The sequence below is a fragment of the Desulfospira joergensenii DSM 10085 genome (genome assembly GCF_000420085.1).
In the GTDB taxonomy this organism is placed as follows: Bacteria; Desulfobacterota; Desulfobacteria; order Desulfobacterales; family Desulfobacteraceae; genus Desulfospira; species Desulfospira joergensenii.
Genome location: NZ_ATUG01000002.1, coordinates 2245421 through 2416792 on the forward strand (window position 1 = coordinate 2245421; position 171372 = coordinate 2416792).

The window sequence follows — 171372 nt, forward strand, 5'->3', positions numbered from 1 at the left end:
GGTCCAGACAGCCCCTTCCTTTGGAGGAAATCTCATGGCCAAGATCATCACCCCGGAAAAAAGACCCCAGATGGCCACCATCCGGCCGGGGACCTTCCAGGAACTGGTCCATGACAATGATGCTGCCGGTAAAATTATCCGGCTTCCCCTGCCCGAAAATCTGCCCGGCCCCAGGATCCGGTGCATCCGGTCCGAGTACAAACCGGCCCGGAACAAGAAACTGGAGGAGGCGGATATTGTGATCACCGGGGGCAGGGGCATGGGGTCCAGGCGAAAGTTTCAAAGACTCTTTGAACTGGCAGGCCTCTTGCACGCCGAGGTGGGCGCCACCCGGCCGGTGGTTTACGCCGACTGGGTTTCCCATGATGCCCTGGTGGGCCAGGCCGGCAAAAACATCCGGCCCAAGGTCTTGTTCGCATTCGGCGTCAGCGGGGCGATACAGCACACGGCAGCGGTTACGGATTCGGATTTTATCGTAGCGGTCAACAAAAACCCCGAATCCACCATGATGAAGATGGCAGATGTGGCCATTGTGGCCGACGCCGGCCAGGTCTGTTCGGGGATGATCCGGATGCTCAAGGAGAAGATCAGAGAATAGGGCCTTACCATAATCTTCTTGACTTGTTTGCAGCCTAAATTTATAAATGAAGAGGATAAGGATCAATCCAGACGGCTACAGCCCTTATTGTGCCCGACTCGATTTTAACAGAATTGACACAACAAAAGGTATACCCATGACAGAATTGACAGAAATTATTTTTGGTTTTCTAAACAAAGTCGGTTTTATTCATCCCATCCATCCGGCAATGACCCATATTCCCATGGGCATGACCATGGGGGCCTTTGTCTTCAGGTTTGCCTCTTTTCTGCCCAAGCTGAAGATGCTTGCCAAGACCGGGTATCACTGCATTATCCTGGGGTTGCTGGGAATCGCTCCCACGGTTTTCGCCGGGCTCCTGGACTGGCAGCACCGGTATGAGGGACAGTGGGAGGCTTTGATCATCCTGAAGATGGTCCTGGCAGGTCTGCTGACTGTTGTCATGCTCTTTGTGGTGATCAAGGATGATCCTGAGAATGCCCGGTTTGACAAGATTACAGCCTGTTATCTTCTGATGCTTGTTCTGTCCATCGGCCTGGGGTATTCCGGTGGGGAGCTCCAGTACGGATAGCCCAAATTCGTAATTGATAATTCCGGTTCGGCCCTTCCGGGCCGGACTCTTTTATTGGAAGACCCTGTTCAAAAATGGCGCAAAGCCTGCTCCATTTTCAATTCTCAATGGCTTACAGGTTTTTTTCCGCCTCCAGGATGGCCCCAAGACCCTGGTGCAGATCCTGAATGATCTGTCGTTCAGACCTTCCCAGGCGGATCCGGTTGCTGATGTCAAACACCGCCTCCTGGACTGCTGTTTTTTCGCCGCCGGTTCCCCGGATCTGAAGATTGTGGAGCCGGGCAAGCCTTTCCAGAACCTCCATCCTTTTTTCCAGTTTTTCCAGCCGGATGTGAACCCCGGCCCGCATGGCTGTACCGATGTTGGTGGGGCAGGAGGTGAGAAATCCGTGCTCCGGGTCCACGGCAAATTCAAGGGAGGCACAAAGGCTTTCAAGACCCAGGACCAGCCTGTTGAATACCCTTGAGATATTTGAGGTGTTTTCCATGGCGATGATTCGCAAATGGTCTTCTTCATTGACCCAGATGAGGAAGTCCGCTTCCCGGTCCGTCTTCCGGGAGCGGCTGATAAAGGCCCCCCGTCCCCTTGGAAATTCTTTGTTGATGCCGGCGGCATCCATGAACCGGTCCCCCCTGGGAAAGACCCATTTTCTGGAGAGCAGGTTTTCCATTTTCCCGGGGGCAAGTCCGTCCAAAGAGATATACTCTCCGCCAAACTCGCTGGGAAGCCTCTTCACGGCCCCCATCACATTCTGCTCCACCTGATCCCGTTCGGCAGACTTCATATGGGGGGGGAAGCAAAAACCTTTCAGGTTCCGGGCCGTCCGGATCCGGGTGGAAAGAATGAACCTGCCGCCGGGATCCAGATCCTCCAGGTTAAGGGGGCTCAGGTCATGGATATGTGGGCGGGTTTGCCGGTGGTAGGATCGGATCACCGGATCAAACAGGTCTGAAAACAGGGCGTAGGACTGGCTGTCTCCGGCATATAGCCCGATGCTGGAATCGGGATTTTTTATTCCCGATTGGATGGCCTGGTCCAGGGTAAATCCGGAATCTGTTTTTTTTGATTTTAATTGAAGATAAATTTCAGGGGTGAGGTGTTGTTTCACCAGGGCTCTGGAGCCCCGGGGAAACAGATCAACTCTCATAGGATGAGGCCTGGGAGGAGACCCCCCTTGCAAGGGTGGTCTGGATCTTATCCAGGATCATACACTGGGAATGGCATTTGGGAAGCTCCTTTCTGAACTCGCAGTTGAGGCAGGGGCTCTTGGTCAAATAGCCGATTTCAAAATCAAACAGGTCTCTTTTTATGGCATTGCTCATGGGATTTTCCAAATCAAATAAACCGAATCATATCAAATTCCAGGGGGTATCGTCAATATTCCATCCGGAACAATGTTCAGTTTATTCTTGTCAGATTTCCAGGCAGATGATATGGACAAAAGCATAAATCAATAACCGCCAGGGAATAGGGGAAGGATCGTCAGTGGGTGAATCAAGATTTGCTGAATTAAAGGAAAAGGAAAAACAGGCCAGAAAACAGATTGTCATTGAGTCCGCGCTGGCACTATTTGCAAAGAAACCCTTTTATGAAGTGGGCATGAGGGAGGTGGCCGACGAGGCCGGGATATCCCCTGCCACGATCTACCGGTACTTTCCCAGCCAGGAAGAGCTGTTCAACGAAGCCTTTCTCCAGGATATCTATTCGGTGAGCAAAGAATTCCAAAAGATGGTCGAAAAGGAAGAACCGGCCAGTATTGACGAGTTCGGGATAAAATTCGTGGAGCATCTCATTGAGAATGAATCCAGCTTTCAGATGATGGCCTATCTCATGCTCAAGTATAATCTGACCCACCCGGTCAAGGGAAAATTCGACTCTGTGACCAAGGTGTTTTTTGATCTGTTTTCCACTCTTCTCAAGCGCCACGGGATGAGCGAGGAAAATGCCAGGATTTACTCCCATTCCTTTGTGGCCTCCATTACCGGCATTTTAATGACCTTCCGGAACTTCCCCTTAAAGGACAGGGAAAGTGTCAAGGCCCATATCATAAAAATCGTCAAGATCACGGCCTCTATTTACTCGGCTCAGCTTTTGAACCGGAAATAGCCTGTTCCGGACAAAAGATTACCGGATTGTAATCCTTTTGCCTGCCTCAAATTCTTGACACTTTTTCACTATTCTTTATATTGAAGAAAAATCGGTTTGTTTTCAATTCATTCAAGCATGTTAAATGCATAGTCAGAGGACCCCATGGACGAGATCAAAACTTCCCAACCCCTTGGAATTCAAGCCCCGGATCACCCGGATCAGGACAGGATGGCTCAGGATCTAAAAAACCTGATTGAAAATAATCACCTTTACATCAGCCGTATCAGAAATGAGATTTCCAAACAGCTGGTGGGCCAGGAAAAGCTGGTGGACAGTCTTCTGACCGGGCTTTTAACCGGGGGCCACGTTCTCATTGAAGGGGTGCCCGGACTGGCCAAAACCAGTGCGGTCAAGGCCCTGGCATCGGCTGTCCGTGCCGATTTCAAGCGGATTCAGTTCACCCCGGATCTTTTGCCGGCCGACCTGACAGGTACGGAAATCTACAGGCCCAAGACCACGGATTTCATCACCCGGAAGGGCCCTTTGTTCAACAATATCATCCTGGCCGACGAGATCAACCGGGCCCCGTCAAAGGTCCAGTCCGCGCTTCTGGAGGCCATGGAGGAAAAGCAGGTGACCATTGGGGAAGAGACCTACAAGCTTCCTTCTCCCTTCCTGGTCCTGGCCACCCAGAACCCCATTGAGCAGGAAGGGACCTATCCCCTGCCCGAGGCCCAGGTGGACCGGTTCATGCTCAAGGTCCTCATCGACTACCCGGACCGGACCCAGGAACTTAAGATCCTGAAGAAGAACTCCTTTGAAAAGCCCGCCCCCATTGAGCCGGTGATCGACTGTGAGCAGCTGGCCTCCATGTCCGGGCTCATGGATCAGATCTATGTGGATGAAAAGCTCAAGGAGTATATTGTGGATCTGGTTTTCGCTACCCGGGAACCGGACCGCTACGGCATGGACACGGCAAGGTATATCGAGTTCGGGGCATCTCCCAGGGCCAGTATCTTCCTTGCCAAAGCGGCCAGGGTGAACGCCTTTCTTTCGGGCCGGGCCTATGTCACGCCCCAGGATATCAAGATCGCAGGGCCGGACGTGCTCCGCCACAGGATTCTGCTCTCCTTTGAGGCCGAGGCGGAAGACGTCACCACCGAGGATATTATTGTCCAGCTCTTTGACAGTGTGGAAGTGCCCTAGTACTAATGATTCCGGTCCATATCATAAAAAAAATCAAGCGGATCCACATCAAGTCCAGGAGAACCGTGAGCACCATCATGGCCGGCCAGTACCGGTCCGTGTTCCGGGGATCGGGCATTGAATTCGAAGAGGTCAGGGAGTACAGCCCCGGGGATGAAGTCAAGGCCATTGACTGGAAGGTTTCCGCACGGCTTGGCAGACCCTTTATCAAACTCTATAGGGAGGAGCGGGAATCCATTGTCATGCTGCTCATCGACATGAGCGCCTCCCTCAATTTCGGTACTTTTTTCGGGCAGAAGCTGGAAAAGGCGGCAGAGGTGGCCTCTGTCCTGGCCTTTAACGCCATTAAAAACAACGACAAGGTGGGGGTGATTTTTTTTACGGATCAGGTGGAAAAGTACATCCCCCCTAAAAAAGGCTCCAGTCATATCTGGCGGGTGATCCAGGAGATCTTCACCTTCAGGCCGAAAGGCAGGGGAACCGACATCTCCTGTGGGGTGGATTTTTTATCCAGGATCATGAAAAAACGCTGCTTTGCCTTTATCCTGTCGGATTTTCTGGGGCAGGATTATGAGAAGTCCCTGAAAACGGCCCGGCAGCGTCACGAACTCATCGGGATCCAGATCTATGATCCCGGCGCCTTTGCCCTTCCTTCCCGGGGAATGATCCATTTGGCCGATCTTGAGACCTCCCAAACGGTTCTTGTGGATGCCTCGGACAAGAAGACCCGGCAGGCCTTTACCCGGATGAGGAGAAATTTTCACGCCCGGGCAAAGGAAGTTTTTTCCAGGGCAAAAAGCGATCTGATTGAAATGAAAACCAATGATTCCGTAGCCGACAGCCTGACCCTCTATTTCAGGCAAAGGGAAAAGAGATTCCGGTAAATGCAGGATATTCACGAGATAAAACCGCCGGTCATGGTGGGTATGGATCCGGCCCTGATCAAGATCCTGGTCATTGCTGCCGGATGTCTGCTTCTTGCGGCTCTGCTGTTTTATCTGTTTAAGCGGTTTTGGAAATCTTCCGGCTCCAAGGCAGATGATCTTTTGCCCAGCCCAATCCCTCCCTATGAAGAGGCAGTCAAAGCCCTGGACCGGCTGGCCAACCAGGAGGCTAAAGATCTAAAATTTTTTTATTTTGAGCTGGGAGCCCTGTTCAAGGCCTATGTCGGCAGATCCTATCAGATCCATGCCAGTGAAATGACCACCCAGGAACTGGCCCGGCAGCTTCGGTCCACGGCCATGGACAGGAACCTGGTCACAGGGGTGGTCAAATTCCAGGAGCATTCCGACCCCTTCCGGTACGGCCCGGTTCTGCCTGAGCCCGGCCGGACCCGTCAGGATATTGAAACGGCCCGGCAGCTCATTGAGGCCATTGAACAGGATCTCAACAAGACCCGGGAGTCGGATCCGGAACAGGGAAGGGACGTGGACAGGGCCCGGCCGGAAAAAGAGAGGCCCACGCCCTATACAAAACTCATCGATGTTTCCGTTGACGGTCCGGGAAGGGGGGAAGACTGATGTTCCGGTTTGCCTCCCCCTATTTTCTGTTTCTTCTGGTTCCGGTCCTGGGAACCGGACTGGCCCGGATGATGAAAAAACAGACCCGCCCCATGCGGGTGGCCGGCCTGGCCGGCCTGGGAGAAATCCCCAAGTCCCTGGCGGCGCGGGCTTCTGGAATCATGCCATGGCTCAAGGTCCTGGCCCTTGGTCTCATGATTCTGGCCCTGGCCCGGCCCCAGTCCGGGGAGCAGAAGATCAACGTCATGACCGAGGGGGTAAACATCATCCTGGCCCTGGATCTGTCAGAGTCCATGAGGGCCCTGGATTTCAAACATGAGGGTAAAATCGTCACCCGGCTGGAGGCGGTAAAGTCGGTGGTTTCCGAGTTTATCATGAAACGGGACGGGGACCGCCTGGGTCTGGTGGTCTTTGGCTCCAACGCATTTACCCAGCTTCCCCTGACCCGGGACTACAATACCATTGCCTTTATGCTCGACCGCCTCAAGATCGGCGCTGCCGGTCCCAGGACCGCCATTGGCGACGCCCTGGGGATCTCCCTGAAACGGCTGGAGGATGTGCCTTCCAAATCCAATATCATCATCCTTCTCACGGACGGGGAGTCCAACGCGGGAGAGTTGTCCTGGCAGGAGGGGGCAGAGATCGCCGCAGGCAAAAATGTGAAGGTATACACCATCGGGGTGGGCTCCAGGGGGGAGGCCCCTTTTCTTGTGGACGGTCTCTTTGGAAAGCAGTACGTATACCGGCAGGTCAGCATGGACCTGGAGGCTTTAAAGGCCATTGCAGAGAAAACCGGGGGCAGTTTTTTCAGGGCAGGGGATATTCAGTCCCTGGAAAAGATCTACGACATGATCGATTCTTTGGAAAAGACAAAGGTGGAGGTGGATAAATGGGTGGAGTACAGGGAACTCTACTCCTGGTTTCTGACGGCCGGGGTTCTGGTTTTTCTGGTTCACATGGTATTAAATGAGACTCGTTTCATACGAATCCCTTGAGAGAAACGGGATTTTAGATTTATGGGTGCCTGGCGTGAATTTTGGATTGGGGAGAATAAGGCTTTCGATTTTGCCTATAGACTGAATAAATATGAAATTTGAAGATCCTGAAATATTGTTCTGGCTCTGGGCCCTGATTCCGGCCGGAGGGTTCCTGATCTTCGGGATCCGGCGGAGGGAAAAGATCCTGGCCCGGTTTGCCGATCCCTCCATCTACCCGACTCTTGTCCCTGGATTTGATATGGGCAGAAGATGGATCAAGGCCGGATTGATCGTCCTGGCCCTGGGATTTGCCGTGGTTGCCCTGGCCGGGCCCAGGATGGGGTTCCGCTGGGAAAAGACCACCCAGAGGGGGGTGGATATCATGATCGGGCTGGACTGCTCCAGGTCCATGCTGGCAGGGGATGTGGAGCCCAGCCGCCTGGAACGGGCCAAGAGGGAGATCATTGACCTTCTTCACCTCATGACCTCGGACCGGGCCGGGCTGGTGGCCTTTGCCGGTCAGGCCATTCTTCAATGTCCCCTGACCCTGGACCATGAGGCTTTCAATATCTTTCTCAAGGTCCTGGAACCCGATTACCTGCCCGTGGGGGGGACCAACCTGACCGCGGCCATTGAAACCTGTTATTCCGGTTTTGAACCGGAGTCCAATACCCAGAAGGCAATTATCCTTATCACCGACGGGGAAGACACGGCAGGCCAGGTGGATGAGGCAGCCAAAAAGATGGCGGAGCAGGGAATAAAAATTTTCTGCATCGGGGTGGGGGACCCCAAGGGAGCGCCCGTGCCCGGACCCGGGGGAGGGTTTAAAAAGGATAAATCCGGAAACATCATCCTGTCCAGGGTGGATGAAAAGACCCTGGAAAAGATTGCCGCCATGACCCAGGGAAAATATGTAAGATCCGTTGCCGGGGACATGGACCTGGATCTGATCTATACCCGGGAAATTCTGGGCACCATGGAGAGGAAAACCCTGGACCAGGGGAAGAAAAAGGTCTGGGAGCAACGGTTTCAATGGTTTCTTCTTCCCTGTGTCCTGGTGCTGCTGATGGAATTCTGGCTTCCTGTGGTCAACAGGAAAAAGGTTCTGCCTGTTCTGATTTTGGGTCTTGCCCTGACCGGACTTCCGGGACCGGCCCATGGCGCATCGGCCGTGCAGCAGGGTATCCAGGCCTTTGACTCCGGGGATTTTAAAACCGCGAAAAAACATTTCATCGATGCCCAGCTGGAAAATCCGGATGATCCCCGGCTCTATTATAACATCGGTACGGCCGCCTATATGGATCAGGAGTATGAACAGGCGGAAAAGAACTTTGCCCAGGCGGCCCAATCTCCAGATCCCGAGCTGAGCCACAATGCAAGATTCAACCTGGCCAATACCCGGTACCGTATGGGCAAGCTGGAAGAAGCGGCCAGGGAGTATGAAGAGATCTTAAAGGCATTTCCCGGGGATAAAGAAGCCCGGGAAAACCTTGAATTTGTCAAAGAGAAACTGGAAGAACAGAAAGAGCAGCAGAACAAGCCGGATGAAAATTTAGACAATCCGGATAAGGAAAAAGACAAGAAGGATCAAAAAGATCAGAAGGGCAAGGGCAGTAATCAGGATCAAAACCAGAAAAAGGATTCAAAACAGGACAAACCGGATCCATCCCGGCAGGGAGATCAAAAAAAACAGGACCAGCAGAAACAGGACCTGGAAGATAAGCAAAACGCCCAACAGAAACAAAACGGGCAGCAGGGGGATGAGAACCGGGACCGGAAAGAATCTGAACAAGAGGGATCCAAACTAAAACCGGATCAGAAGGCAGACTCGGCCCGGGCCGGGAAACCCGAAAAGCAGAGTCCCGGGGACAAGGCCCTGGAAAGCAAGCTGAACCGGCTGGAGGATAAACCCGGTATGGCCCTGATGCCGGCCGTCCGCGGCCGGGCAGAACAAATCGAAAAAGACTGGTAGGACCCAAACCCATTAAGAATGGATAATTGACAAGGGATAATTGAGAATTGAGAACTGAGGATGCTTCGCACCAAATTTTTATATGAGAAAATTAAAACCATTACAGGTTTCAGTCTTCAAAACTATCAGGGGATGGATATGAGAGTCAGACAGATTTTTTTCCTGAGTTTATGGATCCTCCTTCTGCTTCCGGCCGCGGGACTGGGGTTCCAGGCCTCTGCCCGGGTGGACAGGACAAGTATGACCCCCGAGGATATCCTCAATTTCCAGGTGGTTGTCCAGGGAGGAAAAGGCGAGGTAGACCTGTCTCCCATCAAGGATTTCAAAGTTCTTTCTTCGGGGACCTCCACCAGCCGGAGTTATATCAACGGAGAATGGAATCATAAGGTGGCGTACCAGTACCGCCTGGTTCCCCTGAAAACCGGAACCCTGGTGATCCCCCCCTTAAAGGTGTCTGGAAAGGAGGGGGAAGTAAAGACCGATGAAATCCGGATTCGGGTGGAGGCCCAGGCCCGGAACGATACTGAAGGACGGCCTTTTTTTGCCGAATCCCGGGTGAGCCGTTCCGATCCGGTGATCGGCCAGCAGATCCTTTACTCCTTCAGACTCTTTGCGGCAAAGAGGTTTGCAAGGGCCAGCCTGGATGAGCCGGAATTCAAGGGGTTTTCCTCCCAAGAGATAAAAGACAGGAAAAATTATAGCCGGGTGATCAACGGCATGGCCTACAGCGTCACAGAGGTGAACTATATCCTGACCCCGGAAATTCAGGGGGAGATTACCATTGAACCCGGGGTGGTCATGGCCGAAGTGGTGGTCGGCACTCGTAAAGATCCATTCGGTTCGTTTTTTGACGATTCCTTTCCATCCATGTTTTCATCGGCCCGGACCCGGACCCTGAGGATTGCGTCCAATCCGGTTGTGGTAAAGGTGCGGCCCCTCCCGCCCCATGAAGGATCCCGGCCTTTTTCCGGGCTTGTGGGCAACTTCTCCCTGGACGCGGCTCTGGACAAAACCAGGCTCAAGGCAGGGGAATCCGCCACCCTCACCGTCACCATACAGGGCTCGGGCAATATCATGGATGCGGGGATGCCTGAACTTTCCCTGGATCCGGATCTGTTCAAAATCTATGAAGACACTCCCCTCGAAGAAATCAAGATCACGGAACAGGGGGTCGCCGGGAAAAAGGTGTTTAAGAGAGCCCTTGTCCCTTTGAAGCCGGGGAATGCCCGGATTCCGGCCCTGACGCTGACCTATTTTGACGTGGATGAAAATTCATACAAGAACCTTTCCACCCGGCCCCTGGAGCTTGACGTTATTCCGGCCGCACCGGAAGGGCCGGTCATGGTAACCAAGACCCGGGAGCCCGGGGGCGGGAAGACCCTGAAAAAGGATGTGGTCCTGGTTAACCGGGATATTCTGGATATCCGGGAGGATGTCTCCATCCTCACCCACAGCGGCCGGCCGGATTTTTTCCGGTTTATGGCCCTGGTCCTGGCCCCCGGCCTGGTGTTTTGTCTGGCGGCCCTGGCCCTGCGCCAGGGGAAAAAGGAAAAATCCCTGTCCTCGGTCATGGCGGAAAAGGCTAAGTCCCATCTCAAACAGGCCGGAAAAAAGAATCCGGAGCAGGAGGCTGTTTTATCCCATCTCCATTCCGCCCTGACCGCGGCAGTACTGTCCAAGGGAAACCGGAAAGGAGAAAGCCTGACCCTTGGGGAGGCAGAGGATATTTTAAACAGAGCCGGTGCAGACTCCGGGACCCTCCAGGGAGTAAAGGATATGTTTGAAACCCTGGATCATGCCCGGTTCGGAGGCGGAAAACTGGATGGAGAAAAGATCAAAGGGATGATGGACGGAATCAAACGTCTGATTCAGCTCTCCCTTGCCTGTCTGATCTTTATGGGTGTTTTCACCCCCGGGAATTTGAAAGCGGACGCTCTTCCGGATGTCCAGGCGGCCGAGACCCGGGCCGATTCATCAAAAGACCGCACCGCCCTGTTCATTGAGGCGATCAAATCCTACCGGGCCATGGATTTTATATCCGCAGCCCATAGCTTTGAAGCCATTGCAGACTCCGGAGTCCGGAACCCGGATTTGTACTACAACATCGGAAACGCCTATTTCAAGGCCAAGGACCTCGGCCGGTCCATTCTCTGGTATGAGCGGGCCAGAAAACTGGCCCCCGGCGACCCGGACCTCAATTTTAATCTGGAGCATGCCAGGAGCCTGAGGACGGACGAGGTGGAAAAGACCTTCTCATGGGGAGATATCTTTTTTTTCTGGGAGGGCCGGGTTCCCCTGGGATGGATTCAGGCAGGGGCCGTTGCCGGGTCGTGCCTGTTTTTTTTCTGGGCCGGGGTCAGCCTCTTCCGGCAGAGAAAGATATTCACCGGTCTGGGATGGATACTGGCTTTTATTCCCCTGTTCTTGACATTGGCTGCGGGTCTTGAGTATACCTCAGACAGGATGGTCTCCCATGCCGTCATTGTCCAGGACATTGCCCAGGTAAAGTCCGGGACAGCACCTGCTTCCACAACGCTCTTCGATCTCCATGCCGGAACCCGGGTCCGGGTAAAGGACCGGAAAAACGGCTTTTTGAAAATCATGCTGACCCGGGAAAAGGTCGGATGGGTCAAACCGGGAGACGCCATAATCATATGAATTTTAAACAAAGGGTGTTTTCGAAAAAGGAGGGAGTATGGAAAGAAGTGTACTGGTCCCGGTAGCCCAGGGAATCGAGGAAATGGAAGCCATCACCATCATCGATGTGCTGAGAAGGGCAGAGGCCCGGGTGACGGTGGCTTCGGTGGACGAGCTTCAGATCAAGGCGTCCCGGGGGACAGTCTTCATGGCAGATGCCCTGATCAAGGACTGCATGGATAAAGAGTTTGATCTGATTGTTCTGCCCGGCGGAATCCCCGGTGCCATGAATCTGCAAAAGTCAAAGGAGCTGGAAATTCTTTTGAAAAAGCAGGCGGAAAAAGAAAAATACTACGGCGCCATCTGCGCTTCCCCTGCCGTGGTGCTCCACCATCACGGCCTGGTCCGGCCGGGCAGAGTAACCTGCCATCCCGGTTTTGCCGGCCAGATCGAGAACGGAGCCGTCCTGGACCGGAATGTGGTAAAGGATCAAAACTGCATCACCAGCAAGGGGGCAGGCACGGCCCTGGAGTTTGCCCTGGAACTGGTTTCCCTGCTCTATTCCGGGGAAACAGTGGAAGGGGTGAAAAAGGGGCTGGCCCTATAGTTTTACTTGTTTCAAAGCCGCGTAATAGATATACTCAAAAGTTCAAACGTTTTTCTCAGGCCCGGGAAGAGGACCATCTGGACCACTTGACAAAACCCTGCCTGAACGGGGAGTATGTTGAGGGCATTGCCCGGCTCCTGAAAAGGGCCTTTAACCGATGAAAAGACATAGATGATGAAACCGATGACAGAAAATACCAGAATAGGGGTTGTGGGCGCGGGATCCTGGGGCACTGCCCTTGCCAAACTGCTGGCCGATAAAGGATATGGACTGGATTTATGGGTATTTGAGCCGGAACTCAAAGAAGAGATCGAACAGACCCGGGAAAACAATATTTTCCTTCCCGGATTCCGGCTGCCGGAACGCATCCTCCCCTCCAATGACCTTGAAAGGGTTGTCCGGGATAAGGATCTGGTGCTCCTGGTGGTGCCTTCCCATTTCATGAGGGATATTGCCGGCCGGATCAAGGACTTTCTTACACCGGATGCAGTAGTGGTAACGGCTTCCAAGGGGATTGAAAACAAGACCCACCTCACCATGACCCAGATCCTTGAAGAGATGATTCCGGGCCTGCCCAAAGAAAATTTCGTGGTCCTTTCCGGCCCCAGTTTTGCCAAAGAGGTCGCCGCAGGCGTGCCCACGGTTGTGGCTTCGGCATCTGTGAGCCGGGAAAATGCCAGATTTGTTCAGACCGTGTTCTCCTCTCCCCGGTTTCGGGTTTACGTCAACGATGATCCCGTGGGAACCCAGATCGGCGGGGCCATGAAAAACGTTTTGGCCATTGCCGCGGGGATCTGTGACGGGATGAAAATGGGGCTCAACCCCAGGGCCGCCCTTATCACCCGGGGACTGGCCGAGATGAACCGCCTGGGAACCCGGATGGGGGCCGATCCTTTGACCCTGCTGGGGCTGGCCGGGGTAGGGGACCTGCTTTTGACCTGTACCGGGGAGCTGAGCCGGAACTATACCCTGGGCAAGCAGATCGGCCAGGGCAAAAAACTGGATGATATTATTTCGGAAATGAGAATGGTGGCGGAAGGCGTCAAGACCACGCGCTCGGTTTACAACCTGTCCAAAAAACTCAAGGTGGACCTGCCGGTCTGCAACGAGGTTTACCGGGCCCTGTTCGAAGGGCTTTCCGTGGATGAAACCGTGGAGCGCCTTATGAACCGGTCCCTTAAGCACGAGCTGGACGGGGTGGTGTAAAGCCGTTACCAGAATTTTATAGGATCCTAGCTCAATCCCTATGCCCAAAGCCTGTGATGGGTATAACGTATTGATAATTTAAATAAAAGGGTCCTGATGTGGCTGAAACCATTGATCCCGAACTGCTGTCCCGCCTTTCCAGACTGGATTACGCTTTCCAGCCCATCGTGAATATCCATACCGGAAGCACATTCGGATTTTAGGCCCTGGTCAGGTGCCACAAAGAGGCCGGGTTCTCCCCCATCCAGGAGATATTTGACCCGGCCTTTTAGGGGGCCTCCACCAGGCAGACCTTTTTCCGCGGCAGAAGGCCTTCACCAAATTTGCCAGGTTCAAAGGGAAAAGAAATATCAAGCTGTTTTATAACCTGGACAACCGCCTCTTTGATTCCGGCGGCTATCGGTCGGACGAATCAAAGGCTTCAGCATCTTCTTTAGAGGCTGCCCTTCCTTTTTCAGGATGACCGGACCGGGAATCCTCCTTTTGACGGAGAATCCGCCAAAATACATGACCGCTGCCGGGGCTGGAGTGTCATCTAACAGGAATGCCTTTTGGATGTCGTCGGTCAAAGAAATTTTTTTTCGTCACCCGGATATGCCGGAAATACTTGAACAGATAAAAAATATTGATTATAACCATTTGGAACACTATTCCGCAGGGACCTGTCCGGATAACTGAAAACGGATTCCAAGAGTAAAAGTATATCCCTGTCAGAATGGCCTGTAATGAGTATAGTGGAACATTTTAGCCTCAACTTTAAAGGATGAGATTACGATGACACGCTCAACAGAAGATAAATCAAAAAAGACTGATCCAAGACAAGCCGGAACAAGGGCCATGACCCGAAAGCTTCCATGCCGAATAACGTTCATTGTCATCTTTCTTCTGGCTGCTGTCTTAACCGGGAAGGGTTTTTCTGCCGAAAGTACAGACCAGGGGACCTCATCCGCCGTTTCCCCTCAGGATCAAGGGAAAACAGCACAGGGCCTTCCCGCCGATCCCGGTGTCCTGATCCATGTTTACGGGGATGACTCCATGGTGGCCCTGTTCAGGGGAGAACTGGAAATTGGTTTTTTCAATCACGGGCTCAACTATTTTTCCGTTGAGAACATCCCTGAACTCAGGGAAAAGGTCACCCTGGGCCGGCGGGATATCAAATGGTATGAGATCAGAAAGCTGGTCCCGGGCGACACGGCTCATATCCTGGTCATCGCGGGCATCGAAAAAGCCGGGTCTCAAGTCCTTGACTATCACGGCAGAGAGACCCGGATGACCCATGCCACCTTCACGGTCCGGGCCGTTGATCTGGCCTCGGGCAGACCTGCGGCTGCCCCTGAGATCGGTCAGTTCCAATATACACCAATGAGCCTGTTTGAGGCCCTCCACCTTGCCGTCTCCCCCGGGGCAGACCGAATGGGAGGGAATATCAGAAAATTCTGGAATGAGAAAGTTAAAAGTGGGAATTAATTGAACCGGATAATAAATAAAAATTGCAATTGGCGAATCACTAATATCAAATTAACCCAGGAGAAAAAAATGTTTATGGACCGTATCAAGCAAATCTGTTTTTTTTGTGTAGTCTCATTGATCATCGCAGGACTGGCCGGCTGTGTGAGCAGCGGCACAGAAACCAAGGTCACATCCGGACAGGGCAGTCCCGACATCAACCAGGCCCAGGCCGAAGCTTATAACGGTCCCAAGGCCCGGGTGGCTGTTTCCAGATTCAAGGACAAGACCCATCAGGGATGGTACAACCAGGGCATCGGGGACGGGATGGCAGATCAGCTTACCACGGCTCTTTTCAATACGAACCGGTATATCGTCCTTGAGCGGCAGGCCCTGAGCGATGTGCTGGAAGAGCAGGACCTGGGAGCCAGCGGACGGATCAAGCAGGATACGGCGGCAGCCATCGGAGAGATCGAAGGTGCGGAACTCCTCATCGTGGCGGCGGTTACTGAATTTGAAGGCCATGCATCCGGTGCCAGCGGCGGTATCGGAGGATGGGGCGGCGGTATTTTGGGGGCCCTTGCAGGGGGCATGAACAAGGCCCACATGGCCATTGACCTCCGGGTCATCGATGCCAAGACCTCCAGGATTGTGGCCGCGACAAGTGTTGAGGGAAAATCTTCGGATTTCAACATCGGCGGCGCCATGGGCGGCCTGATCGGAGGCGGAGCCCTGGGGGGATCTTTGGGCATGTATGAAAAGACCCCTGTGGGCAAGGCCATCCGGGCCTGCATCCAGAGTGCCGTGGATTTTATCGTCTCCAAAACCCCCCAGACGTATTACCGCCACGGTGCTGCCCAGCCTGCTGCCGCCCCTGCTGTCCAGACAGCTCCGGCAGCCCCGGCCTCCGGCGAAAAAGTTACCATCACCGTATCTGCCCTGAACATGAGATCGGGCCCGGGCACCTCCAATTCCATTGTCACCGTGCTGAAAGGGGGCGAGGAGCTGACGATTCTTGAAAGGCAGGGAGGATGGATCAAGGTGAAGACTACATCCGGAACCATCGGCTGGATTTCTGAAAAGTACACCAAACCGGTTCCCGCCGGATAAAGATATTTACGGATGAAAAAAGGGGCCCCTGCATAAGGGGCCCCTTTTTTATTTAGAATCCATCAGGGCAAAAGGCTTTTTCACCAAAAAACAGGCGAAGTAAAAATAGAGTCGAAACTATTTTTTTGCCTTTTCCATGGCCCGCTTGAATCCTTCAAAGGATCCCTGGATGGCAGCCTCGGGCACGGCATAGGAGAGCCTGAAATGGCCGGGCCCCCCAAAGCCTGTTCCGGGCACGGCCAGGATATTCTCCTGTTTTAAGAGATTTACAAATTCCAGATCATCCTGAATCGGGCTTTTGGGAAATAGGTAAAAGGCCCCCTGGGGGATGTCAAATTCATACCCGGCTTTGCTCAGCCCCTGGCAGAACATATCCCTTCTTTTCCGGTAGATGCCGATGTCCACAGTCACCCCCTGGAGTCTTCCCACCACCTGTTGGAAAAGTGCAGGGGCGTTCACCACCATCATGGTATTGGCCACCCCGGCCGCTCCTGCGATCAGACCGGCATCTTCGGCCCTGGGGTGAACGGCCAAATAGCCGATGCGCTCCCCGGCCAGGGAGAGCTCCTTGGAATAGGAGGTCAGGACGATGGTATGGTCATAAATATCAAATACCCATGGGACATCCACGTCGTAAACGATCTTGCGATAGGGCTCGTCGGAAATCAGGTAGATGCGCTTTCCGAATTCCCGGCTCTTCTGTTCCAGGATCTCTCCCAGCCCGGTCAGTTCCTCCCGGGTATAGACCGCACCCGTGGGATTGTTGGGGGAGTTGATGAGCATCACCCGGGTCTTGGGCGTGATTGCCTCTTCAATGGCATTGAGATCCAGGTGGAAATCCGGGGTGGAGGATACGGTCTTGAGAACGGCGCCGGCAATAAAGGCATACTGGTTATATCCCACAAAATAGGGAGCCGGCGTCAGGATCTCCTCTCCGGGATTCACCAGGGCCTTGAGAGTATCGTTAAGTGCGCCTGCCGCTCCCACGCTCATCACCACCAGATCCGGTGTGAGCCCCACCCCGGTTTCCTTGTTTAAATAATCGGCCACGGCCTGCCTCACATTGGGAAATCCGGGATTGGGCATATACCCGTGGGAAAAGGTTTTGTCGTTGATCAGATCATTCAGGGTATCTTTCACCACAGCCGGCGGGGGAACATCGGGATTGCCCAGGGAAAAATCGAACACATTGTCTGCACCGTATTTTTCCCGCATCCTTATCCCCTCCTCAAACATTTTCCGGATCATGGATGCCGCCTCCACCACTTTTACCATTTTCTCAGCTATGGGCATGGAACCCTCCTATAATTGTATATAAAATTATGACCTTAATTCAGATACCATACAATAAAATCTTTGCCATGAAAATACCGGTATGCTAAAGTTTTTCAACCCGTGCCCTTCATGGCTTTTAAAATCAATTATCGACAGAAAATCTTTGGGAGTCTCTTCCCTTGATGGCGGCGGAAAAGGCAATTCAGGAAAAGGTTAGGAAACCCGGCAGACTTATGATACTTGATAATGAGATCGAAAAGGGATATCATACGCCCCTTATATTCAATTGCCTATTTAAGTGAAGGAAACTGCCATGGCCAATCAGACCCTTTCCGGACAATCCAATCCCGCCGTAACCGGCAAGACCGCGGCAGCGGCAATGTCAGTCCTCAACACGGACGTCAAGGACAAGGCCCTGTCCATGATTATCCAGGCCCTGGAAAAGAACCGGGACAAGATATTTCAGGCCAATGAAGCCGACATGGACCGGGCCGCACAGGAAGGACTTGAACCGGCCCTGTTGAAAAGGCTTAAATTTGATGGGGCCAAGCTTAGGGAGACCCTGGAGGGCATCCAGAGCCTGATCCGTCTGGAGGACCCTGTGGGCAAAACCCTGTCTGCACTGGAACTGGACAAGGGGCTTGAGCTCTTTAAGATCAGCCGTCCCCTGGGGCTCATCGGGGTGATTTTTGAATCCCGGCCCGATGCCCTGGTTCAGATTGCCTGTCTCTGCCTCAAGAGCGGAAACGCCGTTCTCATGAAAGGGGGGAGCGAGGCCGCTGAAACCAATAAGGTTTTATCCCGGGTCATCCACGACGCCGGGGTTGAACAGGGGCTCCCTGAAAACTGGCTCGGCCTGCTGCAGACCCGGGATGATGTGGCCGGCATCCTCAAGATGGATCAATATGTGGATCTCATCATTCCCAGGGGCAGCAATTCCTTTGTCCGCTACATCATGGAAAATACCCTGATCCCGGTCCTGGGCCATGCCGACGGCATCTGCCACCTCTATATCGATAGGGATGCGGATACTTTAATGGCAATTGATCTGGCCGTGGACGGCAAATGCCAGTACGTGGCCGTTTGCAACGCCATAGAGACCATCCTGGTCCATGAATCGGTTGCCCAGACAATTATGGCGCCCATGGGAAAGGCCCTCAAAGCCCAAAAGGTTAAAATTTTCGGATGTCCCAGAACCTGCGGACTCATGGATGCCGAGCCGGCCTCGGAACAGGACTGGCAGACCGAGTACCTGGACTATGTTGTTTCCATCCGGGTGGTCTCCTCCATGGATCAGGCCCTGGAGCACATCAACCGGTACGGATCCGGCCACACAGACGTCATTGTCACAAAGGACCGGGACCGGGCGATTCGATTCATGGACATGGCTGATACGGCCGATGCCCTCTGGAACTGTTCCTCCCGGTTCGCGGACGGATTCAGGTTCGGCCTGGGTGCGGAAGTCGGGATCTCCACCAACAAGATCCATGCCCGGGGACCGGTGGGACTGGAGGGACTCATGACCACCCAGTTCCGGCTCATGGGAGACGGCCACAGGGTGGCGGATTATTCCGGGGACAATGCCAGGTCCTTTCTCCACAGGCCCCTGGATCAAAAATTGGATAAGAAGTTTCAATAGGGAAGTCCCATGCCTGATCAGCGATTGTCAAATGCCAAAAGAATAGTGGTTAAACTGGGCTCCAACGTGATTACCGCAGAGAACAGCCTCAATCTCACGGTCATGGAGTCCATTTCCCGGCAGATCTCCACCCTCATGGACAAAGGCCTGGAGGTGATTCTGGTCTCGTCCGGGGCCATGGCCGCGGGCCTGCGCAAGATGGGGCTGGACCGGCGGCCCGATGAAATTCCCAAGCGCCAGGCCATTTCCGCCATCGGCCAGACCGAGGTCATGAATACCTATGAAGCGGAATTCGGCCGGTTCGGCAAAAAAGTGTCCCAGATCCTTTTGACCGGGGAAGATTTAAATGACCGCAAACGGTATCTCAATGCCAGGAATGCCCTGTACACCCTCATGGAGTGGAAGGTGGTTCCCATTGTCAATGAGAACGACACCGTCATGGTGGAGGAGATCAAGCTGGGGGACAACGACAATCTGGCCGCCATGATCACCCTGCTCATGGATGCGGATTTTCTCTTTATCCTGACGGACATTGACGGGCTCTATGACAAGGATCCTCGGAAATATTCCAATGCCAGGCTGATCCGCAGGGTCACGGCCTTTGAAGAGGAGATCGAGGAATATGCCAGCGCAATTCCCGGGACTCTTGGAACCGGGGGCATGCTCTCCAAGATTCTTGCCGCCAAAAAGGTGACCTCATCGGGCATTCCCATGATCGTGGCCAGGGGGGATTCTCCGGATATCCTGCTTCGGCTGTTTGACCGGGACCGCCTGGGTACCTATTTTATTCCCAAAGAAGAGAAGATGTCCTCCAGAAAATGCTGGATCGCCCATACCCTCAGGCCCAGGGGAAACCTGATCCTGGACTGGGGTGCGGTCCGGGCGGTCCGGAAGAACGGGAAAAGCCTTCTGCCCAGCGGTATCCTGGAGGTGGAGGGGGAATTTTCCCAGGGGGAGGCCGTATCCCTGAAAGATCCGGACAATAAGATCCTGGCAACCGGACTGGTCAATTACCCGGCCGACGATATCCGGCTGATCAAGGGGCTCAGGACCTCCCAGATCGAATCCTGCCTGGGCAATAAGCATTATGACGAGGTGGTTCACCGAAACAACCTGGTGGTCCTCAGCGATTGCTGATCCCCCCGGGCGCGAATTTCACCCTGGAGATTACCATCCTTTGCCGGACGTTCTTCATATCCTTCATGGCAAAGAGAAATAAAGGTCGAAACTGAATTGATGAAAAAACGAGAAAAACCGTATATCCTGGCTCCTGCCGGTGACAGGGATTCCTTTCTGGCGGCCATTGCTGCCGGTGCCGATGCCGTGTACTGCGGACTCAAGATCTTTTCCGCCCGCATGGAGGCGGATAACTTCGGAACCGAGGAACTGGCCGGAATGGTCACCCTGGCCCGGTCCCGGGGGGTTGAGGTCTATGTGGCCTTCAACTCCATGATCAAACCCGGGGAACTTGAAAAAACGGCCAGGCTCATTAAAAAACTGGCCGTTTATGTGAACCCCCATGCTTTGATCATCCAGGATCCGGCTGTGGTGCCCCTGGCCCGCAAGGCCGGGTTCAAGGGGGAGCTGCACCTCTCCACCCTGTCCAATCCATCCTTTGGCCGGGGACTTGAGCAGGCCCATAAAATGGGATTTCACCGGGCCGTCCTGTCCAGGGAACTGAACGTGGATGAGATCAAGTCCGTGGCCGCACTGGCCCCGGAGGGTCTTGATCTGGAGGTTTTTATCCACGGAGCTCTCTGCTATGCGGTTTCCGGACGCTGTTACTGGAGTTCCTGGTTCGGGGGGAGAAGCGGGCTCAGGGGAAGATGTGTCCAGCCCTGCCGCCGGATGTACTCCCAGAAGGGAGAAAAGTCCAGGTTCTTTTCCTGCCTGGATCTGTCCGTCGATGTCCTTGCCAAGGTTCTCAAGGAGATTCCCAAGGTAACCACCTGGAAGATCGAAGGCCGGAAAAAAAGCCCCCATTACGTGTTTTATACGGTGAGGGCCTATCAGATGCTCCGGGACGAGGGCAGGGATCCCCAAAAGAGAAAAACAGCCCTGGCATTTCTGGAATATGCCTTGGGCAGGCCCTTTACCCATTATAATTTTTTGTCCCAGCGCAAGATCAATCCCATTAACCGGGGTACCGAGACCGGGTCGGGATTGTTTGCCGGCAGGATCAGTAAGGGACCTTCTCCCTATTTCATTACCCGGGAACCCCTGTTCCAGGGGGATCTTCTCCGCCTGGGATACGAGGATGACAAGGGCCATGCCATCCAGCGGGTGAACCGTTCCGTCCCCAAAAAGGGCAAATTTGTTCTGAAGAAGAACAGGAATCTTGCAAAGGGCGCCCCCGTATTCATCGTGGACAGAAGAGAGCCCGAGGTTAAAGCCCTGATCAAGGAACTGGCCCTGGAATTGGAGGCCATTGAGCCGGTAAAGGTCAGGCCGGTCCAGACGGATGTTCATCCCTCTCCCGGACCCTCCGGGAAAAGAAACCGGGGCCGGGCCGGCAGGACCCTGCCCCTGGACATGAGATTGTCCAGAAAACCCGGCAGGGGACGGATGGATAGTGCCAGGGCGCTCTGGCTCACCCCGGAAGGGGGGCCCAAACTTCCCAATCGGCAGATCCAGGATACCTGGTGGTGGCTTCCCCCGGTGATCTGGCCTGAAGAGGAAGAAAAATGGGAGCGGGCGGTCCAGGCCGTTTTGTCCAAAGGAGGCCGCAGATTTGTCCTGAACATGATCTGGCAAAGACCTTTTTTCCCGAAGACCAAAGGTCTTGAGCTGTGGGCCGGGCCTTTCTGCAACCTGGCCAATGGGGAGGCCATCAATAGTCTTAAAGCCCAAGGGTTTTCCGGTGCCATGGTCAGTCCGGAGCTGGGGGAAAACGAGTTTCTTGCCCTGCCCGGGATGTGCGAGCTTCCCCTGGGTATTGTCGTCAAGGGAAACTGGCCCCTGTGCATTTCAAGAACCCTCTCCCCGGATATCCGTCTGAACAGCCTCTTTTCAAGCCCCATGGGAGAGAAGAGCTGGGTGTCCAAAAGGGATGACAACTTCTGGGTGTTCCCCGAATGGGAACTGGATCTGACATCCAAGCGGAAAGAACTGCAGAATGCGGGCTTTCAGGTCTTTGTTTCCATGGAAGAGCCGATCCCCAAAGGAGTTGTCATGAAGAAGCGGCCAGGTTTGTGGAACTGGAAGATGTCGGTGTTGTAAAAAAAACGACAGTCGCCGGTTACCAGTTATCAGTTCGGTTAAACCTATCTCCGAATCAAAAATCAGGATATTCAAAACTCTTTCCTTTTCGGCAAAAAAGCACAACCCCATATCTTGTGGCCGAGCTGAAGTTGAAAATCTAAGCTCTGATAGATTGTTGGGTCTACGATTCCTGAAAATTTTTGAACGCGGACGATTCACGGCGGCGCAGCAGAGCGAAGCGAGGGGACCGGAGGCTATCCTCTCTGGCAGTCCCCTGCAAAAGATTATTCAGCATATGGGATTATCCTTTCCCTCTGGGCCAAAATCATCAGCGGTAGTGCGGCTATAGGTGTTTTCCCTGCCCCGTTGCCTCAGGGGAAGACCGAGAGGATGGCACGGACGTTCTCCTGGTTTTTGCCAAAATCAACAAGGGTGGTTCTGACCTGGGAGCGGCTGGAAAGCTTTACCTGTGTCCGGCCCGGTTCCGTGGCCGTAACGTCTGCTGTGATGGCCTCCCCCCAGCTCTTCCAGGTCTGCCCGGCTTCGGCCTCAATGCGGCCGGTACCCCGGTCCTCCAGGGTAGTCTCACATTTTTTGACCCGGTTCAACCCCTCCAGGACCAGGTCAAAGGCCCGGTCCGGCGTCATGGGCAGGTCTATCTCTTTGGAAAAAGCCGCCTTTTCCGATGCCCCGTCCAGGTTGGCCTTCCTTTTGGTGATAAAATGGATGGTACAGGTAATGAGACTGACGATCAGGCCGAAGCCTGCCCCGGCCTGGAACCCGATTTTCAATGCCCCTTCCGGCCCCTGGACCGGCCACTGGAGCAGCCCCATAATCAGGCCGAAAGGGATGCTGGTGGCGAAAAAGATTTTAAAAAACAATTTAATGATAGGGGCCATTGAGACTCTCCTTTAACAGGGGGTTAATCCAGGACCGTACCTTTGGCCTTGGGAGCAGAGTTTGCGGCAGCCGGCGGAGTGCTGCCTGATCCCTTCAGGACAGGGAGAAAGGCTTTCGGGTCTATTTTCTTTCCGTCCGGGGTGATATAGGCCTGTTTTTGGGAGGGAAAGGGCTGAGGCCCTTGCAGGGCCGATGCCTTTGTGTCCAGAAGATAGGCCAGCTTTTTGGGATTGGCATAGAGGGGGGCGAAATACCGGCGGAATGATGTGAGGTAAAAGCCCAAGGATTTGGGCTTTCCATAGTTGAGTAGCACCTGATATCCCGCATCCACGCCCTGTTCCATGGCGGTGGCCAGGGCGTTGAGGATTGCGGCACCCTCCTGGAAGAAAAAGGGTTTTACATCCGCGGGAAATTTGTCCGGAATGGCCAGGATCTCCTGGGCTGCGGCCCGAGTCAGGGCCGGGTGACCGGCATAGGCGGCCAGCATACCGTAGTCCAGGAGGCGGTATACGGCCCAGGCCGTGGCGTCGTTGTTTTTCTGTCCTGCCACAACACGGCACCCGACCTTCCGGACGGCACCATGGTGCAGCATTGTGACCGGGATCGTTTCCCCGGGGGCTTTTCCCTTTAGACACGCCATTGCTTCAGCCCGGTTCTTTACGGGCCGGCCGCTGATCTGAGTAATGATATCTCCCTGGGCGAGTCCGTCGCTGCCGGGGGAAAGGGCCTCAAAAACATAGTCGACCTGGACTCCTTTGGGGGCGTCAGAAAGGAAGACAGGAAGCTTGACAGCGCTCTCCTGGGAGAGCAGGGACCGGCAATGGGAGAGAAAGACCTCTCCCTGGAAGCGGAGGGGGACATCTTTCATGTCTTCCAGCATCTGCTGTGTCCCGTTCTGGCGGCCGATATTCATGCCGGCCAGGGCAATTCCCTTTTGGTACTTTTCAGCTCCGGCCTCAAAAAAGCCGGCCTGGAAGAGCTTTTTCCCCTCGTTCAGCTGTCTGACCACCGCCAGCCTGGGAGAGTTGTCCAGCAGTTCGGGATGGTCTATCAGGCGCCTGGCCTCAGAGTAGCTTAAGACTCGGTTCCAGACCACTACGTTGTCCATGCTGCCTAAAAATTCACCCCCGAAAGAGGGGCTTTTGCCCAGTTGGGTATAGGTCCAGCCTTCCCCTGGATGGGCGCCCTCGGCAACGATGGCCTCAAATTTATGGGTCTGGGTATAGAGGCTGGCCTTGCCTGTGGCGGCGTCCCAGGTGGCAATGGCCAGGTGCCACTGGTTTTGGGGGACCTTGAACCAGCCGAACCATTTCACATTGGGGCCGGCCCAGGAGGTGAGTCCCTGGAGGCCGTCCCGCTTTTCAATGGTGACGGACCGGTCCCAATAGCCGTTGTCATGGCAGAAGAGCACCCCCCAGTCGCGTTCGGGCTTGAACGAGATGGCCACGCTGAGCTGGGGCATTTTGGCGGGATTGATGTCCATGAGCAGATTGATGAAATCATCCTTGCCGTCAAAGTGAAGGGCGCCGCCGGCGTTGCCCAGGCGGTCGGGGGCCGGAACCGGGCCCTGGGGCACGGAGACAATGTCGTTGGGTCCGATATCCACGGCATCCCCGTCCAGGGGAAACCAGGCATAAAGGCCGTTAAAGATTTTGTCCTCCTGAACGGTTGCGGCCCAGAGGCCTGGTCTCGGAAATATGACCTGGAGGGCCAGGAGGGTCAGGGCGAAGATGAGGGATTTTTTCATGGTGTCTCCTTAGATCTCATTTTAGCATGGCTTTGATGCGGTCAAGCCTCTGTTTTTTACCTGTTGATGTTCCTTGGGGGTAAATGTAAATCTGAGGCATCCCCCGACAACCTGTAGGGAAGCCTCTCCATCATAGTTTCGGGCATTGCGGTCTGCTTTCCTTTACTGCCTGAGAAGGTTCCGGATGCGCAAAAGCCGTTGTCTGATATCAGGTTCTTTTCTGTAGGTCAGTGTGTGCTCGACCATCTGCAGGGGGGTGCCGTTGTCCGACGTCAGATTACGGTTGGCCCCTCTGGCGAGAAGCAGGGCGGTCACCTTTTCAAAATAATTGCCAGGTGCTGAATGCCCCAGTGCCGCATACTCCACCACTCTCATCAGCGGGGTGTATCCCCATTCGAGATTTATATCCACGGGACAGCCGGCGTCCAGAAAGGCCCTGACTTTTTCTAAATCGTAACTTGCAAGATACTTGTACATGGTTTTGGCCATCTCCTTTTGGGACATGCCCGATCCTTTCTGGTTGCCGGAGGCCACGCTGATTAGCTTGGCCCCTTTGATGACAAGGCTTGTCCTGCCCACGGCCATCCGGCCCGCTGCATCGGTAACAGTGGCCTTCACCGACGCCTTAAGGTTGCCGTTGGTGGCGATGCCTGTGATGGTGCCGGTAAGTTTCCCCGGCTGAAGCCCCAGGCTCAGGCCGCTGCCCGGGGTCATGCTGACCTTGTAAGGCGCCTCAAAGTCCTTGGGCAGTTCAATGGTAAAGGTGCCGGGCCTGCCTGAGGCAAGGGAGTTGGGCAGGCGGATCCGGGCCGGGAAATGGGCCAGGGAAAATTCTCTGGAAACCGATCGGGCTGTGCCGTCGGCCGTGGCAATCTCGGCGGTAAAGACCCCCCCGTCACCCACGGCAAATGCCTTGTCCGGGATGGTAAAGCCGATGCGGTAAGGAGGCGTGGCTCCCTCTTTGGGGCGGGTGACGGTGGCGGAATCCAGAACCTGGCCATTCTTCTTTTTAACGGAAAGGCGGATGGTTACTTCCTTTATGGCCGGATCCAGGTCGTAGTAAACGTAGAAAAGGGGGCGCTGGCCCGGATGGAACACAGTCTTCGGGGCCAGGGTCTTTTTATTGTCTGTGGTCAGGGCTTTGGTGATTCTGATGGCTTCCCGGACCTGGAACTCGGCCCGGGCCTGGACACGGACGTCGGGGTCGGAGACCAGGTGGTGGGTCAGGGCGACGACGTATCCCCCGTCGGCAAACTGGTCCGGCCGGAAGCGGAAGACCGACTGGATCTGTTCTTTGTCCGCAGGCTGGGAGGTCTCCCTGGTAAGGCCGGGAACCGGGCGGCCCTTGGCATCGTATACCTGCCAGACCAGCCGGGTGAGCGTTGACGCTTTACGGGGCAGAGGCACGTCGGCGGTAAAGCGCAGGATGTCGCCGTTCTGGATGGCCAGGCCCTTAACCGGGGAAAGGGTGTTGTCCCGCTCCCGGAAACCCTTGACCGTGAAGGAGGTCAGGTCCGTGGCCTGGGCTTCCAGGGAAAAGGCCAGGGCCTGGTGGGCCACGATCTTGTCCGGGGCTGCCGAGTCAAAGAGGCGCACCGCCACCTTGCAGGGTCCGGGCTGAAGATCTGTGGTGTCCAGGGTCAGGGTGTTTGCATTCGGGTCATTGGCACCGGTGTACTTATACCGCCGGCCGTTGACCAGCCATTCCACCTGGACAGTGCCGGGCCAGTCTCCCTTCCGGACGGCCTGAAACAAGAGGGCTTCTCCCAGGGGAAGGTTTTTGGGGGGCGGGTCCAGTTTCAGATCCTGGCCGTTTTCGATTTTCCGGGATATGGAGAGCTCTCCCAGCCCGGTCTCTTCCGACATCTTAAACGCGGTCTGGATAAAGTCGGCCTGGAGGCCGGAACCGGCTTCAAAAAAGCGGAGCACGGCCTGGTAGGTGCCCAGGGGGAATTCCCCCACTTCAAAGGCGGCCCGGTTGGCATTTTCCGATTCGGCCGGCGCCTCCTTGAGGCGGGTGACGGTTTTGTCCGGGGCGATGATCTCCCATCTGGCCCGGTAGTCTTCAGTCCAGGACGAGGTCTTCCGGGTTGTCAGGACCACATCATCCTCGGGCGATAAGATCACGTCCCCTGATCCCATGGGACGCTGGTTCACCATAAAGGAAATGGCGGAAAGGTCCACCTTCCGGCTCCGGACCTGAAATCTGTCCAGTTTTTCCGCCTGGAGATCCAGGGAGGCCTCCCTGGAAAAGGAGGCCATGAGATTGTCTGAGATATCCGAAGTGGTTTTGATTCCCTCTTCCACGGCGGTTTTCCCGGCGATGAGGGGATCGAGGGTCATGGCCGTGGCCGTTCGGTAGACGACCTTGGTGCTGATCCGGGCCATGCGGGTGACCGGATGGGTCCGCCAGTCCCCGTACTCTCCGTGGGCCATGAGGGTTTCGGTGTAGTCCTTTTCCTCATCCGCCACCTGCCAGCCCCGGTCCAGGGCCTCCACCACCGGGATGGGAGAGAGTTCAATGGCGGCCAGGGCCAATGTTTTCAGGGCCTTTTCCCCGGCGGTATCTTTGGCGTCAAAGTTGATGAAAAGATGGTTGCCCTGGCGGGCGCTGTCCAGGGCGGCCTTGATGGAGAGCAGGTCACCTGCGATGCCGGCGGCCTGGCCGGCCCCGGCCAGGGAAAGCTTCGCCTTGAACCTGGGGTCGGCCTTGGCTTTTTGGGCCAGCTTCAGGGATTCGATCTGGCCGGAAACCTTGTGGGTGATGTCGGTGAGGGAGTTGATCTCCTTTGACTTGAGGCCAGCGATATCGGCCCGGAGTTTTTTGATGTCCGTGCGGCTGGTGCCGTCCACTTCTCTTATCTTATCCATGGCCGATGCCAGATCTTTGGGGATGCGGCCGGTGTCCAGCCCCTGCTCTTTATAACCCTCCCTCAGGGCATCCAGGGACTGAACCCCTTTTTTGAGCTGGACTGCTCCCTCGATCTCGAACATTTCGATGCGGTCCTTTAATACCGCGGCCCTTTCGGGATCGGCCGCGGCCAGCTGCCGTTCCATGTCTCTGGCCCGGCGGAACTGCTCGTCCGCCTTTTCAAAGTACATCCGGGCCAGGCCTTCGGGATCTTTGAGCCGGGTGAATCCTTTTTTGGCCCGGACCACGTTGGGGCAGGAGAGGACCTTGGTTTTTCCGTTGACTTCAAAGGCCCGGATGGTCCCCACATCGGAGAAGTCGGCCGAAGCCTCCATGTGGAAGCGGTCCGTGGGCAACTGGCGGAAGGTTTCTGCATGCTGCCTGACGGCCTCCCTGGGGGTTGCGGCATCGACCGCCATGCCGGTGTGCCGGGCAAACTCCTTATAGTAGACATCCTCCCAATGCTTTACAGGGACCTCAATCCAGCGGTCCATCTCCACCTCTACCAGGACCCGGACGTCCCGGTCCGTGTTCACGGCGGTGCTGTCCTTGCCTGGGGTGCGAAAATCATGGGTGAGGATCCGCTTGCCCGCGTACTCGGGCAGTTGGGAAATGTGGTTGATGACGGCCCTGTCCACGGGCTTGTACACCTTGTTTTCTATAGTCTGTGTGAAGGCGGCCTTGTCCGCTTGGGAGCCGAACTCCTTGAGGTCCCGGGTTTTCCGGGAGTCGGAAAAGGTTTCCAGCACCTGGGAAAGGTCGTTGAAATCCTGTGCCGGGGCAATGGACCAGGACAGGCAGACGAAAAGGAGGATGACCGGAAAAAGGCGGCGTTTCATATCATTCCCCCCTTTTTCCACAGGGAGAGCAGATAGTTAACCTGCCTGATTCTCCCGTCGGTGCGCTGGGGATTGGCATCCTCCCTGCCGCCGTAATAGAACATGAGGTTCAGGAAGCCGATGGCGTCTTTCCTGTCCCCTCTGGCCCTCATGAGGACGGCGGTATTGATGAGCTGCCACTCCAGCCATTCCAGCTTGGCCGCCGAAGAGGTTCGCAGGGGGACTGTTTTGTTAAGGGATTGGATATAGTTGAGGCCGGCCTGGATCCGGCCGTCGGCGATATAGCAGAAGGTGAGCTGGGAGAGGACCGTGCCCGTGCGCATGGCCTTTGACCCGGCGATGAGCATCTTGAACTGCTCGATGGAGGACCAGTACCTGCCCTGCTCCATGAGGACCTGGGCCAGTAGAAGCTGGGCCCGGCCATTGGCCGGGTTGATGTCCACGGCCCGGATCAGGGCGTCGGTGGAGGCTGCCATGGCTGAAGGGTCGGCCTTAAGTTCGGACCGGATCATCCCCAGCAGCAGCCAGACCTCATCCGAGTCCGGCAGGAGGGTCACGGCTGATTTGGCGTAGACCAAGGCCCCGGCGTAGTCCTCTTCGTTGCCGGACCTATGCCACTTTTTATACCGTGCGGCCGCAGACTGAAGGCGGATGCGGCCCAGCTTTTCCAGATCGTCTGCAGAGGGGGAGGGGCCCATTCCGGCCAGCAGGGCCTTTTCATCCTGACCGGGAGAAATGTCATTTCCGGGCCAGACCGGTGAGGCCAGGAAGATCATGAAAATCAGCAGGGGAAAAACTAGCTTCCCGACAAAAGACAGGTTCATTGTCAGCTCCTGTAAGAAAACGGCTGCCACCCGTTGACAGGGAGATCAGCAACCTCAAACTCAATCCGTCAACCAGAATTGTTTCCTATAAACCGCAGTCGATTCTATGATACATGGTTTCTCCTTGTCAACACTGTCGTTTTCTTTGTAAGTCATGCCTATCCTTGTGGCCTGCAACCCCATCGGGAATGACCGCCCCTTGCGCCTGGCTGTGGATATCAATGCCCACGGCCTGGCCAGGTACACGGCCCTGTGCCAGGATGCCCTTCTCGGGCGGGCCCTTTACCCATTATAATTTTTTGTCCCAGCGCAAGATCAATCCCATTAATCGGGGGACTGAGACCGGGTCGGGATTGTTTGCCGGCAGGATCAGTAAGGGACCTTCTCCCTATTTCATTACCCGGGAACCCCTGTTCCAGGGGGATCTTCTCCGCCTGGGATACGAGGATGACAAGGGCCATGCCATCCAGCGGGTGAACCGTTCCGTCCCCAAAAAGGGCAAATTTGTTCTGAAGAAGAACAGGAATCTTGCAAAGGGCGCCCCCGTATTCATCGTGGACAGAAGAGAGCCCGAGGTTAAAGCCCTGATCAAGGAGCTGGCCCTGGGTATCGTCGTCAAGGGAAACTGGCCCCTGTGCATTTCAAGAACCCTGTCCCCGGATATCCGTCTGAACAACCTCTTTTCAAGCCCCATGGGCGAGAAGAGCTGGGTGTCCAAAAGGGATGACAACTTCTGGGTGTTCCCCGAATGGGAACTGGATCTGACATCCAAGCGGAAAGAACTGCAAAATGCCGGTTACCAGATTTTTGTATCCATGCAAGAACCGGTTCCAAAAGGTGTTTTCATGAAGAAACGGCCGGGGTTGTGGAATTGGAAGATGTCGGTTTTGTAGAAAATTTTTGATTTTAGATCGATGATTTTAGATCGATGATTTTAGATTTGGGGATGCCCTGGGGCCGCCAATCTATGAAGGGCGGCGAAAGGCCATCCACAAATCAAAATCAGGATATTCATGTAAAAACGCTTTCCTTTTCGCCAAAAAAGCCCAACCCCCATATATCGTGGCTGAGATGAAGTTGAAAATTTAAGCACTAATAGACAAAGTCTGCTGTAAGAGATCTTCATGATATCATTCCATTTTAGTATGTATAATTATTACTATTGCATTTTCTCCTAAGAATGATTATCTCCAATTAAAATTGATTCTTTTCATTCTATCCGTATCCAATATGGAGATAACTATGCGATGTTTTAATTTCGGTGAGAAATGGAGAAAAATTCAAGATTCCATAAAAAAGAATACAGCTATTTACGCTATAGCTTTTCTATTTATATTAATTGTTCTAATTGGGAATTTGGACTTATCTATCGATAAAACTATTTATAGTCTATTTGGGGTTGTATTGGGTTCTCTAATAACTTCGTTCACAACTATTTCTTCTTCTACACAAAATCGCGAACATCAATTACGGTTGGCGGCAATTGATAAAAGACTTGAGGTCCACCAAAAGGCATACTCTATTTGGACACAAATGAGAAAGAAATATCATAATTCTGATCAAATGGATTCTTTTAAAAATGATTTTCAACAGTTTTGGGATAATAACTGTTTATACCTTGCACCAAAGGCTAGAAAAGCTATTTGGGATGGTTATCACGATGCTCTTGAATGTTCATTTCTTATAGAGGAACGGTCCACTATAAAAGGGGATGTTTCGAGAACACGTGAAATAAATGACCGATTATTTGAAAATAGTAAAAAAATTAAATTGGTTGGAGAAGCTATTACCAATGGTGTTGAATTACCAGCTATCAACGAAGAGCTTGAACTACCAGGCGAAAATGTAGAAGCTTCCCAAAAGTAAGTTAACTAAAAACTAAAGATATAGAGAATACATTTTATAGGATATAAGGTTCTGATACTCTGGCTAAAATCGGAACCAATAAAAAATTTCGAAAACCACACCGGATCTATATACATAGTCAACATCTCGAAGTCTTCAAGATATCGACACAAATCAAAACAAAATTACATCAAAAACTGAAGCAATTTAAATCATCATTATATTAATCCAAGCTTGCATTCTTTTTATGAAAACTATAATTCCTTATGATGAATTCGAATACATTATGCTTTGATGTGACTTAAATGAAATATTTTGGAATGGGTTGCCTGTCATTCAAAAAAATTATTGTAAAAGAATCGTGAAAGAATCAAGGAGGCAGTTTGAGTCTATATACTAATTTGCAGGGACGGGTAAGGAATACAAATCTTCCAAAAAGTCACGGATTACAGCCTATTTTCGAGGCAGTTGTAAATTCCATACATGCGTTAGAAGACAGAAAAAACTTATCCACAAGCGGCAAAATAACTTTACAGATAAAGAGGGACAATCAATCACCGCTTGATTTAGATGTGAGTCACCCCGCCGGGGAAATAAAAGGGTTTATTGTTGAAGACAACGGACTTGGATTTAATGATGCCAATTTGAAGTCCTTTGAAACGCTTGATTCTGAATACAAAATTGATAAAGGCTGTAGAGGCGTTGGACGGTTGCTGTGGTTGAAAGCCTTCCGAAACGTTAACATCAATAGTGTATTCGAGGATTCTGGTGCCCGGTTGAAAAACCGGATAATCAAATTTGATGTCCAGGAAGGCGTTAAAATAGTCGAAGAAAGCTATTTGCCCAGAGGAGAAATAAAAACATGTGTTCATTTAGAAGGCTTTGAACAAAAATATAGCGTTTACACGCCAAAAACAATTGATTCTATTGCCCATGCATTGCTTGAACACTGTCTGTGGTATTTCGTAAGACCAGAAGGGATACCTTTAGTCACAATTCTTGATACAGATTCAGAAGTGAATCTCAATGATTTGTATGATGACTATATGTGTGAATCGGCATATGCAGAGACGATTAAAATAAAAGAGTATGATTTCGATTTAACGCATATCAAATTTCGGGCATCCTCAAATAAAAAGCATGGGTTGGCTCTCTGTGCATCTAATCGATTGGTCATTGAAGAGAATATCAATGGAAAGATAACCGGCCTTCACGGCAAAATTTCAGATGATAAAGGCGAGTTTGCATATTGCTGTTATGTCTCTTCTCCATATTTAGACAAAAGAGTCCGTGCTGAGAGAACTTCATTTGATATTGAAAAAGAAATTGATGGGCTTTTTTCTGAGACTGAAATTTCTTTGAATGAAATTCGTGAAAAAGTTTTGGAACGTTCAAAAGTATATTTAGAGGATTATCTTAAAACCAATATTAAAGCCGGGCAGGAACGAGTAAATAATTTTATTGACGAAAAGGCACCTCGTTATCGTTCAATCGTTCCACACATTGAAGAAGAAAAATTAGCTGTTGATCCGAATATTACAGATAAGGAGTTGGACCTGCTCCTTCATAAACAATATGCCGAAATTGAAAGAGGAATGCTTGAACAGGGGCATGAAATAATGACAAATTTTGAAGGAGACTTTGAAACTTATAAAGAACGGTTATTTAAGTATTTAAAGACAGCTGAAGATATAAAAAAATCGGATTTGGCAAATTATGTGTCCCATCGAAGGGTAATAATTGATTTGATGGAAAAGGCCATCCAGAGAACTGAAACTGGAAAATATGAAAAAGAAGAGCTTATTCATAAGTTGATAATGCCAATGCAAATGGATTCAAATGCCTCACCAATAGACACGTTTAACCTGTGGCTTGTTGATGAACGTCTTGCCTTTCATAACTATTTAGCTTCGGACAGGACATTAAACTCAATGCCTATAACCGGTGATACGTCAACTAAAGAACCTGATATATGTGCACTGAACGTCTGCGATAACCCCCTCCTTTTTTCTGACACTCAATCACTTCCACTGGCTTCAATTACAGTCATTGAAATAAAGAGGCCAATGCGAAATGATGCTAAAGCTGGTGAGGAAAAAGACCCAATAGAACAGGCTCTTGGATACCTTAATAGGATAAGGAATGGAAAAGTAAAGACATTTAACGGCAGACCGATTCCAAATTCCAAAGATATTCCTGGATATTGTTATATCATTTGCGATTTAACCGAAAGTATTGTTGAAAGATGTAGGTTTAATGATTTAACACCGTCACGAGATCATTTGGGGTTTTTTGGTTATCATAAATTTTATAAAGCATACATAGAAGTGATTTCATTTGATAAGTTGGTCAAGTCTGCCAAAGAAAGAAATCGAGCATTTTTTGATAAACTTGGATTACCGACAAATTGAAACCATTCGCACTACAGTCCCTAATCGCAACCCGTTCAACTTCAATCTCTGCCATTTTTAATCAAAGGTATTTTCTCCATAATGTTTTTAATGACATATCCGGAGGAGGCGAGCACTTCTGGCTATAGTCCGCACATTTTCTCAAATTTTCAAAGTGAATGATTTTTGCGTTCGTTTTGACTGTCCCAGGCAAGCACTACCGGTATTGTTGAATGCTTTTTCAAGAATTGTCCATCTACCACATATTGTGTCGGTATCGAAAAACCAGGTTGAAGTAAGTCACCTAAACACCTTCAGCCTATTTACCTGAAAATCTTAGGTGTCATCCTTGATTTTTCAGGCTTTCGAGAATGGCTTGGCAGGCCAGATCTGTCCCGCCCCGGCGGGAGCCAATATAAGCCGCAGCCTTTTGTCTGAGGCTTCCCCGGTCCGGTGGATTTTCCAGCAAGGAGACCATGGCCTGGGCCGCTTCATGCCAGTTTCTCTTTTTGCATACGATGTTCCGGTCAAAGAGGGATTGGCCCACCCAGGAAAAATCGTCCCAGAAGGGTCCGGTCACTGTGGGGGCTCCCTGGATCACCGGTTCAAGAAAATTCTGCCCTCCCAGGGGCTTGAGGCTGCCGCCCACAAATACGGCGGATGCAAGGGGAAAGGCTGCCCGCATCTCTCCGAACCGGTCCCAGAGGATGATATTGGGCTTTTTCAAAGGGGTTCCGGGTAGGTTTTCCAGTTCAGACCTCAGGATAAAGTCAAACCGAAGGGTTTTCAGATGTTTTTTCCAGGCCTTGATCCTGTGCATGTGCCTGGGGAAGACCCCAATGACCTGGTCCGGGTACCGGTTCAATAGATGGCGGATCATCCGGATGCCCTGTTTTTCCTCCTGCCGCCTCAGGGAGGCCAGGATGGAAAATCTTGCACCCCCGGGGAGAAAGGCGGCCAGTTTGTCTTTTAGATCTGACCGGGTCCGGTGGTCATCCTGCACCTCCATGGAGTCAAATTTGATATTGGGCATGGTGGAGAGTTTTGACACCGGGAAAATGGTCCCGTATCGAAGGGCGTCCGGATCTGAAATGGCCAGGACGCGGTCCGGGGCAAGGGCTGACCATAAAAATTTGGTGAGCCGATAATGGCGAAAACTTTTTTTGGACATCCTGGCATTGAGGATAAGGGTCTGGATTCGGTTTTTTTTCAGGCGATAAAACAGGGCCGGCCAGATTTCGGTCTCCAAAAGGACCATCACCCTGGGGGAGATCTGGTCAATGACCTCTTCCACAATATCGGGAAGGTCAAAGGGAAAATAGGATGTCCGGATAAGAAGGGTTCCGGCCGGGGCTCCCAGGGCCGAATCCCGGGAAAGACCTTTTTCAAGGATCTCCATGCCCTGGGCCGTGGTGGTGGTGACCAGGATCCGGGTCTTTGTTCCGGGGCGGAATCCTTTTAAAATGGAAAGGGCAAGAAAGGCTTCCCCGGCCGAGGCCGCCTGTATCCAGATGTCGGACTTTGGAAAGGCAGCCGGGTTCAGCCGCTGATTAAATGTGGGACTCAGCCGTCGGTTCCTTCGTAAAAAAGGAAGGACTGCCCGCCACATGATATTGTAAAACCTGAAAAAATTGGGTATAAAGGCACACTTTGTCATGGGGGAGTATGCTCTCATGTTTTACCAATATTGACAATAGACTATCCAAAATATAAAATTTTATGAAAATGCAAAAAAAAGTCCTGTCCAAATCCAGGCAGAAAAAGATCCTCGAACTGGTTTCCGGGTACTGGAGAAGGCTGGCCCTGGCCGCTCTGTTCATGATTCTTGTTGCCGGGGCCAACGGGGCCATGGCCATGCTGGTCAAGCCGGTGATGGATGATATCTTCATTGCCCGGAACCGGGAAATGCTCCTGCTTATTCCCGGGCTGGCGGTTCTGGTGTTTCTGCTCAAGGGCATCGGTTCCTTCGGGTCTGAATACCTGATGAACTATATCGGGGAAAAGATCATCCGGTATTTCCGGGAAGCACTCTATGAAAAGATCACTGAGATGCCCATTGCCTTTATCCACCGGGAAAAAACAGGGGCCCTCATGTCCAGAATCACCAATGACGTGAACATCGTCAAGGGCATGGTTTCCACGGCGGTGATCAACGTGTTCAAGGATTTTTTCTCGGTAATCGCTTTTTTATGCGTGATCTTTTACCGGGACTGGCAGCTGGCCTGCGGTGCCTTTCTTGTCCTGCCCCTGGCATTTTATCCCATCCTGATCTTCGGCCGCAGGGTGAGACGGTTCTCCACGGGAACCCAGGAGACCATGGCCGATCTCAACTCCTTTCTCCACGAGACATTCACCGGGGCCAAGATTATCAAAATCTTCTGCCTGGAACCCTTTGAGATCACCCGGTTCAAGGAAAAAACCCGGCTCCTCTTCCGCCTGGAGATGAAAAAGATGGTTGCCCGGGCCCTGTCTTCCCCGGTCATGGAATTTTTAGGGGGATTGGGCATTGCATTCATCATCTGGTTCGGTGGATTGCGGGTGATCAACGGCACCTCCACACCGGGCATTTTTTTCTCTTTTTTAACCGCAGTCATGATGCTCTACGATCCGGTTAAGAAATTGTCCGGGCTCAACAATACTATCCAGGAAGGAGCCGCCGCCGCCACCCGGATATTCGACATCCTGGAGCAGGAACAGACCATTGAGGAAAAAGAGGATCCCACATTGCTTGAGGGAAAGGCCTTTGACGTGGAGTTTGATCATGTCTCCTTTTCCTACGGCCCCGGCGAAGAAGACGCCTTAAAAGAGATCAACCTCAAGATCGCCCCGGGAGAAGTTCTGGCCCTGGTGGGCATGAGCGGGGGAGGAAAGACCAGCCTGGTCAATCTGGTGCCCAGGCTGTACGACGTTACCCGGGGCCAGGTTAAGATCGGGGGAATTGATGTCCGGGACCTGTCCGTGGCTTCCCTGAGAAAGCATATCTCCATCGTAACCCAGGAGCCCATTCTCTTTAACGAGAGCGTCAGGGACAATATCCGTTACGGCCGCATGGATGCCACGGACCGGGAGATCGAGGATGCGGCCCGGGCCGCCTATGCCCATGATTTCATCCAGGGCTTTCCCAAGGGATTTGATACCATTATCGGGGAACTGGGCTCCAGGCTCTCCGGAGGAGAAAAACAGCGGATCTGTATTGCCAGGGCTCTGATCAAGGATGCGCCTATCCTGATCCTGGACGAGGCCACTTCCGCACTGGATTCCGAGGCAGAGCGGGTGGTTCAGAAGGCCATGGAAAACCTGATGAAGGGCAGGACCTCTTTTGTCATTGCCCATCGGCTTTCCACCATTGACTATGCCTCCAGGATCATCCTGCTCAAGGGCGGCCAGATCGTCGAGCAGGGCAGCCATGAAGATCTCATGGACAAAAAAGGAGAGTATTACAAACTCCAGATCATGCAAAAGAACACGGTGGAACCGGACCCAACCCGGGAAGAATAATAAAACCTGGCCGAAGGTCCAAAGCCCAGGGCTTCAACCTTCGCCTTTAGACATTTAGCTTAAAATCGGAGAAAATATGGGCGTTTCAAAAGAACTGCTGGAAATTCTGGTCTGCCCCAAATGCAAGGGCGAGATCGAGCTTACCCCAAAAGAGGACGGACTGATCTGCAAAGCCTGCAGCCTGGTCTATGAGATCCGGGATGATATTCCCATCATGCTGGTGGAGGAAGCCCTTCCCTACAAGGGGAATTCCGAGTAAGAATGAGCATCCCCAAACCCCCGGACCCGGCCAAACTGGTGATTTCCGTTTTCATGAAGGATAAGGCCGTTCTGGAAACCCTGTTTGAAAGGCTTGAACAGATCGGCGGGCCCGTGGACATGATCTCAAAGTGGCTGGATTTTGATTTTACGGACTACTATTACCGGGAGATGGGCTTTCCCCTTTTCCGCCGGGTGATCGCCTTTAAGGAGCTGATCGGCCAGGACGACCTGTCCCGGATCAAGCTTTCCACCAATGAGCTGGAAAAGGAAAATGAATCCGGGGGAAGGAGACAGGTGAATATTGATCCGGGATATCTGCTCTCTTCCAGGTTCATCCTGGCCACGGGCAAGGATTATTCCCACAGGATCTATATCGGGGATCAGATCTATGGGGACCTGACCCTGATGTACACGGGCCAGGGATTTAAACCGCTGGAATGGACCTATCCGGATTATCGTTCAAAGCAAGTTACGGATTTTCTTGAAAAAATCAGGAATAAATATATTCTGGACCTAAAGGGAAGAAAAAACAAATGATAAAAAGCATGACCGCCTTTGCAAAGGCCAGCGAATCCTCCGGGCATATCACGGCAGATGCCACCATCCGGTCCTATAATTCAAGGTTTCTGGATTTTGCCCTGCACCTGCCTGAAATCTGTCAGCCCTTTGAAGAGGAGATCAAGAAGATCATATCCGGGCTTCACCAGAGGGGCCGGATTGAAGTCCGGATCAATATTGAGGATGACTCCACAGAGCCGGATCTTTATCAGGCCGACATGGTCCGGGCAGAATCCTATTTCAGGGTTTTGACCCAGATCAGGGAGCATCTTCAACTGGAATCCGGTCCCACCCTGGACCAGGTATTGTCTGCCAGAAATTTGATCCAGCCGGCCAAAAAGGAGATTGATGCGGCACTTCTGTGGGAGGCCGTGTCCGGTGCGGTTGAGTCGGCTTCCGCAGATCTGGACCGGATGAGGTGCAGGGAAGGGGAGAACCTTTACAAGGACCTGGCCGGCCGCATGGATTTTATTGAAAAAAGCCTGGCCGGGGTTGAGACCCTTGCAAAGGAGATTCCCAAAATTTACAGGAAAAGACTCATGGAAAGGCTGGACCGGATTACCGCAGATATAAATTCCAGGGATTCCGTTCAGATCGATCCGGTTCGCCTGGCCCAGGAAGCCGCCATCCTGGCCGATAAAAGCGATGTCTCTGAAGAGATCGTCCGACTCCACAGTCACATCAAGCAGTTCAGGGAGGTCATGGACTCCGGAGATTCCCAGGGCAGAAAACTCAATTTTTTAATTCAGGAATTCAACCGGGAATTCAACACCATCGGTTCCAAGGCCGGCCATGCCGATCTTTCCCACAGGGTGGTGGATCTTAAATCAGAGCTTGAAAAGATCCGGGAGCAGGTTCAGAATATTGAATGATAAGGGTTCGGGAAACGATGTTTGGACGAAGGCTTGCCCATATGCAAGGCGCAAGGGATTTTTAGACCGGAGCGTACTATAGTACGTGAGGATCTGAAAATCCTGCAGCAACGCCGGTTATGGGAGAGATTTCGTTCAAACCTAACAAATAGGAATAAATGATATGGAACAGGTCCTACTGAACATCGGTTTTGGCAATACAGTCGTGGCAGAGAGGGTTGTGGCCATCCTTTCTCCCAATTCATCCCCCATGAAGCGTCTCAAGGACGAGGCAAAGGAGGAGCGCAGCCTCATCGATGTCACCCACGGCAGAAAAACCCGGGCCATTATTCTCACGGATTCCAATCACGTGATTTTGTCCGCCATCCAGGCTGAAACCGTGTCATCCCGGTTTGAAGCCCTGATGAAAGATGAGAAAGAAGAAAAATAAGCGGTCCCGGCCCTGGAAACAAAAGATAAGATCAGACAGGAAAACAAATGAAGGATAAAGGGAAACTCTTTGTGGTATCCGCCCCTTCCGGAGCGGGAAAAACCACCCTGGTCCGGGAGGTGCTCCGCCGCTTTCCCGATCTCTCCTATTCCGTATCCCATACCACAAGAGATCCCAGATCCGGGGAGGTCCATGGGAAGGATTATTTTTTTGTGACCCACCAGGCATTCACAGACCTGGTTGAACAGGGTCTAATGCTGGAATGGGCCCAGGTTCACGGCAATTGTTACGGAACCTCAAAATCCTTTGTGGAAGAGAGTCTTGAAAAAGGCCTGAGCCTGATCCTGGACATCGATGTCCAGGGAGCCCGCCAGATCATGGATTCAGATCTCAAGCCGGTCTCCGTTTTTATCATGGCGCCTTCCATGGAGGTCCTAAGGCAGAGGCTTGAAAGCCGGGGAACCGATTCCAGGGAGGTCATCGACCTGCGGTTGAAAAATGCAGACCAGGAGATCCGGCAGAAAAATATATACGACCATGTGATCGTCAATGACCGCCTTGACCGGGCAATTGATGAGATCTGCGCCCTCTTTGCCTCTGAAATCGGGGGAGCCTCAAGAATCCCCATGGAAAATAAAGGATAGGACCTGTTAAGATGCCGAAAAAATCCAGGGAAATATTGTTCGGGTTTCACTCCGTGGCCGAGGCCCTTAGGGCGGAGCGAAGGGAATTTGAGGCCGTCTATATCTCGGACCGGCGGTCAGCCGGCCGGGCTGATAAGATAACGGCCCTGGCCGGGAAGCGGGGAGTGAAGGTCGAGGAGTGTGATTCCAAGCGTCTGGATAAACTGACCCGGGGCGGAGTCCACCAGGGCATCGCCGCTAAAACCTCTGTTTTTCCCGTCCGGAACGGCCTGGATATCCTCCCTGAAATCCGGGAAAGAAAATCTCCCTGTTTTATCCTTGTCCTGGAGAGTATCGAGGATCCCCATAATTTAGGCGCCCTGATCCGGACCGCCCTGTGTGCCGGTGTGGACCATATTCTGATCCCCAGGAACCGGTCCGCCGTTCCCTCCCCCACGGTTTCCCGGACCTCGGCCGGGGCCATGGAACATACTGAAATTTACATGATGACCAATACCTCCTCTGTCCTGAGGGGGCTCAAGGAGCAAGGGGTATGGATCTCCGGCCTGGATGCCCGGGGAACCAGCTCTTTGTACGAATCGGATCTCACCGGCAGTATTGCCCTGATCGTGGGCGGGGAACACAAGGGGATCCGGCCCGGGGTTCAAAAGGAGTGTGATTTTCTTTTGTCCATCCCCATCTCCGGCGGCGTAAGCTCCCTGAACGCATCCGTGGCAGGGGGGGTCGCCATGTACGAGGCCCGGCGACAGAGGCTTTAGCCCGGATATTTCATGAAATATCCGGGTTGGCTGTAAAGGACATGGAGACGCTCCCCGGCCTTTTTGCCTTGGGTGATCCAGAAAAGGAGGCACAATGCTTCCGGTTTTTAAAAAGTCTTTTGTCAGGAGCGTAAGCAGGCGCTTCCAGCCGGTGTCGGATCTTGTTCAAACTCTCCTGTTTCCCCCAAGATGCCTGAAATGCGGAACCTATATGGATTCCGGAACAGCAGATCCATCCGCTTTTTCAGCTTATTTCTGCAAGTCCTGCCTGGGTTCCGGGCCCCGGCCCTTTGAACCTCCTTTCTGCCCCTGGTGCGGCCATGTTTTTGACCAGGGGGAAAACCATCTCTGTGAAGCCTGTCTGAAAAAAAATCCCAGGTTCAGGAGAATTTCCAGGGTCAGGGCATCTCTGGTATACAGCGGTGTGGTGAAAGAGGCGGTCCCCCTGTTCAAATACCAATCCAGACTCTCCCTGGCCCGACCCTTTGAACGCGTGTTGTTTAGAGCCTTTGAAACCTATTTCATGGAACCGGAACCCGATCTGGTCCTGCCGGTTCCCCTCCATGTGAGAAGGCTGAGGCAGAGGGGGTTCAACCAGGCCTATTTCCTGGTCAGGCACTTTCCGGATCTCTATTTCAGAAAATTTCACAGAAACCCTTCCTGGCAGGTGGATATTGCCAGCCTGAAGCGGGTGGTTCATACCCGGCCCCAGACCGGGCTGGATGAAAAATCGAGAAGGAAAAATCTAAGAAATGCCTTTCAGGTTTCCCCAAAAGCCCAAAGTCGGATCAAAAAGGCCCGGGTCCTTTTGATTGACGATGTGTTTACTACAGGATCAACCTGTAGAGAGGCTGCCAGGGTTCTGTTCCGGCACGGGGCAGACCGGGTGGATGTCCTGGTTCTTGCCCGGGCCTGAAATTTATCTCTCCTGGCCCATTGTCCCCATGTTTAGGGGAGTTCCTCATTAAAATGTAGGGTAAACCCCCATATAAATCATTCCGGCAGTCCTGTATGTTTCGTTGAAAAGGCCCGAAGCGGCTGAACAATTCTGTCTTCTTTGTTTTTTATTTCCTGGGGGTAGGACCTGATTGACCAGGAGGAAAAATGAAAAAGTTTGTATTGGTGATATCTGTATTGTTCGTGTTCATGGGATCTGTTCTTGCGGAAAACAAGGTGATACTGGGTACCTGAGAGCGGGCCCCCTATTTTGCAAACAGCCTGACGAACCAAGGACCTTTCGCACCGCCGGTCATGGGGCTTGCCTGAACGGCCAGGGACGAATATAATGGATGAATTTCACAAGGACAACAGGATGATCAAAGAAAGCAAAACAGCCCTCAGTGACCGGATCATCAGCAGGACCATCGAGTTCGGGGCCTGCATGGCGGGCATTGCAAATGTTGAAGAATTAAAGGAGTCGCCTTCCCATACCATATCCGGGAAACAGACCGAATTTTCCGGTGTGGGCACCAAGGAGGTGGACGGCAAGAAAAAAGGCAAGGTTATCTGGCCCGAACATGCCAATTCCGCCGTGGTCATCGCGGTGGAACATCCCCGGTATGCCCCGGACATGGACTGGTGGCTCAAGGGATTGAAAGGCGGCACCAGGGGAAATGCAAAGCTCATGTCCGTGTTTGCCAAACTGGCCAAGTGGGTTGAGGCGGAAACCGGGATCAAGTGCATCAAGATACCCTATCACATTGAGCACGGCGGGGTGTTTATGAAGGACACGGCTGTGCTGGCCGGGCTGGGCTGCATCGGGAAAAGCAATATTCTGGTCACCCCGGAATACGGCCCCCGGGTCCGCCTGAGGGTGATGCTGCTGGACCTGGACCTGCCTTCCACCGGGATGACGGATTTTGATCCGTGTAAAGACTGCGAGGAATACTGCCGCAGGGCCTGTCCCCAGAAAGCCTTTGAAAAACAGATATATTCCAAAGAGACCTTTGGGCAGCAGAAATTACCGGGCAGGACAGGGGTATACAGTCGATTCACCTGCAACCTGGAAATGGAAAAGAACTTGGATGCAGGCAGGGAAGTGGTCATTGAGGGCACGGATAAAACAGGGAAGCAGGTCAAGTTCTGCAGAAGGTGTGAAATGGCCTGCCCGGTTGGAAGATAAGGGGCTGGCCAGTTCGAAACTCAGGACCGGTCAGGGATGCGGATCAGCTGAACCAGACAGAGGGAGACAAGGCTTAGGCCGGCCCCGGCCAGAAAGGGAATCCTATAGTCCTTCATCCACAGCAGTCCGCCGATCACCGGCAGGAGTACGGCGGCGATATGGTTGATGGTAAAGCCCACAGCCGCGCTGGGGGCGATATCCCCGGGACTGGCGATCTTCTGAAAATTGGTCTTGATGCCCATACTGAAGCTGAAAAAGATGTGATCCAGGACATAGAGAACTCCCACCAGAAACCTGGACTCCACAAAGGCATAGGCAATAAATATCAGGATAAGGGTAAAGTACTCCAGGGATAAAAGCCTTCTTTCCCCGTATCTGAGGATGAATTTCCCCACCAGGGGACTGATCCCAAAGTTGATCAGGTTGTTGAGCAGGAAGAGCAGGGTGATTTCCTGGATCGAGAAATCAAATTTTTGAACCAGAAGGAAAACGGCAAAGGCGACAAAGATCTGACGCCTGGCCCCGGCCATGAAGGTCAGAAAATAAAAGAGCCAGTACTTTGTTTTGAGCACCATCTCTTTTTTTTGAGGGTGGAGTTTCTTTTTTATCGGATTTTGGGTCAGGGCCCAGATCCCGCAGCCGCAGATCAGACTGCCGAACAGGATGTACAGGGTCTGATAGGAAAAAAACGGGGCAATGGCAAAGATGAGGATTCCCACCAGGATATTGGCCAGGGCCGCGTATCTCTGCTGGGCTGCAAACACCAGGGGGGATGTGAGCCTGTCAAAGTACTGGAGGGTCAGGGACTGGTTGGTGGTCTCATAGTAGTGGAACCCGAAGCTCATGACCAGGGTGGTGAAGAGGAGGCCCTGGAAACTGGGCAGAAGTCCGGTCAAAAAGACCCCGCCTCCCAGGATGACGATGGAAAAGGCGGACAGTCTGTGTTCCTTGATGATAATGATCACATAGGTGACCAGAAGGGCCAGGAATCCGGGAATTTCCCGGACGGACTGGAGGATTCCGATATGGTGGCCGTCCAGGCCTGCCACGTGTACGGCAAAGTTGTCAAAAAGGGTCCGCCAGCACTGGAGTCCGCCCGTGGAGCAGATGGTCAGGACGATAAGGTACCTGAACATGAGCTCTTTTCTGTAATCAGGCACCGGAACCGGTCCGCTTCCGGGGGCAGTCAATGCTTCCCCGGTAGCTTTTGTGTCGGTCATGGGCTAGTGGATCTTTTCTATGATGGCGTCCACAACCTTTTCGGCGGTCTCCCCGAAAAGGGTCTCCACCTCAATCAGGTTGAGGAACTTGTCATCCCATTGAATGTTCCGGCTCTCCAGAACCCAGTCTTTGAGACGGGTGTATTTTCCGCCGAGGGCCTTCATCTTCTTCAGAAGAGAGACTTCCCGGGAAGACTTAAAGGCCACGTTCAGGGAGAGAATAAACTCGATGATATTGGGCGTTTCCGGGGATGAGGACATGATCGGGATCACCAGGATGTTTTTCCGGTCCTTGCGTCCCTTACCGATATAGACATTGCCTTCCCTGACAATGATGTTCTTGGTCCCCTTGAGGCTGTGATCGGTTTCCACCCTGGAGGTTTCGTTTTCCAAGGCACCGGTCTTTCTGACCACCCGGATCTGGGTCTCCTGGGTTACCTCTCCCAGCAGGCTCAGGCCCGAGATCCGGTAGAGCAGTCCGCCCTTGACCCGGGAAATCACCTCCTGGAGATTTTTAATGACCAGGACGTTTTTATGGGTGATCTGGGAGACCTGGATCTCGTTGGCGGCCAGTTCGTCAAACAGGGGCCCCTCAAATGTTTCCGCGATCCTGCTGGTGCCCACGGTCACTGTCTTGGCCTGGTGTTTGATGGCATCCACAGGCCGGGCCATGGTGTTGACGGCCAGGGCCATGCTTTTGAAAAAGGCGTCCAGCATATTGGAGGGCGTGCCCTTGGTCTGGAAGTCGATTTCAAAATCTGAAACCGGAAGCCGTCCGGACAGGTATTTGAGCAGCAGGGTGATATTGGTGGCGTTGTCCAGTCCCATGGCCGCCGGGAACCCGTTCTGCCTTCTTCTCTTGGAAAATTGATTGTAAAACTGGGCCACTTTTTCCCGGAAGGATTTTTCAAGGAGTACCTCATAGGCGTCATGCCCCTTGTCCGTGTATTCCTCCAGGATTTCCTGAACCTGGGTTTTTCCCTGGTACATGAACTGGGAGCCGTCGTTGATGGCCAGGGCCGCGTAATACCCCCAGATATGTCCCACCAGGGTATTGAGGACAGGGGCAAAGTGCTCCTTGATTTCCGGGATTTTAAACACATCCTCTGCATAAAGGTCAAACCGGTCCTCCCCCTGGTTGGTGATCACCACGGGGGTGGCCTTGTGGGCGTGGAAAATGGCCGTGTCCTTGATGATGTCGCCCAGGACACTCTCCCTTGTACCGGCGGCACAGACGATGATCAGGGGCTCAGAAGAGAGGTCGATATGTTTTTTGTCCTCCACGTAATCCGAGGAAATGGTCTTGTAACAGAGTTCGGAGAGTTTGATCCGGATTTCGTCGGCAGAGGTCTTGTTGGCGCCTGACCCGACGGTGGCCCAGTAGTTCTTGGTCACGGCCAGGCGGCTGGCAGAGGCCTTTATCTGATCTTTCATTTCCAGGATGGCCCGCATCCTGTCGGGAATGGCCTGGATCTCCCGGATCTCTTCGGTGATGAATTCCCCGGACCTTGCGCCAATGATTTTGGCAAAGTGGAGGCCCAGGACGGCCCCGGCCGCAATCTGGGAATAAAAGGCCTTGGTGGATGCCACGGACATCTCAATATCCCGGCCCGAGCTGGTGTAAAGAACCCCGTCCACCTTAAAGGTCAGGTCGGAATCCCTGCGGTTGACAATGGCCATGGTCCTGGCTCCGCAGCCCCGGATCATGTCAACGGTCCGGTTGGTGTCCGTGGTGGTGCCGGACTGGCTGATGGCCACCACCAGGGTATTGGCCATGGATCCGCATTGGTTGTCCGAGTCAAAGATGCAGAACCCGGAAAGTTCCGAGGATTTCTGGGCCCGGATTTCAATGTCCAGGCCTTCCAGGTAAAAACCCAGGAGGTCGGCACATCCCTGGGCGGCAATGCCGGCGGTTCCCTGGCCGATAAAATAGATTTTTTTGATTTTGCCGGACCTAAGATCTTCTTCAATGAACTCGGGAACCACGGATCTGTCCAGCCGGGTTTCAAAGAGATGACCCTCCCCGATAAGTCTGAACTTGTTTTCCAGGGTTTTTTCAACGGAAAAGGGAGACTCGGAGATCTCTTTTAGGAAGTAGTGGGGAAAATCCTGGCGGTCAATATCCCTGGAGGTGATCTGGCTGGTCAGAAGATGGTCTCTGCTGATCTCAATGGGGTCTCCGTTATAGTAAAAGGAGCGGATCCCTTCCACCCCGCCCGGGGAGTGCTGGTCCAACACCACGATCTGTCCCTTGTCCTCCCCGTTGAGCTTGATGTAATCCTGGGTTTCCTCCACAATTCCGTAAAGTTCGGATGCGGCAATATAGTGGTCCGGTGCAATGCCCACGAAGATGGCCTGGCCGCTTCCCTTCTGGGCAAGAAAAAGCTTGCCCGGCGCCAGATCAGAATGCATGGAAATGGCGTGGGAACCGCTGAAATCGTTTACGGCAAGCCTGAAAGCCTCCTCTATCCCGGCTCCGCCCTTGAGATGGGTCTCAATCTGGAGGGGAATCAGTTTGGTGTCGGTGTTGATGTCCCCGTGGATCTTGTCGTAGTGGGCTTCATATTCGGTTTTCAACTCCAGGTAGTTGTCGATGTCCCCGTTGAGGCAGACATGGATGATGCCCGAGGTTTCAATTTCCCGGTCCGTGGGGGTATTGTCCACGGGATGGCAGTTGGCCTCGGTGATGTCTCCCACGGAAGCCCAGCGGGTATGGGCGGATATGGATGAGGATTCAAATTTGTATTGGCTTAAAATCTGGAGAACGAGATCGTTTCGGATCTGGCTCCTGAGAAAGGCCACATTGTCCCCCAGGGCACCGATTTCAGCTGCAAACTTAAAGGCAAAGGAGATACTTACCAGGTGGATGCCGGGTTCCGGATAGGTGTCGGATATGGTCAGGCTGTTGTTGGACAGCACCTGGTGATTGGTCCTGTCCTTGATCCGGTCGGACAGACCGGCCTTGATCAGGCCGGTCCTGAAATTTTCAAACTCCTCCTTGGTCAGACTGAATACGGCGGAGATCCCGGCTGAATCCCTGCCCCGGACCTCCAGCCTGTCAATGCTGTTCAGCACGGCGTTGAGCCGTTTGAATACAAAAAGGCCTTCGGGACTGCCGTCCTGACCGGCGGCATTATATAGTTTCCGGATGGCTTTGATATTGTCCAGGACCTCTTTTTCAAGGCACCAGAGGGTATCGGCCAGTTTTTCCAGGCGAAGGGAGATGATCTCCACATCGGCGGACTCCAGTTTGGATTCAAGATTTTTAAATGTGGATCTCTGTTGGTCCAGGATTCCGGAGATCCAGAGGATGATTTCGGAGAGCGCCTTGATCTTGTCCGGGTTAAAAAATATCTCCTGGAACACGGCTTCCTTTTTCAGGTCCTGGGCGGTTTTAAACAAATGGTCCAGGATATGTTCTTCCCCCCCGAAAAATTGTTCCTTTACACAGAAATCCCCCAGGGTTTCAGGGAGGAGACCCTTTTCAAGTCCGTGGATCTGCTTTGAAAATCCGTCCAGATCAAATCCAGGGTCCTGAACTCCATCCTTAAAGGCCACAAAGGCACAGATTCCGCAGGAAAGCACATTGGCCTGGAAGGGAAAGAGGATCAGGCTGTTTTCATCTGCCTGATCCAGGGATTTTCCGACCTGGATTTTCATTGAAAGCATCTGTTTGATTTTGTTAGCCAGCGTTCTTGTCTGAAATGCCATATTTCCTCCCATGTCTTTGGGATCAGCTTTCCCTGTGGTTGGTGTCTGTACTCTTGGTATGCAATGCCGCTTTTTCTTGGCCGCTGTTCTTAAAATATTGTCTTAAAATCATCTTCCCGTAGCTGCTGGCCCGGGTGCCGATATATTTACGATGGCCCACGACAATGGAAACGGCAAGGGATCTGCCCCCGGTCTTTGGTTTCCCAAATCCAGTAAACCAGTCGTATTTGACCGTATGCTCCTTATTGTACAAGGATCCTGTCTTTCCACCGATGACCAGTTTAGACAGAATACGATCCCTGGAAATTCCCCTGAAGGCTTTTCGGGCGGTTCCCCTGGAAATGGTTTTTTCCATGAGAGAGATCATCTTTTCGGCACTGGCCGGCGCCATGCTGGTTTTATAGACTTCTTTTTTATGTTTGTAAATGACTTCTCCATCAAGGTTTTTTACCTGATCCACAATGGCCGGCATCAGGGATTTCCCTGAGTTGAGCACTGCGGTGACCATCATGGCTCCGAAAATGGGAGAGATCTTGGTGTCGGTGTTGAATCCGCAGCCCAGTTCTGCCAGGTAATAATCGTTTTCCCGGAGACGGAACCGGCCCGATTCAAAATTGAGTTCGGAAACAGGGGTTTCATTGAATCCAAAGGCATGGGCATAGGCATTGAGTCTTTCCCTTCCCAGTACGTTTTTGCCCAGTTTGCCGAATACCGGGTTCACGGATTCGGCAAAGGCCTCGGCAAGGGTGGTTTTCACCGTGTATCTGTTCCGGGTTTCCTTTAACTGGCGTTTGTAAAGGGTATATTTGTTTCCGTTGAAATGGACCGGTGTCTGGGGGGTGTATCCCAGGGAGTCCATGGCTGCGGTGGCGGTAACGATTTTGAATATGGAGGCGGCGGGAAAGTCAGAGCTGAGGCAGGGGTTTGCCTTGGGATCGTCCAGATCAAATCCGGCCATGGCAATGATACCTCCGTCCCGGGCGTCCATGGCCACCATGGCGATGCGCTGGGGCTTTCCCCGGGTCAGGGTCTTGAGCCGGTCCAGGGAATCGACCAGAAATTCCTGGAGATCCGGGTCCAGACTCGCCTTGATTTGTAACTTCTCGGCTCCTGCGCCGGCAGTGAAAATATCTTTTTTTGCATTGAGAAAATGGATATCTCCGATGAGCCGGCGGAGCTGCTGTTTGGATAAGACATCTTTCCGGGGCATGGGTTTTTCAACGGAATGGGCGGGTTCCCGGGGGGAGTCAAACCGGTCTGCCGGCCAGTAAAAGACCAGAGCCCCCAGGCCGAGGACCAGGAAAGCGGCAAGGGACAAAAACAGGGGCAGGGCCTTTACAAACATGAGCTTCTTCTTTTTTTTTAAAAGAAACTCAGCCTGATGCCTCTGCCAGGAATTTTCTTTTTTAAAGGTGTACAAATCAAACTCTCAAGGAAACCGAAGGGTTATTCTGCGTAAAGGATTCTATCTTTTTATTTTACCGGGCATCCGTCAGGGGCTTTTTTGTCCGGTCCCGTGAGGATGAGTTCCTTTTTGCTCCCAGCGGCCAGGACCATTCCCTGGGAAACCTGACCCATGAGTTTGGCCTCCTTGAGATTGGCCACCACAAGAACCTGTTTCCCCACAATGGTTTCCGGGGTATAATTTTTCGCGATGCCTGCGATGATCTGACGGGTTTCCGCGCCCAGGTCCACCAAAAGTTTGAGCAGTTTTTCGGATTTCTCCACGGGTTCCGCCTGGATTACCGTTCCGGTTCTCAGGTCGATTTTGGAAAAATCTTCAATGGTAATCTCATCCTTTAAGGCCGGTTTAAAGGGCTTTGCTGTCTTTTTTTCTTTTTTGTCCGGTTTGATCTCTATCCTGGGGAAGAGGATGGAAGGCTTTGAGAAACCAAGGCCGGTTTTTATCTGACCCCAGTCCATGATTTGGTCAAGGGGATAAAATCCCGGATCCGGAGGTTCAAGCCCCAGTGTCTCCTGCATTTTGGACGAGGTTTCCGGCATGACCGGATATATCAGGCATGAGACCACCCGTAAGCCCTCCATGAGGTTGTAGAGAACCGTTTCAAGCATGGGGCGCCGGGTTTCATCCTTGGCCAGGGCCCAGGGTTCCCGGGTGTCGATATACTTGTTCATCAGTCCGATAAAGGTCCATACGGCTGCCGTGCCGTTGTGGAACTCGCAATTGGCCATGGCCTGTCTGAAAGCTTCAATGGCGGTTCGGGCAGGGGATTCAAGGGAGAGGTCCGGATCCCGGGGTGTTAGATTTTCTTTTGAGAAACCTTGCTTGCAGTACCGGTTGGTCATGGTCAACACCCTTGAAAAGAGATTGCCCAGGTCATTGGCCAGATCGGAGTTGATCCTTGTTACGATAACGTCTTCGGTAAAATTGGCATCCTTGCCAAATACCATTTCCCGCATGAGAAAATACCGGAACGGGTCCACACCGAATTCCCGGGTAACCTCAAGGGGATCGGTCACGTTTCCGATGCTCTTGGACATTTTGCTGCCCCTGACGTTCCAGAATCCATGGACATTGAGCCCGTCGTAGATGTCAATGCCCGCGGCTTTGAGCATGATGGGCCAGTAGATGCCGTGGGGCTTGATAATATCCTTGGCCACAAAATGGCGGGCCGTGGGCCAGAATTTTTTGAATAAGTCGGAGTCGGGATAGCCCAGGGCTGAAATATAGTTGACCAGGGCGTCAAACCAGACATAGGTGACATAATCTTCATCAAAGGGCAGGGTGATTCCCCAGGTAAGCCGGGTTTTGGGGCGGGAGATGCACAGGTCTTCCAGGGGTTCCTTTAAAAAAGAGAGTATTTCTTTTTTATATTGTTCCGGGCGGATGAAATCGGGATGGGTCTGGATATGGTCGATGAGCCAGTCCTGGTATTTGCTCATCCTGAAAAAATAATTGGATTCCCGGATAACTTCGGGCTCGGTTCCGTGATCCGGGCATTTGCCGTCAACCAATTCCCGTTCCTGGTAAAACCGCTCGCATCCGAAGCAGTAGAGGCCTTCATAACTGGAAAAGTATATATCCCCGCTGTCATGGATTTTGGACAGCACCTGTTCAACCACCCGGATATGATCCGGATTCGTGGTCCGGATGAACTGGTCGTTGGAGATATTGAGAACCGGCCAGAGATCCTGGAAAAGTTTGCTTATTTTATCCACGTACTCCTTGGGGCTGGTGTCCTGTTTTTCTGCGGCCTGGACAATCTTGTCCCCGTGTTCATCGGTCCCGGTCAAAAAATAGGTGTCCCGGGAATCCATCTGCATGAACCGGGTGGCCACATCCGCGGCTATGGTGGTGTAGGCATGGCCCAGATGGGGTTTGGCATTTACGTAATATATAGGGGTTGTGAAAAACCGAGGTTTCTTTTTCATTTTTCTTGTTTACCTTGTTCTGTCTTTATTTAGGGGTGGGGATAATCTTCAGTTCACTGACTTTTTTTTCAAGCTCTGTCCGGTCTTCCATGAGCAGGGTGATGCTCTCTTTTAATACGTTCTGCCGGACCACTTTTCCCTGTCCCTCTTCAATGGTGATGGTCTTGCCCAGCTTGGGCATTTTTTTCTTCAGCTGCTTATAGGTCTGGTTCTCAAAGGTCAGGCAGCACATGAGGCGGCCGCACACCCCGGATATCTTCGTGGGATTCAAGGAGAGTCTCTGCTCCTTTGCCATTTTAATGGAAACCGGTTCAAACCCGGACATGAAAGAGGAGCAGCAGATCTCCCTGCCGCATTTGCCGATTCCCCCGCAGTGTTTGGAGAGATTTCGTATTCCCACCTGTCTCATCTCAATGCGGATGCTGTACTCTTTGACCAGCAGCTTGATCAGTTCCCTGAAGTCGATTCTGCCGTCCGCCGTATAGAAAAAGGTCAGTTTGTTCCGGTCAAAGGTGCACTCCACGCTGAACAGGTTCATCAAAAGGCCCAGGTCGTTGATGCAGTCAAGACAGAACCCCTGGGCTCTTTTTTCCAATTGTTTGAGTTCTTCCCGTCGGATGAAGTCCTCTTTGGTGGCGATCCTCACGATCTGTTTGAGTTTTTTCCCCTTGGAGTCGGTTTCTGCGGGCGGTTTGGCAACGATTCCGAATCCCAGCCCCTGTTCCGTTTCCACAATGACATGATCCCCGGGGTTCAAAACAAAGGCATCGCTTTTAAAATCATAGATTTTGCCGGCCCTTTTAAATTTCACACCTGCCACTTTGGTCATAATGACTTCCTATGGTAAGGATATTTTTATGAAAAAACGGTCTAGAGCCAGACGAATGGAGGCATTTGACCCCAGCCGCCGCTCTGTTTCATAAAAATGATCCATAAATTCAATGATACGCTTGCACCCGAGTATCTGACTAATATCTTTTAAAGCATCGAAAAAATCAAGGTTAACTATTTTTTCAGGGTCGGTTTTGAAAACGCAGAGATCCCTGAAAAAGGATCTCATGATGGACAGCCAGTCGGAAATATGCTCGGTTTCCCGGCCCAGTTGTTCCGATATGAAAAGGGCATGACCCAATGGGTTGGGGGCCCGGATCAGTTCGGGGATCTGATTCAGGAGCCAGGATCTCCTGCTTTTCCAGTCCATCTTCTTTGTTTTGTCTTTTTTAGACCCTGGTTTTTCCCCGGGATCTTCCAGGTTAAGGAGGCGCAGGGCCTTTTGAATATCGGATCCGGCCGTGCCCGAAGCAATTTTGGCTGTCCCGGGATCCACGCCCCAGGAATTGACAAGATATCGGGCGATTTCCCTGGATCCGGGGGACCTGAACCGGATTTGACGGCACCGGGACACAATGGTGGGGATCAGTCCGGGCAGTCCCAATGCGGTCAGGATGAAAAAGGTTTTTTGGGGCGGTTCTTCAAGCGCCTTGAGAAGGGCGTTCTGGGCCTGGATATTCATCTTCCCGGCATCTGATATCAGAACCATGCGCCAGTCAGCTTCATTGGGCCTGGCAGAGAGTACCCCCTCCATTTCCCGGATCTGGGAAATGGAGATGTCTTTTTTTTTTTCAAGAAGATGGATGTGGATCATGTCCGGGTGCATCCGGGCATGGATTTTTCTGCAGGACCGGCAGTTCAGGCAGGGACTGCCGTCGCTCCCTTCCCTGCAATTGGCTGCCTGGGCAAACCCGAATGCGGCTCTCTCTTTTCCTGTTCCGCTGGAGCCGGTGAAAAGAAAGGCATTGGGGATCTTCCGGGTCTGAATGATATGGGTTAATTCAGATGCTGCAGGAGTATGTGGATCAAAAACCGGCATCATCATTCTGGATGGGAAGGACAGATTTTAATAGTCCACCCGTTCTTTTAACTCCTTGCCGCATTTGAAAAAAGGAAGCCGCTTGGGAGGTATCAATACTTTCTGGCCGGTTTTGGGGTTCCGTCCGGTATAGCTCTTGTACTCCTTGATGTGGAAGCTGCAGAATCCTCTTATCTCAACTCTTTCCCCTTTTACAAAGGCCTCGGAAAGGGAATCAAAGAAAATTTTTATGACCTCGGCAGCCTCGGCCTTGGTAAGATTAGATCTTTCTTTCAGTGTGGAAATTAGTTCAAGTTTATTCATAACCCCTCTGTATTTTTATATAAACCGATTTTTAATTCCTGGGTTGTAATCAAAAAATCATAAAAAGTCAAGGACTTATGATAGTAAGTCCGGAATTTTTTCAATATGTTCAACCGGAATTTCAACCCCGGCAAACTGGCCCAGAAGATCTATTTTAATGATCACCCGGGTTTTCCCCTTATATTCGGAGAATTCCCCCCTCAGCCCGGCCATGGGGCCTTCCAGGATGACGACCGGATCTCCTTTCTTTAATTCAATGATGCTGCCCGTGATCAAATCCATATGGGTGCTGGTCATGAGTTTCAGGGACTCGATCTGGGACTCGGACACGGGAAGGGGGCCTTTTTGATTTCCCAGGAGACGGACCGCACCGGTGGTTTTTAAAATAGTCAGCTGGGAGGCCGGATCCGGGCTTGATCTGACAAAGAGATAGCCCGGGAACAGGGGGACCTCAAGCATGAGTTTTCGGTCTTTTCGCCGGCTGGGCTTTCTTTTCCTGGGCAGGAAAACCTCTATCTTCTTTTTCATGATCTGGTTGAGGACCGTCTGTTCGAAATTGCTCCGGGTCAAAAGGGCAAACCAGTTTAAATCCTTGTTCATTTCTGGCCAAACTCTCCAATCCCTTTAAGGATGATTAAAAACATGATCTTTTTATCTCCGCCTTCCTCCCGGTATTGAAGGTCAAAGCCCCAGCAGGCCTGGTCGATGAAGATGCCGGTCCGGGTTTCAATGGTGTTTTTTCCTTTCAGGTCCTTTTCAAAGGAATAGTAAATTCCCAGGGTGCTGGTGGCCTGAACCAGGAACCGGGTATACCAGGTGTTGGCGTTTTTAAGGGTGTAGCGGTATTGGGTTTGAATGGAATCTCCCCGGCTGTCCTTGAGGGTCCCTCCGGCATTTGTCTTTGTGAAGTGCCGGTTATAGGGATCCCAGGCCAGGTCAACATCCAGGGACAGATATTCCAGGGGATTGAGTTCGCTTTCCAGGTAGATATCTGACCAGGGGTGGGTACGGTCTTCTTCATCCCGTTCAATTTTAAGATCATAGTCCTGGGACAATTCGATCCAGGCCAGTTCCTTGTATACATAGGACTCCTCACCCTCTTTCCCCTCCACGATTTTTCTGGAGGTAAAGGTATTGGCCAGGGACCAAGTGATGATATTTTTCTCGGCAATCCGGTCAAGGGAATCAAAATAGGGCAGATCATCCTGGAGGACACTGGGCCGGAAGGCATATTCAAGCTTGGGAACCACCTCATGTTTGATCTTGTCCGCAAATTGGTTTTCCAGGGTAAAGATCCTGTTGAGCTTGGTGGAAAGCTGGGCACCCACGTCATAGAGGGTCCGGGTCCTGAACTCATCCTCGGAACCGTAACTATCCGTGAAATCATCTGTGTGCCAGGCCGTGGCCCGGGTGCCCACAAAGGGTTCAAAGAAAAAGGCCTTGGCAAACCGTGTGGGATAGTAGAGCTTGGGATAGACATCGACCCGCTGCCCGTTGACCTTTGTCTCTGTGGTGTCCTGGCGGAAAAACGACCTGAACTCCGAATCCAGGGTATAGTAAATCCCGGTGGCTCCCAGTTTGTGCTTGGATGCATCAAATTCAACACTGGGAAGGGTCTGCAGGGTGTAGTCATCGGTATCCTGGCGCCGGGCCGCCACGTTGTCATACCAGAGGGCCTTGGCCGTCAGGCTGTAGTTGTTCCAGCTCTTGTCAAGGGTCAGGCTGTTTTCCCGGACCGTGTCGTCGTACTCGTCCAGGTCCCGGCCGAACTCTTTTTCAAAGTATTCCGTGATTTTATCATACCCGGTATACCCGTCCCTGAACTCCAGGAGATAATCTGCATCACTGACAATATCCAGGTCCAGTTTGGCCTTGAATCCGCCGGGAAGTTCCTGGTCGCTCTTCATCCTGAACCAGTACCGGTCCGTATTGGTCCTCTGGGCCGTTGTGTCGAAGGCAAACTCTTCTGTATCTGCGGTCCCGTCATCGATCTGATCGTCTTTCAGCAAATCGAGAAAAAGGGTGCCTTTGGATTTTTCGTCCAGTACATACCGAAACTCTCCGCCCAATTTAAGGCCCCGGTCTGACATATAGTCCGCATAAAGGGTGGCATCGGTGTCCCTGGAAAGGGCGATGAACAGGGGTTGTTCATATTCAAATCCAAGCCGGTCCGAGCTGGAGAAGCTGGGGGCCAGCAGGCCGGTCTGACGCTTGGTTTTGGCTGGAAAGGCCAGAAACGGGACATAGAGGGCCGGCACTTTTTTAATCCAGAAGGCGGCATGGGTGGCATATCCGTATCCCTCTATGGTCACTTTTACGTTTTTTCCTGAGATTTTCCAGGCCGGGGAGTCCCCTTCACAGGAGGTGATGGTCCCTTTTTCAGCGCTGTAGGTAAACTTTCCGGTCTTACGGATTTTTTCGCCCTCAATATAGAAATTGTTCTTCTGAATAAAGATGGTTCCCTTGTTGATAAAGCCCTGCTCGGTGAGGAGGTTGATCTGCATGGCATTGCAGGAAATGGAATCTTCGCCGGAGATCAGAACCACGTTCCCCTGGGCAAAGGCATCCTTGGTTTTATTGGAAAACTCCACATAATCTGCCTCCAGCCGGGTCAGCCCCCCGGTGATCACCACTTCATCCTCGGCAATATACAATTCTTTTTTCTGGTCGTAGCTGACCACCTGGGCGGAGATATGCCAGGGAATCTGCTTGGGATCCTCTTCCTGGGAAAAGGCCCGGGCCGGATTGAATGGGAAAAAGAGTTCCGGCAGAACAAGGGCAAAAAAGATAAATGCTGCGGCCGGCAGCATTTTTATGTCACTAAATGAACGGGGCATTATCTTTCCGGTAAAAATTGCACATCATTTAAAATTACTGTATAAAGCCATTTTATAGGTTAAAAGTCAACCTCAACCTTCGGGTACGGAATCAATTCCCAAAAGGCAGGACCATCATGTTGGACATAGTATTTTTCCCTTTTTCCCATATCAGCCGAAGTCAGTTGAACACCTTGCTGACTATTTTTTCCTCTTTCCGATGTCTGCCCCTGGTTTCCCGGCTTGATCCGGACCATCCTCTGGCACCCATGGTGGAACAGGGCAGGGTGAAGCCGGAGTTTCATTCTCCTGAGGTTCTCAGTCTTGTGGATCGCCAGGTAAGGTCTTTTCGGGACTGGGCCGGGATGCACAAGGGGAATGAAAAAAATTTAAAATCCATGCTCCGGGATACCCCCTATTTTACAGACGATTCAGACCTGACCCGGATACAGTCCCAGTTGAGGGAAAGGGTGTCAAAGGATTCGGGACAGGGCCTGGACCGGGAACAAAAAAGCGGGAGAGATCTCCTGCTGTTTTTAAAGTTCGCAGGGATTCTGGACCTGGAAAACGAAAGAATTGACGATGAACTCAAGGACCTGGAAAAGAACAGGGGAGCCCTTTTTTCACAATTAAAGGGAGCCGAACAGGATGAAAGTCCCCCGGAACCCTCCGGGTTGGTTGTCACGGAAAGGGATCCCGGCCAGGTGATGACCGATTCGAGGATCCGCTCCTGGTGCCGGGTGGCCATGGAGAAAAAGATATTTCAAAACCGGGAAGATTCCATTTTGCTGGTCACCACCAGTCCGGCTGTGTTTGACCGTTTATATCCCGGCTCACAAGATCTGATAAATGGTCTTGACATTGAATCTATAAAAGTGCATGAAGATGGATGTTCTTTACGACAAAAATGGCAGAGTGACATTTCTGAAATTTTAGAACAGGGCGTAAGGGACAGGGGGTTTGCGGGAAAAGACCTGCCTGGATCGGCAGATGGCTGCCGGATTTCAGCTCAGATAAAGCTGGGGATTTTTCCGGAAAAAGCAAGTTTTTTAGATCTGACGGATTTTAATCTGGCCGGAAAAAACATAGGGGTCTGCCTGGTCAGGTTAAACCCCCATAAAAAAACTTGATTTTAATAAATAAAATGTTATAAAAGCGTTTTTTAAATTCAGCTTAAAAAATGAGTTTATAATGGAACATTAATTAAGGAGGCTATTAAAATGGCATTTACCCCAATTGTTGACCAGTCCAAATGCGTTGGTTGCGAAGAATGTGTTGACGTTTGTCCCGTGGAAGTATTTGAGATGGAAGATGAGAAATCAGTTCCTGTCAATGCTGAAGAATGCATGGGCTGCGAAAGCTGCGTGGAAGTCTGTGAAGAAGATGCGATTACTGTAGAGGAAGACTAGATCCTTTTTCATCACTGAAAATCAATGCCGGGTCAGCCGCAAATGCGCTGACCCGGCATTTTTTGTTGAGTCAAAAACCTTAGGCCTAAAACAAACCCCGCCCAAGGATCAGAATCTTAGCGAAAGACAGCTTAATCCCCCGTCCAGCTTTCTGAATTCAGACACATCCACACCCAGGGTCTCATATCCTTTTTTTTCAATCATTTCCCGGGTCTTGGGAAATCCCGCAGGAACCATCACCCTTTCATTGATCCAGACCGAGTTGGCTGCATAGGCTTCATCTTCATCCACGGCCATAAGGTTGAAATTCCGGAATTCCTGCCGGGTCAAGAATTCCCCCACCGCCAAGAGGTTGTTGTGCTCAAGAAAAGAGAGGCCGGTTTTCAGGTGGAGCATGGAGGACAGAGGAACAGGTACGACCCCCAAGCCGTATTTTTCCAATATAATGCCAAGCTGGTCTGTTCCGGCCGGATTGGTCCGGTCGGACAGTCCGACATAATATTGATTTCCCGTCATCATGATGTCTCCTGCATCCAGTGTGCTGGGGTCCTGGATGGACTCCACAGGAACCCCGATATTTTTAACGGCTTCTGCAACAGCGGAGATCTCTCCCCTCCGGGTTTCTGCCCCGGGCCGGGTGATCACGGCACAGGCCGGGGTGACCAGGCAGGTGTCTTCTATAAAGGTGGAATCGGGAAACTCTTCATCCGCTTCCAGGATGGTGACACTAAGGCCGCAGGCTTCCAGGGCCTCGATATAATTATCGTGCTGGTCCAGGGCCAGATTGTAATCGGGCCGGCCCAGGCCGGCTGTTGTGATGCCCTTTACCATATTTTTGCAGGGTCGTTTGACAATGGCTTTTGTGAACATGGGGTTCCTTTGTGCTGAAAGTCCGGAGTCCAGAGCCTGAAGTCAACGGAAGAGACACTGGCAAAGATTCCGGACCGGTTGATTTTCTTTCTAGTCTTTTTTTCCAAGGATCAGTTTCTTAATCGTCTCTCCCGCGTTGGTCAGGTAAACCCCAGAAATGACCAGGATTCCGCCTGTCAGGCTGGCCGGAGTCAGGGTTTCCCCCAGGATCAGCCAGGCAAGGATAATGGCGGAAACCGGAACAAAGTTGATAAATACCCCGGCCTTCATGGGACCGATTTCCAGGATGGCCTGGTAATACCAGAAAAATCCCAGCACGGTGCCGAAAAATCCCAGGTAGAACAGGCTGCCCCACTGCCCCAGGGTGTAGCCGGGTGCATTTGAAAATATATTATGGGCCAGGGCCGGAAAAAAGAGCAGGACAGTTCCGGCAATTGAAGAGTAGCAGACCGAGGCCATTGGGGAAAGATCCTTCATCAGAGGCTTGCCCAATAGAGAATAGGCCACCCAGGACAGGACACAGCCGAAGATGGCCGCTTCCCCCCTGCCCAGACCGCTTTCAAGGATCAGGGCTGGATTCCCGTTGGAGATGATCACCATGGCCCCGGCAACGGAGAGGCAGAGGCCTGTGATTTTCAGGGGTGTCAGGGACTCCTTGAAGATCAGGGCTGAAAACAGGCTGATAAAAATAGGATTGGTGGCAATGATCAAAGAGGCCCGGTTGGCATTGATAAAAGAGAGCCCCGTAAAAAACAGGACATTATAGGAGAATACACCGGTCATCCCCAGGAGAAGCACATTGACGCCCTGCCGGATCCCGATCCGGGGCAGGCCTCCCTCCATGCGGAAAGTCAGGAAGATTAAAAAGAGCGAGGCAATGAGAAATCGGAAAAATGCTGCGGAATACGGGTCAATATGATTGGCCAGACCCTTGCCCGCAATAAAGGTCCCGCCCCAGAAAAAGGCGGTGAGCACAAGCTTTATATAGGTCACCGGTATTGTCCTTTCAGTCTCTGATAAATTTTTGTATTTGCACAGAGCAGGGGGCAAAAGTCAAGGCAAAGATTTTATGCGACAAACCTGGTGTTCCCTTTTTAACCAAGAAGGACATGACGTCCATGAAGCGGTTTTCCTGGGGTGGTTTTTTATCCCGTCAAGGAAAAGGAATTTTGAAGAACCAGGCTGGTCTGGCCCTGGGCATACTCAAGTACATAGTCTCCTGACAAAGGACTGCCGATGCCGTACCGGGCCACCGCAGCCTTGGGATCTTGGGCATAGGCCTGGGCAAATTCCAGATGCTTCTCGGCCGCATCAAGCAGAGATTGGCTGGAACTTGCTTTTGTAAAGGCCTGCTGGAACTCGGGATGCCTGTTCAAAGCGGCCTCCAGCTTTTCATTGTCCCGGGCTGGAAGATCTGACTCAACCCTGACCCTGCCTTCTTCGTCGGTGTGTATGGTCATGCTTTGATCCGCCGGGATACCGAGTTGTTCAAGTGTCTCGGCCAGGATATCCCCGGATAATTTAAGATATTTTTCACCAAAGGCCCGGATTTCATCCAGGGTGATGACCCCGTCTTTTCCGGCGCCGTCCATGAAATTATCCAGGGTGCTCATTAAAGATGATGAGTTTGCCGAGGCCTGGGCCTGCATTTTTTTCCCTTCGTCCGAAAGGGTCACCACATCATTTTTTCCGGGTAGAGTGGAGTCTTTTTCCGTCTGCGAAGTAGCCGCATAGCTCAAGAAAGGGGCTGGTGCCGATATAGAGCTGATTTTCATGATCCCTCCTTGTTTTGTGTGTTCACCAAGGTATCGAAATACTGCAATAAATATGCCCGGATTGACGGATCCGGTGCGGATGGCATAACTCCGGGTGGAGATGGAACAAGGACCTGATATTTTTGTATCGCCGGCCGGGGAGGGTTCCGGATTCGCAGTTCAAAAGCCCCCGACTGGCACCCTAGCTCGGATACAAGTCAATTCCCATTTTATGGATCTTGTTCAATAATCTTGATCCAAACCTTTACAACCCGATCCAGGCCCCGTATAAAAACGATTTAAATACTTATGTTTTTAAGGTGACTTAACACATGCAAACCCAACACAGCTCCTGGTTCACATCCCAGAATATCTGTAAGGTCCTGGTGGGGGCAAAACTGATTTCCAAGGATCAGGCCCTGGATCTGCTTCGCCGGGAAAGTCAGGTCAGTGAAATCATATCCAAGAAGCAGGGCGGGAAATCCAGCAAAGATCTTTCACTCATTGATGTGATTCTCTATCTGAATCTGGAACGTCAGGACCAGCCCGGGAAGATCATTGACGAGGATTTGATCTACAAGGCCTTTGCCGCGGCCTGGAAACTGGAGTACAAGAAGATCGATCCCCTGAAGCTGGAACTGAAAACAGTTACCGGAACCATTTCCAAATCTTTTGCCCTAAAACATCTGCTCCTGCCCCTCCAGGTGGAGGAAGGCAAGCTGGTGGTGGCCACACCCAACCCCTTCAACCTCGAGGCGGTCAAGGATGTGGAAATGGTCTCCAAGCTCAAGGTCAGGACCATTGTCAGTTCAAAGTCCGACGTTGAGAAACTGATCCGGGAGTTTTTCGGATTCCAGTATTCCATTTCCGCGGCCGAGGATCTTTTTTCCCGCAAAGGGGTGGACCTCGGGAACCTTGAAAAATTTGTCAGCCTCACCGCAGTGGATGACCTGCCCTCCACGGACCAGCACATCGTCAACGCGGTAAACCATTTATTCTCCTATTCCTTTGACCAGAAGGCCAGTGACATCCATGTGGAGCCCAAGCGGGATATCTGCCTGGTGCGCATGCGCATCGACGGGGTTCTCCATACCGTGTACAAGCTGCCCAAGCAGCTCCACAATGCCGTGGTCAGCCGGATCAAGACCCTGTCCGGCCTGGATATGGCTGAAAAGAGACGGCCCCAGGACGGCCGGATCAAGATGGGAAAGGGGGATACCGAGGTGGAGATTCGGGTTTCCACCATTCCCGTGGCCTTTGGGGAGAAACTGGTTCTCAGGATCATGGATCCGGACATCCTGTTCCAGGATCTTGAGATGCTGGGATTTTCTCCGGATGATTTTAAGAAGTATAAGCGGTTGATTTCCCTTCCCTTTGGTATTGTCCTGGTTACAGGCCCGACCGGATCTGGAAAGTCCACCACCCTGTACTCCAGTCTGCGCATGCTGTCTTCACCGGAGGTCAATATCACCACCATTGAAGATCCCATTGAGATGATCCATGAGGAATTTAATCAGATTGCGGTACAGCCGGCCATCAGCGTGACCTTTGGATCGGTGCTCAGAAATATCCTCCGCCAGGACCCGGATATCATCATGGTGGGGGAGATCCGGGACCTTGAGACGGCCCAGTCCGCTGTTCAGGCTGCGCTTACCGGCCATTTGGTCCTGTCCACCCTGCACACCAACGATGCGGTGTCTACCGTGTTCCGGCTCCTGGACCTGGGCATCCCCCCCTATCTGGTCCATTCTTCCCTCAACGGAATCGTGGCCCAGCGCCTGGTCCGGAAGATCTGCCCCTATTGCGCCCAGTCCTTTGAAATGGATGCCCGAGAACTGGCCGGTCTGGGATTGAAGATCGAGCAGACAGGGGCGGTCGAACTCAAACACGGGAAGGGGTGTGTGAAATGCCGGCAGACCGGATATATGGGGCGGACAGGCATATACGAGATTTTACCCTATTCCGAAGCCCTCAAGCGTATGACCTCAAATGATGCCGATCTTGAGGCCATGCGGGGCAAGGCCGTTAAAGAGGGACTGGTCATGCTCCGCCAAAACGGGATAAGGAAAATGCTGGAAGGAAAGACCACCTACCAGGAGATTTTACGGGTCACCTGGGATCTGATCTAGTTCACCATGTCTCCGGGATGAATGTCCCTCTGGGAGGAGAGAATCATCACTGTGGAGGCAATATCCTCTGTGTGCAGGACAATGAGCTTGCCCGATTCGATGGGCGGAAGTTCCGGGAGTTTTTCCTTTTTAAGGGCCTGTTTCAGGGAGTTTTGTTCATAGGGAGGTTCAAGTTCCTGGGCTATGGTATAAATCTGTCCTGCCTGGACATTCTGGTTGCGTCCCATGTCTATGAAGGCAATTCTGTTGTCGTTGACCAGAACATTGTCATCTTCTGAACAGATAATGGCACTGTCAATGGGTTCAAGGGGTTCCCGGACCTTTAGCACAGGCTCCCTGTGAAAGAACTCCATAACCTGATCGCCCGCATTGGTGTCCCGGATGGCGTGCTGGATCACGGCGGTCACATAAGTGACCTTGTGTTCCAGAATTTTGATTTCAGACTTGATCCGGTGTTTGATACCTTTGAAACGCTTCCCGTTGATCTTTTCGTCTATGTCCTGGGTGACAAACACCTGGTAGACCTTTCCGGGGATGAGGCTGCCCTTGGCTGTGGGTTTGATATAGATAATGTCATTGACGGACATCATCAGATTGCCGTCCTTTTCCCTTAAAATCTCTCCCAGGCTCTCCTGGGCGGTTTCCCGGATAAATCCGGTGTAATCCATGGGAGGGTATGAAAAAGAGGGCTCAATGCGGACGGGAGGGGCGGGTTTGGAAACAATAGCCGGTTCCGGTTTGGCCGGGGCCGTCTTCTTGAGAAATATTTTGATCTTATTGCCGGGATAAATCCAGTGGGGGTTCTTGATCTTTTTGTTCATCTCCCAGAGACCGGGCCAGTCCCACTGGGAATTGTAGAATTTTTGGGACAAATCCCAGAGGGTGTCCCCTTTTTGGATGGTATAGTAAAAACCCGAGTCTTTGCCAGGATCAAATTCAATAGCCCCGGCGTCCAGAGTCTTCTGCGAAGTGTGTTTGGCTTCCAGGGCCTGTACCAGGCCGCTTCCCAGAAAAATCAAGCCAAGGATGATGATTCCTGCCTTTAGATGTTGCATGATATCCCCCGTGTTTATTGCGTAGCGTTTAGGAAATCTTGACTTTATTTAAGCTAGTGTTCTATAAAAAGTCAAGAATAGTTGCCATTATTGCTTGGGATCATCCTCATCCTGACCATGTTGCCGGGAACCCATTGACGGGAATTTTATAGAAAACGGACGCGAATATGAAGCAGATTGCAAACCTATTGTTCGAGATCAGGATGTTAAAGGACATCAACCGGTCAGGGTATTCCTTCCTGGGTTCCGGGCGGGAGAGCATTGCCGACCATTGCTTTACCACGGCCTTTATCTGTTTTACCATGGCCAGGCTGGATCCGGAGGTCGATTCCGGGCGTCTGGTGGCCATGGCCCTGGTCCATGATTTTGGGGAAGCCCGGACAGGGGATTTTAACTATGTTCAAAAAAAATATTCCGAAACCAATGAGGAACGGGCCATTTCCCATTTGATAAGGAATATCCCCTTTGGGGATGATATCAGATCCCTGATTGATGAGTTTAACCGGGGGGAGACAAAAGAGGCCAGACTGGCCAATGATGCAGATCAGATTTCTTTTGTCCTTGAATTGAAAAAACTCAAGGACATCGGTTCAAAACCGCCTGAAAAATGGCTTCCCATTGTGGGGGAACGGGTAAAAACCCGGTTGGGAAAGCAGATCCTGGAAGGGATTCTGGAAACCCGGTGGGATGAGTGGTGGATGAATGATTACTCAGAATAGTGCCCTGCAGGACCGGAGAGGTCCGGTTTTGTTCCAACAATCTTTTTTTGCTTTTTTCAATGAAACATTCCTCAAGGCACTCATCTAAAATGACACAAGATCTTATATCACTGCTCTATGTGGGCAAAAACCTTGACCCGGATTATCTGGAGCTCTTTTCAAAAGACAAGGGGTTTGCCGCCGGGATTTGTCCGGATCTGGACCGGGAGGAGAACATCCCGGCCGGGGCCCCGGATATCGTCCTGGTCGATTCCCTTGCCGGCCGTGATCCCTTGGCTGACCCGCCGCCTGATCCGGAAAACGGTCTGGTCGACCGGGCAAAACAGGATATTGCCCGGATCCAGGATATGGACTTCAGGTTCAGGCCTGCCGTTTTTCTGGTTCTGGACAGACTGCCCGGGTCCGGGATGCGCCGCACCCTCATGGAGGAAGGATATGACGGGTTTTTTATCCGCCCCTTTACTGCCGGGGAGGTCCGAAGGGCAGCCGGGATTTTTCTGAAAACCAGATCCCTTGAACAGAAACTCTATACCCTTGAGAAGACCCAGGAAAAGACCTTTGCCTACCTCGACCGGTTCAAGGACGAACTCAAAGGGTTGAAAGAGGAGCTGATCCAGGAAAAGACCAGTCTCAACCATGCCCTGAAACAGATCCAGGATCTGAATTCAGAGCGGAGTCAGATGAAACACCAGGTCTCGTCCTTTAAGCAGGATCTCCATCAGAACATGGAAGGGGTGAATTCTCTCTTGTACACCCTGATCAAGAGGCGGGTGGAAACCAATCGGAATCACGGGGAGCGGGTGGCCCATGTGGCCTGTTATATCGGCGGGGAACTGGGGTTTGATGAAAAAAAGTTGGAGGATCTCAGAAAAGCTGGTATGCTTCACGAACTCGGGCTTCTTTTCATGGCAGACCCCGATGTCAGGGGCGGTCTGGATAAGGACCGGCTCAGTGCATATGAAAAGGATATCCTGGTTCAATACCCGGTAAAGGGGGCGGAGCTCATCAGCCGGTGCTCGGCCTTTGAAAATGCGGCCCGGATTATCCGGTTCATGAACGAGAACGCCGACGGCACCGGATATCCCGACGGATTGAAAAAAAGGTATATCCCCCTTGCATCCAGGATTCTGGCCGGGGCGGATCTTTTTGACCGGCTCAAGGATGAGGCCGGCAGTCTGGAAGATCTTTTAAGGGCACTTGAGAAGGTTTCAGGTTCCCGCCTGGATCCCGTGATCGTTGGGTGGCTGGAAAAATATGCCGTTCTCCATATGGGGGCCGACGCTTACCGGGTCAGGGGAGTGGGGGTGGAGCAGCTTGAGCCGGGGATGCGACTGGGAACCGCATTGTTTACGGCCACGGGAACAAAGCTGTTTCCCGTTGACACCCTGCTGGACCGGGAATCAATCGACAAGATTATAAAGTACAACAGGGAATACCCTGTTGATGAAACAATTTACGTAAAGGTTTAAGCAATGGATATTTCCTCGATTATCGGTGTTGTCTCTGGAACGGGGTTTGTGATGGGAACCATCCTTCTGGGCGGCAGTATCATGATGTTTTTCAACATCCCTTCCATTCTCATCGTTGTGGGTGGAACCATCGCCTCCACCATGATTGCCTATCCCCTGGCGGATATTATGAGCATATTCAAAAGCGGAATGAAGGTTTTCATCTTTAAAATCGAGCAGCCCGAAGACATCATTGCCAATCTGGTGGAAATATCCAATAAGGCCCGGAAAGGGGGATTGCTTTCCATTGAGGGTGACATCCAGACCACCCCTGATCCCTATCTGGCCCAGGCCCTGCAGATGACTGTAGATGGGGTTAAAACCGGGGATATCGCCGCTATCATGCAGAAAAAAATGGCCCTGACCAAAAAGAAACTCGATCTTGGCTCGGACATGTTTTCCAGCATGGGGTCCTATGCCCCGGCATTCGGCATGATCGGAACCCTGATCGGCCTGGTCCAGATGCTGGCCAATCTGGACGACCCGTCTTCCATCGGGCCTAAAATGGCCGTGGCCATGATCACCACCTTTTACGGGGCTGTCATGGCCAATCTGTTTTTCATTCCCATGGCCGATAAACTTACCGGACGGGCAGACCTGGAAATCACCAATATGAATATTATCTTTGAAGGCATCATCTCCATCCGGGAGGGAGAGCATCCCAAGCTCATGGAGGATAAGCTCAAAGTATATCTGGCAGGCGGCAAGGGCAAGGAAGAAGAAAAAAAATAAAGTAACGGGCAAAGATTATGGCTGAAGATAAAGCAGGAGAAAATGAAGAGGAAATACGCCTGACCCAGCCTTCCCAGGAAGATGGGAAAAAGGTCGTTGAGGGTGCTCCGGAATGGATGTGTACCTTTTCAGATCTGGTCACGCTCTTGATGTGCTTTTTTGTCCTTTTGTTCGCCATGAGCACCACCCAGCAGGAAACCTATAAAGAACTGGTGAGATCCCTGAGAAGTGCCCTTGGCGCCCAGTCGGTTCCGGAGTCCGGTACCCGGGAGGGACTGACCATGCACTCGGTTCCTTCAGAAGAGCCCTCCGAGAGCCAGCAGATCGATGAACTGGGCGGCATGATCGAAAAGGAAATGGAGGACATCGTCTCCGAGGTCAGGGAACTGGTCCTGTTCAACAAGCTGGGCGGGGAGGTCAGCGTCACCAAGAACGATGACGGAGTGGTGATCACCATGTCGGATCTGCTGCTCTTTGATCAGGGGGGGACCCGATTGTCGGCAAAGGGAATGGATATCCTGGGAAAAGTAGCTGCGGTCCTTTCCAAACTGGCCTATCATGTAAAGGTAAAAGGGCATACTGACAGCTCCCCCATATCCTCCAACCTTTTTCCTTCCAACTGGGAACTCTCCACTGCCCGGGCCTCCACGGTGGTCCGGCTCCTGGTGGCCAATGGGGTGCCGCCCCGGTACATCTCGGCGGAAGGCTATGCCCAATACCATCCCGTGGCCACCAATGACACGGCCATGGGAAGGGCAAGGAATCGGCGGGTTGAAATCGTATATGAAAGGGATTCCATTGCCCGGCAGTTTGCCGACATGAAACCCCGATAGGCTCTATCTTTCGGTTGCTCCGGATTTACAGGGGAGTATTTCGTGTCTTTGCATCTTCCAGTGCGATTTCAAGTTCGGCCAGACCGATTTCTGACATGGTGAGGATATCGGCCTCCCTGGAGCTGGCAATCCCTGAAAGATTCTCTTCCGGGTCATTTCTTTCCATCTTGTGGCACACGGCATCTGTCAGCCGGATCACCACCAGCATCATATTTGTCACATCAAAATCCTCCCTGTGGTGGTCCCTGGCAATAATCCGGTAAGGATCAGGCAGGTTCCACTTGGTCAGGAGGTTGTACCCCAGGGACGGGTGGAGGCTGGCCAGGATCTTTTCAATGAGCTGGGGCGGCGGTTTAAAGGATTCGGTTTCGGAGATGAGCAGTTTTTCAATGGCGGTCAGCAGATAGAGCTGGCCCATGTCATGGAGAAGTCCGGAGATAAAGGCCCTGGGAATGAGGTCATTCAGGGCCAGATATTTCACCGTCCACAATGAGCCCATGGCGCAGGACAGGGAGTGGTTCCACAACCGTGTCTGGTAGGATCGGATCTGGGGGATTTCGGATTTAAAATTATTCTTGTGCATTTCCTGCATAATGATATTGACCATTTCATGCTGGCCCAGGCGGAGCACGGCATCCTTGAGGGTTTCTACGTCTCCGAGTCCGCGATAAAAAGGGGAGTTCGCGGTTTTCAGTATCTGGCCGGTCAATGTAATGTCTCTGCTGACCAGGCGGGTCAATTTGCTGAAATCCATGTTCTCCCGGGTGGCTTCATTTTGAATCTCCAGGGATTCGGGGCTCAGCACGGGAAGGGAGTCTTCTTTTTTGATCTGGTTTTTGATCAGATCAATTATACTTTCACTTCGATCCATTTTTTTAGATTACTCCTAATAGTCTGTTGATTTCATGGACTGGCCTGGGGGGGACAAGCCTCGGGATACATCTGAAGGCCTCTTCAAAGGTTGTGATTCCCTTGGAAATTTTAGACAGGGCATCTTCCATCAGGGTGACAAACCCGGCCGTCTCAATACTGATCTTTCTGAGTTCGTAACTGGCTCTGGACTCAAGAATGGCCGCCTTTATGAACTCGTCCAGGACCAGCATCTCAAATACGGCCACCCGGCCTCTGTAGCCGGTGTGATTGCAGGCGGTGCATCCCCGGCCCTTTAGATACTCATATTTCCCGATGTCCTGGGCGGTGTAGTTGAGGAATCTCATATCCCATGAGGTCGGCTTATACGCCTCACTGCAATGGGGGCAGATCCGTCTTAACAGCCTTTGGGCCAGGACACAGGAGAGGGTGGATGAAATCAGGAACGCGTCAATGTCCATGTTCATGAGCCGGATCAAGGCACTGACGCTGTCTTCGGTATGAAATGAGGTGAGGACCTTATGTCCGGTCAGGGCGGAATTGACCGCTACATTGGCCGAGAAATTATCCCTGATTTCACCGATGACAATTACGTCGGGGTCCTGGCGGACCACATGACGGAGGGTTTCGTCAAAGGTCCGGTTGATGGTGGTATCGATGGAACATTGGGAGATGCCTTCCACCATGTACTCCACCGGATCTTCAGCCGTGACAATGTTGATCTGGGGATTTGCGATATCAGATACACAGGAGTAGAGGGTGGTGGTCTTTCCCGAACCTGTGGGGCCGGTGATGACCATGACTCCGCTGGGGGCGGTCAGCACGTCTTTTTTGAACCGGTCCAGCATCTTGGGCTGCATGCCGATATGGTCCAGGCGGATGATCTGGTCGATGCGGTTCAGGATTCTCAGAACGATTTTTTCACCGAATACGGTGACAAAAAAAGAGGCCCTTAGATCGTAATTGTTGCCGTCGTGTTCAAAAGACATCCGGCCGTCCTGGTGGCGCCTTTTCTCAGCGATATTGGCCTTGCACAGGATCTTTATCCTGGCGGTCACCATGTTGGCGGCATTGATAGCAAATATCTTAAAGGGAACCAAGATGCCGTCAATCCGGAATCTGACCTGGAGACGTTCTTCAAAGGGTTCAATGTGAATATCGCTTGCCCCCTGGTCAATGGCACTTGAGATAATGGATTCCACGATACCGATGGCCGTGTTTTCATCCACGTCGGCCCGGGACCGGAGCCGGCCCGCACTGACTTTTTCCAGTTTTTTCTCTATGAGATAGGGAGAGGCGATACCCGGGATGAAATTGCTGCCGAAAAGTTTCTGGGCCCCCTGAATATCGGATTTGGAAAAGGGGTCCATAAAGGCGAGAAGGGTCTTTCCGTCTTCCTTTCTGATGGGGATAAAATGGTTGGATATGCACCATTTGATGGGGATGTTTTCAATGAGTTTCTTATCGATCTCCTCGGTGACCAGATCGATGAAAGGGAAGCCCAGCTGAACGGAAAGAGCCTCTATGAAGTCCGCCTCGGTCATAAACTGGTTTTCAACGATCACCTCGCCCAGCCGTTTGTTCTTCTGACCTTTCTGGATGCTCAGGGCGGCATTGAGTTTTTCCCGGCTCAGGTACCCGAGTTCCATGAGAAGGTCGCCGATCTTCAGGGAAAGGTGATTGGCCCGCAACACCTCTTTTAGTTGTTCCGCCTCGACATATTTCAGATCTTTGAGGGTATCGATAAGGGTCTTCCCGGATCCGAGCTTGGCGTGTACCCGCATGGCATACCTGGCGTTTTCCTCGGACAGCAGTCCCTGGGCGATCAGCAAAGATACGATTTCACCGGGTTGGATCTTTTCTTGTCCCATTCGCTTACCCTTTCACGGTTTGTTAAATTCGTACTCCTGAATCAGACCGGAAGTCCCGGTCTTTATGTAGCATCGAAAAGTATGTTTGAATTTAACAGCAAGGTACGGGGAAAGTCAAGCGGGACAACCCGTGGCCAGAGATCCTCTGTCTTGAGTGTTCAAAAACGGCGTCTGTCTGAACTTGAGTCGGGGACTGCGGGATTTATTCGTCTGAAGCTCGGTCGAGTCTGGCCTTTTCCCGGGTTACGATCCGGATCAGATCTTGGGCAGGAATATCTTTTTTCATCCCGGGGCAGGATCCGGCCATGGCGTTCCAGTTCTCAGGGTTTTTTATCAGGGTCAGGATAAAGGGCCAGGCCCTGCACATATAGGGTTTGACCGGGTGGATGGTGCATTGTTTTTCCGGGTCAAAGAATATGCAGCGGCCGTCTTCCCCCTGGGTCAGAACCGGCCTGGAGCCGGCCATATCACAATAGTCATTTATGAAGTTGTCGGGATCGGCCTGGATAAACCGGGCGATTGAAACCCGGTCATGGTCCGTGACATAGGTGCCCCCGAACCCACGGCAGCATTCTCCGCAGAGTTTGCAATCAAAGATATCTTCAGGGTTTTGGTATTTAGAATCCATATCGCTTTTCCATCGCCTGTTGCATGGTCAGGGGATCGACGTATTGAAGGTCCCCGCCCATGGGGATTCCCGAGGCAATCCGGGTGATCCGGATATTTTTTGATTGGAACCGGTTCGATTTCATCCGGTTCAGGATATAGGTGGCCGTGGCCTCCCCTTCCACATTGGTCCGGGTGGCCAGGATGATTTCCCTGACGTTTTCCGAATCTGCCCGGGCAAACAGCTCTGCCAGCCGGATATCATCCGGGCCGATACCGTCAATGGGAGAGAGGGCCCCTCCCAGGATATGGTAGGTCCCGGAAAAGGATTCGGATTTTTCAATGGCGGCCATGTCCGCCGGATTCTCAACCACACAGATCACGGAAGAGTCCCGCCGGGGGTCGGTGCAGATGCTGCACCGGTCCCTGTCACTTAAGTTGAAACAGACCGAACAGAGTTTCACCTTCTTTTTCAGTTCCACAATGTCGGCGGCCAGGGCGGCTGCCTCGTAATCCGGGGCGTGGAGAAGATGGAGGGCAAGCCGCTCTCCGGTTTTTTTCCCGATCCCCGGCAGGGTGGAAAAGCTGCGGATCAGTTTTGTAATGGCTTCGGGATAATGGTTCACGGAGGATCAAAGGCCCGGGATATTCAGGCCGCCGGTGAGTTTGTTCATTTCGGAAGAAACCATCTCCTGGGACCGGTTCAGGGCGTCGTTGACCGCAGCCTGGATAAGGTCCTGGAGCATTTCAATATCTTCGGGATCCACGATTTCCTTTTCCAGGACAATGGATTCAATTTTCTGGCTGCCGTTGGCAATGACCTTGACCATTCCGCCGCCGGCAGATGCTTCCACGGTTTTTGTGGCCAGTTCCTGCTGGGTCTTGAGCATCTTCTTCTGGAGCTTCTGGGCCTGTTTCATCATATTGTTCATGTTTTTCATTTTATCTCCTCCTGCCTGATTCTTATCATAATTTTTAAAAATGATTATTCATACATCAAGGTTTGACCTATCGGCCACTAAATAATTTTCCCGTCAAACATCCTTATGGCGTCCTGCACAAGCGGATGGCCCATGGCAGCCTGTTTGGCCTTGATTGCATCGTTCTTTTTTTCCTGGGTTTCCATGGGGTGGTTTTCCGATACGATATTGACGGCCAATGTCTTGCCCAGAAAATCCCGGCAAAGGTCCGCCAGTTCTTTTTTCTTATTTTCCAGCCTGGACTTGTCAAAAGCCGAGCAGTTTTCAAGTTCCGCCACGATCCTTTTATCATCGGTTTCTTTGACTCTTGCCCCTGTCAGCAGGACGAAAATAAAGGGCAGCCTGCTTTCGATGTGGTTTAAAAAGCCCTGCCAGGTCCTGGGGAGATCCGGTACATGAGTCTCCTGGGCCGGTTCGGGAACCAAAGGCACGGTCCCGGGAGGGGGCTCAGGCAAAGGGGTCTCGGGTTGCATTTCCTGTCCGGAACCCCAGGATTCCCGGCCCTCCCGGACATTCTCAATGGGATGGACTCTTTTCTCCGGGGCCTGCTTTCTGGGGCGGGCCTCATCCTCTGTCCGGGGCTGGCCGGTCTGAACGTTTTTTGCCAGAAAGTCCAGGCGTTGGACAATCAGGTCCAGGTCCGCATCCGGTCGGATCCTGAGCATTTTCAGGAGAATCATTTCAACGGCGGTTTTGGTATGGGAGGAAAACCTTATGATGGACTCTTCTTTTAGGAGAAGCTGGAGAAGCATGCCAAGGTATTCTCCGGAAATCTGGGAAACACTTTTTACAATCTGTTCTTTTTCCGTGTCCATGAGGTTCACGGGCGCCTGATCCGGTCCGCAGAGTTTGATTACACTCAGATTCCTGAAGTGGAGAATGATGTCGGAGTAGAATTTTTTCAGATCCAGGCCGGAATCATCCACCTTTTCGATAAGGTCCAGCAGGGCGGCTCCGTTGCGATCAAACACGGCAGAGGAGATGTCAAATAAAAGCTTCCGGTCCGGGATGCCCAGGCTGTCCACCACACTTTCAAGGCCGACCATTTCCCCGGGAGATGAAGAGAGGATCCTGTCCAGGAGACTTAATCCGTCCCGGACCGATCCGTCGGCCTCCATGGCGATATAGTCCAGGCCTTCGGGATCCACTGAAAATCCCTCTTCGGAGCTTAATTTTTTCAGGTGGCCGGATATGGCGGACAGGGGAATCCGGTTCAGGTCATGGCGCTGGCACCGGGACAGGATGGTGGCCGGGATTTTGTGAACCTCTGTGGTGGCAAAGATGAAAAGAACATGGGAGGGAGGTTCTTCAAGGGTTTTCAGCAGTGCATTAAAGGCTGCCGTGGACAGCATGTGGACTTCATCGATGATATAGATCTTATGGGGAGCCGATGCCGGCATATAGGCGACGTTCTCCCTGAGATCCCGGATCTGATCCACGCTGTTGTTGGAGGCACCGTCGATTTCAAATACGTCGGAGCAATGGCCCTGAATAATGTCTGTACATGTCTTGCACTTGTTGCAGGGAGAGGGGGTAGGCCCCTCCACACAGTTCATGGCCTTGGCCAGAATCCTTGCTATTGTGGTTTTTCCCGTCCCCCGGGGGCCGGTAAAGAGGATGGCATGGGCCACGCGCTCCGATGAAATGGCGTTTACAAGGGTCTGGGTAACATGTTCCTGCCCCAGGACCTCCTGGAAAGTCTGGGGTCGGTATTTTCGTGCAAGTACTTGATATGACATGGTGTCTGGTGTGATGAGTGGCGGAGAGGGAGGGATTCGAACCCTCGGTACCCGGTTAGGATACACACGCTTTCCAGGCGTGCACCTTCAGCCATCTCGGTCACCTCTCCGTTAAAATTAATTGAGGGGCAAAATAGTATCTTTTTTAATTTCTGTCAAGGCTTAAACCTCATCCTTGCCGCTAAAGATGAGAGAGTACTCTTGGGTGGGGCTGCCGGATTCATGGTTGATGATGAAAGGGGGGCGGACAATGCAGGGACCGTTCCCGTTTTTTATCCCCGATGCCAGGACAAGTTTGGCCGGTTCCGTTCTCCGGATATGGATGAACCTGAGCCAGTCCGGTTGAAATCCATGCCCGGCCATGGCCGAAAAGATGTCCGCCACTCTCTGGGCCGGGAAAATAATGGTGATGATCCCCCTGGGTTTAAGAAGCCTTTTGCCGTTGGAGAAGAGACTGTCCAGGTCGAGTTTGATTTCATGACGGGCCAGGGCTTTTTGGGGGTCGGGGTTGAGCCGGCCCGTGTCTTTTTTCTTAAAGGGCGGGTTTGAGATGATCCAATCCGAAGGCCCCTGGATCTCCTCCAGGTCCAGTAAACTCAGATCCCGGTGCAATACCCTGACCCTCTCCTTTAATTTGTTTTCTTCCATATTCCGGCGGGCAAACCCGGCCAGTTCCTCCTGGATTTCAATCCCGACGATCCGGACATCCCTGTGTCTCAATCCCAGAATCAGGGGCATGATCCCGCACCCGCATCCGATGTCGAGGATTTTATCCCCTGGACCGGGCATGATGTGGGCTGCGAGGATAAGGGGATCCATGGAAAACCGGTACCCGGTTTCCGGCTGCCGGATCTTGATTCGATGATTGAAAAAGGACTCAGGAGTGGATTTTTCCAATTTTAAATCTGATTTGGCTGATGAGTTCGGAATCGAGGTTCTTGTTAAGGTTGAGAATCATTTCCTGTTCAAGGAATTTGAGCTGGTGAATCCAGGAGGAGCTGGAAACGTTCACCATCAGGGTGCCGTCCTTGAACGCGTCGGGTTTGGCATTCATGGCAATGGGGCTTCCCACGGCAGTGTCCCAGACATCCCATATTCTTGTCATCTCCGTATCCATGGCAGGTCTGTACCGGCCAAGGGCCTTGCCCAGGACATCGGAAATATGGATCAGTTTGCCCTCTTTTTTATCCAACCCTTTGACCTCTCTTTGAAGATAAACCTTATCCTGAACTTATACCATGTTTGAATTTAAAGTATAGTTAATTATCGAAATCTAAAGCCTAATTTTTGAGAGACACTTGCCTTTTGGGGTTGATAATTATAAAACAGGCTATATTTTGCCTTCTGAAGCGTTTTATCTAAAACAATGAATTTAGATTTTTACAGGACATCTTTTATGAATTGGGATTGGGAAAAATTAAGGGAAAACCAGCAGAAATACGAGCAGAAAAAAGGGGATGGAGGGCCCGGGATGCCCAGGCCCCCCCAGATGGATGAACTCTTGAACAAGTTCAAGGGCTTTAAATTCCCGGGGATCTTTTTTGCGGGTGCCGTTCTTCTGGCTTTATATTTTGGATCTTCGACTTTTTTCACCGTTGACCGGAACGAAGTGGGGGTGATTCAGCGGTTCGGCAAGTATAACCGGCTTGCCCAGCCCGGGCTTAACTTTAAGTTGCCTTCGGGTATTGAAAAGGTCACAAAGGTGAATGTCAAAACCCCGGAAACAGAAGAGTTCGGGTTTAAAACCTACGGCAGTACGGATGCCTACCGGGGTTCTTCCGAGACGCCCCGGCAGGAGTCTGCTCTGGTACTGACCGGGGATCTGAACGTGGCCGTGGTCCCCTGGATCGTCCAGTACAGGAGAGCGGATCCCAGGGCCTATCTCTTTAATGTGAAGAACGTCAGGTCCCTGCTTCGGCATATGTCCGAGGCGACCATGAGAACCGTGATAGGGGATCGGAGTATCAACGAGGTGATTACCAAACGGGCTGAAATTGCCCTGGCTGCCAAGGAAATGCTCCAGAAGGAAATGGACCAGGCCGAGGCCGGGATCAACATCGTCACCATTGAAATGAAGAAGACCAATGTTCCGGAACCGGTACAGGCCTCTTTCAACGAGGTCAACCAGGCCATCCAGGAGAAAGAGCAGACCATATACAAGGCCAGGGAAGAGTACAACAAGGCTGTCCCCCTTGCCCGGGGTGAAGCCAAGCGGGTGATCAAGGATGCAGAAGGGTATGCCATTGACCGGGTCAACCGGGCCCAGGGGGATGCCGCAAAGTTCACGGCCATATACAAGGCCTATGCAACGGCCAAGGACGTGACCAAAAAGCGGATGTACCTTGAATCCATGATGGAAATCGTGCCCAGGCTGGGATCAAAGTATATCATCGACTCTGACCAGAAGAACCTGCTGCCCTTCTTAAATATGGGGGGGGCTTCCATGATTTCCAAAGACAAGTTCCTTTCAAAAGGTGAATAACGATATGAAAAATAACAATATTACAATTGCGGCACTGGTAGCTGTGGCGGTTCTGGCAGTCCTGGTTTATAGTTCCGCTTATGTGGTGGACGAAACCGAGCAGGTGGTCATTGCCCAGTTCGGGCGGATCATGGGAGAGCCGGTAAGGGAGCCGGGACTGAATTTTAAGATCCCCTTTATCCAAAAGGCCAATTTCTTTCCGAAAAATCTTCTGGAATGGGACGGGGATCCGGGTCAGGTTCCCACAAAGGATAAGACCTATATCTGGGTGGATACCTTTGCCCGATGGAAGATCAGCGATCCTGTGGTCTATTTCCAGACCGTCAAGGACGAGTTCTCTGCCCTGAAACGATTGGATGATATCATTGATCCGGCCATGCGGAACCTGGTGACCTCCTTTCCCCTGGTGGAAAGCGTGAGAAATACGGACCGTTCCATGGATACATTTGAGACCAATGCGGACGGGACCACCGACGGGAATGAAAAAAGCCGGATCCAGTATACCATTAAACTGGGTCGGGATGAAATTACCCGGAAAATCGTTGCTCAGGCAAGGGACAAGCTTAAAAAATTCGGCATTGAGCTGGTGGACGTGAAGATCAAGCGGATCAATTATATCGACAGTGTCAGAAGATCGGTCTACGACCGGATGATCGCTGAAAGAAACCAGATCGCTGAAAAATTCCGGGCCGAAGGCAAGGGGGAAGCCAGCAACATCCGGGGGGAAAAGGAAAAAGAGCTTCAGGTGATCAAATCCGAGGCCTATAAAACAGCCCAAACCATCAAGGGAAAGGCCGATGCCCAGGCTACACGGATCTATGCCCAGGCCTATGGGGCTGATCCTGAATTTTATGCCTTTGTAAAAACCATGGAAGTCTATAAGAAAACCCTTGAAAAGGATTCCACCCTGATCCTGTCCACGGATTCGGATTTGATGAAGTATATGAAGGGATCTTCGGAATAGAACACTCCGAAATTCTTAAAGGTATATTTTGAGTATTGAGCTGGGGCCTGGCCACGGCTCAATACTCGCCATATCTTAACCGCTATTTTTTCTTTCTCTGATGTCTTGTCTTAGCGAGGAGCTTTCTGTGTTTATGCTTTCTCATTTTTTTTCTTCTTTTTTTCAATACACTGCCCAAACCAATCACCTCCTTTTTAATTGCTTATAATTTTCATTTGAATAGGTTAACTATTTACTATAGCATAGAGTATCCGGAATTTTCAATTGTTTTATTTAAAAGCAGATGCTCATGAAAGAATCGAGGTTTTTTAATCCCCAGGAGCTTCAAAGGGTGGAGAAGGCCGTCCTCATGGCGGAAGAACTTGTGAATAATTTTTTCAAGCTTTCCTCCGGCCAATGGCTGAAAAACCGGTATGATATTAAGACGGCCAAGGATCTGGCCGCCCACGAGCGGGTGGAGGGTCCCTTTGCCCAGGTCGTCAAATACGAGGGGAGAAAAAAAGGCGCTCCACTAAGTTCTTCCTCTTATAGTCTGTATACCATATGCATACAGGACCAAGCCATCCTTTTCCTGGAAGAAAAAAATAAAGAGATCCTGCTGGATGCTTTTCTCCTGTATATCCTGGTTCATGAACTGGTTCACGTGGTCCGGTTCTCCAGGTTCAAACACCGGTATGAAAATGCCTCTGAAGCCTCTGTGACCCTGGAAGAAGAGAGGAAGGTGCATGGTTTGACCTATGCCATTCTGGAGCCTGTGAAATTGCCGGGGCTTGCTCAAGTTCTTGGTTTTTATGAAAAATGGCGGAAACGCATCTAAACCTGATTTTTCAGTAAAAATTTTAGATGGTCTGTCTTGACAAGAAAAAAAGACTTATTATTTTAAATTTGCTTTTTCAAGCAGCTATGGAAAAACAAAAGACGAGAAAAAACGGAGACAAGACCAATGCCGGTTTATGAGTATCAATGTACGGAATGCGGTGAGATTCAAGAGGCATTCCAGAAAATTTCAGACCCACCCATTGAAACCTGTTCAAAGTGCCGGGGCCATCTCAAAAAATTGATCTCCCAGAGTTCTTTTCATCTGAAAGGCTCAGGTTGGTATGTTACGGATTACGGCGGAGCCAAAACCGGATCCGGAAAAGGACCTGAACCCAAAGAAACATCTACATCCAAGTCGGCGGATACAGCTTCTAAAAAGGTAGAATCTTCTAAATAATTAGGGGCTGAACCAAATATAGAACTGAGAAGTCAATTCTACAATTTAGTGAAACACAATGAATATTAAAAGGAGAAATGTATCATGAGTTTGAGACCATTGAGTGACAGAATTCTTGTTCAGCGCGTAGAAGAGGATGAAAAAACCAAAGGTGGTATTATTATCCCGGATACGGCTAAGGAAAAACCTGCCGAAGGCAAGATCATGGCAACCGGAAACGGCCGCATGGGGGAAGACGGAAAACTGCTTCCCATGGATGTAAAAGTCGGTGACAGGATTCTGTTCAGCAAGTACGGCGGAACCGACGTAAAGATCGACGGCATTGACTATCTGATCCTGCGTCAGGATGATGTTCTTGGAATTATTGAATAATTTAATACATAATTAAGAATGGAGAACCTTTAAAATGGCTAAAGAAATTAAATATGATGCAAAAGCACGTGAGGCGATGCTCAAAGGCGTTAAAGCTCTTGCAGATGCCGTTGTGGTAACCCTTGGACCCAAAGGCAGAAACGTTGTTATTGAAAAATCCTGGGGATCTCCCAATGTAACCAAGGACGGTGTGACCGTTGCCAAAGAAATCGATCTTGAGGACAAGTTTGAAAACATGGGCGCCCAGATGGTCAAGGAAGTTTCTTCCAAGACTTCAGATATGGCCGGTGACGGTACGACCACGGCCACGGTTCTGGCAAGGGCCATTTATGAGGAAGGCCAGAAACTGGTCGTAGCCGGCAACAATCCCATGGGCATCAAGAGGGGGATTGACAAGGCTGTGGCAAAGATCGTTGAAAATCTTGAGACCCTTTCCAAGCCCACCAAAGATCAGAACGAAATCGCCCAGGTTGGAACCATCTCCGCCAACAATGATGAGACCATCGGAAATATCATTGCAGAGGCCATGGACAAGGTCGGTAAAGAAGGCGTCATCACCGTGGAAGAGGCCAAATCCATGGATACCACCCTGGATGTTGTCGAGGGCATGCAGTTTGACCGCGGCTACCTGTCTCCTTATTTTGTCACGGACAGTGAAAAAATGGTGGCTGCCCTTGAAAATCCCTTTGTTCTGATCTGCGACAAAAAAGTCTCTTCCATGAAGGATCTGCTTCCGGTTCTGGAAGAAATTGCCAAAACAGGCAAGCCCCTTGTGATCATTGCGGAAGATATTGAAGGCGAAGCTCTGGCCACCCTGGTTGTGAATAAATTGCGCGGTACGCTGAACGTCGCTGCTGTCAAGGCTCCCGGGTTTGGGGACAGAAGAAAGGCCATGCTGGAAGACATTGCTGTCCTTACCGGTGGCCAGGTGGTTTCCGAGGACGTGGGTATCAAGCTTGAAAACGTAACCGTCCAGGACCTGGGCCAGGCAAAGACCATTACCATTGACAAAGACAACACCACCATCGTTGACGGTGCCGGTTCCAGGGAAGCCCTTGAAGGCCGTGTGAAGATGATCCGTGCCCAGGCGGAAGAGACCTCTTCCGACTATGACAGGGAAAAACTTCAGGAGCGTCTTGCCAAACTGGTCGGCGGGGTTGCCGTCATCAACGTGGGCGCTGCCACAGAAACCGAGATGAAAGAAAAGAAAGCCAGGGTTGAAGATGCATTGAACGCTACCCGGGCCGCCGTGGAAGAGGGTATTGTTCCCGGAGGCGGTGTGGCTCTGGTCAGAAGCGTATCTGTCCTGGACAGCCTGAATCTGGAAGGCGAAGAAAAACTGGGTGTGGGCGTGGTTGCCCGGGCCATTGAAGAGCCCCTGCGCAAGATCGCAGACAATGCCGGTGTTGAGGGTTCTGTCGTGATCAACAAGGTGAAGGAAGGCAAAGGCGCATTTGGTTACAATGCCAGAACCAATGTCTATGAAGACCTGATTGAAGCCGGTGTCATTGATCCCAAGAAAGTGGTCCGTTTTGCACTGCAGAATGCAGCCAGCGTTGCATCTGTCATGCTGACCACAGAAGCCATGATCGCTGAAAAACCTGAAGAAAATGCAGGCGGAGGCGGAATGCCCGGCGGAATGCCCGGCGGCGGAATGGGCGGCGGAATGCCCGGAATGATGTAAGATGATCTGTCATTTTAAATGACCTAGGTCTTTTCGTCTGAGCTAGTATAAAATAAAGCCCCTTGAGTTCACTCAAGGGGCTTTATTGGTTGAAATTGGGCTTGACATGGATTCCACGCTCATATACTTAAATTGATGAAATTTTGTGTAAATCTTTACAGCCTGTTTATATCAGGCTTTTTTAGAGAGGTTTTATGGGCACTGAAACAATGGGGCTGCTTTACATGTTGAACGACGCCGGACCGGTGGTAAAGTTTGTCCTGCTCCTGCTCCTGTTTTTTTCAATCATCTCCTGGGCGATTATGTTCATAAAATTTAGATATGTCCGGAAAGCCTACAGGGAATCTTCAGACTTTACCGATATTTTCTGGCAGTGCCGGACCCTGGCCGATGCCTTTTCCAAGGCCAAGGCCCTGCGATCCAGCCCAATGGCCCGGATTTTCATTACCGCCTACATGGAAATGGCCAGGTCCGAGGGCAAGGACGGGAAGGAGACCAGGACACTAAAAACCGAAACTTCATATTTACATGCCATGGGCAGTATCAAACGGACCCTGAGACGGTCCATCAATGTGGAACTGCGGCGGCTGACCCAATTGGTCCCCTTCCTGGCCACTGCAGGGAATACCGCGCCCTTTATCGGGCTTTTCGGAACCGTCTGGGGGATTATGGGCACCTTCCAGGGCATCGGGCTGAGCGGCTCCGCCAGCCTGGCCGTGGTGGCGCCCGGTATTTCCGAAGCCCTTGTGGCAACGGCGGCAGGCCTTGCCGTGGCCATTCCTTCGGTTATCGGATACAACTATTTTACAGACCGGATCCGGGTGATGAACTCGGAGCTGGAGAGTTTTTCCTCGGATCTCTTGAATATCATTGAGCGGGATATCCAAAAACAGATGGAGGCATAATGCAGCTGGGATCCGGTAACGATCAATTCATGTCTGAGATCAACGTAACACCCTTTGTGGATGTCATGTTGGTTCTTTTGATTATCTTTATGGTAACCGCCCCCATGATGGTCCAGGGGGTGGACGTTGACCTGCCTGCCGCCAGTTCCGATCCCCTGCCCACGGACAAGGAGAACCTGATCATATCCATTGATAACGATCTCAAGGTCTATATCAACGACCAGGAAGTGAGTGCGGCCTTCTTGACCGAGAAACTCGGGGCGGTCCTGGAAAACATGGACTCGGGCGGGGTCTATCTCAGGGCGGACAAAAGGGTCCCCTATGGGATCGTGGTCAACATAATGTCCAAAATCAAAAAGGCAGGGGTTGAAAATTTGGGCATGATCACACTTCCCGACAATGAAGAAGAGTCCTGAAATTAAGGTATGGAATTCCGGCCCGGCTTAAAAGAGAGGAGAAAGCTTTTTCACGGCTTCTCCAGCCTTGAACTGGTGGATCAGGATAGGAAAACCCTGGCCCTGTTTCTCCTGGTCTCCCTTATGGTCCATGTTCTGTTTTTCATGGGTATTCTGCTTTTTCATCATTTTGAAAGGGTCAGGCCCCTGCCAAAGGTGATCCAGGTGGATCTGGTCTCCTTTACCCCCGGGCCCGAAGGGGGGGCAAAAATTCCCCAGGCCCCAAAGGCTCAGACCCCGGAACCAGAGGAAGCGGCCAAGACCGCTGAAATTCCTTTGGAGCCCCAACCCCTTCCAGACCCGGCCCCGGAGCCTGCCCCCGAACCCGTGGCCATGCTGAAGCCGGATATCAGCCTTAAAACCAAACCCAAGAACCTGAAAGAGATCATGGCGGCCCGGGAAAAAGAAAGAGAAAAGGAAAAAAAGAAGAAAAAACCCGAGAAGCGCCTGAAACCTAAGGTCGACCCTGAAAAAGAACTGGAAAAGGCCAGACAGAGGCTTGCCGAAAAGATCGATACCCAGAAGGAAAAGCAGATTTCAAACGCATTGAAAAGACTCAGGGAATCCGTGGAAACCCGCGGCAGCGGATCCGACCAGGGACAGGGCTCCGGCATGGCCAAAAAAGGATATAAACCCATAGATCTGTATAAAATGGTTTTGCAGTCGGCCATTGAACAAAACTGGGTGTTCAACGACGTTCTTGCCAGAATGGATCAGGGCCTCCAGGTCAGAATATTGATCAAGATATTGAAAAGCGGTGAGATTCGGGATATTACATATGAAACAAGATCCGGGAACCGGTATCTGGACGAGTCTGCCAAAAAGGCGATCAAGAGGGCAAATCCCCTGCCTGAACTCCCTCCGGGCATGAGATCCTATGACGTTGTCGTGATTTTTACACCAAAGGGTTTAAAATGAAAAACCTGCTTACACATCATATCTGCTGTATAATCCTAGGAAGTCTGGTTTTCTTTTTCTGTCCTGCCCAGGATCTTTACTCAAAAGAGGTGGATTATATTAATATCTATAATCCTTTTCTGAACAAGACCCCCATTGCCGTGACCCGGTTTAAGGCGTTTAACGGCAAAGATACGGAAATCAGGGGAGGGGAGAAAGCAGAGAACATTCTCAAAAAGGCCCTGGGGTTTACCGGATATTTAAAGGTAATGGATCCTGCCGCCTTTCTATCCGACCCGGCCCAAACCGGTCTCCAGCTGGGACAGATCAACTTCAGGGACTGGACCGGCATCGGGGCGGATCTTCTGGTGACCGGCGGGATTGAAGAGATCCAGGGTAAGGTCAAGTTCAAACTCAGGCTCTTTGATACCTTTAATGCAAAACTGCTGGTGGGAAAAATATATACCGGGCCTGAATCCCAGATCCGTAAGATGATTCACCTGTTCTGCAGTGAAATCTCCTATAAATTGACCGGCAAATGGGGGGTGTTCAACTCAAAGCTCTCCTTTGTCTCAACGGTAAAGGGGAATAAGGAAATCTTTACCTGTGAATTTGACGGGTTCAACATCCGCCAGGTGACTCGTCACAAAAGTATCAGTCTGTCTCCTGCCTGGTCTGATGACGGCCAATGGCTGGCCTATGTCTCCTATGCAAAGGGAAAACCGGATATCTACATTAAAAATCTGAAAACCAAGCGGGGCACCATCATCAATTACAAGGGGATGAATATCTCCCCGGACTGGATGCCGGGACAGATGAAACTTGCCGCTGCATTAAGTTTTTCTGGGGCCCAGGAAATATATTTGTTGACCCAGAAGGGAGAAATTATTAAAAAGATATCCAAAAGCTGGGGCATTAACGTGTCTCCGAGATTTTCACCGGATGGTAAGAGGATTGCTTTTACTTCCAACAGGGCCGGGACCCCACAGATTTACGTTAAGGATCTTGCAACCGGTGAAGCCCGGAGGGTCACTTTCCAGGGGCGTTACAATACGTCCCCGGCATGGTCCCCCGACGGCACCAGGATTGCCTATGTGGGCATTGAAAAGAACCGGATCAATCTGTTCATGATCAAGATGGATTCGGATCTGAGTTCGGGAATCGGCATTCCCATCCAGCTGACCCGGAACCAGGGAGATAATGAAGATCCCACCTGGTCACCGGACGGCGGCCTGATCGCATTTTCTTCAAACCGTGAAGGAGGGGTGTCTAGGATTTTTATAATGACAGCTGCAGGTACTGATCAGAGGCGGTTGTTCTCCCTGAAGGGAAAACAGACTCAGCCCAACTGGTCAGGGCCTATCAGTTCTAAAAATTAAAAGAAGTAATTCATTGATTCAAGGAGGCGTGATGAACAAAAAATTATGGTTACACCTGATGATGGCTATTCTTGTGGCTGGACTTTTTATGACTATTTCCTGCGCAAAAAAACAAGTCGTGTCCGAGTCCGCAATGGTGGAAGATCAGTCCATGACGGATGCAGATGCAAAAGCCAAGGCCGAAGCCGATGCAAAAGCCGAGGCAGAGAGAATCAAAGCCCAGGAACTTCAAGAGCAGATGGAAAAAGAACAGGCAATGAAAGAGGCCAAAATTGCCGCGGCAAAAGCCAGATTCCTGAATCAGAATATTCACTTTGAATATGACAGTTCAGCCCTGACCTCCATGGCCAAGATGATCCTGAAAGAAAAGGCTGCCTGGCTGGAGGCCAACCCTTCCGTTTCCGTTACCATCCAGGGCCATTGTGATGATCGGGGAACAACGGAATACAACCTGGCCCTGGGAGAGAGACGTGCCAGTGCCGTAAAGAATTTTCTTTCAGACCTTGGTGTGCCCAAGTCCCGTTTGAACACCGTCAGTTATGGCGAAGAACGTCCCCTGGACCCGGCACAGACCGAAGAAGCCTGGAGAAAGAACCGGCGCGCTCAATTTGTTTTAAAATAGTCCGAATACAGGGAAAGGTTCAGGCGAAAAAATATGCCTGAACCTTTTCCCGGTGATTTGCTTGGAGCTTGGTGATGAAACAATCCCTTTTATTGGCCAGTATCTGGCTGCTTGTCTTTTCCGGCTGTGTGGGTCAGGACAAGTATGTTCTGCTGGAAAACCGGGTGGCTTCCCTTGAGATGGAAAACAACCGGCAGCTCTCGGAACAGCAGAGTTTTTCCCAGAGAGAAGCCGGTCTCAAAGAAGAAATGGCCCGGATAAAAGAAGAACTTGACCAGAAAACAGGCGGGATCCAGGAAAGATATGCCGAGATCAACTATGAGTTGAAGCAGGCAAAGGAAAAATTTCAGCAGATGGATACCCGGATTCAGGAATTGAGTTTTAATCTGGGCACCAACAGTGCCAAACGCCGGGAAGATCTTGAAAAAGAACTTGAGCGGCTGGACGGGGCCATATCCAGGAATTACGAACGGCTGATCAAGCTGGAACGGTATATGGGATTTGAACCCATGGCCGGTAAAGGCGATGATCCGGATTCATCCGGAGTTATTTCTGAACCATCGGAAGAGATGTCTGAAACCCGGTTATACGATTTTGCCAAAACCCTTTTCGACAAAGGGGACATGGAAAATGCCAGGATCCAGTTTGAAAATTTTATCAATAAATTTCCGGATTCGAAAAACGCAGACAATGCCCGGTTCTGGATTGCCGATTCCTATTATGCTGAAAAATGGTATGAAAAGGCCATTCTGGAGTACCAGAAAGTGCTGGAAGACTATCCGGATTCCAACAAGACTGCCGCTGCAAGGCTTAAACAGGGGTATTCTTTTGCCGAACTGGGCGAAAAGGCCAATGCCAGACTGATTTTGAATGAGTTGGTCAAGCGGCATCCCAAGGCCAAAGAAGCCTCCTATGCCAGGGAAAAATTAAAGAGCCTCAACTAAACTCATCCATGATCAAAATAGTCGGTATTGACCCTGGATTGGCCGGCACAGGGATCGGCGTGGTCCAGGGTACGGGAAACCAAATTGCCGGATATTCCTTTGGCAGTATCTCCACCAGTCCAAAGGACCCCACCCCCCTGAGACTGGACACCATTTATTCCAAAATCCTGGAATTTCTTACGGATCAAAATCCCGATTATGTTGTTATAGAGGATATTTACTCCCTTGAAAAATATCCGGGATCAGGTATTATGTTGGGCAAAGTTTCAGGGGTCCTGCTGGTTGCGGCACACCGGGCAGGATTGCCCGTGGAAGAAATACCGGTCCGGGAGGCCAAGAAAATAATCTCGGGAAACGGAGGGGCAGATAAGTTTCAGATGGAGCGGGCCGTAAGAAATCTTCTCAATCATCCGGAGCCCATACGCCCGTTTCACGCCTCGGATGCCCTGGGGCTGGCATTGACCGGGTATTACAGGTATGGAAAGGTTCTATGATCGGGTATCTTGAGGGACGGGTCATGCGGGTTGAAGCAGAAGGGATCCTTTTGCTGGCCGGACAGATCGGGTTCGAAATTTTATTGAATGCAACCACCATTCAGCAGATCATGGGTCGATCTCAAGAGGACGAAACCATTGCCCTGTATATTTACTACCATGTCACGGAAAGACAACCCAAACCCATATTGATCGGTTTTGCTTCCCTGGAGGACAGGGCGTTTTTCCAGCTTTTCATCACCGTGGCGGCCATCGGTCCCATGAAGGCGGTAAAAGCCCTGACCCGGCCGACAGGGGAAATCGCCCTGGCCATCGAACAAAAGGACGTCTCATTTCTTTCCCAGCTCTCCGGAATCGGCAAACGGACAGCCGAAAAAATTATTGCCACCCTCCATGGAAAGGTAGAGGGATTCGTGACCCGGGTTTCAGAAAAGGATACCCCTGCCCGGGAGCCGATTTCTTCCAGCCTTCAGGAGGTCGCCGGCCAGGTGGAGGTGGTCCTGGTCGAACAATTGGGCCATTCCACTGCCTCTGCCAGGAGGATGATCAATGAGGCTCTTGCCCGGAACCAGGAGATCTCTACACCCGAGGACCTGTTTGATGAAATCTATAGGGAGAATCAATAATCATGTCAGAAGGGATCCTTTCCTTTTCGTCGAACAGCCCTGGCCCGGAAGATAGACTCGAACCGGGAGATAAAAAAGGGGTGGTGACATCCAGGAAACTCAGGGAGGACGGGGTTCCGGATATTATTTCCCTTCGACCCACCCGATTTGAAGATTATGTGGGGCAGAAAGAATCGGTGGAGACCTTGAAAATCGCCATTCAGGCCGCCAAACTCAGAAATGAACCCCTGGACCACATCCTGCTTCACGGTCCTCCGGGGCTTGGGAAGACAACGGTTTCCCATATCATCGCCAATGAAATGGGAAGTGATTTGACGGTGACCTCGGGGCCGACCCTTGAAAAAGGGGGAGATCTTATCGGGATACTGACCAATTTGGGAGACGGAGATATCCTTTTCATCGATGAGATTCACAGGATCCCCAAGGTGGTGGAAGAGTTTCTCTATCCGGCCATGGAGGATTTTGCCGTGGACTTTGTCTTTGACAAGGGGATCCATGCCCGGAGCCACCGGTACCGGCTCAAACGGTTCGTTCTGGTGGGGGCCACCACCCGGGTGGGATTGTTGTCTTCCCCTTTGCGGGACCGATTCGGGCTTTTCAGGACCCTGGATTTTTATACCTGTGAAGAGCTTCAGACCATTATCAAAAGGTCTGCACAACTGCTAGAAACAGAAATATCAGGTCAGGGTTGTATGGAGCTGGCCCAAAGGTCAAGGGGAACCCCGAGAATTGCCAACCGGCTGCTCAAAAGGGTCAGAGATTTTGCCCAGGTCCGGGCAAACGGACGGGTCACTTCGGAATCCGTCAAGGCCGCCCTCAGTCTGGAGGGGATTGACAGTCTTGGGCTGACCCGGCTCGACCGGAACTATTTACAAACAATTATTGATTTTTATAAAGGCGGACCCGTGGGGGTTGAGGCCATTGCCGCGACCCTCCAGGAAGAGACCGATACCCTGGTGGATGTGGTGGAACCCTTTCTTCTGAAGATCGGGCTTGTATTACGGACCTCCAGCGGAAGAAGGGCATCTGAAGAAGCGTATAAACATCTAAAAATAAAACCGGATGAATCAAGATGATGGTCTTAAATGAAAGTGGTTTTTAAATATTATTATCCCAGTATCTGTTTTTTGATCCTGGTGCTGACCCTGTCGGCCCCGTTTGTCTGTGCATCTGCTCAAAGGCCGGAAAATCAGCCTCCTTCCATAATTGAGTTGCCGGAAAATGAAAATGCCATCCTGGTGGAAAAGGAGAGCCAGATGCTTTATATCTATAAAGCAGGTCAGGGGTTTGACAGGTCCCTGGAACTTGTGTTCAGCGCCCCGTGTTCCACCGGTGAGGTATCAGGCCCAAAGATCGAGAAGGGGGATAAGAAAACCCCGGAGGGTATTTATTTTTTGATCGACGAGTTTGAGGATAAATATCTGGCCCCGGTATACGGCAAAAAGGCGTTTCCCACGGATTATCCCAATTTCATGGACCGCCGCCAGGGGAAAAACGGTTCAGCCATATGGATACACGGAACAGACAGGGCACTCAAGCCCATGGACTCCAACGGGTGTATTGCCCTGGAAAACGAAAATGTCATGGCCCTTTCCAATTACATCCGTCTCGATTCGACTCCCCTGATTATTGTAGATAAAATCGGGCAGGAAGAGTCTTTTCGGATCAAGGAAACCCGAACCAGAATCATGAACCTTGTCAGCGACTGGATAAAAGCCATTGAACGGGGTTCCTACCATGAATTTCTCTCTTTTTATGCACCTTCCTATGTGCCGGACATCTCCTGGTGGGAAGAGTGGCTCAAAATACGGGGAAGGGCGGTAAAACTGAAAAAAGAGTTAAGGCTGAATACCTCTGCCACCGGTATTTACAGACACAAAGACCTTTATGTGGTTCTCATGGATTTTGATCTGGCCTGGGGGGAAAAAAAGCTCAATCTTGGAAGGCGAAAGCTCTTTTTTAAAAGCCAGGAACCAGGCTATAAAATTGTGGGGGACATGTTTCAGATGAAAAACAAAACCTTTGCAGAGGCTGAAGTTCCACTTGTCGTGGCTGCACTGGAACTGATAAGCTCCCAACCCTCTAAGGAAGCTGCACTGGATACGGTCCGGGCCTGGCTGGCGGCTTGGTCTGCCAAGGACATGGATGCCTACGGGGCTTTTTATGTTCCTGGATTCCGGTCTGAAGGCATGTCCAAAAAAGCATGGATACGCAGAAAAAAAGCCCTGTCCAAGAGGTATGCCTACATCCGTGTGACCGGAGAAAATTTTAAAATATCCAAGAAAAAGGATGGGCTGGAGGTAACTTTTATGCAAAATTATGAGTCCAGCGGTTTTTCAACAAAGGGCGTCAAGCAATTGAAACTAGTTAACAAAGGTGGATCATGGAAGATATCTCAAGAGAACTGGAAAGGGAAATAGCCAGGGCAAAACCAGCTGAGCACAAAAGGTCCAGAAAAAAACGGATCCTTATTGTGGATGATTTCGGGGGGATGAAATCCGGCGGTTATCTGAGAGTTCTTGTAAAATTTTTATGGGTTTCAAGTGTCGTCTGTGCCCTGATTGCCGGCGGACTTTATTTTTTTTATGCGCATCTATCCGGAGAGAACCGTGTGCTTGCGGAAAAAGTGACTGTTCTGGAAAAAAAATATAAGAGGCTGGTGGAGGAAAAAGAGGTGTTGATGGCCCGGCTGGTCATTTCCGGTAAGGAGCCCAGGGTGGAACCGGGGTCCAAAGACCGGAAAGCGGTTCCGAAGAATGGGAAAAAAGAGCCATCCAGCGAGGAACTAAAGCAGAAGATCGCGGCCGTCACACCCGTAAAAGATCCAACGCCCAGCGCCGTGTCAAAATCAAATGAGAAAAAAATAGAGGCAGCCCCTGGGAAGAAAAAGATAGCGGCTGTCCAAAACCAGCAGCCTAAAGTTCAGGCGGAACCAGAGAAAATCCAGGCCCAAAAAACAGAGACTGATCCAGGGCCGAGCGGGAAAAGCTTAATCAACAGCGTGGCAGTGGAAAAATTCTCCATTACCCGTGATAAACTTGACAAACATCTTCTGGTGGGGTTTGACATCCGGAATGTTTCGGAAAAACCCGGGGGAGTTTCCGGAAGGATATTTACTGTCCTGAAGCCGGAAATCACCGGTCCGGAAAACTGGCTGGTGGTTCCGACGGTTCCATTGAAGGACGGAATTCCTTCCCTGCACAGGAAAGGGCAGTACTTTTCCATTGCCCATTTCAAGCCGGTGAGATTCAGGATCGAAAACGGGAAAAGCCCTGATTATTATAAGAAAGCGGCTGTGTATATATTTGACGAACAAGGAAAACTGATCTCTGAAAGTTTTATTGATATTCTGCCTGAAGAAACGGATCAGAACTGATGGAATTTAAAATTCTAAAAAGGCAAATTAAAAGGGGAGCCAGACCTATACATGGCCTTTGGGTCCACTCTTGTGCTGCGGTTATCCTTTTTTTCACGCTTCTGCCCGGCCTTGGTCTGGCCGGCCAGAGAACCCATACGGTCTATTTTGAGGGGCAGGAGAATGAACTCCATGTATACCGGGTCATCGGAGCCAGAAAAGGAAAAACCCTACTCATCATCGGAGGAATCCAGGGGGATGAGCCCGGAGGATTTCTGGCCGCGGATTTTTATGCAGATTTTGCCCTTGAAACCGGAAATCTCATTGTTGTGCCCCGGGCCAACTTTCCGTCCATCCTGAAAAACGAAAGACAGATCAACCAGGATATGAACCGGAAATTCATGGACGACCATACGGCCAACTACGAAGCCAAGGTGGTAAATGTACTTAAGGGACTGATCTGTGAGAGTGACTGCTTTTTAAATCTCCATGAAGGATCCGGCATATTCTCCCCCACATGGGAGGACAAGGACAGGAACCCCAAAAAATACGGGCAGTCCCTGATTGCCGATGATGCCCTGCTGAATCCAGGGGACGGTAAAAAACCGGTGAATCTTGAAATCATGGCCCAAAAAGTGATTGAAAAGATCAATATGAACATAAACAACGAATCTTATCTTTTTCATTTTAATAATCACCGGACAAGCCATCCTGATTCCCTTCACAAGGAGCAGAGGCGGTCTGCCACCTATTATGCCCATAATGTCTGCAAAATACCGGCTTTCGGGGTCGAGTCTGCCAAATCTCTGCCTTTAGAGCAGAAGGTCAGGCAGCACATCTACGCCATAAACGGATTTATGGAGGTCCTGGGTATCATCCCTGAGACCCCTGGGATTGATTTGAAAAAGCCGGAGATGCAGTACATGATCATCTCTGTGAATGATTCTATCCCCGTTGTTGTGGCCAAAATGCAGCACCTCAAGATTCAACAGGGGGACCGCGTCTTGGTCCATGACATCGTGGCCAATTATGAGCGGGGTCTGAGCGTGGATGTCCTGGGGGTGGGAAATGAATTTAACGATTTGAAAAAAAAGCTTAAAATCGTGGAATCCACCAGAATCGAGGCCAAAAAGGATTCCTATGCCTGCGGCAGTGTGTTTTTGGACGTGGCCGAGGGAGAAGCGGCATCTGTCCCCGATAGGGGGCCGGTTAAACTGGCCGTGGAAGAGTCCCGGAAAGAAAAGACCATATTGTATAAGCTGAAAATAAACGGAGAGACCATCATTGCAGACAATTACAGCCATGTGGCCGTAAATTACGGGGATAAGCTGGTGATCGAAGATATCATCACCGGGCAGATCGATCCCTCGGAGTATGTGGTGAATTTCAAGGGGTTTGTGGGGAATAAATCCAAGAATAACGGTGAAGACCGGGGGTATGTAATCGATACAGCTGCCGGAGTTCTGATGCAGGGATATTCACTTGAAAAACAGGGCAGGCGCTATCATATACTGACAACTTTTAAGGGCAAAGAAGTCGGTAGAGTTTATATAGACATTCAATCTTAAGGCGGCAAGGAGACTGATCGTGGCAAAGACCAATAAACAAAATTTGTCAATCATTGACAAGGAACTGAAAATCGACGGCTCGATTTCAAGCACGGGTAAGCTTATCATTAAAGGGCAGGTGACGGGCACCATTGAAGGGGATGCAGTGATCATTGCCGAAGACGGTATCGTCAACTCCAGTTCCACCCGGGTGGCCAGCATTACCATCGGCGGCAGGTTCCAGGGAGATATCTCCGCATCCAAGGAACTGATTATTCTTGCCACCGGCATCTGCTCCGGAAAGGTGGAATGCAAGGATTTGATTGTGGAAAACGGCGGAGTGCTAAATGCGGAAGTCTCCTGCAAGACATCCAGCAAGCTGTCAAGCCCAAAGGAAAAAAATTCAATTGTCCCGGGCCTGAAATCAGAAAAAAGAATTGAATTATAAAATTTCCTTGACTTTAAAAGGGAAATCAGGTAAATGTTGCGGGTTGTGTTTACGAAGAGGAGCAATGAGAACATTGAAAAAATATACTTATAGTGCAAAAAGATCAGACAACAAAGAAAACTGGTGTGTTGTTGATGCGGCAGACAAGGTTCTTGGAAGACTTGCGTCACAGATTGCCTACAGAATCCGCGGCAAGCATAATCCCCTTTATACTCCCCATGTAGATACAGGCGACTGGGTGGTAGTGATTAATGCTGACAAAATTCGTCTGACCGGCAACAAGCTGGATCAGAAACAATACTATCGCCACTCCGGTTACATCGGAAGTCTTAAATCGGACACTGCCAAAGAACTGCTTGAGAAGAAACCCGAAGAGGTGATTCGCAAGGCCGTCAGGGGCATGCTGCCGAAAAACAGACTGGGCAGAAAATTGGGCAAGAAATTATTTATTTACGCTGGTGATCAGCACCCCCATGCTGCTCAAAAGCCGGAAGTAATTGAAATTTAAGAATCAAAGGACAGAACACGATCAATGGAAACTGGAAACATATTTTACGCCACAGGCAAGCGTAAAGATTCTGTGGCCAAAGTTTGGCTGAGACCCGGCACGGGCAATATCATTGTCAATGACAGGGACATGGGTGAATATTTTGATATCAGTGTGAACCAGGAACTGCTGGCTTCTCCCCTTGTTTTAACCGAAAAACAGGATATCTTTGATATTAAAATTACCGTCATGGGTGGCGGTCAATCCGGTCAGGCCGGCGCTGTCAGACAGGGGCTTTCCAAAGCTCTGGTTCTTGCGGATCCCGAATTGAGAGGGGTGCTCAAAAACGCAGGGTTTCTAACCCGGGATTCCAGGAAAAAAGAACGTAAAAAATACGGGAAAAAAGGCGCAAGGGCCAGTTTTCAGTTTTCCAAAAGATAGTTCTTATTTGTTCGGTTCAAAAGGGGGGAGGCAAATTTATTTGTTCCCCCTTTTGTCGTTTGGCGTTTATGCCTTAAGATTCGCAGGGAGGTGGTATGAAAACCTTTTTGTTCTACGATGTCGAAACTTCGGGTTTAAACCCTGCATTTGATCAGATCCTAACCTTTGCATCCATCCGGACCGATCCGGATCTAAAGGAAATTGAACGCACCTCCCTGACCATTAAATTGAGAGAAGATGTTATCCCCTCTCCCCAGGCTTTCATCACCCATTGTCTGACCGGCGACGACCTGGAAAAGGGGATGAATGAATACCCGGCCGCCCGCAGGATCCATACCCTTTTCAATACCCCCGATACTGTCAGCGTCGGGTATAATTCCCTGGGGTTTGATGATGAGTTCCTAAGATTCCTGTTTTACCGGAACCTGCTCGATCCCTATTCCCATCAGTATGCAAACGGATGTTCCAGAATGGATATGCTGCCAGTGGCGGCCCTGTTCCGGGTTTTTTGTGAATCTGCACTTTCCTGGCCCCGGCTGGAGAACGGAGAGTCCAGCCTCAAGCTGGAGCTTTTGACCCGGGAAAACGCTTTTGTGACATCTGGTCAGGCCCACGAGGCCATGGCCGATGTAGAGGCCCTGATTGAACTGAGTAAAAGGCTTTCCCGGGAAAAAAAAGTCTGGAGGTATGCCCTGAATTTTTTTGACAGGGAAAAGGACCCGGCGAGAATCGCCAAGATACAACCGGAGTTCCAGGTAAAGGGTCATGGGTTCAAGCTTGGTATCATCGTTTCCCCTGCTTTTGGGCCCCGGGCCAATTATCTGGCACCGGTGGTCCATATCGGAGCTTCCTTTGCCTATAAAAATCAGGATCTGTGGGTCCGCCTGGATATGGAACAGGAGGTTGATCAAGAAACCGGAAAATATGACTGGTTTGTCATCCGAAAGCGTCCGGCGGATCAGGTTATCGTTCTCCCGCGCCTGGACAGGTTCTGGGACCGTCTGACCCGGGACTCACAGCAGACAGCCCTGGACAGGTTAGAGAGCTTCAGGTCAAGGCCGGATCTGTTTTTTGATTCGATAGACTATTTTAAAGCCTTTCGGTATCCGTTTATCCCGGATATTGATCCCGATGCCGACCTTTATCAGTCCGGTTTTTTTTCCTTTGCCGAGAAAAAGGAAATCGCACGATTTACCGATACCGAAGACCGTAAAAAACCCGATCTGCTTTTTAGAATTAAAAGTCCCCGGGTAAGGAAACTGGCCGGCCGCATCCTGTCCAGAAATTTCAGTGAATTTGCCCGTGAAAATCCTGAATTTGACAGCCATTTGAATCAGTTGAAATTAGGGACTGGAAACGCCATAAAGGGGTATAGAGACGATTCGAAAATTACCCGGGCCCAAGTCCTGGAGCAAATCGGAAAAATCGATGAAAACAGGCTTGATCCGGATCAGAAGCGGGCTTTTGCCTGGGTAAGGAAGTATATTGAAGATTTATGAATTAGGGGATTCGAACCGGCTTAACTGGTGAATCTGGGCTGCGTGGATAAAGTCGCTTAAAGCATCCTCGTCCTTTTTGGCCAGTTTGATGGTTTTGAGTCCGGCCAGCACAGTGGTATCCGTGTGTTTGAGATTCATGCGGACGACTTTAAATTTCAGGGCAAAGGTAGCCACGGGCTGTTCTTTTTTGGCGTCCACCAGGCTGATTCCCGCAACCAGTTTTTCATTCAGGGCCAATCCGATAAGGGGATTCTTTTTTTGTTTTACTTTTTTGGGGATGACAAGGCTGGCGCCGGAAAGGGAGATGTCCCTGACCCTGAAGTGTATGGGAGTATGGTATTCAAGCTGCCCGCATATCAGCTTGGCCCGGATGGTGTACCTGGAACTTAGGGAAAGCCGATAGGCCGACCTTATATTGGTTTCCTTTACAGGGAGTTCATACTGAACCACAATGGCTCTGTCCGTTGAATCTCCTGCCAGACGATAGGTGTCGATAAATTGAACGGGCCTGCATGAGATCCCCACCCTCACCCGTCTTTTTTCAGTCCGTATGATGGTGGTCAAGTGAAGTTGATCAAACTGGGTGGTTTCGGTGAAAGGAATCCGGGGCTGGGCAATGGTAATCGTCTTTCGGGAAAAGTCAACGTCATGGATAATGCTTGCCCGGGGAAGGGGCATCAATGAGTCGATGTTCATCACAAGATCCACACCGATGGACGGCAAGAATATGGTTTCAATATTAAAATCCATGGGCGAAAATCAGTTCAGGCAGCATTAACCAAAAGTTAAGTACTGCCTGAACATGAAAATTTAGATAGAAAAAGATTTTCAGCTGTTATTTTACAGCATCTTTCAACGCTTTTCCAGGGACGAATTTGGGGACGTTTCTGGCAGGAATATTGATTTCTTTTCCGGTCTGGGGGTTTCTGCCTTTTCTCGCTTTTCTTTCAGCGGTTTTAAATGTGCCGAATCCTACCAGAGTAACAGAATCGTTGCCGGCAAGGGCATCAGTGATTGCAGTAATAACGCAGTCTACTGCAGCCTGAGCTTCTTTTTTGCTGTTGAGCACCTCAGAAACCTTGTTGATCAAATCGCCTTTGTTCATCTTAATCACTCCTTTTTGTTTGAGTTTCTAGAAATTCCAGAATTTAAGTATGCCTTACAAACGTAATTCCGATTTACAAACGTTTGGCCAGCATTAATTATTTCAATCAGCTTTCAGCGTACGTTACGTCGTTGGGACGGGCCTGTCAAGGATTTATTGACATTTTTTAAAAATTTCATTGCACAGATCGGGTTAAAATCATAAAATCAATGAAAATAGGAGGGAAAAATGGATGCAGCTCTTGTGAATCCTTTCATTGAAGGAACTTTACACATTCTTGATACAACCGCCTTTGTTAAGGTCAAACCTGAATCTCCTTTTCTAAAATCAGGCAGTAAAGCCCAGGGAGATATTTCCGGGGTGCTTGAGATCAGCGGAGACCTCAAAGGTTCAGCCGTTATAAGCTTTTCAGAGAAAAGTATCCTGGGGATTGTATCGGCCATGTTCGGCGAGGATATGACTGAGATAAACGATGAGATCCTGGATGCGGTGGGAGAAATTTCCAATATGGTGGCGGGCCACGTGACCACCAAGATTGCCGAGATGGATAAAAAGGTTAAAGTCAAGCTGGACAGGGTGTGTACCGGGGCTGACCAGGACATCGACCATATCGAGGGGGGAGGGGATGTCATTGTTATTCCTTTTAAAACGACCAAGGGGAAACTAGTAATAGAAGTCTGCTACGGAGTCTGATCCTCTGATCCTGTAATTTCATCCGGATAGGGTGTGAAAATACCACCGGATCAATTCATCCCCGAAAAAGAGATAGAGGAGGGCGCCCCCGGAAAGAAAAGGCCCAAAGGGGATTTTCTGCCTGATATTGATGATTTTATTACTGACTAGGACAAGAATTCCTATCCCGCTTCCCAGCAAGGACCCTGCGAAAATGGTAAATAAAGCACCTTTGATGCCGGTCAAAGCCCCGATCATGGCCATGAGTTTGATATCTCCTCCGCCCATACCCTGTTCTTTTTTTACCAGAAAATATATGGCTGCAACGGCATAAAGAATTCCTCCGCCGGTAATAATTCCCAATACTATAGATTTGAGTTCAAGTTCCAGGACCCAAAAACCCAGGATCCCGAAAATAAGGGTGCCGGGCAAGGATATGATATCCGGGATAATCTGATGGTCCAGATCAATACAGGAGACCACGGTAAGGGTACAGGCAAAGACAAACCAGACCAGGGCCTGGCCGCTGAAACCGAACTTATAGGCCACGGCTGCGGCCAGGCATCCGGTGAATATCTCCACGAGGGGATATCGGAAGGGGATCCGGGTCCTGCATGACCGGCATCTCCCGCCCAGGATCAGAAAGCTGATTATGGGGATATTGCAATAAAAGGGGATGTTTTCCCTGCAGACCGGGCAGAAGGAACCCGGGAATACAATGGATTTTTTTTCGGGAATTCTATAGATGCAGACGTTTAAAAAGCTGCCCACGCAGGTTCCGAAGAAGAATGCAAGAATCAGAAAAATCAATATGGGGTCCATATGCCGGGAGGTTCCTTGGGTTGATTTAAAATATCCTTACCTTTATGGTATCTTAAAATTATTTTAGCAAGGATATTGTAAAAAGCAAATTCTGTTTTATTGTAGAATCAATCAAAAAGCCTTTGGGTTGACCATCGGAGGAAGCAAGAGAAACCGCTGAATTGTACGGATAGGTCGTGTATGGTTCAGCGCTTTAATATTAAGGAGTTTAAATGGCTGAAGCAGATATTGATGATCTCATAGAAATAATTGAAAAAGAGGGCAATATTGAGGATATCCCCAAAGATCTCCCGATGATGCCGGTCAGGGATGTGGTTGTTTTCACAGATATGTTGCTGCCATTGTTTGTCGGACGTGAAAAATCGATCAAGGCGATCGAAGAGTGTATTGAATTTGACCGGTATATTTTTCTGGCCGCACAAAAGGATTCCGAGGTTGAAAATCCCAAGGTCAATGACGTGTATGATGTCGGCACCATCGGCCGGGTTCAGAAGATGATCAAGCTGCCCGACGGCAGGATAAAGGCCCTTGTTCAGGGAATTGCCAAGGCCAGGGTAAACCAATTTACCAAGAAGCGTAAGTTCTTCAAGGTCAATGTGGAGATTCTCATTGATGCCGAGCCTGAAGAGCTTGACATTAAAATCGAAGCTTTGATGCGGAATGTCAAGGAAAACAGTGAGAAGCTTCTGGCCCTCAAGGGTGAACTGGCAGGGGACGTGGGGGATCTTCTCTCCCATATCGAGTCTCCGGGCAAGCTGGCCGACCTTGTGGCTTCCAACTTGAATCTCAAGGTGGAAGATGCCCAGGATCTTCTGGAGATCACCGATACCCTGGAACGCCTCAATAAAGTCAATGACCTGCTGGCAAGGGAACTGGACCTGTCTACGGTACAGGCCAAGATCCAGACCAATGTCAAGGATGAAATCTCCAGAAACCAGAGGGATTACTATCTCAGGGAACAGGTTAAGGCCATTCACCGGGAATTGGGGGAGAGTGACGATAAACTGGCCGAAATAGAAGATTTCAGGAGAAAAATCAAAAAATGCAGGATGCCGGAAAAATGCAAGATTGAGACGTTTAAGCAGCTCAAACGTTTGGATCAGATGCATTCCGATTCTTCCGAGGCCTCCGTGGTCCGGACCTACCTGGACTGCATTGTTGAACTGCCCTGGAGCCGCTCAACAAACGACAGCCTGGATATCAAGAAAGCCTGCAAGGTCCTGGACCAGAATCATTTTGGTCTTGAAAAGGCAAAGGAAAGGATTCTTGAATATTTGAGCGTAAGAAAGCTCAATCCCAAGAAAAGGGGACAGATCATCTGTTTTGTGGGGCCTCCGGGTGTGGGAAAAACCTCCCTTGGGCAGGCCATTGCAAAGGCCATGAAACGAAAATTCCACCGGGTTTCCCTGGGGGGGATCCGGGATGAAGCGGAAATCCGGGGGCATAGGCGAACCTATATCGGCTCCATGCCCGGACGGATACTCCAGGGCCTGCGTCAGTGCGGGACCAACAACCCGGTGTTCATGCTGGACGAGATCGACAAACTGGGCAACGACTTCAGGGGGGATCCGTCTTCGGCCCTGCTGGAAGCCCTGGATCCGGAACAGAATTTTGAATTTTCCGATCACTATCTGAACATGCCCTTTGACCTTTCCAATGTCATGTTCATTCTCACGGCCAATATTGCCGACACCATCCCCTCCGCACTGCTGGACAGGATGGAAGTCATCCATATTCCGGGGTATACCCACCAGGAAAAAATCGAGATTGCCAAAACCCATCTTTTCCCCAGGAAACTCAAGGAAAACGGACTGATCAGAAGATCCATCCATATCAGTCCCAATGCCATGGCCTCCATTGTTTCAGAATATACCCTGGAAGCAGGGGTCAGGGGACTGGAGCGGAGGCTGGATGCCATCTGCCGGAAAATCGCCCGGAAGATTGCCGAGGGCAAAAAGGGACGGTTCCCGGTCACCAAGCAGAATCTTGTCCGCTACCTGGGTCCGCCCAGATTCATGCCGGAACTGGATCAGGAGGAGAGCCAGGTGGGGCTGGCAACCGGCCTGGCCTGGACTGAAGTGGGGGGCGAGCATCTTTATATTGAAATTTCCCTTTTCCAGGGCAAGGGCGAGCTCATGGTGACCGGGCAGATCGGGGAGGTCATGCAGGAGAGTGCAAGGGCTGCCCTGACCTATACCAAGGCCAACCAGGAAAGGCTGGGGATTGATAAAAAGGCCTTTGATGAAACCGATATCCACATCCATGTGCCGGCCGGGGCCATTCCCAAGGACGGCCCATCTGCCGGTATTGCCATGGCCACTGCCCTGGTCTCCGCCTTTACCAACCGGAAGGTGAACAATAAGGTGGCCATGACCGGGGAAATTTCACTCAGGGGAAGGGTCCTGCCCATCGGCGGTCTCAAGGAAAAGGCTTTGGGAGCCCTGAGGGCCGGGATCAAGCACGTGATAATTCCTGAAAAAAACAAAAAGGATCTGTACGACATCCCCAGAACCGTCAAGAGCAAGCTTAAGTTTACCTGTGTCCGGGATGTGGATGAGGCGCTGGAGATTGCGCTGGAAAAATAAGATGGCCATTGGAAAAGATGTGAAAGAGTGAAAATTTTAAGTCTGAGTACGGCAGAGCAGGGGGCCAGCCTGGCAGTTCTGGACCGGGGAAGCCTGGTCTGTGAAGAGTACTGGACAAACGGGCTGACCCACTCCAAAAGACTCATGGTCATGGTGGAGAACCTCCTTGAGAACAGGGCCGGGATCACTCTCTCCCAGGTGGATGGTTTCCTTGCCGCAAAAGGGCCGGGAAGCTTCACCGGCCTTCGCATCGGCATCAGTATGATCCAGGGATTTGCCTATGCCCTGTCCAAGCCCTGTGCCGGGGTATCAAGCCTGGACGGGATTGCATGGCGGTTCTGCTATTCAGATCTTCCCGTATGCGTCATGATGGATGCCCGGCGTGGGGAGGTCTATACCTCGGTATTCCGGTTTGCCCGGGGAGATCTTGTGGGAAAAAGCCGGGAAAGAGTCTGCTCCCCGGAGCAGGCCTTTTTTGAGGTGGCCGGACAGGGGGCGGTATTATTTGCCGGATCCGGCTCAAAAGCCTATCAGGATCTGATCCTCAAGACCTTTGATCATCTGGCCGTGTTTGCTCCGGAAGCCATGGACCATATCAGTGCGGCCGCCTTGACCCGGCCTCTATTGGCCGATGCCGGATTCTTTGCCCGGCCGGAAAATTCACTGGTCCCCTCCTACCTTCGAAAGTCTGATGCGGAAATCAATTTTACCCGAAATACAAGTATATTGACATAAGGCCTTGTTTTGGTTATTATAATTCGGATATAGTCGGGGAAGAATAATTATGGATCCATCAAAATGGCCGGCAAGGGCGGTTTTGCCCGTTGCCGTGCCGGGTTTGAAATATATTTTTGCAACCATCCTCTTTACGGGGATGCTTTTTTATTTTGGGTGGACAGCACCGGCCTGGGCTTTCCTGGGAATCACCTGTTTTGTGTGCTGGTTTTTCAGGGATCCGGACCGGAAGGGGCCGGATGGAGAAAAGGATTTTCTGGCCCCGGCAGACGGCCGGGTAATTGTTGTGGACCGGATGGAAGAAAGCGAATACCTGGATGTTCCCTGCCAGAAGGTCAGCATATTCATGAACGTGTTTAACGTCCATGTCAACCGGATTCCCTTTGACGGTGTGGTTCAGGGGGTAAAGTACAATCCGGGTAAATTCATCAATGCCTCCTTTGACAAGGCATCCATCCATAATGAAAGAAATGCTTTGATCATAACCACGGAAAAAGACAAAACCTTTGCCGTGGTACAGATTGCCGGTCTGATCGCCCGGAGAATTGTCAATTGCGTCAAAGAAGGGGAGCGGATCACAAGGGGAGAGCGGTACGGTATGATCCAGTTTGGATCCCGGCTCGATCTTTATCTGCCCACGGATTTTGAGGTTAGGGTCAAACCCGGGGACAAAACCCAGGCCGGGGTCACTCTGATCGGGTACATGAACTAGGAGAAGAAAAAGAGAGAATTGCCATGCAGAAACAGAGTTTGAAAAAGGGGATCTATATCCTCCCCAATCTGTTTACGACCATGAACCTTTTCTGCGGCTACTTCTCCATTCTTGCATCGGTACAGGCCAGGTTCGAGAATGCCGCAGTTGCCATCCTCATCGGCACCCTGTTTGACCTGCTGGACGGTAAAATTGCCCGGGCCACCCATACCACCAGTAAATTCGGAATCGAATATGACTCCCTTGCCGACCTGGTGACCTTTGGACTGGCTCCTGCTCTATTGATGGTCCTGTGGGCGCTTGAACCCATGGGCAGGCCGGGATGGCTGGCCGGGTTCCTGTTTATGGCCTGCGGGGCTCTGCGCCTGGCCCGGTTTAACACCTTTGCCTCTTCCAGTCCTGATTTTGAAGGATTGCCCATTCCGGCCGCAGCCGCCATGAACGTCTCCTTCGTACTTTTATTTTCAAGGCTTTCCATCAGTCCCGAACCTTTCCGGGAGGTCATCCTGGTTATGATGTTTGGCCTGTCCTTTTGCATGGTCAGTTCTTTTTGCTATAAAAGTCTGAAAAAGGTATCTTTGTTCAAACGGTTAACCTTTAACAAACTGGTCGGAATGATCCTGGTGTTTGTGGCAATTGCCACCGAGCCCTGGATTTTATTGTTCGGGATTTTTCTGGTCTATGTGCTTTCAGGGCCTTTTATTTCTCTGGTTCTGCATTCATCAAAAAACGGAAAAGAAACCCAGGTGGATAAGGGAGCCTAAGCTTCATTTTTTCACTTTCCATGAAAGATTTGAATATTACCATTACAAAACGGAGTAAACATTAGTTTTGGAGCAAATACCCATTACAAAACAAGGCTTTACCGCTTTAAAAAAAGAGCTGGAAAAGCTGAAAACCATTGACCGCCCTGAAACGATCAAGGCCATTGAAACGGCCCGTGCCCATGGCGATCTTTCTGAAAACGCAGAGTACCACGCTGCCAAGGAACGCCAGTCTTTTATCGAGGGAAGAATCGGGGAAATCGGCTATAAGCTGGGAAATGCCAAGGTGATCGACCCGGAGACCGTATCCAAGGATGTGGTCAGGTTTGCCAGCAAGGTCCTGGTGGAAAATCTGGATTCTGAACAAGAAGTTGAATACATGATTGTCGGGGCGGACGAGGCAGATATCAATCAGGGGAAAATTTCAGTATCATCTCCCCTGGGCAGGGCACTTATCGGAAAACAACCCGGTGACGAAGCCGTTCTTCAGGCTCCCGGGGGAAAAAGAGTATATGAAATCATTGACATCCTTTAGGATGATTTTGGAGGAATGAATTTTGGCACGAGTTACCATTGAAGACTGTTTGAAAAATGTTGACAATCGATTTACCCTGGTTCATCTGGCGGCCAAGCGAGTCCGTCAGGTCAGGGAGGGGGCCGATCTTCTGGTCAAATCATCAAAAAACGAAGACGTTGTCACGGTGCTGCGGGAGATTGCAGCCAACCGGATTGTCAGAAAAAAAACAGAAGAGGGTCAAGACGAATAGCTAAGGATTGAAAACAGGGCTGAAAAAAAGAGTCCGGCATCTGCTGGGCCGTGCCGTCCACGACTGGTCCATGATATCGGAAAAAGACAGGATTCTCGTCGGAATTTCAGGCGGCGTGGACAGCCAGACCCTGCTGACCCTGCTGGGATCCCTGCAAAAAAGATCTCCTGTAAAATTCGATCTACTGCCGGTTTTTCTGGATCCTGGGTTTGAACCGTCCCCGGCCCCAAGGCTTGAACAGTACGTGAAAGAGCATTTCGGGGCCATGGTGACGGAATATACAGACTACGGAACCTTGGCCCATTCAGAGGAGAACAGGGAAAATCCCTGTTTTTTATGTTCAAGGCTCAGAAGAAAGCGCCTGTTTGAGATTGCCCGGGATTCGGGCTGTAAAAAGATTGCCCTGGGCCATAATAAAGATGACATCATAGAGACCTTGTTCATCAATATGTTTTATGCCGGAAAAATCGGTACCATGAAACCCAGGCAATCTTTTTTCAAGGGACGGCTTGATATCATCAGGCCTCTGTCATATGTTGACAAGGAAGATATTGTTACGTTTTCAAGGATGTTTCAGATTCCGAAATTTGGAAATCCCTGCCCCAGTTCAAAGAATACCAAAAGAGGGGAGGTCAGGAACATGCTGGAAACCATGTATAAACAAAATAAGCATATCAAAGGTAATATTTTTCGGTCCATGGGCAATGTGGCCCATGATTACCTTTTAGGGAATGAATAATGATAGATATTCAGAACCAGCCTGATTTTAGAAAAATTCCCATAGACAAGGTCGGCATCAAGGGCCTGAAATACCCTGTAAAGGTCCTGGACAAGACCCGGGGGATCCAGTCTACGGTTGCTGAAATCTCCATGTATGTAGACCTGCCCCATCAGTGCAAGGGTACCCATATGAGCCGGTTTGTGGAGATCCTTCACACGTTCCGGTCCAAGGTGTCCCTGGAATCCTTGAACATCATTCTCAAGGATATGAAAAAGATTTTGGGGGCGGAATCTTCCCATATTGAGATTACCTTTCCTTATTTTATCGAGAAGACTGCTCCCAGCACCGAAGCAAGGGGTCTGATGGACTATACCTGCTCGATTTTCGGCTCTTCCCATGTTTCGGGAAACACGGATATTGTCCTGAAAGTGGCGGTTCCCGTCACTTCGGTCTGTCCCTGTTCCAAGGAGATCAGTGACTGCGGCGCCCATAACCAGAGGGGGGAAGTCCTGGTAAATACCCGTTTCAAACGGCTGATCTGGATTGAGGATATCGTGAATATCGTTGAGCGGTCGGCATCCTGTGATATCTTTTCCGTTCTGAAGCGGGAAGATGAGAAGTTCGTTACGGAAAAGGCCTATAATCATCCCAAATTTGTTGAGGATATTGTCCGGGATGTGGCCAAGGCCATGATGGATGATACCAATATCACTTGGTTTTCAGTAAGCGCGGAAAATTTTGAATCCATCCATAATCACAGTGCCTACGCCTATATCGATTTTACCCGGGACGAGAAGGAAGGATACAACAGGGCGGATGTGCAAAAGCAGGAAATTTCCAAAAATTAGTCCAAAATCAGTCCCCTGATTCATCAACTGACCGGACCTTTTGAATCATTTTCCGGAGAATGGGTTTCCAGCCCCTGTTTTTTCCATTGATCATGATGACATAAGGATAGAGTTTTTCATTCTTCCCCTTGATATAACCGGCCCGGCACCTCACCTTTGTCAGGGTTCCTGTTTTATAGTACTCGTCCTGATTTTCAGACATCAGTTTGTGAAAGGGCGTAAACGCATCCAGGATCCGGACCATTTGGGCCGGCGTCAGTCTGTTTTTTCTGGAGAGACCGGAACCCTCTGCAAGACCTATCTTCTTAAGCCCCAACTCTTTTATAGCAAAATCTTCCAGTGCTTTTACCCCTTTTTCAAGGCTGGCAGGTTCTCCGTATCTTTGGGCTCCCATGGTCAGGATCAATTGATTGGCAATGAAGTTATTGGAAAATTTCAACAATTTTTCAATGATCTGGTCCATGGTGAACAAGGATTGATAGGTAAATGCCTGCCCCTTTCCTGGAGAAAAACAGCCCTGCCTGACACGGCCCCGGACCTCTATTCCCTGTTGTTCAAGAAAGAATTTAATCAAAAGGCCCGGGTAGATCCTCCTGTGGCCCGGGTCCAGCAGGATCCTTCCCTGCTTGAGTCCGCTCGATTGAATCTCTTTGATAAAAATATCCAGGAGCGGGGTCTGGGGTTCCGCGCTTAGAAAAACAGATTTTACAGGGTCCCATTGAAAGGCCAGGGTATTGAAATTGGCGCATAAAGCCCCGGTGGTTGCATCATAGGGGTTGAGGCTGGCTCCGGTTCCCGGGATGAGGATTTCTTTTTTAAAGAAGGAGAGATCCAGAATGATATCATTGACCTGCCTGAATTCTTTGATTCTGGTTTTTTCCACCAGGCGTGCCGTGAAATCCCGGATTGCCTCGGATACAAATAGAGGATCCCCCAATCCTCGAATATAAAGGTTTTGGGAGGATGTGTCATAGGCGGCCGGCATGGCGAACCGAAACCCGGATCCAAAATGGTGAATGGCGGCCAGGCTGGTCATAATCTTCAGGGTCGAGGCAGGAATAAAAGGGGTGTTCCGATTCCGGGAAACAAGGATCTTGCCTTGATCGCCGGTTAAAAGGATACCGGTGGGAGGGTTTGCGGTTCCTGAATTGGCAACGAGTGGAAAAATCAGGGCAAAAATTAGAATAAAAAATAGAGTTTGTCTTTTCATGGCAACGGTTTGAATTCTTTTTGTAATATGAAATGGGGCCGGGTATACTTATGCATGAATCTGTTTCATTTGAATAATAATAAAAAATCCTGAACTGCCTGTTTCATACGGTGTTTCGACTCCAGGGCCTTCCACCGGTCCGGGAAGGCAAGGGGAGAGAAACGGATGGCGGCTCTGAACTCGATCTCCTGATCCTTGGCCTTTATCGTTTCGAGGAGTATAGGAACCATCACCACCCCTTCATAACTGACAATGGTGTCATAATTAAGGGCTTTGACTGACTTTAATCCTTTTTCCCTTAAAACAGATTTGAGGACCTGTTCCCGGGCTCTTTTTTCCATCATCGGTTTTATCTCACCGGGACGGGCAGACAGGCTGCCTGAAATTGTGCATAGAGAAAAATTTTCCGCCCTGAACTCATCTTCGGCAGGAACCATGGTCAATCTTTCATCTTTTACCTGATGCTTATGGGATTGGATATCATATCTGAGATAATAGGAAGAAATTCCCTCGGATGCATGAACAGGCCCTTGAACAAAGGATGTCCACAGCAGAACAAGGGTAAATAGAGAAAAAAAATCAAATTTTAAGGAAAAAGGCATGGATCTTGTATTTATCTCTTAACATGGTGAAGCGGATCAAATATATTCCGCCCGGTTGCAAAGCCTGCAAAGTCCTGGCCGGGGATATGGATTAAATGTTTTTGATTCGGTATGCCTAAAACGCTAAAGTTAACCCAATATGTTGACGATTCCACTCTTAGCATGAACAATTGCCGGGAGTCAACGAAGGCCGGTGTCCGATGTCATGTCTGGTAAAACAGGGCCTGTTTAATATGGGTTAGGAAACCGCTCGGTGTCATTTGTGTCAAGAACAGAGGAAAATAGCAGTTTGTATGTTACGGTTAATCGGGTGAAATTTTAGGAAGGAAAACATGAAAAAATTAATTTTTTTGTCGGCAAGTCTTTTGATATTCTTTTTTTCCGGATGCACCACCACAGGATTCCAATCCACTGCCAGCGCCCCGGGGGATGTCCTTGGAACCACGGGCTCCAGTGTGGACAACCAGAAGGTGGTGACCTTCTATGTGATCGGGAAGGGACTTGAGCCGGAAAATGCCCTGACAAAAGGAGAGGCCGTGATCATGGCTGAGCGGGCAGCCGTTGCCGACGGGTATAGGCAGCTGGTTGAAAAGGTCAGGGGCGTTTATGTGGATGCCTTTATGAAGGCGGGCCGGGGAACCGTGAATCACGATATGATTCAGATCCATACCCAGTCCTGGCTCAGGGGAGCTGAGATCATGGAGGTGAGCCAGGGAGAGTACGGCATTACCAGTGCCCGTTTGAGACTGCGCATCAATTTTGCCAAACAGGGTATGGTATGGTGGCCCGTGGGAATGGGCAACAATGTCGAGCCCAGAACTTCTTCCGCTTCAGCGATTACCGGCGGAAATTCTTAAAACAAACGCATTGGTTTAGTTACAATAACCTGACGGAGTTAAAATGTTTTTGGAGGATATCATGGGACGGTTAAGTTCTGGGGTGAGAATCTGTTTTTTAAGTGTGTTTCTGGTGTTTGTTTTTTTAATACCTTCCCAATCATCTGCCGGGTATTATGAAAAAAAATTATTGGATACCGAAGCCTACGATACCATTGAGCTCAAACTGCTCATCGATCAAACCCAGGCAAGGGCCAATGTACTGACAGATCAGATCAAGTCCATTAAAAAGGAAATTGACTGGCTCATTCTTAAGATCAACCGGATCAATGATGCCGGAAGAAAACCCTCCCCTTCCCTTAAAAACTCCGTAACCGCCAAAGAAGAAAGAATCCAAATCCTGAAAAAGGAAAAGAACCGGCTGACTGCTCTCAATACCTTTTATACGAAAGAGTATGATTCAAGGCAGAACATGGAGCTCGGCAAGATCCTGGAAAAAAAGATAGGCCTTTCCCCAGAAAAAAACCAAAAAATCGAAACCAAACCCATTGTGGCTAAAGTTGAAAGGGCGGTAAAGGAAGTCACAGCCCCGGGACCCTCAGTCAAAAGGACCGGCATAGAGGCCTCCATCAAAAAAAACGGTCTGGAAAACTGGGTGGAGGTAAGCGGAGATGACACCTGCCTCAGGATAAACACCACCCTTCCCATTCTTTTTTCTTCAGGGAGCGCACAGGTGGCCAAAGAATACAGAGCCTTTCTCAAAAAACTGGCCCTGTTCTTAAAACCCTATGATGTAAAAGTCATGGTAAACGGCTATGCCGACACCGACCCCATCCGAACCAAGAAATATCCCTCCAACCTCGAGCTTGGTGCCTCAAGGGCGGCAAACATTGTACACGAGCTGGTCAAACAGGGGCTGAAACCCTCTATTTTCCAGATCGGAACCACAGGAGAATACCGGTTCGCCGCCAAACAACCCTCCAAACAAAAATCCTTCCACCGAAGAGCCCAGGTTACGGTGATTTTCACCGGGTGATTGCCTGGATTTTTTCTTTTGCAAATAAAAAGGGGGACTGCCGCAAAAGCAGCCCCTTTTTTGTTTATTTAATCTGAAATTCATATCCGGTTAATCAAATTCCTATACATCATTTTCTTGCTAAAATTTACCGGCTAAGGTGCAATAAAGCTTGACCTTACAGGCTCTTTCCCATATAAGTTCAGATCATGAACAACCCCAGGGACAATGAAATTCGTTTTAAATTGTTAAACCTTTTAAAAGATGAACCCAAACTGACCCAAAGAGAGATGAAGCAGAAAATGGGAGTCAGTCTGGGAAAGGTCAATTATTGTATATCCTTGCTCACCCAAAAAGGAATGATCCGGATAGAAAGATTTAAAAATTCTTCCAACAAGGCCGCCTACTTGTACCGCATCACCCCTGCAGGACTGAAAGAGCTGACCGACCTCACCTGGAGTTATTTGAAATTAAGAATTAAAGAGTACGATCAGATTAAACAGGAGATCCAATACCTTTCCGAACAAATTGAACAGATGGACAGAAAGGCCTGCGATGATTCCGGATTATTGGATGGGTTAAAAAGAATAATCTGATTTTTACAGTTTGAGCAAACCCCTTTTTTAAGTTTAGTCAAAAGGGTGGGGTGGAATGCCAAGGGGCGATGCATTGACAATGTAACCGACAGGGCGGAGCTATGTTCAAAAGGAGACTCTTGCAAAATGAACATATTCTCCAGGATTATAAAATTGGATCCAAAAAATTAAATTTTTGGCATAGGCGACATAGTCGCCACCCGAATTTAAGCCCTTGCGGCTGATATCTGGTGATAGAATCCCTCGGTTTCACCCATGTGGGGCCATTTGGTGTTGATATCGTCTTTACGCATGATCCCGTCATTGATTTTTCTCAAGGCCATGAACTCTCGATTGGGAGTGCCAGCATATCCTTTGTCGGCATAGGTGATTTTGATTTTATCTTTTGTATGCAACATAGAAATGATCGCCAAAGGAAGATATTTAGAATCGGAGAGCTTTGCACAGCCCACAAGGCAGACCCCAATATATCACGTAATGAATTTTTCAATAAAAATATAATTTTATATATCTGAAAATATTGAATAAAATTACAAAGCATGATAAATTTTCTTTGAAATTCAACCATTATTCAGGATGGTCCTTATGAGTTTTAAGAAAAAAAGGAAGCAAATGACATTTACCGATTTGGAATCTACTGAAACCAATTCTTTTACCAACATTTGACTCAAACGGGTAACGGAAATTGATAATTCCATCGACTGGCGTCCGATCGGAGAATTATTTGATTCTACTACGTATGAACCTGGAAAAAATAAACTTGGGCAGCCAGCATCTCCCCCTTTGATGTTGTTTAAATGTCTTTTGCTTCAAAAATGGTTCAGAATTGATTCAGATCCTGAACTGGAAAGCCAAATTAATGACAGAAGGGCTTTCCGTACTTTTTTAGACCTTCTTTCAAATGTAGCTTCCCCTGATCACTCAACCTTGTCTCGTTTCAGAGGCCAGCTAAGCAAGGGATGTTTGAAGCAATAACCCAAAAGATATTGAACAATTTTTTTCAGAAGGCATTAAAATCAATGAGGGGATTGCAATAGATGCGCGTATCGTCCGGTCTGCCAGCAAGCCGTTGAGTAACAAAAAATTGGACAAATTAAAAACAGGGCGCTCGACCCATGAAGGGCAGCTTGATAAGACAGGCAAGCCCCGGAAATTCTCAAGAGTTCTTGAATCCAACTGGGCGGTAAAAAATGACAAATTTTATTATGGGTTAAAAGAGCATACTTCCATAGATACAGATCATGGCTTTATTCTGACAACGGTCTTGAGTCCTTCATCTATTCACGATACCAATTGTTTTCAATACTGCACATTATACAGCCGCTATACGAAACAGGCTTTGAAAATGGTGTGTGCTGATAAAGGATATCACGGCCAGGAGAACCGAGAGTTTTTAAGTTTGAATCGTTTTGGTGACGGCATAATGAGAAAGGATACAACCACAGCCAAATTAATCGAACTTGAAAAGACCGTAATAAAAGAATATCCAAAGTTCGCTATATTGTGGAGCGGTATTTTGGTATCAGCCACCTCTATGATCGCGGTAAAAGAGTCCGATTTACAAGCATAGCCAAAAACAATATCGATATTTTGATCAGGCAGGTTACTTATAATATTCGGAAGAGTATTAAGGCCCTCAAAAAAATGCAACAGGAAGAGGCTTTTCAGGGATAAATGAGGATGATAGAATTATTTCTCCAAGTCTGATTTTTAAAATCCATGGAACAATGAAGAACTAGGGGCTGTTTCTAAAAAAACATCAAAAAAATATAGACATTTGAGAATACTAATGATTCCGTCTGTTTATGAACAGACATGCTATTTCAGACGAAAAATGGAAACATATAGAGCCTATCTTATCATCCCCTAAGATAGAAACACGAGGACGCAAGCCGAAGGATAACAGGTTAATGTTCAATGGAATTTTATGGATTCTAAAAACCGGTGCCCCTTGGCGAGATTTGCCAAAAGAGTTTGGACCATGGCAAACTGTTTATAAAAGGTTTGCCAGGTGGACGACTCTATCAGCTTGGAAAGATTTATTTAAGCAGGTCACAAAAGATATAGACACAGAATCAACGATGATAGATGGGTCTTATGTGAAACTGCATCAACACGGTTGCGGAGTTCAGGGAGGTCAATATTTTCAAGCAATAGGTAGAAGCAAAGGAGGTTTGACGACAAAGATCCATGCAGTGGTCGATGCCCTTGGAAATCCTTTCCGAATTAAGTTAACCGGTGGAAATGTGCATGATATGGTTCCTTCGTATGAATTGATTGCTGGCATAGAAAGCGATTATTTTTTTGCAGATAGAGCTTATGATACAGATAAACTCATTGAACTTGTTGAGGCAGTAGGTAGCAAGGTCGTCATTCCTTCGAAAGCAAACAGGAAACACCCGAGGGAGATTGACAAGCATACGTATAGAGAAAGACACCTGGTAGAATGCTTTTTTGCAAAGATAAAATCCAATCGGCGAATATCGACTCGGTATGAAAAACTATCAAGCAGATATGAAGCGATGGTTCTGATTGCTTCTTGCTTGGTCTGGTTGCAATGATTTATTTAGAAACAGCGCCTAGTAAAAAAATGAAACTTAGAAATCAAATTTCATCGAATAACGATCTTTTTTTTACAGTTTTAATGAAAATGGGGCTGATTCAAAGCTCTTATCGGTATAGATAATGGTGGGGGGAGGAAGTAAGCAGGACCGCCCATCCATCGGACGGGTTGACGAAAACACTATAGTCGTGCAAAGGTCTTAGGGTGATTCGGGACACTATTCCTAATAGTGAAATTTAAATAAATCTGTTTGGACAATCGCGATGGAAAATAAAAATGAATTTGTTTGCCCGTATGCCGGTGTTCAGTTCGACACCTCAATTGGGGATGATGAAATTAGTCTGCATGATATTTGGTCCATCTTGAGGAAAAAGGGCTTCGTGGTTTTAATGCTTGTTGTTTTGGCTGCAGGTATGATTTTTGCTAACGTTTTTTCCGGTCGAAAATATTTTGATGCAGTGGTAAAAATTTCCCCGCTCTCTGAGTATGATATAGAAACGCTAAACGCAGGAAACAATGCGTTAAAAGAAATTAGTCCATTTAACTCAATTTTTTATCCTATGTTAGAAAAAAACTTACGTGATAGAAATCTTCAAGCAAAGTTTTGGGAAAAAAGTGGAACTGTAGTAAGAATGGTAAGGGAGAATAATTTGAATACTATTTTAACCAAATCGTGGTTCCTGGGAAATCTTTCAATCAAAGGATCTAACATGAGAGAAAGCAATCCGAATCTTGAGGTTGAGCTTTCTGGAAAGAAGGCCCCAAAGGTAATTCACAATATATTAAATGATTTTATTTCATATGTTGTCGAGTATTCCTGTAATGATGTAATAGAACAAATAAAAGAAAGGTTGGAGATAGCTAAGTTTGCGGTTCACGAGCAGATGGGCGTTTTGCGGAAAATTTCCAAAACGATGGCACAACAAAAGCTTGTGATGCTAAGTGAACTTAAGAAAAATGTTGAAAAATCAGAACTGCTCAAGGCAAAAAAACAATTAGAATATTTGCAAGCACAAAAAATAATTGAAGAGAATGCTGAAATACTAAGAATGAAAAATAGACTGGATGATTTGATAAACCAAAAAGATTTGGCCGTTCAACTTGGTATCCTGAAGATGTCCGATGATATGCAGGGTAAACCAACATATGCAAAAGGAGTCAAAGCGCTTCAGGCGGAGATTGGTTTGGAGAAAAGAAAGCTTGCTGAGGGTGTTGTCTCATCAGAAAGGCTTGGGGAAATTCAATCTTCCATAGAGGTGGTACAAAATCGGATTACAAATCATATTGTTACTTCAGAGCAACTCGAGAAACTTCAGTTTGAAATTGATAATTTACAAGCTCAAATAAAGAGAGATTATAAAAGTAAAGAAGAGTATGATTTACAAGAACAACTCTATTTAATGAATACACTTGATTTTGAACGGCTTAAAACTTTAATGATGCAGATGGTTCAGGACTCTTTCAATGATACCACTTCAACCACTCCTTAAAAATAGCTAACTTGAAAATAATTATGAGGTCTTAAGGATTTGAATTTATTAGGTAAAAAAGTTCTCGTGACAGGCGCTGATGGCTTTATTGGGTCCCATCTTGTGGAAATGTTGGTTCGCAGAGGCAGTGGTGTCCGGGCATTAAGCTACTACAATTCATTTAACCATTGGGGATGGCTGGAATCGCTCGAGTGTTTGAATGATATTGAAGTCGTATCTGGTGATATTCGAGACCCTCATTTTTGCAAAGAGATTACCAAAGACATAGATGCAATTTTTCATCTTGCTGCATTGATTGCGATACCATATTCTTACACTTCTCCGGACAGTTATGTGGATACTAACATTAAAGGAACTCTTAATATCTGTAAGGCAGCAATGGAAGCGGGTTGTGAGCGGGTCGTTCATACATCGACATCTGAAGTCTACGGGACGGCTCAGTATGTTCCGATTGATGAGAATCATCCTTTAAAACCGCAGTCTCCATATTCAGCCAGTAAAATAGGGGCAGACCAAATGGCCATGAGTTTCTATTTGTCGTTTGGCTTGCCGGTTACCATTGCACGTCCGTTTAATACATATGGCCCCCGTCAGAGCGCTAGGGCAGTAATTCCAACGATAATTACCCAGATCGCAGCCGGTAAGAAACAAATTTTATTGGGCGATTTGACCCCAACACGTGATTTTAATTTTGTTTTAGATACGTGTCGGGGCTTTATTGCCCTGATAGAGTCCAAGAAAACAATTGGTGATGTAATCAATATCGGCTCTGGAACCGAAATTTCAATAGGTGATACACTTGGCCTGATTAAAAAGCTGATGTCTTCTGAGGTTGAGTTTATTACAGATGAACAGCGACTACGACCCAACCAATCTGAAGTTTTCAGACTTTGTTGCGATAATGGCAAAATTAATAAATTGACCGGTTTTCTGCCAAAATATTCTCTGGAAACAGGGCTGCAGCATACAATTGAGTGGTTTACAAATTTAGAAAATTTATCGAAGTATAAAGCAAATATATATAATGTATAACGATCTGATTTCTTTCATAAAAAATTGGTACAAAACTGATGAATACATACCACTTCACGAGCCCAGATTTGATGAGACAGACAAAAAATACCTGCTTGATGCTGTTGATTCAACTTTTGTATCCAGTGTTGGAAAATATGTTGATCAATTCGAACGGGGGGTGTCAACATATTTAGGTGTTAAACGTGCTGTGGCTACAGTAAATGGGACAGCAGCACTACAAGTTGCCTTAAGGCTTGCTGGCGTTAAAAAAGGGGATGAAGTCATAACGCAACCCCTTACATTCATTGCAACAGCAAACGCGATTGCTTATAACAGGGCGACTCCAATATTTGTTGATGTCAATCGTGAAACATTAGGTTTGTGCCCTGATGCTTTGGACAATTTCCTTCGTAACAATGCCCAGGAAAGAGGCGGAAAAACGTTTAATAAAATATCCGGTAAACAGATTTCCGCCGTGGTCCCAATGCACACGTTCGGACATCCCTGCAAAATGTCCCAGATAAAAAATATAGCGCAGAAATGGAATATTTCTGTTGTGGAGGACGCAGCAGAGTCACTAGGGTCAAAACTTTCAGACAAGCATTGCGGGACATATGGGGAATTAGGTGTTTTGAGTTTTAATGGCAACAAAATAGTTACTTGCGGCGGTGGCGGCGCCATAGTTACTAATAATGATTCATTAGCTGATATGGCAAAACATCTCACAACTACAGCAAAAGTAGCTCATCCCTGGGAATATGTTCATGACGAGATCGGGTATAATTATAGAATGCCGAATTTGAATGCGGCATTGGCAAACGCACAAATTGGGAAATTGGATGTCTTTTTAGCGGATAAACGCGATTTGGCAAATTCCTACAAGGATTTTTTCAGCACAAGAGAGTGGGGTGAGTTTTTTAATGAACCCAGTCAGTGCAGAAGCAATTATTGGCTGAATGCTGTCATCACCAAAGACAGATATGGGCGAGACACCCTTTTGAAGGCAACAAATAACGCAGGGGTGATGACTAGGCCGGTTTGGCAGCTTATATCTGATCTTGATATGTATAAGAACTGCCAAAAAGGAGATTTGAAAAATGCCAGATGGCTGCAGGAAAGAATTGTGAATTTACCAAGCAGTGCCAGGATCAATGAGCAAGGATAAAATAATCCTAATTGGTGGTGGCGGGCATTGCCATTCATGTATTGATGTCATTGAGGCGCAGGGTGACTATGAGATCGCAGGGGTAATAGAACGTACCAAAAAACAAAAAGTAGACCCAACCCTTGGTTATCCAATTGTTGGGTATGACGAGGACCTCTCAAATTTAAGAAAACAAATTGACTATGCACTTATCACTGTTGGCCAGGTTGGTTCCGGAAGCAAAAGGCAAAAGTTATTTGATCGGCTAAAAAAAATGAATTTTGTCCTTCCCGTTATTATCTCTCCTTCAGCCCATGTTTCAAGACATGCGGTTATTGGTGAGGGAACAATAGTGATGCATCAGGTAATTGTTAATGCTGGGGCATCTATTGGTAAAAACTGCATTCTGAATACAAAATGCCTGATCGAGCATGATACAATGGTCGGTCATCACACGCATATTTCTACCGCCGCTGTAATAAATGGGGGGGGGGAAATCGGTTCCTGCTGTTTTGTGGGCTCTAATGCAACAATCATACAAGGCGTTAGAATATCAGATAACCAATTTTTAAAAGCTGGGCGCCTTTATAGTGAGTGATAAAAACAGGGAAATCTGTGGAGGAGCATAAATCCTATTGTATCCTCATCATATATTTATCATCGCTGAAGCTGGAGTGAATCACAACGGCTCTCTGGAAATGGCAAAGAAGATGGTGCAAGTGGCAGCCATATCAGGGGCCGATGCTGTTAAATTTCAAACCTTCAGTCCAAGAGACATGGTCACAAGAGAGGCTGGCAAGGCCGACTATCAAATCAATTCAACCCGTAAAACAGAAACACAATTTGAGATGCTTAAAAAGTATGAATTGTCTTTTAAATCTCACATTGAATTGATGGAAACTTGCAGATCAGAACGGATTGAATTCCTATCAACACCGTTCGATTTAAGTAGTATTGAGTTATTAGTAAAATTGGGCTTAAAAAAATGGAAGATTCCATCGGGAGAAATTACCAATATCCCATATCTTCGAAAAATTGCTTCTCTTGGGCAGGAAATCATTCTATCAACAGGCATGGCCGATTTAGTCGAAATTAGCGAAGCCCTTGATATCTTCTTAACTTCTGGGATAACACCGGATATGATAACTGTCCTTCACTGCAACACACAGTACCCGACACCCATGCAGGATGTGAACCTCAAAGCAATGCAGACAATAAAGGAGGTTTTCCCACAAATACATGTGGGGTATTCTGATCATACAAAAGGTATTGAGGTCCCCATTGCCGCCGCCGCCATGGGCGCAGAAATCATTGAAAAACATTTTACACTGGACAATGATTTGCCAGGTCCTGATCACAAGTCTTCTTTGGAACCAGAGGAATTGGCTGCCATGATCAAGGCTGTAAAGAATATTGAAATAGCCATTGGTGATGGCGTTAAAAGGCATACCTCCTCAGAGCTTAAAAACAAAGAGATTGTCCGGAAAAGTATTGTGGCCATCAGGAGAATAGAAAAAGACGAAATTTTAAGCAGTAATAATATAGGTGTTAAGCGGCCCGGTACCGGGATAAGCCCAAGATACTGGGATAAGGTTATAGGAAGAAAGGCACTAAAAGCATATAATAAAGATGAGATGATTTATTTCCCCAGTTTTTACAAAAGTTGAAGGTAGATAGACGGTTTGTACAATTTAAATGCTGCCATAGCCGGATGCAACTACGCGGGATAGATTATGTTGCTGAGGGAGATAATGTAAAAAATGCGTACGGTTTGTGTTTTTACTGGAACAAGAGCGGAGTATGGTCTCTTAAAACCCCTTATGGAAGAAATACAGAAAGATCCTGATTTAGATCTTCAGTTACTTGTTAGTGCCATGCATCTTTCCCCTGAATTTGGACTTACCTATAAGATAATTGAGTCAGATGGTTTCAAAATAGATGAAAAAGTCGAAATGCTGCTTAGTTCTGATACTTCTATTGGTATTGCCAAATCTATGGGTTTAGCAATGATTGGTTATTGCGAAGCATTGGAACGGTTGAAGCCCAATATAGTAGTAATCCTGGGGGATAGGTTTGAAAGCCTGGCCATGGCCCAAGCGTGTATGATCAGTCGTGTTCCCATTTCACATCTTCATGGTGGAGAGGCGACTTACGGGGTTATTGATGAGCCGATCCGCCACTCAATAACCAAAATGAGCCATATCCATTTTACAAGTTGTGATGAGTATCGAAGGCGGGTCATCCAGCTTGGCGAGCATCCAAGCAGAGTATTCAATGTTGGGGCTATTGGTATTGAAAATATCAAAAGGCTTCCACTGATGGGGAAACAGGAGTTAGAGGAGGACATCGGTTTTTGTTTTGGGGGTTATGGCCTTTTGGTCTGCTTTCATCCAGTCACATTGGAAGATGCCAGCGCTGAGAAGCAGTTTGCAAATTTACTTGCTGCTTTGCATCAGTTTACATCAGAGTCAAGCCATCCAATAAAAACTATTTTCACTAAATCCAACGCTGATACAGACGGCAGAATTATTAATGATCTTATCGACTTATATACTGACGAAAACCCGAAGAATTCCATTTCATTTAAATCCCTTGGGCAACTAAGATATCTAAGCGCAATGAAGCATGCAATCGCGGTTGTTGGGAATTCCTCCAGTGGAATCATTGAAGCCCCAAGTTTACTGACCCCGACAATAAATATTGGCGACAGGCAAAAGGGAAGGATTCAGGCGAAAAGTGTCATTAACTGCGACCCTACGCCATCGTCTATTCAGAAGGCTTTAAAAAAGGCTATTTCGTCTGAATTTAGGGGAGCTTTGGCCGGCACGACAAACCCTTACGAAAAAGAGGATACATGCAGGAAGATAGCAAGCCGTTTAAAAACAACTGATTTAAAGCATATAGTCAAGAAAACGTTTTATGACCTGAATTAAATTCTTTAAAGTTGATGAAAACAAGAACATGAAAAATATTACGATCCAATCAAAGACAACTGTCAAAGAGGCCATGGAGGTCTTAAACAAAACAGCAGAAAAGGTTCTTCTTGTTGTTGATCAGGATAAAAAGCTGATCGGATCTTTGACTGACGGAGATATCAGGCGTCATATATTAAAGAACAAACAACTGACAGATAGTATTGAAACGGTCTACAATCCTGATCCTTATTTTATTTTTCAAAAAGATTTTGACAAAGACAATCTAAGGAAAATTTTAACAGACCATAAGATTGATCTGATCCCCATTCTTAATAATGAAAGAGTTGTTATTGATTATATTACCTGGGAAAAAGCTTTCGGCAATCTTTTGGGCGGGGCAGGAAACAAAATTAGCGCTCCGGTAGTGATTATGGCCGGAGGAAAAGGCACTCGGCTTGAACCCTTTACCAAAGTTCTGCCCAAACCACTTATCCCAGTTGGCGATAAACCTGTTATTGATCACATCATTGAACGGTTTCGTGCGTTTGGAGCCAATCAATTTTTTTTTACGATTAACTATATGGCAAAAATAATGCGAGCCTATTTTGAAGAGAAAGAATATGATTATAAAATAGACTTTGCTCAAGAGAAAGAGTTCAGAGGTACTGCCGGAAGTTTAAAGTTACTTCAAGGTAAACTGGAACAATCTTTTTTTGTTTCCAATTGCGATATCATTATCGAAGCTGATTATTCTGATATTTACCGCTTTCATATAAAGAATGAATACGACATCACTTTGGTTGCAGCAACAAAACAATACAATATCCCATACGGCGTCTGTGAACTGAATGGATCCGGCAGTTTAAAGCGAATAAGAGAAAAACCTGAATATAATTTTTTGGTGAATACAGGCTTGTATGTCCTGAATCCTGATATTTTATCATTTATACCGGACCATGGTATTTTTCATATAACGCATTTAATGGAGAGTCTCCATGATAATGGTGGTTCGATAGGTGTGTACCCTGTCAGCGACAGTTCATGGATAGATGTCGGTCAATGGTCGGAATATCGCAAAGCCATAAAAATAATTGAAAGCCTCTAATGGTTTAGATCAAATCGTTTTGATTAAGTGAGATAGTGATAATGACATATCCTCTAAAAAATGGACCGTTGAAATACTAAGGGGTTTTCAATGAACTTGATTGCAGAAACAGCGTGGCATCACCAAGGAAATTTCAGTTTTATGAAAAAATTGGTATCAGAAATAGGAGCCAAAGCCTGTGCAGATATCATAAAACTTCATATTACCTTAGAATTATCTGAATATATGGATGCCGATCATCCGGCATATAGCACGTTGAAGGAATGGATGTTTACAAGAAAAGAATGGCGCGAACTTATAAATTTAATTCTTTCCGGCAGTAAAGATCTGATGTTTCTTTTTAATGATACCCATTCAATTGAATTCGGAATGCAGTTTAACCCCGGCCATGTTGAAATACATTCTACTTGTCTAAACGACATGAATCTTTTGAATTGTTTAAAGCAAAATATTTCCAGAGAGACCAAGGTTATATTGGGTGCGGGCGGCTCTTCCCTTGAAGAGATTGAAAATGCCATCTATGCAATGGATCATCATAATATAGTTTTAATGTTTGGCTTCCAAAATTTCCCAACAAAATATAAAGACATCAATTTCAGTAAAATGAGAAAAGTTATGAAATTGTTTCCGGAATTCCAGTTTGGCTATGCTGATCATACGGCTTGGGACGAACCGGACAATATATTGATAACCTTATTCGGTGCTGCATTGGGTATGGATTACATAGAAAAGCACGTTACGACAGCATACGGTGAGGAGCGAGTCGACTGGTCTGCTGCAGTCAGTGTTGATATGTTTAATGAAATCAAAGAGAAGCTTGATCTTCTATCTGCTTGTGACGGAAATGGTTTATTGAAAATGAATCAAGGAGAAAAAGACTACTCTGTTTACGGTCCAATGAAAAAAGCTGCTGTTGCAAACACGGATATATCAGCCGGACAGAAGATTAATAAGAATATGTATTCGTTCAAACGGACAAAGCAGGTTTCAGACTTATCTCAGACAGATGTCCTTGAAAATATGGGGAAAATGGTTCAGATCAGCTTGAAAAAGGGGCAAGTCTTGTTGAAAGAGCATTTTGCTAAGGAAGATAAGGAAGGTTAGAATGAAAACAGGTTTTCTAATAACAGCACGATTGAAATCGACCAGACTTAAATTGAAACTATTATTGCCCTTGAATGGCAAAACAGTAATAGAGCGGGTAATAGAGCGGGCAAAATCAGTTTCAGGGATTGATGAAATTGTGCTTTGTACGTCTAAAGAGAGCCAGGATCTGCCTCTTGTAAGAATTGCTGCCGATCAGGATATTTACTATTTTAACGGCCATCCAGACGATGTGTTAATGAGATTGCATGATGCTGCTATATTTTATCATATGGATTATTTTATCGGCATTACAGCAGATAATCCATTGTTTTCAATTTATTACGCCAACATCCTTTGCGATATGGTTAAACAGGACCCTTCAATTGATTTTGCTGTTACAACCGGCCTGCCGGTTGGGATGAACATCTATGCCATCAAGACAAAGGCCTTACAAGTTATTTGTAAAGTTAAGCAGGAGATTGATACCGAGATCTGGGGCAGTTTGATTAATAGACCGGAAATTTTTAATGTGGTTGAGTACCCGGTAAAAAAAGAAGATGCGATTCCGGTGGAACGCGTTACTTTGGATGAACCCCTAGATTTCATGTTTTTTAAAAAAATTTATAATAGTTATCCACCGGATTATGTGATCGAAGAACCGGACTTGCAGAATCTGCTTATTGGACAGCCTGATATGAAGGATATAAATTCATGCGTGGTTCAAGCAAGTCTTACAGAAGAAAAACGGATCCAGATTGACGACTTTTTCAAAAGCCATCATGACCATATTTTAAAGGTAAAGAATCAAATTTATTCAGTCTAATTGAGTTATGAATAGAATTTACATCAGAGGCCGGTTTGTCAGAGTTTAAACCTCATATTGAAGTAAAAATCAGTTCTGAAAGATCGTTTGGTCTTGTCTTAGCAGCTGTTTTTGGTCTCATCGGTTTAGATCCGACCCTGGACGGAAACAGTGTACGCTTGTGGGCTTTGCTCACAGCACTGTTTTTTGTTGTGGCAGCTTTGTATACGCCAAAAGCATTGTCAGTACCAAATAAAATATGGCATAATATTGGTATGAGGCTCGGTTTTATATTTTCTCCTGTTGCTATGGCACTCATTTATTTTATCGCCGTTATGCCGACGGGTTTTATCCTTAAGTTTTTTAAACCTGATTTTTCGTCAAAAGGAAATAATCTAAAGAATGGTTCATATTGGGTTGAACGGAATTCCACTGATTGTTCAATGAAAGATCAATTTTGAGGAGGGGGGCGTATTGTCTTTTGTAAAAGAATTTTGGAAATTTTTAAGGGTTAGGAAAAAAATTTGGCTCCTTCCCATATTGTTGATTATGTTTCTTTTTGGTGGGATTGTCTTTTTGACCCAAGGTTCAGCCGTAGCCCCATTTATTTATACTTTATTCTAATAAGTGACCGCGATTTTAGGAATATCGGCGTTTTATCATGATAGTGCTTCTGCACTTATCGTTGATGGAGAAATTATTGCAGCCGCACAAGAAGAACGTTTTACGCGGCGAAAACACGACTCTAGCTATCCGAAAAATGCGATTAATTATGTGTTGGCAGAAGGGCGTTTAACTCTCGATCAAGTGGAATATGCAGTATTTTACGATAAACCATTTCTCAAGTTCGAGCGGTTGCTGGAAACCTATGTAAGAAACGTGCCAAATGGTATCAATTCATTTTGTAGAGCCATGCCTATCTGGCTTCGAGAGAAGCTTTTTCTAAAACCGATACTTTTAAAAGAGCTAAAGAGTCTTGCTAAGGGATTTGTGCCGGGACAATTATTCTTCAGTGAGCATCATTTTAGTCATGCTGCAAGTGCATTTTATCCGTCCCCTTTTGAAGAAGCAGTGGTTTTGACTATTGATGGGGTTGGTGAATGGGCGACCACTTCGGTAGGAATCGGCAGAGGCAATCATCTTGAGATTGTTAAGGAGATACGTTTTCCGCACTCAATCGGATTACTTTATTCGTCATTCACATATTATACAGGTTTCAGGGTTAATAGTGGCGAATATAAGCTTATGGGTTTAGCTCCTTATGGCGAACCCAAATATAAGAATCTGATATTTGAAAAGCTTGTCGACTTAAAAGCAGATGGTTCCTATTGTTTGGATCAGTCATATTTCAACTATGCTACCGGACTGACAATGACCAATGAAAAATTTGAAGAATTGTTCGGTCAACCCGTTAGAAAGCCCGAATCAGAATTAAGTCAGTTCCATATGGATATTGCGGCTTCAATACAGGCCGCAACTGAAGACATAGTGATGACCATGACTACAGCGCTTTCAAAAGAATATGATATACCTAATTTATGCATGGCTGGGGGAGTGGCTCTCAATTGTGTAGTGAATGGTAAAATATTGAAGGCGAAGTCCTTTAAAGATTTATGGATACAACCAGCTGCTGGAGATGCTGGAGGCGCTATCGGCTCTGCTTTAGGTCTATGGTATAGTGAACTGAATAAACCTCGTGCAATAAATCCTGTTGATTCAATGAAGGGTGCTTATTTGGGACCAGCTTTCAATCAAAAATCTATTGAACAGGATTTAATTGGTTGCGGTGCAAGGTTCGAAACGGTTTCTTACCAAGATTTGTTAGAACAAACTGCCCAAGCGCTTTCAGAAGGGAAAGCGGTTGGGTGGTTTCAAGGACGTATGGAATTCGGCCCCAGGGCATTAGGGAACCGTTCAATTCTGGGGAATCCTAAATCTGAAACTATGCAAAAAACCTTAAACCTTAAGATAAAATATCGTGAAAGTTTTCGTCCGTTTGCGCCTTCTGTACTCAGGGAAGATTTATCCGATTGGTTTGAATTGAATTATGACAGTCCTTATATGTTATTGGTTGATGAGGTTAAGCGGAATAAGCAGTACCAACTGACAATGGAAGAAACCTCCTTGTTTGGTATCGAAAAACTAAATACCAAACGGTCAGAAATACCTGCTGTCACCCATGTGGATTACTCAGCGCGTATCCAGACAGTGCACAAAAAAACGAATCCAATGTATTTCGACTTAATATGCAAATTCAGAGAAAAAACGGGCTGCCCTGTTCTGGTGAATACTTCTTTTAATGTACGTGGAGAACCAATCGTGTGTGACCCTGAGGATGCTTTTCGATGCTTCATGGGAACTGAAATCGATATGCTGGTTATCGGGAATTGCATCCTAAAAAAGGATGAGCAGGAACAGGCTTTGATTTCAAACTATAATGATAAATATACATTAGATTAGTTTTTATATGCTTTTAAAAGCATTGGGATATGAATAGTTTTTCAAAGTTAGATATTAAGACCAAATTTTGTGTTGTTATCTTTATGAGTGTAATCTTCATCACAGTTGTTGAACTGTTACATCTTTTTTATATGTTTTTAGTTCCAAAGGACAATTTTACGGGTATTATACACTACAATAATTACACTCATCATGATTATCTGCCCAATGCATTATTTACAAATTATGCAACTGGTGAGGATAATTATCCTCCTGCCGTCGTTTCTATCAATTCGATCGGAATTAGAGGGCCGGAATTAAAACAAAAAAAGAGTTACAGGGTCATTTTCCTTGGAGACTCTTTTATACAAGCCGATGAAGTTCAATTTGAAGACACTTTCAGTGAAAAATTGAATGAATATTTTGGTAGCAGGGTAGAGTTTATTTCACATGGAATAAGCAGTTGGTCTCCAATAGTTGAATTTTCCTGGCTGTATCATAAAGGAATTTCCCTCAAACCTGATGAGGTAAATATTTTTTTGTGTATTAATGATTTTTGGGGTGATGAGAAATATGGCAGACAAGCTGTGTTTTATGGTGAGATTCCAATCTGTTATAAATCGAAAAATCAAAAGGTGTCTATCTTTAATCATTTGAAAAGTAAGTTGTTAATTACCTCGGTTTTAAAAAAGGCGGAAAAATTATTTAAAGCCGAGAAAACAGGTAAAAAATCCTTTCTTAAAGATGTAATTCAGCCTTATTGTGAGAATGACAAAAATGATTGGCCCTTAAATCGCAAGAATTATTATGAGAGAACGCTTCAGATCGTATCCCAAATAAATGATTTTCTGGCGTCAAAAAACATTCAATTAAATGTTTTTTTAACGCCTATGGGATATGCATGGAAAGATGAAATCCAAGGCATTCGCGGTTTACCTAATTATAAAGGATTGGGTGATAGAATGATCAGCCAAAATCGACTTGAAAATTATATGCTAGATGATTTTAAGAAACTGGGAGTGAAATTTTATAAACTAGAATCTTTTTTCAGCGAAGCAAAGAAGATGAATCAAGGGGTTAAGTTGTTTAATTCAGCAGATGGACATTGGAATAAAAACGGGCATGAAGTCCTGGTCCGTTATTTTACAACTTTTTACGAGGGCCGCTAAGGCCTTAAACTTCATTGACTAAACGATCTCTCTAAATTGGAGATTTACAAATATGGCTATTATATCAACTGCTAGAAGCGTATTGAAATACGCGCCTTTTTTACGGAAATTTGTTGCCCATAAAGTTATCCCGTCGGGTTTATTTGACAGATTGATATTGAATTACGGTATTTCAGATAAATGGAAACAGCGGGTGAAACTTGTATGTGAGGCCCCTGATAATGAGTTCATCGATAGAGTTCCCAATGCCGGTTTGATTCAAAAGGGAAAACAGATTATGCACAACGGGTTGCGGATCAATGCAGGAAGTTACTATGGATTTGAAGAAGCCATTTTAATGCATGCGAACCGAGGTGTTCATGAGCCCCAGGAGGAAAGGGTTTTTCAAGCGGTTCTTCAGGAAATGGCGCCGGGAAGTGTTATGGTAGAATTGGGTGCATTTTGGAGCTTTTATTCCATGTGGTTCAATAAAAATGTTACCAATGCCAGAAACTTTATGCTTGAGCCGGATGAGTTTAACCTGGAAAGTGGAAAGAATAATTTCAAACTGAACAGCATGTGTGGCGAATTCAGACATTGCGGTATAGGTGAGGAAAGTGGTGTTATGCCTAATGGTGTGCCCACTGTATGTATAGATGATTTTGTTCGTAAAGAGGGAATTGACCATATCCATCTGTTGCACGCTGATATACAAGGATATGAATTGGATATGTTGAGAGGGGCTAAGAATTTGTTTAATTCAAAATCGGTTGATTGGGTCTTTATTTCAACACATGGTGAGGAGTTGCATTCAAATTGTTTAATTGAACTGAGAAAATTTGATTATCTGATCGTTGCTGGTGTCCGCCCTTTAGAATCGTATTCTGTGGATGGTATAATCGTGGCTAAAAGAAATAGAATAGGCGGCATTGATAGAATGAACCTTTCATTAAGAAAAGGGGCAAATTTAACAGAAGCTGGAGACTCAAAATTATGAGCAGAAAGCCTAAGGCTTTGATAACAGGCGTAACAGGAATGGTTGGTTCCCATCTTGTTGATTTTCTCCTTGAAAATACTCACTGGGATATTTACGGCGTGTGCCGATGGCGCAGTCCATTGGATAATGTTGAGCATCTTATAGAGCGTGCAAATAAAAAAGACCGGCTTTATTTTCTGGATGGAGATCTATGTGATTATTTATCTTTACAAAAGGTTATAGAAACAAGCCTGCCTGATTACGTCTTTCATTTGGCAGCCCAAAGTTATCCGACAACCAGTTTCACCTCTCCCCTGCTTACGCTTGATACAAATATTCTGGGCACGGAAAGGCTTCTTGAAGCGATCAGGCATTGTAAAGATGCGGATCCAGTCATTCATGTGTGTTCCTCATCTGAGGTGTTTGGCAGGGTTCCAAGAGAAAAGCTGCCCATTAATGAGAAATGCTCTTTCCATCCAGCATCTCCCTACTCGATTTCAAAGATCGGAACAGACATGATCGGCCAGTTTCATGCAGAGGCATATGGCCAGAAGGTCGTTGTAACCCGCATGTTTACTCACACGGGTCCTAGACGGGGAGATGTGTTTGCAGAATCTACCTTTGCCAAACAAATTGCAATGATTGAAAATGGGACGATTCCGCCGATTGTAAAAACCGGAAACCTTGATTCTTTGAGAACATGGTCAGATGTTCGAGATGCCGTGCGCGCATATTATATGCTGGTAACTAAAAATCCAATACCAGGGGAGTGTTATAATATCGGGGGTAGCTATAGCTGTACTGTTGGTGAGATGCTTAGTTATTTGGTGTCCCTGTCAACCCGGAAAGATATCAAAATAGAAACAGAAACAAATCGTCTCAGGCCTCTTGATGCGGATTTGCAGGTTCCAGATATCACAAAATTTAAAGCTCATACAGGTTGGAAACCTGAAATTCCTTTTGAAAAAACCATGAAGGATCTTCTTGATTATTGGCGGCGCAGGGTCAAGTCAGGAAGGGTTTTTCTGACAAGATGAGGCCGTTTTCTCCACTAAATTCGGATAAGTTTTAATGGGTACAAAAAAGAACGACCCAAGGCTGTTATCTCCGCAGTGCCATAGATTGCAGCCGGTCAAAACTTGCCATACCAATAATTGGTTTACTGTAAGGGACCGGGGAGGATACTATACGGTAGAGTATATATCTCCCCAAGTGATAATCCTACCGGTTGTGGCAAAGCATTCTATCGTCATGGTGAAGGTGAAAAGACCGGTGATTGCAGATAGTGCATTGGAACTTCCTGCGGGGGGTGCAAAAGTCAATGAGACACCATTAAGGGCGGCTGCCAGGGAGTTGTTTGAGGAGACAGGAATTCAAGTTGAGGATTGCCGTCGATTTCAGCCAATTCTGCCTGTTGCCGGAGCCCCGAATAGAAATCCTGAGTTGCTCTATGTGTATAAAGTAGATCTTTCAGAAGAAGACGTCATGCATAAGAAAGGGCATGATCAGGAAATTGATAAGGTTGAAATACTAAAATTTACCGAGATCTGTTCGAGAATATCAAGTGGTGACATTTATGTTACGACGCCAATCGCCGTAATATCCAGATATCTTCTATCCATGGGCAAGTTTCATTTATGAGACTTGTTTTCTAAAAAAAATGGCAGTTCCTAACAAAATTTTTCTTGCCGGATCTACAGGTTTGGTCGGCACGCATTTGATACACCATCTTTTAGATATGTATCCAGGGATTTATATTAAAGCGGCTTACAATAGGACTACGCCATTTATGGAGCATGAACGGGTTCATTATGTTCAGGTTGATTTGCTGGACCGCTCAACAGACTATGGAGATCTGTTAGAGGGATGCCCTTGGGCCATTATGGCAGCAGCTTCGACAGGTGGGGCTGGTGCTGCTCAATCATCCCCCCAGAGGCAAATGACAGACAACCTTGTGATGGATGCGTTGATGTTGGAGGGGTTATACTCTGCAGGCGTAAAAAGGATCATTTATTTATCCAGTGCAACAGTGTACCAGGCGTTTGACGGCTATATAAAAGAAGAGCAGTTGGATTTTAACGAAGATCCTCATTTTTCCTATTTAGGGGTTGGCTGGGCCAAACGTTCGGCAGAAAAATTTTGCCGATTCTGGCACGAAAAATATGGTATAGAAATCATCATTGCAAGATGTGCAAACATATACGGCCCTTATGCACGATTTGATCCACAAAAATCAAATTTCATTCCAGCATTAATTCGAAAGGCGGTCTCCAAGATGGAACCCTTTGAAGTATGGGGGAGCCCAGATGTGGCCAGGGATGTCATTTATGCTGAAGATTTTGCAGAAGCTGTTATTTTGCTTCTATCTCAGGAAGATATAAAATTTGATATCTTTAATCTTGGCTACGGTGATATTGTCACTGTGGGGGAGGTCGTTGATGCAGCATTGCTGGCCGCGGATCATAAACCAAATGCTGTGAAGTACAGTGAAAATTCCCCCCAGACAATAGGTTTCAGGGCCCTTGACTGCAATAAAATCAAATCGACGGTGAATTGGAAACCACGGCATAGTATAACAAGAGGCATTAAAAAAACCACTCTCTGGTGGGAACAAAATATGGAGACATGGACAAGATGAAAACCGGTAAACACGATGCAATTGTTCTTTCAAGCTCGGAAGAAAAGGATGCCCAGGCAGTATTCTCGGATTTATTAAAAAATACGCCCATCCCGGATGATGAGATCCTTTCAAATTTGGGTCTGTATTTGACCTCTAAAAATTTATCCAGAGTGCTTTTTTTCTATGAAATTTATAAAAAAATAGTGGAAACTCATGGAATTATAGCTGAGTTCGGTGTCCGCTGGGGACAAACCTTATCTTTGATGTCTGCGCTTCGTGGTATCTTTGAACCTTTTAACAGACATCGAAAAATTGTTGGTTTTGATACTTTTGAAGGCTTTAAAGGGATCTGCGATAAAGACGGGAAAAGATGCAATTGTGAAGATGGATCCTTTTCAGTGGAAACTGATTATGAAAGATACTTAAGAAAGATATTGAGTTTGCAAGAACAGCTGAACCCTATATCACACCTTGAAAAATTTGAACTTGTTAAGGGCGATGCCATAGAAACTATTCCAAACTATTTTCAACAGCATCCCGAATCAATTATATCGTTGGCTATTTTCGATTTTGATATCTACAAACCGACAAAAGCTGCTTTAGAAATAGTAAAGCCAAGACTTTTCAAGGGCAGTGTTTTGGTTTTTGATGAACTGTGCGATGATATTTTCCCCGGGGAAACGATAGCTCTCATGGAAACAATAGGGATAACCAATTTGCGGATCAAACGATTCCCCATGACCGCGAGAATTTCATACGCGGTGATAGAATAATGACTCCGGATTGCATAAATATCAGAAAACAGATTCTTCAGATTTCCTATGAAAGCGGGCATGGGCATATCCCAACCTGTTTTTCAATTGTTGAAATGTTGTATTCCTTATATGAGGTTATGAAACATGATCCTTTGATTCCCGAGTGGGAAGAAAGGGATCTGTTTGTTTTGAGCAAGGGGCATGCAGCATTGGCCCATTACACGGTCCTGGCTCATTATGGTTATTTCCCGATTGAAAGGGTAAACCGGTTTGGTTTGCACGGATCGGATTTCGGGTGTCATGCTGACAGGCACAAAGTTTCTGGCGTTGAAGTATCGACCGGATCTTTGGGACATGGGGTCAATGTGGCTGCAGGAATGGCATTGGCTGAGAAAATAAAAAAGAGGAATACTAAAGTATATACCTTGATCGGGGACGGGGAAAGCAATGAAGGGACGGTTTGGGAGAGTATGCTGGTAGCAGCGGACCAGGGTCTGTCCAATTACACAGTTTTATATGATAACAATATGTCCCATGGGCGCGGGCTTCAAATTAAAAACCCTGCTGAAAAATTTACTTCTTTCGGGGCATCGGTACATGAAGTGGATGGTCATGATATTGGTGCCATAAAAAAAGCCCTGAATGCCCCGACCGATTCCTATAAGGTTATTGTGTGTAATACAGTCAAGGGTTATGGCTCAGCCCTTTTAACCGAAAATCAATATGCTTGGCATCGCCGTTCCCCAACGGATGAAGAATTGAAGCAGATGATAGGAGAATTGGATGCGCGGACAGTTTAAAAATACGATAATGAATCTTGCTGATGGGGATGATTCCATCGTTATGGTTTTAGGGGATGTGAGCGTTTATCTGTTTAGGGACTATTCTGAAAAGTATCCGGACCGGTTTTACAATATGGGAATTTGTGAAAACACGCTTATCTCGGTTGGTGCGGGTTTGGCAGCCCGAGGGTTAACCCCTTTTGTTCATACGATTGCACCCTTTGTAACAGAACGGAGCTATGAACAGATAAAGCTTGACATGTGTTACAATAAGTTCGGAGTGAACGTAGTGTCATGTGGTGCATCTTTTGATTATGCCTGGGATGGCGCTACCCATCATGCATACACGGATATTGGCATTTTACGTCAATTGCCTGGTATGGAGGTGCTGCAGCCTGGGTCTGAAAAAGAGGCAGATGAACTGGTGCGGCAGTGTTACAATAACGGAAACCCGACTTATTTTAGACTGTCTGATAAACCCCATGATATCAGTCTGCCGGTGGAATTTGGCAAAGGTGTTGAAGTCTTTGACAAAAATGCGTCATTAACCATTGTCACAGCAGGCCCGATTTTGGGTAATGTCAGGGATGCTGTGGCTGATCTGGATGCAAATCTTCTTTATTTTCATACAATCTCGCCTATTGACCGTGAATTGATTGAAAAATACAGGGGGACAACATTCCTCGTGATCCATGATGCAACAGGCTTGTGGGAAGCTGTCAATGAGGTTCAGGGCCTTCGTGTATATTATCATGGATATTTCCGAGAATTTATGACTACGTACGGAACTGTGGATGATGTTCGCAATAAATTACAATTAAATACTGAAGGTATTCGCAATGCAGTGATAAGGAGATTAGAGAATGACTGATTTTTATAGCGGTAAAAAGGTTCTGGTTACAGGCGGCACGGGATTTGTCGGGACTCACTTTGTGGAGGCGCTGGTTGCTGCCGGTGCGAATGTCAGGGTGCCGGTCCATAGAAGAACACCAGCAATAAAAAATGAAAAAGTAGAATATATTTCAGGAAATCTTGAATCTTTAGAGGATTGTATTCGATGTTGCGAAGGCGTTGATTATGTCTTTCATGCTGCCGGGGCAGTTTCCGCAGCCGGGACTACGGTTGCAAATCCCATGTCTGCAATTTCAACGAATCTCATTTTAACGGCCCGTATCCTTGAGGCTGCAATGATAAAAGAAATAAAAAGAATTTTGGTCTTTTCTAGTGGAACAACAGCCTATCCTTTGGCTGATTATCCTATTAAAGAGGAAGAAATGTGGACAGACCATCCTCCGGAGATTTATTTTGGATATGGGTGGATGCGGAGATATATTGAGATACTAAGCCGGTTTGTCTCTTCAAAATCATCGATTGGCGTTGCGATTTGCAGACCAACCGCTGTTTATGGACGGCATGATGATTTTGATCCTGTTACCAGTCATGTAATACCTGCGCTTATTAGGAGAGCCGTTTCAAAAGAGAACCCTTTTGTTGTTTGGGGGACAGGCGATGAGATACGAGATTTTTTACATGTAACAGATCTTGTAAGAGGTTGCCTTGTTTTGTTGGAGAAACACGCCGTATGTGATCCAGTAAATATTGGTTATGGAAAAACGACGTCGATCAAAGAGATTGTTGAGATAATTCTAAACGCCGCAAAGCATGACAAAGTTGAAGTCCAATTCGACGATTCAAAACCAACTACTATTCCTAAACGTATGGTTGAGACGATAAAAGCTAAGAAAATTTTAGGATTTGAGCCTGAAATCTCGTTATCAAAAGGACTTGAGGATACTTTTGAGTGGTATCTCAAGCAGGAGAACAAGGATTCTTTAGTAAAGGCGGGGGCATGAGCCAAGCAAATACACTCTCACAAAATCCTCAGTTTCAAAGAACAACCCTGTATCAAGCATTTAAAGAAAGCCCGTTTGGGTTTGTTGATGCAGGTTCTGCAGGCGGTATACACCCAATAATATTACCAGTTGCTTCTCTGACACATTGTACTTGCTTTGAACCGGATCAATCCGCCTATGAGGTACTGTTCCAGGATTTTCGGAAAAATAGGGTTTTTGGTAAAATCAGCCTATTTAATACAGCTTTAGGAGATAGGAACGGTAATTCCAAACTCTACTTAACCAAGAGTGCAGTGAATTCATCTGTTCTTAAACCTCGTAAAATGCTTACCGAGCGATATGAGGTTAAAGGATTTATGATGGATCGAGAGGTGGAGGTCAGGACAGAGACCCTTGATAATATAGTTTTTCAACATACCGATTTTGGGGGTAATTTAGGTGAATTCATAAAATTAGACTGCCAAGGACTTGAATATGAAATATTAAAAGGCGGTTTGAAAACTTTGGATGAGCAGTGTGTGGCCCTCTGGTGTGAAACAGAATTGCTCAAAATGTATGAAGGGCAACGAACTTTTTCTGAATTGGATCTTTTTTTAAACCAAAAAGGATTTCGGCTGTACGGCTTTTATCCAAACTATATTTCAGCAAAAAAAATAGACCGGACGTCGTATGATACTGAGGAACGGATCATTTGGGCAGATGCTCTTTATTTTAAAGATCCCTTATCTGAGTCAAACAAAGTAAATAATTTTACAGAAAGACAACGTTGTTCACTTCTTTTAGCTGCTATATTGACAAAATATTACGACTTTGCGCTGGAGTTGATAGATTCTTTTTACCATAGCAGATCTGAAAAGGAAGTTTTGGTTGATATTGTGCTTGAGCTGGCGTCTGCCGGAAAGAAAAGGTATGAGCAGGATTTGATGCAGTTTATAGAGGATTGCCAGGAGTTCCCTGAGAAACAGTATTTACTGGCAAAAAAATTTGTTGATTCACATGTTTCCAACAACAATATAGACAACATTAGTATTTTTTAACAATAAAAGCGATTTATTCAAAAAGGAAAAATGATGATTCCAGAAAAAGTGATGCAGAGTTTTAAAGAAAAGGATATTCTTGTAACAGGCGGCACAGGCCTGATAGGACGGCAAATAGTTAAGAGTCTCTGTGATGCAGGTGCAATAGTAAAAATTGTGTCTCTTGACCAGATTACAGTAGATGATAGAGCAGAGCATATAACCGGTGATTTGACGGAGTTTTCTTTTTGTAAAGACGTTACAAAAGGGATTGATTACGTGTTTCATCTGGCCGGAATCAAAGGTTCAGCAAAGGTCTCAACGACAATGCCTGCAGCGCATTTTGTACCAACTTTAATGTTTAATACAAATGTTCTTGAAGCCTGCCGCCTGAATCAAGTGCAAAAATTTGTTTATACAAGCTCCATCGGTGCATATTCCTCAGGAGAAATCTTTAAAGAAGAAGATTATAGTATCAACTCGGAGCCTATGGATTTGGCCGGCTGGGCAAAGAGGATGGCTGAACTCCAGATTAAAGCCTATCTGACCCAATACGGACTGGATAGTTATGCCATTGTCAGGCCCTGTAATGTCTATGGCCCTGGGGATAATTTTGATCCGGAAAATGCCATGGTTATACCTACGCTTATGTATAGAATCTATAAAAAGGAAAACCCTGTGATCGTGTGGGGTGATGGGTCTGCCATAAGGGATTTTGTTTATTCCCGGGATGTTGCCGAGGGGACGATACTGGCGTTGTATCATGGCACAAAAGGCGAGTTTGTAAATCTTGGTTGCGGTGGAAACGGAATCACCATTAAAGAACTGGTTGAAGCCCTTCATAGTTTTTTGGATTTTGACTATGAGTTTGATACTTCCAAACCTTCAGGGTATCCAAAGCGGGTTATGGACATTACAAGGGCGAGAGAGTGGATTGGATATGATCCTGGGACACCTTTGGCACAGGGATTGAAAGAGACGTGGGAGTGGTTCATAAAAAATCAGCAAGAATATCTGAAAAAGAAAAATTACTTTACTGGAGATAATTGATGCTCAAGGTTGAACAAACAAAACTCACTGGTGTAAAATTGATTAAACCCTCGGTGTTTGAGGATTTCCGGGGTGAATACATCATGACATATAGTGAAGAACAATATTTAAAAAACGTTGTCGATGTAAAGTTTGTGGAAGACGATATCTCTGTTTCAAACAAAAATGTTCTGCGCGGATTGCACGGGGATTCAAAAACATGGAAACTCGTTTCCTGCCTTCACGGGAAATTTTATCTGGTAGTAGTTAATTGTGATGAGAAATCTTCATTTTTTGGACAATGGGAATCGTTTACATTATCATCTCGAAATCGACATCAGGTTCTTATTCCGCCAAACCATGGAAATGGTCATTTGGTTTTAAGTGATACAGCCATTTTTCATTACAAGCAGTCACAATATTATAATCCTGATGCCCAATTCACCTATAAATGGGACGACCCCCGATTTAAAATATGGTGGCCTACCAAAAGTCCAATTCTTTCAATGCGGGATGAATCAGGTTATTTTGCAAAATAACAGGAAGAAAGCATTCAAATGGTGGGTAAATTTGTTTATCGGGAACTTACGCCGCATGATCTCTTATCAATAGTTCATCTGGCGCATTCAATTTACAGGATTAAAAGATCTGAAAAGTTTATAGATTGGCAATGCTTTAAAAACATATTTCCTTCAGTGGCTTTTGGATGTTTTTCAGGGGATGAATTAATAGGAATGTTTGGCATTCAAAAAAGATTTCTGCCGGGTGGATTTAAAGTCGGGCAGCTCTCATGGATAAACATTAGTCCGGAATGGAGGAATTTAGGACACATGAAAAGGTTAGGGCAAATGGCAATCAGCTATTTTAACGATCTTGATCTCATTTGTGTTTTTGCCAATAAAAATGCCTGGGAACCATGCCTGTTTTCTTTTGACATGAAAGCCGTCGGGGTTTTGAAATCCTTAGAGTTAGATTTAGAAAAATGGGACTGTGCCCTTTATCCGGGATATAGTCATCCGGTGACAGCAACCTCAAAGTTTATAGATTTTGACAACAAAAAGGCTGTTTTTAAAAAAGATAAGAAATTCCGAGATTGGCGGTATGTGAAAAGCCCCGTTAATGAATACTCAAGTATAACATTGGATACAGGGGAGTTTCTAATATATAAGCTTTACCGTGATCCAATAACAAATCAATGCTCTGGCGATCTTGTTGAATTTGGATATTCAGAGGGATCTTCCAAAAAAATCAATACACTTTTAAGATTAGCGAACAGTGAGATCAAAAACGCAAATGGTTCAAAGTCGAATTTATGGGCCGTTCCCGGAACTGGCTTGCGAGCTGGGGCGGAAAAAGCTGGTTTTACTGAAACGGGTTCTGAATGTTTTTTTTTGATCAAAGTATTTTCAGAGAAATTGTCTCATCTATATGACCTTTCGCAATGGGAATTAGCTCAATGTGACGCTACAAACTATTGATACTTTATCCATTCTTATTTGTCTCAATTTTATTACAGGACGCTTTATGATTATCACCAGAACACCTTTTCGCATATCATTTTTTGGCGGCGGTACAGATTACCCTGCCTTTTATAAAGAACATAACGGTGCAGTATTAAGCACAACTATAAACAAATATTGTTATATCAATTGCAGGTTTTTACCGCCTTTTTTCGATTATAAATACCGGATTCGTTATACCAAACGGGAAACCGTCAATGACGTTTCTCAAATCCAGCACCCGACAGTAAGGGAATGCCTTAAACTATGCAACATTGAACAAGGGGTGGAAATGGTCCATACAAGTGATATCCCTGCACGTTCAGGGGTTGGATCAAGCTCTGCTTTTACCGTAGGCTTTCTAAACGCCTTGTATGCGTTGCGGGGAAAGATGACAACCAAAAGGCAGTTGGGAAGAGAGGCGATCTATATTGAACAGGAAATGGCCAGAGAAAATGTCGGTTCACAAGATCAAGTGGCCGCAGCATTTGGGGGATTAAACAGGATTGAATTCGGCGGGGAAAGAGAATTCTTTGTTAATCCGATAACCATTTCCGAAAGTAAAAAAAGTATTCTTCAGGATAATCTTTTGTTGTTTTTTACAGGTTTTGCAAGAACGGCTTCAAATATTGCCGGAGAACAAATTCGTCTCACACCGGAAAGAACAAAAGAGCTTAACGAAATGAAGGGGTTCGTAGATGAGGCCTGTTCCATATTGAATGGCAGCTCAAAAAGCATAGATGATTTTGGTAAACTGCTCCATGAGTCCTGGATGATCAAGAGGGAACTAACCGGTTTAATTTCAAACAAGGATATTGATGATATTTATGAGACCGCAATAAGTGCAGGAGCCCTTGGCGGAAAACTGTGTGGTGCGGGAGGGGGGGGGTTTATAATTTTTTATGTTCCGTCCAATAAACAGCAAAACGTTAGAAAGAGATTAAGCCAACTGCTTCATGTACCTTTTGGTTTTGACAGCCTTGGCAGCCAGATAATAATGTACTCAACCCAGGATTTTTTTTGAAATGGATGTTCTATTGCTTGTTGGCGGCAAAGGGACTCGTTTAAAGTCCGTGGTTAAAGATCGCCCCAAGCCAATGGCGGAGATAAACGGGCGCCCGTTTCTGGATAAATTAATCGAGTATGCCGCTTCCTTTGGGCACAACCGTTTTATCCTCTGTGCCGGGCATATGTGGGAATATTTGGCTGACTATTATCGTTATTCAGATTTGCCTTATAAAATGGTGTTCTCAATTGAAAAGTCGGCTCTTGGAACAGGAGGGGCGGTCAGAAAGGCTGAAAAACATATCCTGACAGAGGATTTTTTGGTAATGAATGGTGATTCTTTTTGCCCGGTTGACCTAGAAACGTTTAAAGCTTTTCATCATAGAAATAAATCCGAAGTATCTGTTGCGGTTACAAAATCAAAGGACATAAAGGATTATGGGCTAATAGGTTTTGATGATTCGTACAGAATTAATAATTTCGAGGAAAAAAAAGAAAGTCCGGAAGAAGGCTTCATAAATGCCGGAGTCTATTTGTTTAACAAGCGGGTACTAAAAAGAATTCCGAAAAATTTAAAGTGTTCCCTTGAGAAGAATATTTTCCCCTCTATTGCAGGGGAGAATTTCTTTGCCTATCCTGTGGACAGTCGTGTTTTGGATATTGGAACGCCTATCCGTTATGACTTAGCAAGAAAGTATTTCTCCAGATAGAGAAAATTTTATCATGCAATCAACTATATTTAAAGTGAATCGATCTGCAAAGGTTTGAGGCCAGCTATGGGCTATAATTATGATGATATAGTAAAATCATACAATAATGTCGGTGTATCAAAAGGAAGCGTTGTGCTGGTTAAAACAGATCTGCGCTATTTGGGTGGATATGAGTCCTCCAATGGTTTGAATCTGGTTTCAGCTCATTTTAATGCGCTGGCTGATTTGATTGATTTATCTGTTGGAACGATTGTGGTTTCAACGGCGACTGGATCCTTGACAAACACAGATAAGCCATTTGATATCTCAAATACACCAAGTGAGATGGGGGTGTTTACCGAATTCGTAAGGCAGCAGAAGGGTGCAGTCCGAAGCTTTCATCCCTTCAATTCATATACAGCTATTGGCGCCCATTCTGATGGAATATGCAAAAACGTAAGCCGTCATTCTTTTGGATTAGAATCACCAAAAGCCCGTTTATTAGAATTTGATCCGTTATATCTAAGTATAGGCCTGGAACCTCGTTGGACTTGCAGCTATATACACCATATTGAAATGCTGATGGGCGTGCCTTACAGATATACCAAAGAATTTCATCATCCGGTGCTTCAAAGGAATCGTCAAATAAAAAAGGAGTTATTTTATACCCATGTCTGGTACCGTGGGCTGGGATTAAAAAAGAATAGTAATATAAATGAAAATATCTTCAAACATTATTACTCTTCCGGTCGGAAAATCAACCAGGCAAAACTTGGGCGGGGATTGGTATATGGGTATCGTTGCCGTGATTTTTGTAGCGCTGCTACAGAGTATTTACGCGATAATATTTATGGGTGGCTAAATTTTCCTCCTCCTGTTGGTAGCAGGCCCTGGAGAAAATAATATAGTATTCAATAAATCAACCCATAAATAATCCATGATTGAACAATAGGAAGGCTAAATGATTGACGTCGACTGGATCAACGGGCAGAAAGCAAATAAAAAAAAGATGGGCTTAAGCCAGATATTATCCATTCTGGATTATAATCGGTCTCAACTTACCAAAATCAGCATTGTAAAGTTGTTGGATACGCTAGAATCATTTGCAGCCTCTATTCTAAACAGATCCAGTAAATTACTGAAAAAATATCCTGACTCTGGTGTTCCCTTTTTAGGAAGATGGTGTGGGAGTGGTAATGTAAAAGCCATTTTTAATGATACTTTCGGAGATATAACGGTTCTTGATTGCTATAAACCAAGAAAGAACGTAAAAAATAGAGAAATCAGAGCTTTTCCTAAGGGCAATGTCGTCCATTGGATGGCTGGGAATGTGCCCACACTGGGCCTGCTTTCTCTCGTATCTGGAGTATTAACGAAAAATTCTAATATCGTACGAATTAATAGTTTAGCTGATTTAATGTTAGCTGATTTGATGCACCACCTCAGCCAGATAGATGAAATCGGTTATATTATGGCGAGTTCCGTAGCAATAGTTCGTTACGATTATAACGATAAAAAAATAGCAGAAGAGTTATCTCTTTCTGCTGACAATCGGATAATTTGGGGAGGAGATCAGAGTACTGCATCAATCAAAAGATTACCAGTTAAGCCTACATGTACGGACCTTGTTTTTCCTGATAGAACGTCATTTGCAGTTGTGGGTGAGGAAAAACTGTCGGAAGACAGGATGCCGGCAATAGCAAGGTTAATTGCCCATGATATTTCCGTTTTCGAGCAAAAAGCATGTGCCTCGCCGCATACCATATTTTTGGATACAGACAGTAGTGAAGCTATTAAAAGGTTTTGTATGGTTCTGAAGGATGCTATGGAGGAAACATTAAAAAGAATTCCCAAGCGTATGCCGTCGCAGAATGAAGTTCAGGCAATTGTAAAAATGCGCACACGATATGACATGTTTCATGATGCATGGTATTCAGAAGGATCTGAATTCTCAATTTTAAGCGATGATATGATACAATTAGGTCCTGCCATAGGCAATAGGCTGGTATATGTTAGAAAACTTCCGTCTGATGAAGAACTCATTAAAATCTTACCAGATAACATCCAATCTGTCGGTATTGAGGCTGATACAGAATCCTTTGAAAGATTGACGGATGTTTTAGGTGCAGCAGGTGTTCATCGCTTTACCCCGATTGGTGCCATGACTCAGTTTGAAATACCCTGGGATGGGTTTGCACTGCCTCAATACCTTATTCGCTGGACGACCAGACCAACTCAAAAATAGTTTTATATCTGATTTTACTAAGAGCTGTTTCTAAAAAAGTTAAAAAAATATAGACATTTGAAATATCCCATGATTTCGTTCTGTTTATGAACAGGCATGCTATTTCAGATGAGAAGTGGGTACAGATCGAACCGATTTTATCATCACAGAAAAAAGAGACACGGGGCGGAAGCCCAAGGATAATCGGCTAATGTTTAACGGAATTTTATGGATTTTGAAAACAGGAGCTCCTTGGCGAGATTTGCCAAAGGAATTTGGGCCTTGGCAAACCGTTTATAAAAGATTTGCCAAGTGGACCACCATTGCAGCATGGAAAGATCTTTTTGAAGGGCTTGTGAGAGATTGGGATAAAGAATCCCTAATGATAGATGGTTCCTATGTAAAAGTTCATCAACATGGCTGTGGAGCACAGGGAGGCCAATATTCACAGGCTATAGGGAGAAGTAAAGGAGGCCTGACCACAAAAATTCATGCTGTGGTTGATGGCCTTGGGAATCCTCTTCGAATCAAGCTGACCGGTGGAAATGTGCACGACATGGTCCCTTCGTGTGAATTGATCTCAGGTATAAAAACAGACCAATTCCTTGCAGATAGGGCTTATGATGCGGATAAACTCATTGAACTTGCAGAGTCAGCAGGCTGCAAAGTGATTATTCCGTCAAAGGCCAATAGAAAGGTCCAGAGAAAAATTGATAAACATACCTACAAAGAACGCCATTTAGTGGAATGTTTTTTTGCAAAAATAAAGTCGTATCGTCGAGTTTCGATTCGATATGAAAAATTGGCCAGCAGGTACCATGCGATGGTGCTCATGGCTTCTTGCTTGGTCTGGTTGCAATGATTTATTTAGAAACAGCCCCTAATCAAGTCCTTGTATTTTTTCAGGTTTGAGATTGAAACAATCAAAATCGGCTGATCCCATACCAGATAAGGTCTCATCTTGGTGTGATACCTACAAAATAAGTTATCATTTTAATCGAATCAATAATAAAAAAATATTCTGGATTGAGACGGGAAAGGGTTTCCCATTAGTGTTAGTTCATGGTTTTAACGCGTCCTTTTATACATGGAGATTTTTGTTTAAGAATCAAGTAAGTGGATTTAGGTATATTGCGTTGGATCTGCCTGGGTTTGGATGTTCAGAGTCAGATATGAAAAAGAATGGGAATATTGGTGTCTATGCAGATGTTATAAATGAATTTTTAAAATTTAATGCGATAAAAGAAGCTGTATTAATTGGTCATTCATTTGGAGGTCTGCTTTGTCAATATTTTGTGCAGAAATATTATTATAGAACAAAAGCTGTTGTATTAGTAGCACCTGCCATTCCTGGAAATGTACGTCCCCCCAAAAAAGTAGAAAAGGGATTCATGTTGTACTCATATCATAACCCGAGGGTTTTAATGCCTCAGGATTTTGATATGTTCAAAGCCATCGGTTTGAAAACCCCTAAAGCGTTATTAAAAATTAAGAAATTCCCAAAATGGTCTGGCTCTCATGAGATATCGATCCCATGTCTGGTTGTTTGGGGGAAAAAAGATTTGATTCTGCCCATTGAGAATATAGAGGATTTAAAAAGCAGATTTAGCAATGTGGAGATCGCAGAATTAGAGGATGCAGGGCATTGTCTTCATGAAGAAAAACCAAAATTGTTTGAAACGTATTTAATTTATTTTATATCGAGTATTTTAAATAGAAATGCGGATAAATTAATTAGTGTCAAAAAGGATCCAAATCAACCTGTTTAACATTTTGATACTATAGAGGAATTTATGATTGATCCTGAAATTATAGATAAGAGTAAAATAGTAGAGTCAAAATCGCCAATTCCAGAGGACTCAATTGGAGTTTCTGAAGCCGCATTAAAAATGGCGTATCCATATTTGGGACATCGAGATTATACACATGGATCTTCTATGATTGAAGGTATGCTAAAAAGTATTCATATGGCTCATCCGTATAAAGATAGCTCAACTGCTCAAATCAGGCAATTTAGGATTATTCGTCAGTTTGCCAATCATGCCACTGCCGAAAGCATGAAAACAGAGAATGCCAGTAGGCATCCCAGATTAGGAGAAGCCCAGGCGCGTCTTGACATGCAGATAAATGGTGAAAAATATACCAGTTTATTGTTCTCTTCTATGGATCCCATTAATTGGAGATTGCCAGAATATAACGCAGCTGATTACGTCCGGGAAGTGAGCTGCGTTAATGAGAAGAACTCTTTTGGAAGATTACAAAATATAAATGATTTTGTTGATTTAATTAGAGGCGTTAATGAGATCAACAGGCAACTTACTGTCAGTTGTTTCCCAGAGGAATCCTGGTCAAAAAGGGTCCGGTGGGCTTATATAAAAAAGTTTCCATTCCTTTCAGATGACGAGGTCTTAAAAGCAGAAAAAGTAAGCTTTGGAGCACCTAAAATTGTTGATTTAAAAAATCATCGTTTTGAGATCAAAGAGGCTGAGTTGGAAGGGAAAGAACTGAAGCATTTTTTTCAAATCTGCTTTTTTATTGAATTATCATAAATGGAAGGATCTACTATGCCATTTGAATCCGTTAAAAATTTATTATCAGTCCCTATATATGACCATAACTATTCGGAAAAACAGGCATTATTAGTAAGGGTACTAAAAAAAATATGCACTCACCACTATGAGAACTGTCCACAATACCGAATGTTGTGTAAAAAAAAGGATTTTAATCCCCAACAATTCAAAACACTGGAGGAAATTCCTTTTTTGCCTACTGATATATTTAAAGACACGCTTCTGCTATCAATTCCTGAAAATCAAGTTTTTCGTGAAATACAATCAAGTGCAACAACATCTGGAAGACCCAGCAGGATGGGGGTAAACAAGGAGAATAATCAGTTGTTAACGAAATCTCTTCAGCGGATTCTGCTTGAGCGTGTAGGAAATAAGCGACACAATACCATGATATTAGACGATGAGTCCGCTCTTGGGCGCGGTAAGATTGTATCAGCAAGGGCTTCCATGACAAAAACTTTATCATTTCTGTCAAGCAAAATTTCAACCTGCCTGGTTTCTGATTCTGAAGCGTTAGGATTAGATAAAGCCAAACTAACAAAATATTTTGATCAAGCGGGTGAAGGGGAAGACCATCTCCTGTTTGGCTTTACATTTATTTTGTACAAGTATGTTGTTCAACCACTGCTTTCTAAAGGCACAACCTTCCATCTGCCAAAATTAAAGATTATCCATGCTGGCGGCTGGAAAAAACTCCAAGATCAAAAAGTATCTGAGGAAAAATTAATAAAGGATTGTTGTCGCTGTTTTGGTGTGTTGCCAGAAAATATAATCGATCTCTATGGATTCTCTGAGCAAAGTGGATTGCTATACCCAACCTGTGAATATGGCTTCCGCCATACACCGGTTTGGAGTGAGGTTATATGCCGGGATCCATTATCCTTAAAGCCGTTACCTGAAAAAATGGAGGGACTGATGCAATTTATTACTCCCCTTCAGATATCATATCCGGGTCACAGTGTATTAACTGAAGATATTGGGATGATCATTGGGCAGGATAAATGTGATTGTGGAAGAAATGGAACGGCTTTTAAAGTTATTGGACGATCAGACTATGCATCAGAGGAGCGGGGTTGCGGAGACATTATGAGTCATTATTTTAATTGAGGTTTTGTGGATTCAAAGGAGCAGTTGATGAGGAATTTTACAACAGACACTACCAGTTTTTCTAAACTGGTAGGAGAGATCAAAAAAAAAGATGTGTTTCAAAAAAAATCTATTCAAAAGTTACTTAACCAATATGGAGATGAGTACCTGGAATTTGCGGAGAGTGTTGTCATAAGGATGCTTAAAGCAGTGGATAGGGGAGATTGTTTCGAATATTTGGCTGATACTTATTTATGGTATACAAAGCTTTTGCGGATAGAGGAAATGTATTATGCAAAAGAGGGGAAGTACAGGTACGACAACTATGAAGAAGTATATGAAAAAGTGTATAGCCGCGATGACTATATGTTTGATTATGTTGTTGGTCTAGGATTGAGCCAGCCACTTTGGGCAAATCATTATAGAATTTTCCGGTTTTTCCTTGATGAATTCGTTCCAATGATCCATCAGGGAAAAACAGGAGCTGAAATTGGAGTAGGGCATGGGTTATTCCATTCTGAAGCAATGCTTGGTGCACCTGAACTTAATACATATCTTCTAGATGTCAGTAAAACATCTTTGGCCATGACACAGAAAATGATAAAAGCTTCAGGAATTGATCCGAAGAGAGCAACACCTGTTAATGTGGATGTACAAAAAGACATTCCAATAGAAGACGGGTCTTTAGATGTTTTGTTGCTGGGAGAATTAATAGAGCATATTCAGGATGGGGAAAACGTGATGACCACGTTATCGAAGAAGTTAAAACCGGGTGGACATTGCTACTTTTCAACCGCTGCCAATGCCCCTGCAGAGGACCATATACTGCTTTTTAAAACACCAGATGAAATCAGGCGATTTGTTAACAAATGCGGATGGAATATTATAAAGGAAAAGATGTTTACATTGAATAATATGAGTATAGATTATGCTACTGAAAATTTAAAAAACATTAATTATTGTGCAGTCATTCAACCTGCATAAGATAGTAAGGAGAAAAACATATGGAGAATGTTCAAAACCGCTGTGCTAAGGTTGTATCAGAAGTAATGGATGTGAATATTGAACAGATCGACCTCGACACCACACCGGAAAATTTAGATGAATGGGATTCGCTCACTCATGTTCAACTCGTTATTGAATTAGAAAAGGAGTTTGATATACAGATTTCGCCGGAAGAGGGTATTGAATATTTTACAAGTTTTAAAGGAATTGTGCAGTTCATAAGTAATAAAAAAAGCTAAGCCATGTTACGTGTTATTAATAAATATTGTCATGGATATACATTTGTTCCATTTGCTTATGCATTAAAAAATAGGGGTTTTTTCGATAAACTAACTATAGGAAGATCTTATTCCTTTGAAGATCTCAGAAACTTGACCCATGCCAATTCCGGGTATTTGAAAGCTGGTTTGGAAATGCTGGTTGTCTTGGACTGGATAAAGCAGTCTGGAGACGATTATACCGTTGGCAGTAATATGGATGAGCATGAGTTCATTCCAAAAGATGTTATCACTCTCTATAAAGTCAACCCCCGGGATTTAATTACCAAAAAATCTCATACCGATCTGTTGGCAAGGTGGCTGAATGAGGTCATGGACGGCTGGAGATGCAGTGACCGGTTCTCTTTATTGCTTGAGGGTGTCATTCTGTTGCCGGTGTTAATATCGCTTCGTGATAAATCTATTAACCATGCATTATTATCAGATAATGAATCTGCGATACCAGCTGTAAAGTTTATACAAGAGGTCTTTATAAAAAAAGGGTGGGCAAAACCCTCAGAGAGCAAATTTGAAATAGGGGCGGTAGGAAAGTTCATGATTTCTCACAGCCTGATTGCTGGGGTAACAGTATCGTACCGGCCATTGTTAAAGAACCTTGAAAAAATATTATTTGGAGAACCAAACTTACTACTTTGCTCTGAATGTGGTGAAGAAAGTCATATTGATCGATCTCTAAATGTTATTGCCAGCGGATTTCAGCATGAGAAGTATTTTAAAGAGGTTGAAAAAGTTTTTAATCAGATTTTTGAAGGATCAACTTTAGAATTACCTGACTATATTGCTGATATGGGATGTGGTGACGGCAATTTATTGAAGCGGATTTACAACTCCACTGCCGGTAAAACACAAAATAAGGATGCGTTTAATCATAGGTCGTTTGGTGTGATTGGACTGGACTACAACCCAAAGGCATTAATTGAATCGGAAAAAAAACTGTCCCAAATATCAGATCATCATCTCCTTCAAGGGGATATTGGAAATCCGGAGCAAATGAAGTCAGATATTGAACAATTGGGTATTGATTTTAAAAGAACAATGCATGTCAGGTCATTTTTAGATCATAATCGGCCTTTCACTCGATTAACAGATGTTCATTCATACCAAAAATGGACACAAATTTCATTTGCCTCATTTGGGATAGATATAGATGGAACAATCATTCCTCCTGAAGAGATGATGGAAAATCTTTCGCAACATTTAAAGAAGTGGAGCAAAGTTTTAAATAAATATGGGTTGCTCGCCTTGGAAGTCCACTATCAAACTCAACAGACTAAAAAGAATCACTTTGATACTGCCGAAGGCTTTCACTTTGATACATTGCACACGTTTTCAAACCAATTTTTATGCGAACCTGAATACTACATAGCAGCAATGGCTAGAAACAGTTTATTTGCAAAACGTCATTTTTACTGTTACCCGAAGGGTTTCCCTTATAACCGGATTACCTTGGGCTACTATGAAAAGGAATCATATTTCATCGATTTTGCTACTTTAAGGACAAAAGAAATCATTCAATCTGAACTGGTTAGAGGGGAAGAAAATAGAAACGCAAAAGCACTTCTAAACGTTTTTGGGGACATATCATTCGTGCTATGTTCCAATGAGGGCAATTTAAAAGGGGTGATTGTTTGTGCTGAGTCAAAGATTGACTCGGCTGCAGAGAGCCAAAGCACCATTGAGATTGAAGCGTTGCTCATTGAAGAAGATATAGATCATTTATGGTTGGCAGGGTTGTTGTGTTTTGCGGTACGGTTTTTTAATCTGCAAGATAGAACCGGAAAAATTGTGGTCAGCAGAAGCAAAATTGGAATCTCCAAGAATTTAGAAGATGAGATTATTCAGCGGTTTTGGAATATTGAACAAAAATTAGAAATGAGACCTTAAGTGCCTGAATTGTATATAGTTTACTGTGTTGATACTGAGGGGCCGCTATATGAACCCCTCACAGAGACGTTTAACCGGATTGAACAGATTTTTGGTTTAAAAATTGAACCAAATAGAGAAAATTTACTGAAAATCCAGAACAGAATGTTAAATTTGAATGGACTTGAAGATGAAGCCGCTCTGGTCTGTGATCCCCACTTATTGAACTATAATGATACATGGGGGAAAATCGATACCATGCTGAATAAGGTGATGGATGCCGATTTTCGTATCAAATTTAAAGATCACAATGGAAAAGGAATTGTTTATAACTGGCATTGTGTTGACCATGTAGGGTTTGAAACAAATGAAAGGAGACGTGACCTGGGATATGGAAATGTCTTCAACTACTATGAGAATAAAATTCGAGAGACTGGCAGTGAAGATAAAATTCATTGGCATTTTCATCCTGTTTCTTTTAATCGTGAAGCCCACATTTCTGCAACTTCCTATGACTTATCCTACCCGATTTTGCATCAGATAATTACCCGGAGGGTTATTGATAACAATTGGTTCCCAACCGTAAATAGAGCTGGTTTTCACACCATCAGACAGGATTCAAATTTGTTTCTGGAACAATGGATTCCTTTTGATTTCTCGAATCAGTCAGAGTACCAACCTGCTGATATAAAACAAAAAGATTTATCTGATGGCAGATTTGGAGACTGGAGACGGGCACCCTTGGAATGGAAGCCGTATAATCCTGATTATTCGGATTATCAAAGCATTGGCAACATGAATCGGTTCTCAACAAAATGTTTGAATGTCGGTACGCGGTTAAGGCTTCTTACGGAATTCGAAATATCAAAGGCTTTTGAACTGGCCAATACGGAAGGGAAAGCCATATTGTCTTTTACAAATCATGATGTCCGGGATATGTCCAAGGATATTGAAAAAACATACACCGCAATATTCAGGATTGCCAAACAATTTAAAAATGTAAAAATCTATCATTGTGATGCTGTTGAAGCCATGCAGGCATATCTCTATGACAGGGATGATGCTATAAATAATAGAATAAAGCTCAATTATCAATGGCATGATTCAGAAAGTTCTAAGAAATTATATGTTGAAGCAGTAAATGGCAAGGTTTTTGGATCACAACCCTATCTATCAATTAAAACCAATGAAAATAATTATTATCATGATAATCTGGATGAAGTAAAAAAAGATAAGATATGGTCTTATACTTTCGACAGGTTCACTCTGAATTTAAATAATATACAAAAAGTAAAAATCGCCGCTAACGATAGATACGGTAATTGCAGTATTGTTGAGTGTGGAAAATTAAAAGATAGTTAGTGTCCATCATAATACTGAAAGTGTATTCTTTCCCAAAAAATATTAAAATAGCCCACTCGGATAAATTTTATTTTACCTGCCCCTCATACGGATTCATCACTCCTATTTTATCAATAATTGATGAAATAATGCCTGCAAATCCTCAAATTGAAATTATTGTAATGAATGAGCAGATGAGGCTGTTTTGGCAGCAATTGATAACAAGCAAAAGCTTAAGTTGGAATTTGGTCTTTTTGCCTACAAGGCCTCCGGGACGTTTCAGGAATGCCTTGTCCTGGCTCAGGATCCGACCTGCCATAAGAAAACTATATGAAAAAAACTTCAAATCTGTTGCAGGGGCATATTTCTTCTGCTGTGGTCATGGATCAGATTTGATTTTGTTTTCTCTAGTTAAAATGATAGCCTCAGAAAATAAGGTTATTTTTTTAAATATCCAGACTACGGAAACAATAAGAGTTTTAAATTTAAAAGCGCTGGTTTTATACCTTCATAATTGGGTGATTTATAGACTTGATATCACAATCAGGCGTTTTCAATTTAGTGAAAAGCCCAGAGTGTTTTTATCAAAAAATTTTTTCAAAAAATTGGGTGCGCCTTTTCATGAGTTTAAGTATTTTTATTGCCACAACCTTTTAAAAAAGTATAATTCCATTCCTTCCCAATATATCTCAGGAAAAAAACTTTTGGTTTTAGCTGATACTTACTTAATTTATGATAAAAAGAAGAAAGAGGAAATTCACAACTGCCTGCAAGAGATTAAACAGACGATAGGAAGAAATTTTAGTAGGAGCGAAGTTCTGTATAAACTTCATCCCAATTCCATGTTCCAGAGAGAAGATATAGACAAAATATTTGAAGAATACGAAAAGATGCCATCTTTTATGAGTGCAGACTTTATATTTTCAGATTCAAAGATTGAATTTATTATTGGTAGTCTCTCAGCTGCCTTATCAACCGCTGCAAAACATACTGACATCACGGCAATATCATACTCAAAATTAATGCCTTTTGAAAAACAGAAGATTAAAAAAAAAAATATGCTCGATTTCTGGTCTGAAGAGTCTGATCAAAAAATACGCTTTATTGGCTCAATTGAGGAATTGGATTCAATCTTCAGACGAGACAACTAACCATCTATCTTGTAAATTCTATCATTAATGTGGATGTATGACAGTTAATATCGGTATAATGGAATTGTTTGCAGATGTGGAATTGATTCACAGTGAAGCTACACTGGCTTTACGTGCCAACGCTAATGTCACAATTTTTACAAGTCTAATGGGTTATGAGCGGGTATCCCCGTTCTTTGAAACTCGTCTGAATGATTGCCATTGGGTGATCAAACCGGAAAAAGACTCGCTGTCAAGGTTTTTAACTAAAGTAGAAAGGTATTGTGATGAAAAAATTGATTTGTTGTTCCTGAACACGTTTTATGTGCTTCCTCATCAACAGTTACTCTATTATTTTTTCAGGCCTAAATGCACTACTGTCCAGGTCGCCTGTAGAGTTGAGTCGTGGTTTGGTGAATTGCAGCCGATAAGAAACAAGTCAGCGAAAACTTTCATATTGTCTGTTTTACATAACATCAGTCAACTGATCCGGTGGCGGACGCTTCCCCATTTTAACGGTTTGTGGGTTGAAAATAGAGATGCGTATGATTATGCCGTGTCAAAAGGTTACAAGAAAAGCCTCACCTGTAACCCACTCCTTTTTTATACCCAAAAGAAAAATTATCAATCCTATAATGAGAAGCTAAAATGCATTACAATCGGCACCATAAATGATCAACGCAGAGATTATGATGGTTTGCTTGACTGTTTTGAAAAACTTTTTGATTCAGGTATGAAAAATGTATCTTTGACCTTATTGGGGGCTCCTGTTGATGATGCCGGTTTAAGAATCATCAACAGGTGTGACAACTTAATAGAAAAGGGTCTTGATCTCAACTATTACACAGAATATGTTCACGAAGAGATCGTGAGTCAGAAAATAGCCTCGGCAGATATAATAATTAACCCGAATAAATTAGGCTTGTATGGGACGGGAACTTTTGGAGCCATTATCAAAGCCATGCAGTTTGCCAAGCCGGGCATATACCCTATTAATAGTTTGCACCATAAAAATTTAGCATCCAGTTCTTTATTCTATCATAAAATAGAAGAGTTATCTGGCATCATCGAAAGCCTTTTGAATAGCCCCCAAAAAATTGAAAGGCTATCCAAAAATGCCCGTGAAAATTCTGAGAAATTTTCTTTGGAAAGAGTCTCCAAGGAGTTTCAAACATGTGTATTGGAAAAATATTTAACCGGTCTATAGAGCTTGTAGCGAAATGGTTTTAAACAGATTTTTTTCAAGACTTCTTACAGACAGCGAGAAAAAACATTTTAACTTCCTTGCGTCGGGCATGATCATCAATAGCTTTATTGAGTTGTTTTCTCTGGTTGCAGTTATGCCATTTTTGGGAGTTGCTGCAAATCCGGATCTTATAGAGCAGAATACCTACCTCAGTTTAGCATATAACATGTTTGGCTTTACGAATCATCGCAGTTTTCTACTTTTCCTTGGAGCCGGATTAATTGTAACTCTTTTTACGGCAAATTGTTCCGGGGCTTTTGTGAAATGGTTTAGCTTAAGGTTTGTCTGGTCTGTAAACAACAGTCTTTCAGTCCGGTTGGTTAAACATTATCTGGGGCAGGATTACTTGGCATTCATACAGAGGAACAGCGCAGATCTGCAGAAAAATATCCAAACTGAAGTTACACAACTCACTACCAGTGTACTAAATCCAATATTGGTTTTGATCAATAAAGGGTTTTCAGTTTTCGTGACGATTATTCTATTGATTGTGATAGATCCGATTGTTGTTTTATCCATTGGGGGCGTATTCGGAATCATCTATTTTATTGTTTTCTCTTTTACGAAAAAGACGCTTTCCAGCATAGGGCGAGGATCCCTTAAGGATAATGAAGCCAAGTTCAAAGCAGTCAATGAGGCGTTTGGCGTATTTAAAATTGCCAAGCTAATGAGCCTGGAAGAGTTTTTCATAAATCGGTTTGCCAAAGCATCCATGCGCTTTACAAACAATCAAACCAAAAGAATGGCAATCAGCCAGTTACCCCGTTTTGCCATAGAGACAATAGCGTTTTCTTTAATGATAGGTATCGGCCTTTATATTATATCCTCTAAAGATAATTTCGTTGAAGTGATACCTGTTTTGGGATTGTATGTTTTTTCAGCGTACCGGCTCATGCCCGGCATACAGCAGGTTTATACGAATTTTTCCGTAATTCGGTCAGGCTGGCCACATGCCGTGTATCTCAAAAATGAGTTTGAGTCAATCGCTCTTTCTGTTGAGAAATCAACTTTAGAATTTCCCTCTCCATTGAAATTAAACTCATCTTCTTTGATTGAGTTCCAGAATGTTACTTTTACCTATCCAAACACAAAAGGAAAGACCATAGACAATGTTTCTTTTTGCATTCCCGGAAAAGCTTCGATTGGAGTTATGGGTGAAACAGGATCCGGCAAATCCACGCTGATTGACTTGATTCTTGGCATTCTTGCTCCTGACACCGGGGTAATCCTTGTTAACGGTCACCCATTAGGAAGACAAAATATTCAGGGTTGGCAAAGATCCATAGGATATGTACCTCAGGATATTTATTTAACGGACAATACTGTTGCTGAAAATATTGCCTTTGGATTGTCAAAGAATGAGATCAATATGGACCGGGTTCGAAAAGCCGCAAATCTGGCAAATATCTCAAATTTTGTAGAAAATGAATTAAGGGATAAATACTATACTGTTGTTGGTGAACGGGGTATAAGGCTAAGTGGCGGGCAAAGACAGCGCATTGGAATTGCCCGTGCTCTTTATCGCGAACCGGAGCTTGTCATTTTCGACGAAGCGACCAGTGCTTTGGATAATGAAACTGAGAAATCGGTTATGGAGGCAATTGATAGTATCTCACGCGAAAAGAGCATCATCATAATTGCCCATCGCCTGACAACTCTTCAGAAGTGTGACCTGATTATTGCTATTGAAGACGGTAAAGTGGCTAAAATTTGCTCTTATGATGAAGTTGTATGATATAGAATCTGTAAAGATTATGGAGAATATTCATTAATATGAAAAAAAAGCTGATTAAATTTTTAAGAATAATATTAGGAGCAAACACTTACCTGAAATTCATTGCATTTAAAAACAGGGTTGAAGCCATAACAGGCGCTGTAAAAAAACGTGAGTCTTATTCCCAGCACGGTGAAGACAAGCTTATATATCAATTATTAAAAAAAATGGATTTACATGACACATTTTATGTAGAAATAGGCGCGAATCACCCGATTAAAATATCGAACACCTATCTATTGTACAAAAAAGGAATGAGAGGGATTGTTATTGAGCCCAACAGGGATTTATTATGTCTATTTGATATAGTCCGAAAAGAGGATATCCGGTTAAATATTGGGGTGGGCCCCAGTGCCTGTGTCCAGGAATTTTTAATGACAGACGCTCATGCCAGAAATTCTTTTGGGAAAAATATGGAACACATGCAAAAAAATTCTATTGAAGTGTGCAGCAAGGTTCATGTTCCAGTACTGACCTTGGATGACGTTATGAAAAATTTTTCCCGGAAAGTTTCATTCCTGTCAATTGACACGGAAGGAATGGAATTGGAAATATTAAATAATGCATCGGACACATTGGAAAGAACATATCTTTTAAGTGTTGAGGCAGATAGCCTGAACGAAGAGAAGGAAATCCTTGAGGCATTAGACGGCCGGTTTGAGACAATAAAACGTTATGGGTGCAACCTGATTTTATATAATGAAAAATTGTGCGTGAAGGCTGATATTGACTCAATACTTGACAAATTCTAATGCAAAACAGTTCTGAACAATTTTCAGTTGGTGAAAAAATCCTCCGGTTTCTATCCCTGCCCAAAAATTCCTTTTATGCGATACCCTTTGGCATATTAAGCGTTATCCTTTATCCAATTTTATATACAAATATTTTGAGCCTTTCGCTCTATCTGTGTTCGCTGTTTTTTATCATAGTCAGGCGCGAGAGAGTCCTAGTGACAAAAGATATTCTGATGTTAGCGGGGTTAATGGGGGCAGGTCTGTTTATAATGACATGTACGCTTGATCAGAAACCTTTGGTCAGCTTTATATATTCACCCCCCGAAAAAAGCGCCACAATAAATAGCATGCTGCTAACGTCTATTATCTGCTTTGCCGCCTTTATTACAGGATATTGTTATGCTTTCACCATTAAAAAACCATTCAGATTTTTCGGCTATATTGCGCTATACCATTGGTTTGCGGCAAGCCTGTATTTTATTCTGGTATATGGCTTTTTTTTGGGGAACAGTCTTTTCCAGGGCATGATAAGCACAGTCCTTCTGCCCTATATATACATCGCTCTTGAAAAACAGACAGGATTGAAAATAGCATATTCCTTAGTTTTATTATTGTACTTAATGTCAATTTACTCTAGAACAGCATTTGCGGCTTGTGCTATTTTTATTCTTACGTATTATCTGTATCCTTATCTGACCGTTAGTAAAATACGATACCATTTATACTTTCTAACTTTCACACTATCAATCGCTATCCTGATGACAATATACCTGTCCGGCAGCTTTGATTTTTTCAATGAGTTCAGCCTTGATTTTTTTGGGAAACGGATTCGCTCCGGAAGAGAAAAAATATGGCCTGAGTTGCTAGGTTATATATCAGAAAACTATTTATATGGTTATGGTATAAACCAGGGTAGTGAATATCTCATATCGGTGCTGAGGCCGTGGCGGAATCTGTCATCTCATAATATCTATTTGGAAATACTGTTACGTGGCGGGGTAGTTTTGCTATCTTTTTTTATTGTGTTGTTTTACCGGATTTGGGGATTATTCTATTCCGGCAATAATAATGAGATCAGCCGTGTTGCCGCCGGTGGGTTTCTGGCTCTTTTGTTCCTTAGTGCCGGAGCTGAAATCGGATTAAAGGGAAATATTTTAGTCAATACAATGGCGTGGTTTTTTTGGGGGGGGGCCGCAAGCTGCACATGGAAAAATAACGCAAATTCAATTCATACGCCTAGTGTTCATATAGGTATTCAGAATTTATCTAATTGATAGAAGGGAAGATTGAAGGTGAGAAGATATGTTTACCCGCATCTCGGTGGGTTAGATTTGGGTGTTTTGCGAATTCGGGGTCATGGTCTAGGAAATCTCTTGTTTCCTTGGGCTCGTGCTACTATTGCAGCTCGCGATCATAATCTGATTCCCATTAATCCGACCTGGCCTCAGTTAAAGCCAGGTCATTTTATGCGTGGTGAAAGCGATTATCGAACGTATCGTAACCTGTTTCGCACTACCCCAGATTCTGTCACCGGTTTACATAAACTATGGTTGCTTTGCACAGCAGTCCGGGAGTCTGAATTTGCACTGCAAAAATTCCCCCAAGAAAGGCGGAATAGATCTTCCATCGTCCAATTTGCAGGAATGGATCAGATGTTTGAGCCTTTTTTGGAAGAGCATGCGTTTCTGAAAAAGAAACTGCTTGAAATCGTTTTGCCCGAACACACCAAAGGGATGGAAGGAGATCACGTTGGAGGAATTGGAATACATGTCAGGCGTGGGGATTTTTGTATTGCCAACAGAAGTGTTGACATAACTTGGTATTGTGAGGTGGTTGAGGAACTGAAAAGAAAACTTGGGAAGAATGTCAGATTTAATGTGTTTACTGATGGAACTTCTGAGGAATTGGCACCATTACTTAAGAAGCCTGATGTACAAATGTATTCTTTTGGTTCGAGTATCGCGGATCTTTTGGCTTTAAGTTGCTCTGGCCTTCTGGTTGGATCGGCTGGATCTACATTCAGCATGTGGGCAGGTTATCTCGGACAGATGCCTGCCGTTTGGCCCCGTCACAAAATTCATGAAAAAGGAAATGTTCCAAAACTTCTTTATAATCAACCACTTGCGGAGTGTGAATGGATGCCTGAAATGGAAATGAAATCCGATTTTATTGTTCAGGCCCGAAAGCATATTCGATCCAATCCAGTTAATACATAAGGGTTCCTCTAATAATCTCGTAAATTATGTTGCAAAGTAGTCATTGTCATATTATCCAATTGTCAGGCATTGATTTAAAGAATTGACACCAGAAAAAGGGATAAAATTTTGCAGACAGGGCTTTTTGACATCCACGATAGACTTGGCAAACTGGATAAAAACGAAGATCCGCTTGTTCAGCTTGATCGGCTTATAAACTGGGAGCGGTTTCGGCCGATGCTTGAACAAATCCGAAAGAAAAAGACAAAAAGCAGCCCTGGTCCGAAATACTATGATGTTGTTTTGATGTTTAAGATTCTCGTCATCCAATCGCTTTATAATCTTTCTGATGATGCCGTAGAGTTTCAAACCCTTGACAGGCTTTCGTTTATGCGTTTTCTTAATCTGAGCTTGGGAGATCGTGTCCCTGATTCCAAAACCATCTGGCTTTTCCGGGAACAGCTTACCAAAGCGAATCTGATTGAAATACTGTTTGCAGAATTCGACGCCTTCCTGAGAAGCAACGGTTATACAGCCAAGAAAGGACAGATCGTAGACGCCAGTATCATTTCTTCTCCCAAGCAGCGGAACACACGTGATGAAAACCATGAGATCAAACAAGGCCAAGTCCCCAAAGATTGGAAGGCTGCTAAAAAGAGCCAGAAAGATACAGATGCTCGATGGACTATAAAGGGTGGCAAGAGATACTATGGTTATAAAAGCCATGTCTGCGTTGATGTTAAGAACAAGTTCATTCGAAGATATTCGGTCACAGAGGCTTCGATACATGACAGCAATGCGTTCGAAGATCTCCTGGATAATTCCAACAGCAGCCGGGATGTATATGCCGATTCTGCTAACAGATCGAAAGATTCTATAAAGCGACTTAAGCAGCAAGGGTATCGAGAGCATCTTCAGCGCAAAGGCAGCCGCCACAAGAAACTGACCGATTGGGAAAAGCAAGGCAACAGAACCCGCTCCAGAATTCGTTCCCGAGTGGAGCATGTCTTTGGGATTCAAGCTATGACGGCCGGCAGTCTGATTCTCAGGACAATAGGCATTGTAAGAGCAAGGGTCAAAATCGGTCTCAGAAATTTGGCCTACAACATGAATCGATATAAGACTTTGGCTGAAAACGGGGTTTGAGCCCGTGATGGGTGAGAATATCGCCATTTGGCGGTTTCCTGTCCTTATGGGGAAGCTTCCTTCGACCCATTTTTCTGTGAAATTTTGACTCTGAAAATAAATTTTGCTCAAGTATGTCATGATTTCTCAAAAATTTAACTCAGCATCTGGTTATTCGAGGTGCCCATAATACGAATAAATAAGGACAAAATTGCGCTCGTTAATAAAAAGAGATGAAAAAGTAGCAATTGTATATCATTTTTTTGCTCACTATCGGGCCCCGGTATTTAAAGAATTGCTTAAAAACGAACATCTGTCTTTTGTTTTTTATGGTGACATAAAAGATCCCGGAGGAAAGGGAGTAAAACCATGGAACAACTTGATAGGTAAATCTTATTTTATTCAGACGCCTACCAAAATGCTTATGGGGAAATTGTTATTTCAAAAGGGGTTAATCCAATTGGCGCTGAATAAAAAAATTCGCCAAATTATATATCTTGGGAATCCCTACCATATTTTGACCTGGATTTCAGTGATTTTGGCAAGGATAACAGGGAAACAGGTGTTTTTCTGGACCCATGGATGGATCAGGCAGGACCGAGGAATCAAAAAATTAATCAGGAATACATTTTTTCATTTGAGTCCGACGATGTTTCTTTATGGACAGAGAGCCAAGAAAATAGGCGTGAAAAATGGTTTCAAACCAGAGAACCTTTATGTTATTTACAATAGCTTGAATTATAAGGAACATAAGAAATTACGGCAAAATATATCTTTCAAAAAGATTGAGTCAATTCGCAATAATCTTTTTAAAACCGGCCATTATCCCATGGTTGTCTGCATTGGCAGACTGATAACTGCCCGGAAATTAGATCTTTTGTTTGATGCTTCAGAATATCTTGGAAAGGCAGGGCATAAAATAAATATTCTGATAATTGGTGACGGCCCCGAACGCAAGAAGTTAGAATCGCGGGCGAGAAGCCAAAAGATTTCAGTGAATTTTTATGGGGCCTGTTATAATGAAAATGTTTTGTCAAAGCTTATTATGGCGGCTAATTTAGTAGTCATGCCTGGTAAAATCGGCTTGACTGCAATCCATGCACTCAGTTACGGCATTCCTGTAATAAGCCACAATAACCCAGATCAACAGATGCCGGAGTGGGAAGCCATAAAACCGGGTTTCAATGGAGATGTTTTTGAACAAGACGATTTCAGAAGCTTGGCGCAGGTAATTAAGAAGTGGACCAGGACCGAGTTTGTACATGAATCGGTAAACAGAAAATGTTTTCAGATCGTTGATCAATACTATAATCCAGAATATCAGGTAAAAATAATTGAAAAGGCATTGATAGAAGGCCGGCAGACGGTGTTTCAGAACCCTAAGTAGATTGATTTTTTATGTTTGGAGCAGGTTATCGTCAGATGGATGTTAATATCTTAAAGCGATTAGCCAAAATGTTGCGTATGAAGCTAATCCTTGCATTTAAATATAAAGTGAAAAGCGCAGGAAAAGGGTTTTATGTTGGCAGGAGGGTTCACATACGCAAAGAATGCCTTGAAGCGCAGGATTATGTTTTTATTGGTTCAAAATGTCGAATTGCCTCTCGGACGAAGCTTGGAAATTTTGTAATGCTTGCCTCGGGTGTCTCTCTTGTTGGAGGGGACCACCGAATGGATCGGAGAGGGGTCCCTATGATATTTTCCGGTCGTGGGGTTAATAGACCCATTATTGTAGAAGATGATGTTTGGGTGGGGCATGGAACTGTTATTATGCACGGTGTTACCATTGGCGAAGGTGCTATTGTAGCAGCAGGTTCTATAGTTACCCACAATGTCAACCCTTATACGATTGTAGGTGGGAATCCTGCAAAAGAAATTCGTAGACGCTTTTCAAGTGAAGTCGAAAAAGAGGAACATCGTGCAAAGTTAAAGACGTATCGAGAAGATCGAAAGTTGTGGTTTCACCCTTATGAGATAGAATAATTCTGCAGGAGATAATAAACATTGATAAGACAAGTTTTACAAAATCTAAAGACAGGAGAAACCATTGTAGAAGAATCTCCCTATCCTCAGGTAAAAGAGGGAACATTGTTAATCGATACAAAATGTTCTCTGATATCGGCTGGAACAGAACGAATGCTTGTAGATTTTGGTAGGGCCTCATACATTGATAAAGCGCGTCAGCAACCTGAAAAAGTAAAGATGGTTTTGGAGAAAATAAAGACGACTGGACTGATGACAACCATCGACGCCGTCCGTTCTAAGTTGGATCAACCGATTGCAATAGGATATTCAAATGTTGGGGTTGTACATGAAGTGGGAAATACTGTCGCCGAATTTAAAAAGGGTGATCGAGTTGTATCCAATGGGCGGCACGCCGACGTTGTTGTTGTTCCTAAAAACCTGTGTGCAAAGATTCCGGATGACGTGGACGATGAAACAGCCGCATTTACAGTTGTTGCCAGTATAGGATTGCAGGGGATTCGCCTGGCAAATCCAACAATTGGTGAAACAGTAGTCGTCATAGGGGTTGGTTTGATCGGACTGATTATTGTTCAGTTGCTTCGTGCAAATGGGTGTCGTGTTCTTTCCGTTGATTTTGATGATTTTAAACTTGATTTGGCAAGAAAATTTGGTTCAGACGTTTGTAACCCTGGAAAAGGTGAGGATCCAATATCTGCCGGTATGAGTTTCAGCAGAGGAAAAGGAGTAGATGCAGTAATCATCGCAGCGGCCACAAAGGCAACAGATCCAATAACGCAAGCTGCTAGAATGAGCAGGAAACGCGGCCGGATCGTTCTGGTTGGCGTTACTGGGCTTGAGCTAAATCGGGCAGACTTTTACGAAAAAGAATTGAGTTTCCAGGTTTCCTGTTCTTATGGACCCGGGCGATATGACCCCAAATATGAAGATCAGGGATTGGACTATCCAATGGGTTTTGTCCGGTGGACTGAACAGCGCAATTTCGAGGCGATATTGGATTTGATGTCCAGCAGGAAATTGGATATGAAACCGTTGATCTCCCATCGGTTTGATTTTGATGATGCTCCCAAAGCCTATGATGTGCTGAGTGAAGGTAATAATATTCTCGGGATATTAATGAGGTATGAAGAAAGTTTAAAGGGAGGTTGCCATAAAGAAGTTTTAATAGATAAAATTTTTGAGTTTGATCGGCAAAAGCCTGTTGTCTCATTTATTGGGGCTGGCAATTACGCTTCTAGAATTTTAATCCCCGCTTTTAAGGATGCTGATGCTCAACTACACACAATAGTCACCCTTGGAGGAACGAATGGTGTGGTTAATGCAAGAAAAGCAGGTTTTTTGAAAGCCACTTCCGATTCTGAAAAATTGTTTGCAGATAAGGATGTCAATACAATCATAGTTGCTACGCGGCACGATTCTCATGCCAGTTATGTTTGCAAAGCATTAGGTGCAGGTAAAAATGTATTTGTAGAAAAACCCTTATGCCTAAACAAAAACGAATTAAAGAGAATCAAAAATATCTATTTTGAGAAACAATCCGATAAATCCGTAATTCATGTGCCGCGCTTAATGGTTGGCTTTAATCGGAGATTTTCTCCTCATACTCAGAAAATAAAATCGCTACTGGAATCAATCAATGAACCCAAATCATTTATTATGACAATGAATGCCGGTAAAATTCCTGTCGAACATTGGACTCAAGATATTTTAGTTGGTGGGGGACGGATTATAGGAGAAGCATGTCATTATGTAGACTTAATGCGTTATTTAGCAGGTGCGTCAATAGTGTCATTTAAAGCTATACGGATGGGAAATGCCCCAGGTATAGATGTTTTAGAAGATAAAGCCGCAATCCTTTTAGGATTTGCAGATGGCTCCTTTGGCACTATAAATTATCTTGCCAATGGGGCAAACAGCTTTCCAAAGGAAAGGATAGAAGTTTTTGTGGAAGGCAGAGTTCTACAACTGGATAATTTTTGTAGATTAAAAGCATTTGGCTGGCCGGGTTTTAAAAAAATGAATCTTTTTAGGCAGGATAAAGGACAAAAAAAATGTCCGGAAGTTTTTTTAAAGGCTATTGAACATGGCGATCCTAGTCCAATTCCCGCTCAAGAAATTTTTGAGGTTGCTGAGGTCAGTATCAATATAGTCAATGCTTTAAGGGCGCAGTGAGGTGACGATACAAAATGAGCGTTAGGATTAAAGTCAAAGCCTATGCTAATTTGGGTTTGAGAAATATTATTTCGGTCCTTTTGCATCGGCTTGGGTTGAAAATTGGACTGCATCCTGTATTGTTCGTAAAAACAGAACTCAGCGGAACTAAATTTTTTAAACGCCCGAAGCAAGTTGACAAAGAATTAAAGTCCTCTTCGATAATGGAGAATCATCTTCTCTATTTTGGTTGGTACTATGCACCAATGGGTAAAACCAGCCCTGACTGGGGATATAATCCGTTCAATCAAAAAAGACTTGACTCCTTTCAACAACCTTGGTGGCGCCTTTCTGACTTTAACTTGAATATTGGCGATATAAAGACTGTCTGGGAGCCTTCCCGCTTTAACTGGGTATTACCAATGGTTAAGCAGGTTATGGCAGGAAACAAGACGTCTTTGAGAACAATGAATACGTGGATTTCTGATTGGTGCAGATCAAATCCTGCATACATGGGGCCTAATTGGAAATGTGGTCAGGAGACTTCAATTCGTGTGCTGATGTTGGCAATTGCTGCAAGAACTCTCGACCAAGATAACGACACATGCCCGGATTTGGTTAAATTGATAGAAGGACATCTACTCAGGATTATTCCAACTTTGTCATATGCGAAAGCCCAGGATAATAATCATGCAGTTTCAGAAGCTGTGGCATTATTCATTGGTGGCGGGTGGTGTTATAAAAATGGGATAGAAAAGGGTAAAGGGTGGGAAAAAAGCGGAAAACAATTGTTGGAAGATCGAGTAAAGCATCTCATTGAGAATGACGGCAGTTTTAGTCAATATTCCTCTAACTATCATAGAATGCTGTTGGACTTGCTATGCATTGTTGAGTTATGGCGCAGGTGGCAAAAAAAAGAAAAGTTTTCATATAGTTTTTACAAGAAAGCTAAGGCAGCTGTATTCTGGTTATACTCAATAGTGGATATTGAGAGCGGTGACGCGCCGAATCTTGGTGCCAACGACGGCGCATGGTTAGTAAACTGGGGAGAAACTGATTATCGCGATTTCCGCCCTACAATACAACTATCCATGAACTTGTTTGAAGGTAAAAACGCCTACAAATATAATGCCCTTGGGGATTTTTATAGAGATTACCTGGAGCTTGAGAAAACAGAATCTTGTGTCAGCAAACCGTCTTCGAAACAATTTTGTGACGGTGGTTATATGGTAATGCGAAAGTTTAATTGTTTTGTTTTATTTCGTTATCCTAATTATCGTTTCCGCCCGAGGCACTGTGATGCCCTGCATATTGATTTTTGGTATGATGCTGTAAATGTATTACCTGATTCAGGCACATACAGTTACAATACTGGTGAACCATGGCAATCGTATTTTTCAAGCACAAGTGCGCACAACACAATACAATTTGATGACCGAGAACAAATGCCGGCTGTAAGCAGGTTCCTTCGCGGTGAATGGCTGAAAACCTCTACTCTTAATCCTTTAAAGGAGGTAGGTGATACGATGACTGGAGGCGCTGGCTATTGTGATTGGAAAGGAGCGTTTCATCATCGAAAGGTATCTTTAAGTGCAGATGGTATGACGATATTGGATCAAGTGAGTGGCTTTAGACACAAAGCCATATTAAGGTGGCGTTTGAGTTCTGAGATGGACTGGAAAATAAACGGTACGAAGGTTCGTAATGATTTATTTTCTTTCAAAATTTCTTCGAATATTCCAATTTCCAGATGTGAGATCGTTGAAGGTTGGCAATCTCTATACTACATGAAAAAGTCAAACCTGCCTGTTTTAGAAATTGAGATAAATGAGCCTGGTGCAATAACTTCTGCTTTTTCAATAAAAAGATGCTAAAGGACAAAGCTTACAAATGAGACATGTCCTCATTATAAACCACAATGCAGGGTCTATTCATCATGGCCCCAATTTCAGGTCGTATTATGTCGCGCGAGCACTAATTAAAAGGGGAGTCGATGTAACCATTGTAAGTTCAAGTTTCAGTCACAAACTAAACAAATTACCTAGGGTAAAAGATAAATACCACAGGGAGAATTTAGACGGCATCAATATGATCTGGCTCAAAACTCCAAAATACAAGTCCAATATCGAGCGGTTATGGAACTACATTTGTTTTGCGTATAGACTAAGGGTACTTCACGATTTGATTCCCGGATCTGTTGATACTGTCATATGTTCTTCGCCCCCCCCTTTCTGGATATGGCTATCAAGGAGATTAGCAAATAAATTCAATGCAAAATTGATTTTTGAATCTAGAGATTTATGGCCGGATGTTATTTTGGAAACCAAACGAACGGCTTTCTTAAATCCAGTCGTCTGGGTAATGATTTTTGCCGAAAGATACGCGTATAAAAATTCTGATATTGTTGTGGCAGTGAATAGTGGAGTTCAATCGACAATGGAAAAGAGAGGGTTGGGCAAAGGAAAATTCAGAGCAATACAAAATGGGGTTGTACTCGACTCAACTGATCAATCCCGTGACCTCTCCTTGCAGACTAAAGAAAAATTGCCTCGCCATGAATGTTTTATGGTGGGATATGCGGGTAGTTTAAGCAGAGTTTATGGCCTCGAGTATTTTATTGAAGCGGCAAAACAGCTGAAAGATAAGAATGTTTATTTTATTTTAGCCGGGACTGGAGCAGATGAAGAATATTTGAGACGAAAAGCGGCTGATTTACCAAATGTTATTTTTGTGGGATGGGTACCTAAAAAGGAGCTGAATTCATTTTTACAATTGATGGATGTAACATATGCTGGATTACTTGATTATCCCTCTTTTGCAATCGGCAGTGATAGCACAAAAGTGTTTGAATATATGAAAGCATGTCGTCCGGTTATTCATGCACTATGTTCGAAACATAGCGTTGTATTGGAATCCGGGTGCGGAGTTCATATTAAGCCAGAGGATTCGGCTTCAATTGCTGATGCAATATTAAAATTAAGACAGTGTACTAAATCTGAAAGAGAAAGAATGGGATACTTAGGGTATCGATATTTACAAAATAATAGAACTTATGATGTTCTTGGCAGCAAATGGTTTGACATAATTTGAACTTCAATCGGTTTGTTTCCATCAGAGATTTAAAAGTGGAAGGGAATCTTAAATGGTCAAAAAAGTAGTAATTATTGGTGCCCCGCGCTCGGGAACAAATATAATACGCGATGTCATCACTTCTTTTGATAATGTGGGAACTTGGCCCTGTGATGAGATTAATTTAATTTGGCGATATGGGAATTCAACATTTCTAAGTGATGAATTTACGCCTGATATGGTTAGAGATAAAGTTAAGGCATACATACGAGAAGCATTCTCGGAAATCAGGAAACAATATCAGCTAAATACAGTAGTGGAAAAAACTTGTGCAAACTCTCTTCGGCTGTCATTTGTTAATGAAATTTTGCCAGATGCCAAATACATATTAATATATCGAAACGGATTCGATGCTGTTGCGTCTGCCAAAAAAAGATGGATTGCTGATTTTGATTTAAAATATACGATGAAAAAAGTTAGATTTACTCCTATCAGAGATCTCCCATATTATGGGATCAAATTTTTGAGAAATAGAACTCAGAGGATTTTTTCCAGTGAAAAAAGATTGAAAACTTGGGGGCCTGTAACCGAAGAAATACAAAAAAACGGCAGTAGATATAGTTTAAACCAAGTCTGTGCATTTCAATGGAAAAGATGTATTCAAAATTCTTTTAGGGATTTACCTTTTATACCTGAAAAAAGGATGTTTCAGATTTCATATGAAAGTTTTGTTCGGAACCCTTTTGAAAATATTAAAAAAATTTGTGATTTTCTATCTATCCCTGCAAATACGGATGAACTGAAATTCGCGGTGAGAAATGTGAATTCAAAAAGTATTGGTAAATATAGAAAAGAATTGTCAAATTACGATATCAAAGAGATAATACAAATCATAGAGCCTGAGCTTAAGCTTTTGAAATATGAATCAGTTGTTAAGATTTGAAAAGTCCCAAAGGTCGTTAAAAAGAAATTTTGATATATTTTTATCGATAGCTGGCCTTATTTTTTCAAGCTGGATAATGTTGATAGGCTTTGTTGTTGCCACTATTGACACTAGAGAAAACGGTTTCTTTATTCAAAAACGGGTTGGGAAGAATGGACAGCTTTTTAATTTAATAAAGCTAAGAACTATGAAAACTGATGCCGAGCTTTACACTTCAGTGACAACTAAGAACGATCGTAGAATATCTTGGTCAGGCCGAATAATTAGAAAAATGAAAATAGATGAACTACCTCAATTGTTTAATGTCCTAAAAGGAGATATGAGCTTTGTCGGTCCCAGACCGGATGTGCCTGGGTTCGCTGATACATTGAATGGAAAAGATCAATTAATCCTTTCGATACGTCCGGGTATAACAGGGCCTGCTACATTAAAATATAAAGAGGAAGAAAAATTGCTAGCCTCTGTAGAGGATCCTGAAGTTTATAACAGAGAGGTGATTTGGCCGGATAAAGTTCGCATTAATATAGACTATATTGAAAATTGGAACTTCCGAGACGATATACGATATATTTTAAAAACAATTGTAGGGGAATCGTCAAGTGGTTTTCATGATAAGCAATAGAATATTTCTTTCTCCTCCTCATTTGGGAGAGTTTGAGCAAAAATTTGTTAAGGAAGCTTTTGAAAGCAATTATATTGCGCCGATAGGCCCTCAAGTAAACGCATTTGAAAAAGAGTTTTCTAAGTACACAGGGATTAAGCATTGCCTGGCATTAAATAGCGGCACTGCTGCCATGCATTTGGCCCTCAAAGAGGCTGGCGTCGGCCCGGGGGAAAAGGTTTTTGCTTCATCATTGACATTTATAGCAAGCGTAAGTCCAGCCGTTTATTTAGGAGCTGAACTTACCTTTATTGACTCAGATAGAGAAACTTGGAATATGGATCCGGACTTGCTGGCTGAAGAATTATACTCGGCGAACAAACAGGGGAATCTCCCAAAGGCAGTCATTCCTACTGATTTATATGGCCAATGTTCCGATTATGACCGGATTTATGAAATTTGTGAGAGCTATAAGATCCCTGTAATTATTGATGCTGCCGAAGCCATGGGGGCATACTATCTTCGAAAAAAAAATGAAAAAATTTTCAAATTACATGCTGGAACAGGTGCTTTTGCATCTATTTATTCATTCAATGGAAATAAAATTATTACTACTTCAGGTGGGGGCATGCTGGCTTCAGATAATGAGGATTTGATAAATCGTGCTAGATTTTTATCTCAACAGGCTCGGGAACCTTTCCCCTACTATGAACATACTGAAATCGGTTACAATTATCGAATGAGCAATGTCCTTGGAGCATTAGGCAGAGGACAGTTAAAAGTTTTAAAAGAGAGAGTTCAAAGGAAAAAAGAAATTTATCATTATTATAAAGAAAAGCTTGAAAGAACACCTGGAATTGATTTTATGCCGATAGCACAGTACGGCGAGCCTAACTATTGGTTAACTTGTATATTAATAAACCCTGAGATTTTTGGAGAGGACAGGGACTTTGTCAGATTGTCATTGGAGAAGAAAAATATTGAATCAAGGCCAGTATGGAAACCAATGCATTTGCAGCCTGTTTTTCAAAATCCAGGGGAAATCCATGAGAACGGTGCTTATTGTAAGAGGAGATATCCCTGCAAAATAGTTGGAGGAGAAGTAAGTGAGGATTTATTTTACAGGGGACTATGCCTTCCTTCTGGAACAGCCATGTTGAATTCGGATATAGATAGAATTATTGAGATTATACATGGATGTGGAAAGAAAGTTGATAATGATCTTTGATCGTAAACGATACAGTTGAAGAAAATGTTTTTTAGGATTAAAAGTTCAAATTTTTACATTGTTTGCCTGCTGGATTTAATATTTTTTTCCATAGCCCTTTTCGGTGGCTATGTCATCCGATTTGAATTTGTTCTTTCCAGCGGTAGTTTGGACCAGATCGCTTCATTGTTGCCGGGGATCCTCATTTTAAAGTTCAGTCTTTTTTGGGTTATGGGGCTTTATAAGGGCATGTACCGCTACACCGGGGTAGAAGATATTTGGAGCCTTTTTAAGGCCACAATGCTTTCTACATTGTTAATTATGGTTGGAGTCCTTCTCATTCACCGTTTTCAAGGTTATTCAAGAACGATCTTTCTCATTGACGGCATTCTCACCTTCTTGTTTTGCGGTGGTTTTCGTTTTGCTATTCGACTCCTTTTTAAGGAGTATGCTTTGCAGAATAAAAATGGACATAACGATTCCAAGGAAATAGAGAGAAAACTGGCCAAACCTATTTTGATTTATGGCGCTGGCAGTTCCGGTGAAAAAATTCTTCGAGAATTAAAGGAAAATTCAAGATATCAATATAAAGTTGTCGGATTTTTGGATGACGATGAAAAAAAAGTTGGAAGGGCTATTCATGGAATACCGGTTATAGGCAGCAGGCAGGATCTTGTCGGTATCAAGGGGAAATACAAAATTGCTGAAATTTTCATTACCCTCCCTGCATCTACAGGGCTTGAGATGAGGGCAATTGTTGAGGAATGTAAGAAGTGTAGTTTGCCGTTTAAAACACTTCCTGGACTCGGAGAGCTCATTGATGGGAAAGTTAAAATCAGTGCATTAAGAGATGTTAAGTATCAGGATTTGCTTAGAAGGGAGCCTGTGAAGATAGATTCTGGAAAAGTGAATGAATATCTTAATGAAAAAATTGTTTTGGTCACTGGCGCCGGCGGTAGTATCGGAAGTGAATTATGCCGGCAGATTATTAAATTTCAGCCGCGCCAATTAATACTATTGGATGCCTCCGAGCCAAGTTTGTATAAAATTCAAATGGAATTAAAGCATCGGGCTGGATACCAGAGATATTCCACCATATTAGGATTTATTCAGGATTCTGATTTAATTGATAAAGTACTGCAATCTTATAAACCCAACGTGATATTCCACGCCGCAGCCTATAAACATGTCCCTATGTTGGAGAGGAATCCATGGCAGGCAGTGACGAATAATATAGAGGGAACCCGAATACTTCTCGAAAAGTCTCAGAAGTATAAAGTTGGCCACTTTGTTCTCGTATCCACGGATAAAGCGGTTCGGCCTACCAATATAATGGGCGCAAGCAAACGAGTCTGTGAACTCCTGGTACAAAGCCGTTTCGGGAATGGTACTAAAATGATGGCGGTGAGATTCGGAAACGTTGTTGGCTCATCCGGATCAGTCATACCGCTTTTCAGAGAACAGATTGAACGAGGTGGACCTGTGACGGTAACCCATCCTGAAGTGACAAGATTTTTTATGAGTATCCCAGAGGCGGCTCAATTGATTCTTCAGGCTGGAGCACAGGGAAGAGGTGGCGAAACTTTTGTATTGGAAATGGGAGTTCCCATCAAAATTGCCGATATGGCTAAAGATTTGATCCGGTTGTCTGGGAAAGAGCCTGATATCGATATTGAAATCCAATATACAGGCCTGCGTCAGGGGGAAAAACTTTATGAAGAGTTAATTACCGCCGATGAGGGGGTCATTGAGACGCCACATGAAAAGATTATGGTTTTAAAACCCAATGATCATTGGAACGGGCATGGCAGCCAAAATGTTTTTCGTCATAGTTTGATGGTTAAAATTGATGAATTGAATGCCTTAGCAAAACAACACGATATTTGCGGAATTCAGTTTAAGATGAAAGAAATTGTTCCAGAGTATGATATTCAGAATAGTGCCTGCGTTTTTAATCCTAAATATTCAGTCAGCGGAATCGTTAACTGAAGTTGCCCCTCTGGGCATTTGCAAGAGTTTTTGATTAGAAACGATGAAATAGAGAGGCGGTACTGTTTCTGAAGATGATTTTTTGTTGGTTTACTGCCTTATTGGATAAATAAATAACTCCAATAAGGCAATAAATTACATATAGTTCCAAGAAAAAGTGATTTTTATTTGACCTTCAAAACGATCTCCTTTATGATAATTAATCATATTCCGATTCAGCCGCTAGCTGATTTTAAACTAAGTTTTCGAATTATAGTTCTCTTTTGATAATGGGGTTGAGCGAAGATCTCCAACTGAGGCTTCCTTTTGAGCAATCAGGGAAATTTTCGGTAATGTTTATTTACATCAACTTTATAAAGGAGAAAGTATCATGAAGAATATCAAAAAGTCAGTTTCCATAATTTTAGCAGGATTATTGGTTGCATGTTGTCTCGTTTCGGCGGTTGCCGATACCGGGAAGGTTAATATCAATACAGCGAATAAAGAAGTGCTGATGACCCTTAAGGGGGTGGGCGAAAAAATTGCAGATCGGATCATTGAATACCGGAAGGCTCATCCTTTTCAAGTACCTGAAGACATAATGAAAGTGAAAGGGGTGGGTCAGAAAGTATTTGAGGCCAATAAAGACAGAATTGTGGTAAAGTGAACGGGCTTGACCCGGCAAAAATTCCCTGATTCCAAGATCAAAATCGAACCCAAAACCATAGCTTGATCTGGACAGATTCTGTATTATAATTTAAGACCATGTTGCCGCTTGTAACATGGTCTTTTATATTGGATGCAAATGTATGACCGCTGGATATTGGGGAGAAAAGGCTTGGATATTTCAAAAATATATAGAAAAAAATCTTTTGGCATTATCAGTTTGTATATGGTCATTCTAAGTGCAGGAGTCTGTGCTGCCGGATACTACGCAATGGCTCGATTTTTAACCGTTTTTTCAACGGATGCGGGCAGGGACCTGCTGGGTCAGAATTTCCCGGTCTGGCTAAAATATATGGAATTGGCTTTTCAAAATTTTTATCTCTGGATCGTTCCCGGTGTTGCCGGCATTTGTTTTCTGTTGGGAATGGTGGGGTGGCTGGTGCTGACTTTTAGCTTGTCACCGGTTTTTCAGCAAGCTCATGCCCAGCTCAAAGAAAAACATAAAAAGAAATCCGGGAAAAAAGATTTCATAGACCCGAGAATTGAGCAGGACAGAAACAGGAGGATCTTTCTCCACACTCTTGCCGTTCTCCAACGGGAGGGGCGCCTGCTGGATTTTTTTGATGAAGACTTGAGCCTTTATGAGGATGAACAGATCGGTGCTGCAGTCAGAAGCATCCAGGAAGATTGTAAAAAAGCCGTAAAAAAATATATTGATCCCAGGCCGGTGATTGATTCGGAAGAGGGGGATGCGGTTACAATTGATCCGGGGTTTGATATGGACTCCATCAGCCTTGTGGGGAATGTGGCGGGTGATCCTCCTTTTCAGGGATCCCTGAAGCACCGGGGATGGAAAGCCGGGAAAAAGGAAATCCCCAAGCTCTCCGAAGTTCAGGACTCCAGTATTATCATGCCGGCTGAAGTAGAAATCAAATAGGGGCGATTGTGGATTTTCAGGATAGACAATTTGTTATCGGTATCGATCTGGGGACAACCAATTCCGCAGTCTCTTATGTGGACGTATCTCTGCTCCGGGAGGAATCCGGCAAGCGACCGGATAAACAAAAAGGGATTAAGGTTTTTAATGTACCCCAGCTGACCGGGCACGGTGAATTTTCAAAGATTCCGGTTCTCCCTTCTTTTTTATATATCCCTGGCGAGTATGACATTTCCAAGGAAGTTCTGAAACATCCTTGGAAAAAAAGAGAGGATATGTTTGCAGGTGTGTTTGCCCGGGATCACGGTTCAAAAATTCCCTCCCGGCTGGTTTCTTCCGCAAAGACCTGGCTGTGCAATCCCAAGGCCGACCGCAGGGCAAAGATTCTGCCTTGGGGGGGGCAGGGATTTGAAAAAGTTTCCCCTGTAGCAGCCACGGCGGAATATTTAAGCCATATCCGGAGCGCCTGGAATCATTTTGTCAAAGACGAAGATCAGTTCATTGAGAATCAGTTTGTGGTGATTACCGTGCCGGCCTCTTTTAACGAGGAGGCAAGGGATCTCACAATGGAGGCCATAAAGATTGCCGGTCTGGGGCAATCGGTCACTCTTTTGGAGGAGCCTCTTGCGGCCTTTTATTCCTGGCTGATCCTCCATGAAACGGATTGGGATCAGCATATCAAGGAGGATGATCTGGTCCTGGTCTGTGATGTGGGAGGGGGAACAACCGATTTCAGCCTCATCTCCCTGAAGGCCGCCCAGGGAACCCCCAGGTTTGAGCGCATTGCCGTCGGAGACCACCTTGTTCTGGGGGGCGATAATATTGATCTGGCCCTGGCCAAAATAGTTGAGGCCAAATTCAAATCAAAAACCTCCATGACGTCGGACAAATGGAAAACCCTCTGCCATAGATGCAGGGAAGCCAAGGAGACGATTTTAGGGAAGGGCGAAAAAAGTGTACGGATTACCATAAAAGGGGAGGGGCGCTCCCTTATTGCAGGAACACTTGCGGCCGATCTGACCCGGGGGGATGTTGAAACGGTTCTCAGGGGGCAGTTCTTTCCGGACGTGGATTCCCAAAATCTCTTGGAATCCCAATCCGGTAAAGAAATTGCCGATTTTGGACTGCCTTTTGAAAAAGAGCCGTCTGTGACCAAGCATATCATCAATTTTCTTGAAAATCATAGGGACAGTATTCATAAGGCTCTTGGAAAAGAGGATCCCATACCTGATTTTATCCTTTTCAACGGTGGCACCTTGACGCCTGACCTGGTGCAGTCCCGAATCAAGGAATCCATCCGGCGCTGGTTTAAATCCGACGAACCCCTTAAACCCGGGATCTTGGAAAACAGCAGACCTGAACTGGCCGTGGGAATAGGGGCCTCATATTATGGGCTTGTAAAACAGGGGATCGGCGTGAAAGTGGGCAGCGGCAGCCCGAGAAGCTACTACCTCGGAGTTTCCGTGCAAAAGGAAACAGAGCCTAAAGCCGTATGCCTGGTGGAAAGGGGGCTGGATGAAGGGTCCAGCATAAGCCTTCCCCGGATGGAATATGAAGTCCGGGCAAACCAGCCGGTCAGCTTCCCGGTTTACAGTTCAAGCTTCAGATCCGGAGATCTGGCAGGGGATATCATCCCTATTGACAAAACCCTGACGTCCATGGCTCCCATCCAGACGATTATTAAATTCGGAAAGAACGGGGAAAGAAAAGAGATCCCGGTCAGTATCGGTGCAGAATATACGGAGATGGGAACCCTTGCCATGTACTGCCGATCTTTGGTCAGTGACCATAGATGGAAACTGCAGTTCCAGCTCAGGGGATCCGGGCAGAGTGAGGAAGGACAGGAAAGGGAAATCTATGAGGATGCCATCATAGAAAAGGCCTGTTCCATAACCCGGCAGGCTTTTTCATCCCGGGAAGAGGATGGGGTTATCGGTATTGTTAAAAAAATTGAAGGGGTTGTAGACCAAAAGAAATTCAACTGGCCCCTCTCTTTTTTAAGGCGCCTGGCAGATCAGCTTATTGAAATCGACTCCACCCGGGAACTCTCTCCGGCACATGAAAGCCGATGGCTGAACTTGACAGGTTTCTGTATGAGACCGGGATTCGGAGATGCCTTTGATGGAGACCGGGCAAGGAAATTATGGAAAATTTATCTATCCGGTCTGAAATTTGATAAGGCAAAGCAGAACCGGCTTGAGTGGTGGATTTTTGTCAGAAGGATAGCGGCTGGTTTGAAAGCCGGCCAGCAGCGGCAGTTCTTCCAAGAAGTATCCTCTTTGCTTGTGAAGAACAAAGTCAAGATGGCTCCCCAAGAGATGATCGAATTATGGATGACGGCTGGAAATATGGAAAGGCTTTTGGTCAAGGACAAAGTGGTGCTGGCCAAACCTCTGCTGGCCAAGCTGAAAACCGGGAAAAGTTCAGATAAATTCTTCTGGACTCTGGGACGTTTGGGGGCCAGGGAGCTGTTATACGGATCCATGGACAGGGTCGTGCCGCCGGCAGAAGTGATGCGTTGGACAGACCAGCTCATGAAAATCAAATGGAAAAAACCGGGACCGGCCCTTGAACTGATTTCCCAGCTTGTGAGAAAAACCGGGGACCGTACCCGGGATGTTTCTCCCGAGGATCTTGAAAGGGCCGTTTCCTGGCTGGAAGAAAACGGCGCAGAGCCTAAACTCCTTAAAATAGTCAATGAAAAAATTGAAATGGCTTTGAAGGATAGAAGTGTTCAGTTTGGTGAGCGCCTGCCCGAGGGGCTTGTTCTGAAATAATAAAAATATGTGGATAAAATTAAGAAAAGGTTTGACATTGGTTAAACTTTCATATAGTATTATCGAGTTCTCTTGAAGGGGACTTTTGATCTTTGAAAATTGGTCAGTGAAGAAGTTTTGAAGCGGGTCTTGAAAAGACCTTAAAGTTTTAGTTAAAGGATTATAACTGGAGAGTTTGATCCTGGCTCAGAATGAACGCTGGCGGCGTGCTTAACACATGCAAGTCGAACGAGAAAGGGATTGCTTGCAATCCTGAGTAGAGTGGCGCACGGGTGAGTAACACGTAGATAATCTACCCACAAGCCCGGAATAACTATTCGAAAGGATAGCTAATACCGGATGAAGTTTGTTTACACAAGTAGACAAATGAAAGATTGCCTCTTCCTGAAAGCAATTGTTTGTGGATGAGTTTGCGGACCATTAGCTTGTTGGTGGGGTAAAGGCCCACCAAGGCTGCGATGGTTAGCTGGTCTGAGAGGATGATCAGTCACACTGGAACTGGAACACGGTCCAGACTCCTACGGGAGGCAGCAGTGAGGAATTTTGCGCAATGGGGGCAACCCTGACGCAGCAACGCCGCGTGAGTGAAGAAGGCCTTTGGGTCGTAAAGCTCTGTCAACAAGGAAGAAGTTAAGATTGTTTAATAGATGATCTTATTGACGGTACTTGTGGAGGAAGCGCCGGCTAACTCCGTGCCAGCAGCCGCGGTAACACGGGGGGCG

At 46.8% G+C, this 171372-nt stretch carries 164 protein-coding genes, 1 tRNA gene and 1 rRNA gene (1 of these 166 running past the window's edge); 129 read left to right on the plus strand and 37 right to left on the minus strand.

The features are described from left to right. On the plus strand, window positions 1–598 hold the 3' portion of the coding sequence (locus tag F608_RS0123290; protein ID WP_022668134.1) for an electron transfer flavoprotein subunit alpha/FixB family protein. The gene continues 401 nt to the left of window position 1, outside the view; only the last 598 of its 999 coding nucleotides appear in the window; the start codon falls outside the window, past its left edge; it ends in the stop codon at window positions 596–598. A 136-nt stretch (window positions 599–734) separates the two neighbouring features. After that, entirely contained in the window at window positions 735–1169 is a 435-nt protein-coding gene (locus F608_RS0123295) for a DUF2231 domain-containing protein (RefSeq protein ID WP_022668136.1), read from the plus strand. Between the two features lie 112 nt (window positions 1170–1281). Here the strand turns inward: F608_RS0123295 and F608_RS0123300 are convergent, their stop codons facing one another. Beyond that, window positions 1282–2316, minus strand: coding sequence for a phosphagen kinase (locus F608_RS0123300; RefSeq protein WP_022668137.1), 1035 nt, complete (start codon window positions 2314–2316; stop codon window positions 1282–1284). After that, a complete protein-coding gene (locus F608_RS0123305) occupies window positions 2306–2491 on the minus strand; it encodes a hypothetical protein (protein WP_027363050.1) in 186 nt (61 codons plus the stop codon). Before F608_RS0123305 ends, F608_RS0123300 begins: the two co-directional genes overlap by 11 nt. A 163-nt stretch (window positions 2492–2654) precedes the next feature. Here F608_RS0123305 and F608_RS0123310 point away from each other — a divergent pair, with 163 nt between their 5' ends. From F608_RS0123310 to F608_RS33125, 11 genes are all read left to right on the plus strand, one after another. After that, window positions 2655–3275 carry a TetR/AcrR family transcriptional regulator gene (locus F608_RS0123310; RefSeq protein ID WP_022668139.1) on the plus strand — a complete coding sequence of 207 codons (621 nt, stop codon included), beginning with the start codon at window positions 2655–2657 and terminating at the stop codon, window positions 3273–3275. A gap of 144 nt (window positions 3276–3419) precedes the next feature. Beyond that, window positions 3420–4463, plus strand: coding sequence for an AAA family ATPase (locus F608_RS0123315; RefSeq protein ID WP_022668140.1), 1044 nt, complete (start codon window positions 3420–3422; stop codon window positions 4461–4463). Window positions 4464–4468: 5 nt separating this feature from the next. Next, complete coding sequence (locus F608_RS0123320; RefSeq protein ID WP_022668141.1) at window positions 4469–5347, plus strand: DUF58 domain-containing protein; 879 nt, start codon at window positions 4469–4471, stop codon at window positions 5345–5347. Then, window positions 5348–5983: a hypothetical protein gene (locus F608_RS33120; RefSeq protein ID WP_022668142.1), complete on the plus strand. Its 636-nt coding sequence runs from the start codon at window positions 5348–5350 to the stop codon at window positions 5981–5983. Next, window positions 5983–6978, plus strand: coding sequence for a vWA domain-containing protein (locus tag F608_RS0123330; protein WP_022668143.1), 996 nt, complete (start codon window positions 5983–5985; stop codon window positions 6976–6978). Before F608_RS33120 ends, F608_RS0123330 begins: the two co-directional genes overlap by 1 nt. A gap of 91 nt (window positions 6979–7069) precedes the next feature. Beyond that, the gene (locus tag F608_RS0123335) at window positions 7070–8932 is read left to right on the plus strand and encodes a vWA domain-containing protein (RefSeq protein ID WP_022668144.1); all 1863 of its coding nucleotides are present in this window, start codon (window positions 7070–7072) and stop codon (window positions 8930–8932) included. Window positions 8933–9070: 138 nt separating this feature from the next. Next, window positions 9071–11590 carry a BatD family protein gene (locus F608_RS0123340; RefSeq protein WP_161626892.1) on the plus strand — a complete coding sequence of 840 codons (2520 nt, stop codon included), beginning with the start codon at window positions 9071–9073 and terminating at the stop codon, window positions 11588–11590. Window positions 11591–11627: 37 nt separating this feature from the next. Then, the gene (locus F608_RS0123345; RefSeq protein WP_022668146.1) at window positions 11628–12176 is read left to right on the plus strand and encodes a DJ-1 family glyoxalase III; all 549 of its coding nucleotides are present in this window, start codon (window positions 11628–11630) and stop codon (window positions 12174–12176) included. 183 nt (window positions 12177–12359) lie between these two features. Further along, window positions 12360–13382, plus strand: coding sequence for an NAD(P)H-dependent glycerol-3-phosphate dehydrogenase (locus F608_RS0123350; RefSeq protein WP_027363053.1), 1023 nt, complete (start codon window positions 12360–12362; stop codon window positions 13380–13382). Between the two features lie 774 nt (window positions 13383–14156). Beyond that, complete coding sequence (locus F608_RS0123365) at window positions 14157–14849, plus strand: hypothetical protein (protein ID WP_027363054.1); 693 nt, start codon at window positions 14157–14159, stop codon at window positions 14847–14849. A 69-nt stretch (window positions 14850–14918) separates the two neighbouring features. Next, entirely contained in the window at window positions 14919–15938 is a 1020-nt protein-coding gene (locus F608_RS33125; protein ID WP_022668151.1) for a CsgG/HfaB family protein, read from the plus strand. A gap of 117 nt (window positions 15939–16055) precedes the next feature. Here F608_RS33125 and F608_RS0123375 read toward each other — a convergent pair whose 3' ends face one another. Next, window positions 16056–17231 carry a pyridoxal phosphate-dependent aminotransferase gene (locus F608_RS0123375; RefSeq protein ID WP_022668152.1) on the minus strand — a complete coding sequence of 392 codons (1176 nt, stop codon included), beginning with the start codon at window positions 17229–17231 and terminating at the stop codon, window positions 16056–16058. A gap of 295 nt (window positions 17232–17526) precedes the next feature. Here F608_RS0123375 and F608_RS0123385 point away from each other — a divergent pair, with 295 nt between their 5' ends. The 3 genes from F608_RS0123385 (at window position 17527) to F608_RS0123395 (ending at window position 22071) form a co-directional block, all read left to right on the plus strand. After that, the gene (locus F608_RS0123385) at window positions 17527–18852 is read left to right on the plus strand and encodes a glutamate-5-semialdehyde dehydrogenase (RefSeq protein ID WP_022668154.1); all 1326 of its coding nucleotides are present in this window, start codon (window positions 17527–17529) and stop codon (window positions 18850–18852) included. Between the two features lie 9 nt (window positions 18853–18861). Beyond that, window positions 18862–19989, plus strand: a complete 1128-nt coding sequence (proB, locus tag F608_RS0123390; RefSeq protein WP_022668155.1) for a glutamate 5-kinase — start codon at window positions 18862–18864, stop codon at window positions 19987–19989. A 99-nt stretch (window positions 19990–20088) separates the two neighbouring features. Next, window positions 20089–22071: a peptidase U32 family protein gene (locus tag F608_RS0123395; protein WP_022668156.1), complete on the plus strand. Its 1983-nt coding sequence runs from the start codon at window positions 20089–20091 to the stop codon at window positions 22069–22071. A 353-nt stretch (window positions 22072–22424) separates the two neighbouring features. Here F608_RS0123395 and F608_RS0123400 read toward each other — a convergent pair whose 3' ends face one another. The 4 genes from F608_RS0123400 to F608_RS0123415 form a co-directional block, all read right to left on the minus strand. Beyond that, a complete protein-coding gene (locus F608_RS0123400) occupies window positions 22425–22952 on the minus strand; it encodes a hypothetical protein (protein WP_022668157.1) in 528 nt (175 codons plus the stop codon). A gap of 23 nt (window positions 22953–22975) precedes the next feature. Beyond that, a complete protein-coding gene (locus F608_RS0123405) occupies window positions 22976–24700 on the minus strand; it encodes a LamG-like jellyroll fold domain-containing protein (RefSeq protein WP_022668158.1) in 1725 nt (574 codons plus the stop codon). Window positions 24701–24862: 162 nt separating this feature from the next. Further along, window positions 24863–28450: an ankyrin repeat domain-containing protein gene (locus F608_RS0123410; RefSeq protein ID WP_022668159.1), complete on the minus strand. Its 3588-nt coding sequence runs from the start codon at window positions 28448–28450 to the stop codon at window positions 24863–24865. Continuing rightward, window positions 28447–29274 carry a tetratricopeptide repeat protein gene (locus F608_RS0123415; protein ID WP_022668160.1) on the minus strand — a complete coding sequence of 276 codons (828 nt, stop codon included), beginning with the start codon at window positions 29272–29274 and terminating at the stop codon, window positions 28447–28449. The genes F608_RS0123410 and F608_RS0123415 overlap by 4 nt, the downstream gene beginning before the upstream one ends. Before the next feature lie 221 nt (window positions 29275–29495). On the opposite strand from F608_RS0123415, the gene F608_RS0123420 reads away from it, so the two are divergent. From F608_RS0123420 to F608_RS0123430, 3 genes are all read left to right on the plus strand, one after another. Then, window positions 29496–30167 carry a hypothetical protein gene (locus tag F608_RS0123420; protein WP_027363055.1) on the plus strand — a complete coding sequence of 224 codons (672 nt, stop codon included), beginning with the start codon at window positions 29496–29498 and terminating at the stop codon, window positions 30165–30167. A gap of 349 nt (window positions 30168–30516) precedes the next feature. After that, window positions 30517–31140 (plus strand): hypothetical protein, encoded by a 624-nt coding sequence (locus F608_RS0123425; RefSeq protein WP_022668163.1) that lies wholly within the window; start codon window positions 30517–30519, stop codon window positions 31138–31140. 362 nt (window positions 31141–31502) lie between these two features. Beyond that, entirely contained in the window at window positions 31503–33530 is a 2028-nt protein-coding gene (locus tag F608_RS0123430) for a hypothetical protein (protein ID WP_022668164.1), read from the plus strand. Window positions 33531–33852: 322 nt separating this feature from the next. On the opposite strand, the gene F608_RS0123435 is transcribed toward F608_RS0123430, so the two are convergent. Further along, window positions 33853–35166, minus strand: a complete 1314-nt coding sequence (locus F608_RS0123435; RefSeq protein ID WP_022668165.1) for a 3-deoxy-D-manno-octulosonic acid transferase — start codon at window positions 35164–35166, stop codon at window positions 33853–33855. Between the two features lie 68 nt (window positions 35167–35234). Here F608_RS0123435 and F608_RS0123440 point away from each other — a divergent pair, with 68 nt between their 5' ends. The 9 genes from F608_RS0123440 to F608_RS0123490 all read left to right on the plus strand — a co-directional run bounded on the left by F608_RS0123440 (window position 35235) and on the right by F608_RS0123490 (window position 42652). Beyond that, a complete protein-coding gene (locus F608_RS0123440) occupies window positions 35235–37007 on the plus strand; it encodes an ABC transporter transmembrane domain-containing protein (RefSeq protein WP_022668166.1) in 1773 nt (590 codons plus the stop codon). A gap of 76 nt (window positions 37008–37083) precedes the next feature. Continuing rightward, window positions 37084–37266 (plus strand): Trm112 family protein, encoded by a 183-nt coding sequence (locus tag F608_RS0123445; protein WP_022668167.1) that lies wholly within the window; start codon window positions 37084–37086, stop codon window positions 37264–37266. 2 nt (window positions 37267–37268) lie between these two features. Then, window positions 37269–37805: a DUF4416 family protein gene (locus tag F608_RS0123450; protein WP_022668168.1), complete on the plus strand. Its 537-nt coding sequence runs from the start codon at window positions 37269–37271 to the stop codon at window positions 37803–37805. Further along, entirely contained in the window at window positions 37802–38698 is an 897-nt protein-coding gene (locus tag F608_RS0123455) for a YicC/YloC family endoribonuclease (protein ID WP_022668169.1), read from the plus strand. Before F608_RS0123450 ends, F608_RS0123455 begins: the two co-directional genes overlap by 4 nt. A 163-nt stretch (window positions 38699–38861) precedes the next feature. Further along, complete coding sequence (locus tag F608_RS0123460; RefSeq protein WP_022668170.1) at window positions 38862–39128, plus strand: DUF370 domain-containing protein; 267 nt, start codon at window positions 38862–38864, stop codon at window positions 39126–39128. A gap of 47 nt (window positions 39129–39175) precedes the next feature. Then, complete coding sequence (gene gmk / locus F608_RS0123465; RefSeq protein ID WP_022668171.1) at window positions 39176–39772, plus strand: guanylate kinase; 597 nt, start codon at window positions 39176–39178, stop codon at window positions 39770–39772. Window positions 39773–39783: 11 nt separating this feature from the next. Continuing rightward, window positions 39784–40530: a 23S rRNA (guanosine(2251)-2'-O)-methyltransferase RlmB gene (gene rlmB / locus F608_RS0123470; protein ID WP_022668172.1), complete on the plus strand. Its 747-nt coding sequence runs from the start codon at window positions 39784–39786 to the stop codon at window positions 40528–40530. A gap of 94 nt (window positions 40531–40624) precedes the next feature. After that, on the plus strand, window positions 40625–41446 hold the full coding sequence (locus F608_RS0123480; RefSeq protein ID WP_022668174.1) for a ComF family protein: 822 nt from the start codon (window positions 40625–40627) through the stop codon (window positions 41444–41446). Window positions 41447–41815: 369 nt separating this feature from the next. Next, window positions 41816–42652 carry an epoxyqueuosine reductase gene (locus F608_RS0123490; protein ID WP_022668175.1) on the plus strand — a complete coding sequence of 279 codons (837 nt, stop codon included), beginning with the start codon at window positions 41816–41818 and terminating at the stop codon, window positions 42650–42652. Window positions 42653–42672: 20 nt separating this feature from the next. Here the strand turns inward: F608_RS0123490 and F608_RS0123495 are convergent, their stop codons facing one another. From F608_RS0123495 to F608_RS0123535, 9 genes are all read right to left on the minus strand, one after another. After that, the gene (locus F608_RS0123495; protein ID WP_022668176.1) at window positions 42673–43872 is read right to left on the minus strand and encodes an MFS transporter; all 1200 of its coding nucleotides are present in this window, start codon (window positions 43870–43872) and stop codon (window positions 42673–42675) included. A 3-nt stretch (window positions 43873–43875) separates the two neighbouring features. Beyond that, complete coding sequence (locus F608_RS0123500) at window positions 43876–47583, minus strand: SIS domain-containing protein (protein WP_027363060.1); 3708 nt, start codon at window positions 47581–47583, stop codon at window positions 43876–43878. A gap of 22 nt (window positions 47584–47605) precedes the next feature. After that, on the minus strand, window positions 47606–48928 hold the full coding sequence (locus F608_RS33130; RefSeq protein WP_084681270.1) for a penicillin-binding transpeptidase domain-containing protein: 1323 nt from the start codon (window positions 48926–48928) through the stop codon (window positions 47606–47608). 128 nt (window positions 48929–49056) lie between these two features. Continuing rightward, complete coding sequence (gene metG, locus F608_RS0123510; RefSeq protein ID WP_022668179.1) at window positions 49057–50976, minus strand: methionine--tRNA ligase; 1920 nt, start codon at window positions 50974–50976, stop codon at window positions 49057–49059. Window positions 50977–51001: 25 nt separating this feature from the next. After that, entirely contained in the window at window positions 51002–51805 is an 804-nt protein-coding gene (locus F608_RS0123515) for a PSP1 domain-containing protein (RefSeq protein WP_022668180.1), read from the minus strand. 9 nt (window positions 51806–51814) lie between these two features. Further along, the gene (locus F608_RS0123520; protein WP_027363061.1) at window positions 51815–52846 is read right to left on the minus strand and encodes a DNA polymerase III subunit; all 1032 of its coding nucleotides are present in this window, start codon (window positions 52844–52846) and stop codon (window positions 51815–51817) included. A 27-nt stretch (window positions 52847–52873) separates the two neighbouring features. Further along, window positions 52874–53149, minus strand: a complete 276-nt coding sequence (locus F608_RS0123525) for an HU family DNA-binding protein (RefSeq protein ID WP_022668182.1) — start codon at window positions 53147–53149, stop codon at window positions 52874–52876. Window positions 53150–53224: 75 nt separating this feature from the next. After that, window positions 53225–53749 (minus strand): UpxY family transcription antiterminator, encoded by a 525-nt coding sequence (locus F608_RS0123530; protein ID WP_022668183.1) that lies wholly within the window; start codon window positions 53747–53749, stop codon window positions 53225–53227. Next, a complete protein-coding gene (locus F608_RS0123535; RefSeq protein ID WP_153307570.1) occupies window positions 53746–55986 on the minus strand; it encodes an LPS-assembly protein LptD in 2241 nt (746 codons plus the stop codon). Before F608_RS0123535 ends, F608_RS0123530 begins: the two co-directional genes overlap by 4 nt. Before the next feature lie 116 nt (window positions 55987–56102). Here F608_RS0123535 and F608_RS0123540 point away from each other — a divergent pair, with 116 nt between their 5' ends. Together F608_RS0123540 and F608_RS0123545 are read left to right on the plus strand one after the other, a co-directional pair. Beyond that, window positions 56103–57095, plus strand: coding sequence for a hypothetical protein (locus F608_RS0123540; RefSeq protein WP_022668185.1), 993 nt, complete (start codon window positions 56103–56105; stop codon window positions 57093–57095). A 90-nt stretch (window positions 57096–57185) separates the two neighbouring features. After that, window positions 57186–57374 carry a 4Fe-4S binding protein gene (locus tag F608_RS0123545; protein ID WP_022668186.1) on the plus strand — a complete coding sequence of 63 codons (189 nt, stop codon included), beginning with the start codon at window positions 57186–57188 and terminating at the stop codon, window positions 57372–57374. A gap of 108 nt (window positions 57375–57482) precedes the next feature. Here F608_RS0123545 and F608_RS0123550 read toward each other — a convergent pair whose 3' ends face one another. The 3 genes from F608_RS0123550 to F608_RS0123565 form a co-directional block, all read right to left on the minus strand. After that, on the minus strand, window positions 57483–58244 hold the full coding sequence (locus tag F608_RS0123550) for a dimethylarginine dimethylaminohydrolase family protein (RefSeq protein ID WP_022668187.1): 762 nt from the start codon (window positions 58242–58244) through the stop codon (window positions 57483–57485). Window positions 58245–58334: 90 nt separating this feature from the next. Then, window positions 58335–59237 carry a DMT family transporter gene (locus tag F608_RS0123555; RefSeq protein WP_022668188.1) on the minus strand — a complete coding sequence of 301 codons (903 nt, stop codon included), beginning with the start codon at window positions 59235–59237 and terminating at the stop codon, window positions 58335–58337. 152 nt (window positions 59238–59389) lie between these two features. Then, window positions 59390–60019, minus strand: a complete 630-nt coding sequence (locus F608_RS0123565) for a hypothetical protein (protein WP_022668190.1) — start codon at window positions 60017–60019, stop codon at window positions 59390–59392. 311 nt (window positions 60020–60330) lie between these two features. Between F608_RS0123565 and F608_RS0123570 the strand changes: the two genes are divergently transcribed. Continuing rightward, window positions 60331–62127 carry a GspE/PulE family protein gene (locus tag F608_RS0123570; protein ID WP_022668191.1) on the plus strand — a complete coding sequence of 599 codons (1797 nt, stop codon included), beginning with the start codon at window positions 60331–60333 and terminating at the stop codon, window positions 62125–62127. Here F608_RS0123570 and F608_RS0123575 read toward each other — a convergent pair. Next, window positions 62124–63182, minus strand: a complete 1059-nt coding sequence (locus F608_RS0123575; protein ID WP_022668192.1) for a LysM peptidoglycan-binding domain-containing protein — start codon at window positions 63180–63182, stop codon at window positions 62124–62126. The genes F608_RS0123570 and F608_RS0123575 overlap by 4 nt on opposite strands. A 167-nt stretch (window positions 63183–63349) precedes the next feature. Between F608_RS0123575 and F608_RS0123580 the strand changes: the two genes are divergently transcribed. The 4 genes from F608_RS0123580 to F608_RS0123595 all read left to right on the plus strand — a co-directional run bounded on the left by F608_RS0123580 (window position 63350) and on the right by F608_RS0123595 (window position 66974). Then, entirely contained in the window at window positions 63350–63901 is a 552-nt protein-coding gene (locus F608_RS0123580; RefSeq protein WP_022668193.1) for an HD domain-containing protein, read from the plus strand. Between the two features lie 89 nt (window positions 63902–63990). Further along, a complete protein-coding gene (locus F608_RS33135; protein ID WP_153307571.1) occupies window positions 63991–65370 on the plus strand; it encodes an HD domain-containing phosphohydrolase in 1380 nt (459 codons plus the stop codon). A gap of 51 nt (window positions 65371–65421) precedes the next feature. Further along, a complete protein-coding gene (locus F608_RS0123590; RefSeq protein ID WP_244154319.1) occupies window positions 65422–66141 on the plus strand; it encodes a motility protein A in 720 nt (239 codons plus the stop codon). A gap of 17 nt (window positions 66142–66158) precedes the next feature. Beyond that, entirely contained in the window at window positions 66159–66974 is an 816-nt protein-coding gene (locus tag F608_RS0123595; RefSeq protein ID WP_022668196.1) for an OmpA/MotB family protein, read from the plus strand. Window positions 66975–66999: 25 nt separating this feature from the next. Here F608_RS0123595 and F608_RS0123600 read toward each other — a convergent pair whose 3' ends face one another. The 9 genes from F608_RS0123600 to F608_RS0123640 form a co-directional block, all read right to left on the minus strand. After that, on the minus strand, window positions 67000–67845 hold the full coding sequence (locus F608_RS0123600; RefSeq protein ID WP_022668197.1) for an HDOD domain-containing protein: 846 nt from the start codon (window positions 67843–67845) through the stop codon (window positions 67000–67002). 4 nt (window positions 67846–67849) lie between these two features. Beyond that, the gene (locus tag F608_RS0123605) at window positions 67850–69715 is read right to left on the minus strand and encodes a GspE/PulE family protein (RefSeq protein WP_022668198.1); all 1866 of its coding nucleotides are present in this window, start codon (window positions 69713–69715) and stop codon (window positions 67850–67852) included. 202 nt (window positions 69716–69917) lie between these two features. Further along, on the minus strand, window positions 69918–70343 hold the full coding sequence (locus F608_RS0123610) for a YkgJ family cysteine cluster protein (RefSeq protein WP_022668199.1): 426 nt from the start codon (window positions 70341–70343) through the stop codon (window positions 69918–69920). After that, window positions 70333–70947, minus strand: a complete 615-nt coding sequence (gene recR / locus F608_RS0123615) for a recombination mediator RecR (RefSeq protein WP_022668200.1) — start codon at window positions 70945–70947, stop codon at window positions 70333–70335. The genes F608_RS0123610 and recR overlap by 11 nt, the downstream gene beginning before the upstream one ends. 6 nt (window positions 70948–70953) lie before the next feature. Then, on the minus strand, window positions 70954–71262 hold the full coding sequence (locus tag F608_RS0123620; RefSeq protein WP_022668201.1) for a YbaB/EbfC family nucleoid-associated protein: 309 nt from the start codon (window positions 71260–71262) through the stop codon (window positions 70954–70956). A 77-nt stretch (window positions 71263–71339) separates the two neighbouring features. Continuing rightward, window positions 71340–73040: a DNA polymerase III subunit gamma/tau gene (dnaX, locus tag F608_RS0123625; RefSeq protein ID WP_022668202.1), complete on the minus strand. Its 1701-nt coding sequence runs from the start codon at window positions 73038–73040 to the stop codon at window positions 71340–71342. Between the two features lie 18 nt (window positions 73041–73058). Beyond that, window positions 73059–73150: transfer RNA gene (locus tag F608_RS0123630), tRNA-Ser, on the minus strand. Window positions 73151–73202: 52 nt separating this feature from the next. After that, window positions 73203–73937, minus strand: a complete 735-nt coding sequence (locus tag F608_RS33140; protein WP_022668203.1) for a tRNA1(Val) (adenine(37)-N6)-methyltransferase — start codon at window positions 73935–73937, stop codon at window positions 73203–73205. Beyond that, on the minus strand, window positions 73918–74232 hold the full coding sequence (locus tag F608_RS0123640) for a DciA family protein (protein ID WP_022668204.1): 315 nt from the start codon (window positions 74230–74232) through the stop codon (window positions 73918–73920). The genes F608_RS33140 and F608_RS0123640 overlap by 20 nt, the downstream gene beginning before the upstream one ends. A gap of 204 nt (window positions 74233–74436) precedes the next feature. Here F608_RS0123640 and hflK point away from each other — a divergent pair, with 204 nt between their 5' ends. Together hflK and hflC are read left to right on the plus strand one after the other, a co-directional pair. After that, the gene (gene hflK / locus F608_RS0123645) at window positions 74437–75522 is read left to right on the plus strand and encodes an FtsH protease activity modulator HflK (RefSeq protein ID WP_022668205.1); all 1086 of its coding nucleotides are present in this window, start codon (window positions 74437–74439) and stop codon (window positions 75520–75522) included. 4 nt (window positions 75523–75526) lie between these two features. Beyond that, window positions 75527–76486, plus strand: coding sequence for a protease modulator HflC (gene hflC / locus F608_RS0123650; RefSeq protein ID WP_022668206.1), 960 nt, complete (start codon window positions 75527–75529; stop codon window positions 76484–76486). A gap of 82 nt (window positions 76487–76568) precedes the next feature. Here hflC and F608_RS35920 read toward each other — a convergent pair whose 3' ends face one another. Further along, the gene (locus tag F608_RS35920; protein WP_482156182.1) at window positions 76569–76673 is read right to left on the minus strand and encodes a 30S ribosomal protein bS22; all 105 of its coding nucleotides are present in this window, start codon (window positions 76671–76673) and stop codon (window positions 76569–76571) included. 102 nt (window positions 76674–76775) lie between these two features. On the opposite strand from F608_RS35920, the gene F608_RS0123655 reads away from it, so the two are divergent. The 20 genes from F608_RS0123655 to F608_RS0123750 all read left to right on the plus strand — a co-directional run bounded on the left by F608_RS0123655 (window position 76776) and on the right by F608_RS0123750 (window position 93857). Then, window positions 76776–77303, plus strand: coding sequence for a hypothetical protein (locus F608_RS0123655; RefSeq protein ID WP_027363062.1), 528 nt, complete (start codon window positions 76776–76778; stop codon window positions 77301–77303). Between the two features lie 126 nt (window positions 77304–77429). Continuing rightward, window positions 77430–77702 carry an FmdB family zinc ribbon protein gene (locus tag F608_RS0123660; RefSeq protein WP_022668208.1) on the plus strand — a complete coding sequence of 91 codons (273 nt, stop codon included), beginning with the start codon at window positions 77430–77432 and terminating at the stop codon, window positions 77700–77702. 84 nt (window positions 77703–77786) lie between these two features. Then, window positions 77787–78074, plus strand: coding sequence for a co-chaperone GroES (gene groES / locus F608_RS0123665; protein WP_022668209.1), 288 nt, complete (start codon window positions 77787–77789; stop codon window positions 78072–78074). Window positions 78075–78108: 34 nt separating this feature from the next. Further along, window positions 78109–79758, plus strand: coding sequence for a chaperonin GroEL (gene groL, locus F608_RS0123670; RefSeq protein WP_022668210.1), 1650 nt, complete (start codon window positions 78109–78111; stop codon window positions 79756–79758). A gap of 194 nt (window positions 79759–79952) precedes the next feature. Then, on the plus strand, window positions 79953–80663 hold the full coding sequence (gene tolQ, locus F608_RS0123675) for a protein TolQ (protein WP_027363063.1): 711 nt from the start codon (window positions 79953–79955) through the stop codon (window positions 80661–80663). Then, a complete protein-coding gene (gene tolR / locus F608_RS0123680) occupies window positions 80663–81079 on the plus strand; it encodes a protein TolR (RefSeq protein WP_022668212.1) in 417 nt (138 codons plus the stop codon). Before tolQ ends, tolR begins: the two co-directional genes overlap by 1 nt. A gap of 9 nt (window positions 81080–81088) precedes the next feature. Next, window positions 81089–82036 (plus strand): energy transducer TonB, encoded by a 948-nt coding sequence (locus F608_RS33145; RefSeq protein ID WP_022668213.1) that lies wholly within the window; start codon window positions 81089–81091, stop codon window positions 82034–82036. After that, window positions 82033–83394 carry a Tol-Pal system beta propeller repeat protein TolB gene (gene tolB, locus F608_RS0123690; protein ID WP_022668214.1) on the plus strand — a complete coding sequence of 454 codons (1362 nt, stop codon included), beginning with the start codon at window positions 82033–82035 and terminating at the stop codon, window positions 83392–83394. The genes F608_RS33145 and tolB overlap by 4 nt, the downstream gene beginning before the upstream one ends. A gap of 31 nt (window positions 83395–83425) precedes the next feature. Beyond that, window positions 83426–84016 carry a peptidoglycan-associated lipoprotein Pal gene (gene pal, locus F608_RS0123695; RefSeq protein ID WP_022668215.1) on the plus strand — a complete coding sequence of 197 codons (591 nt, stop codon included), beginning with the start codon at window positions 83426–83428 and terminating at the stop codon, window positions 84014–84016. A 74-nt stretch (window positions 84017–84090) separates the two neighbouring features. Then, window positions 84091–84960: a tol-pal system protein YbgF gene (gene ybgF / locus F608_RS0123700; protein WP_022668216.1), complete on the plus strand. Its 870-nt coding sequence runs from the start codon at window positions 84091–84093 to the stop codon at window positions 84958–84960. A gap of 8 nt (window positions 84961–84968) precedes the next feature. Continuing rightward, on the plus strand, window positions 84969–85454 hold the full coding sequence (locus F608_RS0123705; protein WP_022668217.1) for a crossover junction endodeoxyribonuclease RuvC: 486 nt from the start codon (window positions 84969–84971) through the stop codon (window positions 85452–85454). After that, the gene (gene ruvA / locus F608_RS0123710; RefSeq protein WP_022668218.1) at window positions 85451–86080 is read left to right on the plus strand and encodes a Holliday junction branch migration protein RuvA; all 630 of its coding nucleotides are present in this window, start codon (window positions 85451–85453) and stop codon (window positions 86078–86080) included. Before F608_RS0123705 ends, ruvA begins: the two co-directional genes overlap by 4 nt. 2 nt (window positions 86081–86082) lie before the next feature. After that, window positions 86083–87156 (plus strand): Holliday junction branch migration DNA helicase RuvB, encoded by a 1074-nt coding sequence (ruvB, locus tag F608_RS0123715; RefSeq protein WP_022668219.1) that lies wholly within the window; start codon window positions 86083–86085, stop codon window positions 87154–87156. A 9-nt stretch (window positions 87157–87165) separates the two neighbouring features. Beyond that, window positions 87166–88500: a L,D-transpeptidase family protein gene (locus tag F608_RS0123720; protein WP_022668220.1), complete on the plus strand. Its 1335-nt coding sequence runs from the start codon at window positions 87166–87168 to the stop codon at window positions 88498–88500. Further along, entirely contained in the window at window positions 88464–89456 is a 993-nt protein-coding gene (locus F608_RS0123725; protein ID WP_022668221.1) for a hypothetical protein, read from the plus strand. Before F608_RS0123720 ends, F608_RS0123725 begins: the two co-directional genes overlap by 37 nt. Beyond that, window positions 89456–91003 carry a M14/M99 family metallopeptidase gene (locus tag F608_RS0123730; protein WP_022668222.1) on the plus strand — a complete coding sequence of 516 codons (1548 nt, stop codon included), beginning with the start codon at window positions 89456–89458 and terminating at the stop codon, window positions 91001–91003. The genes F608_RS0123725 and F608_RS0123730 overlap by 1 nt, the downstream gene beginning before the upstream one ends. 19 nt (window positions 91004–91022) lie before the next feature. Further along, window positions 91023–91430, plus strand: coding sequence for a bactofilin family protein (locus tag F608_RS0123735; protein ID WP_022668223.1), 408 nt, complete (start codon window positions 91023–91025; stop codon window positions 91428–91430). A 73-nt stretch (window positions 91431–91503) separates the two neighbouring features. After that, window positions 91504–91938, plus strand: coding sequence for a 50S ribosomal protein L13 (gene rplM / locus F608_RS0123740; RefSeq protein ID WP_027363065.1), 435 nt, complete (start codon window positions 91504–91506; stop codon window positions 91936–91938). Window positions 91939–91962: 24 nt separating this feature from the next. Further along, window positions 91963–92358, plus strand: coding sequence for a 30S ribosomal protein S9 (gene rpsI / locus F608_RS0123745; RefSeq protein WP_022668225.1), 396 nt, complete (start codon window positions 91963–91965; stop codon window positions 92356–92358). A 95-nt stretch (window positions 92359–92453) separates the two neighbouring features. Then, complete coding sequence (locus F608_RS0123750; protein ID WP_022668226.1) at window positions 92454–93857, plus strand: exodeoxyribonuclease I; 1404 nt, start codon at window positions 92454–92456, stop codon at window positions 93855–93857. Here the strand turns inward: F608_RS0123750 and F608_RS0123755 are convergent. Together F608_RS0123755 and F608_RS0123760 are read right to left on the minus strand one after the other, a co-directional pair. After that, entirely contained in the window at window positions 93852–94607 is a 756-nt protein-coding gene (locus tag F608_RS0123755; RefSeq protein ID WP_022668227.1) for a hypothetical protein, read from the minus strand. The two genes, F608_RS0123750 and F608_RS0123755, sit on opposite strands and share 6 nt — an antisense overlap. Window positions 94608–94692: 85 nt before the next feature. Further along, window positions 94693–94962: an HU family DNA-binding protein gene (locus tag F608_RS0123760; protein WP_022668228.1), complete on the minus strand. Its 270-nt coding sequence runs from the start codon at window positions 94960–94962 to the stop codon at window positions 94693–94695. Window positions 94963–95190: 228 nt separating this feature from the next. On the opposite strand from F608_RS0123760, the gene F608_RS0123765 reads away from it, so the two are divergent. Next, window positions 95191–95655, plus strand: coding sequence for a chemotaxis protein CheX (locus tag F608_RS0123765; RefSeq protein ID WP_022668229.1), 465 nt, complete (start codon window positions 95191–95193; stop codon window positions 95653–95655). A gap of 18 nt (window positions 95656–95673) precedes the next feature. Here the strand turns inward: F608_RS0123765 and F608_RS0123770 are convergent, their stop codons facing one another. Further along, window positions 95674–96456 carry a prepilin peptidase gene (locus F608_RS0123770; RefSeq protein WP_022668230.1) on the minus strand — a complete coding sequence of 261 codons (783 nt, stop codon included), beginning with the start codon at window positions 96454–96456 and terminating at the stop codon, window positions 95674–95676. Between the two features lie 212 nt (window positions 96457–96668). Here F608_RS0123770 and lon point away from each other — a divergent pair, with 212 nt between their 5' ends. The 8 genes from lon (at window position 96669) to folE2 (ending at window position 103588) form a co-directional block, all read left to right on the plus strand. Next, window positions 96669–99041, plus strand: coding sequence for an endopeptidase La (gene lon / locus F608_RS0123775; RefSeq protein WP_022668231.1), 2373 nt, complete (start codon window positions 96669–96671; stop codon window positions 99039–99041). A 27-nt stretch (window positions 99042–99068) separates the two neighbouring features. After that, complete coding sequence (tsaB, locus tag F608_RS0123780) at window positions 99069–99776, plus strand: tRNA (adenosine(37)-N6)-threonylcarbamoyltransferase complex dimerization subunit type 1 TsaB (protein WP_022668232.1); 708 nt, start codon at window positions 99069–99071, stop codon at window positions 99774–99776. Window positions 99777–99825: 49 nt separating this feature from the next. Continuing rightward, the gene (locus F608_RS0123785; protein ID WP_022668233.1) at window positions 99826–100488 is read left to right on the plus strand and encodes a phosphatidylserine decarboxylase family protein; all 663 of its coding nucleotides are present in this window, start codon (window positions 99826–99828) and stop codon (window positions 100486–100488) included. Between the two features lie 23 nt (window positions 100489–100511). After that, complete coding sequence (gene pssA / locus F608_RS33150) at window positions 100512–101252, plus strand: CDP-diacylglycerol--serine O-phosphatidyltransferase (protein WP_022668234.1); 741 nt, start codon at window positions 100512–100514, stop codon at window positions 101250–101252. 67 nt (window positions 101253–101319) lie between these two features. Continuing rightward, window positions 101320–101787 (plus strand): transcription elongation factor GreA, encoded by a 468-nt coding sequence (gene greA, locus F608_RS0123795; protein ID WP_022668235.1) that lies wholly within the window; start codon window positions 101320–101322, stop codon window positions 101785–101787. Between the two features lie 22 nt (window positions 101788–101809). Continuing rightward, the gene (gene rpoZ, locus F608_RS0123800; RefSeq protein WP_022668236.1) at window positions 101810–102019 is read left to right on the plus strand and encodes a DNA-directed RNA polymerase subunit omega; all 210 of its coding nucleotides are present in this window, start codon (window positions 101810–101812) and stop codon (window positions 102017–102019) included. A 7-nt stretch (window positions 102020–102026) separates the two neighbouring features. Beyond that, window positions 102027–102758 carry a PP-loop family protein gene (locus F608_RS0123805; RefSeq protein ID WP_022668237.1) on the plus strand — a complete coding sequence of 244 codons (732 nt, stop codon included), beginning with the start codon at window positions 102027–102029 and terminating at the stop codon, window positions 102756–102758. Beyond that, entirely contained in the window at window positions 102758–103588 is an 831-nt protein-coding gene (folE2, locus tag F608_RS33155) for a GTP cyclohydrolase FolE2 (RefSeq protein ID WP_022668238.1), read from the plus strand. The genes F608_RS0123805 and folE2 overlap by 1 nt, the downstream gene beginning before the upstream one ends. A gap of 7 nt (window positions 103589–103595) precedes the next feature. On the opposite strand, the gene F608_RS33160 is transcribed toward folE2, so the two are convergent. Together F608_RS33160 and F608_RS0123820 are read right to left on the minus strand one after the other, a co-directional pair. Next, on the minus strand, window positions 103596–104798 hold the full coding sequence (locus F608_RS33160) for a D-alanyl-D-alanine carboxypeptidase/D-alanyl-D-alanine-endopeptidase (protein ID WP_022668239.1): 1203 nt from the start codon (window positions 104796–104798) through the stop codon (window positions 103596–103598). A 65-nt stretch (window positions 104799–104863) separates the two neighbouring features. Next, window positions 104864–105235 (minus strand): hypothetical protein, encoded by a 372-nt coding sequence (locus F608_RS0123820; RefSeq protein WP_153307572.1) that lies wholly within the window; start codon window positions 105233–105235, stop codon window positions 104864–104866. Between the two features lie 497 nt (window positions 105236–105732). Here F608_RS0123820 and F608_RS33165 point away from each other — a divergent pair, with 497 nt between their 5' ends. From F608_RS33165 to F608_RS33170, 3 genes are all read left to right on the plus strand, one after another. Further along, window positions 105733–106257, plus strand: coding sequence for an LPP20 family lipoprotein (locus F608_RS33165; protein WP_022668242.1), 525 nt, complete (start codon window positions 105733–105735; stop codon window positions 106255–106257). Between the two features lie 61 nt (window positions 106258–106318). Beyond that, the gene (locus F608_RS0123835) at window positions 106319–107272 is read left to right on the plus strand and encodes an OmpA/MotB family protein (RefSeq protein WP_084681272.1); all 954 of its coding nucleotides are present in this window, start codon (window positions 106319–106321) and stop codon (window positions 107270–107272) included. Between the two features lie 188 nt (window positions 107273–107460). Further along, window positions 107461–107847, plus strand: a complete 387-nt coding sequence (locus tag F608_RS33170) for a MarR family EPS-associated transcriptional regulator (protein ID WP_022668244.1) — start codon at window positions 107461–107463, stop codon at window positions 107845–107847. Window positions 107848–108053: 206 nt separating this feature from the next. On the opposite strand, the gene F608_RS0123850 is transcribed toward F608_RS33170, so the two are convergent. Next, window positions 108054–108245 (minus strand): hypothetical protein, encoded by a 192-nt coding sequence (locus F608_RS0123850; protein ID WP_022668245.1) that lies wholly within the window; start codon window positions 108243–108245, stop codon window positions 108054–108056. A gap of 286 nt (window positions 108246–108531) precedes the next feature. On the opposite strand from F608_RS0123850, the gene F608_RS37420 reads away from it, so the two are divergent. From F608_RS37420 to F608_RS0124145, 60 genes are all read left to right on the plus strand, one after another. After that, on the plus strand, window positions 108532–108822 hold the full coding sequence (locus tag F608_RS37420) for a transposase (RefSeq protein WP_482156183.1): 291 nt from the start codon (window positions 108532–108534) through the stop codon (window positions 108820–108822). 58 nt (window positions 108823–108880) lie between these two features. Further along, window positions 108881–109417: a transposase gene (locus F608_RS0123860; protein WP_279615104.1), complete on the plus strand. Its 537-nt coding sequence runs from the start codon at window positions 108881–108883 to the stop codon at window positions 109415–109417. 235 nt (window positions 109418–109652) lie between these two features. Next, window positions 109653–110408: an IS5 family transposase gene (locus F608_RS0123865; protein ID WP_022664423.1), complete on the plus strand. Its 756-nt coding sequence runs from the start codon at window positions 109653–109655 to the stop codon at window positions 110406–110408. Window positions 110409–110673: 265 nt separating this feature from the next. Further along, window positions 110674–111900 carry a hypothetical protein gene (locus F608_RS0123870; RefSeq protein WP_022668247.1) on the plus strand — a complete coding sequence of 409 codons (1227 nt, stop codon included), beginning with the start codon at window positions 110674–110676 and terminating at the stop codon, window positions 111898–111900. A gap of 39 nt (window positions 111901–111939) precedes the next feature. Then, window positions 111940–112932 carry an NAD-dependent 4,6-dehydratase LegB gene (locus F608_RS0123875; protein ID WP_022668248.1) on the plus strand — a complete coding sequence of 331 codons (993 nt, stop codon included), beginning with the start codon at window positions 111940–111942 and terminating at the stop codon, window positions 112930–112932. Then, window positions 112925–114079, plus strand: a complete 1155-nt coding sequence (locus F608_RS0123880) for a LegC family aminotransferase (RefSeq protein WP_022668249.1) — start codon at window positions 112925–112927, stop codon at window positions 114077–114079. The genes F608_RS0123875 and F608_RS0123880 overlap by 8 nt, the downstream gene beginning before the upstream one ends. Then, a complete protein-coding gene (locus F608_RS0123885; RefSeq protein ID WP_022668250.1) occupies window positions 114066–114656 on the plus strand; it encodes an acetyltransferase in 591 nt (196 codons plus the stop codon). The genes F608_RS0123880 and F608_RS0123885 overlap by 14 nt, the downstream gene beginning before the upstream one ends. A 37-nt stretch (window positions 114657–114693) precedes the next feature. After that, complete coding sequence (gene neuB, locus F608_RS0123890; protein WP_022668251.1) at window positions 114694–115725, plus strand: N-acetylneuraminate synthase; 1032 nt, start codon at window positions 114694–114696, stop codon at window positions 115723–115725. A gap of 93 nt (window positions 115726–115818) precedes the next feature. Next, a complete protein-coding gene (gene neuC, locus F608_RS0123895; RefSeq protein ID WP_022668252.1) occupies window positions 115819–116991 on the plus strand; it encodes a UDP-N-acetylglucosamine 2-epimerase in 1173 nt (390 codons plus the stop codon). A gap of 28 nt (window positions 116992–117019) precedes the next feature. Then, window positions 117020–118078 carry a nucleotidyltransferase family protein gene (locus tag F608_RS0123900; RefSeq protein ID WP_022668253.1) on the plus strand — a complete coding sequence of 353 codons (1059 nt, stop codon included), beginning with the start codon at window positions 117020–117022 and terminating at the stop codon, window positions 118076–118078. Between the two features lie 90 nt (window positions 118079–118168). Next, window positions 118169–119182 (plus strand): N-acetylneuraminate synthase family protein, encoded by a 1014-nt coding sequence (locus tag F608_RS0123905; protein WP_022668254.1) that lies wholly within the window; start codon window positions 118169–118171, stop codon window positions 119180–119182. Window position 119183: 1 nt separating this feature from the next. Continuing rightward, on the plus strand, window positions 119184–119987 hold the full coding sequence (locus F608_RS0123910; RefSeq protein ID WP_022668255.1) for a cytidylyltransferase domain-containing protein: 804 nt from the start codon (window positions 119184–119186) through the stop codon (window positions 119985–119987). 35 nt (window positions 119988–120022) lie between these two features. Next, window positions 120023–120427 carry an SxtJ family membrane protein gene (locus tag F608_RS0123915; protein ID WP_022668256.1) on the plus strand — a complete coding sequence of 135 codons (405 nt, stop codon included), beginning with the start codon at window positions 120023–120025 and terminating at the stop codon, window positions 120425–120427. Window positions 120428–120440: 13 nt separating this feature from the next. Continuing rightward, the gene (locus F608_RS37010; protein WP_244154320.1) at window positions 120441–120590 is read left to right on the plus strand and encodes a DUF5989 family protein; all 150 of its coding nucleotides are present in this window, start codon (window positions 120441–120443) and stop codon (window positions 120588–120590) included. Window positions 120591–120593: 3 nt separating this feature from the next. Then, window positions 120594–122426, plus strand: coding sequence for a carbamoyltransferase family protein (locus tag F608_RS0123925; RefSeq protein ID WP_022668257.1), 1833 nt, complete (start codon window positions 120594–120596; stop codon window positions 122424–122426). 29 nt (window positions 122427–122455) lie between these two features. After that, window positions 122456–123574: a hypothetical protein gene (locus tag F608_RS0123930; protein ID WP_022668258.1), complete on the plus strand. Its 1119-nt coding sequence runs from the start codon at window positions 122456–122458 to the stop codon at window positions 123572–123574. Window positions 123575–123626: 52 nt separating this feature from the next. Further along, window positions 123627–124550 (plus strand): FkbM family methyltransferase, encoded by a 924-nt coding sequence (locus tag F608_RS35305; protein ID WP_022668259.1) that lies wholly within the window; start codon window positions 123627–123629, stop codon window positions 124548–124550. Next, window positions 124547–125566 (plus strand): GDP-mannose 4,6-dehydratase, encoded by a 1020-nt coding sequence (locus tag F608_RS0123940; protein ID WP_022668260.1) that lies wholly within the window; start codon window positions 124547–124549, stop codon window positions 125564–125566. Before F608_RS35305 ends, F608_RS0123940 begins: the two co-directional genes overlap by 4 nt. A 34-nt stretch (window positions 125567–125600) precedes the next feature. After that, entirely contained in the window at window positions 125601–126170 is a 570-nt protein-coding gene (locus F608_RS35310) for an NUDIX hydrolase (protein ID WP_022668261.1), read from the plus strand. 19 nt (window positions 126171–126189) lie between these two features. Next, window positions 126190–127167 carry an NAD-dependent epimerase/dehydratase family protein gene (locus F608_RS0123950; RefSeq protein WP_027363071.1) on the plus strand — a complete coding sequence of 326 codons (978 nt, stop codon included), beginning with the start codon at window positions 126190–126192 and terminating at the stop codon, window positions 127165–127167. Then, window positions 127164–127922 (plus strand): crotonobetainyl-CoA--carnitine CoA-transferase, encoded by a 759-nt coding sequence (locus F608_RS0123955; protein WP_027363072.1) that lies wholly within the window; start codon window positions 127164–127166, stop codon window positions 127920–127922. Before F608_RS0123950 ends, F608_RS0123955 begins: the two co-directional genes overlap by 4 nt. Continuing rightward, entirely contained in the window at window positions 127922–128704 is a 783-nt protein-coding gene (locus F608_RS0123960) for a transketolase (RefSeq protein ID WP_022668264.1), read from the plus strand. Before F608_RS0123955 ends, F608_RS0123960 begins: the two co-directional genes overlap by 1 nt. After that, the gene (locus F608_RS33185; protein ID WP_022668265.1) at window positions 128688–129557 is read left to right on the plus strand and encodes a transketolase family protein; all 870 of its coding nucleotides are present in this window, start codon (window positions 128688–128690) and stop codon (window positions 129555–129557) included. Before F608_RS0123960 ends, F608_RS33185 begins: the two co-directional genes overlap by 17 nt. After that, complete coding sequence (locus F608_RS0123970; RefSeq protein ID WP_022668266.1) at window positions 129550–130539, plus strand: NAD-dependent epimerase/dehydratase family protein; 990 nt, start codon at window positions 129550–129552, stop codon at window positions 130537–130539. The genes F608_RS33185 and F608_RS0123970 overlap by 8 nt, the downstream gene beginning before the upstream one ends. After that, window positions 130488–131576, plus strand: coding sequence for an FkbM family methyltransferase (locus F608_RS0123975; protein WP_153307574.1), 1089 nt, complete (start codon window positions 130488–130490; stop codon window positions 131574–131576). The genes F608_RS0123970 and F608_RS0123975 overlap by 52 nt, the downstream gene beginning before the upstream one ends. A 33-nt stretch (window positions 131577–131609) precedes the next feature. Beyond that, window positions 131610–132605: an NAD-dependent epimerase/dehydratase family protein gene (locus F608_RS0123980; RefSeq protein WP_022668268.1), complete on the plus strand. Its 996-nt coding sequence runs from the start codon at window positions 131610–131612 to the stop codon at window positions 132603–132605. Continuing rightward, window positions 132605–133123: a dTDP-4-dehydrorhamnose 3,5-epimerase family protein gene (locus tag F608_RS0123985; protein ID WP_022668269.1), complete on the plus strand. Its 519-nt coding sequence runs from the start codon at window positions 132605–132607 to the stop codon at window positions 133121–133123. Before F608_RS0123980 ends, F608_RS0123985 begins: the two co-directional genes overlap by 1 nt. 18 nt (window positions 133124–133141) lie before the next feature. Beyond that, complete coding sequence (locus tag F608_RS0123990) at window positions 133142–134062, plus strand: GNAT family N-acetyltransferase (RefSeq protein WP_022668270.1); 921 nt, start codon at window positions 133142–133144, stop codon at window positions 134060–134062. 46 nt (window positions 134063–134108) lie between these two features. Then, window positions 134109–135107, plus strand: a complete 999-nt coding sequence (locus F608_RS0123995) for a GHMP family kinase ATP-binding protein (protein WP_022668271.1) — start codon at window positions 134109–134111, stop codon at window positions 135105–135107. Between the two features lies 1 nt (window position 135108). Next, the gene (locus tag F608_RS0124000) at window positions 135109–135798 is read left to right on the plus strand and encodes a nucleotidyltransferase family protein (protein ID WP_022668272.1); all 690 of its coding nucleotides are present in this window, start codon (window positions 135109–135111) and stop codon (window positions 135796–135798) included. A 66-nt stretch (window positions 135799–135864) separates the two neighbouring features. Next, on the plus strand, window positions 135865–136680 hold the full coding sequence (locus F608_RS35930; protein WP_084681236.1) for an AAC(3) family N-acetyltransferase: 816 nt from the start codon (window positions 135865–135867) through the stop codon (window positions 136678–136680). Between the two features lie 58 nt (window positions 136681–136738). After that, the gene (locus F608_RS0124005; protein WP_022668274.1) at window positions 136739–138022 is read left to right on the plus strand and encodes an acyl-CoA reductase; all 1284 of its coding nucleotides are present in this window, start codon (window positions 136739–136741) and stop codon (window positions 138020–138022) included. 115 nt (window positions 138023–138137) lie between these two features. Continuing rightward, complete coding sequence (locus tag F608_RS0124010) at window positions 138138–138863, plus strand: IS5 family transposase (protein WP_084681237.1); 726 nt, start codon at window positions 138138–138140, stop codon at window positions 138861–138863. 52 nt (window positions 138864–138915) lie between these two features. Then, window positions 138916–139770 (plus strand): alpha/beta fold hydrolase, encoded by an 855-nt coding sequence (locus tag F608_RS0124015; protein ID WP_161626893.1) that lies wholly within the window; start codon window positions 138916–138918, stop codon window positions 139768–139770. Window positions 139771–139794: 24 nt separating this feature from the next. Beyond that, a complete protein-coding gene (locus F608_RS0124020; protein ID WP_022668276.1) occupies window positions 139795–140550 on the plus strand; it encodes a hypothetical protein in 756 nt (251 codons plus the stop codon). Between the two features lie 15 nt (window positions 140551–140565). Continuing rightward, on the plus strand, window positions 140566–141678 hold the full coding sequence (locus F608_RS0124025) for a LuxE/PaaK family acyltransferase (protein WP_022668277.1): 1113 nt from the start codon (window positions 140566–140568) through the stop codon (window positions 141676–141678). Window positions 141679–141705: 27 nt separating this feature from the next. After that, complete coding sequence (locus tag F608_RS0124030) at window positions 141706–142641, plus strand: class I SAM-dependent methyltransferase (protein ID WP_022668278.1); 936 nt, start codon at window positions 141706–141708, stop codon at window positions 142639–142641. A gap of 20 nt (window positions 142642–142661) precedes the next feature. Then, on the plus strand, window positions 142662–142901 hold the full coding sequence (locus F608_RS33190; RefSeq protein ID WP_022668279.1) for an acyl carrier protein: 240 nt from the start codon (window positions 142662–142664) through the stop codon (window positions 142899–142901). A 3-nt stretch (window positions 142902–142904) separates the two neighbouring features. Continuing rightward, window positions 142905–144824, plus strand: coding sequence for an AprA-related methyltransferase (locus tag F608_RS0124040; RefSeq protein WP_027363075.1), 1920 nt, complete (start codon window positions 142905–142907; stop codon window positions 144822–144824). After that, a complete protein-coding gene (locus tag F608_RS33195) occupies window positions 144825–146165 on the plus strand; it encodes a hypothetical protein (RefSeq protein WP_022668281.1) in 1341 nt (446 codons plus the stop codon). Continuing rightward, window positions 146165–147295 carry a hypothetical protein gene (locus F608_RS0124050; protein WP_022668282.1) on the plus strand — a complete coding sequence of 377 codons (1131 nt, stop codon included), beginning with the start codon at window positions 146165–146167 and terminating at the stop codon, window positions 147293–147295. Before F608_RS33195 ends, F608_RS0124050 begins: the two co-directional genes overlap by 1 nt. 37 nt (window positions 147296–147332) lie before the next feature. After that, window positions 147333–148481, plus strand: a complete 1149-nt coding sequence (locus F608_RS0124055; RefSeq protein WP_022668283.1) for a glycosyltransferase family protein — start codon at window positions 147333–147335, stop codon at window positions 148479–148481. 13 nt (window positions 148482–148494) lie between these two features. Further along, a complete protein-coding gene (locus tag F608_RS33200; RefSeq protein WP_022668284.1) occupies window positions 148495–150255 on the plus strand; it encodes an ABC transporter ATP-binding protein in 1761 nt (586 codons plus the stop codon). A 38-nt stretch (window positions 150256–150293) separates the two neighbouring features. Continuing rightward, entirely contained in the window at window positions 150294–151046 is a 753-nt protein-coding gene (locus F608_RS0124065) for an FkbM family methyltransferase (RefSeq protein WP_022668285.1), read from the plus strand. A 197-nt stretch (window positions 151047–151243) separates the two neighbouring features. Then, entirely contained in the window at window positions 151244–152302 is a 1059-nt protein-coding gene (locus tag F608_RS0124070; RefSeq protein WP_161626894.1) for an O-antigen ligase family protein, read from the plus strand. An 18-nt stretch (window positions 152303–152320) separates the two neighbouring features. Next, the gene (locus F608_RS0124075) at window positions 152321–153244 is read left to right on the plus strand and encodes an alpha-1,2-fucosyltransferase (RefSeq protein WP_153307575.1); all 924 of its coding nucleotides are present in this window, start codon (window positions 152321–152323) and stop codon (window positions 153242–153244) included. A 105-nt stretch (window positions 153245–153349) separates the two neighbouring features. Continuing rightward, entirely contained in the window at window positions 153350–154369 is a 1020-nt protein-coding gene (locus tag F608_RS0124080; protein WP_033398572.1) for an IS5 family transposase, read from the plus strand. Between the two features lie 190 nt (window positions 154370–154559). After that, a complete protein-coding gene (locus F608_RS0124085; protein ID WP_022668290.1) occupies window positions 154560–155735 on the plus strand; it encodes a glycosyltransferase in 1176 nt (391 codons plus the stop codon). Window positions 155736–155770: 35 nt separating this feature from the next. Beyond that, on the plus strand, window positions 155771–156331 hold the full coding sequence (locus F608_RS33205) for an acyltransferase (RefSeq protein WP_022668291.1): 561 nt from the start codon (window positions 155771–155773) through the stop codon (window positions 156329–156331). A 21-nt stretch (window positions 156332–156352) separates the two neighbouring features. Continuing rightward, entirely contained in the window at window positions 156353–158503 is a 2151-nt protein-coding gene (locus F608_RS0124095; RefSeq protein WP_022668292.1) for a bi-domain-containing oxidoreductase, read from the plus strand. A gap of 14 nt (window positions 158504–158517) precedes the next feature. Beyond that, a complete protein-coding gene (locus F608_RS0124100) occupies window positions 158518–160356 on the plus strand; it encodes a heparinase II/III family protein (RefSeq protein ID WP_022668293.1) in 1839 nt (612 codons plus the stop codon). A 16-nt stretch (window positions 160357–160372) separates the two neighbouring features. Continuing rightward, entirely contained in the window at window positions 160373–161572 is a 1200-nt protein-coding gene (locus tag F608_RS0124105; RefSeq protein WP_022668295.1) for a glycosyltransferase family 4 protein, read from the plus strand. Window positions 161573–161624: 52 nt separating this feature from the next. Continuing rightward, entirely contained in the window at window positions 161625–162494 is an 870-nt protein-coding gene (locus F608_RS0124110) for a sulfotransferase family protein (protein ID WP_022668296.1), read from the plus strand. After that, window positions 162472–163116: a sugar transferase gene (locus F608_RS33210; RefSeq protein WP_022668297.1), complete on the plus strand. Its 645-nt coding sequence runs from the start codon at window positions 162472–162474 to the stop codon at window positions 163114–163116. Before F608_RS0124110 ends, F608_RS33210 begins: the two co-directional genes overlap by 23 nt. After that, the gene (locus tag F608_RS33215; RefSeq protein ID WP_022668298.1) at window positions 163103–164323 is read left to right on the plus strand and encodes a DegT/DnrJ/EryC1/StrS family aminotransferase; all 1221 of its coding nucleotides are present in this window, start codon (window positions 163103–163105) and stop codon (window positions 164321–164323) included. Before F608_RS33210 ends, F608_RS33215 begins: the two co-directional genes overlap by 14 nt. 24 nt (window positions 164324–164347) lie before the next feature. Next, a complete protein-coding gene (locus F608_RS33220) occupies window positions 164348–166291 on the plus strand; it encodes a polysaccharide biosynthesis protein (protein WP_051148625.1) in 1944 nt (647 codons plus the stop codon). A gap of 370 nt (window positions 166292–166661) precedes the next feature. Next, window positions 166662–166937, plus strand: coding sequence for a ComEA family DNA-binding protein (locus F608_RS0124130; protein WP_022668300.1), 276 nt, complete (start codon window positions 166662–166664; stop codon window positions 166935–166937). Between the two features lie 270 nt (window positions 166938–167207). Further along, window positions 167208–167873 carry a DUF2760 domain-containing protein gene (locus tag F608_RS0124135; RefSeq protein ID WP_244154321.1) on the plus strand — a complete coding sequence of 222 codons (666 nt, stop codon included), beginning with the start codon at window positions 167208–167210 and terminating at the stop codon, window positions 167871–167873. Between the two features lie 8 nt (window positions 167874–167881). Further along, complete coding sequence (locus tag F608_RS0124140) at window positions 167882–170650, plus strand: Hsp70 family protein (RefSeq protein WP_022668302.1); 2769 nt, start codon at window positions 167882–167884, stop codon at window positions 170648–170650. A gap of 163 nt (window positions 170651–170813) precedes the next feature. After that, window positions 170814–171372: ribosomal RNA gene (locus F608_RS0124145) — 16S ribosomal RNA — on the plus strand; the annotation flags it as partial.

Excerpts from the sequence above, each read along its gene's own strand:
- F608_RS0124105 (WP_022668295.1), top strand. The coding sequence starts at position 160,373 with ATGAGACATGTCCTCATTATAAACCACAATGCAGGGTCTATTCATCAT.
- F608_RS0123435 (WP_022668165.1), bottom strand. The coding sequence starts at position 35,166 with ATGACAAAGTGTGCCTTTATACCCAATTTTTTCAGGTTTTACAATATC.
- hflC (WP_022668206.1), top strand. The coding sequence starts at position 75,527 with ATGAAAAATAACAATATTACAATTGCGGCACTGGTAGCTGTGGCGGTT.
- F608_RS0123760 (WP_022668228.1), bottom strand. The coding sequence starts at position 94,962 with ATGAACAAAGGCGATTTGATCAACAAGGTTTCTGAGGTGCTCAACAGC.
- F608_RS0124065 (WP_022668285.1), top strand. The coding sequence starts at position 150,294 with ATGAAAAAAAAGCTGATTAAATTTTTAAGAATAATATTAGGAGCAAAC.
- pssA (WP_022668234.1), top strand. The coding sequence starts at position 100,512 with ATGCAGAAACAGAGTTTGAAAAAGGGGATCTATATCCTCCCCAATCTG.
- F608_RS33220 (WP_051148625.1), top strand. The coding sequence starts at position 164,348 with ATGTTTTTTAGGATTAAAAGTTCAAATTTTTACATTGTTTGCCTGCTG.
- F608_RS35305 (WP_022668259.1), top strand. The coding sequence starts at position 123,627 with ATGGCTATTATATCAACTGCTAGAAGCGTATTGAAATACGCGCCTTTT.
- F608_RS0123450 (WP_022668168.1), top strand. The coding sequence starts at position 37,269 with ATGAGCATCCCCAAACCCCCGGACCCGGCCAAACTGGTGATTTCCGTT.
- F608_RS0123395 (WP_022668156.1), top strand. The coding sequence starts at position 20,089 with ATGAAAAAACGAGAAAAACCGTATATCCTGGCTCCTGCCGGTGACAGG.
- F608_RS0123320 (WP_022668141.1), top strand. The coding sequence starts at position 4,469 with ATGATTCCGGTCCATATCATAAAAAAAATCAAGCGGATCCACATCAAG.
- F608_RS0123730 (WP_022668222.1), top strand. The coding sequence starts at position 89,456 with ATGGAATTTAAAATTCTAAAAAGGCAAATTAAAAGGGGAGCCAGACCT.
- F608_RS0124005 (WP_022668274.1), top strand. The coding sequence starts at position 136,739 with ATGATTGACGTCGACTGGATCAACGGGCAGAAAGCAAATAAAAAAAAG.
- F608_RS0123865 (WP_022664423.1), top strand. The coding sequence starts at position 109,653 with ATGAACAGACATGCTATTTCAGACGAAAAATGGAAACATATAGAGCCT.
- F608_RS0123345 (WP_022668146.1), top strand. The coding sequence starts at position 11,628 with ATGGAAAGAAGTGTACTGGTCCCGGTAGCCCAGGGAATCGAGGAAATG.
- F608_RS0123540 (WP_022668185.1), top strand. The coding sequence starts at position 56,103 with ATGTTGGACATAGTATTTTTCCCTTTTTCCCATATCAGCCGAAGTCAG.
- folE2 (WP_022668238.1), top strand. The coding sequence starts at position 102,758 with ATGATAGATATTCAGAACCAGCCTGATTTTAGAAAAATTCCCATAGAC.
- F608_RS0123535 (WP_153307570.1), bottom strand. The coding sequence starts at position 55,986 with ATGCCCCGTTCATTTAGTGACATAAAAATGCTGCCGGCCGCAGCATTT.
- hflK (WP_022668205.1), top strand. The coding sequence starts at position 74,437 with ATGAATTGGGATTGGGAAAAATTAAGGGAAAACCAGCAGAAATACGAG.
- F608_RS0123910 (WP_022668255.1), top strand. The coding sequence starts at position 119,184 with ATGAAAACAGGTTTTCTAATAACAGCACGATTGAAATCGACCAGACTT.
- F608_RS0123335 (WP_022668144.1), top strand. The coding sequence starts at position 7,070 with ATGAAATTTGAAGATCCTGAAATATTGTTCTGGCTCTGGGCCCTGATT.
- F608_RS0124100 (WP_022668293.1), top strand. The coding sequence starts at position 158,518 with ATGAGCGTTAGGATTAAAGTCAAAGCCTATGCTAATTTGGGTTTGAGA.
- rpsI (WP_022668225.1), top strand. The coding sequence starts at position 91,963 with ATGGAAACTGGAAACATATTTTACGCCACAGGCAAGCGTAAAGATTCT.
- F608_RS0123655 (WP_027363062.1), top strand. The coding sequence starts at position 76,776 with ATGAAAGAATCGAGGTTTTTTAATCCCCAGGAGCTTCAAAGGGTGGAG.
- F608_RS0123660 (WP_022668208.1), top strand. The coding sequence starts at position 77,430 with ATGCCGGTTTATGAGTATCAATGTACGGAATGCGGTGAGATTCAAGAG.
- F608_RS0123405 (WP_022668158.1), bottom strand. The coding sequence starts at position 24,700 with ATGAAAAAATCCCTCATCTTCGCCCTGACCCTCCTGGCCCTCCAGGTC.
- F608_RS35310 (WP_022668261.1), top strand. The coding sequence starts at position 125,601 with ATGGGTACAAAAAAGAACGACCCAAGGCTGTTATCTCCGCAGTGCCAT.
- F608_RS0123330 (WP_022668143.1), top strand. The coding sequence starts at position 5,983 with ATGTTCCGGTTTGCCTCCCCCTATTTTCTGTTTCTTCTGGTTCCGGTC.
- F608_RS0123495 (WP_022668176.1), bottom strand. The coding sequence starts at position 43,872 with ATGACCGACACAAAAGCTACCGGGGAAGCATTGACTGCCCCCGGAAGC.
- F608_RS0123445 (WP_022668167.1), top strand. The coding sequence starts at position 37,084 with ATGGGCGTTTCAAAAGAACTGCTGGAAATTCTGGTCTGCCCCAAATGC.
- F608_RS0123820 (WP_153307572.1), bottom strand. The coding sequence starts at position 105,235 with ATGGTTCCTGCCGAAGATGAGTTCAGGGCGGAAAATTTTTCTCTATGC.
- F608_RS33160 (WP_022668239.1), bottom strand. The coding sequence starts at position 104,798 with ATGAAAAGACAAACTCTATTTTTTATTCTAATTTTTGCCCTGATTTTT.
- F608_RS35930 (WP_084681236.1), top strand. The coding sequence starts at position 135,865 with ATGGGCTATAATTATGATGATATAGTAAAATCATACAATAATGTCGGT.
- groL (WP_022668210.1), top strand. The coding sequence starts at position 78,109 with ATGGCTAAAGAAATTAAATATGATGCAAAAGCACGTGAGGCGATGCTC.
- F608_RS0123490 (WP_022668175.1), top strand. The coding sequence starts at position 41,816 with ATGGATGAATTTCACAAGGACAACAGGATGATCAAAGAAAGCAAAACA.
- F608_RS0123755 (WP_022668227.1), bottom strand. The coding sequence starts at position 94,607 with ATGGATTTTAATATTGAAACCATATTCTTGCCGTCCATCGGTGTGGAT.
- F608_RS0123300 (WP_022668137.1), bottom strand. The coding sequence starts at position 2,316 with ATGAGAGTTGATCTGTTTCCCCGGGGCTCCAGAGCCCTGGTGAAACAA.
- F608_RS0123480 (WP_022668174.1), top strand. The coding sequence starts at position 40,625 with ATGCTTCCGGTTTTTAAAAAGTCTTTTGTCAGGAGCGTAAGCAGGCGC.
- F608_RS0123885 (WP_022668250.1), top strand. The coding sequence starts at position 114,066 with ATGAGCAAGGATAAAATAATCCTAATTGGTGGTGGCGGGCATTGCCAT.
- lon (WP_022668231.1), top strand. The coding sequence starts at position 96,669 with ATGGCTGAAGCAGATATTGATGATCTCATAGAAATAATTGAAAAAGAG.
- ruvA (WP_022668218.1), top strand. The coding sequence starts at position 85,451 with ATGATCGGGTATCTTGAGGGACGGGTCATGCGGGTTGAAGCAGAAGGG.
- F608_RS0123400 (WP_022668157.1), bottom strand. The coding sequence starts at position 22,952 with ATGGCCCCTATCATTAAATTGTTTTTTAAAATCTTTTTCGCCACCAGC.
- F608_RS0124055 (WP_022668283.1), top strand. The coding sequence starts at position 147,333 with ATGACAGTTAATATCGGTATAATGGAATTGTTTGCAGATGTGGAATTG.
- F608_RS0123590 (WP_244154319.1), top strand. The coding sequence starts at position 65,422 with ATGGGAACCATCCTTCTGGGCGGCAGTATCATGATGTTTTTCAACATC.
- F608_RS0123930 (WP_022668258.1), top strand. The coding sequence starts at position 122,456 with ATGAATAGTTTTTCAAAGTTAGATATTAAGACCAAATTTTGTGTTGTT.
- F608_RS0123995 (WP_022668271.1), top strand. The coding sequence starts at position 134,109 with ATGATTATCACCAGAACACCTTTTCGCATATCATTTTTTGGCGGCGGT.
- tolB (WP_022668214.1), top strand. The coding sequence starts at position 82,033 with ATGAAAAACCTGCTTACACATCATATCTGCTGTATAATCCTAGGAAGT.
- F608_RS0123385 (WP_022668154.1), top strand. The coding sequence starts at position 17,527 with ATGGCCAATCAGACCCTTTCCGGACAATCCAATCCCGCCGTAACCGGC.
- F608_RS0123455 (WP_022668169.1), top strand. The coding sequence starts at position 37,802 with ATGATAAAAAGCATGACCGCCTTTGCAAAGGCCAGCGAATCCTCCGGG.
- F608_RS0123315 (WP_022668140.1), top strand. The coding sequence starts at position 3,420 with ATGGACGAGATCAAAACTTCCCAACCCCTTGGAATTCAAGCCCCGGAT.
- proB (WP_022668155.1), top strand. The coding sequence starts at position 18,862 with ATGCCTGATCAGCGATTGTCAAATGCCAAAAGAATAGTGGTTAAACTG.
- ybgF (WP_022668216.1), top strand. The coding sequence starts at position 84,091 with ATGAAACAATCCCTTTTATTGGCCAGTATCTGGCTGCTTGTCTTTTCC.
- pal (WP_022668215.1), top strand. The coding sequence starts at position 83,426 with ATGAACAAAAAATTATGGTTACACCTGATGATGGCTATTCTTGTGGCT.
- F608_RS33185 (WP_022668265.1), top strand. The coding sequence starts at position 128,688 with ATGCGCGGACAGTTTAAAAATACGATAATGAATCTTGCTGATGGGGAT.
- gmk (WP_022668171.1), top strand. The coding sequence starts at position 39,176 with ATGAAGGATAAAGGGAAACTCTTTGTGGTATCCGCCCCTTCCGGAGCG.
- F608_RS0123770 (WP_022668230.1), bottom strand. The coding sequence starts at position 96,456 with ATGGACCCCATATTGATTTTTCTGATTCTTGCATTCTTCTTCGGAACC.
- F608_RS0123900 (WP_022668253.1), top strand. The coding sequence starts at position 117,020 with ATGAAAAATATTACGATCCAATCAAAGACAACTGTCAAAGAGGCCATG.
- tolR (WP_022668212.1), top strand. The coding sequence starts at position 80,663 with ATGCAGCTGGGATCCGGTAACGATCAATTCATGTCTGAGATCAACGTA.
- dnaX (WP_022668202.1), bottom strand. The coding sequence starts at position 73,040 with ATGTCATATCAAGTACTTGCACGAAAATACCGACCCCAGACTTTCCAG.
- F608_RS33210 (WP_022668297.1), top strand. The coding sequence starts at position 162,472 with ATGAATCAGTTGTTAAGATTTGAAAAGTCCCAAAGGTCGTTAAAAAGA.
- F608_RS0123705 (WP_022668217.1), top strand. The coding sequence starts at position 84,969 with ATGATCAAAATAGTCGGTATTGACCCTGGATTGGCCGGCACAGGGATC.
- F608_RS33125 (WP_022668151.1), top strand. The coding sequence starts at position 14,919 with ATGTTTATGGACCGTATCAAGCAAATCTGTTTTTTTTGTGTAGTCTCA.
- F608_RS33190 (WP_022668279.1), top strand. The coding sequence starts at position 142,662 with ATGGAGAATGTTCAAAACCGCTGTGCTAAGGTTGTATCAGAAGTAATG.
- F608_RS0123515 (WP_022668180.1), bottom strand. The coding sequence starts at position 51,805 with ATGACCAAAGTGGCAGGTGTGAAATTTAAAAGGGCCGGCAAAATCTAT.
- rlmB (WP_022668172.1), top strand. The coding sequence starts at position 39,784 with ATGCCGAAAAAATCCAGGGAAATATTGTTCGGGTTTCACTCCGTGGCC.
- F608_RS0124030 (WP_022668278.1), top strand. The coding sequence starts at position 141,706 with ATGAGGAATTTTACAACAGACACTACCAGTTTTTCTAAACTGGTAGGA.
- F608_RS0123440 (WP_022668166.1), top strand. The coding sequence starts at position 35,235 with ATGCAAAAAAAAGTCCTGTCCAAATCCAGGCAGAAAAAGATCCTCGAA.
- F608_RS0123785 (WP_022668233.1), top strand. The coding sequence starts at position 99,826 with ATGGATCCATCAAAATGGCCGGCAAGGGCGGTTTTGCCCGTTGCCGTG.
- F608_RS33145 (WP_022668213.1), top strand. The coding sequence starts at position 81,089 with ATGGAATTCCGGCCCGGCTTAAAAGAGAGGAGAAAGCTTTTTCACGGC.
- F608_RS33165 (WP_022668242.1), top strand. The coding sequence starts at position 105,733 with ATGAAAAAATTAATTTTTTTGTCGGCAAGTCTTTTGATATTCTTTTTT.
- groES (WP_022668209.1), top strand. The coding sequence starts at position 77,787 with ATGAGTTTGAGACCATTGAGTGACAGAATTCTTGTTCAGCGCGTAGAA.
- F608_RS0124000 (WP_022668272.1), top strand. The coding sequence starts at position 135,109 with ATGGATGTTCTATTGCTTGTTGGCGGCAAAGGGACTCGTTTAAAGTCC.
- F608_RS0124130 (WP_022668300.1), top strand. The coding sequence starts at position 166,662 with ATGAAGAATATCAAAAAGTCAGTTTCCATAATTTTAGCAGGATTATTG.
- F608_RS0123500 (WP_027363060.1), bottom strand. The coding sequence starts at position 47,583 with ATGGCATTTCAGACAAGAACGCTGGCTAACAAAATCAAACAGATGCTT.
- F608_RS0123850 (WP_022668245.1), bottom strand. The coding sequence starts at position 108,245 with ATGTTGCATACAAAAGATAAAATCAAAATCACCTATGCCGACAAAGGA.
- F608_RS0124025 (WP_022668277.1), top strand. The coding sequence starts at position 140,566 with ATGCCATTTGAATCCGTTAAAAATTTATTATCAGTCCCTATATATGAC.
- F608_RS0123595 (WP_022668196.1), top strand. The coding sequence starts at position 66,159 with ATGGCTGAAGATAAAGCAGGAGAAAATGAAGAGGAAATACGCCTGACC.
- F608_RS0123425 (WP_022668163.1), top strand. The coding sequence starts at position 30,517 with ATGCGATGTTTTAATTTCGGTGAGAAATGGAGAAAAATTCAAGATTCC.
- metG (WP_022668179.1), bottom strand. The coding sequence starts at position 50,976 with ATGAAAAAGAAACCTCGGTTTTTCACAACCCCTATATATTACGTAAAT.
- F608_RS0124135 (WP_244154321.1), top strand. The coding sequence starts at position 167,208 with ATGGCTCGATTTTTAACCGTTTTTTCAACGGATGCGGGCAGGGACCTG.
- F608_RS0123835 (WP_084681272.1), top strand. The coding sequence starts at position 106,319 with ATGGGACGGTTAAGTTCTGGGGTGAGAATCTGTTTTTTAAGTGTGTTT.
- F608_RS0123980 (WP_022668268.1), top strand. The coding sequence starts at position 131,610 with ATGATTCCAGAAAAAGTGATGCAGAGTTTTAAAGAAAAGGATATTCTT.
- F608_RS0123720 (WP_022668220.1), top strand. The coding sequence starts at position 87,166 with ATGAAAGTGGTTTTTAAATATTATTATCCCAGTATCTGTTTTTTGATC.
- tolQ (WP_027363063.1), top strand. The coding sequence starts at position 79,953 with ATGGGCACTGAAACAATGGGGCTGCTTTACATGTTGAACGACGCCGGA.
- F608_RS0123295 (WP_022668136.1), top strand. The coding sequence starts at position 735 with ATGACAGAATTGACAGAAATTATTTTTGGTTTTCTAAACAAAGTCGGT.
- F608_RS33130 (WP_084681270.1), bottom strand. The coding sequence starts at position 48,928 with ATGTTTGTAAAGGCCCTGCCCCTGTTTTTGTCCCTTGCCGCTTTCCTG.
- F608_RS33135 (WP_153307571.1), top strand. The coding sequence starts at position 63,991 with ATGACACAAGATCTTATATCACTGCTCTATGTGGGCAAAAACCTTGAC.
- F608_RS0123565 (WP_022668190.1), bottom strand. The coding sequence starts at position 60,019 with ATGAAAATCAGCTCTATATCGGCACCAGCCCCTTTCTTGAGCTATGCG.
- F608_RS0123765 (WP_022668229.1), top strand. The coding sequence starts at position 95,191 with ATGGATGCAGCTCTTGTGAATCCTTTCATTGAAGGAACTTTACACATT.
- F608_RS33215 (WP_022668298.1), top strand. The coding sequence starts at position 163,103 with ATGATAAGCAATAGAATATTTCTTTCTCCTCCTCATTTGGGAGAGTTT.
- F608_RS0123605 (WP_022668198.1), bottom strand. The coding sequence starts at position 69,715 with ATGGGACAAGAAAAGATCCAACCCGGTGAAATCGTATCTTTGCTGATC.
- F608_RS0124110 (WP_022668296.1), top strand. The coding sequence starts at position 161,625 with ATGGTCAAAAAAGTAGTAATTATTGGTGCCCCGCGCTCGGGAACAAAT.
- F608_RS33200 (WP_022668284.1), top strand. The coding sequence starts at position 148,495 with ATGGTTTTAAACAGATTTTTTTCAAGACTTCTTACAGACAGCGAGAAA.
- neuC (WP_022668252.1), top strand. The coding sequence starts at position 115,819 with ATGCGTACGGTTTGTGTTTTTACTGGAACAAGAGCGGAGTATGGTCTC.
- F608_RS0123340 (WP_161626892.1), top strand. The coding sequence starts at position 9,071 with ATGAGAGTCAGACAGATTTTTTTCCTGAGTTTATGGATCCTCCTTCTG.
- ruvB (WP_022668219.1), top strand. The coding sequence starts at position 86,083 with ATGTCAGAAGGGATCCTTTCCTTTTCGTCGAACAGCCCTGGCCCGGAA.
- F608_RS0123990 (WP_022668270.1), top strand. The coding sequence starts at position 133,142 with ATGGTGGGTAAATTTGTTTATCGGGAACTTACGCCGCATGATCTCTTA.
- F608_RS0123350 (WP_027363053.1), top strand. The coding sequence starts at position 12,360 with ATGACAGAAAATACCAGAATAGGGGTTGTGGGCGCGGGATCCTGGGGC.
- F608_RS0123985 (WP_022668269.1), top strand. The coding sequence starts at position 132,605 with ATGCTCAAGGTTGAACAAACAAAACTCACTGGTGTAAAATTGATTAAA.
- F608_RS0123725 (WP_022668221.1), top strand. The coding sequence starts at position 88,464 with ATGGAAGATATCTCAAGAGAACTGGAAAGGGAAATAGCCAGGGCAAAA.
- F608_RS0123550 (WP_022668187.1), bottom strand. The coding sequence starts at position 58,244 with ATGTTCACAAAAGCCATTGTCAAACGACCCTGCAAAAATATGGTAAAG.
- F608_RS0123750 (WP_022668226.1), top strand. The coding sequence starts at position 92,454 with ATGAAAACCTTTTTGTTCTACGATGTCGAAACTTCGGGTTTAAACCCT.
- F608_RS33120 (WP_022668142.1), top strand. The coding sequence starts at position 5,348 with ATGCAGGATATTCACGAGATAAAACCGCCGGTCATGGTGGGTATGGAT.
- F608_RS0123620 (WP_022668201.1), bottom strand. The coding sequence starts at position 71,262 with ATGAAAAACATGAACAATATGATGAAACAGGCCCAGAAGCTCCAGAAG.
- F608_RS0123600 (WP_022668197.1), bottom strand. The coding sequence starts at position 67,845 with ATGGATCGAAGTGAAAGTATAATTGATCTGATCAAAAACCAGATCAAA.
- F608_RS0123955 (WP_027363072.1), top strand. The coding sequence starts at position 127,164 with ATGAAAACCGGTAAACACGATGCAATTGTTCTTTCAAGCTCGGAAGAA.
- F608_RS0124020 (WP_022668276.1), top strand. The coding sequence starts at position 139,795 with ATGATTGATCCTGAAATTATAGATAAGAGTAAAATAGTAGAGTCAAAA.
- F608_RS0123305 (WP_027363050.1), bottom strand. The coding sequence starts at position 2,491 with ATGAGCAATGCCATAAAAAGAGACCTGTTTGATTTTGAAATCGGCTAT.
- F608_RS0123610 (WP_022668199.1), bottom strand. The coding sequence starts at position 70,343 with ATGGATTCTAAATACCAAAACCCTGAAGATATCTTTGATTGCAAACTC.
- F608_RS0123375 (WP_022668152.1), bottom strand. The coding sequence starts at position 17,231 with ATGCCCATAGCTGAGAAAATGGTAAAAGTGGTGGAGGCGGCATCCATG.
- F608_RS33170 (WP_022668244.1), top strand. The coding sequence starts at position 107,461 with ATGAACAACCCCAGGGACAATGAAATTCGTTTTAAATTGTTAAACCTT.
- F608_RS0123365 (WP_027363054.1), top strand. The coding sequence starts at position 14,157 with ATGACACGCTCAACAGAAGATAAATCAAAAAAGACTGATCCAAGACAA.
- F608_RS0123880 (WP_022668249.1), top strand. The coding sequence starts at position 112,925 with ATGTATAACGATCTGATTTCTTTCATAAAAAATTGGTACAAAACTGAT.
- F608_RS0123870 (WP_022668247.1), top strand. The coding sequence starts at position 110,674 with ATGGAAAATAAAAATGAATTTGTTTGCCCGTATGCCGGTGTTCAGTTC.
- F608_RS0123530 (WP_022668183.1), bottom strand. The coding sequence starts at position 53,749 with ATGAACAAGGATTTAAACTGGTTTGCCCTTTTGACCCGGAGCAATTTC.
- F608_RS0124040 (WP_027363075.1), top strand. The coding sequence starts at position 142,905 with ATGTTACGTGTTATTAATAAATATTGTCATGGATATACATTTGTTCCA.
- F608_RS0123940 (WP_022668260.1), top strand. The coding sequence starts at position 124,547 with ATGAGCAGAAAGCCTAAGGCTTTGATAACAGGCGTAACAGGAATGGTT.
- F608_RS0123415 (WP_022668160.1), bottom strand. The coding sequence starts at position 29,274 with ATGAACCTGTCTTTTGTCGGGAAGCTAGTTTTTCCCCTGCTGATTTTC.
- F608_RS0123460 (WP_022668170.1), top strand. The coding sequence starts at position 38,862 with ATGGAACAGGTCCTACTGAACATCGGTTTTGGCAATACAGTCGTGGCA.
- F608_RS0123575 (WP_022668192.1), bottom strand. The coding sequence starts at position 63,182 with ATGCAACATCTAAAGGCAGGAATCATCATCCTTGGCTTGATTTTTCTG.
- F608_RS0123410 (WP_022668159.1), bottom strand. The coding sequence starts at position 28,450 with ATGAAACGCCGCCTTTTTCCGGTCATCCTCCTTTTCGTCTGCCTGTCC.
- F608_RS0123970 (WP_022668266.1), top strand. The coding sequence starts at position 129,550 with ATGACTGATTTTTATAGCGGTAAAAAGGTTCTGGTTACAGGCGGCACG.
- F608_RS0123960 (WP_022668264.1), top strand. The coding sequence starts at position 127,922 with ATGACTCCGGATTGCATAAATATCAGAAAACAGATTCTTCAGATTTCC.
- F608_RS0123570 (WP_022668191.1), top strand. The coding sequence starts at position 60,331 with ATGCAAACCCAACACAGCTCCTGGTTCACATCCCAGAATATCTGTAAG.
- F608_RS0123580 (WP_022668193.1), top strand. The coding sequence starts at position 63,350 with ATGAAGCAGATTGCAAACCTATTGTTCGAGATCAGGATGTTAAAGGAC.
- F608_RS0123520 (WP_027363061.1), bottom strand. The coding sequence starts at position 52,846 with ATGCCGGTTTTTGATCCACATACTCCTGCAGCATCTGAATTAACCCAT.
- F608_RS0123525 (WP_022668182.1), bottom strand. The coding sequence starts at position 53,149 with ATGAATAAACTTGAACTAATTTCCACACTGAAAGAAAGATCTAATCTT.
- F608_RS0123950 (WP_027363071.1), top strand. The coding sequence starts at position 126,190 with ATGGCAGTTCCTAACAAAATTTTTCTTGCCGGATCTACAGGTTTGGTC.
- F608_RS0123905 (WP_022668254.1), top strand. The coding sequence starts at position 118,169 with ATGAACTTGATTGCAGAAACAGCGTGGCATCACCAAGGAAATTTCAGT.
- F608_RS33205 (WP_022668291.1), top strand. The coding sequence starts at position 155,771 with ATGGATGTTAATATCTTAAAGCGATTAGCCAAAATGTTGCGTATGAAG.
- F608_RS0123545 (WP_022668186.1), top strand. The coding sequence starts at position 57,186 with ATGGCATTTACCCCAATTGTTGACCAGTCCAAATGCGTTGGTTGCGAA.
- F608_RS0123420 (WP_027363055.1), top strand. The coding sequence starts at position 29,496 with ATGCCCACGGCCTGGCCAGGTACACGGCCCTGTGCCAGGATGCCCTTC.